The organism is Pseudomonas silensiensis (assembly GCF_050434865.1).
GTDB classification, from domain to species: Bacteria; Pseudomonadota; Gammaproteobacteria; order Pseudomonadales; family Pseudomonadaceae; genus Aquipseudomonas; species Aquipseudomonas fluorescens_W.
In genome coordinates, this window is sequence record NZ_JBNDJH010000001.1 from 173014 (window position 1) to 403699 (window position 230686).

Annotated in this window: 202 protein-coding genes and 6 pseudogenes (2 of these 208 running past the window's edge); 100 read left to right on the top strand and 108 right to left on the bottom strand. The window is 59.2% G+C overall.

What is annotated here, in order from left to right:
• The 5 genes from QF010_RS00710 to QF010_RS00730 all read left to right on the top strand — a co-directional run.
• A protein-coding gene (locus QF010_RS00710) for an electron transfer flavoprotein subunit alpha/FixB family protein (protein WP_429532337.1) crosses the window boundary here: on the top strand, nt 1–703 show its 3' portion. It extends 233 nt beyond the left edge of the window; the window shows 703 of its 936 coding nt (coding positions 234–936); its start codon lies off the left edge, out of view; the stop codon is at nt 701–703.
• A gap of 142 nt (nt 704–845) precedes the next feature.
• Nucleotides 846–1745: a glycine betaine ABC transporter substrate-binding protein gene (locus QF010_RS00715; protein WP_033061703.1), complete on the top strand. Its 900-nt coding sequence runs from the start codon at nt 846–848 to the stop codon at nt 1743–1745.
• Nucleotides 1746–1915: 170 nt separating this feature from the next.
• Nucleotides 1916–2896, top strand: a complete 981-nt coding sequence (locus QF010_RS00720; protein ID WP_050482880.1) for an isopenicillin N synthase family dioxygenase — start codon at nt 1916–1918, stop codon at nt 2894–2896.
• 425 nt (nt 2897–3321) lie between these two features.
• On the top strand, nt 3322–4224 hold the full coding sequence (locus QF010_RS00725) for a LysR family transcriptional regulator (RefSeq protein ID WP_429532338.1): 903 nt from the start codon (nt 3322–3324) through the stop codon (nt 4222–4224).
• 105 nt (nt 4225–4329) lie between these two features.
• A complete protein-coding gene (locus QF010_RS00730; protein WP_429532339.1) occupies nt 4330–5319 on the top strand; it encodes a zinc-dependent alcohol dehydrogenase family protein in 990 nt (329 codons plus the stop codon).
• A gap of 269 nt (nt 5320–5588) precedes the next feature.
• Here QF010_RS00730 and QF010_RS00735 read toward each other — a convergent pair whose 3' ends face one another.
• Nucleotides 5589–7412 carry an NAD(P)/FAD-dependent oxidoreductase gene (locus QF010_RS00735; protein ID WP_429532340.1) on the bottom strand — a complete coding sequence of 608 codons (1824 nt, stop codon included), beginning with the start codon at nt 7410–7412 and terminating at the stop codon, nt 5589–5591.
• 244 nt (nt 7413–7656) lie between these two features.
• Here QF010_RS00735 and QF010_RS00740 point away from each other — a divergent pair, with 244 nt between their 5' ends.
• Nucleotides 7657–9552: a sigma-54-dependent Fis family transcriptional regulator gene (locus QF010_RS00740; protein WP_429532341.1), complete on the top strand. Its 1896-nt coding sequence runs from the start codon at nt 7657–7659 to the stop codon at nt 9550–9552.
• 508 nt (nt 9553–10060) lie between these two features.
• A complete protein-coding gene (gene treS, locus QF010_RS00745; RefSeq protein ID WP_429532342.1) occupies nt 10061–12124 on the top strand; it encodes a maltose alpha-D-glucosyltransferase in 2064 nt (687 codons plus the stop codon).
• Here the strand turns inward: treS and QF010_RS00750 are convergent.
• Nucleotides 12113–12304: pseudogene (locus tag QF010_RS00750) on the bottom strand (LysR family transcriptional regulator); the annotation flags it as partial. The gene treS and the pseudogene QF010_RS00750 overlap by 12 nt on opposite strands.
• Nucleotides 12305–12312: 8 nt before the next feature.
• Here QF010_RS00750 and QF010_RS00755 point away from each other — a divergent pair.
• Nucleotides 12313–12710: pseudogene (locus QF010_RS00755) on the top strand (SMP-30/gluconolactonase/LRE family protein); the annotation flags it as partial.
• A 212-nt stretch (nt 12711–12922) separates the two neighbouring features.
• Here the strand turns inward: QF010_RS00755 and QF010_RS00760 are convergent.
• Nucleotides 12923–14392, bottom strand: coding sequence for an efflux transporter outer membrane subunit (locus tag QF010_RS00760; protein WP_429532343.1), 1470 nt, complete (start codon nt 14390–14392; stop codon nt 12923–12925).
• A gap of 87 nt (nt 14393–14479) precedes the next feature.
• On the opposite strand from QF010_RS00760, the gene QF010_RS00765 reads away from it, so the two are divergent.
• The 5 genes and pseudogenes from QF010_RS00765 to QF010_RS00785 all read left to right on the top strand — a co-directional run.
• On the top strand, nt 14480–15100 hold the full coding sequence (locus QF010_RS00765) for a TetR/AcrR family transcriptional regulator (RefSeq protein ID WP_033060762.1): 621 nt from the start codon (nt 14480–14482) through the stop codon (nt 15098–15100).
• Nucleotides 15101–15278: 178 nt separating this feature from the next.
• A complete protein-coding gene (locus QF010_RS00770) occupies nt 15279–16400 on the top strand; it encodes an efflux RND transporter periplasmic adaptor subunit (RefSeq protein ID WP_429532344.1) in 1122 nt (373 codons plus the stop codon).
• On the top strand, nt 16397–19483 hold the full coding sequence (locus QF010_RS00775) for an efflux RND transporter permease subunit (RefSeq protein WP_429532345.1): 3087 nt from the start codon (nt 16397–16399) through the stop codon (nt 19481–19483). The genes QF010_RS00770 and QF010_RS00775 overlap by 4 nt, the downstream gene beginning before the upstream one ends.
• 44 nt (nt 19484–19527) lie before the next feature.
• On the top strand, nt 19528–20307 hold the full coding sequence (locus QF010_RS00780) for a thioesterase family protein (RefSeq protein WP_429532346.1): 780 nt from the start codon (nt 19528–19530) through the stop codon (nt 20305–20307).
• Nucleotides 20308–20388: 81 nt separating this feature from the next.
• Nucleotides 20389–20697 (top strand): annotated as a pseudogene (locus QF010_RS00785) (OmpP1/FadL family transporter); the annotation flags it as partial.
• A 212-nt stretch (nt 20698–20909) separates the two neighbouring features.
• Here the strand turns inward: QF010_RS00785 and QF010_RS00790 are convergent.
• Nucleotides 20910–21515 (bottom strand): TetR family transcriptional regulator, encoded by a 606-nt coding sequence (locus QF010_RS00790; protein ID WP_033060767.1) that lies wholly within the window; start codon nt 21513–21515, stop codon nt 20910–20912.
• 131 nt (nt 21516–21646) lie between these two features.
• On the opposite strand from QF010_RS00790, the gene QF010_RS00795 reads away from it, so the two are divergent.
• From QF010_RS00795 to QF010_RS00810, 4 genes are all read left to right on the top strand, one after another.
• Nucleotides 21647–22729 (top strand): alkene reductase, encoded by a 1083-nt coding sequence (locus QF010_RS00795; protein ID WP_429509562.1) that lies wholly within the window; start codon nt 21647–21649, stop codon nt 22727–22729.
• Between the two features lie 51 nt (nt 22730–22780).
• Nucleotides 22781–23569 carry an SDR family NAD(P)-dependent oxidoreductase gene (locus QF010_RS00800; RefSeq protein WP_033060770.1) on the top strand — a complete coding sequence of 263 codons (789 nt, stop codon included), beginning with the start codon at nt 22781–22783 and terminating at the stop codon, nt 23567–23569.
• Nucleotides 23570–23607: 38 nt separating this feature from the next.
• Nucleotides 23608–24468: an alpha/beta fold hydrolase gene (locus QF010_RS00805; RefSeq protein WP_033060819.1), complete on the top strand. Its 861-nt coding sequence runs from the start codon at nt 23608–23610 to the stop codon at nt 24466–24468.
• Nucleotides 24469–24595: 127 nt separating this feature from the next.
• Nucleotides 24596–25597, top strand: coding sequence for an NADP-dependent oxidoreductase (locus QF010_RS00810; protein WP_033060771.1), 1002 nt, complete (start codon nt 24596–24598; stop codon nt 25595–25597).
• Nucleotides 25598–25921: 324 nt separating this feature from the next.
• Here the strand turns inward: QF010_RS00810 and QF010_RS00815 are convergent, their stop codons facing one another.
• Nucleotides 25922–27055 (bottom strand): lactonase family protein, encoded by a 1134-nt coding sequence (locus QF010_RS00815; protein ID WP_033060773.1) that lies wholly within the window; start codon nt 27053–27055, stop codon nt 25922–25924.
• Between the two features lie 240 nt (nt 27056–27295).
• On the opposite strand from QF010_RS00815, the gene QF010_RS00820 reads away from it, so the two are divergent.
• Nucleotides 27296–28597, top strand: a complete 1302-nt coding sequence (locus tag QF010_RS00820; protein WP_033060775.1) for an Nramp family divalent metal transporter — start codon at nt 27296–27298, stop codon at nt 28595–28597.
• A gap of 45 nt (nt 28598–28642) precedes the next feature.
• Here the strand turns inward: QF010_RS00820 and QF010_RS00825 are convergent, their stop codons facing one another.
• The 4 genes from QF010_RS00825 to QF010_RS00840 all read right to left on the bottom strand — a co-directional run bounded on the left by QF010_RS00825 (nt 28643) and on the right by QF010_RS00840 (nt 32579).
• A complete protein-coding gene (locus tag QF010_RS00825) occupies nt 28643–29599 on the bottom strand; it encodes a 2-hydroxyacid dehydrogenase (protein WP_429532347.1) in 957 nt (318 codons plus the stop codon).
• 33 nt (nt 29600–29632) lie between these two features.
• Nucleotides 29633–30397, bottom strand: coding sequence for an SDR family oxidoreductase (locus tag QF010_RS00830; protein WP_429509567.1), 765 nt, complete (start codon nt 30395–30397; stop codon nt 29633–29635).
• Between the two features lie 41 nt (nt 30398–30438).
• On the bottom strand, nt 30439–31131 hold the full coding sequence (locus tag QF010_RS00835) for a fumarylacetoacetate hydrolase family protein (RefSeq protein ID WP_429532348.1): 693 nt from the start codon (nt 31129–31131) through the stop codon (nt 30439–30441).
• Nucleotides 31132–31229: 98 nt separating this feature from the next.
• A complete protein-coding gene (locus QF010_RS00840; RefSeq protein WP_033060780.1) occupies nt 31230–32579 on the bottom strand; it encodes an MFS transporter in 1350 nt (449 codons plus the stop codon).
• Nucleotides 32580–33163: 584 nt separating this feature from the next.
• Here QF010_RS00840 and QF010_RS00845 point away from each other — a divergent pair.
• Nucleotides 33164–34096, top strand: coding sequence for a helix-turn-helix transcriptional regulator (locus QF010_RS00845; RefSeq protein WP_033060783.1), 933 nt, complete (start codon nt 33164–33166; stop codon nt 34094–34096).
• Nucleotides 34097–34100: 4 nt separating this feature from the next.
• Here QF010_RS00845 and QF010_RS00850 read toward each other — a convergent pair whose 3' ends face one another.
• Both QF010_RS00850 and QF010_RS00855 read right to left on the bottom strand, forming a co-directional pair.
• On the bottom strand, nt 34101–34466 hold the full coding sequence (locus tag QF010_RS00850; protein ID WP_429513016.1) for a response regulator transcription factor: 366 nt from the start codon (nt 34464–34466) through the stop codon (nt 34101–34103).
• A 44-nt stretch (nt 34467–34510) separates the two neighbouring features.
• Nucleotides 34511–35503: a response regulator gene (locus QF010_RS00855; protein WP_429509570.1), complete on the bottom strand. Its 993-nt coding sequence runs from the start codon at nt 35501–35503 to the stop codon at nt 34511–34513.
• Nucleotides 35504–35856: 353 nt separating this feature from the next.
• Between QF010_RS00855 and QF010_RS00860 the strand changes: the two genes are divergently transcribed.
• Nucleotides 35857–40911, top strand: coding sequence for a trifunctional serine/threonine-protein kinase/ATP-binding protein/sensor histidine kinase (locus QF010_RS00860; RefSeq protein WP_429532461.1), 5055 nt, complete (start codon nt 35857–35859; stop codon nt 40909–40911).
• Between the two features lie 55 nt (nt 40912–40966).
• Here the strand turns inward: QF010_RS00860 and QF010_RS00865 are convergent, their stop codons facing one another.
• From QF010_RS00865 to QF010_RS00885, 5 genes are all read right to left on the bottom strand, one after another.
• Nucleotides 40967–41467: a helix-turn-helix transcriptional regulator gene (locus QF010_RS00865; RefSeq protein WP_429532349.1), complete on the bottom strand. Its 501-nt coding sequence runs from the start codon at nt 41465–41467 to the stop codon at nt 40967–40969.
• Between the two features lie 222 nt (nt 41468–41689).
• Nucleotides 41690–42802, bottom strand: a complete 1113-nt coding sequence (locus QF010_RS00870; protein WP_033060791.1) for an alkene reductase — start codon at nt 42800–42802, stop codon at nt 41690–41692.
• A gap of 150 nt (nt 42803–42952) precedes the next feature.
• On the bottom strand, nt 42953–45190 hold the full coding sequence (locus QF010_RS00875) for a xanthine dehydrogenase family protein molybdopterin-binding subunit (RefSeq protein ID WP_429532350.1): 2238 nt from the start codon (nt 45188–45190) through the stop codon (nt 42953–42955).
• A complete protein-coding gene (locus tag QF010_RS00880; protein WP_429509573.1) occupies nt 45187–45660 on the bottom strand; it encodes a (2Fe-2S)-binding protein in 474 nt (157 codons plus the stop codon). The genes QF010_RS00875 and QF010_RS00880 overlap by 4 nt, the downstream gene beginning before the upstream one ends.
• Nucleotides 45657–46850, bottom strand: coding sequence for a c-type cytochrome (locus QF010_RS00885; protein WP_429532351.1), 1194 nt, complete (start codon nt 46848–46850; stop codon nt 45657–45659). Before QF010_RS00885 ends, QF010_RS00880 begins: the two co-directional genes overlap by 4 nt.
• 383 nt (nt 46851–47233) lie before the next feature.
• On the opposite strand from QF010_RS00885, the gene QF010_RS00890 reads away from it, so the two are divergent.
• Both QF010_RS00890 and QF010_RS00895 read left to right on the top strand, forming a co-directional pair.
• A complete protein-coding gene (locus QF010_RS00890) occupies nt 47234–48433 on the top strand; it encodes an MFS transporter (protein WP_033060822.1) in 1200 nt (399 codons plus the stop codon).
• 100 nt (nt 48434–48533) lie between these two features.
• Entirely contained in the window at nt 48534–49451 is a 918-nt protein-coding gene (locus tag QF010_RS00895) for a LysR family transcriptional regulator (protein WP_033060795.1), read from the top strand.
• A gap of 170 nt (nt 49452–49621) precedes the next feature.
• On the opposite strand, the gene QF010_RS00900 is transcribed toward QF010_RS00895, so the two are convergent.
• From QF010_RS00900 to QF010_RS00910, 3 genes are all read right to left on the bottom strand, one after another.
• Nucleotides 49622–51037, bottom strand: coding sequence for an amino acid permease (locus tag QF010_RS00900; protein ID WP_429532352.1), 1416 nt, complete (start codon nt 51035–51037; stop codon nt 49622–49624).
• Nucleotides 51038–51209: 172 nt separating this feature from the next.
• Nucleotides 51210–52262 carry an ornithine cyclodeaminase gene (locus QF010_RS00905; RefSeq protein WP_429532353.1) on the bottom strand — a complete coding sequence of 351 codons (1053 nt, stop codon included), beginning with the start codon at nt 52260–52262 and terminating at the stop codon, nt 51210–51212.
• A 51-nt stretch (nt 52263–52313) separates the two neighbouring features.
• Nucleotides 52314–53348: a histone deacetylase family protein gene (locus QF010_RS00910; protein ID WP_429532354.1), complete on the bottom strand. Its 1035-nt coding sequence runs from the start codon at nt 53346–53348 to the stop codon at nt 52314–52316.
• 119 nt (nt 53349–53467) lie between these two features.
• On the opposite strand from QF010_RS00910, the gene QF010_RS00915 reads away from it, so the two are divergent.
• The 8 genes from QF010_RS00915 to QF010_RS00950 all read left to right on the top strand — a co-directional run bounded on the left by QF010_RS00915 (nt 53468) and on the right by QF010_RS00950 (nt 62525).
• Nucleotides 53468–53968 (top strand): Lrp/AsnC family transcriptional regulator, encoded by a 501-nt coding sequence (locus QF010_RS00915; protein WP_033060801.1) that lies wholly within the window; start codon nt 53468–53470, stop codon nt 53966–53968.
• A 247-nt stretch (nt 53969–54215) separates the two neighbouring features.
• Entirely contained in the window at nt 54216–55493 is a 1278-nt protein-coding gene (locus tag QF010_RS00920) for a cystathionine gamma-synthase family protein (protein ID WP_429532355.1), read from the top strand.
• Nucleotides 55494–55643: 150 nt separating this feature from the next.
• A complete protein-coding gene (locus QF010_RS00925; RefSeq protein ID WP_429532356.1) occupies nt 55644–57074 on the top strand; it encodes an amino acid permease in 1431 nt (476 codons plus the stop codon).
• 60 nt (nt 57075–57134) lie between these two features.
• Nucleotides 57135–58025 (top strand): LysR substrate-binding domain-containing protein, encoded by an 891-nt coding sequence (locus QF010_RS00930; protein ID WP_033060806.1) that lies wholly within the window; start codon nt 57135–57137, stop codon nt 58023–58025.
• A gap of 16 nt (nt 58026–58041) precedes the next feature.
• Complete coding sequence (thrC, locus tag QF010_RS00935) at nt 58042–59421, top strand: threonine synthase (protein WP_429532357.1); 1380 nt, start codon at nt 58042–58044, stop codon at nt 59419–59421.
• A 22-nt stretch (nt 59422–59443) separates the two neighbouring features.
• Nucleotides 59444–59881, top strand: a complete 438-nt coding sequence (locus QF010_RS00940; protein WP_046053060.1) for an Lrp/AsnC family transcriptional regulator — start codon at nt 59444–59446, stop codon at nt 59879–59881.
• Nucleotides 59882–60058: 177 nt separating this feature from the next.
• Complete coding sequence (locus QF010_RS00945) at nt 60059–61102, top strand: homoserine dehydrogenase (protein ID WP_429532358.1); 1044 nt, start codon at nt 60059–60061, stop codon at nt 61100–61102.
• Between the two features lie 10 nt (nt 61103–61112).
• Entirely contained in the window at nt 61113–62525 is a 1413-nt protein-coding gene (locus QF010_RS00950; RefSeq protein WP_429532359.1) for an aldehyde dehydrogenase family protein, read from the top strand.
• 108 nt (nt 62526–62633) lie between these two features.
• Here the strand turns inward: QF010_RS00950 and QF010_RS00955 are convergent, their stop codons facing one another.
• The 12 genes from QF010_RS00955 to QF010_RS01010 all read right to left on the bottom strand — a co-directional run bounded on the left by QF010_RS00955 (nt 62634) and on the right by QF010_RS01010 (nt 73008).
• Nucleotides 62634–63449: an HpcH/HpaI aldolase/citrate lyase family protein gene (locus tag QF010_RS00955; protein ID WP_429532360.1), complete on the bottom strand. Its 816-nt coding sequence runs from the start codon at nt 63447–63449 to the stop codon at nt 62634–62636.
• Nucleotides 63446–64288 carry an HTD2 family dehydratase gene (locus QF010_RS00960; RefSeq protein ID WP_429532361.1) on the bottom strand — a complete coding sequence of 281 codons (843 nt, stop codon included), beginning with the start codon at nt 64286–64288 and terminating at the stop codon, nt 63446–63448. The genes QF010_RS00955 and QF010_RS00960 overlap by 4 nt, the downstream gene beginning before the upstream one ends.
• 25 nt (nt 64289–64313) lie before the next feature.
• Entirely contained in the window at nt 64314–65270 is a 957-nt protein-coding gene (locus QF010_RS00965) for an electron transfer flavoprotein subunit alpha/FixB family protein (RefSeq protein WP_429532362.1), read from the bottom strand.
• On the bottom strand, nt 65271–66020 hold the full coding sequence (locus tag QF010_RS00970; RefSeq protein ID WP_429532363.1) for an electron transfer flavoprotein subunit beta/FixA family protein: 750 nt from the start codon (nt 66018–66020) through the stop codon (nt 65271–65273). It abuts the gene before it with no gap.
• Between the two features lie 63 nt (nt 66021–66083).
• Nucleotides 66084–67286: a CaiB/BaiF CoA transferase family protein gene (locus QF010_RS00975; protein ID WP_429532364.1), complete on the bottom strand. Its 1203-nt coding sequence runs from the start codon at nt 67284–67286 to the stop codon at nt 66084–66086.
• A gap of 19 nt (nt 67287–67305) precedes the next feature.
• Complete coding sequence (locus tag QF010_RS00980) at nt 67306–68469, bottom strand: acyl-CoA dehydrogenase family protein (RefSeq protein WP_429532365.1); 1164 nt, start codon at nt 68467–68469, stop codon at nt 67306–67308.
• Between the two features lie 66 nt (nt 68470–68535).
• Complete coding sequence (locus QF010_RS00985; protein ID WP_429532366.1) at nt 68536–69132, bottom strand: thiamine pyrophosphate-dependent enzyme; 597 nt, start codon at nt 69130–69132, stop codon at nt 68536–68538.
• On the bottom strand, nt 69120–69659 hold the full coding sequence (locus tag QF010_RS00990; protein ID WP_003442221.1) for a thiamine pyrophosphate-binding protein: 540 nt from the start codon (nt 69657–69659) through the stop codon (nt 69120–69122). Before QF010_RS00990 ends, QF010_RS00985 begins: the two co-directional genes overlap by 13 nt.
• 172 nt (nt 69660–69831) lie before the next feature.
• A complete protein-coding gene (locus QF010_RS00995) occupies nt 69832–71046 on the bottom strand; it encodes a pyridoxal phosphate-dependent aminotransferase (protein WP_429532367.1) in 1215 nt (404 codons plus the stop codon).
• On the bottom strand, nt 71043–71681 hold the full coding sequence (locus QF010_RS01000; protein ID WP_429532368.1) for an RraA family protein: 639 nt from the start codon (nt 71679–71681) through the stop codon (nt 71043–71045). Before QF010_RS01000 ends, QF010_RS00995 begins: the two co-directional genes overlap by 4 nt.
• Nucleotides 71681–72343, bottom strand: coding sequence for an RraA family protein (locus tag QF010_RS01005; RefSeq protein ID WP_429532369.1), 663 nt, complete (start codon nt 72341–72343; stop codon nt 71681–71683). Before QF010_RS01005 ends, QF010_RS01000 begins: the two co-directional genes overlap by 1 nt.
• A complete protein-coding gene (locus QF010_RS01010) occupies nt 72343–73008 on the bottom strand; it encodes an RraA family protein (RefSeq protein WP_033061962.1) in 666 nt (221 codons plus the stop codon). The genes QF010_RS01005 and QF010_RS01010 overlap by 1 nt, the downstream gene beginning before the upstream one ends.
• Before the next feature lie 105 nt (nt 73009–73113).
• On the opposite strand from QF010_RS01010, the gene QF010_RS01015 reads away from it, so the two are divergent.
• Both QF010_RS01015 and QF010_RS01020 read left to right on the top strand, forming a co-directional pair.
• Nucleotides 73114–74007, top strand: a complete 894-nt coding sequence (locus QF010_RS01015; RefSeq protein ID WP_429532370.1) for a LysR family transcriptional regulator — start codon at nt 73114–73116, stop codon at nt 74005–74007.
• Nucleotides 74008–74143: 136 nt separating this feature from the next.
• Complete coding sequence (locus tag QF010_RS01020) at nt 74144–74959, top strand: alpha/beta fold hydrolase (RefSeq protein WP_429532371.1); 816 nt, start codon at nt 74144–74146, stop codon at nt 74957–74959.
• Nucleotides 74960–75002: 43 nt separating this feature from the next.
• On the opposite strand, the gene QF010_RS01025 is transcribed toward QF010_RS01020, so the two are convergent.
• Nucleotides 75003–76379 (bottom strand): MFS family transporter, encoded by a 1377-nt coding sequence (locus tag QF010_RS01025; protein ID WP_429532372.1) that lies wholly within the window; start codon nt 76377–76379, stop codon nt 75003–75005.
• Between the two features lie 505 nt (nt 76380–76884).
• Between QF010_RS01025 and QF010_RS01030 the strand changes: the two genes are divergently transcribed.
• Nucleotides 76885–77808: a LysR family transcriptional regulator gene (locus QF010_RS01030; RefSeq protein WP_033061965.1), complete on the top strand. Its 924-nt coding sequence runs from the start codon at nt 76885–76887 to the stop codon at nt 77806–77808.
• Between the two features lie 160 nt (nt 77809–77968).
• On the top strand, nt 77969–79078 hold the full coding sequence (locus QF010_RS01035; RefSeq protein WP_429532462.1) for an MFS transporter: 1110 nt from the start codon (nt 77969–77971) through the stop codon (nt 79076–79078).
• A gap of 90 nt (nt 79079–79168) precedes the next feature.
• On the opposite strand, the gene QF010_RS01040 is transcribed toward QF010_RS01035, so the two are convergent.
• Entirely contained in the window at nt 79169–80047 is an 879-nt protein-coding gene (locus tag QF010_RS01040) for a LysR family transcriptional regulator (RefSeq protein WP_429509591.1), read from the bottom strand.
• Between the two features lie 147 nt (nt 80048–80194).
• Here QF010_RS01040 and ripC point away from each other — a divergent pair, with 147 nt between their 5' ends.
• Complete coding sequence (gene ripC, locus QF010_RS01045) at nt 80195–81031, top strand: itaconate degradation C-C-lyase RipC (protein ID WP_429532373.1); 837 nt, start codon at nt 80195–80197, stop codon at nt 81029–81031.
• Nucleotides 81032–81049: 18 nt separating this feature from the next.
• Here ripC and QF010_RS01050 read toward each other — a convergent pair whose 3' ends face one another.
• On the bottom strand, nt 81050–81952 hold the full coding sequence (locus tag QF010_RS01050) for a LysR family transcriptional regulator (protein WP_429532374.1): 903 nt from the start codon (nt 81950–81952) through the stop codon (nt 81050–81052).
• A 120-nt stretch (nt 81953–82072) separates the two neighbouring features.
• On the opposite strand from QF010_RS01050, the gene QF010_RS01055 reads away from it, so the two are divergent.
• From QF010_RS01055 to QF010_RS01065, 3 genes are all read left to right on the top strand, one after another.
• Nucleotides 82073–83281, top strand: a complete 1209-nt coding sequence (locus tag QF010_RS01055) for a CaiB/BaiF CoA transferase family protein (protein WP_429532375.1) — start codon at nt 82073–82075, stop codon at nt 83279–83281.
• Nucleotides 83278–84117, top strand: coding sequence for an HTD2 family dehydratase (locus QF010_RS01060; protein ID WP_033061971.1), 840 nt, complete (start codon nt 83278–83280; stop codon nt 84115–84117). The genes QF010_RS01055 and QF010_RS01060 overlap by 4 nt, the downstream gene beginning before the upstream one ends.
• A gap of 212 nt (nt 84118–84329) precedes the next feature.
• On the top strand, nt 84330–85700 hold the full coding sequence (locus QF010_RS01065) for an MFS family transporter (RefSeq protein WP_429532376.1): 1371 nt from the start codon (nt 84330–84332) through the stop codon (nt 85698–85700).
• Between the two features lie 127 nt (nt 85701–85827).
• Here QF010_RS01065 and QF010_RS01070 read toward each other — a convergent pair whose 3' ends face one another.
• Nucleotides 85828–86730, bottom strand: coding sequence for a LysR family transcriptional regulator (locus tag QF010_RS01070; protein WP_429532377.1), 903 nt, complete (start codon nt 86728–86730; stop codon nt 85828–85830).
• A 117-nt stretch (nt 86731–86847) separates the two neighbouring features.
• Between QF010_RS01070 and QF010_RS01075 the strand changes: the two genes are divergently transcribed.
• The 7 genes from QF010_RS01075 (at nt 86848) to QF010_RS01105 (ending at nt 95794) form a co-directional block, all read left to right on the top strand.
• On the top strand, nt 86848–88038 hold the full coding sequence (locus QF010_RS01075) for a CaiB/BaiF CoA transferase family protein (RefSeq protein ID WP_429532378.1): 1191 nt from the start codon (nt 86848–86850) through the stop codon (nt 88036–88038).
• Between the two features lie 14 nt (nt 88039–88052).
• Nucleotides 88053–89021, top strand: a complete 969-nt coding sequence (locus tag QF010_RS01080; RefSeq protein ID WP_429532379.1) for a hydroxymethylglutaryl-CoA lyase — start codon at nt 88053–88055, stop codon at nt 89019–89021.
• On the top strand, nt 89018–89413 hold the full coding sequence (locus tag QF010_RS01085) for a VOC family protein (protein ID WP_033061977.1): 396 nt from the start codon (nt 89018–89020) through the stop codon (nt 89411–89413). The genes QF010_RS01080 and QF010_RS01085 overlap by 4 nt, the downstream gene beginning before the upstream one ends.
• A complete protein-coding gene (locus tag QF010_RS01090; protein WP_033061978.1) occupies nt 89410–90351 on the top strand; it encodes a D-2-hydroxyacid dehydrogenase in 942 nt (313 codons plus the stop codon). Before QF010_RS01085 ends, QF010_RS01090 begins: the two co-directional genes overlap by 4 nt.
• A gap of 222 nt (nt 90352–90573) precedes the next feature.
• Entirely contained in the window at nt 90574–91905 is a 1332-nt protein-coding gene (locus QF010_RS01095) for a dicarboxylate/amino acid:cation symporter (RefSeq protein ID WP_033062200.1), read from the top strand.
• Between the two features lie 285 nt (nt 91906–92190).
• Nucleotides 92191–93690 carry an ATPase domain-containing protein gene (locus QF010_RS01100; RefSeq protein WP_033061979.1) on the top strand — a complete coding sequence of 500 codons (1500 nt, stop codon included), beginning with the start codon at nt 92191–92193 and terminating at the stop codon, nt 93688–93690.
• Entirely contained in the window at nt 93680–95794 is a 2115-nt protein-coding gene (locus QF010_RS01105; RefSeq protein WP_429532380.1) for an ATP-binding protein, read from the top strand. Before QF010_RS01100 ends, QF010_RS01105 begins: the two co-directional genes overlap by 11 nt.
• Before the next feature lie 14 nt (nt 95795–95808).
• On the opposite strand, the gene QF010_RS01110 is transcribed toward QF010_RS01105, so the two are convergent.
• Both QF010_RS01110 and QF010_RS01115 read right to left on the bottom strand, forming a co-directional pair.
• A complete protein-coding gene (locus QF010_RS01110; RefSeq protein ID WP_429532381.1) occupies nt 95809–96993 on the bottom strand; it encodes a PAS domain-containing sensor histidine kinase in 1185 nt (394 codons plus the stop codon).
• The gene (locus QF010_RS01115) at nt 96983–97798 is read right to left on the bottom strand and encodes an alpha/beta fold hydrolase (protein WP_429532382.1); all 816 of its coding nucleotides are present in this window, start codon (nt 97796–97798) and stop codon (nt 96983–96985) included. The genes QF010_RS01110 and QF010_RS01115 overlap by 11 nt, the downstream gene beginning before the upstream one ends.
• A 206-nt stretch (nt 97799–98004) precedes the next feature.
• Between QF010_RS01115 and QF010_RS01120 the strand changes: the two genes are divergently transcribed.
• Nucleotides 98005–98250 carry a DUF1652 domain-containing protein gene (locus QF010_RS01120; protein WP_033061983.1) on the top strand — a complete coding sequence of 82 codons (246 nt, stop codon included), beginning with the start codon at nt 98005–98007 and terminating at the stop codon, nt 98248–98250.
• A 90-nt stretch (nt 98251–98340) separates the two neighbouring features.
• Nucleotides 98341–98517: a hypothetical protein gene (locus QF010_RS01125; RefSeq protein WP_429532383.1), complete on the top strand. Its 177-nt coding sequence runs from the start codon at nt 98341–98343 to the stop codon at nt 98515–98517.
• Here the strand turns inward: QF010_RS01125 and QF010_RS01130 are convergent.
• Nucleotides 98502–101903: a bifunctional diguanylate cyclase/phosphodiesterase gene (locus QF010_RS01130; RefSeq protein WP_429532384.1), complete on the bottom strand. Its 3402-nt coding sequence runs from the start codon at nt 101901–101903 to the stop codon at nt 98502–98504. The two genes, QF010_RS01125 and QF010_RS01130, sit on opposite strands and share 16 nt — an antisense overlap.
• 96 nt (nt 101904–101999) lie before the next feature.
• Nucleotides 102000–102866 carry a patatin-like phospholipase family protein gene (locus QF010_RS01135; RefSeq protein WP_033061984.1) on the bottom strand — a complete coding sequence of 289 codons (867 nt, stop codon included), beginning with the start codon at nt 102864–102866 and terminating at the stop codon, nt 102000–102002.
• 149 nt (nt 102867–103015) lie between these two features.
• Between QF010_RS01135 and QF010_RS01140 the strand changes: the two genes are divergently transcribed.
• The 5 genes from QF010_RS01140 to gbdR (QF010_RS01160) all read left to right on the top strand — a co-directional run bounded on the left by QF010_RS01140 (nt 103016) and on the right by gbdR (QF010_RS01160) (nt 108865).
• A complete protein-coding gene (locus tag QF010_RS01140) occupies nt 103016–103231 on the top strand; it encodes a hypothetical protein (RefSeq protein ID WP_033061985.1) in 216 nt (71 codons plus the stop codon).
• A 133-nt stretch (nt 103232–103364) separates the two neighbouring features.
• Nucleotides 103365–104402, top strand: a complete 1038-nt coding sequence (locus QF010_RS01145) for a GGDEF domain-containing protein (RefSeq protein WP_429532385.1) — start codon at nt 103365–103367, stop codon at nt 104400–104402.
• A 405-nt stretch (nt 104403–104807) separates the two neighbouring features.
• Nucleotides 104808–106214: a GABA permease gene (gene gabP / locus QF010_RS01150; RefSeq protein WP_429532386.1), complete on the top strand. Its 1407-nt coding sequence runs from the start codon at nt 104808–104810 to the stop codon at nt 106212–106214.
• 34 nt (nt 106215–106248) lie between these two features.
• Entirely contained in the window at nt 106249–107340 is a 1092-nt protein-coding gene (gbdR, locus tag QF010_RS01155) for a choline metabolism transcriptional regulator GbdR (RefSeq protein ID WP_429532387.1), read from the top strand.
• A 421-nt stretch (nt 107341–107761) separates the two neighbouring features.
• Entirely contained in the window at nt 107762–108865 is a 1104-nt protein-coding gene (gene gbdR, locus QF010_RS01160; RefSeq protein WP_033061990.1) for a choline metabolism transcriptional regulator GbdR, read from the top strand.
• 69 nt (nt 108866–108934) lie between these two features.
• Here the strand turns inward: gbdR (QF010_RS01160) and QF010_RS01165 are convergent, their stop codons facing one another.
• The 12 genes from QF010_RS01165 to QF010_RS01220 all read right to left on the bottom strand — a co-directional run bounded on the left by QF010_RS01165 (nt 108935) and on the right by QF010_RS01220 (nt 118170).
• Entirely contained in the window at nt 108935–109759 is an 825-nt protein-coding gene (locus QF010_RS01165) for a DUF4198 domain-containing protein (protein ID WP_033061991.1), read from the bottom strand.
• 8 nt (nt 109760–109767) lie between these two features.
• Nucleotides 109768–110073, bottom strand: coding sequence for a hypothetical protein (locus tag QF010_RS01170; protein WP_033061992.1), 306 nt, complete (start codon nt 110071–110073; stop codon nt 109768–109770).
• A 30-nt stretch (nt 110074–110103) separates the two neighbouring features.
• The gene (locus QF010_RS01175) at nt 110104–111075 is read right to left on the bottom strand and encodes a metal ABC transporter solute-binding protein, Zn/Mn family (protein WP_429532388.1); all 972 of its coding nucleotides are present in this window, start codon (nt 111073–111075) and stop codon (nt 110104–110106) included.
• Complete coding sequence (locus QF010_RS01180; protein ID WP_033061993.1) at nt 111072–111977, bottom strand: metal ABC transporter permease; 906 nt, start codon at nt 111975–111977, stop codon at nt 111072–111074. Before QF010_RS01180 ends, QF010_RS01175 begins: the two co-directional genes overlap by 4 nt.
• Nucleotides 111974–112654 carry a metal ABC transporter ATP-binding protein gene (locus QF010_RS01185; protein ID WP_429532389.1) on the bottom strand — a complete coding sequence of 227 codons (681 nt, stop codon included), beginning with the start codon at nt 112652–112654 and terminating at the stop codon, nt 111974–111976. Before QF010_RS01185 ends, QF010_RS01180 begins: the two co-directional genes overlap by 4 nt.
• A 23-nt stretch (nt 112655–112677) precedes the next feature.
• Nucleotides 112678–113610 carry a metal ABC transporter solute-binding protein, Zn/Mn family gene (locus QF010_RS01190; protein WP_429532390.1) on the bottom strand — a complete coding sequence of 311 codons (933 nt, stop codon included), beginning with the start codon at nt 113608–113610 and terminating at the stop codon, nt 112678–112680.
• On the bottom strand, nt 113607–114356 hold the full coding sequence (locus tag QF010_RS01195; RefSeq protein ID WP_429532391.1) for a DUF6162 family protein: 750 nt from the start codon (nt 114354–114356) through the stop codon (nt 113607–113609). Before QF010_RS01195 ends, QF010_RS01190 begins: the two co-directional genes overlap by 4 nt.
• Complete coding sequence (locus tag QF010_RS01200; protein ID WP_033061997.1) at nt 114356–114844, bottom strand: DUF6644 family protein; 489 nt, start codon at nt 114842–114844, stop codon at nt 114356–114358. Before QF010_RS01200 ends, QF010_RS01195 begins: the two co-directional genes overlap by 1 nt.
• Nucleotides 114845–114876: 32 nt before the next feature.
• Nucleotides 114877–115365 (bottom strand): DUF6644 family protein, encoded by a 489-nt coding sequence (locus tag QF010_RS01205; protein ID WP_033061998.1) that lies wholly within the window; start codon nt 115363–115365, stop codon nt 114877–114879.
• A gap of 20 nt (nt 115366–115385) precedes the next feature.
• A complete protein-coding gene (locus QF010_RS01210) occupies nt 115386–116894 on the bottom strand; it encodes an alpha/beta hydrolase domain-containing protein (protein ID WP_429532392.1) in 1509 nt (502 codons plus the stop codon).
• A 33-nt stretch (nt 116895–116927) separates the two neighbouring features.
• A complete protein-coding gene (locus QF010_RS01215; RefSeq protein WP_033061999.1) occupies nt 116928–117710 on the bottom strand; it encodes a hypothetical protein in 783 nt (260 codons plus the stop codon).
• Between the two features lie 67 nt (nt 117711–117777).
• Entirely contained in the window at nt 117778–118170 is a 393-nt protein-coding gene (locus tag QF010_RS01220) for a DUF6152 family protein (RefSeq protein ID WP_033062001.1), read from the bottom strand.
• Nucleotides 118171–118408: 238 nt separating this feature from the next.
• On the opposite strand from QF010_RS01220, the gene QF010_RS01225 reads away from it, so the two are divergent.
• The 4 genes from QF010_RS01225 to QF010_RS01240 all read left to right on the top strand — a co-directional run bounded on the left by QF010_RS01225 (nt 118409) and on the right by QF010_RS01240 (nt 122698).
• Entirely contained in the window at nt 118409–119746 is a 1338-nt protein-coding gene (locus QF010_RS01225; RefSeq protein ID WP_429532393.1) for an alginate export family protein, read from the top strand.
• A gap of 206 nt (nt 119747–119952) precedes the next feature.
• Nucleotides 119953–120837: a hypothetical protein gene (locus tag QF010_RS01230; protein ID WP_156363978.1), complete on the top strand. Its 885-nt coding sequence runs from the start codon at nt 119953–119955 to the stop codon at nt 120835–120837.
• On the top strand, nt 120834–121208 hold the full coding sequence (locus QF010_RS01235; protein WP_050482895.1) for a DUF6152 family protein: 375 nt from the start codon (nt 120834–120836) through the stop codon (nt 121206–121208). The genes QF010_RS01230 and QF010_RS01235 overlap by 4 nt, the downstream gene beginning before the upstream one ends.
• Entirely contained in the window at nt 121205–122698 is a 1494-nt protein-coding gene (locus tag QF010_RS01240; protein ID WP_419866210.1) for an alpha/beta hydrolase domain-containing protein, read from the top strand. Before QF010_RS01235 ends, QF010_RS01240 begins: the two co-directional genes overlap by 4 nt.
• A 41-nt stretch (nt 122699–122739) precedes the next feature.
• On the opposite strand, the gene QF010_RS01245 is transcribed toward QF010_RS01240, so the two are convergent.
• The 3 genes from QF010_RS01245 to QF010_RS01255 all read right to left on the bottom strand — a co-directional run bounded on the left by QF010_RS01245 (nt 122740) and on the right by QF010_RS01255 (nt 126273).
• A complete protein-coding gene (locus tag QF010_RS01245) occupies nt 122740–123303 on the bottom strand; it encodes a cytochrome b (protein WP_033062004.1) in 564 nt (187 codons plus the stop codon).
• Nucleotides 123304–123408: 105 nt separating this feature from the next.
• The gene (locus QF010_RS01250) at nt 123409–124863 is read right to left on the bottom strand and encodes an aldehyde dehydrogenase family protein (protein WP_033062006.1); all 1455 of its coding nucleotides are present in this window, start codon (nt 124861–124863) and stop codon (nt 123409–123411) included.
• A 33-nt stretch (nt 124864–124896) separates the two neighbouring features.
• Nucleotides 124897–126273 carry an aspartate aminotransferase family protein gene (locus QF010_RS01255; protein WP_033062007.1) on the bottom strand — a complete coding sequence of 459 codons (1377 nt, stop codon included), beginning with the start codon at nt 126271–126273 and terminating at the stop codon, nt 124897–124899.
• Nucleotides 126274–126487: 214 nt separating this feature from the next.
• Between QF010_RS01255 and QF010_RS01260 the strand changes: the two genes are divergently transcribed.
• From QF010_RS01260 to QF010_RS01270, 3 genes are all read left to right on the top strand, one after another.
• A complete protein-coding gene (locus QF010_RS01260; RefSeq protein WP_429532394.1) occupies nt 126488–127462 on the top strand; it encodes a helix-turn-helix domain-containing protein in 975 nt (324 codons plus the stop codon).
• A 61-nt stretch (nt 127463–127523) separates the two neighbouring features.
• Nucleotides 127524–128264 carry an IclR family transcriptional regulator gene (locus tag QF010_RS01265; RefSeq protein WP_033062009.1) on the top strand — a complete coding sequence of 247 codons (741 nt, stop codon included), beginning with the start codon at nt 127524–127526 and terminating at the stop codon, nt 128262–128264.
• Between the two features lie 189 nt (nt 128265–128453).
• Nucleotides 128454–129902 (top strand): APC family permease, encoded by a 1449-nt coding sequence (locus tag QF010_RS01270; protein ID WP_033062011.1) that lies wholly within the window; start codon nt 128454–128456, stop codon nt 129900–129902.
• A 25-nt stretch (nt 129903–129927) separates the two neighbouring features.
• On the opposite strand, the gene QF010_RS01275 is transcribed toward QF010_RS01270, so the two are convergent.
• From QF010_RS01275 to QF010_RS01285, 3 genes and pseudogenes are all read right to left on the bottom strand, one after another.
• Nucleotides 129928–131436 carry an MFS transporter gene (locus tag QF010_RS01275; RefSeq protein WP_429509612.1) on the bottom strand — a complete coding sequence of 503 codons (1509 nt, stop codon included), beginning with the start codon at nt 131434–131436 and terminating at the stop codon, nt 129928–129930.
• 98 nt (nt 131437–131534) lie between these two features.
• Nucleotides 131535–132290, bottom strand: coding sequence for a methyl-accepting chemotaxis protein (locus QF010_RS01280; protein ID WP_429513022.1), 756 nt, complete (start codon nt 132288–132290; stop codon nt 131535–131537).
• Between the two features lie 102 nt (nt 132291–132392).
• Nucleotides 132393–133664 (bottom strand): annotated as a pseudogene (locus QF010_RS01285) (PDC sensor domain-containing protein); the annotation flags it as partial.
• A gap of 265 nt (nt 133665–133929) precedes the next feature.
• Here QF010_RS01285 and QF010_RS01290 point away from each other — a divergent pair.
• The 4 genes from QF010_RS01290 (at nt 133930) to QF010_RS01305 (ending at nt 139668) form a co-directional block, all read left to right on the top strand.
• Entirely contained in the window at nt 133930–135378 is a 1449-nt protein-coding gene (locus QF010_RS01290; protein ID WP_033062014.1) for an APC family permease, read from the top strand.
• A gap of 89 nt (nt 135379–135467) precedes the next feature.
• Nucleotides 135468–136889: an aldehyde dehydrogenase family protein gene (locus QF010_RS01295; RefSeq protein WP_033062015.1), complete on the top strand. Its 1422-nt coding sequence runs from the start codon at nt 135468–135470 to the stop codon at nt 136887–136889.
• Nucleotides 136890–136900: 11 nt separating this feature from the next.
• Nucleotides 136901–138250 carry an aminotransferase class III-fold pyridoxal phosphate-dependent enzyme gene (locus QF010_RS01300; protein WP_033062016.1) on the top strand — a complete coding sequence of 450 codons (1350 nt, stop codon included), beginning with the start codon at nt 136901–136903 and terminating at the stop codon, nt 138248–138250.
• 92 nt (nt 138251–138342) lie between these two features.
• A complete protein-coding gene (locus QF010_RS01305) occupies nt 138343–139668 on the top strand; it encodes an alginate export family protein (RefSeq protein ID WP_429532395.1) in 1326 nt (441 codons plus the stop codon).
• Nucleotides 139669–139717: 49 nt separating this feature from the next.
• Here the strand turns inward: QF010_RS01305 and QF010_RS01310 are convergent, their stop codons facing one another.
• Nucleotides 139718–140476: an IclR family transcriptional regulator gene (locus QF010_RS01310; RefSeq protein WP_033062017.1), complete on the bottom strand. Its 759-nt coding sequence runs from the start codon at nt 140474–140476 to the stop codon at nt 139718–139720.
• Nucleotides 140477–140724: 248 nt separating this feature from the next.
• Between QF010_RS01310 and QF010_RS01315 the strand changes: the two genes are divergently transcribed.
• From QF010_RS01315 to QF010_RS01355, 9 genes are all read left to right on the top strand, one after another.
• Nucleotides 140725–142266, top strand: coding sequence for an acetolactate synthase large subunit (locus tag QF010_RS01315; protein WP_033062018.1), 1542 nt, complete (start codon nt 140725–140727; stop codon nt 142264–142266).
• A gap of 11 nt (nt 142267–142277) precedes the next feature.
• Complete coding sequence (locus tag QF010_RS01320; protein ID WP_033062019.1) at nt 142278–143768, top strand: aldehyde dehydrogenase family protein; 1491 nt, start codon at nt 142278–142280, stop codon at nt 143766–143768.
• Nucleotides 143769–143794: 26 nt separating this feature from the next.
• Nucleotides 143795–144589, top strand: a complete 795-nt coding sequence (locus tag QF010_RS01325; protein WP_033062020.1) for an SDR family NAD(P)-dependent oxidoreductase — start codon at nt 143795–143797, stop codon at nt 144587–144589.
• 12 nt (nt 144590–144601) lie between these two features.
• Nucleotides 144602–145642, top strand: a complete 1041-nt coding sequence (locus QF010_RS01330) for a VPS10 domain-containing protein (RefSeq protein ID WP_033062021.1) — start codon at nt 144602–144604, stop codon at nt 145640–145642.
• Between the two features lie 11 nt (nt 145643–145653).
• Nucleotides 145654–146121, top strand: a complete 468-nt coding sequence (locus tag QF010_RS01335; RefSeq protein ID WP_033062022.1) for a VOC family protein — start codon at nt 145654–145656, stop codon at nt 146119–146121.
• A gap of 10 nt (nt 146122–146131) precedes the next feature.
• Entirely contained in the window at nt 146132–146734 is a 603-nt protein-coding gene (locus QF010_RS01340) for an amino acid synthesis family protein (RefSeq protein WP_033062024.1), read from the top strand.
• Between the two features lie 62 nt (nt 146735–146796).
• A complete protein-coding gene (locus QF010_RS01345; protein ID WP_033062025.1) occupies nt 146797–148404 on the top strand; it encodes a bifunctional 3-(3-hydroxy-phenyl)propionate/3-hydroxycinnamic acid hydroxylase in 1608 nt (535 codons plus the stop codon).
• Entirely contained in the window at nt 148401–149180 is a 780-nt protein-coding gene (locus QF010_RS01350; protein ID WP_429509616.1) for a 2-keto-4-pentenoate hydratase, read from the top strand. The genes QF010_RS01345 and QF010_RS01350 overlap by 4 nt, the downstream gene beginning before the upstream one ends.
• A 75-nt stretch (nt 149181–149255) precedes the next feature.
• Nucleotides 149256–150197: a helix-turn-helix domain-containing protein gene (locus QF010_RS01355; RefSeq protein ID WP_429532396.1), complete on the top strand. Its 942-nt coding sequence runs from the start codon at nt 149256–149258 to the stop codon at nt 150195–150197.
• Between the two features lie 191 nt (nt 150198–150388).
• Here QF010_RS01355 and QF010_RS01360 read toward each other — a convergent pair whose 3' ends face one another.
• Nucleotides 150389–151216: an AraC family transcriptional regulator gene (locus QF010_RS01360; protein WP_033062028.1), complete on the bottom strand. Its 828-nt coding sequence runs from the start codon at nt 151214–151216 to the stop codon at nt 150389–150391.
• 185 nt (nt 151217–151401) lie between these two features.
• Here QF010_RS01360 and QF010_RS01365 point away from each other — a divergent pair, with 185 nt between their 5' ends.
• Genes QF010_RS01365 through QF010_RS01385 form a run of 5 tightly spaced genes read left to right on the top strand, consistent with a single transcriptional unit; the run spans nt 151402 to nt 156447 of the window.
• Nucleotides 151402–152541 (top strand): ornithine cyclodeaminase family protein, encoded by a 1140-nt coding sequence (locus QF010_RS01365; RefSeq protein ID WP_429532397.1) that lies wholly within the window; start codon nt 151402–151404, stop codon nt 152539–152541.
• A 34-nt stretch (nt 152542–152575) separates the two neighbouring features.
• The gene (locus QF010_RS01370; protein WP_033062030.1) at nt 152576–152998 is read left to right on the top strand and encodes a RidA family protein; all 423 of its coding nucleotides are present in this window, start codon (nt 152576–152578) and stop codon (nt 152996–152998) included.
• A gap of 57 nt (nt 152999–153055) precedes the next feature.
• Nucleotides 153056–154348 (top strand): NAD(P)/FAD-dependent oxidoreductase, encoded by a 1293-nt coding sequence (locus QF010_RS01375; RefSeq protein ID WP_429509619.1) that lies wholly within the window; start codon nt 153056–153058, stop codon nt 154346–154348.
• Between the two features lie 33 nt (nt 154349–154381).
• Entirely contained in the window at nt 154382–155230 is an 849-nt protein-coding gene (locus QF010_RS01380; protein WP_033062032.1) for an alpha/beta fold hydrolase, read from the top strand.
• On the top strand, nt 155227–156447 hold the full coding sequence (locus tag QF010_RS01385) for a multidrug effflux MFS transporter (protein WP_429532398.1): 1221 nt from the start codon (nt 155227–155229) through the stop codon (nt 156445–156447). Before QF010_RS01380 ends, QF010_RS01385 begins: the two co-directional genes overlap by 4 nt.
• Before the next feature lie 110 nt (nt 156448–156557).
• On the opposite strand, the gene paaZ is transcribed toward QF010_RS01385, so the two are convergent.
• The 15 genes from paaZ to paaF form a co-directional block, all read right to left on the bottom strand.
• Nucleotides 156558–158612 (bottom strand): phenylacetic acid degradation bifunctional protein PaaZ, encoded by a 2055-nt coding sequence (gene paaZ, locus QF010_RS01390; protein WP_429509622.1) that lies wholly within the window; start codon nt 158610–158612, stop codon nt 156558–156560.
• A 58-nt stretch (nt 158613–158670) separates the two neighbouring features.
• Complete coding sequence (locus tag QF010_RS01395) at nt 158671–159924, bottom strand: OprD family porin (RefSeq protein ID WP_429532399.1); 1254 nt, start codon at nt 159922–159924, stop codon at nt 158671–158673.
• Nucleotides 159925–159958: 34 nt separating this feature from the next.
• Nucleotides 159959–161605, bottom strand: coding sequence for a cation acetate symporter (locus QF010_RS01400; protein WP_033062036.1), 1647 nt, complete (start codon nt 161603–161605; stop codon nt 159959–159961).
• The gene (locus QF010_RS01405; RefSeq protein ID WP_033062037.1) at nt 161602–161910 is read right to left on the bottom strand and encodes a DUF485 domain-containing protein; all 309 of its coding nucleotides are present in this window, start codon (nt 161908–161910) and stop codon (nt 161602–161604) included. The genes QF010_RS01400 and QF010_RS01405 overlap by 4 nt, the downstream gene beginning before the upstream one ends.
• A gap of 235 nt (nt 161911–162145) precedes the next feature.
• Nucleotides 162146–163222: a 1,2-phenylacetyl-CoA epoxidase subunit PaaE gene (paaE, locus tag QF010_RS01410; RefSeq protein ID WP_429532400.1), complete on the bottom strand. Its 1077-nt coding sequence runs from the start codon at nt 163220–163222 to the stop codon at nt 162146–162148.
• Between the two features lie 33 nt (nt 163223–163255).
• Entirely contained in the window at nt 163256–163789 is a 534-nt protein-coding gene (gene paaD, locus QF010_RS01415) for a 1,2-phenylacetyl-CoA epoxidase subunit PaaD (protein ID WP_033062039.1), read from the bottom strand.
• Nucleotides 163776–164534, bottom strand: coding sequence for a 1,2-phenylacetyl-CoA epoxidase subunit PaaC (paaC, locus tag QF010_RS01420; protein WP_429532401.1), 759 nt, complete (start codon nt 164532–164534; stop codon nt 163776–163778). The genes paaD and paaC overlap by 14 nt, the downstream gene beginning before the upstream one ends.
• 8 nt (nt 164535–164542) lie before the next feature.
• A complete protein-coding gene (gene paaB / locus QF010_RS01425) occupies nt 164543–164824 on the bottom strand; it encodes a 1,2-phenylacetyl-CoA epoxidase subunit PaaB (RefSeq protein WP_033062041.1) in 282 nt (93 codons plus the stop codon).
• 27 nt (nt 164825–164851) lie between these two features.
• Nucleotides 164852–165841, bottom strand: coding sequence for a 1,2-phenylacetyl-CoA epoxidase subunit PaaA (gene paaA / locus QF010_RS01430; RefSeq protein WP_111449688.1), 990 nt, complete (start codon nt 165839–165841; stop codon nt 164852–164854).
• A 967-nt stretch (nt 165842–166808) separates the two neighbouring features.
• A complete protein-coding gene (gene paaK, locus QF010_RS01435; protein WP_429509626.1) occupies nt 166809–168134 on the bottom strand; it encodes a phenylacetate--CoA ligase PaaK in 1326 nt (441 codons plus the stop codon).
• A 99-nt stretch (nt 168135–168233) separates the two neighbouring features.
• The gene (pcaF, locus tag QF010_RS01440) at nt 168234–169445 is read right to left on the bottom strand and encodes a 3-oxoadipyl-CoA thiolase (RefSeq protein ID WP_429532402.1); all 1212 of its coding nucleotides are present in this window, start codon (nt 169443–169445) and stop codon (nt 168234–168236) included.
• Nucleotides 169438–169887, bottom strand: a complete 450-nt coding sequence (paaI, locus tag QF010_RS01445) for a hydroxyphenylacetyl-CoA thioesterase PaaI (RefSeq protein WP_429532403.1) — start codon at nt 169885–169887, stop codon at nt 169438–169440. The genes pcaF and paaI overlap by 8 nt, the downstream gene beginning before the upstream one ends.
• Nucleotides 169874–171397 carry a 3-hydroxyacyl-CoA dehydrogenase PaaH gene (paaH, locus tag QF010_RS01450; RefSeq protein WP_429532404.1) on the bottom strand — a complete coding sequence of 508 codons (1524 nt, stop codon included), beginning with the start codon at nt 171395–171397 and terminating at the stop codon, nt 169874–169876. Before paaH ends, paaI begins: the two co-directional genes overlap by 14 nt.
• A gap of 3 nt (nt 171398–171400) precedes the next feature.
• The gene (gene paaG / locus QF010_RS01455; RefSeq protein WP_429532463.1) at nt 171401–172192 is read right to left on the bottom strand and encodes a 2-(1,2-epoxy-1,2-dihydrophenyl)acetyl-CoA isomerase PaaG; all 792 of its coding nucleotides are present in this window, start codon (nt 172190–172192) and stop codon (nt 171401–171403) included.
• Between the two features lie 55 nt (nt 172193–172247).
• Nucleotides 172248–173021 carry a 2,3-dehydroadipyl-CoA hydratase PaaF gene (paaF, locus tag QF010_RS01460; RefSeq protein WP_429532405.1) on the bottom strand — a complete coding sequence of 258 codons (774 nt, stop codon included), beginning with the start codon at nt 173019–173021 and terminating at the stop codon, nt 172248–172250.
• A gap of 71 nt (nt 173022–173092) precedes the next feature.
• On the opposite strand from paaF, the gene QF010_RS01465 reads away from it, so the two are divergent.
• The 4 genes from QF010_RS01465 (at nt 173093) to feaR (QF010_RS01480) (ending at nt 176120) form a co-directional block, all read left to right on the top strand.
• The gene (locus QF010_RS01465) at nt 173093–173287 is read left to right on the top strand and encodes a hypothetical protein (protein WP_429532406.1); all 195 of its coding nucleotides are present in this window, start codon (nt 173093–173095) and stop codon (nt 173285–173287) included.
• Nucleotides 173288–173392: 105 nt separating this feature from the next.
• On the top strand, nt 173393–173989 hold the full coding sequence (gene paaY / locus QF010_RS01470; RefSeq protein WP_033062048.1) for a phenylacetic acid degradation protein PaaY: 597 nt from the start codon (nt 173393–173395) through the stop codon (nt 173987–173989).
• Nucleotides 173990–174196: 207 nt separating this feature from the next.
• On the top strand, nt 174197–175120 hold the full coding sequence (paaX, locus tag QF010_RS01475; protein ID WP_033062050.1) for a phenylacetic acid degradation operon negative regulatory protein PaaX: 924 nt from the start codon (nt 174197–174199) through the stop codon (nt 175118–175120).
• Between the two features lie 85 nt (nt 175121–175205).
• Nucleotides 175206–176120, top strand: a complete 915-nt coding sequence (gene feaR, locus QF010_RS01480; protein WP_429532407.1) for a transcriptional regulator FeaR — start codon at nt 175206–175208, stop codon at nt 176118–176120.
• A gap of 67 nt (nt 176121–176187) precedes the next feature.
• Here feaR (QF010_RS01480) and QF010_RS01485 read toward each other — a convergent pair whose 3' ends face one another.
• Together QF010_RS01485 and QF010_RS01490 are read right to left on the bottom strand one after the other, a co-directional pair.
• The gene (locus tag QF010_RS01485) at nt 176188–176925 is read right to left on the bottom strand and encodes an anti-sigma factor family protein (protein WP_429532408.1); all 738 of its coding nucleotides are present in this window, start codon (nt 176923–176925) and stop codon (nt 176188–176190) included.
• Nucleotides 176918–177430, bottom strand: coding sequence for a sigma-70 family RNA polymerase sigma factor (locus tag QF010_RS01490; protein ID WP_429532409.1), 513 nt, complete (start codon nt 177428–177430; stop codon nt 176918–176920). The genes QF010_RS01485 and QF010_RS01490 overlap by 8 nt, the downstream gene beginning before the upstream one ends.
• 154 nt (nt 177431–177584) lie before the next feature.
• On the opposite strand from QF010_RS01490, the gene QF010_RS01495 reads away from it, so the two are divergent.
• Together QF010_RS01495 and QF010_RS01500 are read left to right on the top strand one after the other, a co-directional pair.
• Nucleotides 177585–178553 carry a metallophosphoesterase family protein gene (locus QF010_RS01495; RefSeq protein ID WP_033062055.1) on the top strand — a complete coding sequence of 323 codons (969 nt, stop codon included), beginning with the start codon at nt 177585–177587 and terminating at the stop codon, nt 178551–178553.
• Nucleotides 178554–178567: 14 nt separating this feature from the next.
• A complete protein-coding gene (locus QF010_RS01500; protein WP_033062056.1) occupies nt 178568–178873 on the top strand; it encodes a cupredoxin domain-containing protein in 306 nt (101 codons plus the stop codon).
• Nucleotides 178874–178969: 96 nt separating this feature from the next.
• Here the strand turns inward: QF010_RS01500 and tynA are convergent, their stop codons facing one another.
• From tynA to QF010_RS01535, 7 genes are all read right to left on the bottom strand, one after another.
• Nucleotides 178970–181258, bottom strand: coding sequence for a primary-amine oxidase (gene tynA, locus QF010_RS01505; RefSeq protein WP_033062057.1), 2289 nt, complete (start codon nt 181256–181258; stop codon nt 178970–178972).
• A 108-nt stretch (nt 181259–181366) separates the two neighbouring features.
• The gene (locus QF010_RS01510; protein ID WP_429509632.1) at nt 181367–181888 is read right to left on the bottom strand and encodes a cytochrome C; all 522 of its coding nucleotides are present in this window, start codon (nt 181886–181888) and stop codon (nt 181367–181369) included.
• Between the two features lie 104 nt (nt 181889–181992).
• On the bottom strand, nt 181993–182514 hold the full coding sequence (locus QF010_RS01515) for a methylamine dehydrogenase light chain (RefSeq protein WP_033062059.1): 522 nt from the start codon (nt 182512–182514) through the stop codon (nt 181993–181995).
• 19 nt (nt 182515–182533) lie between these two features.
• Nucleotides 182534–183154, bottom strand: coding sequence for a methylamine dehydrogenase accessory protein MauD (gene mauD, locus QF010_RS01520; protein WP_429509633.1), 621 nt, complete (start codon nt 183152–183154; stop codon nt 182534–182536).
• A 3-nt stretch (nt 183155–183157) separates the two neighbouring features.
• Nucleotides 183158–183697 (bottom strand): MauE/DoxX family redox-associated membrane protein, encoded by a 540-nt coding sequence (locus QF010_RS01525; RefSeq protein WP_429509634.1) that lies wholly within the window; start codon nt 183695–183697, stop codon nt 183158–183160.
• 12 nt (nt 183698–183709) lie between these two features.
• The gene (locus tag QF010_RS01530) at nt 183710–184858 is read right to left on the bottom strand and encodes an amine dehydrogenase large subunit (RefSeq protein ID WP_429532410.1); all 1149 of its coding nucleotides are present in this window, start codon (nt 184856–184858) and stop codon (nt 183710–183712) included.
• A 229-nt stretch (nt 184859–185087) separates the two neighbouring features.
• Nucleotides 185088–186563 (bottom strand): sensor histidine kinase, encoded by a 1476-nt coding sequence (locus QF010_RS01535; RefSeq protein ID WP_429532411.1) that lies wholly within the window; start codon nt 186561–186563, stop codon nt 185088–185090.
• 241 nt (nt 186564–186804) lie between these two features.
• Here QF010_RS01535 and QF010_RS01540 point away from each other — a divergent pair, with 241 nt between their 5' ends.
• The 9 genes from QF010_RS01540 (at nt 186805) to feaR (QF010_RS01580) (ending at nt 194791) form a co-directional block, all read left to right on the top strand.
• Entirely contained in the window at nt 186805–187968 is a 1164-nt protein-coding gene (locus tag QF010_RS01540; protein ID WP_429532412.1) for an acyl-CoA dehydrogenase family protein, read from the top strand.
• A gap of 30 nt (nt 187969–187998) precedes the next feature.
• Nucleotides 187999–188370 (top strand): hypothetical protein, encoded by a 372-nt coding sequence (locus QF010_RS01545; RefSeq protein ID WP_033062066.1) that lies wholly within the window; start codon nt 187999–188001, stop codon nt 188368–188370.
• A 3-nt stretch (nt 188371–188373) separates the two neighbouring features.
• Nucleotides 188374–188844 (top strand): nuclear transport factor 2 family protein, encoded by a 471-nt coding sequence (locus tag QF010_RS01550; protein ID WP_429532413.1) that lies wholly within the window; start codon nt 188374–188376, stop codon nt 188842–188844.
• On the top strand, nt 188841–189989 hold the full coding sequence (locus QF010_RS01555; RefSeq protein WP_429532414.1) for an amidase: 1149 nt from the start codon (nt 188841–188843) through the stop codon (nt 189987–189989). Before QF010_RS01550 ends, QF010_RS01555 begins: the two co-directional genes overlap by 4 nt.
• 20 nt (nt 189990–190009) lie before the next feature.
• On the top strand, nt 190010–191293 hold the full coding sequence (locus QF010_RS01560; RefSeq protein WP_429532415.1) for an aromatic ring-hydroxylating oxygenase subunit alpha: 1284 nt from the start codon (nt 190010–190012) through the stop codon (nt 191291–191293).
• Nucleotides 191290–191790: an aromatic-ring-hydroxylating dioxygenase subunit beta gene (locus tag QF010_RS01565; protein WP_429532416.1), complete on the top strand. Its 501-nt coding sequence runs from the start codon at nt 191290–191292 to the stop codon at nt 191788–191790. Before QF010_RS01560 ends, QF010_RS01565 begins: the two co-directional genes overlap by 4 nt.
• Before the next feature lie 11 nt (nt 191791–191801).
• A complete protein-coding gene (locus QF010_RS01570) occupies nt 191802–192542 on the top strand; it encodes an SDR family NAD(P)-dependent oxidoreductase (RefSeq protein ID WP_429532417.1) in 741 nt (246 codons plus the stop codon).
• A gap of 225 nt (nt 192543–192767) precedes the next feature.
• The gene (locus tag QF010_RS01575) at nt 192768–193718 is read left to right on the top strand and encodes a PDR/VanB family oxidoreductase (RefSeq protein ID WP_033062073.1); all 951 of its coding nucleotides are present in this window, start codon (nt 192768–192770) and stop codon (nt 193716–193718) included.
• Nucleotides 193719–193870: 152 nt separating this feature from the next.
• A complete protein-coding gene (feaR, locus tag QF010_RS01580; RefSeq protein ID WP_429532418.1) occupies nt 193871–194791 on the top strand; it encodes a transcriptional regulator FeaR in 921 nt (306 codons plus the stop codon).
• Between the two features lie 178 nt (nt 194792–194969).
• Here the strand turns inward: feaR (QF010_RS01580) and QF010_RS01585 are convergent, their stop codons facing one another.
• Complete coding sequence (locus QF010_RS01585) at nt 194970–195599, bottom strand: response regulator transcription factor (protein ID WP_033062075.1); 630 nt, start codon at nt 195597–195599, stop codon at nt 194970–194972.
• Between the two features lie 258 nt (nt 195600–195857).
• Between QF010_RS01585 and hpaC the strand changes: the two genes are divergently transcribed.
• Complete coding sequence (gene hpaC / locus QF010_RS01590; protein ID WP_033062077.1) at nt 195858–196370, top strand: 4-hydroxyphenylacetate 3-monooxygenase, reductase component; 513 nt, start codon at nt 195858–195860, stop codon at nt 196368–196370.
• 80 nt (nt 196371–196450) lie between these two features.
• On the opposite strand, the gene QF010_RS01595 is transcribed toward hpaC, so the two are convergent.
• The 6 genes and pseudogenes from QF010_RS01595 to QF010_RS01620 all read right to left on the bottom strand — a co-directional run bounded on the left by QF010_RS01595 (nt 196451) and on the right by QF010_RS01620 (nt 203761).
• Nucleotides 196451–197467 (bottom strand): phosphotransferase enzyme family protein, encoded by a 1017-nt coding sequence (locus QF010_RS01595; RefSeq protein ID WP_429532419.1) that lies wholly within the window; start codon nt 197465–197467, stop codon nt 196451–196453.
• 9 nt (nt 197468–197476) lie between these two features.
• Nucleotides 197477–198757 (bottom strand): aspartate aminotransferase family protein, encoded by a 1281-nt coding sequence (locus QF010_RS01600; RefSeq protein ID WP_033062079.1) that lies wholly within the window; start codon nt 198755–198757, stop codon nt 197477–197479.
• Nucleotides 198750–200075 (bottom strand): amino acid permease, encoded by a 1326-nt coding sequence (locus tag QF010_RS01605; protein WP_033062080.1) that lies wholly within the window; start codon nt 200073–200075, stop codon nt 198750–198752. The genes QF010_RS01600 and QF010_RS01605 overlap by 8 nt, the downstream gene beginning before the upstream one ends.
• A 183-nt stretch (nt 200076–200258) precedes the next feature.
• Nucleotides 200259–201023: a methyl-accepting chemotaxis protein gene (locus QF010_RS01610; protein ID WP_429532464.1), complete on the bottom strand. Its 765-nt coding sequence runs from the start codon at nt 201021–201023 to the stop codon at nt 200259–200261.
• A 90-nt stretch (nt 201024–201113) separates the two neighbouring features.
• Nucleotides 201114–202385, bottom strand: a pseudogene (locus QF010_RS01615) (methyl-accepting chemotaxis protein); the annotation flags it as partial.
• A 53-nt stretch (nt 202386–202438) separates the two neighbouring features.
• Entirely contained in the window at nt 202439–203761 is a 1323-nt protein-coding gene (locus QF010_RS01620) for an alginate export family protein (protein ID WP_429532420.1), read from the bottom strand.
• A 277-nt stretch (nt 203762–204038) separates the two neighbouring features.
• Between QF010_RS01620 and QF010_RS01625 the strand changes: the two genes are divergently transcribed.
• Nucleotides 204039–204428: a c-type cytochrome gene (locus QF010_RS01625; RefSeq protein ID WP_429532421.1), complete on the top strand. Its 390-nt coding sequence runs from the start codon at nt 204039–204041 to the stop codon at nt 204426–204428.
• Between the two features lie 47 nt (nt 204429–204475).
• Nucleotides 204476–205966: an aldehyde dehydrogenase family protein gene (locus QF010_RS01630; RefSeq protein ID WP_429532422.1), complete on the top strand. Its 1491-nt coding sequence runs from the start codon at nt 204476–204478 to the stop codon at nt 205964–205966.
• 84 nt (nt 205967–206050) lie between these two features.
• On the opposite strand, the gene QF010_RS01635 is transcribed toward QF010_RS01630, so the two are convergent.
• The 3 genes from QF010_RS01635 to QF010_RS01645 all read right to left on the bottom strand — a co-directional run bounded on the left by QF010_RS01635 (nt 206051) and on the right by QF010_RS01645 (nt 208390).
• Nucleotides 206051–206671, bottom strand: coding sequence for a glutathione S-transferase family protein (locus QF010_RS01635; RefSeq protein ID WP_033062086.1), 621 nt, complete (start codon nt 206669–206671; stop codon nt 206051–206053).
• A 98-nt stretch (nt 206672–206769) separates the two neighbouring features.
• On the bottom strand, nt 206770–207651 hold the full coding sequence (locus QF010_RS01640; protein WP_429532423.1) for an NmrA family NAD(P)-binding protein: 882 nt from the start codon (nt 207649–207651) through the stop codon (nt 206770–206772).
• A 97-nt stretch (nt 207652–207748) separates the two neighbouring features.
• On the bottom strand, nt 207749–208390 hold the full coding sequence (locus QF010_RS01645) for an HD domain-containing protein (protein WP_429532424.1): 642 nt from the start codon (nt 208388–208390) through the stop codon (nt 207749–207751).
• A gap of 126 nt (nt 208391–208516) precedes the next feature.
• On the opposite strand from QF010_RS01645, the gene QF010_RS01650 reads away from it, so the two are divergent.
• From QF010_RS01650 to QF010_RS01660, 3 genes are all read left to right on the top strand, one after another.
• A complete protein-coding gene (locus tag QF010_RS01650) occupies nt 208517–209539 on the top strand; it encodes a GlxA family transcriptional regulator (RefSeq protein ID WP_050482900.1) in 1023 nt (340 codons plus the stop codon).
• Between the two features lie 237 nt (nt 209540–209776).
• Nucleotides 209777–210649 (top strand): DNA/RNA non-specific endonuclease, encoded by an 873-nt coding sequence (locus tag QF010_RS01655; RefSeq protein ID WP_033062089.1) that lies wholly within the window; start codon nt 209777–209779, stop codon nt 210647–210649.
• 354 nt (nt 210650–211003) lie between these two features.
• Nucleotides 211004–211564: a hypothetical protein gene (locus QF010_RS01660; RefSeq protein ID WP_429509648.1), complete on the top strand. Its 561-nt coding sequence runs from the start codon at nt 211004–211006 to the stop codon at nt 211562–211564.
• A gap of 172 nt (nt 211565–211736) precedes the next feature.
• On the opposite strand, the gene QF010_RS01665 is transcribed toward QF010_RS01660, so the two are convergent.
• The 12 genes and pseudogenes from QF010_RS01665 to QF010_RS01720 form a co-directional block, all read right to left on the bottom strand.
• Nucleotides 211737–212123: a hypothetical protein gene (locus tag QF010_RS01665; protein ID WP_429509649.1), complete on the bottom strand. Its 387-nt coding sequence runs from the start codon at nt 212121–212123 to the stop codon at nt 211737–211739.
• Between the two features lie 364 nt (nt 212124–212487).
• On the bottom strand, nt 212488–213120 hold the full coding sequence (locus QF010_RS01670; protein ID WP_429532425.1) for a TetR/AcrR family transcriptional regulator: 633 nt from the start codon (nt 213118–213120) through the stop codon (nt 212488–212490).
• Nucleotides 213117–213944: a methyl-accepting chemotaxis protein gene (locus QF010_RS01675; RefSeq protein ID WP_429532465.1), complete on the bottom strand. Its 828-nt coding sequence runs from the start codon at nt 213942–213944 to the stop codon at nt 213117–213119. Before QF010_RS01675 ends, QF010_RS01670 begins: the two co-directional genes overlap by 4 nt.
• A 30-nt stretch (nt 213945–213974) precedes the next feature.
• Nucleotides 213975–214745, bottom strand: a pseudogene (locus QF010_RS01680) (cache domain-containing protein); the annotation flags it as partial.
• A gap of 71 nt (nt 214746–214816) precedes the next feature.
• On the bottom strand, nt 214817–215968 hold the full coding sequence (locus QF010_RS01685) for an acyl-CoA dehydrogenase family protein (RefSeq protein ID WP_429509652.1): 1152 nt from the start codon (nt 215966–215968) through the stop codon (nt 214817–214819).
• Nucleotides 215969–215986: 18 nt separating this feature from the next.
• The gene (locus QF010_RS01690) at nt 215987–217075 is read right to left on the bottom strand and encodes an enoyl-CoA hydratase/isomerase family protein (protein ID WP_429532426.1); all 1089 of its coding nucleotides are present in this window, start codon (nt 217073–217075) and stop codon (nt 215987–215989) included.
• Nucleotides 217076–217077: 2 nt separating this feature from the next.
• Entirely contained in the window at nt 217078–217968 is an 891-nt protein-coding gene (gene mmsB, locus QF010_RS01695; protein ID WP_033062103.1) for a 3-hydroxyisobutyrate dehydrogenase, read from the bottom strand.
• Nucleotides 217969–218020: 52 nt separating this feature from the next.
• Nucleotides 218021–219529 (bottom strand): CoA-acylating methylmalonate-semialdehyde dehydrogenase, encoded by a 1509-nt coding sequence (locus tag QF010_RS01700; protein WP_429532427.1) that lies wholly within the window; start codon nt 219527–219529, stop codon nt 218021–218023.
• 102 nt (nt 219530–219631) lie between these two features.
• Nucleotides 219632–221335: an AMP-binding protein gene (locus QF010_RS01705; RefSeq protein WP_429532428.1), complete on the bottom strand. Its 1704-nt coding sequence runs from the start codon at nt 221333–221335 to the stop codon at nt 219632–219634.
• Between the two features lie 352 nt (nt 221336–221687).
• The gene (locus QF010_RS01710) at nt 221688–222938 is read right to left on the bottom strand and encodes an OprD family porin (protein WP_429532429.1); all 1251 of its coding nucleotides are present in this window, start codon (nt 222936–222938) and stop codon (nt 221688–221690) included.
• Between the two features lie 183 nt (nt 222939–223121).
• Nucleotides 223122–224771 carry a cation acetate symporter gene (locus tag QF010_RS01715; protein WP_008145787.1) on the bottom strand — a complete coding sequence of 550 codons (1650 nt, stop codon included), beginning with the start codon at nt 224769–224771 and terminating at the stop codon, nt 223122–223124.
• A complete protein-coding gene (locus QF010_RS01720; RefSeq protein WP_008145786.1) occupies nt 224768–225097 on the bottom strand; it encodes a DUF485 domain-containing protein in 330 nt (109 codons plus the stop codon). Before QF010_RS01720 ends, QF010_RS01715 begins: the two co-directional genes overlap by 4 nt.
• Nucleotides 225098–225494: 397 nt before the next feature.
• Here QF010_RS01720 and QF010_RS01725 point away from each other — a divergent pair, with 397 nt between their 5' ends.
• Both QF010_RS01725 and QF010_RS01730 read left to right on the top strand, forming a co-directional pair.
• Nucleotides 225495–226445 (top strand): LysR family transcriptional regulator, encoded by a 951-nt coding sequence (locus QF010_RS01725; protein ID WP_033062215.1) that lies wholly within the window; start codon nt 225495–225497, stop codon nt 226443–226445.
• A 53-nt stretch (nt 226446–226498) separates the two neighbouring features.
• Nucleotides 226499–227527, top strand: a complete 1029-nt coding sequence (locus QF010_RS01730) for an AraC family transcriptional regulator (RefSeq protein ID WP_429509657.1) — start codon at nt 226499–226501, stop codon at nt 227525–227527.
• Nucleotides 227528–227606: 79 nt separating this feature from the next.
• Here the strand turns inward: QF010_RS01730 and QF010_RS01735 are convergent, their stop codons facing one another.
• The 3 genes from QF010_RS01735 to QF010_RS01745 all read right to left on the bottom strand — a co-directional run.
• Nucleotides 227607–228530 (bottom strand): transporter, encoded by a 924-nt coding sequence (locus tag QF010_RS01735; protein ID WP_429509658.1) that lies wholly within the window; start codon nt 228528–228530, stop codon nt 227607–227609.
• 107 nt (nt 228531–228637) lie between these two features.
• The gene (acmB, locus tag QF010_RS01740) at nt 228638–229822 is read right to left on the bottom strand and encodes a methyl acetate hydrolase AcmB (RefSeq protein ID WP_429509659.1); all 1185 of its coding nucleotides are present in this window, start codon (nt 229820–229822) and stop codon (nt 228638–228640) included.
• A 330-nt stretch (nt 229823–230152) separates the two neighbouring features.
• On the bottom strand, nt 230153–230686 hold the 3' portion of the coding sequence (locus tag QF010_RS01745; protein WP_429509660.1) for an SDR family oxidoreductase. It continues 255 nt past the right edge of the window; only the last 534 of its 789 coding nucleotides appear in the window; its start codon lies beyond the right edge, outside the window; it ends in the stop codon at nt 230153–230155.

Here is a 230686-nt window from a genome sequence, read left to right on the forward strand (position 1 = left end):
CACTTCGCTAGTGGGCGACATTTATACCCATGTACTGGCCGATGCGAGCAGCATGGGTCGCAATGTGTTGCCACGGGTAGCGGCCAGCCTGGATGTCGGCATGCTTTCGGACGTCATCAAAGTTGTGTCGGCAGACACCTTCGAGCGGCCCATTTATGCGGGCAACGCGATCGCCACCGTTCAATCCATCGATTCAGTCAAGTTGCTCACCGTCCGCGCCTCGGCTTTTGCCCAAGCCTCGTCCCATCAGGATCGCTGCGATGTCATCGCCGTTGATGGAGGGCAGAACGCAAACACTGTTCGCTTTGTAAGCGAACAACTGACGGTTAGCGAAAGGCCTGACCTGTCGAGCGCTCGTGTCGTCGTTTCCGGTGGCCGCGGGATGCAGAGCAAAGCGAATTTTGCATTGATCGAACGTGTGGCAGACAAACTCGGTGGCGCCGTAGGCGCATCACGCGCTGCCGTGGACGCAGGTTTTGCCCCCAACGACTTGCAAGTCGGGCAGACGGGGAAAATAGTGGCGCCGGATCTGTATATCGCCGCTGGTATCAGTGGCGCCATTCAACACCTGGCGGGTATGAGTGGATCAAAGGTAATCGTCGCGATCAACCAGGACGCTGAGGCGCCAATCGCCCAAGTTGCAGATTACATGTTGGTTGCGGATTTGTTTGAGGCATTACCGGCGCTCGAAAAGGCATTGTGAGTGAGTTGATAATGATTCCATGGCAGAGCAATGAGCTAAATTTCATATTTGAAGATTTAATATTAGCTTCGCACTTTTATGAGGGAAGTTGATGCTTCTGCTGTCCTGCCAATAACTATTAATACAGCACGCGGAGATGCACATGATTACGTTATCCAGTAAAACTTGTACCGGCTGGCTTGCAGGTTTGGTTATGATCTCCAGCAGCCTGATTGCTCAAGCCGAGGAGCCCGCGCCTATCCGTATTGGTTGGGTGAATTGGTCGGATACGGAAATTGCTGTAAAGCTGGCGGACACGGCGCTGCGAGACCACCTGAAGCAACCGGTCAAATTGATTCTTGCCGATATTGGTATTCAGTTCCAGGCTCTGGCTAACGGTAATATCGACCTGATTCCTATGGTTTGGCTGCCAAGCACTCACAAGTCTTTTTATGACAAATACCGCGACAAACTCGAAGACTTGGGTGTGCTTTATGAAGGTCGGATTGGCATGGCGGTGCCTACTTCTATTCCTGTCAGTGAAATCGCCAGTGTCGAAGACCTCAACAAGCCAGAGGTAAGGGAAAAACTCGGCGGCAAGATTCTGACTTCCGAAGTGGGTAATGGTCAGTACAAACTTACGGAAAAGGCCATTAAAGAATATCGTCTTGATGGTTATAAGATGGTCGCTTCGTCAGAATCTGGAATGTTGAGTGAGTTGGATCGTAATCTGAAACGTGACAAGTGGTCTTTGATTAACGCATGGAGCCCGCACTGGATGTTCTCCAAGTGGTCACTGCGATATTTGGATGATCCGAAGCAGATTTTCGGAGGCTCTGAGCAAATCCACGCGGTTGCCCGCAAAGGTTTTAGTGCAGAACATCCCGATGTTGCTCGATTCTTCGCCAACTTCAAAATTCCTAAAGCTGACCTTGAGAAAATGATGGCTACTGCGCGTGATAGCTCGGCAGATAAGGTAGTTGCAGAATACTACGCAGCCAACAAGCCCCGCTTTGCAGCAATGTTTGACAGCACAACCGCTGCAACAACAGCGGGCCAGTGACGACTGCCACTGTTTTGTCACTATTTTGCAGTTCGATGCCCTTTGCAGTGAGTGAAGGGTGTTGAATGTTTATCTTCGGGTCGGGTTTTTATAGGAGGCGAGATTAAAGAGGGCGCCACCGTGCCTTCTAGATCTTCTGCCTAATTGATTTTTTGGAAAGGAGAGCATACGTGACAGAGTTATTTGATATTCGTCTGGCTAGCAAACAAACAGCTTTCACTGAAATTCCAGTCATAGATATATCGTCGCTCATAAACGGCGAAAATCCACTGAAGGTGGCAAGCCAAATAGGTGATGCCTGCGAAAAGGTGGGTTTTTTTTATATAAAAAACCATGGCATTGACCAGCAGTTGATAGATGAAATGTATGCGCTCACCAAAAGCTTTTTCAAGCTTCCTTTTGATGAGAAGAACAAGCTTAATGTCGTAAATTCCGGGCCCACGCTACGTGGTTATATACCGATGTACGCGGAAAACGTCGATCCTGCTAATACCCGCGATTTCAAAGAATGTTTTGATTGCGGAGCTCATTACGATGAGGTCTCTCCATTTTTTGGTCCTAATCAAATGCCGTCGGCACTGCCGCAATTTGAGAAGGTCGCCGAGGATTACCATTCCTCTGTATTGGCACTCGCGCGAATGCTTATTGGCGGGATCGCGCTGAGCTTGGGTCTACCACAAGATTACTTTGAACATCTTCAACGTAAGCCCATCACTATCCAACGAATTTTGCATTACCCGCCCCAGATCGGAAGGGTCTCCCAAGAGGAGATCGGCATTGGCGCACACACGGACTATGGTTTCTTGACGGTCCTGTCCCAAGATGCAGTTGGCGGTTTGCAAGTCAGGAACCGTGCAGGGGAATGGGTTACTGCACCACCCGTTGAAGGCACTTTTATTGTCAACATTGGTGATCTGGTTCAAACCCTTACCAACGATCGCTACACCTCGACAATGCATCGCGTCATAAACACTAGCGGTCTAGAGCGCTATTCAATACCTTTCTTTATTGATTTGGATTTCGATGCGGTGGTTGAACCTGTGCCAACCTGCGTGAGTGAGGCTCTACCCGCGAAGTATGAAGCGTACACGTGTGGCCAGCACAAATTTAAGCGATTCGTTGATAGCTATGCGCATTTGAAAGGCGAATAGGGAGTTTTCAATGTGCATCCTATACATGGCCGACCCCGCCGATGCGCAGAAATGGCGAGATGGCTGTCAACGCTCGCCCCTCAACTAGAGTTCCGCCAATGGCCTGATATCGGTAACCCGGCAGAGGTGCACTACATCCTGGCTTGGGAGCCTCTTGCCAGCCTTGCGGAACAGTTTGGGAATCTTCGACTCCTCTATGCTGCCGGGGCTGGAGTTGATCAGTTCGATTTGGCCCGTTTACCTGCTCACGTGTCGCTCATACGGCTGGTGGATTTTCACCGTGCCCTGCAGAAGGACGGTGCGATAGCGCCAGCCTTTTTTGCTGCCGATAGAATCGTCTACACACCACGTCGCGGAGCCTCTATACCGTTATTGGCGGAGAAGAGGGGAGTAAGCTGTGATGATCCTTCGTCAGGTGCGTTTTAATGGACATCGTTCACTCGATGCAGGTTTTCGTCAGCGTCATGGAAACCGGCAGTTTCACCAAGGCAGCACAGGCCTTACACCTTCACCGGCCTGCTGTTTCCAAAACGATTCAGCTTTTGGAGCTGCAACTGGGAGGGCGATTGCTTAATCGAACAACTCGCCAGGTGAGCTTCACCCCTGAGGGTGAAGTGTTCTACAACCGGTGCAAAGCCATCTTGGCTGAGGTCGATGAGACCATGGCGTCATTCGGTAGTCGTCCAGCACGTCTCACTGGAAAGCTGCGTGTAGATATGCCAGTCGCCCTGGGGAAGCTGCTTATTATCCCGTCCCTGATGGAGTTTCAAAGCCAATATCCAGGTATCGAATTGACCCTTGGCACGAGTGACAAGCCCATCGACATGATCGCAGAGGGAGTGGATTGTGTCGTGCGGTTGGGGGCCCTCGAAGACTCAAGCATGATCGCTACCGGCATAGGTTTTCTACCGATGGTGACATGTGCTGCGCCGGCCTACCTTGAGCGCTTTGGAGAGCCCCGCACATTAGCCGACCTGGACACCCATCAAGCCGTCAATTATTTCTCCGGAACCCATCCACGGCCAATCGAATGGATCTTCGTCGTGGACGGGCAGGTGAAGACCATGCGCCTTAATTCGGGAATCAACGTGAATGATAGCGAAGCGTTCGTTGCGTCGGCACTAGCCGGGTTTGGACTGCTTCAAGCGCTTGAGTTAACGGTGCGAGAGCATCTAAAAGACGGTTCGCTTGTTCGAGTGCTGGGCGGTTACCCGGTACCTTCCAAGCGGGTCTCTATTCTCTACCCCCACCGAGACCTATTGCCGCCAAAGGTCGAGGTCTTTGTGCAATGGCTGAAGGCTTTGATGGCCACACATAACCTGGCCTAGACCGGATTGTTATTTTTGGGATAACAGTCTGTGTCTCTGGCCGGTCTTCTGGGGGGGGCAGTGAAGGATTACCTTTGACGCTTTCCAGATACCGGGAGTTTACCCATGTCAAAAGTCGTCCGTTTCCACCGCATTGGTGGCCCAGAAGTGCTGCAGATCGATGAAGTCGATGTGCGTGAACCCGACGCCGGAGAGGTTCGAATCAAGGTGAAAGCTTTGGGGCTGAACCGCGCCGAGGCGATGTACCGTTCCGGCCAATACGGGTTCGTTCCTGAAATGCCTGCTGTCTTGGGTTATGAAGCAGCTGGCACCGTTGAAAGCATCGGAGAAGGCGTGACTGAGTATGCTGTAGGCGATGAAGTCAACGTAATCCCCGCGTTTTCCTTTGCTGATTACGGCATGTACGGCGAACTGGTCATCGCTCCTCTACACGCTGTTGTAAAGCAGCCTGCTGGTATGACGGCGGTCGAGGGAGCAGCAACCTGGATGCAGTTTGTTACGGCATACGGTGCCCTTATCGACATTGGAAAACTCCAAAAAGGCGAAACTGTACTGATCCGCGCAGCCTCCAGTAGCGTCGGTTTAGCCGCCATTCAGATCGCAAATCTGGTGGGTGCGGTGCCTGTTGCGCTCACCCGTACAAGTAAGAAACGACAGGCTCTCCTGGATGCCGGGGCTGCCTACGTGATCGCAACTCAAGAGCAGGATCTGGTCACTGAAGTTAACCGCATTACTGACGGAAAGGGTGCTCGTATGGCGTTCGACCCGGTCGGAGGAACTGAGGTAGCAAACATTCTTCGCTCGCTGTCTACCCGGGGTATTTTCTTCCAGTACGGCGCTCTTGAAACCGGTGATATGAGCATTCCGGTATGGGAAGTACTCGGCAAGAACCTGACTATTCGCGGATATCAGCTATTTGAGGTCACCCAAGAGCCTGAGCGCCTGAGTCGGGCCAAAGCCTTCATCACCAAGGGGCTTGAGGCTGGTGCATTGCATCCGCTGATCGCCAGAACGTTCCCGCTAGCCCAGATTGTTGAGGCTCATCAGTACATGGAATCCAACACCCAAATCGGCAAAATCGTTATCGAAGTTTGACGCAACAATCGGTAAAAAAACGGGGATGCTCACCTCTCGTTGTCCTGAAGCGTTGGCGATTCCCAAGCACTCAACAGTTCAACAGGATCGGCTCCGTCACTGTGGCGTAACCCAAGTGTTCCGACTCAGCCATCAGGCGATCTGCAGTACTCGTGGCTAGGGTGTCCCAGTCATTGAAGAGTGTGAGCTGCCAGCCATCAATCTCTACGAGTAGGCTGCATTCGGGGTATTGTGGATAGGCGCCCAACCACGGTTGGGCGCCATTTGACTCAGCCAGTGTGGTGACTCTCGGCAAGGCCATAGACGGATGTGTCGATGCCTTCGAAGCGCGCTTTTATCTGCAGCGCCAGATACAGCGAATAATGCCGTGACTGATGCAGGTTGCCACCGTGGAACCAGAGGTTTTCCTGCTGTGTTGGCTTCCACATGTTCCGCAGTTCGCCCTCGTACGGGCCAGGATCATTCGTGGTTCCAGAACCCAAGCCCCAGCAGCGGCCGACCTTGTCAGCTACTTCCTGGGAAATCAGCTTCGCTGCCCAACCATTCATTGAGCCATAGCCCGTGGCGTAGACAATCAGATCTGCCGGTAGTCGGCTGCCATCGTTGAGTACGACGGCATCTGCTTCGATGCGTTCGACACCCAGGCCAGGCGCGCTCTTGAGCCTGATCGTGCCGTTAGCGATCAGTTCGCAGGCGCCGACGTCGATGTAGTAACCAGAACCACGGCGTACATACTTCATGAAAAGGCCAGATTCATCGTCACCGAAATCTAGCATGAAGCCGGCCTTGGCCAAGCGCTCGTAGAAGTCCTTGTCGCGCTCCTTGATCGCGTCAAATATGGGTTGATGAAAGCTTGGCATGACCTTGTAGGGGATTGAGGCGAACAGCATGTCAGCCTTGTCCGTGGTCAAACCCGTCTCCAGGGCGTCTTCTGAGTAGAGCCCGCCGAAGACGAGATCCATTAAACTGTCGGAGCGCACGATGTGGGTGCTGGAGCGTTGCACCATGGTCACCTCGGCGCCGTTCTCCACCAAGTCGGCGCAGATGTCGTGAGCCGAATTATTTGCGCCGATGACCACCGCGCGCTTGCCGCTCCAGGCGTCTCCGCCGGGATGGCGGCTGGAATGATGCTGCTGGCCATTGAAAACCTCGGCACCCGGATAACTGGGAATATTGGGTACGCCAGACATTCCGGTGGCGAGTATCAACTGGGTTGGCTGTAAAGTCACACGCTCCCCATCGCGCTGAACTTCAACCTTCCAGGTGCCACTTTGCTCGTCAAAGCTGGCGCTCACGCATTCCGTACGCGGCCAATAATTGAGCTCCATGACTTTGGTGTACATTTCCAGCCAGTCGCCAATCTGGTCTTTTGGGGTGAAGACTGGCCAGTGATCGGGGAAGGGCAGGTAAGGCATATGGTCGTACCAGACTGGGTCGTGCAGGCACAGCGACTTGTAGCGACCGCGCCACTGATCACCAGGACGCTCGGCCTTGTCGACGATCAGAGTTGGCACACCCATTCGCTTGAGCCGCGCAGCGAGCCCCAGCCCACCCTGGCCGCCACCCACGATCAGGCAGTAAGGTTGGGTGGTGATGCCTAGCGAAGCTTCCTCATCGCGACGGCGCTCTAACCAGTTGCGTTTGTCGGTGTTGGCGTGACCATGATTGGCACCCATTGGACGACGGCGGCCGCTGGGTTCTTCAAAGCCTTTGAGCTCGCGCATGGTCGTCAACAGCGTCCAGCACAGGCCCTCCTTTAGACGCACGTAGCCTTTACCTCGCGCCGCATCGGTTTCCACGCTGATCCAACCTTCGAGCACACCGTCATTCAGCGTCGCCTCACCTTCCAGTTTCCATCGCTCAGGACGAGTCTGGTCGAGGCGTGTTTCGAGCATGTCTCGGATGGCAGGCTTGCCTTCCAAGGTCACTAAGTTCCAGCTGAAAAGTAGTAGGTCACGCCAGTGACACTCTTCGGCAAACAGTTCCAGTACGCCGTCCACATCACGTTGGGCGAGACGCTCGCCGAGGTTTTCGATCCAAGCAGCGAGCTGAGCAGTTGGCGTGTGCAGAGGCGTTTCGACAGCGATGTTCATGGGGCTTCTCCAGATCTTGTTGTTTTTGTACAACTTGCTCCAGAGCAAGGCTCGGGCCACCTTCGCGAAAGCCCCATTGCAGAGCTGCTGCGGCAGTATTGCTCAGGCTTGGGTTCACCTCTCTGTCACGATTCTGGAAAGGGTGGATGACAGAGTGTCACTCGGTGCAAAAAGCGCTCGTTGCGATCTTTTCATATAAGCTGCGAACAGACCCGTGTCCTAACCGTAACGGAGAACAAGAACAATGAAGCCGGCCTTGATCAACGCCCATGCACAACAAGTGCTGCAAGCCGTGCAGGACACTCACGCCAGCCATGGCCCTATTGTTGACCGTGCCATCACACGATCTTGGCGTCGGTGCCTGGATCAGTATCAGCTCGATCCTGCCAGTCGCCGCGCACCGAACGTGGTTGAGCATCCACGCTTGCAGGATCACCGCGCGCCACTGGAACACATCATCGCTGTGGCGCACTGGCAGATGAGCAACCTGCACCAACAACTCGGACGTGATGGTCACGTGGTGCTACTCACCGATGCTCGCGGTGTGGCGATCGACAGTGTGTTTAACGAATCCGAACGAGCCGAATTTCAGCGTTCCGGGCTGTGGCTCGGCTCTGTATGGAGTGAAGATTGCGAAGGCACCAACGGTGTCGGCACCTGCTTGGTCGAGCGAGCGGACGTAACCATCCGTCGTGATGAGCATTTCCGTGGCAAGCACGTCGGTCTTACCTGTTCGGCGAGCCCGATATTTGATGCGAGTGGAGAGTTGCTAGCCGTGCTCAACCTCTCTTCTGTAAGGGACGACCACAGCCTTCAGCAACACTTCCAGGCCATGGCATTGACCAACCTATCGGCCAAGTTAATAGAGAGCTGTTTTTTCTTGGGGCATGATCCACAGCGTTATTTGCTGCGCTTCCACCCTGAGGCAGGCTTCGTTGGACTGTTGGGTGAAGGTCTGCTCAGTTTCGACGAGAGTGCCCGTATTTGCTCAGTCAATCATGCTGCACTGGATCTGTTGGGCCTCAGCCGTGATCAAGTGATCGGCCAGTCTCTAACAGCGTTGTTGGAAACACCTATTGAGCAGGTGATGAGCCAGGCCAGCGCTCAGCCGAGTGTCTGTTGGCCAGTGCGGCTGGTGGACGGACGCCAGTTCTATGGGCAGCTGCGAGAACCCGCGCACCAGGCGCCTTTAGTCATTCCCGCGACCTCCAAAATCAACGATGTGCACGTGTGCTTGGAGGACCCACGCCTGCAACGCGGCTTTGCTCGCGCATTACGTGTTTTGGAGCGTGACGTTCCGGTGTTTTTACAGGGCGAAACCGGTACTGGCAAAGAAGCTTTTGCTGCGGCGCTGCACCGCGCCAGCTCCCGAGCGACCCAGCCGTTTGTGGCGATCAATTGCGCAGCCATTCCAGAAGCGCTTATCGAAAGCGAGCTGTTCGGCTATCGCGGGGGCAGCTTCACCGGTGCACGTAAAGACGGGATGATCGGTAAGCTGGAACAGGCCCACGGCGGCATACTATTTCTTGATGAGATCGCCGATATGCCTCTGGCTTTACAGACTCGCCTGCTACGCGTGTTGGAGGAGCGTCAGGTGGTGCCCTTAGGCGGCGCGACGGCACGTCCGCTCGATGTTCGCCTCATCAGTGCCAGCCACCAGGATCTGCACGCCTGTGTGGCCGAAGGGCGCTTGCGCGAGGATCTGTTCTACCGCGTTGCCGGATTCGCCGTGCAGCTCCCACCGCTGCGTGAACGATCAGACAAGGGGCGTTTGCTCGACCTATTGCTGCGCGAGGAGGCAGCAGGGGTCAGGATTCGGCTAGAGGCGGGCGTCAGAGAGCGCCTGCTGACGCAGCCTTGGCCGGGCAATGTCCGGCAGTTGCGTACGTGCCTGCGCACACTGGTAGCGTTGGCATTGGAGGGGCGTGTCACCCTTGACGATTTGGCGGAGTTGCTGCCGGCAGTGCCAGCGACAGTTGCGCTGGCTGAAAATCCGCTAGGCGTATCCGAGCGGCAGACACTGCTCACATTGATTGAGGCGGAACATTGGCATATCGCCCATGTTGCCGCTCGCCTGGGGATCAGCCGCAATACGCTCTATCGCAAACTGCGTCATCACGGTATTTCACGACCCGGTTGAATGCAGAATGACATCGTCGCGTTTCCTGCCTCTGTGGACTTGGACTGAGAGGCTCTGTTCCGCATGCTCAGGACTTGTTATAGCGTGATGGATGAAGCTCAGTGTGCACAAGCAGGTCCAAGTTTGGTCGCGGCGCCGTGAAGTACTTTATCGCTTTGCTCATCTGGCGGATTTCAGTAATTTTTCACCTTGCAAAAATGTGCGGCCCGATGAGTTTGACGTGCTTTATTTCGACAGCAGCAGAAAGTAGATACTCATCGTTCCCAAAATCATCGCCAGTGAAAATATTGAGCCTGAAAAGTACTCGTTGTTGAAATACGTGCCGGTACCTTGGAAATGTCAGTGCGCTGCGTTGGGCCTCTTGGTTTTTACTTAACCCATTGCGCATCGCAAGCGTCCTGCTGACTCGATGCAACGAATGCCACGTCATGACCTCATATAAAAACGAGCGGCGCCTTTGGTGGAGAGGGGCGAGTGCGGTTTTTTCATTACAGAGGTGATTGTTTCCATGACGGCAGCTGAGAAAAATCATGTCGACTGGCTGGTCGAACAATCGATGCTTCATGCCGCAAAACAGCGGCCCAAGCTCTATTCGGGACAAGGTCGATTGTGGCAACAGCCTTACGCCCATACCCGGCCCCGTGATGCTTCGGCCCTGGCGTCGGTGTGGTTCACCGCTTACCCGGCGTCCATTGTCACTCGCGAAGACGGCAGCGTACTGGAAGCCCTGGGGGATGAAACCTTATGGCACGCGTTGTCGAGAATCGGTATCCAGGGCATCCACAATGGCCCGTTGAAAAAGTCTGGCGGCCTTTCGGGCACGGAACACACGCCGACGATTGACGGCAACTTTGACCGCATCAGTTTCGATATCGACCCGCAATTGGGCACCGAGGCTCAGCTTCAGGCGCTGGTGCGCATGGCCGCCGCGCACAATGCGGTCATCATCGACGATGTAATCCCGTCGCACACCGGCAAAGGCGCGGATTTTCGCCTTGCCGAGATGGCGTATGAAGACTATCCGGGGCTCTACCATATGGTGGAGATCCGCGAAGAAGACTGGCCGCTACTGCCCGACATTACCGAGGGACGCGATGCGCAGAACCTGACCCCGCAGCAGGTAGACGTTCTGCGAGACAAGCATTACATCGTCGGTCAGTTGCAACGGGTCATCTTCTTCGAGCCAGGGGTCAAGGAAACCGATTGGAGTGCGACACCGATCGTGATGGGGGTCGACGGCAAGCCGCGACGTTGGGTTTACCTGCATTACTTCAAGGAGGGGCAACCATCGCTGAACTGGCTTGACCCGACTTTTGCCGCTCAGCAGATGATCATCGGAGATGCGCTACATGCCATCGACGTCATGGGGGCGAAAATCCTGCGTCTGGACGCCAACGGCTTCCTCGGCGTGGAACGCAAAATCGATGGCACCGCCTGGTCCGAGAGCCATCCGTTGTCGATCACTGGCAACCAACTGCTGGGCGGGGCGATTCGCAAGGCCGGTGGCTTCAGTTTCCAAGAGTTGAACCTGACGGTCGACGACATTGCCGCCATGTCCCACGGCGGCGCCGACCTGTCCTATGACTTCATCACCCGACCGGCCTACCAACACGCCTTACTGATGGGCGACACCGAATTTTTGCGCTTGATGCTGCGTCAGATGCACAACCTCGGCATCGATCCGGGCTCGCTGATCCATGCCTTGCAGAACCATGATGAATTGACCCTGGAACTGGTGCATTTCTGGACGCTGCACGCTCACGACACCTACCTCTATCAGGGCCAAACCTTTCCCGGCAACATCTTGCGCGAGCACATTCGCGAGCAGATGTATGAGCGCCTGGCGGGAGAACATGCTCCCTACAATCTGAAATTCGTCACCAATGGCGTGTCCTGCACCACCACCAGCATCATTACGGCGGCTCTGGGCATTCGTGACCTCGAGGCGATAACCTCTGCGGATATTCAGCAGATCCGCCAGGTCCATCTGTTGTTGGTGATGTACAACGCCATGCAACCCGGCGTGTTCGCATTGTCTGGCTGGGACCTGGTTGGCGCGTTGCCATTGCCTGCGGAACAAGTCGAGCATTTGATGGGCGACGGTGACACACGCTGGATTCATCGCGGTGCCTATGATCTGGTGGACCTCAACCCGCAGGCATCGATGTCGGCGGGGCGGATGCCACGTCCGAAGACTTTGTATGGCAGCCTGCCGAGCCAACTGAAGGATTCGGATTCGTTCGTCTCACAACTGCGTAAAATTCTTGCTGCGCGCCGCGCCTACGACATCGCCGCCAGTCGCCAGATCCTGGTGCCGGATGTCGAGCATCCAGGGTTGCTGATCATGGTCCATGAGCTGCCGGCCGGCAAAGGTACGCAAATCACCGCGCTGAACTTCGGCTCGACTCCGATCACCGAAACTCTGCATCTGCCCAATATCGCACCCGGGCCGGTGGTCGACATCATCAATGAACGGGTCGAAGGTGATCTTACGCCTGAGGGCGAGTTCACCATTACGCTGGATGCGTATGAGGGGTTGGCACTGCGGGTGGTGAGCAGCTCACAGCGGTGATTCGTTGTGGGTATTCCAGCTCATGTACAGCCCGATGGCGGGGTTGGGCGACTCTGTCACCGGGAGGATTCTGCGAAACAGGACCTTGTCGCGCATGATCGAGTTTGCGATGGACTCGGGCACCAGGGCCACGCCGAAACCGCAGGCCACCAGGCCGATCAAGGTGTGGATCTGCGCGGCTTACGCTTTCGTCCTTTCGTTTCAATGACGGTGCTTGCGATCCTCAGGGTCGCTTTATCACCGGATTGATGGACGAAGCCCACAGCAAAAATACCTGCAAGCTGTATCGATATGATGCAGGGCTGAACGCCTCGGTGATGCTGGACCATATTTGTCTGCCCAATGGCCTGGTGTGGTCGATCGATGGTAGTGAACTGTTTTTTGTCGATTCGGTAGCGCGCACACTATTTATCGCGCCCGCTATCCGGTCGCTGGCAAATACCTGGAGCAGGTATCGGTGTTTGCCCATACACCGCCGGACCTCGGCCGCCCGGATGGGTTGGCGATGGACGCGTGCCAGTTCATTGGCGGCTGTCTGCTCAGGTACGATCGCCACGGCGAACTGACCCAGACGATTGAGATTCCGTTTCGATTTTCAAGGTCTGAGAAGCAGTCACACTTCGTAGCCTGATCAAGGGCACGACGCTTTTCTGGTGAGCTAATCCGGCCCAGCAACGCATCAGATCACCGGGAGAAGTAAAAAACAGACCGGTTTTTACGCCGTTAACGCCTTCATCAAGTGATGGGTAGCGATGATTTTCATGACCCGTTTCAGGTTGTAGACGAGCACGTTCAAGCTCATTGTGCACTCGAGATAAAACGGCCATTTGAGTCTTCGCGCTGCCAACCACCACCCAACGCTTTGAATGTGGCCACTGCAGCGCGAGCCGATTCAGTTTGTGCTTGGGCTCTACCATCAGATGCCGCTAAAAGGTTTTCATCGGCGTCCAATACTTCTATCAGACTGACAACGCCTTTTTCATACGCGGTAAACGACGTCGCTCGTGCTTTCGCATATGCAGACTCGCCCTGGGCTAACTTTTCGGATTGCTGCTCGCGGTTGATCAGTGCCGAAAAAGCGGTTTCGACATCCTCGCAGGCCCGCAGAACTGACTGGCGGTAAACGGCTAACGCTTCGGCTTCTTGACCCTTCGCCAAGTCAATTTGGGCGTTGATGCGGCCAAAATCGAATAGCCTCCAGCGTAGTCCCAGGACCGCCGAGGCCTGACTGGCACCGTTGCTGAAAAGATTCCCGCTGGATACCGATGTAGCGCTGCCTAGCAGCGCACCCACAGAAAACTTGGGGTAGTACTCGGAGATGGCTTCGCCGATGCGAGCATTCGATGCCGCCAGTCGGCGCTCAGCGACGATCAAATCTGGACGCCGACGCAGCAGATCGGCCGGAGAGCCTAGTTTGGCGAGACTTGGCACATCAGGGATGCGCGCCGACTTAATCAATTGCGCGCTGTAAGTACCCGGCGGTTTGCCTAACATGACATCCAGCGCGTTCATCGCAGCTGCAAGGCCCGCCTGCAGTACCGGCACGGTGGCCTGTGCTTGATTCAGCGCCCCTTGGGTCTGGTTCAACTGTAGTTCAGCAGCTATTCCTTTTGCATACAGGTGCTCGATGGTGGTGAGCAGTTGTTGTCGCGTGTCTACTTGCTTTCGGGCAATTTCCAGGCGTGCTTGCAGGCCACGGATGCTGATGTAAAGGTCTGCAGTCTGCGCTACCACCGCGAGGCGTGTGGCAACCGCTCCGGCTTGGGAGGCCTGATAATCGGCGAAGGCTGCCTCTTTGCCTCGGCGTAGTCCGCCAAATACGTCCAGTTCCCAACCTGCATTCAGATTCGCCTCATAGGCGCTCCCGTAGCGATTAAAGGATGGGTCTGAACTCAGTACTTGGCCCAACGGTGTCTCCACGGACTGCCGGGCTCTGGCCGCTTGCCCATTGACTGTAGCCGATGGCAAAAGCGCTGCGTTAGCTGCCCCCAAACCCGCGTGAGCCTGCTCGATCCTTGCTGTTGCTTGAGCTAAATCGAGATTTTGTTCAAGTGCACGATTGATCAGTTGACTGAGCACGGGGTCATTGAACGCGTTCCACCAAGCGGTGAGATCAGTTGGTGCTGCATCAACCTGGTGTGCTTTAGGTGTTTGCGCTAAAAAAAAATGCTCAGGCAATTCCACATTGGGCTCTGAATAGTCAGGGCCCACTGCGCAACCCGCAACCATACCGAACCACAGCAAGACGGCAAAACGAGGAGGGTGCATGTGATACCTTCGGAATGATCGATTTGTGACGATATTACAATTTGGTCACAAGTTGTCAACCACCTTCAGGGTGCGTAAGCTGCTCGCATGAACCAGCCATCAGTTTCTTCGCCAAGCGCCCGCGGCCCAGCCGATCACGACATCCGAGACCAGATTGTCGCGGCGGCCAACGAACACTTCAGTCAATACGGTTACAGCAAGACAACAGTCTCCGACCTGGCCAAAGCCATCGGTTTTTCCAAGGCTTACATCTACAAGTTCTTCGATTCCAAGCAGGCGATTGGTGAGGCTATTTGTAGAAATTGTCTGTCAGAAATCGTCGCGGCTGTTGAGCAGGCCACCAATGTTGAGGGTATCTCCCCGACCGAGCGCTTTCGACGGTTGGTCAAAACCTTGATCGCCAAGGGTGTAGACCTGTTTTTTAACGACCGAAAACTTTATGACATCGCGGCGTTCGCCGCTTCGGAAAGCTGGCCCAGCTCACGAGTTTATGACGCGCGTATCAAGAGCTTCGTGCTGCAGATCGTGCGAGAGGGGCGGGAACTCGGTGAGTTTGAGCGCAAGACACCGTTGGACGAGACAGTGGAATCGATTCATCTCGCTCTACGGCCCTTCATCAATCCTTTGCTGTTGCAGTACAACCTCGATGTTGTTGAAGAGGCTCCAGGGCTCATTTCCAACCTCATTCTACGTGGCCTGATGCCTTAAAAGGCTTGGCTGATGGATCCGTTGCGCATCCGCAGCAGCATGCGTATCTAAATAATCAGATCTCAAACCCCTCTGTGTTGCCCTGATCATCAGGGCAACTTTCATTTGTCTGAATGGTGACCATTGACATAATTGGTCACTTGAATAAGCATGGTGCATCCGCTTCCAAGAGGTCTCTATGATCCAGCGCCGCCACATGCCATTTATTTTCATTGGCTTATTGCCGTTTGCCTTAGCCGCATGCAACGAAGCCATACCTTCAGATCCTCGCCTCCAAACGCCCTTGGTGCGCATCGCGGTGGTTCAACCCTCCGTGCCTGCAGATCGCGTATTCACCGGTATCGTCGCAGCTCGAGTTCAGAGCGATCTCGGATTTCGAGTCCCAGGGAAAGTGCTGGAACGTTTGGTGGACACTGGACAGAGCGTCAAGCGCGGGCAACCACTCATGCGAATCGATGCTAATGATCTGGCGCTGACCGCACGGGCGCAGCAGGAAGAGGTGCTGGCCGCCATGGCCCGATCCCGGCAGGCCTCCGATGACGAGCTTCGCTACCGTGATTTGGTGTCTGTTGGTGCTGTTTCTGCTTCTGCTTACGCAGGGTTCAAAGCGGCTGCCGAGTCGGCGAAAGCGCAGCTTAACGCGGCCAAAGCCCAGGCTGATGTGGCGAGAAACTCTACCGGCTATTCGACGTTGCTGGCTGATGCTGATGGGGTTGTTGTGGAAACCTTGGCAGAGCCGGGGCAGGTGATAGGCGCAGGTCAGGTAGTGGTCCGTGTTGCCCATTCCGGGCAGCGCGAGGCGGTGATCCAGTTGCCTGAAACGCTACGTCCTGCATTAGGGTCGTCGGCGACGGTTGAACTTTATGGGCAAAACCAACGTGCAGGCACCGCGCGTTTACGCCAGTTGTCCGATTCGGCTGACCGGCAAACCCGTACATTTGAGGCGCGCTATGTGTTGGAGGGCGCGCTTGCTGATGCCATCCTGGGTTCGACCATCTCAGTTGCTATAGACGGTACGCCAGTCGCCAATTCCAATGAATTACAAGTGCCTATCGCTGCCCTCTACGACGCGGGTAAAGGTCCTGGTGTCTGGGCCGTTGGGGGCGAGCCTGAGCAGGTGACGTGGCGCCCTGTCACGGTCCTCAGCCTAAGCAATGCAGAAACTGCTCGAGTTACGGGCAACCTCCAGATCGACGATCGTATCGTTGCGCTGGGGGCGCATCTGTTAAGTGAAGGGGAACGGGTCAGGTCTCAAATGGCAGTCAGCGCCCAAGCACCGGTGGCCGAGGTGCGCCGATGATCGGGTTCAATCTGTCCGCACTGGCGGTGCGTGAGCGTTCGATCACGCTGTTTTTGATCCTGCTGATTTCCGTAGGTGGGCTGTATGCCTTCTTCAAACTGGGGCGCGCGGAAGACCCAGCCTTCACCATCAAACAAATGACGGTGGTTACTGCTTGGCCTGGGGCGACTGCTCAGGAGATGCAGGACCAGGTGGTTGAAAAGCTGGAAAAGCGCATGCAGGAACTGCGTTGGTACGATCGGACCGAGACCTTTACCCGACCAGGCTTGGCTTTCACCACAGTTTATCTGCTCGACGGCACGCCGCCCTCCGCCGTCCCGGAGGAGTTTTACCAGGCACGCAAGAAAATCCTTGATGAGGAGAAGGGGTTGCCGTCCGGGGTGATCGGCCCGATGGTCAATGATGAGTATGCCGATGTCACTTTCGCTCTATATGCGCTAAAGGCCAAGGGCGAACCGCAACGCTTGCTGGTGCGCGAGGCCGAGGTCTTGCGCCAGCGTCTGCTGCATGTGGCGGGAGTGAAGAAGGTCAATATCATCGGTGAGCAGTCCGAGCGCATTTTTGTCGAATTTTCATACGAGCGTCTGGCGACACTGGGTGTTTCCGCACGAGATATCTTCAGTGCGATGAACGCGCAGAACATGATGACTCCGGCCGGTTCGGTTGAAGCGAAGGGCCCACAGGTTTTCATCCGACTGGATGGTGCGTTTGATGACTTGCAGAAGATTCGAGATACGCCGCTGGTAGTGCAGGGCAGAACCCTCAAATTATCCGATGTGGCTGAGGTCAAGCGTGGTTATGAGGATCCTTCTACGTTCTCGGTGCGCAACAACGGAGAGCCGGCATTATTGCTCGGCGTAGTGATGCGCGATGGCTGGAACGGCCTTGATTTAGGTAAGGCGCTCGACGACGAGACAACGTCGATCAATGAGCAAATGCCTTTAGGCATGACGCTGACCAAGGTCACCGATCAGGCGGTGAATATTGGCGGGTCCGTCAACGAGTTCATGGTCAAGTTTTTCGCGGCGCTAGGGGTAGTGTTGCTGGTGTGTTTCCTCAGCATGGGCTGGCGAGTCGGTATCGTCGTCGCTGCGGCGGTGCCGTTGACTCTGGCTGCGGTGTTCATTGTCATGGCCGCCACAGGTAAAGACTTTGACCGGATTACGCTGGGATCGTTGATTCTGGCGCTGGGGCTGCTTGTGGACGATGCAATCATTGCCATTGAAATGATGGTGGTGAAGATGGAGGAGGGCTACGACCGAATCAAAGCCTCCGCCTATGCCTGGAGCCATACTGCTGCCCCCATGTTGTCCGGCACGCTGGTCACTGCCATTGGCTTTATGCCCAACGGTTTTGCCAAATCTACGGCCGGTGAATACACCGCCAATATGTTCTGGATCGTCGGCATTGCGCTCATTACCTCTTGGGTGGTGGCAGTGGTGTTCACACCTTACCTGGGCGTCAAACTGCTGCCGCAGATCAAGGTGCCCGAGGGGGGGCATGCAGCGATTTACGGTACACCGAATTACCTGCGTTTCAGGCGTCTGTTGGGGGCGGTTATTCGCCGTAAAGGCCTCGTAGCGATATCCGTCGTGGCCTTGTTCATTGTGGCGATTCTTGGCATGGGCTTGGTGAAGAAACAGTTCTTCCCTACATCAGATCGGCCCGAGGTGCTGGTTGAGGTGCAGATGCCGTACGGGACGTCGATCGAGCAAACCGATTCGGCGGCGGCCAAGGTCGAGGCGTGGTTGGCAAAACAAACGGAGGCTCGGATAGTTACCGCCTACATTGGTCAGGGCGCGCCACGCTTCTATCTGGCGATGGCACCTGAGTTGCCCGATCCTTCGTTTGCAAAAATCGTCGTGCTGACGGCGAGCCAGGAAGAGCGCGAGGCGCTCAAAATCCGGCTCCGGCAAGCCGTGGCTGATGGCTTGGCGCCTGAAGCACGGGTGCGTGTAACACAGTTGGTGTTCGGTCCTTATTCGCCGTACCCGGTGGCCTTTCGGGTTATGGGCGCGGACCGGACAGTGTTGCGCGATATCGCCGCACAGGTGCGCGAGGTCATGGCTGCCAGTCCCATGATGAGAACCGTCAACACCGACATGGGCGAGCGCGCTCCGGCACTCCATCTCACACTGGATCAGGACCGTTTGCAGGCCTTTGGCTTGACCTCCACTGATGTTGCTCAGCAGCTGCAGTTCCTGTTGACCGGAGCGCCTGTCACCCAAGTGCGTGAAGACATCCGTTCGGTCCAGGTGGTCGCTCGCTCTGCGGGAAATACACGTCTGGATCCTTCAAAAATTGACGCCTTCACGCTGACCGGTGCTCAGGGTCAACGGGTATCGCTGTCTCAGGTTGGGACGGTGGATGCGCGCATGGAGGAGCCCATCCTGCGGCGCCGTGACCGTACCCCGACAATCACCGTACGCGGTGATGTGGCTGAAGGTCTTCAGCCACCAGATGTCTCCAGCGCCGTGATGAAGCAACTGCAACCGGTCATTGAACAGTTGCCTGTGGGCTACCGGATTGAGTTGGCAGGCGCGATCGAGGAGTCGGGTAAAGCGAACAAGGCATTGCTGCCGTTGTTCCCGATCATGATCGCGCTGATGTTGCTGACCATCATTATTCAGGTGCGCTCGATGTCGGCGATGATCATGGTTTTCGCCACCGCGCCTCTGGGACTGATTGGTGTGGTGCCGATTCTTCTGCTGTTCCAACAGCCGTTCGGGATCAACGCTTTGGTGGGACTGATTGCGTTGTCAGGGATTCTGATGCGCAACGCGCTGATCCTTATCGGTCAGATTCATTCCAATAAGAAAGCCGGCCTGACGCCTTATGACGCATTGGTCGAAGCCACTGTACAGCGGGCGCGGCCGGTGATCCTCACGGCGATGGCAGCGATGCTGGCTTTCATTCCGCTGACCCATTCGGTGTTCTGGGGCACGCTGGCCTACACGCTGATTGGCGGTACGTTTGCCGGCACAGTGCTGACATTGGTGTTCCTGCCAGCGATGTACTCCCTCTGGTTCAAAATCAGACCTGAGTCTGCAAGTGATGTGGATGCGCGTACTCAATCCGCATGAGCAATGCGAGCCTGGACCGTTTCGAGACGCAGAGGAGAACCAAGATGACTTCGTTGGCCCAGCTGGTGGAACAATTTGATCCCGGTGAGCCATTTGAGGCTGCTGCTTATTGGTTGCAGGGTGGAACGGTATTTAACGGGCTATCTGCGGCGCTATCGCTGCAAGCGATCTTGCACCGAAGTGCAGCGGGGCTGCCGCCCCTCAAGTCCGCTCAGGTTACTTTTATAAGCCCTGTGACACAGGCGCAGACGTTCAACAGCCGCGTGTTCCGACATCGCCGATCGGAGGTTTCGGTAACAGTGGATTGCATGTCTGGCGATGATTTGGCACTGCGCACCACCATGCTGTTCGCCGAGCCGCGTGTCAGGCAAGCGACTCTTGAGCCATTGGAGTGTCGGTCATACAAAGTACCTTCGCATTGCCAAGTGCAGGAGGTGGATAGGCAGGTTGTAACGGCGTGCGGATGCCACTTCGAAATGCGTCCAGCGGGAGGGTCGCTGCCAGTGTCAGGTGATGAAAATTCAGAACTCCTGATGTGGGTGCGTCATCAGGACGCGCAGGGTGTTGACCCCGCTGTCGCATTGATCGCGCTGGTAGACAGTTTACTGCTGGCTGACACGAATGCCTTTATCGACCCCGCTGCCATTACCTCAGCGTCTTGGACCATTGACTTGCTGCAGCCTGCTGCTGACGGCCAATGGTTTCTGATCAACGCATTCAATCAACAGGCCCGCGAGGGCTACTCCATGCAAGATATGGAGATCTGGAATGAGAGCGGTCAACGGGTGCTTTGGGCGCGTCAGATTGTGGCAATGCTTACTTAGTATCGAGAGAGTCGAGTTGTCGGGGGCTGTTGTTTCTCGGCCCTACGTTCATTGATCACTGTAGAGTTCCAGTAATGAAAAATAGTCCTCAAGACCCCGCTCGGCCTCGCTGTCGCGCTGGCATCTTCGCAGTTGTTCGCCAGTGGCTTCGCGTTCAACGAGCAGAGTGTCAGCGGGATGGGAACCAGGTTCGCAGGTCGATCTTCTTCTGCAGATGATGCAAGTACAGTTTTTGGTAATCCGGCCGGCATGTCTCGATTGAAGCGTGAACAGGTCAGTGTGGGCGCTGCGACTCTTGTCACAAAAACAGACATTAGTCGAACCCGGAGTACCTTCGGCGGCCAGCAAGACGGCGATAGGGTTCCTGTTACCACCGTGCCCATGGGTTACTGCGCTCAGACCGCTGCCACGTCTCACCATTCCACCTGTACCTGACGTTGCGGCATGGGAAGCTTTCGAGCGCTGACGCGGCTTCTTGGCACAAGGATTCAGCAACTCCCAACCGGCTGCACGCTACCGCTTTTGAAGACAGTGGTGACGTCTGACGAAGGTGCGTTGGCATTGCTTTGCCAATGGTGCGCGTTGAGATTCAAATCGTTTTGTTAACGTGCATTGAGTTCGGGCAAGGGTGCATCCGCCTCAGTGCTAGATGGCATCAACGACGCGAGGATGGCGTCGCGACACGCCGAGAGAATCTCATCGGCAAGCAGCGAGTCGTCAGGGCAGGCGCGCGACAGAGCGATTGCGCCGACTGCGTGAGCCATTAAAGCGAGGCGCTTGGCACGTGTCTGAGCTGAATCCGCACTGTCCGGTTCGTCTTGTAACACCGCGAGTTGGGCCTCGATGCCGGCAGCAAACGTGGCTCGGACTTCTTCCTCTTTACGGGCCGCATCCCCGCACAACGCGGCCATCGTGCAGCCCGCGGCGCGATTGTCGCGATGCTCGCGAGAGAGGTAAACCTTAACGAATTCAGACGCTGAAGCACCCACTGTCAGCGCAGCGGATTGCATCATGCCGCAGTTTGCCGATTCCGCCATCAGGTCGGCTTTGGAGCGGAAGTGCTTGTAGAAGCCCCCCTGAGTGAAGCCAGCCGCCGCCATCAGATCGGCAATACCCACCCCGTCATAGCCTCGCTCGCGAAAAAGCGCTGACGCGGTTTCAACAATATGCGCCCGATTGGCCCGCGCCTGTTCTTTAGTGACTTTCATCGCTCATCCAACAACGTTTATCCAGCTGTGATCGCGCCACTATACATTGATGTTGATCGACATCAAACCCTTGACATTTTAGAGTTCGATCGTAATCATTGCGGGCATCCCAACACCAGAAGCTAATCAAAATGTCCGAGAAAACGCTTTTCGAACCCTACGTCCTTGGCGACCTGACACTCGCTAATCGCGTGGTGATGGCGCCGTTGACCCGCAACCGTGCAGGCGCCGGACTGGTCCCCAGTGAACTGACCGCGACCTACTATGCCCAACGTGCTTCGGCCGGATTCATCATCACCGAGGCTACCCAAGTTTCAGCCAACGCTCAGGGCTATCAGGACACACCCGGTCTTTACACGCCCGAGCAAATGGCTGGCTGGCGCAAGGTCACGGATGCCGTGCATGCCAAGGGTGGACGCATCTTTGTACAGCTCTGGCATGTCGGCCGCGTTTCTCACGTTGACGTGCAACCGGGCGGCGCAGCACCGGTCGCGCCCTCGGCAATCCGGGCGCAGACGAAGACCTTCGTCAATAACGGATTTATCGACGTTTCCGAGCCACGCGCCTTGGCGCTGGGCGAACTGCCAGGCATCGTGAACGACTTTCGCCAAGCGGCGGCCAATGCCATTGCCTCAGGCTTCGACGGTGTGGAGATTCACGGGGCGAACGGCTATCTGCTGGAGCAGTTCATCAAGGATGGCGCCAACCAGCGCACGGATGCCTACGGCGGCTCGATAGAGAACCGCGCACGCCTGCTAATTGACGTTGTCAGCGCCGTGGTGAAAGAGATCGGTGCCAGTCGCACCGGAGTGCGTATCTCACCGGTCTCACCTGCCAACGGAATTTCCTGCAGCGATCCGCAACCGCAATACGACTACATTGCCGAGCAACTCGATGTTCTGAACATAGCCTTTCTGCATGTAGTGGAAGGTGCGACCGGCGGCCCGCGCGATGTGGCCGAGTTCGACTACGACGCACTACGCCAGCGGTTCAAGCAGGCCTACCTGGCCAACAACGGCTACAACCTGGAACTTGCCACGACCCGTCTCAACGCTGGCAAGGCAGACCTCTTCGCCTTCGGCCGCCCGTTCATCAGTAACCCCGATCTGGTTGAGCGCTTGAAAACCGGGGCGCCGCTGGCGCAGCCCAACCCGGCCACGCTCTATGGTGGCGGCGCTGTCGGCTATACCGACTACCCGACAATCTCCGGCTGAAGCGCTTATCTGCTTAGTTCACGTCAGAACAATTTGCGAAGGAATTACCTCATGACAAAGCTTGCGACCGTACTCATCACCGGCGCTTCCTCAGGTATAGGCGCCGTCTACGCTGAACGCTTCGCCCGCCGTGGCCATGACCTCGTGCTGGTCGCACGAGACATGGCACGCCTTCATGTCCTGGCCGGACGCCTGCGAGAAGACAGCGGTGTTGCTGTTGAAGTGCTGCAGGCCGACTTGACCAAGCCCGCTGATCTTGCCGCGCTTGAAACGCGTCTGCGCGACGACGCTCGCATTGGCATCTTGATAAACAATGCCGGGATGGCTCAGTCCGGCGGTTTCGCCCAGCAGAGCGCTGAGTCCATTGAACGGCTTATCACGCTCAACATCACGGCCTTGACCCGCCTTGCGGCAGCGGTCGCTCCACGCTTTGCGCAATCTGGTACAGGTTCAATTGTCAATCTTGGATCAGTGGTGGGTTTCGCGCCCGAATTCGGCATGACGATCTATGGCGCCACCAAGGCCTTCGTGCTGTTCCTGTCCCAAGGACTGAACCTGGAATTGTCGCCCAAAGGCGTATACGTCCAGGCAGTTCTGCCGGCGGCAACCCGCACTGAAATCTGGGAGCGCGCAGGGATCGACCTCAACACGATCTCCGAGGTGATGGAGGTTGAAGAATTGGTAGACGCCGCATTGGTCGGGTTCGACCGCCGCGAACTCGTCACAATCCCGCCGCTGCACGCGGCTAGCCGTTGGGATGCGCTGGACCAGGCGCGCCAAGGCTTGCTGTCCGACATTCGACAAGCCCATGCCGCCGAGCGTTATCGACCGCAAGCATGACCCTCATCACGTGCTTGCCCGAATCCGAGGAGTTACTGATGAGCAGATCGACGCCGTTTACCCAATTGACAACCTCTTATGTCCAGGCACCCAACAACCTGATCATCGTGGGGGAGACTGCTTTCGCGTACCGCGAGTTGGGTTTGAACACCGGCATCCCTGTTTTTCTACTCAATCATTGGGGGGCCGTACTGGATAACGTCGATCCGCGCATTGCCGATGGTCTTGCCCGTAAACACCGAGTCATCGCTATTGATTATCGAGGAATCGGGTTATCGGGCGGCATTGCACCGGTGACCGTAGATGAGATGGCCCGCGACACTCTCGCGCTGATTCGCACGATGGGTTTTGATCAGGTCGACTTACTGGGCTTTTCGCTGGGCGGTTTCGTGGCGCAGGACCTGGCTCTGAAGGCGCCAGGTCTGGTGCGCAAGCTCATTCTCGCTGGCACGGGCCCTGCGGGAGGACAAGGAATTGACCGCGTCGGTGCGTTGTCCTGGCCACTGATGCTCAAGGGTTTGTTGATGCTGCGCGATCCCAAGACTTATCTGTTCTTTACCTCCACGAAGAGTGGCCGGCAAGCAGCCAGTGCCTTCCTGAAAAGGCTGAAGGAGCGCGAATCGGACCGCGACAAAGGGCCGACTCCTCGCGCGCTATTTCGCCAACTCAACGCTATCAAGGCCTGGGGCAGGCAGGCGGCGCAAGACCTTGGCCGCTTACGCATGCCTGTCCTGGTCGTCAACGGAGACAGCGACATCATGGTGCCGACTGAACTGAGTTACGACATAGCCCGCCGCATACCCCACGCGCAACTCGTGATCTACCCGGACGCAGGGCACGGCGGCGTTTTCCAGCACCACGCAGAGTTCGTGCCCAAGGTTCTGGAGTTTCTTGCGTAAAGATTCGTTTGGGTTCCATTGAAAAAACCACTTTTCCGTAGCCCCCGTAGAGCAGGGGCCTGGAGCGGATCTTGTCGAAGCCCAAGCCTTCCCCACATACCACAGGACCCTTCGGAATCAGAGCACTATGAAAGCGCTTACTTTCAAACGCTATGGCAAATCGCCTGAAATCGGATTTGCTCAAGTTCCTTGCCCAGAGTTGAAGCCCAACGAAATTCTGGTCGAGGTGCATGCCGCTGGAATAAACCCCATCGACAACATGATCACCACAGGAGTATTCAAGCCTATCTTGAGGTTTAAATTGCCAGCCATTATGGGCAGCGATCTGGCTGGCGTCGTTACCGACGTTGGAAGCAGCGTAACCCGCTTCAAGATAGGTGATGCCATCTTTGCCAATGTGTTCGACCTCGGCACAGGGTCAATCGCCGAATTTGCGGTCGTACCTGAGAATGTTGCTGCACCAAAGCCAGCCAACCTGGACTTTGTGCAAGCGGCTTCAATTCCGATGGTAGGGCTCACCTCGTGGCAAGCACTAAAGGAGCGCGCTGATCTTCAACCAGGCCAGAAAGTATTTATCCCTGCGGGATCCGGGGGCATTGGTACCTTTGCGATCCAGTTTGCCAAATACCTGGGGGCCAAGGTGGCAACCAACACCAGTACAGCCAATGTCCAGATGGTGAACAGCCTGGGCGCAGATGAGGTGATCGATTACAAGAAGCAAGCGTTCGAGAAAGTGCTGCGCGGCTACGATTTGGTGCTCGGCACGATCAAAGGGGACGCGATCGAGAAGTCCGTCGACATCCTCAAGCCTGGTGGCAAGATCGTTTCCCTCGTTGGGCCGTTGGATAAAGCGTTCGCTCGCGCTCGCCGGTTGAACGTCTTCCTCGGGTTTGTCTTCGGGCTGATGAGTCGCAAGATCGTGCGGCTGGCGAGAAAAAAAGACGTGGAGTATTCATTTCTCTTCGCTCGCCCCGAGGGTACCCAACTCTACGAAATTGGCAAACTGCTCGAGTCTGAGCGCATTCGGCCGGTGATCGACAAGGTATTTGCGTTCGAGCAAGCGAAGGAGGCGCTCGAATATTTAGCCCAAGGCCGGGCCAAAGGTAAGGTCGTGATCAAGATCAAATAAAAAACGGCAGTCCAGTATGGCTCGTGGTGGTTTTCGGTGTGACGCTTTAGGCGGGATTACCGGATAGGGATCATCCTATTATGAAGAGTGAACTCCGCTGTCGGGCGAAAGCGAACCCACCGGATTGGCTACTCTCGACTGATTACTGCCCGTCGCACCCGGTAAATAACGGATAAAAACCAGCAGTCGAATGTGCCCGGAGAAACCCACGGCGATTCAAGGCAAACACCTTGCGCCGCGTTTTATGGATGACCGCCAAACCATGGAGGTCGGAATGAGCCAACTCCCGACCTCCAGGTGTCGCGTCTTTTTCCCGCCCGAAGACTACTCCACCGACGTTTGCAGTACCTCAATCCATAACGCACCTTTGCCCGACGCCGCTTCACCGACACGTTTCAAGGCGCCGTTTTTGCTGACCGCGTAAGTGCCGATTTTTTCGCTTTTCTCGCCCGTCACGAGCAACCAGCGCCCGTTGGGTGAAAATGCGATATTGCGTGGCTGCTTCTCTTCCACCGGATAGTTCTCGAGAAAACTCAAGCCGCCTGTTGAAGGGTCAACCGCGAATGCCGATACAGAACTGCTGGTGCGCTCGCTCATCAACAGCAGCGTGCCATCGGGAGAGATCCGCAGATCCGCCGCCCAGATACGTGGTGTGGGGTCGTCCTTCAAGTCGTTGTTACGTGCATCACGCACTTCGCCGTGAGCCAGTTTCAAACGCTCGGGAATGCCATTGGCAACGGCAATCCGAGTCAATGCGCCGGTGCTGTCATTGATTGAAAACGCTGTGACCGTGCCGCTCATTTCACCGACCACATACAGGTATTTGCCATTCGGGGAAAAGGCCAGGTGTCGAGGCCCGGTATTGTCCGGGACACTGATGTAGCCGCTGCCGATGGGGGTGAGCGCGCCGGTTTTGGCATCAAGGCGATATTGCAGGACCTGGTCCGCGCCAAGATTGCCCGCGTAGGCAAAACGGTTGCTCGGGTCGGTTCGAACCGAATGCGCATGCGGGCCAGTCTTGTAGCTCAGGATGCTGGCAGAAGGCTGATAGGCCTTGTCGATGGCCTGAACGCTGACGATGTCGGCACCATAGGATGCGCCAAGCAGATAGTGTCCTTTTCTGTCGGTAGACAGGTAAGCCATGCTTTCTGCCAGTGGCGCTTTGGACAGCGGCGTCAAATGTCCGCTCTTGGGATTTATGCGGTAGCCCAGCACCTGAAACGGCTTGACCCGCAAGGCGGCAAACAACACGTTGCCGTCAGGGGTGATGGCCATGGGGTTGACCTGATCACCGGCGTTGACCTGTTCTATCAGGCTCAGCGCGCCGTTGTTCTGATCAAGGCGATACTGGGAAATCAGACCGTCTCCCGGGCTCGAGATATAGGCAAAGGTGGCGGCATTGGCTTGCAGGCTGAGACCGTAGACAACGGCAGCGGCCAAGAGGAGGGGGTTTCTCACAGGTGATCCCTTATTTTTATGGTTGTGGTCGGTCATCCTATGACTGTAGTTGAATAGCATCAATACCTGTTTTGCTCGGACAGCCGTGATTCTCTGGGAGTTTGCGATTAACGCCATAGGGACAGACCCCAGAGTGGAAACATTTCAACATACTCTTGCTTAAGAATAGTTATACGACGTCTTATCTGTTGTGTTCGACTGCGCTCGTTCTCACAAAAAAAATAAATGGAGATACCCTCTATGACGAGCATTCCTACCGTCGAAGGCCAGGCTGCGGCGCCCGTACAAAATCGATTTTCCCGAATACTCAAACTGCTGGGCCCCGGAATCATCGCCGTGCTGTCTTGGCTGGGCGCAGGTGACCTGATCACGTCGTCCGTGGCCGGTGCCAATTACGGTTACGCAATGATGTGGGTGCTGGCGGTCTCTCTGCTCTTGAGATACCTGATCGTCAACATCATTGCTCGCTTCCAGCTGTGCAATAACCAGGGCATGACCATCCTGCAAGGCTATGCGCAGCTGAATCCCTTTTTCGCCTGGTTCATGCTCGTCTACGCCCTGCTGATGGGGCACCTGATGAACGCCTACATGATCAAGGGGGCGGGTGAGTCGCTGGCGATGCTGTTGAAAATCGACCAGCCGCTGCTGTGTTCACTGGCGGTGGTACTCGCGGTGTGGATGCTGGTGGGTCGTAATATTTATTCGATGATCGAAGGCGTAATGAAGGTGTTGCTGGCGATCATGACCCTGGCCTTTATTGCCTTGGCCGTGATGTCCGGACCCGATGTCGTCGGCATTGTCAAAGGCACCATCGGCTTCAGTATCCCGCCGGATGAAGGCGTGCATGGCGCGCTGCTGGTGGCGGTATCGGTTATCGGCGCGGTGGCAGGCTCCATCGCCAACTTCGTGCATCCGTATGTCATGCGCCAAAAGGGCTGGGTAGGACCGCAGCACAAGCGTGTTCAACGTAACGATTTGCTGTTTGCAGTGTTCGTCGGGATCGTCATCAACCTGGCCATCTGGATCGTCGGCGCGGAAATCCTGCGGCCCAACGGCATTGAAGTGAAGACCTTGGGCGACCTGGGCAAGGCGCTGGAAATTTTCTTCGGCCCGATGGGTTGGTATGTGTTCTTCATCGGCGTGTTCGCGACACTGTTTGCCAGTATTTCAGGCAAGACCACCGCGTTCCCGATGCTGATTACCGATGCCTTCCAACACGTTCGTCCTGAACGTCGCGAAAAGTACGGCAAGGAGTTTCATCATGATCCGATGCACAAATGGTTCATGCTGTTCATCCTCGTGACGCCGTTGGTTTGGTCGCTGCCAGGCATGCCGGATTTCGTGACCCTGACCATTGGTGTCAGCGCGTTGAACATCATTGGCTTGCCGGTCATTTCCCTTGGCCTGCTGATCATGTCCAACCAGAAGTCGCTGCTGGACAAGAAGTATCGCAACAACCTGTTTGAAAACATCGCGCTGCTCTTTGCTACAGGCCTCGCGCTGTGGGTCGCCTTCCAACTGGGCGTCGATCTGTTTACCTGACACCGAGCCGCCGAGGGGACGCAACGTCTCCTCGGCGGCCAATGTTCAGTCAGTCACAGACCCTTGCGGTATTCTCCCGGCGAAACTGTCCACCAGGCTCGCCACCACCATCTCGCCCATCCGCGTGCGAGTCTGCAGCGTCGCACTCGCGCGATGGGGTTGCAGCACCACGTTCTCGTTACCAAACAGTGCTTCGGGCACGTTCGGTTCATCGACAAACACATCCAGCGCCGCGCCTGCGATCTCTCCAGCGGCCAGTGCCGTCACCAGATCGACCTCGTTGACCAGCTTGCCGCGCGCCACGTTGATCAGATACCCGTCCTTGCCCAGCGCCTGCAGCACCTCGGCATTGATGATGGCTTCAGCCTTGTCGGCGGCGGCCGCGAGAATCAGCGCATCACTGTTGCTGGCCAGCTGCTTCAGATCGGCAATGAACGTGTGGTTTACATCGCTCATCGGCTGCAGATCGGTGTAACTGATCGGGCAGCCGAACGCGGCGGCCCGGGTCGCCACTGCACGGCCGACCCGGCCCATGCCGACGATCCCGATGCGCATGCCCGACACCTGACGCGCCAATGGCAACGGGGCCAACGGCGTTGGGCTATGGGGCCATTGCCCCGAACGCACATAACGATCACTGGTGCACAGACCCCGGCACACGGCAATCAACAATCCGATGGCCAGGTCGGCGACGTCTTCGGTCAGCGCGCCGATGGTTGCGGTCACGCGAATTCCGCGATCCCGGGCGTACGCCAGATCCACCGCATCGGTACCCACGCCGTTGACCGCCACCACTTCCAGTTTGGGCAGTTGCGCCATCAGTGCCTGGCTGATCCCGGTATGCCCGCCGGTGATCACCCCGCGAATGTTCGCGCCGTGTGCCTGCAAATAAGCCTGCTTGTCGGCCTGCTGGAAGTAACGTCTGACGGTAAACAGCTCATCGAGCCGCGCGTTGATTTCAGGGATCAGGATCGGGCTGAGCTGCAAGACTTCTGGCTTCATTTAAACCTCGCGTAACGGAATAAAAAGGCCGGTTTAACCGCGACCGGCAAACGGCATGGCACTGGCCATGACGGTCATGTTCAGGACGTTCGCCTCCAGCGGCAGGCCGGCGATGTAACGCACGGCATCGGCCACATGCTTGACGTCCACCATCGGCTCCACGGCGATGGTGCCGTTGGCCTGGCGCACGCCTTTGGTCATGCGCACCGACATTTCGGTCAGGGCGTTGCCGATGTCGATCTGGCTGCAGGCGATGTTGAATTCGCGCCCGTCCAGGGCCAGGGATTTGGTCAGTCCCAGCACCGCGTGTTTGCTGGCGGTGTAGGCGCTGCTGAAGGGGCGTGGGGTATGCGCCGAGATCGAGCCGTTATTGATGATGCGTCCGCCCTGTGGCTGTTGCCGGCGCATCAGTGCGAAGGCACCACGAGCGCAGAGGAAAACGCCGTTGAGGTTGGTGTCGATCACGTTTCGCCACTGCTCGAACGTCAGCTCATCAAGCGGCACGGCAGGGGCGTTGACCCCGGCGTTGTTGAACACCACGTCGAGGCGTCCGTATACCTCGGTGATGGTGGCAAACAGCGCATCGACACTGGTCGGGTCGCGCACATCAGTGGGCACCGCCAAGGCTTCGTGTCCTTCGCTGAGCGCCAATTCGACCAAGGCCTGCAACGGCTCCGGCCGACGTCCGGCCAACACCAGGGTGAATCCGTCGGCCATCAGCGCCAGGGCCACGGCGCGGCCGATTCCGCTACCGGCGCCGGTGACCAAGGCTACTTTTAAAGGAAGAGTGTTAGACATGTTGTTATCTCCTTTTCAATTCACGAGGGCGTATGCCGTGTTCAAGGTCGCTGACCGACGCGCATTTCCAGTTGGCCGATGCCGTCGATCCCGGCGTTAATGATGTCGCCCGGTTGCAGCACATCGACGCCTGCCGGGCTGCCGGTCATGATCAAGTCACCGGCCCGTAGCGCTACCGATTGCGAGATGCGGCTGATGATTTCACTGACTGACCAGATCTGGCTGTCGAGGCTGTCGCGTTGGCGCTCTTCGCCGTTGACGTTCAGCCACAACTCGCCGTCCGGGTGTCCGGCGCGAGTTACCGGCACGATGGCAGTCATCGGCGCGGCGCCGTCGAACACCTTGGCACCTTCCCACGGCAAGCCATTGCTTTTGGCCGCGCGCTGGACATCACGACGGGTCAGGTCAAGACCGACGGCATAGCCCCAGACATAGGCCAGCGCCTGACTCTCCGGAATATTGGCGCCGCCTTCACCGATGGCCACGACCAATTCGATTTCGTGGACAAACTCTTCGGTCAACGGCGGGAAAGTCACTTCACCTACCGCATCCACCACGTTGCTCGCCGGTTTCATGAAGAACACTGGCGGCTGGCGGGACTGGCCTTGGGTGTCTGGCCAAGGGTAATTGCGGCCGACGCAAAATACCCGGCCAACGGGAAAGCGCTGCTGGCTGCCGGCAACCGGCAAGGTCACGGGTAGATCCGGGGTAAACACATACTCAGTCATCGTCATTTTTGTAGTCGTCCTGTTAGAAGCGTCAGCGTACGGCGGCAATCTTTTGCAAAGTTGGACGAATGCCGCCTCGTGTTGGAGAAAAACGGTGTCTTGGCTCAGCGCGCCTTGAGTTCGATGCGATACAAGCGACCGAGCAGCAACGAATAGGACAAGGTACCCATCAGCGCCACGCCCCCAATGAACCAGAAGGCGTAGGCAAACGAGCCTGTCGCGTGGACGATGCCGCCAATCACAATCGGGGTAACGATCCCGCCGATATTGGCGGCCAGGCTGGTGACCCCGCCGGTCAGGCCGATCAGTTCCTTGGGCGCGACTTCCGACACCGCCGCCCACGACGACGAGGCGATTCCCTGGGCGAAGAAGGCTATGGTCAGTACGGCAATGCAAATCACGTTCGAGTCGGTGAAATTCACCAGCACAATCGACATGCCCAGCATCGACCCGACCACCAATGGCAACTTGCGAGCGAAGGACATTGAGTAACCACGGCGTATCAGCAAGTCAGAAACGATGCCAGCGAGCAAAATGCCGACCGTTGCGCCCACGAACGGCAGCACCGCGAAGATTCCGGCCTTGATCATGGTCAGCTTGCGTTCTTCGATCAGGTACGTCGGGAACCAGGTCAGGAAGAAGTACAACGCCGAGGTGCTGGCGAACTTGCCAATGCAAATCGCCCAGATCTGCCGATAGCTGAACAGCTCAGCGATCTGTCGCCAGTTGAACCGGGTGCGCTCCTGACTGCTCTTGACCAGGCCACCCCCGGCTTCGATGTACTTCAGTTCTTCCTGGCTGACGTTCTTGCAGCTCAGCGGATCGCGGTACAGGTACAGCCAGATCACACCGAATACAATCCCGAGAATCCCGGTGCTGTAGAAAACATGGCGCCAGTCATAGGTCGTCGCCAGCCATAACAGCGCGCCGGTAAACAGTGCCGTGCCCAGATATTGGCCGCACACGTAAATGCTGCTGGCCAAGCCCCGTTCGCGGGCCGGGAACCACACCGTTACGGCTCGGCTGTTGGCCGGAAACGCTGGAGCTTCCATGGCACCGACGGCCAGTCGCAGCCCGAACAGCGAAGCGAATCCTGTGGCAAAGCCTTGGCACACGGTGACCGTCGACCAACTGATCAGCGACACCCCGTAAGTGAACCGGGAACCGAAGCGATCGGCAATGAACCCGGCGGGGACCAAGGCAAGTGCGTAGGTCCAGGCAAACGCGGAAAAAATCAGGCCCATTTCGATCTTGTCCAGGCCCAGGTCCTTGGCCATGAACGGTGCGGCAATCGAGATGTTCACGCGGTCGATGTAGTTGATGATGGTCGCAATCAGCAGCAACGACAGCATGAACCAGCGCCGACGCGTCGGCAGTCGCTGTGGCAACAGGGCGTCCCGGGCGCCGGCGCTCACCGACGGTGCGGTGGACGGGGAGGTTTGCGAGTTCGACATGAGTAGACCTTTTTATTGTTAGAAGAATCGAGATGTTCGCGCGCAGCCGAAGCCGATGCCCCAGTGTTCGGGCAGAGCAATCGCTACTTGAATGAGAGGCGCGGACAGCCGCTGTCAGGCGCTCAGATACGCCTTCGGATCGGCTCGATCGGGGGAGGGTTGGCGAGGGGGAAAAACAGGTTCATCACGTGCGCACCTTTTGATTGTTTTTGGGAGGGGCGGGCTGCATTGGTTGTTACAGTGGTCGTACAACCTCTCAAAATCAACGGAGGCGTTAGATCGTTTTTTCTTCTGGAAAAGGCGATTAATGCAGGTGTCCAAGAAAAACCAATTCAACTAATTTCCTTCGTTATGCATTATGTGTTTCGTAAGTATATGTTATTAAAAGATTAATTATTTTTTGGTGCTCGTTGTTTTTTGGACAGACGACACATCGCACACGGATACAATTAATTCTCTGTATTTCGTTGTCATCCTATGACGTGTTGAAGCCAGCGGTCTCTGCCTTCACAATCACCGCAGTCGCCGCTTGCATCCCGGCGCGACGACAACCTGTCCATGTACCTGTCGAGGATCCCCAGGCGATGTCGTCACCCGATCGAGTGCCCACTTACGTCATGCAGCAACGCAGCGAATTGACGGACTTTTACATCCGCGACAAAAAGGGCCGGCGCGCCGAAACCAGCCCGCATCGCCATGAGTATTTCCAGATCCAGGTCAACCTCGGTGGCGATACTGTGCAGCACATCGGCAACGTCGAACGTCCGTTTCCGCGCAATACGCTGGCCTTCATCCTGCCGCATCGCGTGCACGTGATTCCGCATCCGGCCGACAGTAATTTCATGGTGATCAATTTTTCCCAGACCTTTCTGCTGCCGCATTTGCAGTGCGACCCGATGGATCTGGAGGAAGTCTCGATTCTCCTGGCGCCGGAGTTATCGCCGTTCCGCTTTCAGGAGCATCTGGATTTCATTCTGGCCGATGAGGATTTCAGCAAAGTCTGTGCCCTGATCGAACAGATGCGTGTGCTCGATGAAAACCGTCAGTTCGGCACTCGCGAGATGCTCAAGGGGTTGTTGCTGCAACTGGTGGGGAGCGTTTGTGCCTTGTATGCCGAGCCGCTCAAACGGTTGGCCGAAGAGAATGCCGCCGAAGTCAGCCGACGCGATGCGCTGAGCAGGATGTCGGAATACTTGCGCAAGAACATCGCCGACCCCGACCTCAACCTGATCAAGGTGGCTGCTGCGACTTACTTGTCACCGACGTATCTGACGCACTGGTTGCGCAAGGAAATCGGCAAGACCTTCACTGAGCTGGTGCTCGAGCGCAGGATGCACGCGGCACGCAATTATTTGCTCAATGGGACACGACCGGTGGGGGAGGTGGCGCGGTTGTGCGGTTTCGCTGACGAGGCGTATTTCTCCCGGCGCTTTCGCCAGATCCATGGCCAGCCACCTGGGCAATTCAGGCGTCAGCAACTCAATCCTGATACGCCGCAATCGCCGTCCAATGCGTGATTGTTCATCGCTCACATTGCAGCGCAAACTCGACGGCGCTCAGCAAGACATCGCCGCTGAAGGGTTTACGCAAGCATTCGATGGGCTCATAGCGGCTGGATTCGGCCAGTGTGGCTTCATCCCAGTGTGCCGACATGCAAATCACTGGAAATTTTCTGCCCTTGAGCGTCAGCGCGCGCATGACGTCCAGCCCTGAGAGGCCGTTCATTTTCAGATCCAACAGCAGGCAGGCAACATCATCGAAGTTTTCGAGGGCCAGGAATTCCTCGCCCGAGGCGAACACCCGAGAACGGTATCCGGCCGACCGGAGCAGGTTGGCCAGGCTTTTGCGTACGGACGAATCGTCGTCCACGATGCAGACGATGATCATGGCGCTACGGGATGATTCAGGGGGGGCGCAGCCAGTCTCCATAGTCATGAAGAGCCCTGCATGCCAAACGCTGGCTCCGTGCTGATCAAGCCATACAGCTTGACCAGATTGACCAGCGAGCGCGTCTGCATCTTCTCCATGATGTGTTTGCGATGGACCTTGGCGGTGACTTCACTGGTGCCCAGCTGGTTGGCGATGTGCTTGTTGGACAGACCCGCGACGATCAGCGGCAGCACTTCACGCTCACGGGGGGTCAACAGGGCGGCCCTTTGACGGGCGCTTTGTATGCGTTGCCATTGCTCGAACGCCGTCGCTGCACGTTGACGGGTGGCGCGCAGGGTGTCCAACAACTGGTCGTCGTTGAATGGTTTGGTAAGGAATTCGACCGCCCCTGCTTTCATGGCCTGCACCGACATCGAGATGGTGCCGAAACCGGTCATGAAAATGACCGGCCACGGATGCCCGCGCTGTCCGAGCGCCGATTGCAGTTCCAGGCCTGTCGCCTCGGGCAGACTGACGTCAAGCAACAGGCAAGCGGGGCCGACGTCGAGGTCCGCGTTGAGCAATTCTTCGGCCGAGGCGAATATCCGGTGCGCGATGCCTTCGGCCCGCAGCAGTCGGCTGAGTGCTGTACGTACGGACGCTTCATCGTCGACGATGAACACCGGCACGCTGTCAGGATTGATCGTCTCCTGATCCTCGGACGCCAAAGGGCCCAGTGCCACCGGATGGAACAGGGGCAGGGGCGGTTCACGTTCTTTCAATAGTCGGTAACCTCGGCGCGGGACCGTCTGGATGAGTTCTTTTTCTCCGAACAACTTGCGCAGTGAGGAGATCTGCACCTGCAGATTGTTTTCCTCGACGACGGTGTCGGGCCAGACCTGTGTGATCAATTCATCTTTACTGACAATCCGGCCATCGGCCCGCATCAGCACCGAGAGGATTTCGAACGCGCGGCCCCCGACACGCAGCGGCCGTCCATCAAGAAAGGCTTCGCGCCGCTCCAGGGAAATAGTGGCTTGGCCGAGTCGGATCATGCGTTCCTCTGCACTGCGTGGACGGAGAGTGACGCCGGAGCATCGATTCATCAGGGCTACACGCTAGGGGACGGCCTCGCATAATGCAATTATCCCGAGGGATAACACACCGTGATTTCAGTGCGAAAAAACCATCGGCTACGGGGCATTACGACAGCCATCATGGTGCTGATGACGGACAGGATTGCCCGCATGCAGCCGTCGGGCCAGAGCCTTGCGTATACTCCAGGGCCCAGCCCGAAACGAATCTTCAGCGGTGATTGCTCATGTCCAGCCGTCCTCTCTCAACATCCGGTGCCCGCGGTCTTGATGTCGTCCACGATGAAGCCTGGCTGGAACGCTGCACCTTCTCCATGCTGCGCCGGGAAAACGACCTGACCTGGTTCACGCTTCAGGACCCGCCGTCGGGCACACACTGGCTTGCCGCCCGGGCACCGATTCAACTGCCCGCCACGTGCCAGCGGCTGGAGCGCGATTTTCATCTGCGCCTGGATCCGGCGTGGGCGATTGCCCCTGTCGCGTTCATCCGCTCGGCCGAGGGGCCCTTGTTGATCTATCCCGCATCGGGGACGCCGCTGATGGACCTGGTCGGTGACACCACGCTGCCGCTGGAGCGCTTGCTGGCCATCGCCGTGGCGGCGGCCAACGCGCTGGCCAGCGCCCAGAAAACGGGTTTGCGACATGCCAGCCTGCTGCCCCACCACTTGATGGTGGAAACCGCCGATTCGGTCAGACTCCTGGGTTTTCACAGTCATACCGCAGAGACGCTCACCGTTGAGTTGCCCGGCCTGGAACAATGGCCGTACCTGGCGCCCGAACAGGTACGGCGCGATGCCGCCAGTTTTGACGCGCGCAGCGATATCTACACCCTGAGCGTCATCCTCTATCAAGCGCTGACCGGCCGACTGCCGCTCACCGCCCGCGACCCCTCGCAATGGCTGCACGTGCACGCCGCCGTGCAACCGCAATCACCGGCAATCCATGTTGCCGATCTGCCGGAAGGCATCTGCCAAGTGCTGCTCAAAGGCTTGGCGAAGGAACCGGGTGCCCGCTATCAGCGCGCAGAGTCGATGGCCGCGGATCTGGCCTGGTGCCAACAGCAGTGGCGGGAACACGAGCGCATCGATGGGTTTCGGCTGGGTGCCTTCGATGCGTTGCCTTCTGTGGCCCGCGGCGATGTTCTGTTTGGTCGAGAGGCTGAACGCACGCAGTTGATCGAGCAGATAAGTCAGGTGCGCAGCGATGGCATCGCCCGGGTCCTGCTGGTCGGTGGCGCGCCGGGTGCCGGCAAGTCGACGCTGATCCACCAGGGTGTCCGGCCTCTGGCGCCCGGCTACTGGGCCAGCGGCAAGAGCAATCTGCTGCAGCAAGAAATTCCCTACGCGCCCTTGGCGGAGATCTTCAAGTCGCTGATGACCCAATTGCTGGGCAAGCCGGCTCTGGAACTGGCGACGCTGGGCGAGCAATTGATTGAACGCCTCAAGGGGCGGGGCAAACTCCTGGCGGAGCTGGCGCCCGAGGCCGAGCTGGTCATCGGTGTCGCGCCTGAACTGCCGAACATGCCGGCCCGGCACGCGCTTGATCGCGCCAATCAAACGCTACTCGATGTTTTGGAAGTCTTCGCTCAGCCGGGACGACCCCTGGTGCTATTCGTCGATGACGTTCAGTGGGCCGACGATTCGACGCTGTCGTTCTTGCAAGCCTTCATCGCCCGGCCACCCCGGCATCTGGCGCTCATTCTGGCGTACCGTGAGGCCGAATCGCAGTCCCTCCAGCGTGAGGGTGGGTTGCTGCAGGTGTTGGAGCATGGGCAATCGTTACCCTGTGCGAGCATCATGCTGGGTCCACTGTCGGTGCCAGCAGTCACGGAGCTGATCGCCGCTGAACTGGACACCGACCCCGAGGCTATCGAGTCGCTCGCGCCAGTCGTGCACTACAAGACGGCCGGCAACCCTCTTTTCGTCAGCCAGGTGTTGCGCGCGTTGATCGATGAACGTCTGGTGTGCTTCGACGTGCACGATCGCCGCTGGGTCTGGAACCAGGGGGAGGTGGACGGTTATCGCTACGCCGATAACGTCGCGGACTTAATGGTGCAGCGACTCGAACGGCTGACGCCGATGGAACGCGAGGTGTTGCGCACGGCCGGATATATCGGCGGGCGCTGTGATGAGTCGCTGCTGCACCGGCTGTTGCCGTGTGATCCGCAACAGATCAACCGTGATGTGCAAAGCCTGGTCGATGCCGGATTTCTGTTGCGCGAGCGCGAGCAACTGGTGTTTCCCCACGACCGTGTACTTGAGGCTGCCTGTCAACTGGCTGCACCAGTGGGACGCGCCGCCGAGCATGCCCGTATTGCCGCCGCCATGCTTGATCAGTGGGGCGCGCAGAGCCATGAGCGTGTATTTGAAGTCGCCAGCCAGATTCAGCGCATTGACGCCGATGAACCGGAGGCGCATCGCCGCGCCGCGTTCGTCGAGCTGTTGGTCGAAGCCGCCGAACGCGCCAGGGACACCGCCGCAGTCGAGCAGGCCGTGGGCTATCTGAGCACGGCCGAGCGTCTGCTCGGGCAGACGGGGTGGTCGAGCCTTTACACTCAGGCGTTCGCCACCCAATGGCTGGCTGCCGAATGCGACATGTTGCTGGCCGATCTGGCCAGCGCCCAACACCGCCTCGACGACTGCCTGAATCACGCCACCACAGCGCTCGACCGCGCGAAAACCTATCGGTTACGGGCCACCTTGCGCACGTTGCACTCCGATTACGAGGGCGCGATAACCGAGGCGCTGACCGGGTTGGCCCTGCTGGATATTCCCCTGCAGCGCAAGCCATCGCACGAACAGCTGAGCCTCGCGTTTGCCCAGGTACGCTCACTTGTGGGCGCGCGCCGCATCGCCGATCTGGTGCATTTGCCCAAGGCCGATGACCCGCCTGTCGAAGTGGCCATGGAGTTGCTCAGCACGTTGATTTCCTCGTTCTTCGTCGACGACGACATTCGTTTTCTGCATTTGGCGAAAATGGTCGAACTTACGTTGATGCATGGCACCACGCCGAGCAGCGGTTACGGGTTTGCCTGGTTTGGCGTGATGATTGCCGAGCGCTATGGCGAGTATGTGGACGGGCAGTCCTTTGCCGAAGTGGCCCTTGAACTCACTGACAAACACGGCTACGAAGCCGGACGCACAGGTACGCTGGTGGCGCTTGATCAAGTCAGCCCGTGGACCCGACCGATGGCGTACGCCCGACAGAAGGCGTTCGCAGCATTCGAGTGCGGTCAGGCCGGCGGCGACCTGGGTATGTCCTGTTATGCCTGCAACCACATCGGCTCCGACCTGTTGTTCATGGGCGAACCCTTACAAGGAGTGTTGAACGAGCTGGAGCATGGCCTGGCCTGGGTGCGTCAGTTTCACTACATCGACATCGAACGCATCCTGCTGGCGCAACAGGCGTACGCCAGCGATCTGCGCGATGGGCGTCAGCACCGGCCGCTGACCGAACTGGACGGCACTGAACATGACCGTTTCGGCCCCATCGACCGCACCAGCGTGTCACAGCCGACGCTGTTCTGGACGTGGCTGTATTCAGGCATGTCTGCGTTTCATTTCGGCGATATCCCTTACGCATTGCGGCGTTTCGAAGAGGCAGCCGCGCTGGCCTGGTCCATTCCGGCGCACATCAATCTCGCCGATTACTACCTGTTCTACAGCCTGGCGCTGGGCAGTGCGCAGGCACCGGGGGAGGTGGCCGAAAAACTGGAACAACTCGAGCGGCAACGTCTGCGGTTTCTGCCATGGGTTGAGCTCAACCCGACAACCTTCCGCAACAAATTGCTACTGATCGAAGGGGTCATCGCCCGTTTGCGCGGTCAGGAACTGGTTGCTATCCGTTGCTTTGATCAGTCCCAGATCGCTGCGGCGGCGGCCGGTTTCATCCACGAGCAGGCGCTGGCCCATGAACAGCTGGCTGAGATCTGCTTACCAAACGGACTGGTGTCGGGTGCCAATCACCACCTGCGCGTCGCGCGCGACGGTTACAACCTCTGGGGGGCCAAAGGCAAGGCCCGCCAGCTGGAAGCCTTGCACCCGTTTCTGAGCGCAGAGTCGTCGTTCGAACCTGTCCGGCCTGTGACCCAGGTCCGCCTTGATCTTGAAGTGGGAATCGAGGCGGCGCGCGCACTTTCACAAGAGGTATTGCTGGAACGACTGGTCGAAACCCTGATGAACCACCTGATGATTCAGGCGGGTGCTGATCATGGCGCTCTGATGATCGTCAGCGGCGCCGAGCTGCAACTCGCGGCAACCGCTTCTGTCGAGGCCGGAAACGTGCGGGTCGCGCTGGACAGCGGGCAGCCGCTCGAACAGATGGCGCCGACCTCGGTGCTCAACACCAGCATGCGCACCCGCAACACTCTGGTGCTCGACGATGCCCGGGCAGATTGCCCCGAGGCCTACAGCGCCGACCTTCTACCGCGCCAGACGCGTTCCATGTTGTGCCTGCCGTTGCTCAGACAAGGCACATTGATCGGTCTGGTCTACCTCGAAAACAGCCTGGTCCCCAAGCTGTTCAGCGCCGAGCGCCTGACCATGCTGGAAATTCTAGCCTCCCAGGCCGCCGTATCACTGCAAACCGCCCGGCTGTACGCGCGGCTGGTCGAGGACACCCAGCTGCGAGCGCAAATGGAAGCGGACCTGCGCAGTTCCCGGGCAGAACTGGCGCGTAGCTCGCACCTTAAAGTCATGGGCGAACTGTCTGCTTCGATTGCCCATGAAATCAGCCAGCCGCTGCTGGGCATCTTGTCTAACGCCTCGGCGAGCCTGCGCTGGCTCAAACGCGACCAACCCGATCTGGAAGAGGCGATTCAGGGGCTGGAAGACATTCGCTCAGACAGCGCCCGTGCTGCCGACATTGTTCAAGCGCTTCGCGCGCTCGCCAAACAAGCGCCGTTGCAACGGCTTCCGGTGCAGATCGACGAGCTGATCGGTGAGGTCGTGCGCCTGACCGCCACCGATCTGGCAAACCGCAACGTACAACTGCAAACCCGGCTTGATGCGCAATGCCCGGTTTGGGTCGATGCGGTGCAGATCCAGCAAGTGGTGTTCAACCTGATCACCAATGCACTGGATGCCATCGCCGGAGCCGGGTTGCCAGAAGGACGCATCATCATCGGCTCATCGGTCAAGGACGATCATGTTCAAGTCTGCTTCCAGGACAACGGGCCGGGAATTGGCGCACAACAGCGCGAGCAAATCTTCGATGCGTTCTACACCACCAAAGGCAGCGGCATGGGAATGGGGCTGGCTATCTGCAAGTCGGTGATCGGCGCGCACGGCGGGACGCTGGTGGTCCAGGACAGCGAGCAGGGCGCCAGGATCTGTTTCAATCTGCCGGTCGCGGCCGCCAGCGTTGGATAAAAAAAGGCCGCATGAGCGGCCAAAAGGGAGGAGTTCGTTCTATCAGTCGATCAGTTCACGCGTGCAGCGCCTGCGCGCGAGGTTGTCTCAAACCGTTGGCCACGCTATCGGGAATTCTCCTGCCGGATATGTCCCGATCAATCATGGGCGTGCTGGGACGTCGGTTTGTGATCACGTGATCAACGGCCCGCCGCCAGGCTTTGGGTGTCATCCCTTCCAGCCGGCTAAAGGTGTGGGTGAAATGCGAGTGGTCCGCGAAACCGCATTCATAGACGACGTCGGTGATCGGCATCGAGGTGATCAGCAGGTTTTTGGCTTTTTCGATTTTCATCCTCATCAGCCAGCCTTGTGGCGAGTGGCCGGTACCCTTTTTGAACGCCCGGGAAAAATGGCTGCGCGACAGGTTGCAGTGTTCGGCAATCTCGCTGATCCGAACGCAGCTGCCCATATCACGCAGCATCAGTTCCTTGGCGCGGCGCTCTTGCCAGCTGGACAGGGCGCCCAGCGGTCGCGCAAGTTCACATGAATGGTCTGAATTCACCGATTGCGGGTTCATGGCAGCTCTCCTGATCGTTAGGGAAAGTCTGTCCGCCGGCGACCTTTAAAGTCCTTAAGCAAGCCTTAAAAATTATGAAACCCATGGCCACACCGCTTTAGCGTGTGTTCATGGGCGATGGCCAGGACGAAGCGTCAGATCCGCGAACTTTGCGGGCCGAGATGAAGTTAGCCGCCACGGTGACGGCCAACGTTCAGCCCGGTCAATTCCATTGAACCCAGGTCAAGAATGAACAGGGTAATCCACGTATCCACGCTGATCGCCACCAAAAAAGGTGCTCGGATCCGGCGTATTGAGCGACAACCCGTCGCGAATTCGCCGTGGCAGATCAGGGTTTGCCAGAAACGGTCTGCCGAAAGCAATGATGTCCGCGCGGCCGTCGATCAGGGCCTGTTCCGCCGTCTCAGGGTCGTAGCCACCGGCGATCATCAACACGCCGTCCCACGCCGCACGCAATTGGCCGATGATTTCATCCCAGCGCGGATCGAAGTTCTCGTCCTTGACGGTGCCGACGACGGCTGGCTCGACGAGGTGTAAGTAGGCCAGCGTCCATTGGTTCAACGAGTGCACGATGTGGCCGAACGTCGCTTGCGGTGTCTCATCGCCCATGCCCATGAAGCGTCCCATCGGCGTGAGGCGTACGCCCACGCGCTCTGCGCCTACTTCGTCGACCACGGCCGCCACCACTTCCAATAACAGGCGTGCACGGTTTTCCAGGCTGCCGCCGTAAGCATCCTCGCGCTGGTTACTGTTGCTGTTGATGAACTGGTCCAGCAGATAACCGTTGCCCGCATGAATTTCCACGCCATCCATTCCGGCGTTCAGCGCATTGCGAGCAGCCCGGCGGTAATCGCTGATGATGCCCGCGATCTCTGAGGTCTGAAGTGCTCGCGGCACCGGCACATCACCCCAGACACCGTTGCCATCCGTGTCGACGATGAACGTCTTGCCCGGCACGGGTAATGCGCTCGGGGCAACCGGGAGTGCGTTGTCAGGTTGAAAACTGGGGTGCGACACGCGGCCCACGTGCCAGAGTTGCATGAAGATCAGACCGCCGGCCTCGTGCACTTGGGTGCTGACTTCACGCCAGGCTTGTACCTGCTCATCGCTGTAGATTCCCGGCGTCCAGGCATAGCCCTGGCCCTGCCGGGAAATCTGCGTCGCCTCGGTAATGATCAACGCGGCGCTCGCACGCTGGCGGTAATACTCGGCATTCATCGCCGTTGGAATATCGCCCGGTTGCCCGGCGCGAGAGCGTGTCAACGGGGCCATCGCTACTCGGTGCGCAAGCGTGTAGGGGCCTAATGCGATGGGTTGGAACAGGTGCTGCGTCATGAGGTGTTCTCCAGTATTCGAAAAGAGGAAGCAGGGCGGCGTCGGACGTTTGGTCAGGCATCGGATGGCCGTAAGTTAATCCGCGGGATGCCGCTTGATAATCCGTAAAAACCAGCACACTGCATTGCGTAAAGCGCAACGCTGCGCAGGTCAGGACGGTTGCTCCGAGCGGGTCAGAGGAAGGTTCAACCAGCGCCGGCCGGTGGCGCTCGCCACGGCATTGCCGATGGCCGCGGCCATTGGTCCCTGGACGATTTCGGCGGCGCCGAGAAACGGTTGTCCCGGTTGGTCGAGCAGATGAACGTCGACCTTTTCAGGCAACTGCGAAAAGCGCAGGATCGGGTAGCCACTCCAGTCGTAGCTGCGAATACCCCCGGCGTCATAGGCGACTTTTTCATACAGCGTCCAACTGGTGGACTGAACGATCCCGCCTTCCACCTGGTTGCGCAGGCCATCGGGATTGACGATCTGCCCGACATCCACCGCCGTGACAACATGATCGATCTGCACTTCGCCAGTCTGCGGATGTACCTGAAGACGCACCGCAATCGCGCAATAGCCCATGATGTTTTTGTAGCGGGCAAACGCGAAGCCGATGCCTGCGCCAGGCTCGCTGCTTTTTTGCGACCAGCCGATGGCGTCGCGAACCCGCTCCACCACGGCCCGTGCCCGGGGATCCACCAGATGGGCAAGGCGCAAGGCAACCGGATCGACCTCGGCCTTGGCGGCAAGCTCATCGATGCAAGCTTCGATCGCGAAGATATTGATATGCGCACCCAGCGAGCGCATGGCTGAGGTGCGAAACGGCATCTCAGTGACGAAGTTCATGTCGATGCGAGTGGAGGCCAACGTGTACAGCGGCACGGCATTGCGATCACCGTCGCCTTCAGGTTGAGCGATGGGCACCGAAGGCGCGGAGGTGAACGGTCGGGCCAGTAGTCGCGCAGGCAGCAACCGGCCCGCATTGACGATGCGTTCGTTATGCGGCGTGGTCCACAGTTCATAGCTCCAGTCCTGCAATCGACCTTGCGCATCAAGATTGGCTTGCACTTCGGTCACCATCGCCGAGCTGTAGGGCTCCCAGAGATTTTCCTGCTCGCGCATCCACTGCACCCGCACTGGCGTGCCCGGTATTCGTATGGCAATCAACGCCGCGTCGGCCGCCGCATCGTCTGCGCCGTTGTGGCCATAACAACCGGAGCCTTCGGTGTGGATGCAGCGAACGCGGTCTGGAGGTAGCTGCAGCATTTCGGCGATCCCGGCGCGCAGCGGATACACGCCTTGGGTGTGGGTCCAGACGGTGAGGGTGCCGTCCTTGAACCAGGCCACGGCGCAGGATGGGCCGATGGATCCGTGCATCAAATATTGCTTGGTAATGCGCGCTCGATAGCTGCTGTCGGTCGCGACCTGTGGCGTGCCCTCATGGCTGATCGGATAGCGGCGCGAAGGGAGGCGTTCGAGCAATCCGTGAATGTTCCGTGACTCGGGTATGGCTTGTCCGCCGCTCCAGCGCGCTGTTTCATATCCGCTGCGCATGGCTTTGATTGCTTGCCATTCATCATGTGCTAATACGGCAAGGTAATTGCCGTCGCGAATCACCTGCACAACCCCAGGCAACGTTTTGATCAACTCCGCGTCGAAGGCTTCCAGCGTGCAGCCGGGACGAGGAGGGCGAATGACCCGAGCGTGCAGCATGCCAGGCAGCCGAATGTCTTGAACAAACGCGGGGCCGCCGCTGACTTTTGCCGGAATATCCAGCCGTTGCAGCGAATGGCCGATCAGCTTGAATTGCGTCGCAGGCATCGTCGGCGATTCGGACTTGGCGAAGAGGTGCAGGTCGACTTTTTTGACGGCGTCGGCGTAGGATATTTGTTGTCCGGTGGGGCCGTGAATGATGCCCTCCTGAGTCGTCAACAGTGCCGGCGCAACCTCCCAGCTGCGTCCGGCTGACTGAAGCAGTAACTCGCGCACCTGCGCCGCCGCGTTGAACAACGCGGTGCCGCTGTCGAAAATACTGTGACTGCCGGCGGTGTAGCCTTCGTTGGGCGTCAGCGCCGTGTCGGCGGTGAGCAAGTTGATCGCTGTCGGGGAAACCTCCAGACGTTCAGCGGCAATTTGCAGCAAGGCAGTTTTGACGCCGGTGCCCAATTCGACCTTGCCGGTGTAGACGGTGATGCCTTCAGGACCCACGCGGATCCACGCATCGAGGTAGGGATTGGTGCGCAGACTGCCGGGTAGATCCGGCGCCAGCACCACTGTGCCAAGCGTATCGACTTCGGTGTCCGCCCATGCACGCCGCGCTACCGGCACCAGGGTAAACGCCACCAGCAAGGCGCCTCCACGCAAGAAAGCGCGGCGACTGTGATCGACCTCTTTAACCACCGTCATAGCGCGCTCCCGTGTTGCCTGGCCACCAGGCTGATTGCCTCGATAATCCGCAGGTGCGTGCCGCAACGACACAGGTTGCCTGCCATGTACTCGCGAATGGTCTGTTCGTCCGGGTGCGGATTGCTTTCCAGCAATGACTGCGCGCGCATCAACATGCCGGCGATGCAGTAGCCGCACTGGGCCGCCTGTTTGTCGATAAAAGCTTTTTGCAAAGGGCCGGGACGCTCGGCGGTACCGAGGCTTTCAACCGTTCGAACCTTTTTGCCTTCAAGGCCCGCGCAGGGCGTCACGCACGAAAAGACAGGCTTGTCATCGACGATGACCGTACAGGCGCCGCACTGCCCCAAACCACACCCGTACTTGGCGCCGTTCAGCCCCAGATGATTGCGCAGCGCATAGAGCAGCGGCATGTCAGGTTCCAGCTCCAAGGCTTGGGCCGAGCCGTTGACGTTGAGCGTAACGGGGGTCATTTCTTCTCCTGACGTATCGCTTCAATAGTGGAAGAAAGGCCTGTCCAGGGTTGGTCAGGTCTGGCTTGCTGGCGCAGGTATGACGCCAGGGCTGTGAGTTGAACGTTGTCCAGGCTGGCGGCAAACGGCGGCATGATCGGTCCGGGCACGCCCGGAGTTGCCGGCACGCCTTCGAGCACCGTTTTAAGAAAATTGCGCGCGCTCGGGGCTTGCAGCGCCGACGTGCGATCCAGCGCCGGACGCCCGTCGATTTCGCGCATCGGCGCTGCCGGGGCATGACAACCGGCGCAGGCGCTGGCGAACAGCTGGGCGCCACTGGCCTGATCTGAGGGCTCAACGCTCGCAGCGCCGGGTTGGTTTTCGGTGATCGCAGCTTTGGTTTGCAGGCTCAGCAAATACTCAGCAATCGCTTCTGCGTCACTGACTGGCAAGCGAGCCAGACTGAGGCTGACCGGGCGCATCGGGCCAGCAGCGGTGCCGTGTCCGTCCACCACTTCCGCTCGCAGGTAGCTCACCAACTGATCGCTACTCCACGCGTTTGCGCGACTGGCCATGCCGAGCAACGAAGGCGCTTCCCAGCCATCCACGGCACCGCCCGCCAGGCTTTTACCGGACTTCTCGGCACCGATCAGGTTCAGCGGTGAATGGCAGCCCGCGCAGTGGCCAGGCCCTTCAACCAGATAACGCCCGCGATTCCACGCCTCAGATTGCTGCGCCACAGGCGTCAGCGGCTTTGCATGCAGGAACAGCAGATTCCAGAACGACACCAACGGCCGGATGTTCATCGGGAAATTCATGCGGTTTTGCATGGCCGGCGAGTCGACGGCAGGGCCGCTCATCAAGTACGCATACGCGTCGGCAATGTCACCCGCGGTCATGCGACGGTAGTGAACGTACGGGAAGGCGGGGTACAGGAAATGGCCATCGCGGGAGACCCCTTCACGCATCGCGCGCTCGAACGCCGGCAGTGACCATTGGCCAATACCGGTCTGCGGATCGGGCGTGATGTTGGTGCTGTAGAGCGTGCCGAACGGCGTCACCAGCGCCAGCCCGCCCGCCATGTATTGACCGCCGGGACGCGTATGGCACACCGCACAATCGCCAGTCTCGACAACCCGCGCACCGCGCTGCAATTGCGCGGAATCGAACGCTCGCAGGCGCTCAATGGACGCTATCGCTGGGCGCCACATCAGCATCGCCCCGCCGATTGCGCCTATCGAAGCGAGGACGGCCGCGCTGATCCATAGGGGCCTGGATCTCAGGAAGTTGCCCTTCATGAGGATTGGAAGCGCGAGAGACGCGCGGTGGGCATTGATGATGGATTCGAGGTCATGAACAGCTCCTTGAGCAGCCGGGGAAGGGCGCTGATGGAGAGCCCTGCGCCAAGTGCCCAAGGGTAGAGAAGGCGCAAGCGCCGCAGTATTGCCAAGTCGCGCAATAGCGCATTGCGCCAACAGCAACACCGGAATCGTTGCGGATGGCGCATCACTCCATTGCCTGGGGGATGGATTCTCTGCGTCGACCCGTGCCCTTAGCCTTGCCACCACTTTCCCGAACTCAACGAGGTGTCATGATGCTCACGGGTAACCCCGCAGCAGCGGCCAAGGCCGAACAGCCTGCTTCACTCTCCGGCCTGATGGTCGCGTTCCTGGCGTTCTGCTGCGGCGCGGTCGTGGCCAACCTCTATTACGCCCAGCCGATTGTCGAATTGATCGCGCCGCAGATCGGCCTGTCCAGCGCCAATGCCAGCCTGATCGTTTCACTCACACAGTTTGGTTATGCGTTGGGCCTGCTGTTGCTGGTGCCGCTGGCCGACCTGATGGAAAACCGGCGTCTGGTCGTGGGCTTCACCCTCGCGGCGAGCGTTACGCTGTTGTGTGCCGGGCTGACGCACTCGCCGTCCATGTTCCTCGTTTTTTCATTGCTGATCGGCCTTACTTCAGTCGCGGTGCAGATTCTGGTGCCACTGGCAGCGCACCTGACGCCTGAAGCAACGCGTGGCCGCGTGGTGGGAAATATCATGAGCGGGCTGCTGCTGGGCATTCTGTTGTCGCGTCCGCTGTCCAGCCTGCTGGTGGACGTGTTCGGCTGGCGCGGCGTGTTTTTCAGCGCAGCGGCACTCATGGCCGTCATAGCCCTGATCACCGCGATTGCGCTGCCGCGCCGCGTGCCGACTCATCAGGCGACTTACGTCGCGTTGATCGGCTCGGTGTTTGCGCTTGCCCGTCGCCACCCGGTGCTGCGTCAGCGTTCGTTGTATCAGGGGTTGTTGTTCGCCAGCTTCAGCCTGTTCTGGACCCTCGCGCCGATTGAGCTGATGCGTCACCACGGTTTCAGCCAGGCGCAGGTGGCGATTTTTGCTCTGGTCGGAGCAGTAGGTGCAGTCGCTGCGCCGATTGCCGGACGCTTGGCCGACGCCGGTCACAGCCGCCGCGGAACACTGGTCGCACTGCTGTTGGCACCAGTTTCATTGTTGATCGCTGCGCTGCCCGGCAGCAGCTACCTGTGGCTGGTGGTGTGTGCGGTGCTGCTGGATTTCGCCGTGCAACTGAACATGGTGCTGGGACAACGCGAGGTGTACGCCATCGACCCGCATAGCCGGGCACGACTCAATGCCGTGTACATGACCAGCATATTCGTTGGCGGTGCCTTGGGATCGCTGGTGGCGAGCCCGCTCTACGAACACTTCGGCTGGAGCCTGTCTGCTGTGTCGGTGGCATTGCTCCCGGCTCTGGCCCTGACGATGTTCCTGGGTCGCAAGGCCAATGCCTGAGCGCCAGGCGCAGGGGAGTCCGGTGAAGCACGGTCGTACAAGACGGCTGGCGAACGGTGATGCACAATCATCACCGTTCCTTTTCGACCGGGCTCCGCTTATGGACAAGTTGCTGGCACTGAAGATGTTTGTTGAAACCGTACGTTGCGGCGGTTACTCCTCCGCGGCGCGCAAACTCGGCATCTCGACGTCTTCGGTCACTCGCCAGGTGGCGGGACTGGAAAACGAGCTGGGCGCCAGTCTGCTCAACCGCACGACACGCAACACCAGCGTGACCGTCGCCGGGCAAACCTATTTCGAAAAGGCCGTGGCCATCCTCGAGGCCATCGATGAAGCCGATGCCGTGGTCGCCGACCGCGGCAGCGAGGTGCAAGGACGCCTGCGGATCAGCGTCCCCGTCGAGTTTGGTCGGCGGATCATCGCGCCGCATCTAGGCCGATTGCTTGAGCGTCATCCTGGACTGGAAATAAGCGTGTCGTTGAGCGATCAGGTCAGTGACCTGTTGAGCGAGCAGATTGATGTGTCCGTGCGTCTCGGATCGTCGGTGGTCAGTGAGGACATCGTCAGTAAACGGGTAGGGGCCTTCCAGCGCTGGGTGGTGGCCAGCCCGGATTACCTGAGCCGTCACGCGGCGCCGTGTCATCCCCGTGACTTGCTCGAGCACCAATGCCTGCGCTTCGATTACGGTGGTTCGCATCATCACTGGACGTTCCAGGGCGACGAGCAAACTATCCAGCTCAACGTGCACGGCCGCCTGCAAAGTAACAATGCCGACATCCTGCGCGAAGCGGCAATCGCTGGGGGCGGGGTGACCCTTCTGGCCGACTGGCTGGTGCGCGACGATGTCGCCGCAGGCCGGCTGACACGTTTGTTGGAGCATTACGAAGTCAATCCCGGCAGTGCGAGTAGTTGCATCAATGCGCTGTATTTGCCCAATCACCGGGGTTCCAGTCGCATCAATGTGTTCATCGATTTTCTTGAGGAGATCCTCACTTCTGGTCGATTGAGTAACGGATAGCCCCTTCGCAACGCAGCGCGCTGTACTGAGCGAATTGTTCATCCGCAGAGTAGGCCGTCAGTAAAATCTGACGGCCTTCGCTTGCCGCTCTTCAACCAGCAGGCGCCCCACAAACGCCACGTTGCTCAAGCGCGTTTCACTGCATCGGCACCTGGGGCGGCAGGTAAACATCAGCTGTACTGATTTGCCGAATCCGCAGCGGATTTCAGCTTTCTGGAATGGGTCAGCTGATAAGCAATTGCCAACCAGATAAACCACCCTGGCATGACCAGCAAGGCAATACGAGTGTCAGGTCTTAATGCCAGCAGGCAGAGAACAAATCCCAGGAACGCCAGGGAGAACCAGGCCATCGGCACGCCGCCAGGCATCTTGTAGGTCGATTGCGCATGCAGGTCGGGTCGGCTTTTGCGATAGGCAATGTACGACGCGAGGATGGTCGACCAAGTGAAAATCACCAGGATCGCCGACACGGTAGAGACGATGGTAAACGCTGTCATGACCTCCGGAACGATGAACAGCAGCAGTACACCCACCAGCATCAACAGTGTGGTAAACGCCAGGCTTAGCAGAGGCACGCTATTACCCGACAAACGCCGAAAAATCCCAGGCGCATTGTCGTGACTGGCCAGTCCAAACAGCATGCGACTGGATGAAAATACGCCACTGTTGGCCGATGAGGCGGCAGACGTCAGCACCACAAAGTTGACGATACCTGCTGCTGCGGGAAACCCTGCCACCAGAAAAAGTTCGACAAAAGGGCTTTTGTTGGGCGAAACCTGTTGCCAGGAAGTCACTGCAATAATGCAGGCCAGTGCCAGCACATAAAACAGGATGATTCGCAGCGGAATCGAGTTGATGGCTTTTGGCAGGGTCTTCTCGGGGGAACGGGTTTCGGCGGCTGCAGTACCGATCAGCTCAGTGCCGGCAAAGGAGAAGATTGCCATCTGGAATCCGGCAAAGAAACCAAACAGGCCGTTGGGGAAGGCTGCCTGTTTATCCAGCAGGTGGTTCAGGGATGCAGTAACGCCACTAGGTGATACAAAGGAGCTGGCAATCATCACTATGCTGACGCCAATCAGGGTGACGACGGCAATGATCTTGATGATTGCGAACCAGAACTCCACTTCACCGAAAAGCCTGACGGTCAGCACGTTTAGGGCGAACAGCGTCATCAGCATACCGATGGCCGGGATCCAGGCGGGTACATCGGGGAACCAGTACTGAAAGAATCCGCCGACCACCACGGCATCGCCCACCACCGCGACGCTCCAGCTCAGCCAGTACGACCAGCCGAGGAAAAATGCCGCTCGCGGGCCAAGGTAGGCACCGGCAAAATCCGCGAAGGTTTTGAATTTCAAGTTGGACAGCAACAGTTCGCCCATGGCGCGCATGACGAAGTAGACGAACATCCCGATGATCATATAAATGAGGATGATCGACGTGCCTGAGAGGGCAATGATCTTCCCGGAGCCCATGAACAGGCCTGTACCGATGGCACCTCCCATGGCCATTAATTGAATGTGACGATTGCTGAGCGTGCGCTGCAGCGCGGGCTGTTCAACCCGCTCGGACGGAGTCGATTTCATTACAAAACCTCTTGATTTTATGTTTTTGAGTTTTGGCAGAAAGTGGGTCTTGCGTTCTTGTTAGAGATGCAACGGCTACTGACGGTGGAGGTTTGCAGGCCTCGGAGTTTCTCCTCAACGAACAAGGTGCGTGGTCCGTTGGCACCTTGTTCCGGGGCATCAGCTATGGCTATCAGCTGACTGTGCGCAGGCGCGAGAGAACTGCTGGTTGCTGCCCAAGCAGTTGGTAGAGATTTTTTATGTTGGCCGGCGTCGGCACCAGATGGATGCGCTCACCGATGGCATGCTCTAGCGCCAGGTCGTGCACGTAGCGCAGTGACGAAAAGTCTTCCAGGGCAAAACCCACCGAATCGAAAACGGTGACCTGTGCGTCGTTTTCGCGGCCCAGTGCCTCGCCCAGAACAATCCGAAAGAACTCTACGACCGGAAAGTCAGGCTCCAGTTGTTGAATATCGCCTTCAATCCGGGTTTGAGGCTCAAACTCAACGATGACTCGGGCATTGCGCAGGATCTGGGCGTGCAGTTCGGTTTTCCCCGGGCAGTCACCGCCGACGGCATTGATATGCATGCCGGGCTCGATCATCTCGGGCGTCAGAATCGTTGCATAGGCTTTGTCTGCGGTAACGGTGGTGACGATGTGCGCGCCCTTGACCGCTTCCTGTACCGAGTTGGCCAGAATCACCTCGATATCCGGAAATGCGGACAGGTTGTGCTTCAACTTGAGTGAAGCGTCGCGATCAATGTCGAAAATGCGGATTTGCTTGATGGACAGCATTTCGTGGAAGGCGAGGGCCTGAAATTCGCTCTGGGCGCCATTGCCGATGATTGCCATTGAGCTTGCACCGGGGCGCGCCAGGGACTTCGCGACCAAGGCAGAGGTCGCAGCAGTGCGCACGGCGGTGGTCAGCGTCAGTTCACTGAGCAAGGTTGGATAGCCACTGTGGACATCGGCCAGGACACCGAAGGCCATGACCGTCAGCAAATTCCTTTGACCGTTGTCCGGGTGACCATTCACGTATTTGAACGAGTACTGCTGGCCATCGTCGGTCGGCATCAACTCGATCACACCGTCGGCCGAATGATTGGCGGTACGAGGCGACTTATCAAACTGCGCCCAGCGTGAATAGTCCGCTTCGATGTAAGCCGCCATTTCGCGGATAGCCCGGCGGATTCCCACCTTGGCGAACAGGCGTGCGGCATGATCGACGTCTATAAAAAGAGTCATGTTTTTATTCTCCGATTCAATAGTTCAATCGCTGCGATTCAGGGGGATGACTCAGGCGCGTTTGCTCTCGTAGCCATGCAGCACGTTGACTGCATTGATCCCGATTTCATCGACCATGTAGCCGCCTTCCATCACAAACAGGGTGGGGCAGCCCACGCCCGCTATCAGCTCGCCGATGCCGATGAAGTCTTCGCTTTCCAGCAAGAAGTGGCTGATGGGGTCGTCCTTGAACGTGTCGACGCCCAGTGAAATAACCAGCACTTCAGGGGCAAATTGCTGGAGTTTCTTGCAGGCGTGGAGCAAGGCGTTGCGGTAGCTTTCCCACGTGGTGTTCTTCGCCAGTGGATAGTTCAGGTTGTAACCTTCGCCGTGGCCAGCGCCGACTTCGTGGCTGTAGCCTGAGTAGTAGGGATAAGACACCGTCGGTTCGCCGTGCAGCGAGGCAAACATGACGTCACTGCGCCCGTAGAAAATGTTCTGGGTACCGTTGCCATGATGAAAGTCGACGTCCAGTACGGCGACTCGTTTGGCGCCTTGGGTAATGGCCTGCTGTGCGGCAATGGCTGCGTTGTTCAGATAGCAATAGCCGCCCATGTATTCACGCGCGGCGTGATGGCCGGGCGGACGGCACAGGGCAAAGGCACTGTCGTGGCCTTCATCGATCAGCGCCAGTGCGGTCAGCGCGATATCGGCACTGGTTTTTACTGCTTGCCAAGTGGTGGCGGTAATGGGGGAGCCGGCATCCATGGCGTAGTAACCCAACTTGCCGTCGATGAAAGTCGGCACTTGCTCGTTGGCCAGATCGCGCACCGGCCATACCAGCGGCAAGGCATCGTGGGTGCGTCCGGTTGCGCTCCATTCAGACCAGGCGTTTTCCAGAAAGGTTACATAGCGCTCGCTGTGTGCGTTGACATAACACGACCTGTCGAATACTCGCGGCTCGATGACCTGGCCAAGCCCTACCTGTTTGACCCGATGATGGACGGTATCGGCCCGGCTGGGCTGTTCGAAGGACGGCTTGAGCACGCCGTCTTTCAATTCGGTGCCGTGGTGCAAACGGTGAGAATCACTGAAAACTGTAAACATTGTGCGCATCCGTTGATGTGAGCCAGTGCAAATATTCTGTTCCGGCTGGGAGGCACTTTCTTTGCTTTGTTTTCGTGGTTTACTAGATTATTCGGGAATTCTTACTCAGGAATTGCGTAATGCAGAAAAAATCATCCAAGCGCATCAGTCTCGACGACACCGACCTGGCGATTCTCGCGTTGCTGCAGGAGGACGCGAGTATTTCCAATGCCGAGCTCAGTGAGCGGCTGTCGTTGAGCCTGACGCCTTGCTGGCGGCGGCGTAAGCGAATGGAGGAGGCGGGCGTAATCAAGGGCTATCAGGCGAACCTTGATCGACGAATGCTGGGGCTCGATATCATGGCGTTCGTGCACATCCGTTTTTCCACCCACGCCGATCACGCTCCGGACGCCTTCGAGGCGGTGATTGCGCAATTGCCCGAAGTGTTGTCCTGTCACAAGATCACCGGGGATGCCGATTACGTGCTGCAAGTGCTGGCAGAGGATCTAGATAGCTACAGCGACTTTATCGAGCAGGTACTCAGGCGTCAGGTGGGTATTGCCTCCATCCAGTCCAGTTTGTCGTTACGCGAGGTCAAGACCAGTAGCCGTATAGCGATACCCCAATCGAGCAAGGGGTAAAACCATTGAGGTAGTCCGCAGCCCCGACGATGGCCCAGGCGGCATTGGGCGATAGCCGCCGAACAATCATTTCCTCCTGAAAAACAGATCAGAAGGTCTAAACCTGTTTCAGGACTACACAGCCATTAAAAAAAGCGGCCCTTTGGCACCGATAACATCGTTTCTCGGGCGCACCGCTTTTCAATATATTGGCCGCCAGATCTGGTGAATGACTCAACACTCACCACCCTCAGCGCGAGTAGTCTTAATGAACAATAAACCTGACAACGCAGGGCTTGATAACGCCGGAGCGGGGACCCGAGCGGTCTGGGGCGGGGAGCAAGTCAGGCACCCCTACAACGCCACTCAAACACCGATCGTGCTTAGCGCCGCTTATGGTTACGACGACATCGACGTCTGGTACGACGTTGCGTTGGGCAAGACGCCGGGCTTTATCTACAGCCGCATGAGCAACCCGACGGTCGAGACCCTCGAAGCAAAAATTCGCGAGTTGGAAATGGCCGAGTCCGCCGTGGCCTTCAGCAGCGGCATGGCGGCGATCAGCAGTGTGCTTTTCACCTTCCTGGCCAATGGCGATCGCGTGGTGTCGACCAAGGACAGTTACGGTGGCACCAACAAGATTTTCGAAGAGTTCCTGCCGCGCACGGGTGTGGCGGTGACCTTGTGCGAGACGTTCGATCATGAGGAGATCGAGCGTGAAATCGCCAAAGGCTGCCAGTTGGTGTACCTGGAAACGCCGACTAACCCGACCCTGAAAATACTCGATATCCAGCGTCTGGTGGCTGCGGCCAAGCGCGTCGGTGCCGTGGTGGTGGCGGACAACACCTTTGCCACGCCGCTGAATCAGAACCCCTTGGCGTTAGGGGTGGACGTGGTCATCCACAGCGCGACCAAGTTCCTCAGCGGTCATGGCGATGTGCTCGGTGGTCTGGTGTGCGGCAGCGAATCCTTGATGGCCAAGGTTCGTCATTACCGGGAAATCAACGGTGCGACGCTCGACCCGTTCTCGGCCTACATGATCATCCGGGGCATGAAAACGCTGGTGCTGCGCATGCGTCAACAGCAACGCAGTGCCCGTGCCCTGGCGGATTTCCTCTGCACCGAACCGTTGGTGGAGTCGGTCAATTATCCCGGCTTGCCCGGTCATCCGAACCACGCTGTAGCGTGCACGCAAATGTCCGGCTTCGGCGCCATCGTCAGTTTTGTTCTGGTCGGTGGGATGGACACGGTCAAGGTGCTCTTGCCACGTCTACGATTCGCCCATTGCGCGGGCAATCTCGGTGCAGTGGAAACCATTTACGGCCCGGCCCGGACCACCAGCCATGTCGAAAACACGCTGGAAGAACGACTGGCTCTGGGTATCTCCGAAGGACTGGTGCGGGTCTCGGTCGGCATTGAAGACACTGACGATCTGCTCGACGATTTGAAGCAGGCGTTCGCTTTTGTCAGGTGTTCGCGCAATGAGCGGGCACAGGCAAACACACAGCACGCAAACAACAAAACAAGCATCGAGGCAGCAAGCTGAAGTTTAAACGTTAGTACCTCACGACAAGGCCGTTAGTGAGGGGTTCATGAAGTGGAATAATAATAAAACTTAGTGGCGACCTTTTTTACTCTGCCCCGTAACTCATCGCAGACGTTAATGCGCGCCCTAACAACTTTCATGAGAACAACCATGTCCATAAAAGAAGAACAACTCACTACGCGTACCGGTTTTAAACAGGAAATGCAGACGCGCCATATTGTCATGTTGGCATTGGGTGGCGTCATTGGTACCGGGCTGTTTCTCACGTCCGGGTACACCGTTAACCAGGCCGGTCCGTTGGGTGCGGTCATCGCTTACATCATCGGCGCACTCATGGTTTACATGGTCATGATGTGTTTGGGCGAATTGGCGGTGCAGATGCCGGAAACCGGTTCGTTCAGCACTTATGCCACGCGTTTTCTCGGACCCGGCACCGGCTATACCGTGGCGTGGCTGTATTGGCTGACCTGGACTGTGGCAATCGGCTCTGAATTCACCGCCGCCGGGATCTTGATGGCGCGTTGGTTTCCGGACACACCGGTATGGATTTGGAGTGCGATGTTCGCAGGCTTGGTGTTTCTGACCAACGTGATATCGGTGCGCTTGTTCGCTGAGACCGAATTCTGGTTGTCATTGGTCAAAGTGGTGACCGTGGTGGTGTTTCTGCTAATCGGTGGTGGCGCGATTATCGGTCTGCTGCATATCGATCAGGCTCACAGTATCGGGCTGAGCAACTTCACTCGCGAGGGGCTTTTCCCTACCGGTTTCATGCCGATTGCCATGACGTTACTGGCGGTCTCCTTTGCGTTCTCCGGCACTGAACTGATCGGCATCGCCGCGGGTGAAACCAAGGACCCTCAGCGCAATGTGCCGCGTGCCATTCGCACTACAGTGCTACGCCTGGCAATCTTTTTCGTAGGGACCATTTTCGTCCTGGCGACCTTGTTACCCCGTGAACAGGCCGGGCTCGTTGAGAGTCCATTCGTCACGGTGTTCACCTACATCGGGATTCCGTACTCCGCAGACATCATGAACTTCGTGATCATCAGTGCCTTGTTGTCGGCCGCCAACTCCGGTTTGTACGCTGCCTCACGGATGCTCTGGACCCTGAGTGACCAAGGTCACCTGCCCAAACAGTTCTCGGCCCTGACCCGCATGGGCACACCACTCAACGCCATTATCGTCAGCATGGCCGGTGGCGCCGCCTCGTTGCTCAGCAGTGTGTTTGCCGCCAACACCATCTATCTGGCGCTGGTGTCGATCTCCGGATTGGCAGTGGTGGTGGTGTGGATGAGCATCGCCGCGAGCCAGATTGCTTTCCGCCGTCACTATGTGGCCAATGGCGGCGATGTCCGCGACCTTAAGTTCCGCGTCCGGGGTTATCCGTGGGTGCCGCTGGGGGCGCTGGTCTGCTGCAGCCTGGCGTGTGTCGGGATTGCTTTCGACCCTGAACAGCGGGTGGCTCTGTACTTCGGTTTGCCATTCATCGCCTGGTGCTATTTCGTGTATTACATTACCCGCAAAAGCCGCGAGCGACGCTTGTCGGTTACCCCCTTGGCACAACCGTCCGATGCGTTCTAGCGACCGTCGACGGGGGTGGGCAGTGTGCTCGGTGGAGGGGGTGTCAACGAGGTTCAGACCATGAAGCAAAAGACGTTACCCCCATTGAACTGGTTGCGGGCATTCGAGGTGTCCGCCCGTTGCCTGAACTTCACCCACGCTGCAGACGAACTGTTTTTGACCCAGGGTGCGGTAAGCCAGCAGATCCGCCAATTGGAAAGCCATCTGGGAGTGGCGCTGTTCAAGCGCTTGCCCCGTGGCTTGGGGCTGACCGAGGAAGGACAGGCCTATCTGCCGGTTGTGCAGGATGCAATCACTCGACTGGCGGTGGGGACCAACGAGATTTTTGGCCAGCACAAACGCCGGCCGATCAAGGTGCGCGGCAGCCTGGCGTTTTTTGTGCACTGGCTGGCGCCCAAACTGGTGGATTTTCGCCAGGCGCACCCACAGGTCGACATCCGCTACATCAGCAACATCTGGGTCAAGGAGCTGGACGGTGAGGACGACATGGAAATTCGCTGGGGCCATGGTCAATGGCCCGGCCTGGTGTCGCAGCGCCTGACTTGGGACACCTTGTTTCCGGTCTGCTCGCCAGCCCTGATGGCGAGCTCGCCGCTGACGGTGCCGGCGGACGTGGCGAACCACCCGTTGTTGCATGTCCTGGGTTACGAAGAGGGTTGGGGTTACTGGTTGAACATGGTCGGTGCGGACACCGTCGACTCGTCGACCGGCATGCAGTTCGACACACTGATTTCCACCTTGCGCATGGCCGAGTTGGGACAGGGGATTGCCCTGGCCCGGTCCTCGATGGTTGATGAAATGCTTGAGGACGGGCGACTGGTCGAACCCTTCGACCAGCGCATCGAAGCCAGCGAGTCGTTTTACCTCGTACGCGGTTCCGGTGCCGACCAGCACCCTGACGCGGTCAAGTTTTCCACCTGGCTGGTCGAGCAGGCACATCGTTTCAAATGAATGGCCGGAGCCAACCATGCACTATGTGAGTACCCGAAATTCGGCCGTGCAGGTCAATTTCGAAAAGGTCGTGTTGTCTGGAATTGCCGAGGATGGTGGGCTGTACGTACCGCTCGAACTGCCACTATTTGAACCACAGGACATTGCCAACTGGTCGACCTTGCCCTATGACGAATTGGCCTATCGGGTGATCAGTCCGTTTGTGGGTGAGGCGATCCCTGAGGCTGACCTCAAACGTCTGCTGAAGGAGGCTGGTAGCGACTTCAGCCATCGTTCCCTGGCGCCTTTGCATCAGGTCGATCGTAACGAATGGGTGCTGGAGCTGTTCCATGGGCCAACCCGATCCTCGAAAGATTTTGCCGCCCAGTTGCAGGCACGGCTGGTGCAATACTTTCTGCGCAAACGCGGGCGTCGCGCGGTGGTGATCGGTGCCACCAATGGCGATACCGGACTTGCCGCCATCGAGGCATTCAAGCACTGCGACGAAACGGACGTGGTGGTGTTTTACCCGCAGGCAGGTGTACCGCAAGACCAGCTCCAGCATTTGCAAGCGGTGGCGCATCACAAGGTTCATCAGTTCGCAGTCAATGGCAGCTTCGACGAGTGCCAGACCATCGTCACCCGGTTGTTCCGGCAGTGGCCGTGCATGCAGCACGAGGCGATCAGTTTCAACTCCAGCAACTGGGTCAGTGTTTTGGCGCAACTGGTGTTTTATTTCCACGCCGTGCTGCAACTGGGGGGCGGTCAGCGTCCGATCGGTTTCAGCGTGCCAGCCGCGAGTTTTGCCGAGGTCTATGCCGGATACATCGCGCAGAAAATGGGCTTGCCGATCACTCAGATAATCGTTGCAACCAACCAGAATGACGCGTTGCATCAGTTGTTTCTGAAGAACCACTACTCCAGGTTGCGAGCGAACAAGACCTTGTCGCCGGCCATGGACCTGTCGATCTTTTCTAACCTGGAACGTTTTCTCTGGGAGCTCTATGGACATGACGATCAGGCCGTGAGCGCGCTGATGGCAGCGTTCGAATCCAGCGGCGAGATGACCATCGCCAACGAGTTCTGGTTGCAGGCACGGATGATCATCGACTCTTACGCGGTCAGTGATGAGGAGACACTGAAGGAAATGACCTCGCTGTATCGTGACACCGGTTATGTCATCGACCCGCATACCGCCACCGGCGTCCTCGCGGCCAGGTTGTACCGCCGAAGCCTGGTGGCGCCAATGGTCACCTTGGGGGAAATCTCGCCAGCCAAATCGGCGGTGCTGCTTGGCGAGCTGGGGATCAGCACGCCGGCGCAACACAGCCCGGTCGCGAAGCAAGGGCCGGCGCAGCTTTACCGGATTCAACCGGACGACCTCGACACCATCCATCAGCTGCTCGGCGCGCTGTGAAGGCGCGGCAACAGGAGGCCAAGTGAAGCGAATTCTGGACCCTCTCGATGAACGCATCATCGCGGAACTGCGGCTCAATGCCCGGGCTGCCCACGCCGAGCTGGCGGCGAAGGTCAACCTGTCGCGCAATGCTGTGCGCCAGCGCATTGAACGGCTTGAGCGCGACGGGGCAATACAGGGCTATACCGTACGCACGGGGGAGGGGCGACAAGCTTCTTCGAACATCAATGCGGTGATTTTCGTCTACCGCTACGACCGCATGCGCGGCGCGGAAGTGCTGCAGGCCCTGCGGGCAATACCGGAAGTCATTCAGTGCGATGTGATGAGTGGCGAGTTCGATCTGATGCTGCGGGTCGGCGCTGCCAGTCCGGAGCGGGTGCATAAGGTCTGGAATGAAATCTCCGCGTTGCCCGGGGTGGAAAACACCGTGACCTCATTCGTGCTGTCGTCCGTCGTCTAACCCCTTTGTCGTTCTTGAAAAAGCCAACCTGTGTTGGCTTTTTTTATGCCTGGCGTTTTGCCCGGGTGCTGGTCAAAACGCCCACAAAATAGAGCAAATTGGCCTATTTCACTGCCCTGGCCGCGCCCCTAACCTAGAACCCGACAACCCATCACCCGGATCAAGGGCATAAAAAAAATGACTGAATACAAACTGGCGCTGGTTGGCTTCGGCGGTGTGAACCGGGCATTGGCTCAGCTGATTGCCGAACGTAACGAAAACTGGAAAACCGAACTGGGTTTTACCCTGAAAATCGTTGGCGTGACCGACCTGTTTCTTGGTTCGGTGATTGGCCGCGAAGGGCTGGACGCCGCGTTGCTGGCCACGCTGCCGGCCGTCAAAGGTGCTTTGGCGCAGTTGCCGGGTGGTGCAGCAGAGGCCCTGAACGAAGCGGTGATCAAGGACTCTGGCGCAGACATCATTGTCGAAGCCACCTTCACCAATCCGGTAGACGGCGAGCCAGCCACCTCGTTCTGCCGTTGGGCGCTGGAACGCGGCAAACATGTAGTCACCACTAACAAGGGACCCATTGCCTTGCACGGCGCCGAGCTGAAAGCGCTGGCCCGACGCAATAACGTCGCCTTTGAATACGAAGGTTCGGTGATGAGTGGCACGCCGGTTATTCGCGTAGCCAAACAGTCGCTGGCAGGCAGTTCGATTGTCGGTTTCGAGGGGATTCTCAACGGCACGTCCAACTTCGTTCTGACCTGTATGGAAGGTGGATTGGGGTTTGCCGAAGCGGTCAGTAAAGCTCAGGAGTTGGGGTACGCCGAAGCCGATCCGACGGCGGATGTCGAGGGGCATGACGTGCGCCTCAAAGTAGTGATCCTGGCCAACGAACTGCTGGACGCCAAGCTGAAGGTCAGCGATGTCACTTGCAGCGGTATTTCCTCACTCGATCTTGGCGACATTGAAAAAGCCCGGCAGGACGGGGCTCGCTGGAAGCTGATCGGTGCAGCCATGCGTCATGCCGACGGGGCGATCAGTGCGAGTGTCGAACCGCGTCTGTTGAAACACGATCATCCGCTGGCCGGTATTTCCGGCGCCACCAATGCCGTGTCGTTTACTTGCGAATTGCTCGGTGCGGTGACGGTTTCGGGGCCGGGGGCCGGGCGCATGGAAACAGCGTTTGCGTTGCTGTCGGACATCATCAGCATCCATCAGTCTGTTGCACACAACTAGGAGAATGCCTGTGAACCTTTCGCGTCTGGCCTTGGCTGTTGTGGAGCCGCAAATCGAAGTCTTTAACCCCTTTGACGGTAGCGTCATCGGGACCGTGGCGGATGTCTGTGCGTCGCAAGTGCCCCAGTTGCTGGAGACCGGGCGCAGCGGAGCACGAGCTTGCGCCGGGTTACCGCGTCATCGTCGGGCACGCATTCTCGAACAGGCCGCATTGAACATCGAGCGTGATGCCCAGGCGTTCGCCCGGTTGATCGTCGACGAAGCCGGCAAGACCCTCAAGCAGGCAGAAAAAGAAGTCAAACGCTGCGTCAACACCCTCAAGCTTTCTGCCGAGGAGGCCAAGCGTAATGCCGGGGAAGTGGTGCCTTTCGACGCCTATGAGGGCTCCGAGTCGCGCCAAGGCTGGTTTTCCCGCGAACCCTTGGGCCTGATTGTCGCGATCACCCCGTACAACGATCCGCTGAATCTGGTGGCGCACAAGCTCGGTCCCGCCATTGCCGGCGGCAATGCGGTGATTCTCAAACCGTCAGAGCTTGCGCCGTTGTCGGCCATAAAATTGGTGTCGTATCTGGTCATGGCCGGGTTGCCCGAATCGGTGGTCACGGTCGCGACCGGGGGCGCGGAACTGGGCAAGGCCTTAGTGGCCTCCCGTGAAGTGCGGATGATCTCTTTTACTGGCGGCTTCCTGACCGGTGAGCAGATTGCACGCACGGCCGGCCTGAAGAAACTCGCCATGGACCTGGGCGGTAATGCGCCGGTGATCGTCATGGGCGACTGCGACCTTGAGGCCGCCGTCGAGAGTTGCTTGTCAGGGGCCTTCTGGGCGGCGGGGCAGAACTGCATAGGCACTCAGCGCTTGCTGATTCAGGCATCGATCTATGAAGCGTTCCGTGAGCGTTTTGTCGCCCAGGCCAAGGCGCTTGTGAACGGTGACCCTATGCGTGCCGACACTGATATCGGCCCGATGATTACCCCGCAAGCCGCGCAGAATGCCGAGCAAGTGGTGAACGACGCGTTGCAAGAGGGCGCCACGTTGCTCTGCGGCCATCGGCGCCAAGGCTCGTGCTACGCCGCTACGGTATTGGAAAATGTCGATCATTGCAGTCGGCTGTGGCGCACCGAAGTCTTCGCGCCGGTGGTGGTGTTGCAGCTTTTCGAAACCTTCGATGAGGCCATCGCATTGGCCAACGAGCCCGAATACAGCTTGCATGCGGGGATCTTCACCAATGATCTGGCAACGGCCATGAGCGCCGCACGAAGAATTGAAGCCGGTGGTGTGATGATCAACGACTCCTCCGACTACCGCTTCGATGCGATGCCGTTTGGCGGTTCCAAGTACGGCAGCCTGGGCCGGGAAGGGGTGCGCTTCGCCTATGAGGAAATGACCCAACCCAAGGTGGTGTGCCTGAATACGCTGGGTTAATCAATTCGAGGAACATCTAATCAGGTCGTTTTGCATTGGGAAGGTCTGGTCACCCGCCCAATGCATTTTTTTTCTGGCGTTAGCTGCATTTATTGCCACGAGAACTGGCTAGTTCGCGCGCGACAAAATGGCTTGTGCACGACCAATGACCGGCGCATCGACCATTCGCCCATCCATTACGAATACACCTTCTCCCGAGCTTGCGGCATCCATGATGCGGTGCGCCCAGTGCAATTCTTCAGGGCTGGGTTTTAGCGCTTGATGGATGATTGCGACCTGGTTCGGATGGATGCACAACGCGCCACCAAAGCCCATGTCACGGGCAAATTGGACGGCATTGTGCAGGCCTGTGGTGTCCTCGATTGAGGGGAAAACACCGTCCAGCGCCGGAGCCAGGCCGGCCACCCGAGTGCTGAGCAATACGGCGTAGCGGGCGTGGCTGAGGATCTCTTCGGCGGCAGGACTGCCGGTGGTCAGGTTCAAGTCCAGGCCCAGATCGAGGCTGCCGAACGACAAGCGTTCAACGCCTTGGGCACTGGCAATCTCATTAAGCGCAGCCAAGCCCTTGGCGCTTTCGATGATCGGCCAGATGGGCTTTTCGGTGGCAGCCGCCGTGAGTACTTGCGCTGCGCTTTCTGCTTTGGGCAGCAAAATTCCGATCACGCCGGCATGGCGTCGGCAAAGTTCCAGATCCGCAGCGTGCGCCCAGTGATCCGGGGCATTCACCCGAACCAGAATCCGAGCCTGCGGGGTTTCACTCAAGAAACGCTCCAGGTTATCCCTGGCCTGTTCCTTGAGGCTTTCTTGCACGGCATCTTCCAGGTCGACAATGACCCGGTCCGCGCCGGTGGCGATGGCTTTGGGGATGCGCTCCGGGCGAGTAGCCGGGACAAACAGGGCGGAACGAACAATCGATGGACTCATGGTGTTCCTCCCTCGCTGAATTCGATTTCACCGATCTGTGCGGTGCCGTCCTGATTGCCAGCCCAGACCTGCGCCTTGCCGCTATCGATCAAGCGTCCGCCGACCTCGAAGGGTTGAGGTGAAATCAGCGGTCGGACGCCACGGAAGGTGAAGCGCTTCAAGCACGCGGTCGGGTGCGCGTTGGTAAAGGCGCGCAGGTTCAATGTGGCGATCAATGGACCATGCACCACCAGCCCCGGATAGCCTTCGGTCTCGGTGACGTAGGGCCAGTCATAGTGAATTCGATGGCCATTGAAGGTGACCGCGGAGTAGCGGAACAGCAGGGTCGGGGAAGGCTCGACCTGTTCCTGCCATTGGCCTTCAGGGAGTGCTTCGGTGCCGCTTAGTTTCGGTGGGGAGGGTTCGCGGTAAACGATGTCCTGTTCATCTTGCAGGGCGCGTTGGCCGTCCTGGAAATACTCATGGCGTACAGTGACAAACAACAAGGAACCCGTGCGCCCGTGCTTTTCTTCGACATTGAGGATTGTCGAGACGCAGGACACGTCGGCCTCCACCTTCAACGGCTGGTAGAACTCAATTCGGCTGCCGGCCCACATGCGATTGCGGTTGTGCGCGGGAGGCAAAAATCCACCGAGCGCTGGGTGACCATCGGGGCCCAGTTCGCTGGCCGCAACCGGATCTTGAAAGAATGCCCAATGCCACAGCGGCGGCAGAGGTTCGCCGGGCTGCGGCGCCACTTCGCTCAATGTCGCGGCAATGCGTTTAACCAGGTTGAAGCTGATCCGGTCCTGGCTTTCCTGGCGACGTCCAATCCAGGCTGAAAGATCGATAGTGTTCATAAACTTGGCTCCTGTCGGTCGGTGATCAGGCCAGGGCGGCCATTTCGGGTATGGCTTCAAACAGATCCGCCACCAGGCCGTAATCGGCCACCTGGAAGATCGGCGCTTCTTCGTCCTTGTTGATCGCGACGATCACTTTGGAGTCTTTCATGCCGGCCAGGTGCTGGATCGCGCCGGAGATACCGACGGCAATGTACAGCTGTGGCGCAACGATCTTGCCGGTCTGACCGACCTGCATGTCGTTGGGTACGAAACCGGCGTCGACCGCGGCGCGGGAAGCACCGACGGCAGCGCCCAGCTTGTCGGCCAGGGCGTACAGGTGTTTGAAGTTGTCGCCGTTCTGCATGCCGCGGCCGCCGGAAACGACGATCTTGGCAGCGGTCAGTTCCGGACGATCGGACTTGGCCAGTTCTTCGCCGACGAAGCTGGAAATCCCCGCATCGTGAGCAACGGCAACGGTTTCAACAGCCGCCGAACCACCTTCAGCAGAAACCGGGTCGAAACCGGTGGCACGCACGGTGATTACTTTGACCGCAGCGTTCGATTGAACGGTGGCGATGGCGTTACCGGCGTAGATCGGGCGCTTGAAAGTGTCAGCGCTTTCGACCGAGATGATCTCGGAAATCTGGTCAACGTCCAGCTGAGCGGCAACGCGCGGCAGGATGTTTTTGCCGTTGGAAGTGGCGGAGGCCAGGACATGGCTGTAAATCGTTTGCTGCTCAATCACCAGGCTGGCGACTAAAGGGGCGACTTTTTCGGGAAGCAGATTGGCGTATGCAGCGTTGTCGGCCACCAGCACTTTCGCCACGCCAGCGATTTTCGACGCGGCTTCAGCCACGGCACCCACGAATGTGCCAGCCACAAGCACGTGGATGTCACCACCGATTTTGGCGGCGGCAGCCACAGTGTTCAGCGTGGCCGGGGCCAGCACTTTGTTGTCCTGCTGGTCGGTTGAATAGTCAGCAATAACCAGGATCGTCATTCAGATCACCTTCGCTTCGTTTTTCAGTTTCTCGACCAGTTCAGCCACCGACTTGACCTTGATACCCGCGTTGCGTGCAGCTGGCGCTTCGACTTTCACGGTCTTGTTGGTGGAGGCGGTGGAAACGCCCAAAGCGTGCGCAGTCACTACTTCGAGAGGCTTCTTCTTGGCTTTCATGATGTTCGGCAGGGACGCGTAGCGCGGCTCGTTCAAACGCAGGTCGGTGGTGACGATGGCCGGCAGTTTCAGGGAAACTGTCTGCGCGCCGCCGTCGACTTCGCGAGTCACGGCAACGCTGTCGCCACTGATGTCGACTTTGGACGCGAACGTGCCCTGACCGTAGCCACTCAATGCCGCGAGCATCTGGCCCGTCTGGTTGTTGTCGCTGTCGATGGCTTGTTTGCCAAGGATCACCAGCTGAGGCTGTTCCTTGTCGACAACAGCCTTGAGCAGCTTGGCAACGGCCAGCGAAGTCAGGTCTTCAGCGGATTCGACGAGGATGGCGCGGTCGGCACCCAGCGCCAGCGCGGTGCGCAGTTGCTCTTGAGCGGTGGACGGGCCGATGGAGACGACGACGATTTCAGTCGCAACACCTTTCTCTTTCAGGCGTACGGCTTCTTCCACTGCGATTTCGCAGAACGGGTTCATCGACATCTTGACGTTGGCGAGGTCGACGCCGGAATTGTCCGCCTTGACGCGAACTTTCACGTTGTAGTCGACCACACGTTTCACAGCTACCAGGATTTTCATTGGGCAGTGTTCTCTCGAAAAACTTTGATCGTTGCAGGCAGGTTTTTTGTTTTCAGATCAAGGCTAAATCGCCCCGGCTGCGCGCATTTGTTCGATGCGGTCCGTTCCCAGCCCCAGTTCCCTGAGTACCTGTTCGGTGTGTTGGCCGAGGCCCGGGACGGCATCCATACGTGGCTCGAACGCGCTGTTGCTGCCGGGAGGTATCAAGCTCGGGACGGTGCCGGCAGAGGTTTCGACTTCCCGCCAGCGACCACGGGCCTGAAGTTGCGGATGGTCCCAGACACCTTGCATGTCGTTCACCCGAGCGTTAGCGATTTGCGCGTGGTCGAGGCGATCAATGACGGCATCGAAGTTGAGCGTGGAGAACGATTCAACGATCAGCTCGCGCAGCGCCTGACGGTTTTCCACGCGTTTGAAATTGGCCGAGAAGCGCTGGTCTTTCGCCAGTTCGGGTTTGAGCAGCACCTTGTCGCAAAACAACTGCCATTCACGCTCGTTCTGCAAACCCAGCATCACGGTGGTGCCGTCACCGATGGGGAAGGGGCCGTAGGGGTAAATGGTGGCGTGCGCGGCACCGGCCCGAGGTGGCGGAGGTGCACCGTCGTAGGCGTAGTACATCGGGTAGTTCATCCACTCGACCAGGCTTTCCAGCATCGACACATCGAGGTGGCTGCCTTCACCGGTGCGCCCACGCAACAGCAGCGCGGACAGGATGCCGGTGTAGGCATACATGCCAGCTGCAATGTCGGCGATCGAACAACCGGCCTTGGCCATTTCTTCTTCGCCCGAGCCACCGGTCACCGACAGAAATCCACCTTCGCTCTGGATCAACAGGTCGTAGGCTTTTTTCTTTTCATAGGGGCCACCGGCGCCATAGCCTGAAATGTCACACACAATGAGCTGCGGAAATCGCTGATGAAGCATCTCGAACGACAGGCCCATTCGCGCGGCAGCACCGGGTGCGAGGTTTTGCACGAGCACATCGGCGGTGGCCAGCAAACTGTCCAGCACCTCGGTGGCCGAATCCTGCTTCAAGTCGAGGGTCAGGCTTTCTTTCGAGCGGTTAGTCCAGACGAAGTGCGAGGCCAGGCCGTTGACGCGCTGGTCATAACCTCGAGCGAAATCACCTGTGCCCGGACGTTCGACCTTGATCACCCGGGCGCCCAGATCGGCCAGTTGTCGGGTGCAGAAAGGGGCAGCAATGGCATGTTCAAGGCTGACGACAGTAATGCCATCGAGAGGACGGATGCCGTTGGACTGGATCATGATCTTTTCTCTCTTGTTTTTAGAAAGAGCGCGGCAGCTCGAGCAGGTGTTCGGCGACGTACGACAGGATCAGGTTGGTGGAGATGGGCGCTACCTGGTACAGGCGGGTTTCGCGGAATTTGCGCTCGACGTCGTACTCGCAGGCGAAACCGAAACCGCCGTGGGTCTGCAAGCAGGCATTAGCCGCTTCCCAGGAGGCTTTCGCCGCCAGGTACTTGGCCATGTTGGCGCTGGCCCCGGCGTTGAGGCCGCTGTCGTATTCCTCGCAGGCACGCCAGCGCATCAGGTCGGCCGCTTCGATCTCGATGTGCGCTTCGGCGATGGGGAATTGCACGCCCTGGTTCTGCCCGATCGGGCGCCCAAACACCACGCGGTCGCGAGCGTAGGCACTGGCCTTTTCGATAAACCAGCGACCGTCACCGATGCATTCGGCGGCGATCAGGGTGCGTTCGGCATTCAGTCCATCGAGGATGTAGCGGAAGCCTTTGCCTTCCTCGCCGATGAGGCTGTCAGCGGGGATTTCCAGGTTGTCGAAGAACAACTCGTTGGTTTCGTGATTGACCATGTTGGCGATCGGCTGCACGGTCATGCCGTTGCCGATGGCCTCGCGCAGATCGACGAGGAAGATCGACATGCCTTCGGACTTCTTCTTCACGTCGGCCAACGGCGTGGTCCGCGCCAGCAGGATCATCAGGTCGGAATGCTGAACGCGTGAGATCCACACCTTCTGCCCGTTGATCACGTACTGGTCACCTTTGCGCACGGCGGTTGTCTTTATCTTTGTGGTGTCGGTACCGGTGGTGGGCTCGGTGACGCCCATCGATTGCAGGCGCAATTCGCCGCTGGCCAGTTTCGGCAGGTAGTAGCTTTTCTGCGACTCGCTGCCGTGACGCAGCAGGGTGAACATGTTGTACATCTGCCCGTGAACGGTGCCGGAGTTGCCGCCGCAGCGGTTCACTTCCTCCAGGATCACCGAGGCCTCGGCCAGCCCAAGGCCGGAGCCGCCATATTCGACAGGAATCATCGCTGCCAGCCAACCAGCGTCGGTCAGGGCCTTGACGAAGGTTTCCGGAAAGCCTTTTTCTTCGTCGACTTTGCGCCAGTAAGCCGCATCGAATTCAGCGCACAGAGCACGTACGCCCTCGCGGATGGCATTGAGTTCTTCAGAGTTACGGTCAGTCATTATTATTCTCCTCAACGCGTCACGCACGGCATCAGCCCTGCGTGACCGGGTCCGGGCAAAGAGCAATCAGATCGGGTTGAAACCCAAGGCGGCACGAAAACGATTCTTGATGTAATGACCATCGCGCGGTGGCAGCACCCGTGGCGGGTTTTCTGCTTTGATCTTGATCGTCGCGAGCTTGACGCCATCGCGGGTCGCAAAGCGCTCGCGCAGGTCATGTACGCCTTCCATGTCGCGGATTTCATCGGTCCAGCTGAAGCCGCAAGTCTTCGCCACCTGGTCCAGGGAAATACCAAAACCGGCGTGGCTGACTTGCATGCCGGTTTCACCAAAGTGACCGTTATCCAGCACAGCGATGGTCAGGTTGGCGGGCTTTTGCAGCGCGACGGTCGCCAGGGCGCCGAAGCCCATGAGCAACTCGCCGTCACCGGTGACCACCACCACCGACTTGTCTGGCTGCGCGTTGGCGAGGCCCAACCCGACAGTGATTGCGCTGCCCATGGCAGCCCACAGGTAATAATTCAGATCATTGTCACCGGCAGCCATGACGTCATAGGACGCCGAACCGAGACCCGTCACGACCAGCACGTCTTTGCGGTCGGCCAGCAAGGCCTTGACCACTTCGCGGCGGCACAGGGTGTGGTTTGCGCTTACTTGACCCATTTCTTTTCTCCAATCAGGCGCTGACCGAGCAGCAGGGCAGTGGACGAATCACCGTTGAAGGCCATGGTCGCGGCACCGTGCAGCAGGGGGGCGACGTCTTCAGGGACGTCCGCGCGCCAGGTCATCACTTTCATCAGGTTCAGGGAGGCTTCGGTGGCCTGGCCCATCGGGTTCTGCCACGCGTTGAACTCGGCCCAGTCGCCACGCATGGTGACCACCATCAGCAGGGGGAAGCCGGCACAGACTTGAAGTGCCAGGGTGTTGATGCAGTTACCGACGCCACTGGACTGCATCAAGAGGGCGCCGCGCTCACCGCCCAGCCATGCGCCGGCTAGGTAGCCGATGCCTTCTTCTTCGGTGGTGAGGACGACCGCTTTGATGTCCGGGTCTGCATAGGACATACGGATCGCCGCCGAGTGGCCCGCATCCGGTACGAAGACCACGTGTTTGACGTCGTGGGCCTTGAGCACGCGGAATACGTCCTCCTGCCAATCCTGTCCCACGGTGTGTTCAGCTTCTGTTGACATGCCAATCTCCCAAGCAGTGCTGCTTTTGTGTTTTCACACATTCTGGGAGGGATGGAGGAGAAGGACGACTACCGTTTTTGTCTTTGAGATATGCCCATTTTGTATAGCAGGGAGGTGATTGCGTGGCCTGCCGGACAACGGCGATAGCCACGCATTATGGGAAGGGAAATGATTAACGCAGAGAGTTGCAGAATGTACGGATCGCCTCGCAAGCCCGGCGCAATGAAACGTCATCCAGGGCATAGGCAATGCGAATGTAAGGGCCAAGGCCAAAAGCGCTGCCATGCACCACGGCCACATTCGCTTCGTCGAGCAGCGCATGCGCGACATCTTCGTCGGTGTGCAGTACTCGGCCACCCGGTGAGGTACGGCCAATCAATCCGGCACAGGAAGCGAACGCGTAGAACGCACCGGCCGGACTGATGCATTCAAGGCCTGGGGTGTCGTTCAGCAACGCCACCATCAAATCGCGACGACTCTGGAATGCAACGCGGCTTTCACGGATGAAATCCTTGGGACCTTCCAGCGCAGCGAGTGCGGCCTGTTGCGAAATCGAACTGGCGCCGGAGGTTTGCTGACCTTGCAGTTTTTCCATGGCGTCCAGCAACCACCGTGGCCCTGTGGCAAAACCGATGCGCCAGCCGGTCATGGCATAGGCCTTGGACACCCCGTTCATGGTCAGGGTGCGCGGTGCCAGTCGTGGTTCAACCTGGGCCAGGGTGTAGAACACTTGATCGTCGAAGATCAGGTGTTCGTAGATGTCATCGGCCAGAATCAGCACATGAGGATGAGACAACAACACCTCAGCCAGGGCGTGCAGTTCTTCCCGGCTGTACACCGCGCCGGTCGGGTTGGACGGCGAATTGAGGATCAACCAGCGGGTCTGCGGGGTGATCGCCGCGGCCAGCGCCGAGGGCGTCAGCTTGAAACCGGTGTCGGCATCGCAGGTAACGATTCGGGCTTCACCACCGCACAGTTGAACCATCTCCGGGTAACTGACCCAGTACGGCGCCGGCACGATGACTTCGTCACCTTCATTGAGGGTTGCGGCCAAAGCGTTGTAGATCACCTGTTTGCCACCGTTGCAGACCAGGGTGTCTTGCCAGGTGACGTCCAGGCCGTTCTCGCGGCGGAACTTGGCGGCCACCGCTTCTCGCAGTGAACGTACCCCGGCGACCTGGGTGTAGCGGGTGTGCCCGTGTTCAATGGCGTGAATGGCCGCTTCGCGCACATGCTTGGGCGTATCGAAATCTGGCTCGCCGGCGCACAGCGAAATGATCTTCGCACCTTGCGCCCGGCGCTCTGCAACCCGATCCATGATTCGGTAAGTCGCGGAAGGCTGGGCACCGGCCAGACGCTGATTCAGCCGCTGGATATCGGCGCTCATGCGCGGGTTCTCCACTCAGTCAGGTTCATCAGTTCCAGGGTCGAGCGGCCTTCGGTCAACGCCTGCATCATCTGCGCTTCCTTGCTCGCGCGCGCCTCGCCTTCGGCCAGGGTGCGTACCGCATCCGCCTTGGGAATGATGATCACACCGTCATCGTCGGCCACCACCCAGTCACCCTGAGCCACCCAAGCACCGTTGAAATTGAACGGTTGCCCCACCGAAGGCGCACTGGCCTTGACCGTGCCTTTCACCGAGATGCCGCGAGCAAACACCGGGAACTGGCGTTTCTTCAGTGCAGCGATGTCGCGTACGCCACCATCGATCACCAGCCCGACCACGCCAGCCGCTTCGGCCGCCACGGTCAGCACTTCGCCCCAATAACCGGCGATGAAACCACCCGTACCCACGACCAGCACGCTGCCACGGGGTACACGTTCCATCGCCAGGTGCAGGGCGAGGTTGTCACCCGGCGAACATTCCAGCGGGTAGGCGGGGGCGGAGATGAAGGCGCCGTCCCAGATCGGGCGGATGGCACTGTCGACCGCGCAAGGCAGATGGGACGCTTCATACAGCGTCGAGCTGCCCAGCACTTTTGCCCGTGCATGAAAATCCAGGGGGAGGGGGAGCATGGTCATCAGACTTTCCTCTGCAGGCTGTGGTAACCCAGTGCGGCCCGGGCTTCTTTAAGGGTTTTGCCTTGGCTGATCAGGGCGCGAATGTCGGCTTCGATCGATTCGATCTGGCGGGCACATGCCGCCACTTCAGCCGCACGGGCGCGGGGGACGATCACCACGCCGTTGGCGTCAGCCACCACGATGTCGCGGGCACAGACCCGGGCCGTACCGATGGACACCGGCTGGTTGACCGACTGAACCTGTACGCGGTCTTTGCCGGTGCGCATGAAGCGGCCTTTGCTGAACATCGGGTAGCCATCGCCCAGTGCTTTGTTCACGTCACGGCAAACGCCGTCAATGACCGTGGCAGCGATCTGCCGAGTGCCGGCGTACTGGGTCATGATGTCGCCCCAAACCGTGCAGTCGGTGCGGCCGCCGTTGTCGATGACCACCACATCGCCAGGTGCCACCTCTTCGATGAAATCGCCCACGGTGCCGGGAGGGACGCTGGCCGAGACGTACTGCACGGTGTACGCCGGGCCGACGATGACCTTGCTGTAGTTGTCCAGTGGCGCCACGCCGAGGCATTGGCCGGGCAGGCCGAGTTTGTCCAGCGCATCGGAAACGCCCGGGGTGTCCAGGCCTTCAAACAAGGCGACCAGTTCTTTGTCTTCGATGTTCATCAGGCGTGCTCCACGTGGATCGCTTCGAATTGGGTGTCATGCATCACCTCGGCGACCGAGCGGCCGCTGCGAACAGCCTCGACCATGCCCTCCTGGCGGTGGGCGATGCGCTCGCCAAGGTCGAGCACTTTCTCGATATAGGCTGAGGGCACAAACACGGTGCCGCAGGTATCGGCGATGACATAGTCGTTCTCGCTGACGTCGACGCCGGCCACGTTGATGGTCACAGCGGCATCGATCTGCACGACCCGATTGCGGGCGCTGATCATGGTCACGCCGCGGCCATAAACCGGGTAGCCAATCGACTCGCTGCCGTCGATGTCCCGGCTGAAACCGTCGATGACCGTGCCGCGCACTTTCTTGCTGGTCGCGGCATTGGCGAGGATATCGCCCCAGCAGGAGATGCCTTCGATTCCACCGGCGATCACCAGCACACGATCATCGCTGTCGATCTGCTCCACCACGGGGGTAATCAGGTGCACAGTGGGGACGTTGTCGGATTTAGGAGCCAGCAGCACGGTGCTGGCGCGGCCGATAATCTTTGGGCAGTTCCACAACGGGCGCAGCCCAACGGTGGCACCCGGCAGGCCGAGGAAGTCGAGCGCATCGGAAACCGTGTTGGTATCCAGCGCCGCCAAGCGATCCAGCAAACTCTTGTTGATCATGGGAAAGCCCCAGTGGTGACGGAGGCGCCCAGTGTCAGCGAGACAATTTGATAGGTATATTACTAATCACAGATGCGTTAGATACGTTAAACCTATGGATTAATCATGATCAATTTCCGACTGATTCGTCATCTCTGGTTGTTCCTGGCGGTGGCCGAAGAACAGAATTTCGGCCGAGCGGCCAAGCGGTTGGGCATGTCCCAGCCACCGCTGAGCGAGCAGATCCAGGTGCTGGAACAGGCGCTCAAGGTCAAGCTGTTTGATCGCTCGCGACGCGGTGCGAAGCTGACCCCGGTGGGGGCGGCGATTCTGCCGGCCGTGCGCAAGTTCGCCGACCAATTGGAGCGCCTGGAACTCGCCGTGGAGGAGGCGGTGGCGGGGCAGTCGGGGATGTTGACCATCGGCGCGATTTCCACGGCCATGTTTGATGTCTTGCCCGGTTTGATCGAGCAATTGAAAAGTGATTATCCGCACCTCACTGTGTCCGTGCGGGAGATCGACAGCGTCGAAGCCGTGCCGGCGCTGGAAGCCGGCGACATCGACCTGGCCTTCGCCCGGCTGGACGGTGATCTGGGGGCGTCGATCAAATCACTGCCGCTGACTCAGGACCGCCTCGTTGTGGCCCTGCCCAGCGATCACCCCTTGGCTGCACGCACGCGAATCAGCCTGTCCAGCCTGGCCACTGAACCCTTGGTGATGTTTTCCCGAAAGGTCAGCCCGGTCTACTTCGACAATCTGATCGCGACCTGCCGTGCCAGCGGTTTTTCCCCGCGCGTGCTGCATGAAGTGCGCTCGGTCGCCTCGCAAATTGCCTTTGTCAGCTGCGGCCAGGGCATCGCACTGGTACCTGCGTCGCTGAAAAAACTGGCGCCCGACAACGTGGTGTTTCGAGCGCTGAGCCAGAAGCTCAATGTCGTGACAACAGCGCTGGCCTGGAATGCAGATCGGCCCAATCCGATGGTGGAAGAGCTGGTCACCCGACTCCAGTCCCGGGCGTGAACAGCAATGATAGGTTTGGCATATGAAAACCTTCCCGTATTAGGAATTTACAGAAGGCTCGATTCCCTTGAAATTGCGAGCCTGGCTGCCGGCAACCCAGGCTCGGCGCTACCTTTTCGTTCAAGGAGTCAACAACGTGCCTTCTCCAGAAACGTTCAATCATGTGCAACTCCCGCTGACGGTGGAGGGTGTGCAACTGAACGTGGCCGCCATCCATCGCGACGGCGACCTTGCGCCGATCGTGTTCCTGCATGGTTTTGGTTCGACCAAGGAGGACTATGCCGACATCGTGCAGCAGTGCGCATTCGCCGGTCACCCTTTCGTGGCTTACGACGCACCGGGTTGCGGCGAAAGCCAGTGCAGTGATCTTTCCAGGATTTCCATTCCCTTTCTGCTGCAGACTGCGGTGCAGGTGCTCGAGCATTTTGGCATCGAACGCTTCCATCTGGTCGGCCATTCCATGGGCGGTCTGACCGCATTGATGCTGGCGCATCAGTTCCCGGACCGGGTGCTGAGCTTCGTCGATATCGAGGGTAATATCGCCCCGGAAGACTGCTTCCTCAGCCGGCAGATCATTGATTACCCGAGCAACGATCCCGAGGCTTTTTTCTCGGCCTTCATCGAGCGCGCCCGGCACGCTCCGGCGTTTGCCAGTGCGCTGTATTCCGCGAGCTTGCGACACAAGGTGCGTGCCGGTGCTGTGCGAGGGATTTTCCAGTCGATGGTCGATCTTTCCGATAATGCCGATCTGATGAGCAAATTCCTCGGCTTGAAATGCCCGCGGATGTTCATGTACGGCGAACAAAACGCGTCACTGTCCTATCTGCCGCATATCCAGGCCGAAGGTGTCCGGCTGGCCCCCATTCCTGATTGCGGGCATTTCCCGATGTATTCCAACCCCATCGCGATGTGGCAACAGATCGCCGATTTCCAGGCAAGTACTGCGCAGTAATGCAAAAAGGGCCCATCGGGCCCTTTTCGTGTCGCTGTAATGGTCAGGCCCTGGCAGCGCCCGGTTTTGAACAACCTCTGAGCCCGGTGCGCTCTTCGACCTCACCGGAACCGCTGATGTACCCGTATCGGGACAGATTTGGCATCAACATCGCGGCGATGAACGTGATGGTCACGACGGCCGCGACATAGAAGAAGAAATACTCCTCAATGCCTTGGGACCGGAGCGACAAGGCGACGTATTCGGCGGTGCCGCCGAATGCCGCATTGCCGACGGCATACGGAAAGCCCACGCCCAATGCGCGCACCGCAGGCGGGAACAGTTCCGCTTTGACGATCCCGGCAATCGGGGTGTAGAGCGACGCAATGGCCAGGCCACCAAACACCAGCAGGAACGCCGTAAACGGACTACTCACCGACTGCAGCGAATAGAGTAGGGGGATCACCAGCACCATGGCCAACCCTGAAAACATCAGCATGTGCGCCTTGATCCCGATACGGTCCGCCAGCAAGCCAAACAGTGGCTGGCAGAACATGAAACCGACCAGGGCCGCGGTCATGATGAAACTGACCGTTTCCGGGCTGAAACCAGCGGAGATCACCAGGAACTTCTGCATATAAGTGGTGAAGGTGTAGAAGTACAAAGAACCACCGATGGTGAACGCTACCACCAGCGCGACCGCCCGTTTGTGCTTGAACATGCCGCGCAGCGAGCCGGCGTCTTTGCGGTTCATGTCTTTCTTGGTGGCGGTTTCATGCATGGCGCGGCGCAGATACACCACCACGATTGAGCTTAGCGCGCCGATGAAGAACGGAATCCTCCAGCCCCATTCGCGCAATTCTTCGCCGGTGAGGGTTTGCTGGAGAATGACCACCGTCATCAATGCCATGAGCTGACCGGCAATGATGGTGAAGTACTGAAAGGAGCCATAAAAACAGCGGCGCCCAGGTGTCGCAATTTCACTGATGTAGGTGGCACCGGTGCCGTACTCCGCGCCGACGGACAGCCCCTGAATCAACCGGGCGACGACGAGCAAAACCGGCGCCGCCACACCGATGGTTTCATAGGTTGGCATGACGGCAATCAGCAGGGAGCCGGCGCACATCATGAACACCGAGATAATCATCGAGACCTTACGGCCGCGAGTATCGGCAATCCAGCCGAAAATCCAGCCGCCGAGAGGGCGCATGAAAAAGCCGACAGCGAAGACGCCGGCGGTTGCGAGCAGTTGGCTGGTGGTGTCGCCTTTAGGGAAAAACGAAGCTGCAAAGTAGATGGCGGTATAGGCATAAATGAAAAAGTCGTACCACTCCACCAGATTGCCCGAGCAGGCACCCATGATGGCTCTGACGCGATTCGGACTTTTAATCTGATCGGACTTTTCAGTGTGGAGTGTTGAGTCGCTGGTAGATGCAGACATTCTGTTCACCCTTTTTTCAAGGCGAGACGATACGAGGCGCACGCTGATGCGTGTCCGACGTTGCTAGCTCGATGGGTTGATGGGCTTAACGCAGTGGTTGTGACCTTTTGACGACCAAGGCACATGAAGAGGGGGGATGTATAGGAGAGGTCAGCTGTTCGCTGACTGTGTAAGGGGGGGCGGTCAGGTAACGAGAAAGGTAGTAAGTCATGGCGCAAGCCCTCGAATCTTATTCTTGTAGTCAGTCGATCGCTCTTGGCGTCGACGTTGATTGCACGCTACCGCAGAGTGAGGAGGGTAATAAGCCGTGAGCCAGGCCTAACTGATATACCGAAATTTTATAGCTTGCCTTGCAACCCCTGCGGGCTGGGGGATACAGCCGACTCGAAAGCCGCCAGGCCCCATGCGACGCGGGCCCTGTGGCATTCCAAGAAACGCTATTGCGTTTACACTCACACTACTTTCGACGCATTTCGCGCCGAGCCCGACTTTGACTGGCCTGGTAATGGATGTCGTTCAACTCAAAACCCTGATTCATGTGGCTGAGCTAGGCAGTCTCAGCAAGGCCTCAGATCGGCTTCACATCGCACAACCGGCACTTAGCCGGCAAATTCGATTGTTGGAAAAGGAACTCGGCACCTACCTGTTTGATCGGCATGGGCGAGGCATGGAGATTACCGATGCCGGCCGCGAAGTGCTGGCGCATGCCACCCGAATCATGGAAGAAATGGAGTCCATTCGAAGTTCGGTGGTGGGCGGAAAGACTTCTTTTCGGGGAACGGTCGTCATCGGTACGACGCCGACGGTAGCGGAAATTGTCACCGTTCCTCTGGTCCGCAAAATCAAAGAGGCGCATCCGAATCTCGCCGTCAGGTTTTCCTCGGCGTTCAGCGGTTATTTGCTGGATTGGGTACAGCGGGGCGAACTGGAGCTGGCAATTTCTTACGATCCGCAACCGCTGCATACGCTGCGTATTGTGCCAGTGATGATGGAAAACTTGCTGCTGGTCGGCCCCGCCAGCGCCAACCTGCGTCTTGATACGCCGGTGTCATTCGCGTCTTTGGCTGAGCAGTCATTGGTGTTGCCAAGCGCTCGACATAGCCTTCGCGTGATTCTGGATGATTGTGCGCGTGAAGTCGGGATCAAGCTCAAGACCAGCGTTGAAGCCGACTCCTTCGGCGCGATGATTGCGTTGGTCTGCAATGGCTTCGGTTTGACCGCTCTGCCTTTGGCATCGATTTACACGCAAATCGAATCTGGCGTGCTCAGCGCCGCACCCCTGGTCGACCCCATTCCGATGCGCAAACTGGTTCAGGTCTTTCCTGCAGACAGAAGGGTCAGTCCGGCTGCCAAGTTCGTCGGGGATGCCTTCATTGAAATTGCTGCCGACCTGGTCAATCGCAAGATTTGGGCTGGGCACATGCTTTGAGCCAACGGCCAAAGCCCTCCATTCTTGACCCAACCTAAAGCGACTGCTTACCCGTAGTTGCGCCGCTACCCACGACTTCCGTTCTTTTCTCACCACTGATGACACTGCTTTGAACCATCAAACGCGATTGCCCGGCGTATTCGGCATTTTTATATTGGGGATGCTGCAAGTTCTGGTCTGGGGAGGTTCGTTCTTCCTCATGGCCGTCATGGCCGATCCGATCATGAGAGAGACCGGTTGGGCCAGCCAATGGGTGTATGGCGCACTGTCGCTGAGCATTCTGGTTTCCGCGATGCTGGCGCCATTGACCAGTCGGCTTATCGCCCGCTACGGCGGCCGTCCCATCCTGGCCAGTAGCGGCCTGGGCGTCGCCATCGGGTTGTTTCTGATGGCCAGTTCGACCTCGTTACCGATGTTTCTTTTGTCCTGGGCAGTGATTGGCGTCGGTATGGCGCTGGGGCTGTATGAAGCACTTTTCGCCACTTTAGGTTCTCTATACGGGGAGCGGGCGGGCGGTGTGATTACCGGCATCACCCTTATTTCCGGGTTTGCGACAACGCTGTCATGGCCTGCGGTTGCACTGGTCATCGAGCACGTTGGCTGGCGCACGACGTGCGTGGCTTATGGGGTGTTACTGGTCGTTGCCGTGGCACCGCTTTATCTCTGGGTGCTGGCGCAGGGTGCGGGGCCACTCGCAAAAAGCCATGCACTGAGTGATGAAAACCTCTCAATCGATCGGCGGATCTACCTGCTGCTCACGCTGATTTTTGCGCTGGGTGCGGTGATCATGACGGCGATGTCTGTCCAGCTGATTTCATTGTTGCAGGGGCAGGGCTACTCACTTGCAGCCGCCATCGGACTGAGCGCCTTGCTCGGTCCGAGTCAGGTAGGTTCACGTGTCCTGCAAGTGTTTTCGCGAAAGCGACACCCGATCTGGACGACATTGATCTCCGTGGTATTTGTGGCGATTGGTCTGTTGCTGGTGACCATAGCGCCGGCAATGACCGCGGTGGGTCTGGTGATCTACGGCGCGGGTAATGGTTTGCGGGCGATCGTTCGAGGACTACTGCCACTGGCCCTTATGTCGCCCACCCATTATGTGTTGCTGATGGGGCGCATGGCTCGGCCTTCGCTCATTGGACAAGCCTTGACCCCGCTTGCTGGCGGCTACCTGTTGCAGACGTGGGGCGCTGGCGGTGTGCTTGCGGGCTTGAGTTCGTTGGCCGTGTTGAATGTGCTGTTGGTGTTATTGCTCATTCGGTGGGTATGAAAAAACTGATCTCTTCACGACAATTTTTTAGCTCTTCACAATGGCCGCTTTCGAAAGCAGTCGGCTTCCATACCGGCGGAGAGTGTGTAGTTAACTGACTGCACAATTTACAAAGTTCTGCAGGAAAATCGAGTTGTCACTGCGACGCCAGGCGAGTGTAAGTCGGGCGATGGGGGATACATCATTTATCTCTTTGAAAACCACCCCTGCGGCATGCACTTGCTGCATCGAAGCCGGTACAAGCGAAACCCCCAGTTCTGCCGCTACCAAATGCACGACAGAGGCCAGTTGTGGAGCGCTTTGTCCCAGAATCGGGTCAAAACCAGCATCGTGGCAAGCAGCGATAACGGTGTCGAATAAGGTGGGTCCTACTTCTCTTGGATAGAGAATGAAGGGGTCCTGGCTGAGATCTTTCAAGCTCAATTTTTTCTGGCGTGCAGCTACATGATCTTTTGGTAGAACCGCGAGCAACGGTTCCTCCGAGAGAGTTCGCATTGTCAAATGATCAGCTTCAGCTATCCCTGGGCGAATAAAGACCGCGTCCAGGTCACCTTCCTTAAGGCCAGCCATCAGTCGAATGGTATTGCTTTCCTCCAGGGTCAAATCAACGTCCGGGTATGCCCGCCGAAAATTGCGAATCGCCGCAGCCACGACCGGATTGAAACTTGCGGAGGCAGTGAAACCTATGCGCAGTGCCCCTAACTCGCCCCGAGCGGCTCGTTGAGCCGCATGCGTTGCTCGTTCTACCTGTGCTGGTATGTTTCGAACCAAGTCATGGAACGCCTGCCCAGCCGCAGTCAATTCTGCGCCTTGCGGAATTCGGTGAAACAACCGGGTGCCCACCTCACGCTCCAGGTCGCGGATCTGCAAGCTCAATGGCGGTTGTCCGATGCCGACTTTCTGAGCAGCACGGGTAAAACTCTGCTCTTGAGCGACGGCTAGAAAGTAGCGGATGTGGCGCAGCTCCATAGATGTTAGTTCCGCAGGTATTTGTAAAACATATGAAGATCGATAGCTCCATACAATAGTCCATTGAGGTATGTCTCGCTATGGTGGTATCCGTCGGCAAGGACCACAGCATGCCTTGCGGCAGGTTCATCAACTCTGGAGTAGAAAATGTCCGTACGTCTGCGCAGTGCTCTCTTCACGCCGGCAACACACCCTGAACGTTTCGCCAAAGCCGAGGAGGTGGGTGCTGATCTTTTGATTATTGATCTGGAAGACGCGATAGCGCCTAAAGACAAAAAAACTGCTCGTGCTACCGCTTTCAACACACTCAATTCGACCAAGGAAGCGCGGCTCCCTCGTATTATTCGTATCAATGGGCTGGATACGTCTGCGGGGCTTTCTGACGTGCTTGAACTGTTGGCAAGTCCGGTTCAGCCTGAATTTCTGCTACTTCCCAAAACCGAATCCGTTGCACATTTGCAGATAGTGGACCGTCTGCTCAGCGAAAAAGGCTTGAGCACTCAGTTGATCGGCTTGATCGAAAGCGCGGTAGGGCTCAAGGCGGTGGGAGACATCGCTCATGCGACGCCCCGACTCGCCGCACTCATGTTCGGGGCTGCGGATCTGGCGGCGGATCTAGGCTGTGGACCCTTTGCAGCGAATCTCACCTTCGCACGTGTATCGCTTGTGAGCGCGTGCGCGACAGCAGCTATCGCTGCTATCGATTCTCCATTTTTTGATATTCGCGACTTGGCCGGGCTTGAGCGGGCAGCCCTCCAGGCTGCCGACATGGGGTTTGCCGGTAAAGCGGCGATTCACCCGAGTCAGATTGCTGCCATCAATCAGGCGTTCACACCGACCGCCGATGAGATCACCGCAGCGCGGGCCATTCTGATTGAAAACTGTCGGGGCGTCGGGCAAGTGAACGGGGTCATGGTCGATGAGGCCGTCGCTCGCCAAGCCCGCCGGGTGCTGGTTCGCGCAGGCCTATCCGCTGAAGTGTAAAGACCGGGAAACCTGACCTCATGCACTATCGAGTATTCCTGGCTGACAAAGAATCTCGATCAGGTGATCTCGCAACACATTCTTTTCACGCGGGTTGCGCTGTACGCACACTCGTAAATCACGCTTGGCCCATCCCTCTACAAGATCGATAACCTGAAGGCGATCCAGGTCTGCTGGCTCTAACGCTGAGCGTGGGGCGATGCCGATACCCGCTCCCGATGAGACCAGGCGAGCAATCGCCCGAAATCCGGAGACCTGGACACGCACATCTAATCGCCCGCCAAGGGCGCTGGCGTGATTCATCAAAAAGGTATGCAGTGCCGCACCTGATTGAAGGCTGATAAATGGGAGCCCCAAGCATTCGGAAAAACTAACCGAATGCTGGTTGTCAAATCGACCGTCTAATGGTGCCAGCAGCACTAATTGGTCCTGCCGGTATGGCAGAAACTCAAGATCTGGATGGTCGGACTCCAGCGCAACCACTCCGATGTCGGCACGGCCTGAGGACACGGCTGAAATAATGTCATGGCTCAATCGCTCCTCAAGTGTGATGCGGACATTGGGATGCTTGGAGAAAAAGCGCGCCAGGTCATCCGGCAAATATGAACTGATTGCATTGTTGTTGGCGAAAAAAGTGACGTGACCTATCAAGCCATTGGCGAAGGGTTGCAAGTCAGTCGTCATCTGCTCCAACTGAGCCATGCAGCGTCTCGCATGTTCGACCAGCACATGACCCGCCGGGGTCAAACCCACGCCCCTGGCCTGACGCAGCAGCAAGGGTGTCCCGAGGCTGGCTTCCAGCCCTTTTATGCGCAAACTGACTGAGGAAGGAGCGAGATGACAGCGCTCGGCGCCCCGCGACAGATTGCTTTCCTCGGCGACGGCCAAGAAGACCTTCAGGTCGATCAAGTCGTACATCATTGCGTTAGTCTCCGGCGAAATCATGAGGATCTTGTCTAATTTAACCTCTCGTAAGTCCCGCAGTGTTTGTATTTTACAAACGTTATCTTCGTAAATGCTCGCTGCTCCCCTGACCGTGATTTGCACATACTTGTGTACGCAAACTGTCAATGGGAGAACCTGATGTCCACTACAAAACCTTTAAATGGCATTACCGTCGTTTCCATCGAACAGGCGTTGGCTGCGCCTTTATGTACCTGTCGTTTGGCGGAAATGGGTGCAAGGGTCATCAAGGTCGAGCGCGCAGAAGGGGACTTTGCCCGGGGCTATGACGACGCCGCCAAAGGTCACTCTTCGTATTTTTTGTGGACCAACCGAGGCAAGGAATCGCTGGTACTGGATTTCAAAAATGCCGACGACGCGACGCTGCTGAAACGGATCATTGCCAGCGCCGATGTCTTTGTTCAAAACCTGGCGCCCGGTGCCCTTGCTCGCGCAGGGTTTGACAGCTCGGAACTGCGCGCACTGAATCCACAATTGATCACCTGCGATATCAGTGGCTACGGTACTGAGGGGCCCGCCAGTGGTTTGAAGGCGTATGACCTGTTGGTCCAATGCGAAAGCGGTCTGGCCGGCATCAGCGGTTCACCTGAAGGCTATGGCCGGATCGGCGTTTCGATTTGCGATATCGGGGCAGGTTTGAATGCTGCGATTGGCGTGCTTTCGGCGTTGCAGTTACGAGAACGAACCGGGCAGGGCTCCGGGATTTCCGTTTCGTTGTTCGATGGTGCTGCGGACTGGATGACTATTCCCTACCTGCACGAGATTTATGGCAATGGCGCTCCAACACGTCAGGGGCTGCGCCACCCTTCAATTGCTCCATACGGTGCTTATACCACTGGCGATCAGCGAGACATCGTGATCAGCATTCAGAACGAACGCGAATGGCAGCAGTTCTCTAACCTGTTCCTTGAAGGCACCGGCGCATCTACTGATCCTCGTTTTGCATCCAACACAGAACGCGTCCGTAACCGAGACGCGCTGGACGCGCTCATCAGTGCGTCTTTCACCACCCTGAGTGCCGAGCAGGCGATCCACAAACTGGGTCAGGCCAATACCGCTTTTGGTCAGGTGCGCTCCGTCGCCGAGATGGCAGAACATCCAGGCCTTCGGAAATGGCCGATGGCAGTAGAGACCGGTGAAGTCGAGATGATTGCTCCTCCGGTACGCGCTCCTTGGGACGATCAACGATTCGAAAAGGCCCCTCTCCTGGGCGAACACAGTGATCGCTTGCGCGAAGAATTCCGGGCGACAGCAATGCAGAACAAACAAGAGGGGATCCCTGCATGAGCACTATTGATCTTCAACACCTTCGTCAATGGGTCGGCAAGACCCATGTCGACCACGATGTCCTGTCTTCACGCCATGCGCGTTTGATGGCTGCAACGCTGGGCATCCCACAAAGCGATTTGGTCTCGGGTTATCCATTGCCGCCATTGTGGCACTGGTTGTACTTTCTTGACGGGCTGCCGCCTGAAGAGTTGGGGCGTGATGGCCACCCGGCGCGAGGTGGCTTCTTGCCTCCCGTGCCGCTGCCGAATCGTATGTGGGCCGGCGGACAGCTTGAATTCAAGAAAGCGTTGCCGTTGGATGGCAGCGTCGAGAAACGCTCCAGTGTTGTTTCGATCGAGCACAAGAAAGGTCGAAGTGGCGAGCTGGTGTTTGTCACCGTATTGCATGAGATTGTACATGCCGGCGAAGTTGCCATTTCCGAACATCACGACATTGTCTACAAGGAGTCAACTCCAGTCGACTCAAACAAACCTTTCGCCGCTATGCCGCAAGCCACTCATTCCTATGAATGGCTGCCTACCTCGACCACGTTGTTTCGCTATTCAGCACTGACTTTCAATGGTCATCGTATTCACTATGACGCTGATTACTGTCGAGAGGTTGAAAGTTACGCGAGTCAAGTAATACATGGTCCACTGAACGCGACTCTGCTGGCAGGCTATGCCGAACGTATCGCGGGAAAGCCAGTAAAGCTCTTTAATTATCGAGGCGTGCGTCCTGCCTTGCTGGGAGTGACGCTAACATTAAATGCTGTCCATGAAGGTAATGATTTGCTGTTATGGGTCAGTTTGCCTGACGGCGCAGTTTCAATGCAGGCGCGCGCCAGTTTTTGAGTCTGCATTGCAGTGAGAAATGCACTATGAAGACACATCAATACGTTTGTCGTTTCGGTTGAAGTGACCTTTTTCTTAAGTGATTTTATTAATTGATTAGATGATCGACTGACAGTCTGTGCGATTGGCATTTGTCTTCGTGTGGACTGTTGTTGGGCTGGTGATTTAGCGCATAACGCGTCAACAGATTATTTCTGCTTGTGGAGATTGAAATGATAATAATAAGTAATGCTGATAGCAGCGCTTTCAAGCGTCCTCCAATTACAAATAAGGCACGGGTTCGAGCGATACTTGGAGCCTGTTCGGGTAATTTAGTTGAATGGTATGATTTTTTCATCTATGCCTATACATCTATCTATTTTGCTTCGCTGTTTTTTCCGGCAGGAGATCAAAACAGTCAACTGTTAGCGACAGCGGGGATTTTTGCTGTCGGCTTTTTTATGCGCCCCCTCGGCGGTTGGATATTTGGTTACATTGCAGATACGCGCGGTCGAAAAATATCAATGATCATTTCAATTTTCATGATGTGCGGTGGGTCTTTGATGATTGCGATCATGCCCACTTATGAGACGATTGGTGTCGCGGCACCCGTCCTGTTGGTTGTAGCCAGGCTGATGCAGGGACTTTCAGTGGGCGCTGAGTACGGAACAGGTGCCACTTACATCAGTGAAATGTCGACTGCCGGGCGCCGATCATTTTTTGGTTCATTCCAATATTCCACAATTATTGCAGGTCAGCTACTTGCGCTGCTGACGGTTGCTGTTCTTCAGCACGTATTGCTTCCGGAAGATTTGAAAGCCTGGGGTTGGAGAATTCCATTTTTCATCGGGGCAATTAGCGCCATTGTGGTCGTATTTCTACGTCGATCCATGACCGAAACGGCTTCAGTCAAAGAAATGAAGAGTAAGGAGGCCGGATCTATTCGTGCGTTGTTAAAGCATAAACGGGCCGTAATTTTAACTGTAGCTATCACCATGGGGTGTTCGCTGTACTACTATACGTTTACATCGTATATGCAGAAATATCTGGTACTGTCTGTGGGGATGGATGCAGGGACGGTAAGTTTTATCATGACGTCTGCCTTGGTGTGCTTCATGGTTTGTCAGCCATTTTTCGGCATGCTGGCAGACCGTATTGGCGTGAAAAAAAGCATGATGATATTTGGTGGTTTGGCAACAGTGTTGGTTGTACCAATTTTAACCACGTTAAAGACTGTATCGAGCCCGTATGCGGCCTTTGCGCTAATTATGACTGGTCTTCTTGTTGCTGCATTTTATACGCCCGTCACAGGTGTACTTAAAGCGGATCTTTATCCAGCCTCTGTCAGGGCGTTGGGCGTTGGTCTGCCTTATGCGATCGGCAATGCATTGTGTGGCGGTACCGCGGAGTATGTGGCGTTGATACTTAAGTCGATGGGGGTTGAAAGTTACTTTTTTTATTACGTAGCTGCATTGGTATGCGTGACATTCATTGCTTCGATATTAATGCCCGATTTGCGTAAGCACGGGTATCTGGATGGCACTGGAACTGTCGAGGATAATTTCGCGAGGTCGCCTGGGTACGGTCGTAGTGTGCACTCGTAAATTAGACGTGAGGTGACTATTGCGCTTTTGCCACTGTCGCATGTGCCACGCACACATGAGGCAGTGGCTTTTTAGATGATTGGCCACCCGTCACCCAAGTGCGCGGACAGGGACATTTACGCCGCTGTCAGCCATGCACGCTGCTTAGATACTCAAACAACTTGGCCGCTTCCGGCGCCAGTTGCGTCTGACTTGCAACCCCAACAAACAAGGTGCGATCAGCCCAGTCATCAATCAAGTCGACAGCCATCAGACGGGAACCAAGCAATTCGGCACGCACAGACGACAACGGCAAAATCCCGATACCCAAGCCTGCTTCTATCATGCGACAGATGCCGTCGAAGCTGCTGACCTGGATCCGGACCTTGAGGACCTTGCCCGCACTGACGGCGGCATCGGTAATTCTGCGCAGCAACGAGCTGCCTTGGTTGAGCCCCACATAATCAAAGCCAAGCGTATCGGCAAAGGACACGCTGCGCTCATTGGCCAGTTCATGGCCGACCGGGACCAATAGCACGAGTCGGTCATCACGGTAGGGCAGTTTGTACAGTCCTTCAGCCGGTACGTTATCGGCAAAGATGCCGATATCGGCACGCCCGTTTTCCACGGCTTGAATAATCGGTTCGCTGAGTGCTTCTTCCAGCCCGATACGCACGTTCGGGTTGGCGCGCAGGAACGACGCGAGGTCGTCCGGCAGGAACTGGACGACGGCGGATGTGTTGGCGAACAACCGTACATGCCCGCGCACACCAACAGCGTAATCACTGGCGTCGCACGCCATACGGTTCACGCCTTCCAGAATCGTTCTGGCATGTTCAACGATCCCTTGTCCCGCTGCCGTCAGTTCGAGCCCCCTTGGCAGGCGCACGAACAGCGGGCACTGGGTCGTTCGTTCCAGCTCGGCTAACCGTTTGCTGGCCGCCGAAACCGTCATGTTGGCCTTTTCGGCGGCACGGGTCAGGTTGCCGGATTCGGCGGCGAAGATCAGCAGGCGCAAGGACAGCAGATCGAAATGCAGGGGATTGATCATCAAGAGGATCCGAGGTTTTCCATTCTGGAAAGAGTAGTGGCGAAATATGAAATTTTCATCTGCCGCATTTGTGTCGATTATCCATGCCACAAGCACTCAACAAGAACGGGAAACGTCATGAGGTTACCTCTGCAAGGTGTCAAGGTCGTGGAGCTCGGTCAACTGATTGCCGGGCCATTTGCGGCGAAAATGCTCGGTGAGTTTGGCGCCGATGTGATCAAAATCGAGCCGCCGGTCACCGGTGACCCATTGCGCAAATGGCGCTTGCTGCACGACGGTACTTCCGTCTGGTGGGCCGCGCAATCTCGCAATAAGCGCTCGCTGACCCTCGATTTACGCCAGAGTGAAGGCCAGCAGGTCGTGCGCCAGTTGCTGGCCGATGCGGATGTACTGATAGAGAATTTCCGTCCTGGGACCCTGGAAAGCTGGGGGCTGGGTTGGGACACGCTGCACGCCCTGAATCCAAAACTGATCATGCTCCGGGTCTCGGGTTACGGCCAGACCGGGCCATACCGTGACCGCCCTGGATTCGGCGTGATCGGTGAAGCGATGGGCGGGCTGCGGCATCTTTCCGGCGAGCCCGGGCGCACGCCGGTCAGGGTTGGTGTTTCCATTGGCGACTCGTTGTCGGCCTTGCACGGGGTCATCGGGATTCTGCTTGCCCTGCGCCATCGCGAGCAGAACGGCGGTGACGGCCAGCAGATCGACGTGGCCCTGTACGAGTCGGTGTTCAACATGATGGAAAGTCTGTTGCCCGAATACTCGGTGTTCAACGTCGTTCGAGAGCCCGCCGGCAGCAGTTTGCCGGGTATCGCGCCGACCAATGCCTATCGCTGCCGTGATGGTGGTTTTGCCTTGATCGCCGGCAATGGCGACAGCATCTATCAACGCCTGATGGAAGTCATTGGTCGCCGTGATCTGGGGGCTGATCCTGAGCTCGCTCAGAACCACGGTCGAGTGTTGCAGGTTGAGCGCATCGATGCCGCCATCTCCGAATGGACCGCGCGGCTCTCCCTCGAGGAAGTCTTGTCGATCCTGACCGAGGCGCGCATTCCGGCCGGCAAGATTTACAACGCAGCCGACATTGCCCAGGACCCGCATTACCGGGCGCGCGACATGCTGCTCGACAGCCAACTGGACGACGGCACGCCGGTGACCTTGCCCGGCATCGTCCCCAAGCTGGGCACCACGCCTGGCAGCGTGACTCGCTCGGCGCCGACCCTTGGCCAGCACACCGCCGAGATTCTTGGCGAGCTCGGCATCGACGCTGCGCAGCAAGCCAACTGGCGCCATCGCGGCATCATTTGAACCGGAGAATCAACATGCAACGTCTTTTCTTGCAGGAAGTCGCGACCCGTGACGGCTTCCAGAATGAAGCACGCTTTATCGAAACCATCGACAAGATCGCCATGATCGATGCGCTCAGCCAGTGTGGTTTCGCCAAGATCGAGGTCACCTCGTTCACCTCGCCCAAGGCTATTACTGCGCTGCGGGACGCCGAGGCGGTGATGCAGGGCATCCGGCGCAACCCGGCGGTGGAGTACACCGTGCTGGTGCCTAACGTGCGCGGTGCCGAACGAGCCCTGGCGTGCAACATCGATGAAGCCAACCTGGTGATGTCGGTCAGCGAGCCGCACAACCGTTCCAATCTGCGCATGAGTCGCGAGCAATCATTTGCCCAGCTCAGCGAAGTGGTCAGCGTCATCGGCCAGGGGCCGGTGGCGATCAACGTGTCGTTGTCGACGGTGTTCGGCTGCCCGATGCAGGGCGATGTTCCGGTGGGGGAGGTGTTGCACTGGGTCGAGCGCTTCGCCGACCTGGGTGCTCGCGGCGTGACTTTGTGCGACACCACTGGCATGGCGTACCCGAGTCAGGTTGAGACGCTATCCCGGGCAGTACGTGAGCGTTTTCCGGCGCTGCAACTGACCCTGCATTTCCACAATACCCGCGGCATGGCCCTGGCCAACGCACTGGCGGCTATCGAAGCCGGAGTCGACCGTTTCGATTCGTCCCTTGGCGGCCTGGGCGGTTGCCCTTATGCGCCGGGGGCCAGCGGTAATGTGTGCACCGAAGACCTGTTGCACATGCTGCAATTGATGGGTTTCAACACCGGGGTTGATCTGGACCGGGTGCTGGCGGTAGCAGCACAGTTGCCGGGTCTGATCGGCCACGAGATTCCGAGCCAGATCCTCAAGGCCGGCAAACGCCTGGACCTGCACCCGATACCCGCCCATGTGGCCAACCTGGAAAAACAGGTGCCGTCGGCCCGAACCCAGGAGCTGCACCCATGATCGATCATCTCGACCATCTGGTGCTGACCACCATCGACCCAGTGGCTGCCGAGGATTTTTACGTGCGGGTCCTGGGCATGCAGATGCAAACCTTCGCCGGTGGGCGCAAGGCGTTCGCTTTCGGTCAGCAGAAGATCAACCTGCACGTGCGTGGCCACGAGTTCGAGCCCAAGGCGCATTTGCCGGTGCCGGGGTCGCTGGACCTGTGTTTTATCGCCTCGATCCCCCTGGACCAAGTGATTGCCCGCCTGGCCCGTGTCGACTGGCCAATCATCGAAGGCCCGGTGTTGCGCACCGGTGCCACCGGGCCGATCCGCTCGGTGTATGTGCGTGACCCGGACCTGAACCTGATCGAGATTTCTGAACCCGTCCAGCCGGAGCGTGCAGCATGAAAGTGGTGTTTCTTGATAGCGATAGCCTGCCCGTGAGTATTACTCGTCCGGCCTGGGTCACGGATTGGCAGGACCGCCCCGACACAGCGCCGGACCAGGTGGTGGACGCTGCCCGGGATGCCGATGCGGTGATCACCAATAAGGTGCGCATCGGTCGGGCTGAACTTGAGCAATTGCCAAACCTGCGATTCATCTGCGTCGCGGCCACCGGTTACGACTGCATTGATCTGGCGGCTTGCCGTGATTTTGCCGTGACGGTGTGTAACGTCCCGGCTTACTCGGCGCAAAGCGTCGCCGAGTCGGTGATTGCGTCAATCTTTGCCCTGCGTCGACAGCTGTTCGTCTATCAGGCCGCCGCGCTGCGGGATTGGCCGGACTCGCGACATTTTTGTGTGCATCGCGCGCCGATTCAGGATGTTCAGGGCAGCGTACTGGGCATCGTCGGCCGGGGCGGCATCGGCTTGGCTACCGCGCGTCTGGCGAGCGCCCTGGGCATGCAATTGCTCTTTGCCGAACACCGTGGCGTGGTCCCGGTGCGCAAGGGTTACCAGGCCTTTGAAACGGTGTTGGCGCAAAGCGACGTGATTTCTCTGCACTGTCCATTGACCGCGCACACCCGACACTTGATCGGGGCTCCGGAACTGGCACAGATGAAACCTGGTGCCTTGCTGATCAATACCGCTCGCGGACCATTGGTGGATGAGGCGGCGGTGCTCGATGCACTGGACAGCGGTCGCCTCGGTGGTGCGGCCCTTGATGTGCTGTGTCAGGAACCACCTCCGGCCGACCATCCATTGCTCAACAGCCGCCATGCCAACCTGATCGTCACTCCCCATGTGGCCTGGGCCAGCCAGAGCAGCCTGCAACGGCTGGCCGACGGCATCCTTGGCAACCTGCAGGGCTACCACTCGGGGAACCTGATCAACCTCGTGTCGTAAATGCTTCACCACCTAATAAGAAGGTCCACTTATGAAAACAATAACAATCAACCGAGGCGATGGGCATGTACCTGGAGCACCTGCGTGATCCCGACCTCAACCTGATCGAGATTTCCGAGTACATCCAGAAGTAACCATCCCCCCGAAACAATCTTTCCCGGGCGATCGGTCATGCACCGTCAACTGCTCGGGGAAATGCATCACGCCTGCGAGGAAGCCATCATGACAACAACAATTACACCCTCGATTGCCGAAAAACCACCGAGCCATTCACGTCTGCGCCGAGTGTTCCGCCACCTGTATGTGCAGGTGCTGCTGGCGATTGTGCTGGGCATTATCTTCGGTCATTTCTACCCCAGCCTCGGCGAAGAAATGAAGCCGCTGGGCGACACGTTCATCAAGCTGATCAAGATGCTGATTGCACCGATCATCTTCTGCACCGTGGTCAGCGGTATCGCCAGCATGCAGAGTCTCAAGCGCATCGGCCGGGTCGGCTTCAAGTCGCTGCTGTACTTTGAAGTGCTGACCACCCTGGCGCTGGTGATCGGGCTGGTCGGGGTCAACCTGATGCAACCCGGCTCAGGTATGCACATCAACCCGGCGACCCTCGACGGCCATGCCATCGACAGTTACAGCAAGCTGGCCCATGAACAGAGTGTGGTGGGTTTTCTGACCCATATCGTGCCCAGTACCGTGTTCGGCGCCTTTGCCGAGGGCGATATCCTCCAGGTCCTGTTCATTTCCATCCTGTTTGCCTTCGCCTTGCAGATGCTTGGTGCGGCCGGCAAGCCGCTGCTGAACCTGATCGATCTGGTGGCCCAGGCGTTTTTCCGGATGGTCAAAATCGTGATGTACGTCTCGCCGCTGGGGGCCTTTGGAGGCATGGCCTTTACCATTGGCAAGTACGGCGTGGGTTCGTTGGGGGCGTATGGCAACTTGCTGATTTGCTACTACGTCACGGCGCTGTTTTTTGTGTTCGTGGTTCTCAATCTGGTCGCGCGCCTGGCCGGTTTCAGCCTGTGGCAGTTTCTCAAGTACATCCGCGATGAGCTGTTTCTGGTGTTGGGTACCTCGTCTTCGGAGTCGGCATTGCCTCGGTTGATGGGCAAGCTTGAGCGCCTGGGATGCGAGAAGTCGGTGGTGGGCTTGGTGGTGCCATCGGGTTACTGTTTCAACCTCGATGGCAGCTGCATCAACATGACGGTACTGGCGATTTTCATCGCCCAGGCGCTGGATATCCCCCTTGATCTATGGCACCAGATCACTCTGTTGTTAATTCTGCTCCTGACCTCCAAAGGCGCGGCCAGTGTCACCGGCGGTGCGTTCATTACTCTCGCGGCGACTCTCGGCAGCCTGGATGTGATTCCGGCGGCGGGGCTGGTGTTGGTGCTTGGGGTCTACCGGTTTATTTCCGAGGGCGGGGCGTTGATCAATGTCATCGGCAATGGTGTCGCCACCCTGTTCATTGCCAAGTGGGAAGGGGCGCTGGACGAAGAGACGCTAGCGGCCGAATTGCACAAGGGGTGTGTCCGTGAGTTAGAAGTTCAGCCCTGAACGAGTTGTCGCAAGACAGCCCCAAGACCGCCAGGTCCACGAAAGCCGGGCGGTTTTGGGTTTCTAAATCAGGAAGGCGTGTTTGCCAGACGCTTACGAATGGCGGTAGACGCCGCTAAGGCTGCTGAGCTTCCCCAAAAACTCGTCATATCTGTTCGCAGAGGACATTAATGTTCAATTAACTGTGCCCGGTGCTGTCAATCTGATGGCGCAGCTACAGTGTCAGCCCCATACTGCCCACCAGATCTGCCGCTCCTCTTAGCGTCTATCTTCCTCGAGGTTCAAATGATCCAGACCCGCCCTATAGTTTCGACTGGTAATGTCGGGTTTGACTCAGTCCTCAAAGGTGGATTGCCTAGCAATCGCCTCTATTTGCTGGAAGGGATGCCTGGGGCAGGCAAAACCACGCTGGGCCTCCAGTTCCTGCTCGACGGTGTGAACGCTGGTGAGCCGGTGCTGTACATCACCCTCTCAGAAACCAGTGAAGAGCTCGAAAGCGTCGCCCACTCGCATGGCTGGTCTCTGGACGGAATAGACTTGTTTGAGTTTTCCTCGACCGAGGGCGTCTTGGGGGATGAATACCAGCAGTCGATCCTTCACCCCTGGGAGGCGGAGCTTGGCGACACCATCACGCTCATCCAGCAACGGGTAGACAAACTCCGGCCCAAAAGGCTTGTGTTTGACAGTCTCTCGGAGATGCGGCTTCTTGCGCAGGATCCGTTACGTTACCGTCGACAGGTTTTGGCGCTCAAGCAATATTTCGCGGGCAGGGATATCACTGTCCTTCTGGTCGACGATCTCACAAGCTCCAATGGCGAGCGTGACAACCATCTCCATAGCCTTTGCCACGGCGTCATTACGCTTGAGCGACTGACCCTTGATTTTGGTGCGGCGCGTAGACGCCTTCAGATACAGAAGCTACGCGGTGTTGATTTCATCGCTGGTTTTCACGACTTCACTATCCGCAAGGGTGGCCTGGAGGTGTATCCAAGGTTGATTGCCGCGACCCACCATGTTGACTTCAAGGTGGAGACGGTGGCTAGCGGGGTACCTGAGCTAGACAACCTGATGGCCGGCGGGCCATTGAGAGGCACCAGCACGTTAGTCACAGGGCCTGCCGGATCGGGCAAGACCACCATCGCATTGGCGTATCTGGCCGCCGCCTGCGCCAGAGGTGAAAACTGCACAATCTATGAGTTCGATGAGCGGATCGGCACCCTGATCTCCCGTGGGGACAGCATGGGCATGAATTTGAGCCGTTACGTATCGAATGGTCAGTTGGTCATCCAACAAATAAATCCGGCGGAGATTTCCCCTGGTGAGTTTGCATGGCGTGTCCGCTCTGAAGTCGAAGAGCGTGGCAGCACCATGCTCGTCGTTGATAGCCTCAACGGCTACATGGCCGCGATGCCTCAGGAACAACAATTAGTCTTGCAGATGCATGAGCTTCTTTCGTATCTGAGCCAGCTGGGTGTCGTGACGTTTCTGATCAATCCGCAACACGGGCTGGTAGGCTCGATGTCTACCAGTCTCAACATTTCCTATGTGGCGGATTCAGTCATTCTCATCCGCTTCTTCGAAGCGCAGGGACGACTGCGCAAAGCAATCTCTGTGCTGAAACACCGAAGCGGCGCGCACGAGGATACGATTCGAGAGCTTCGGATTGATTCAAAAGGCGTACGAGTAGGCGAACCATTGATCAACTTCCGCGGTGTTTTGACGGGAACACCGGAATATCTGGGTGCCGATCTTCCCTTGATGGAAGAGCGAAAACGTGGAAGCTGAACAGCACTCTGAAAGCATTACGCTGCTGATTGTGGCGCCATTCAAGGGGGATGCGCTCAGTCTTAGCAAGCTGTTCGGCGATACGTACCCCTTACAAATCCACAAGGACTTGTCTTCGCTATCAGCCGCATTGGGTGAGCACACGGGGCTGGTGATACTCACGGAGGAAAGTCTTTTCGGGGATGCGACGAGCCTCGGAAACTCTTTGGATAAACAACCCGGCTGGTCAGAGATACCCATCATCCTGCTCGCATCAAGCAACGGTCGCTCTGGGCGCGAGACTGAGTTGGCCAGGCACAGATTACCCAGATCGGCAGGCCATGTGATCGTCTTGGAGCGCCCACTCAGTTCTGCTTCGCTATTGAGCGCGGCCGCTGCTGCCTGGCGATCCCGTGAGCGTCAATTTGAGATGCGTGAAAGTGTCAGCCAGCTGGCTGAAGAGCGCAGCCGCTTGCAGACGCTGCTGGAAAACATCCCGGTCGGCATTTGCTTCATGGATTTAGAGGGCGCGCCAGTCATCAGCAATCCCTTGTATCGCCAATATGTCTCAAGCGGCACTCTTCCTTCCAGGCCGCCAGAGGATGCCGATCGATGGGTTGGTCTTGACGCCCAGGGCGGAAAGCTGGAGCCGCACATGTTCCCAGGGGCCAGGGCCTTGAGAGGCGATTCGGCGACGGGCATAGAGTTCTATCACAGCCGTGAGGGCGCTCGAGATTCCTGGATGAGAGTCAGCGCCGTACCTTTATATGACGAAAGCCACCATATCATTGGCGCAGCGTCCGTCATTGTGGACATCAATGAAGAGAAGAAGGCTGAGTTAAAACTTCGCCGATTTAGTGAAGAACTTGAAGTTCAGGTCAGGGCACGGACACAAGAACTCATTGAAGCCGTTGAGCAACTGAAGGCCGAAAGCGAAGAAAGAGCTCGTGCCGAAGAACATCTGCGCCAGTCCTTGAAGATGGAGGCGGTTGGCCAACTGACTGGCGGCATTGCGCACGACTTCAATAACATGCTGACGGGCGTCATCAGCGCGCTTGACTTGATAAAGTTGCGCATGGCCAAAGGACGAATGGAGGGTGTCGAGCGGTTCATGGATGCTGCGCGAACCTCCGCTGAGAGGGCGGCTTCATTAACACACCGATTGCTTGCGTTCTCTCGTCGACAGTCGCTGGATGCCAAGGCTGTATCCGTCAATCACCTCATCAACTCGCTCGCAGACTTGCTCCAAAGAACCGTGACAGAGCAAATCGTACTGAGGTTTGACTTGAGCGCCGATGAACCTTGGATTTTCGCTGACACCAACCAATTGGAGAATGCCATTCTCAACCTGGTGATTAATGCGAGAGATGCCATGCCGCACGGTGGGACGTTATCCATCATCACGTGCATCGAGTCTGAACCGCAAAGCGAGGGCCATCCCGACACCGGGAGCCACGTTTGCATACAAGTAAAAGACACTGGCTGCGGTATCCCCCAAGCCATTCTGGAGAAGGTCACAGAACCCTTTTTCACCACCAAGCCTATCGGTCAAGGTACAGGCTTGGGGCTATCGATGGTTTACGGGTTTGCAAAACAGAGCAACGGGAGTCTGTCGATCAAAAGCGCCGTCGGGTACGGAACAACGGTCGCAATCTGCCTGCCAGAAAACAACAGCGTCGAGCTGGAGAAACCTGAAATCCCAGTGCCTGCCGCCGTGGGTCAAGGCCAGTCCATCCTCTTGGTCGAAGACGATGATTCTGTGCGTCTGATCAATCGGGCGGTTCTGGAAGAGCTTGGGTACCAGGTCCATGTCGCACGTGACGGCGAAGAGGCCATGAGGGTCTTCAACAGCCTGGAGGATGTCGACCTCTTGCTTACGGACGTTGGCTTGCCAGGCATGAACGGTCGTCAGTTGGCCGAAGTCATTCAACAACTCAAGCCGTGCCTGCCAGTGCTTTTTCTGACGGGATACGCAGAAGGCGCCATGACCAGGGCTGATTTCCTTGGCCCTAACATGCAACTGTTGACCAAGCCTTTCACACTGGAATTACTCGCCAGTCGTGTGAATAGCATGCTTGAAACAGACGACTTCAGCCCGGACGGCCATCCGATACCGAAGCGCTAACCAAACCGCCAATGTCATTCACGGTCAGCGTCAATCGCTGGAAAGTGGACATCGAACGTAGTACCGCTCCCTGTACTCGAGTCGACCGACACGTGTCCCTCGTGAGCCTTGGCGATTTCTCGAACAATGAATAATCCAAGCCCGACACTGCGCGCGTCGCTGTCAGTCTCGGTGCCCCGAGTCATAGGCTCGAAGAGGATGGCTTTTAGCGATTGAGGGATGACCGGTCCCTGGTTGTGGACGGACACACTGGCTTCGTACTCTTCTTGGCGAGAGGTAATCGTGATCGGCTGTTGCAAGTCGCCATAAGCCACGCTATTGGCGACCAGATTCCCAATGATCTGCTGCACGCGATCCGCATCCAGATACGCGCGGCCGGCACCGATGGCGTTGTGGAGCAGGGTTGCTTTGGGAAACGCGATGCGCAGTTCGCCGACACTCTGGCTGACGACCTTGTGCAAATCCACAGTAGAGGGGGATATCGCGATGCCGCTGCCGACTTTGGCCAATGTAAAGTCTAGAAGGTCGGCGATCATGCGCTCGGCGCGGTCGGCCGACTGACTGATGTGGCCGAGCATTCGGGTTTCTTTAGCGGTGCGTTCGCCTCGGGCGAGAATGTCGGAGGCCATCTTGATCGCGGTCAGCGGATTTTTCAGGTCGTGGCTGACGATGGCGACCATTTGTTCGGCAAACGACGCGCGGCGCTGGGCTATTTCGTAGGCTGATTTCAGTTCGTCCTGGGCGTTCTGGAGCGCGGTTTCGGTGGCGGTTTTTTCCCGCAGCAGGTCTTCGGCAACTTTTCGGGCCTTTACCAGTTCGCGCTCGTACTTGTCACGGTCAGTGGTGCCGAACAGTGCCAATTCATAAAACGAACCGCTGGCGTGTTCGCGTCTTACGCCGTTGAGCAGCATGGTGACGGTGCGTTTGTCCCGGTGGACCAGATCGAGTTTCACCTCGGCCACGGAGCCTTGCATCTGCATCAGCGGCGCCCAGTGAGTTTGATGAAAAATGCGTCCGCCCATGGTCAGCAGTTCTTGAAAACGCTTACCGCACAGCTCTGGCTGGCTGAAGCCAATCCAGTGACTGAACGTCAGGTTGGCCCGCAGGATCGTGCCGTCCTCTTTTGTCACCACCAATCCGCAAGGCGCTTCCTCGAACAGCGTCTGCGGGTCGGGCAGCGACGGTGCATCAGTCGACATGAGTGCGCACCCACGGCGACAGGAAGCTGTCCATGGCTTCGGAGCAGGCACTTGGCGCGCTCATGTGGGGGCAATGTCCGACGTTGGCCACCAGGCATAACGTGCTGTTGGGGAGTACGGCGTGCAGGTATTCACCCACGACGACGGGGGCGATGAGGTCGTCGGTGGATTGCAGAATCAGGGTTGGCGTGGTCAGGCCCGTGACGTCTTTGCGGTTGTCCGACATGAACGTGACCCGTGCGAATTGCTTGGCGATCTCGGGTTCGGTGCGGCAGAAGCTGTTGGTGAGTTCTTCGCCCAGCGCCGGTTGCCCGGGCGCGCCCATGATGACCGGGGCCATGGTGCTGGACCAGCCAAGATAGTTGCTGTCGAGGGTGTCGAGCAGTGAGTGGATGTCTTCGAGTTTGAATCCGCCCACGTAGTCGTTGGAATCGATGTAGCAGGGCGAAGGACCGATCATCACGTGGGCGGCGATTCTGCCGGGGACCTGGCGATCCGTCAGTGCGCCGATCATGGCGCTGACGGAGTGGCCGACGAGAATCACCGGGCCGGAGGCGAACTGTTCGATGATTTCGCCAAGGTCTTGGGCGTACCCGGCCAGTGCGTCATATTTCGTTTTGTCGTACGCGCCGAGGTTCGACTGGCCCGCACCCACCAGGTCATACAGCACGACCTTGAAACGCCCGGTGAAGTGGTCGACGAGATACCGCCACATGGTCTGATCGCAGCCGAAGCCGTGAGAGAAGATCAATGTCGCCGGACCGTCGCCCATCACTTTTACGTTGTTGCGATGCTGGAGGTCCATGCGTGTATTTCCTGGCGGGCCAAAGGCATTTTTGGCGTCTTCGGCAGTGTAAATAGTCGCAGGTATCTGGTCACGCGTTATAGACGTATGGAGTATTGATAAAAGCTGGATCTAACCGATTGAGGTCTTGATTTGGCAGGCATTACTGAGCTCGCCTATATTTATAAGCAGATTTCTAACAACTGTGACTCGTGAGGACGTAAGTCATGATCTCCGCGCTTGAACTTCGCCACATTATTGAGTGTGGCTTTCTGCCTCTTTCCTGCACCTGCACAACCAATCCTGATGGATCGCTCATGATCAAGGTGTTCGATCCGTCGAACGGCCAAGTTGAGCTAGTGGTCACAGCGGTCACGACAGAGGGGCTGACTTCCAGTCGTGCAATAGCGAATCTGCTCGGGGAGCTACGCACTGAAATGGCCAGTAGAAGCACGATGATCGCTGAAGGCTGACGAGCGGCAGTCAGTGGCGAATCCTTGTGCCTTCGGATGGGGCAGTGCGTCGGGTGATCACCTGATGGCGATTCACCCAGGAGGGCTGGGATGAATACTGAAAAGTTCAAAGACGACCTTCAACAGGCGTGCTCGGAACTCAAAGCCGCTACCACCCAGGTTATGGAGCTGGTCAGGGCGGGGAAGGCGTTCGGTGATGCGTGGCACGCTGCAATTAACCGGGAACGGAAGGCGAGTTCGCAGGTAAAAGGTCACGACGTTAAATGATTATTTAACCAGGATTCGAAATCTGCTGCCGGCATCGGACGTCCATAAAGATAACCTTGTCCCTGGTCGCATCCTATTTCCTTCAGAAAAGTGTTTTGTTCGATTGTCTCTACACCTTCTGCAATGATTTTGAAGCCAAGAGCATGTCCTAGCGCCACAATCGTCTTGGTGATGGCGACATCACTTTTGTCAGCGGGTAAGTCAGAAATAAAGGATCGATCAATTTTCAGGCTATTGATGGGTAATAGTTTGAGGTAAGCCAAGGATGAATATCCCGTACCGAAATCATCAATGGCCGTTGTTATCCCAAGGCTTTGTAGTGTGCTCAAGACCTCTCTGGAATGCTCCGGGCTCGCCATCATCAAGCTTTCAGTCACTTCCACCTCTAAGACAGTTGCAGGCAGGTCATATTCTTCCAGCGCGCTCCTGAGTGTTTCGACATAGTCACTTCGATCAATTTGTAAGGCCGCTACGTTTACCGCGATGACCCCGTGCAGGATGCCAAGGTCAGTCCACCGCCTGATATCGCTGCACACCCTGTCGATAACGTGTTCGCCAATTTGAATGATCAATCCCGTACTTTCCGCCAAGGGAATAAAATCGGCGGGGGATACCAATCCATGAATTGGATCGCGCCAACGAACGAGCGCTTCTGCTCCTGCGACTTCATTGTTCAAGAGATTGATTTTGGGTTGGTACCAGACTTCAAACTCGTGATTAAGCACCGCTCTTCTCAAGAAGCGCTCACTGTTCATTCTTTCTTGAGCTCGCAAGGTCATTTCAGGCTGGTAGAAGCGATAGTCATTACGTCCGCTTTCTTTAGCGCCATACATCGCCGTATCGGCTTGCCTGAGAAGCTGCTCAGGCGTTTCGGCATCATGAGGCGCCACCGAAATTCCAATGCTGGCAGTCAGAAGGGTCGAAACCCCCTTTAAGTCGAAAGGCTCCTGAAGGGACAGGAGGAGCTTCTTCGCAATGATGATGGCATCCGTGGGGTCAGTCAGGTTATTCAGAATCAAAGCAAACTCGTCGCCCCCTAAACGAGAAACAGTATCCTCTGATCGGACACACGACAGGAATCGAGTCGCTGCCTGCTGTAGAAGCAAGTCCCCCATTGAATGGCCCAGACTGTCGTTTACCGTTTTAAAGCCATCAAGATCCAATACAACCACGGCCAGCGCTTGGTTGTAACTCAACGACAGGTCAAGCGAGTGCTGCAACCTTTCATGGAACAGCGATCTGTTAGGTAATGCTGTCACTGGATCGTAATGCGACATGCGTTCAAGATCAGACTGCGATTGATTGATGGCTGAAATGTCAGAAAACACCGCCACGTAATGAGTCAGTTTTCCCGCATCGTTGTGGACGGTGTTGATGGTCAGCCATTCAGGGTACATTTCTCCATCTTTTCTTCGATTCCAGAGTTCCCCACGCCAAAAGCCGGTCACTTTCAGGCTTTTAAGTATGTTGCGGTAAAACGCGTTGTCTTGTTTTTCGGTAATCAGAATGCTGGGCTTGAGTCCTATCGACTCTTCTGCATTAAATCCTGTGATTTTGGTAAAGGCCGCGTTAACAGACAGTATGTGGCCACGGGCGTTAGTGATGATCACACCGTCAGCCGTGTGATCCAATACGATGCCTGCGAGACGAAGTTGCTCGGTGTTTTGTTTGATTCCCGTAATGTCTGTGGAAATCCCCAGGATCCCTGTGGGTTGCCCATCAGCGCCTCTTAGTACGCACTTGGTTGTCAAGTAGGTGTGTGTCTTTCCATTTTTTTTGAGCTGATCCTCAAAGCGAAGAATACCCCCGGTCGAAAGGACCTTTTTATCGTTTTTGCGCAGGATCCTGGCTTCTTCAACAGGTAGGTGATCTTCACGCAACTTGCCTTCCATCTCTTCAAAGGTAAAGCCGGCAGCCTGTTCAAACATGTGGTTACAGAGCCGGAGTTTTCCTTCGGTGTCATAGACGTAAATGAGAGAGGGGGCGTTATCGACGATATCCAGCAGGAGTGCTTTTTGGGTAAGTAACGCTTCCTCCGCTTCTTTCCGATCGGAAATGTCGCGTACCACCGCGTAAATCATAGGCTTGCCTGACAGGGTCACCGTGCAGAGTGTTATCTCGGCAGGAAAGACAGTCCCGTCAGCTCGCTTGTGCAGCCACTCGAAGCGATGAACGCCGTTTTCCAGAGCCGTTTCCAGCATGGCTTGAGCTTTGATCTCCGTTGCCTGGCCATCGCCCTGCAATTTAGGCGAGATGTCGGTTGCCTTGACCCTATGGAGCGACGCCAAATCCTGAAAACCGAAGACCTTTATTGCCGCAGCGTTCGCCTCGGTACAAATGCCTCCTCGACCCAGGATGCAGATTGGATCGGGTGAACGTTCGAAAAGGGCACGGAAGCGAGCCTCACTTTGCATCAGAGATAATTCAGCGGCCTGGCGCTCTTCGATTTCTTTAGTCAGTTCGGTATGACGTTGACGGATCACCCTATGGCTTTTGCTGAGCTGTGCAGCGAAATAGGTAAAAAATCCGGTGCAGGTGAGGGCAAAAAGAAAGAGAGGGGATTTTACGAGGGGGCTGGCCGGCCATCCATTTATAGGTAATGCGGCAAGTTGCCAGGTGCCACCAGGCACGTCGACAGCAGTGGTTATCGCGTCTTTCTGAAAAATCTGAGAGTCGCCAAAAATCATCCCCCCGTTGGCACCCGACCCATCTTCACCGCGCAGGGCTACCTGCAGACTGGTCGCTTGATTCATCCCGCCAGCGTCGAGTAGCTGGTCCACATCGGCAACGACAGAAGCGTTGCCCCAATACTGGCCTTCACCTCCAGAATCGCCGACAAAGACCGGGCGACGATGGATGAATGCTCTACCTCCTTGAACCAACTCGACAGGCCCGGCCAACAGTGGGGCTTTTGTTTCCTGAGACCGCAAAACCGCTCCATATTGAGTGGGTATTTTGCGGTAATCCAAGCCTAAGACGCCCTCGTTTCCCTTGAGGGGAAAGACGTTGCGCACCACATCGTCGGGAGCAAGCGCGATGTGGTGGATATGGGGTTGTGATGCCATGGCCTGCTTCGACATTCCATCGAAGTGCTCAGCAGTAATTCCTCCATCCAGCGTCAGTAGCTGTGCGATACCCTCTGTCACATCAAAGGTAGAGCGTATTTCGCTCTCAAGATGTTCCCGCACGTTAGCTAATTGGGAAATGACCTGGGCTTTCGCTTCGTGTGATTCCTCTCGAACTTGCAAGGTGCCAAGGGTTACGGAAAGCACGATCCCGGTTAGCAAAATGCTGCTTGGCAAAACGAGTGTGCGCCACGAACTTTGGCGCCCTTGGGCTGTTGCGGCTCGATCTGATTTTGCGCTTCCGGATCGTGATTTTTCCAAAACGTCAGTCCCTGGATTCGGTTATTGAAATAGCACGGGTTAAATAAGGTATTGCACTGAGTGCCGAGTGTCTCTTTTATCGGTAATTCACATCACTCAATGCTCATGGGCATGTGAATGGATAGTCAGGGCACCAGGCACTTTGGTGCGTTCGAGCCCCCCATGTTCCAGCCACCGGAGGGTCTGCTCATAGGCGCGCTGCAGCAAAGACTCGGTCTGGTCAAAGTTGAACACCGAGACATCCACAGGGCACAAGGGCGGGACGATGTGCAGGCTGGTGAGCGTGCGGAAGTGTTCGATGTCGCTCACCAGTTGACGCATGCTCATCAGATTGACGGTGTGCAGGGCCAAGGCGACCAGGCCTCGGGGCGGTTGTGTGAGGGCGCAACTCACGCCGGTGGGGATGACCACAACGTTGGTGGCTCCCAAGGCTACGGCAGTCGAAATAGGTGTATTGCTTGCCACGCCGCCGTCAACCAGGAACTGATCGGCGATTTGTACGCAGGGGAACACCAGCGGAATGGCAGCGCTGGCCAGTAACGCCTGCTCGAGTTCGCCACTGGAAAGAACGGTCTCGGCACCACTGAGCAGGTCGGTGGTAACGATGTACAGGGGCAGCACCGCCTCCTCAATGCGATGAATGGGCAGTGCCTGACCCAGCAATCGGTGCAAGGCCGCCGGCTGCAACAGAAAGCCCCGCCGTTTGATCAGTCCTCTACAGGTATCGAGCCAGGAGAGGGGAAAGATGTCATTTTTACACAGCCCCCGCCAGAACCCGGCGAGCGCCTCGACGCCATCGGAATCGGGCCTTGCGGCAAAGTAGGCACCGTTGATAGCGCCTACCGAAGCGCCAACCACCATATCGCATCGAACATGGGCCTCAACCAGGGCCCGCAACATACCCACCTGCACCGCACCCAGACTGCCGCCGCCAGCGAATACGATTGCGGTTTTGGTCGCCATGGTCGAAGTCTCGGTGCACAAATGTACCGAATGAGTGTAGCTGACGGATCTGAGCCGCAGCCGGTGATTCAGGCCAGTTCGTGCAACTGAAATACTGACGAAACATTCAGGCCATATGATTCGCGTCACTGAAATCCAGGGAGCTGGAGATGAATCGACCATTAAGAAGCATGCGCAAACTGCTCGACTCCGTTGCCAATAACAATGAGGTAGCGGCGCTCGATATGATGCGCGCAGCAGAGCAGCTAAAGGACGAAGTGCTACGCCAACGGTTGCTCAACATGATTCACCGACTCAACCAGGACGCTATTGACTTGCGAATGGCGCGTGACGATATCCAGGGCGGAGCCATAAAGCTCGCGTGATCGGTCTCGGTGACGTCTCTTGGTTTGTATGCCTGAGTCAAGGGCGCGTTGTTATGTATGGCTGCTGGGCGTCTGTAAGGATATGCTGCCGCCGACTTCATACATGCCAATAAAAACCAACCACAGTGACGTTATGAGCCAATCAGAGACGCGTGCGACTGCCCTAGCGCTGTATCCAGAGGATTCCCGCGAGGCGGCGGCTTTGCTGAAGCAGGCCGTACCACTGATGGTGCGTCACAACATTCCACCCAATCCCGTTCACTATGCGCTCTGGTACACCTACAGCAAAGGTCAGGAGCCAGAGCTTAATCGCCATCTGGACAGGGTGGTCAAAGACTTCGACTGTTTCCCTCCAGAATCCGCTACGAAGCTTTTTCGCGACTACATCATTCGTGACGAATTGGAGGAGGCGCGCGCAGGGCAGCAACAAGCGATCGATCTGGTTGACGACATGGAGCGTAATGTCTCGCGTAGCGTGAATGGCAGTTCCAGCTTTCAAGCCAGCCTTGGCCATTGCATGGAAATGCTCGCGGAGCCGGTTGACCAGAGGTTGCCCGCCATTCTGAGCGAGCTGCAACAGAGCACCCAGGTCATGCAGGATCAGCAAGAGCTTTTCCTGTCCCAGTTGCACTCAGCGCAAAATGAAATCAAGCGTCTGAGAGACAAGCTCGAGCGAGCCCAACTGGCTGCCTCTGTGGATGGTCTGACCAAGGTGCTGAACCGGGCTACCTTCACTCGCTTGCTGGAGCATGCCTTGATCAACGCTCCTCAGGGGGTGGCATTGGTCATGCTGGATGTCGATCATTTCAAGCAGTTCAATGACCGGTATGGCCATCCTTTGGGTGACCGCGTACTTGAGCATGTTGGTCAGATGTTACGGAGCTCAATCCCGCCTCAGGCCCTGGCGGCACGCTATGGGGGTGAAGAATTCTGTGTAGTCCTGCACGAGTGTTTTGATCTCACCAGTGCTCATACGTTTGCTGAGCAGATGCGCCTGAAAATTCAGGCACTGCGGATCAAGGTTCGTGGCACGGATGAGGTGCTGGACACTGTAACTGCATCTTTTGGTGTCGCCCTCGCCAAAGCGGGTGACGATGTGGAAAGCCTTCTGACTCGTGCCGATGATGCGCTCTATCAAGCCAAGCGCAGCGGGCGCAACCGAGTGAACTGAAGCTGGCGTTCGGACGCTAGCTGCAATCACATGGCTCCACAGGATAGGGCGATGCGATCTTTCGCCCCGTGTGGGCGCCAACCCCAGCGAACCCTATCGGCGCGGCGTTATAGCGCTCAAAAGGCTGGTCGACGACCTGGCTAACCGTCTTCCATCAGAGACCCTACGCACGGGCGCATGTCGAGATCAGACTCACGCATGGCGCGCTCAGGCTACTTGCGTGGAAGACCGGACGCGTAAGGTGGCGTGTCATTTCATGTCAGTGCGCAGTTGCGAAGACGGATGGGGAATGCTCGAAAGCGTTGAGGTTGACGGCTTTCGATAAGGGGCAACAGGAAGAAGTGATGATCCCCTGACCCTCAGTCATCACGCTCTAACGTCGATCACCAGAGAACAAAAAAAACAATGAATAGCCTGAACTCCAAAGATTCGAACGGTCAGTTGGCACAGGGTTTCAAGCCACGGCACGTCACAATGCTTTCTATCGCGGGGATTATTGGCGCAGGTTTATTTGTTGGCTCAGGTCATGCCATTGCTGCGGCCGGTCCGGCGGTATTGCTGGCTTATCTGTTCTCGGGCCTATTGGTCGTTCTGGTGATGCGTATGTTGGGTGAAATGGCGGTTGCCAACCCGGACACCGGATCTTTTTCCACCTATGCCGATCAGGCGATCGGGCGTTGGGCAGGCTTCACCATCGGCTGGCTTTATTGGTGGTTCTGGGTGCTGGTGATTCCGATCGAGGCGCTCGCGGCTGGCCATGTGTTGAACCAATGGTTCCCACAGATTGATACCTGGTTGTTTGCCTTGCTGTCGATCGTTCTGTTGGTCGTGACCAACCTGTTCAGTGTGTCCAAATACGGCGAGTTCGAATTCTGGTTTGCGATGGCCAAGGTCGTGGCGATCATCGGGTTTATCGGCCTTGGGTTTGCGGTGCTGATGGGCTGGATTCCCGAGCGGGAAGCCAGCGGGTTAAGCCGACTCATGGAAGAGCATGGCGGGTTTGCGCCCAATGGTTTGTCAGCGGTCGTAGGCGCGTTCATCACCATCATGTTCAGCTTCATCGGTACGGAAGCAGTGACCATTGCAGCCGCCGAATCCAGCAACCCTGCGCAGAACATCGCCAAAGCCACGCGCTCGGTGATCTGGCGCATCGGGGTGTTCTATTTGCTGTCCATTTTCGTGGTCATTTCCGTGGTGCCCTGGAATGATCCGTTGCTGGCGTCCGTGGGCTCTTATCAGCGGGCACTGGAGCTGATGAACATTCCGCACGCCAAGTTGCTGGTGGACATAGTGGTGTTGATTGCCGTGGCCAGCTGCATGAACTCGTCGATTTATATTTCCTCGCGCATGTTGTTTTCGCTGGGCAAGCGCGGTGATGCACCGAAACCGCTGAAGGTAACGTCGTCGGCGGGCGTGCCCCGGGCGGCAGTGATCGCCAGCACCGTACTGGGTGCCGGTGTGACCTTGTTCAGCTACTTCATGCCCGCCGGTTTATTCCAGTTTCTGCTCGCCAGCTCCGGCGCCATTGCGTTGCTGGTGTACCTGGTTATCGCCGTGTCGCAATTGCGCATGCGCAAGATTCTGCGTCGGAAGAACGTCACGCTGAACTTCAAGATGTGGTTGTTTCCGTGGCTCACCTGGTTTGTCATCGTCTTCATCAGCGCGGCGTTGGCGGTGATGATGGTGACGCCCGAGCACCGTATGGAGGTTTCTTCGACCATTGTCCTGGCGTTGGTGATTTCCTTTATCGGCCTTGTGACGACGCGCAATCATGGGCAGCCGCAGAGGGTGGTGTCGGCGGAAAGTGCATAGCAGCCATTACCGCTCACTGCGAGAGTAATCTTCGATGGCATACGACACCTCCAGGGCCGTTCCTCTCCAAACCATTGGCTTTTTGCTGCTGGACCAATTCACGTTGATCTCTCTGGCATCTGCTGTAGAGCCGCTACGAATGGCCAATCAGTTGACCGGTCAAGAGTTGTATCGTTGGCACACTTTCAGTTTGGGGGGCGAGCAAGTCTGGGCCAGCGACGGCATGCCGATCACTCCGGATGCGTCGATCAATAGTGCGCCGATGCTTGATACCGTGATTGTCTGCGGAGGCATTGGCATTCAAAGTGCTGTGACCCGTGAGCACATTACCTGGTTGAGAACCCAGGCACGACGCTCGAAGCGGATCGGGGGCGTGTGCACAGGCAGTTGGGCCTTGGCCCAGGCCGGCTTGCTCGATGGCTTCGATTGCAGCGTGCACTGGGAATTTCTGGCGGCCATGCAGGAAGCTTTTCCGCGAGTGAACCTCAGCTCCAGTTTATTCACCCTCGACCGCGACCGCTTCACCAGCTCCGGCGGAACCGCGCCAATGGACATGATGCTGCACCTGATCAGTCGCGATCACGGTGATGAACTGTCAGCGGCCATCTCCGACATGTTTGTCTATGAGCGAATCCGCAACGAGCAGGACCACCAGCGAGTGCCTCTTAAGCATATGTTGGGTACTCAACAACCGAAGTTGCAGGAAATCGTCGCGCTGATGGAGGCCAATCTGGAAGAGCCACTCAGCCTCGATGAACTGGCAAATTATGTCGACTTGTCCCGTCGACAGCTTGAGCGGTTGTTCCAGAAATACCTGCATTCCTCACCATCGCGTTATTACCTCAAACTGCGTCTGATCCGCGCGCGTCAGTTGCTCAAGCAAACGCCGATTTCGATTGTTGAGTTGTCGGTGGTGTGCGGCTTTGTGTCCACGCCACATTTCTCAAAATGCTATCGCGAGTGTTTCGGTATTCCACCCAGCGATGAGCGCTTGGTGACGCAAACGCAACGGCAAGTGACCGCAAGACCGATTGCCCAGGCATCGTCATTGGCAAGTCCGATGAGCTTGCTGGATCAGGCACGTGATGAGTCAACATTCGCCAGTATCAAATTTCTCAAGTCCTGAACAATCCGGGTGATCAATGATCACTCGAGACGATCAACGGATAACCCGGAAACAGAAATGTTTCCGGGTTTTTTCGTTGTGACACAAGGTTGTTGTGAGCTGCGTTCGGGATGTTCAAGAACCGACCTGTGTGTGTCGGTGACAAGTAAGTTGTCGTTTCCAGGCATCCTTCCCATCACTGCTACAAAATTGCTCGCTGCTTATAAGTGGATGCACCAGATCAACCCATTTAGCTTTTGACCTTCGACCTTGCGACCCCCCAGATAGAGGCATCGTCGTGTCGTTTTTGAATTTATTGAAAGTCTATTGAGCGGCGGCGTGACTTTTGCACTGTCACTACACATAGCCCGGGTATTCAGACGGGCAATAAGAAGAGCCTGCGCCTGAGGCCAACACCCGCTTGATGTGAGGAGATACTGCAATGACGACTTTCAACTCCGGGTCGAAGCCCCAGAACCGTGCGCCTCAATCCATCGGCTTTTTGCTGCTGGACAATTTCACGCTGATTTCTCTGGCTTCCGCGGTGGAACCTTTGCGTATGGCTAACCAGTTGTCTGGTCGCGAGCTGTATCGCTGGACGACCCTCACTGCCGACGGAAACCAGGTTCTGGCCAGCGACGGCTTAAAGATCACTCCTGATGCCTCGATGCACAACGCGCCTGCCATGGACACCATCTTTGTCTGCGGCGGTGTCGGTATTCAACGCACCGTCACCCGCGCGCACGTGTCGTGGTTACAAAGTCAGGCGCGCCAGTCCCGCCGTCTCGGTGCGGTCTGCACCGGTAGCTGGGCCCTGGCGTGCGCCGGCCTGCTCGACGGTTTCGATTGCAGTGTGCACTGGGAATTTCTGGCGTCCATGCAGGAAGCCTTCCCGCGGGTGGTCATCAGCACGCGACTGTTCACCCTGGACCGTAACCGGTACACCAGCTCCGGTGGCACCGCACCACTGGACATGATGCTGCACTTGATCAGCCGTGATCACGGCCGTGAGCTGTCGGCGGCGATTTCGGAGATGTTCGTCTACGAACGCATCCGTAATGAGCAGGACCACCAGCGCGTGCCGCTCAAGCACATGCTGGGCACCAACCAGCCGAAGTTGCAGGAAATCGTGGCGCTGATGGACGCCAACCTCGAAGAGCCGATCGACCTCGACGAACTGGCCGTTTTTGTCGCCGTGTCGCGGCGTCAGCTGGAGCGGCTGTTTCAGAAATACCTGCACTGCTCACCGTCGCGCTATTACCTGAAACTGCGCCTGATCCGCGCCCGGCAACTGCTCAAGCAAACACCCATGTCGATCATCGAAGTGGCGTCGGTGTGTGGCTTCGTATCCACACCGCACTTCTCCAAGTGCTACCGCGAGTACTACGGCATTCCGCCACGCGATGAGCGTGTGGGTTCCAACACCACACAACAAGTGGCAATGATCCCGCTGCCGCAAGCCCTGATACTGTCACCGTTGTCCGGCCCGATGTCAGCGCTCGGCCAGGCTCGCAACGAATCTACTTTTGCCAGCGTTCGGATATAAAACTCAATCACGATGGGTTTTTGAGGTCATTACTCGGTTCCAGCACCTGGGCCCCCTGGGGGGCTTGTGTCATTTCATGTCTCTGGCCTGCACCCACAGCACCGCATCTTGCGACAGAGGTTTGCCCTTATGGGTTTTCGTTGTGCCGATGTCGAGCGCTGCAATGCCCCACCAGCCGGCCCGGGGCAGGCCGATGGTCACGATGCCCTGAGCGTCCGAGTACGTGCTAAGGGCTTTGAATGAAGCTTGAGGTGCCGTTACATAGTCTTGCTGGCCGAAGGCGTTTTTATCGATATCGACGGAATGGTTGATGTATTCGATCTCGATCTCGGCGAACGGAACGGGCTTGCCATCGGCCAGCACCACGGCGCGGAACACTCCGCCCGTCCAGTTTGCATAAGGCTTGCTGAGTGGCTGGATCTCAACCGGTAACCCTTGTGGTTCTGCCCAGTTGCCGGGTACTCCGCCCACATTCACGATCAGCTTGGTGAACTGTTGGATGTAGGCATCTTCCTCGGTTTCCAGGTAGGGCTCGGGTTCGAGTACGAAGATATGGTCACCCAGTGAGCGCACCACCTCCCGTGGAATCGACGCACGATAGGCAGTCGTTTGGTTATCGCGACTCTGCCACTGGACAGGCCGCAAGTATTTGCGCAGATCGATTTTTTCCCCGCCGTGCGAGCTGATGTGGCTGAAGGCGCGAGGTTCATCCATGGTCATGGTGGGGCCGCCGGAGAAGGGATGCGTGAACACCAGCGCGAACTCCAGTTTATCTGCACGCGGCAGCGCCGTTTCCTCGACGTAGAGCATCTGGAAATGGGCCTGTGCTGCGCCTGTCAGGCAGCCTAATGTCACGGCGGCAAGTGCCTGGAGCAGTCGTCGTTTGATCGGCATGGTCGATTTCACCTTGAAATGTCGGATGACTGAATCGTGGCTTGATGGTTGTCTCCGCCCATGAACACAACGGAGTAATTTCCGGCGGGGGGCTGGAAGGTGTAGCTGTTGTCTTTGTCGACGCTTCCTTCGAGCAACACCTTGTTGCTGGTGTCCTGGACATGGATTTTTCTGCCGGCGGCCGAACTGCCGTCGGTGTAACCCGCCTCGCACTTCACCAGGTCATCGCTCTCGATGTAGCAGTCGAAGACGGGGCCATGGGCGAAGGCTGCCTGGCAGAACAACAGGGCGCCTGCGATCAGTAGGGGTTTCATAAGGTCTTCGAACTCCACGGTCGAGGTTGATCATTGGAGCGGCGATTTGTGATCGCCGCTCGTATTAGGGCCAGGTGACGCGAAGGCCGTCAGCAAGGCATCCAGGTTCGAACTCAGGAGTGCTTCGTACCCGTTGGCCGCGTCGGCGAGCATTCCCGGGTTGCCGGCATCCAGTATCAACAACCGTGCGCCGCCGTCCTCGATGGCCTTGGCGATCCTGGCGTCCGGTGCCCACTTGTGGACCACCACGTGGATGTCACGCTCGCGCAGGTATCGGGTCAGTGCGGTGCAGTCGGCGTCGCTCCAGTCGATGTCCTGTCGGACGAACCAGCCGTCGACAAAAATCCCGAACTCGCCGAACAGGTAGGTGAACTCATCGGCCAGCGACAGCACGCGCAGATCCGGCACTGCCAGCAGCCGGGCACCGTAGTTGGCCTTGAGCTGGCGCAATCGGCCGTCGAGTGCGGCGAGGTTGTGCTCTATCCGAGGCGCATCGGAAGGGGACAGGCGTGCCAGGTCGGTAGCGATAATCGCCGACATGCGCATGGCGTTGACGGGGCCGAGCCAGGCGTACGGCGACAGTCCGCCATCGACGTCGCGTTCGGTTGCCCAGGGAACGTCGTTCGATGGCACGCGGGCCACGGCCACACCGGGCTTGACGGTGTCCCATGAGTGCGAGGCATCGATCTCGACGATTCGCAGATTGTGGCGACGTGCCGTGGTGTAAAGCGGATCCGCGCGCCAGAGGTTGCCCAGGGTCACCACGGCGGTGGCCTGCTGGAACACGGCGGGCACCAGGCGCGATAGCGCGTTGGCCTGGCTCTCCATGGGCACGGCAGCGTCTGCCGGAAGGCGGACGACCTTGAGGGTCGTGCCGTCGCTGAGCGTCGAGGTGAGCGCATACACCGCCGGCAGTGCGACCAGCACCTGCTGCCCGCCGGTATCCGCGAAGGCAGAAAGCGGATTGCCCAGCAGCAGTACCAGCATCCAAAGCCATTTCATACGCGGGCACCTCTGAACCGGGACCCGGTAGCGCGGATGACGGTGGTGACGACGAACACCAAAGCGGCGACGATCACGATGGCGCCGCCTGTCGGTACGGGGATATGGAATTGCATGGGTGCCAGGATGCCGACCACGCAGGAAAAGGTCGCGATCAGGATGGCGCGCACGACCAGCCCCGGGAGCGAATGGCTGATGTTGCGTGCTGCCGCGGCCGGTATGAGCAGAAGGGCTTCGACGAGCACTGCGCCGATGATTTTCAGGCAGGCTACCGTCACCAGGGTGACCAGTACGACAAACAGGTACTCGACGCTTCGCACTCGCACGCCGCGAGCATGCGCCAGGCTCGGATTGAGGCTGGCCAACAGCATGCCGTTGTACATCGGCAGTCCGAGCAGAGCACACGTCGCCGTTACCACCAGCAGCACGTTCATGTCGGTGTAGTCGACCGCCAGGATGGAACCGAACAGCACGCTTTCCATTACGTGCGTGTTGATCTTCGCCGACACGAACAGCAGCAACGAGGCCCCGACCGCCAGCGAGATGGACAAGAACACGCCGATCAGCGTGTCATTGGCCAGCGTGGTGCGGTGCTGCGTGTACTTCAGCGTCAGGGCGAACAGCAGGCAGAAGCCGAACATTGAGAAGTAGGGGGAGGTGTAGGACTCGCCGATCAGCACGCCAATGGCAACGCCGGTCATCGCTGCATTGCCGACGGCCTGACTGAAGAACGCCATGCGCTTGATCATCACCATCGAGCCCAGCACGCCCAGCAGCGGTCCGATGAGCACTGCGCAGAGCAGCGCATTGATCACGAACTCGTACTCGAACGGTTGCGGCAGGATGCCACTCGCGGCGAGCGCCTGGAGCTGGTTGCGAATCAATTCGTACAGGGCGCTCATTGGGTAGCCTCCAGCGGGTAGTCGACCTGGTCGGGCAAACCATGGAACAGCACCCGCCGGTTGATAACGGTCACCGATTGCGCGATGCGCCTGACCTGTTCCAGGTCATGGTTGATCCAGAGGATGGTGACGCCGCGGCCGTTCAGTTCGGCCACTAGCGCCTCGACCAGTCGCACACCCGGTTCGTCGATGCCGGCGGTCGGTTCGTCGAGGATCAGCAGCCAGGGCGCCGGGCTGATTGCCTGCGCCAGCAGCACTCGCTGACGCTGGCCACCGGACAGGCTGCCAAAGGGTTTTGCGCCCATTCCGGCCACGCCGGTACGTTCCAGGGCCTCGGCATTTGCCGCCTTGACGGATCGGCTTGAGCCGAGGAAGGCCGGCCTGCGTTGACCGAGAAGGGCCATGATGTCGTTGACCGTCATCGGCACGTTGCGGTCGAAGTCCGGCAATTGCGGGACATACCCCATGGGTGTCGTGACCTCGCCCTCGAACCGGACTGTCCCCGAATGCGGCATCTGGCCCAGCAGCGCGCGCACCAGTGAGGTCTTGCCGCCGCCGTTCGGGCCTACCAGGCAGTGCAGCGCACCGGCTTCTACCCGGAAGCTCACTTTGTCGAGCACTTGCGTACCTCCCAGTTGCAGGGAGACGTTATCGAACACAATGGCGGGGCCGCGCATCGCTGGTTCCTCCTTCATCGCGTTCATCGCTGCGTAAACTCAACGGCTTCGGCCAAGGTCTCTAGGTTTTCGCGCATTGCTACCTCGAATTCGTCCGGGCTGTAGGTATTGCCGGTGATGTGAGACAGCGCGAACACCTTCACGCCGGTGGCTGCTTCGATAGGCTTGGCCAGGTCGAGGGAGAAATTCTTCTCGGCAAAAAGCACACGCACATTGGCCTTCTTGATAGCGTCGATGGTGTTGGCCAACTGGCGCGCAGTCGGCGCGACGCCGTGACGCGGCTCGATCACGGCGCTCACGAACAGGCCGAACTCCTGCATCATGTAGTCGTAGCCCGCGTGCGTTGTCGCGCACCGGAACTTAGACAAATCCAGCGCGGCGAAGCGGGTCATGAAGCCGGCCCGTAGCGCCCGGATACGCGCGGCATACGCCAGGGCGTTTTGTCGATACACCGCAGCGTTGTCCGGGTCCAGTTCCCCCAACCGGCGAGTGATCTCGAAAACCTGTTGTATCGCTGCCGTGGTCGATACGAAGGTATGCGGATTGACCACCTTGGCTCCGTCCTGGCCGCCGCCGATTGGAATGAGCGCAACCGAGGCATTGGCCTGGATGATCGGCAGGGTCGCCCCGCGGCCGGCGGCCTTGATGATCTGAAAGGTCCATTCATCGTGTCCGATGCCGTTGACGACCAGAACATCGATATTCATCGCGCGGGTGATGTCATCGGGCTGCGGCTGGTAGTTGTGCGGATTCGCCTCCGCCGGGATGAGCGCAACGACTTCCGCCCGATCACCGACGATGTTTGCCACGAAGCTGTAGTAGGGATGCAGTGTGACGCCGATTTTGAGCTTCTTGCCCGAAGAGGGTGTGGTGCCTGCGAGTGCGATGGCGGGTATCAGCAGCAATAGCGCGATGCATCGGCGCCACAGTGCGCGGTGTTTCGTAGAAACGGTCATGGCTGAGTTCCTTTTACGTGTTCGACTTCGCTGGCACCGTTGTAAGGGATGACCTGGCGCCAGCCATCGCCGACCAGCGACTCGGGCTTGACGATGCCAGGGTAGGGCGCGTTCGGGTCGCGGTGGACCCAGATCGTCGCTTGGTTGGCCCACATGACACCGGCATGTGCGTGACCGATGACGAGCAGGTAGGCGCTCTGGCCCGGCGCGCGGCCGCCGGAGCCGTAGTAGACCGTAGCGCCCTGACCCTGCGAGGCTTGCGACACCTTATTGGCTGTCTGGTCCGGCGGGGTGACAGGCGCGTCGACGTGTTCGTCGCCGGAAGCGGCATGGGGCTGGTGGGTGCCAGGCAGAATCAATTGCCAGTGCACCTCGCCATTGGTCTTCCAGAAGGCGTCGCGGTAGAAGGGCGGTAGAAAAATTATCTGGGCACGCTCCAGCGTGATCCAGCCGCCGGTATCGTTGTTGAACCAGATGATTTCTTCACCGGCTGGCAGCAGAGCACTATGAATCGCCTGATCGACCGCACCCAGGCCATCGAAGGAACGCACCTGCCAGCTCAAGGTTATCGGTGGGCCGACTTTCTCGGGGCGCAGCGTTATATAGCCTGCCACGCTGGCGATCACTGCCAGGGCCGCAAGCAACAGTGCCAGCGATTCCCATCGGCCGGATACCGGACGCACCACCTTTGTGTGATCGCTGGGCATATCTGCACTGGATGCGCGACGCGGCGATAGGCGAGCCATCAGAGAAACGCGATCCAGCGGCCGAGGAACACCACGCCTGCCCACAATGCCAACGAACTGAACCCCGCGACACGCGCCTGGCTGGGAGGCGTTAGCGTTGTGTCCCATTCGGCAATGCGGCGAAAGACGCCCAAATGGAAGATCCCCATGTTGAGCCCCGCCAGCAGTAACACGCCCATCTTGCACAAGAATGCGGTGTTCTCGGCATAGGTCGTGGCGTTGGCGACGAACATGAGCAGGCCGGTAATCACGCAAGCCACGAAAGCGACCCAGGTGAACGGCAGCAAATCTTTTATCAGCCGTAGCGCGCTGCGGCGATGGGAGGCAACGCCGAGCAGCCGCAAATCCACGACGGCGATGGTCCCGAACACCAGGGCGATGCCGATCACATGCACCGACTCAAGGGTTGGAAAGGCGGAGCCCGACTCTCGGATGAAGGTGGCGACAGAGGTGTCCTGGAGGGCTTGTAGTGTTGGTTGAATGTCCATGGCGAATACCTCAGAGCTTTCGTTGAAAACGCTTAGATCGCGTAGGCGATCCAGCGACCACAGATGATCACGACGCACCACAAGCCGATCGACAGCCAGGCCAACGCCTTGACGAGAGGGGGCTTGCCATCAGGTTGTGCATCGTCGGCAGGGCGCAGAAGGGGGCGCCGTAAAAGCAAGGTCAGGGTGAACGCACTCACAACCAGGGCCATCTTCAGCCAGAAGGTCGAGTTGACGAGTACGCGATCAGGCTCGGCGATGATCATGATCAACCCCGTGAAGAGCAGGACGAGGAGCGCATTGCGCATCCACGGGTAGTAACGGCGAACGACGCCACGCAAGGGCTCGTCCGTGGCGAACACACCCGCCAGCCGAAGATCGGAGATGACCGCAGAGCCGAAGAGCACTGTGATAGCGAGGATATGAATGCTCTGGACGGTGGGTATGACCCAGAGAATGTCCCGGATGGCTGTGCTCAAAGGTGACGCATAGATCCAGGCAATGATGAGTGATGATGACATTTGCTGTTCTTCCCAATGGGTTAGAAGTCTTGAGGCGTTGCGATCGAACGCAGGCCCGCCGCATCTTCTGGCAGTAGGTAGCCTTCCTTGATCGAAAGGGTTTTGGCGTCTTCGAATTTCTGTTCGTAGTTGCTGAAGCTTCCATAACGCTGGCGAAGCTCGTCCTTGGAGTAAGGCACCTTGGTGTCGTAGATCAGGCCGCAGCCGGTCTCCTGATCAGTGAGGTAGGTCGCACTGGGCACCTGGATCCACGGCGGGCGTACGCCCCCTTGCAGGTTGCCGGTAGCGGGGTCGCGCGCGGCGGTCTTGCCATCGCGGACGACCCGCGGAGCATTCGGCATGGGTTTGCCCGCGCGTACCCATTGGTCCATGCGATCCAGAAGCGAGGAGACGACCAGCTCCGCCGGTTCGTCGTACAGCGTCCGGCACCGTGGGTCGTCGCCCTTGCCGATGTCGGCAGCGAACAGTTCGGTATGCTCCGTTCCGAGGTCAGCCAGCCGCAGATGTGGCATGCCGGTCACTTCGTAGTAGCGAACCTGCGGGCTGTCGGTGTCCGGGGGCAGGTTGATGCCTTCGATCACGTCGTGCATCAGTTCGGACTGGCTGTAGACGGTCACGAACGGCGCGCCTTCGGGCGTCTGGCGCGGCAGCCGGATGACGTCGCCGCCCACCTCTCCGTAGGCCATGCGGCCGGTCATGTAGGCATCGATCAGCGGCCTTGCGTCGGGCATACGCCATTGCTGGTGCCGGCCCTGGTCGAGGTAGTCCATCCAGACTTGCGCGGTCACGGCCCAGCTATTGACGTAGACGCGTTTAACGTCGAGACCTGCCAACGGGCTTTGCGCTGCATTGGTTTTCAGCAGAAACGCCAGTTGCGCGCCGATGCCCTGGGACTGTGGAGCGAACGGATCGGGACCTTCACCGCGGGTGAAGTGTTCCGGGTCGTAATAGCTGGCCAGTGGCGCGTAGCGTGCAAAGTCGAAGCGGCGCATGAACTCGAAGTTCACGATCCGCCCGTACTGAGCGATCTGCTCGGCCTCGGCAGCCGGGGTCTGCGAGATGAACTTGGGATCGACTGGCGGCTTGTTCACATTCAGCGTGTACCCGACGTACGCGTAGCCGCGACGCAGCAAATAGTCGCGGGTCAGGATCCATCCCGCGGCGCGTTCGCCGAACCAGCTGAACGGCTCGATCACCACCGTGCCATTGAAGCGCGCGGGGTCAGCCGGTTTGCGCACCAGAATGCGTGTGGTGTAAGGCGCCTCCAACAGGGTTTTGCCCGAGGCGTTAATCGCCGGGGCGACGCCTTGCAGGTAGTACTCCTCTTCGATGTAGCCGTACTTGTCGAGGTCGCTGTATTCGGTGCCCGGGCGTTTCGCCGATGAGAGCGGTAGCTTGCCGGAGGGCGGCACCGCGATGGCCGTGGGCATGCGGGGCACCTCGGCGAATGTGTTCGACGTGAGGATCAGCAACAGCAGGGCGCTTTGCAGCGTCGGCCGCAGGATGCTGATGGTTGTCGGTCTTTCCATTCGATCAGCTCCAGGTGGCTATTGATGAGGGGTTCACTCGAGGCTGAGGGATGCCTTGCCCTCTTTGTCGATCACGATCTGGTTGTTTTCGCAGACGTACTCTTGAATGGCGTAGCTGGATCGCTTGTATTCGAACGTGAAGCGATACGGGGTTTTGAGTACCTGCGGGTCCTCGATCACGACCTGGTTTTCCAAGTGATCCGGCCCCTTTAGTCGCATGCGTTCCGTGATCTTCATGTCCGGACCGTGCGGAACGTCGTAGAAGCGCACGTCCGTTCGCACGCGTTGTGTCTCCACGACGAGCGTGTCGCCTTCCCAGTGGCCGCGCGAATGGCCTTGATAGGTAGGGTCCAGTTTCTCTTTCGCAGGCATCGCTTCGTTCAAGAGAATCCGGCGTACCTGCTGGAGATACTCACCGAGGACGATTACTTGCTTGTCGTCGTGAATGATCTGGATCGGGAAGAGCGCCGCCATCAACGTTGGCATGCCCTCAGGCAGGCATCTGGAGCTCGTTGTGGCCAACGGCGTTCCGGCCTCGTTCGCCACGGCTTCTTTCTTCTTCAGCGCGACGTATTCGTCGGCATAGGACGCCTTAAGGTCCATCGGTCCGCCCGGGTGCACCGGGTCGTCCGGGTTCTCACCGAACCAGTCGTCTGGGGTTCTTTCCCAGGTACCACTGATGTCGGGGCGTGTGCTGACGCTGTGTTTGTCGTTAAGAGGCTTCGAAGGTGTTGCCGCGTTGCACATCCCGGCGACAGTCACGAGGGCGATGCCCACGAAGATCATTGCCGTGTTCAAGGTTCGTGTCGGTTTCATTGAAACGTCTCCACGCTGCTGGTCTGGACTGTTCGGTTAGGTCGTCATGAAGCCAGGGAAGGATTTCTCATCCACCGCCCGTGAGCACGACGTCACCGATTTTGATCTCCACGAGCAGCCCTCCTGGCTCACCGTTTTTCAACGGCTTGAAGGACACCTCGGCACTCTCGCCGGCCTTGATCGACTCAGCGCTCCAGCCAGTGCGCTGCAACGCATTGACACTGCCTGTTTCGATCTTGAATCGCTGGGCCGGTGGGCCGGGTGTATCGACGTAAATCGTGATGTGAGGATTGGTCCAGGCAAAGCGCTCGACGACACCCTTGATCGAGACCGTCTGGGTCTGGTCGAAAAGGGCGAACGAATGGTGAGCGCTGGCAATAGGTGCCAGGGCACTGCAGGCGAAGAGGGTCAGAAGACAAAGCCCCTGACGTAACAGCGGGGAGGGTGACAAAAGGGTCATGACAGGTGCCTCGGTTCTTATGGTTCTTATGGGCCCAGCATAGGGGGAGTGCGTTCAGAGGCCGTAGCCCAAAACGGCAACCATTCAAGGCACTGAGGATGTTTTGCAGTGGGGGAGGTATCGCGCGAAGGGATCGGCGGCCAGCCCCTTGAAAGTGCTGATTTGGGTTACCGCTTGCGCGACGCAAGCCGGAACACTCATGGCTCGCCTCACAAATATAAAAAAAAGGAGAGACGTCATGCGCACCCTCAGTTACGCCCCATTACTTTCGCTGGTTGCACTCTGTACTTTTGAGCCGCAGGCACACGCCTACCAGCTCTACAGCGAAGGCGATGGTGCAACGGTCCTGAACGCCGACCTGTCGGCGGCGTTTGGCTGGTTCGGCAGCGAGAAGAACTACATCGGCGACCCTGAGAGGGAGCCCGGCAGGATGCGGTGGCAAGAAGGCTACGCCAAGTACGGTCTCAACGGCACGACAGACAAGATCACTGCCGGTTCGATGTATGGCGGACTCAGCTGGATCAGCACGGGGTCATTTGGCGATGGGGACGCGGGTGGGATCACCTCCGGGAATGAAAGAAGAACGGCTGTGGAAGACGCCTACCTGGGCTGGAAGTCAGGTGATCTGATTCCTGCACTGGGCAAGGACGGGGTTGATTTCTCTTTTGGCCGCCAGGTCGTTACGGTGGACGGCTTCCTGATCACCGATGACGGGTTCGCCCCCGGGAAGGCCTTCAACCCTATCGAGGGCGTAAGGGATGGCCGGTTCGATCGCGGCGGCGCCTTTTACCTTGGCCCGCGGTTGGCGTTCGGGAATACGGCAGTCTTGAAACTGGGTGGTCAGGAGGGCCTTCACGGTAGCCTGATCTGGCTCAAATCCGATAACCCCGGGCAGTCGAAGACCGAAGTGGCTGCCGCCACCGTCGACTACACGACGCCCGTCGGCTCGATCGGTTCGACGTACTTGCACGGCCTGGATGTTGACGAGCGATATGCCTTTGGTGATCGGCTTGAGCGCAAGGGCATGAACGTCTACAGCATTCGTGGGCAGGGCAATGCCGGGATCGAGAATGCCGACTTTGCGTTCGAAGTGGTGCGTCAGGAAAAACGTTCAGGGTCACAGCGGGCGATGTTCTTCGACGCCGGCTACACCTTCGCCGATACCCAATGGCAACCGACGGTGAGCTATCGATATTCGCGCTATTCCGAAGGTTACGACTTTCTGTTCCAGGGCGGTTTTCGCAAGCGCTACCAGGGTGAAGTCGCCGTGAATTACGCCGGTTCGGTGACCTCGAACATGTCGATCAACGACGTACTCCTCTCAGTCAAGCCGACCGAGACATTGACCCTTAACGCAATGGCCTTCAACTACCACCAGCTCTCCCGTACGCATGAGCAGGACTTCTCTGCCCGCGAGGTCGACCTTTTCCTGGATTGGATGGTGACGGATAACGTCACGCTCTCGCCTCTGGTCGGTTTCTACAAGCCCGAAAAGTGGCTCGGGGACGGTGGCCTGCAGAGCGGGAGCGCATCAACGAACACTTACTTCCAGTTCATCGTGTGGATGGCTTTCTGAGCAGCCGTCTACGCCGCCAATCCTAGTGAGCGAATGCTGATTCGAGATACCTCCCCAACAGAGGGGTTGAGTCTCGTCCCCATGGAATTAACGACACCCACACTCCTGGCACCGGCCGTCATGCACTTCAACGGGCTGGCGACTTCCGGGATGCCAGGCACTGCCACTCGTAGAAACAATTAACGGAGTAGATGCAGGCCATGCCTATGAAAACGATCCCTCTTTCTCACGCTGTCATCGCGCTGCTGGCCGTCCTGGCTGCACCTGCGTATCCGTCGTTCGCAATCGCCGCAACGCCTGGTGAGACATCCAGTGCGGCCAAACCGAAGGTTGGATCGCCCGACATCAGCGGGCTCTGGATGCCGGTGGGGAGTTCCGTGGACCCGCTCGTCAACAGCACCGGTGCCGATAACCCCGATACCAATATCGGCCCTCCGTTCGGCACCACGCCGGAACTCAAGGGTGTGTACCTCGAGAGCTTCAACAAGCGGACTGAGGCCTTAGCCGCAGTTGGCAGCGAGTTCAAGACCTCGTGCAAGGTGCTGGGCATGCCGACGAATATGATTGGGCCCTACGCGGTAGAGATCATGCAGACGCCGACGCAGATCAACTGGGCGCAGGAGTTCCTGCGAGAGACCCGTCGCATTTACCTCGATGGGCGCACGCCCCCCAATCCCGAGGAAGCGCCCCCGACGTTTGAGGGCTATTCGGTCGCACGGTGGGAGGGAAATGTGTTGGTCGTCGAGACCACCAACATTCGGCAGGAGACCACGTTGAGCGAGTATGGGCTCGCCGACGACGCGCTCGGCCATGGCCCCCGCATGATCATCAAGGAGCGGATCTTCATCAACGACAAAGGTCTGCTGCAAGTGGACGGCATGGTCGAAGACCCGGATGCGTTGGTCAAGCCATGGCATTGGTCGTCGCTGACCTTTCGCCGTGCGCCCAAGGGGGTCGAATTCATGGAGTACGTCTGCGAGGACAACAATAACGAGTCGATCGATCCCGTGACGGGAGCGGAAGTCACGACGATTCCCGAGCGACATAACGTGAGCCGAGCGGACAACAATAATCAAGGAGATACGAAGTGAATTTAAAACCCATGCTGTTCAGCTTGGCGTTCTTGGGCTTGTCAGCACCTGCTGCTTTTGCCCACCACTCCTACTCAGCCTTCGACATGGCGAAGCTGGTAGAGATTGGCGGTACGGTGGGTGAGGTGCAGTATAAAAATCCTCATGTCTGGTTGTTCGTCGATGTGCAGAACGGGGACAAGACCGAGACCTGGGCGATCGAGGCCGGCGGCCCGAACATTCTGATGCGCCAGGGCTGGATGGCCAATACCCTCAAGCCGGGCGATAAGGTCGACGTGCAGCTCGCTCCGATGAAGGACGAGACGAAGACGGGCGGAGCCCTTCAGGCGCTGCGGTTGCCCAATGGGAAAACCATCGGAGCCTGGAAGTGAACCCCATACGCGAGGTTTGGCTACCTACATTAACCCTGGCGGCTTTCCTAGCTCTGACGACGGCGGAGGCCGTCGGCGCGCAAACGCCATCCATGCCTCTAATAGCTTTAGTGCCTTCGAGCGGCCGGTTGCCTCTTGCGTCCGCCTCAAGGCACGGCACAGAGTATGTCGACCTCGAGAGGTTCGGGTATGTAGAGGAGGAATACTACATGCTGGGGCTCGCGCCAGCGATCACCGCTTCTGGCGAGCAATTGTTCGACGCTCCCTATGTGACACGCTTCCTCATCCGCAAACCCAAAGACCCTGGACGATTCAACGGCACTGTCGTGATGGAACCGTTCAGTTGGATGGGCGAACGCAGCGCGGGCTGGATCCTCACCCGCGACTACCTGATGCGCAAGGGCTACGCATTCGCCGGCTACACACTCAGCATCAACAGACCCGCGAACGATCCCAAGACACTGGATTGGGATCCTGAGCCCCGTAACTTGAATCTGGATTTCATGCGGCGCTACGACTACAAGCGCTACGCACCGCTCGGCAGCTACTACGACAGCGACCGTTTTCGGCGCGGCAGCGGCCCCGATCAGTACCCGCCGCAGTCGCAAGGCATTGCCGCGCAACTCGCCTTGTTGTTCAAGTCCAACCTCGAGAGCGGTCCCACACAGGGGCTAGAGGTCAAGCGCATCTATGTCAATACCTGGGCAATCAACGGGCAACTCTGGCTCGATTATCTCGACCAGGGGCGTCACCAGCAGTGGCGCATGCCTGACGGGCAGCCGCTGATCGACGCCTATATGATGGGGCACGTTGTGTATGGCGACCTGGGTGGAGAGGTTCTCAGGGTTCCGCGGAAAATGCCCGAGGATGCTCCGTTCGTGACTGTCTACAGTCAGACCGAAGTGGTGCACGATGCAAGTCAGGAGATCGCGCTACCGCACGATACGGACCAGCCGAAGTTGCGCTACTACGAAGTCGCGGGCATGCCACACCTTCGTCTCGCCGATCAGGGCACCGACGGGACAGAGCCGCATCCGGCTGACGGTGACAAGCGCAACGATCCACAATGCCAGTCCCTCTATGACGAGCCAGTGGAGACGGTCGTGTCCGCGATCCTGGACGCGATGGATCGCTGGGTGCGTGAAGGCACGCCGATGTCCAAGGCTGCACGGGTCGATCGCGACGGAAAGGGGGTTGCCCGCGACCCGCAGACCGGCAACATGCTGGGTGGTGTGCGTCCGCCGTGGATCAAGGTGCCAAGCGCCACTTACATGACCGACCAGGAGACCGGCTGCGGTTCGGCCTACGACACGAAGGTGCCGTATTCTGCGCAGCGGCTGAAGGCGTTATATGGCAGTTATGCGAATTATGCGAGTCGTTTCAAAGCCGCCAAACAACAGGCGATAAAGGAGGGCTATTTGCTGCCGGAGGATGCGGTACTCGTCAAGCCAGTCGCTTTGCCGGCGGACTTTAACGGGCCCCTCCGGTAAAGCCATGAGGCGTTGACGTCTTGCGTCAACGCCTCACCCCGTCACAGCATGCGGCGCAGGACATCGTTACGAGGGTCCCGGTCGAAAAACCGGTGTTTCAGAGCGCCCACGACATGCAACAGAATCAATCCGAGCAGGGTGTAGGCGAGCACTTTGTGCAGCCATTGGAAGACGGCGAACCAATCGTCATTTTTCGGAAGGAGCTCCGGCAGGTTGACCCCAAAAAAGAACACCCCGTCACTCATCGTGTAGGTGCTCGACATTGAGTACCCCATCAACGGCACGATCACCACAAGCGCATACATGACACGCTGCGTAAGCCTTGACAGGAACCTTTCATAGCTCGCCAGTGTTTCCAGCGGCTGCGGAAGCACGGGGGTCCGAAAACGCAGGGCAATCTGAGTCAGGACAACCAGAAACATCAACAGTCCAAAGGATTTGTGCCACGGGTAATAGAGCTCGTACTTGCTCGCCACTTCGTCATTCAGACCGGTCATATGCCAGCCTGCCCAGAGGAGGCCTGCGATGAGCACGGCGCGTACCCAGTGCAAAATTCGCAGGGACGTCGGATACCGATCGGTTGTTTGTTGTTCTATCGGGTTCATCGTAGTCTCTCCATTGATTATCAACGGCATCAGGGATGCACTTTTGAACGGTCACCCTCGCGACACAGAGGCCGGAGGGTGATTCGGTCAGGACAGGGATCGTGCTCAGGAAGGCAGCAGCACGGTGATGACTTTCTCTTCGGTGTAGGCCACCGCGCCGGCAAACCCGCCTTCACGGCCGATACCGCTGGTCTTTACGCCGCCCCAGGGCAGGTTGGCGTCCAGCGGACTCCAGCAGTTGATACCCACGGCACCGGCCTTCACCGCAGCGGCTACGCGGTGCGCTCGCACCAGGTCGGTCGTCCAGATCGTGGCCGCCAGGCCGTAGGAGGAGTCGTTGGCCAGTGCGATAGCTTCCTCTTCGCTGTCGAACGTGATCAGCGTGCCGACGGGCCCGAAGATTTCGTCTTGGGCGATCGCCATGGTGTTGTTGGCGTTGGTGAAGATCGTCGGCCGGACAAACCAGCCGCGTTCAGGCGTCGATACACCGCCGGCCAGTAGCGAGGCGCCTTGGTCGATACCCAGTTGGATGTATCGGTTAACGCGATCGAATTGCGCTTTCTTGGCCACCGGTCCCATCTGTACACCGGGCTGGCGAGGGTCGCCCACGTTGACTGCCTGCGCGGCATCGGCCAGCGCTGCGCCGAAGCGATCTGCGATGCTGCGGTGGACCAGGATGCGCGAGCCGGCTGCACAGACCTGGCCCTGGTTGGCGAACAGGCCGAGCGCACACCCGCGCAGCGCGTCTTCGAAAGAGGCATCGTCGAAGACAATCTGGGGGCTCTTGCCGCCCAGCTCCAATGCCACGCGCTTGAACAGCACACCGGCGGTGCGCTGGATTTCGCGTCCGGCCTCGGGGCTGCCGGTGAAGCTGATCTTGGCAACGAGCGGGTGTTCGCACAAGGCGCGACCCACCTCATTGCCGTAGCCGGTAACCACGTTGATCACGCCGTCAGGGAAGCCCGCTTCCTGAGCCAGCACCGCCAGGTGCAGGGCAGACTGCGGCGTCTCTTCCGAAGGTTTGATGACCACGGTGCAGCCTGCCGCCAGCAAAGCGGCGAGCTTCCAGACGGTGATCATCAACGGCGAATTCCAGGGAACGATGGCGCCGACCACACCCACTGGCTCGCGTACCGTGTACGAAAGGGTCTTGGTGCCGAAGTAGCCACCGGTGGGAATGGTGCGCCCCTCAAGCTGGTTGGCCCAGCCGGCGGCGGCACGCAGGTTGGCGATCGCGTTGGGCAAGTCCATCCGGCGCGGTTCGATGGGTGAGCGACCGATGGCGTTGGCATCCATATCGGCCAGCAATTCGGTGTCGCGTTCAACCAGGTCAGCGAGTTTTGACAGCAATCGGCCGCGCTGGGCGCCGTCGAGCTGGCTCCAGGCGCCACCCTCAAGTTGGCGATGCGCGGCCGCCACTGCGCGGTCCACGTCCTCAGTCGTGCCCTGTGCGGAGCTGCCGTACACCTGTTCTGTCACGGGGTTGACGAGGTTTATGCGACGGCCGTCGGAGGCTTCGAGGGACGCGCCTTCGATGAAGTGATTCAAGTGCTCAGTCATTTTGGGGTCCATGAGTGATGTGGAGTGGTCGGGTCACGCCTCGAGGGAGGCCAGGGCATCGCCGAAGATGTCCAGTGCCTTGAAGAACAGCGAGCGTGAAATCGTCAGCGACGGCATGACTCGCATCACGTTGCTGTAGCGACCGCAGGGAATCATCAGCACGCCGTGGTTCATCAGGTAGCCCATGAGCTGACCGATTTTTTCGGGCGCCAGGGGGGCCTTGGTGGCCGGGTCTTCGACCAGTTCGATACCGATCATCAGGCCGCGGCCGCGGACTTCAGCGACGAACGGGCTGTTGAAGCCACGGATACGTTCCTGCGCCTCCAACCCCAGCGTGTGCGCGCGGTTGAGCAGATCGAGCTCCGGGTCCTGCAGGATGCTGATGTTGGTCAGCGCCACCGCCGCGGACAACGAGTTGGCGGCAAAGGTGTTGGGCATCGATCCGTCAGGAATCGCGGCCGCCAGGTCTGAACGCATGATCAGGCCCGCCATTGGCAGGTCGCTGCCGATGCCTTTGCCGAAAGTGAGCATGTCTGGCTTCACGCCCGAGTGCTCGACCGCCCACATCTTGCCGGTGCGTCCTGCGCCGGATTGCACTTCATCGACGATCAGCAGCGTACCGCTGCGGTCGCATGCCTTGCGCAACAGCTGGAGGAATTCTGGCGAGGGGGGCACGTAGCCGCCTTCGCCCTGCACCGGTTCCACGATGACGGCGGCCACGTCATCGGCGGCGGTGTAGGGGGTGTTCAACAGGTAGTCCACGTACTCGCCGGCGATCTGCTCGGCGCTTTTGTGAGTGGTGTCGAAAGGGAAACGGTAGGCATAAGGGTAGGGGGCGTGAATGACCCCACCCATCTGGGCACCGAAGCCCTTGCGGTAGGCCGTGCCTGTCGTCAGGGAACCCGAGGCGTTCCACACGCCGTGGTAGCCACCATGGAAGGCGATGATCTGGTGCCGCCCGGTGATGCGTTTGGCGAACTTGATGGCGGCTTCAAGCGCATCGCTGCCGCTTTGCGTGAAGAAGGTGATGCAGTCGCCACGCAAGCCGTCGGGCGCGATCTCGGAGAGCTTGGCCGCCAGTTCGGTGCGCCGGGTACTGTTGATTTCCAGGGCATGCATCAGCACTTCGGACTGTTCGCGGATCGCCTGCACCACTTTTGGGTGGCAGCGGCCTACGCTGCTGACGCCCACGCCGGCGGACAGGTCGATGTAGGTGTTGCCATCGGGGTCCTTGAAAGTAGCGCCGAAGGCACGGTCCATGGCGATGGGCATGCGTCCGCCGCCGCGCGCCATGGATTCGGTACGCGCCGACAACGCCAGGGCCTCGCGGGTTTTGGGGCCGGGAAGTGTGCTGGAGGTAATCAGCGGGGCATCCGCGAAGTGCAGGGATTCAAGTTTGGCTTCACTCATGACGTTCTCTCTGAATGTCGATTTAAGTGTGCTGATCATCTCCGCGACGAGTCTGTGGCCGGTAGCCCGAATTGGCACATGGATGGACCGCCCTGAGCGCACCTTCCAGTGAATTTAAAATCTCATAAAGAATTGTGCATAATTCTCACTATGTGCGAATATCGCATAGGAAGGCGATCTAAAAACAAGAATATTGGCAGAGGCTTTCGACATCATGAAAAATCAGACTATCAGCCATTTCAGCGACGTCCATGTCCATGCGGCTACCGTCCAGGAGTGGAACCAGGACTACAGTCAGCTAACGGCAGGCTCGACCGAGAGTTCGCTGATGCAGTTGTCGACGGCGGGTGTCCACGTCTTTCTCGAGCAGATCAACCAGCGTGTCGTGCAGCACGGCGTGGCTCCCCGAGGCAAGATGTGCTTTGCCGTGCCGATCACCACCCCGGGTTCGATTCGGATGCAGGGGCGGGAGGCGGACGATAGCAGTCTGTTCTTTCTTCACGGTGGCGAGGAGTTCATGTTCCATATGCCGATGGGCATGGAGCTGCTGTCGATCACCTTCGAACGTGAATTGTTCGAGCAGGCGTTGGCGCAAACGGCTTCGGCGAAGGAGGTCAGCCGGTTGCTGCGTCAACCGGTGATCAGGGTTTCCACCCCGCGTTTTGCAGACGCTCGTCGCCGATTGCTGGCGATGTTCTCCCAAGCCCTGGTGTACGAAGAACTCGACAGCACGCGAGATCGGGAACGGGAGCTGGCGCTGGAGCAGGCGATGCTCGGCGAGTTGCTGCAACTCATGACCGACCCGGCCTGCGACAAGCAACAACGCTCCGCAAGCTCCACGCGCAGCTTCATTGTCGAGAAATGCCACCGTCTGGCGACCTCGGAGATGATCGACGTGCCCAGCGTGATCGAGTTGTGCCAGCGACTCCAGGTCAGTCGGCGTACCGTGCAGAACAGCTTTCGCTCGGTTGCCGAGACGACGCCGCTGAATTACTTGCGCTCTGTGAGGCTCAACGGTGTACGCCGGACCTTGATGTCCACCCGCGCGTCGTCTCTCTCGATCGGCGATGCCGCTGCCCAATGGGGCTTCTTTCACCTCAGCCATTTTGCGGCGGAGTATCAGGAGCTGTTCGCAGAGTTGCCATCCCATACCCCCCGCGCTGCCATCACCGGTTGCGCTCATGCCTGAACACCCACCCGCTGAAAGCAGTGGCGAGGTGACTGTCGGCTTCACAAGGATGTAGAGAAAGATGAATAGCCTGCGCCGTCTGCTCATGGTCTTCGACCTGTTCCGCCCGGAACAACCGGTCATCGATGTGGACATCATTTGCCGGGAGCTCGGCTACACACCCGCCACCGCCTATCGTTATCTGCGCGAACTCGGCGACGCGGGCTTTTTGAAGCGATTGCCGCGCGGTTATGCGCTCGGCCCGCGAATCGTCACGCTGGAGCATCTGATGACGAACTACGATCCGTTGTTGGCATGCAGCCGGGACCTGGTCGACAACCTGGTCGCCGACACCGGCCTGGACGCGCTGGTCAGCGAGTGGCATGGCGACTCCGTGGTCAACGTGCTGATCCATCGTGGCTCCGATGCCGGACCGGTTGGTAGCGGCAGGGGGCGGTCGATCGATCTTTTCCACAGCGCGACCTCCCGGGTCGTAATGGCTTATCTGCTACCGCGCCAAATCCGACGCGTCTACGACGCTCACGTGAACCCATCCGAATTGCAGCATCTGGGACTGGAGTGGAAGCCGTTCATCAAGAGCCTGCTCGCCATCCGCAAACAGGGCTACTGCATCAGCGAAAGCGAACTGCACCCGGGACGCAGTGGCGTCGCGGCGCCGATCTTCGACGAAAAGCAGCGCGTCCTCGGGAGCATGACCCTGGTGGGGCGTAGTGAGCGGTTCGGTGCGTTTCAGCAGCGCTATCTGTGCGACCTGGTGACCGGCGCGGCGTCGGAACTGACGACGCGTCTCGCTTCGCAGTGAGGTCAGGGGGGCGGATGGCGCCGTTCAGGTGATGGCGTAACAGGTTACCGATTTGGGATACCGGGGCGTTCATGGTGAGGCATAGGATCGAATCCAGCGTGCGACAAAAACGACAAGCTCTATCGGTGACGGTGAACGGCTTGCTGCACCGATCCTACAGCGACTGCCTCATACAATAAGGTCAAGAACATGAGTGTATCTATCCCGATCAACAGTTCGACGGAGTTGAAGCGTGGTGCCCTGGGTGTTGGTTTCATCATCTTTTTCGTGGTGTCGGCGGCGAGCCCGTTAAGTGTCATCGCCGGTGGCTTCCCGATTGGCATCATGCTGGGTAACGGTGCCGGCACGCCGGCGTTGCTGATCCTGGCGTTGCTGGTGCTGCTGGCGTTTTCAGTGGGCTACACCACCATGTCCCGACACCTGACCAATGCCGGCGGTTTCTATGCGTTCACCTCCCGTGGTTTGGGTGGCCTGGCAGGCGGGGCGGCCGGGGTGTTGGCGATGTTTGCCTATAACATTCTCCAGGTCGGGTTGTATGGCATGTTCGGTGGGGTCGTCAGTGGCACCATGGAAAGCATGTTCGCACTGGTGTTGCCGTGGTGGTCTTACTCACTGATGGCGATGGCGAGCATTGCGATTCTGGGGTATCGCAAGATCGACCTGTCGGCCCGGCTACTGTCGGTGATGGTGATCGCCGAGTACCTGGCGATCCTGATCCTGGATTTTGCCATCCTCAAATCCGGTGGCGACAGCGGCATCAACCTTGATGCGTTTGATCGCAGTCATGTGTTCAGCGGCACACCGTCCATCGGCCTGCTGTTCTGCTTCGCGGCATTTATCGGCTTCGAGGCGACGACTATTTACGGCGAAGAGGCCAAGAACCCGCAGCGTACTATCCCGATTGCCACCTACTGCTCGGTGTTGCTGATCGGTGGTTTCTACGCACTGTCGGTATGGTCGATGGTGGTGGGCGTGGGGGCGGACAAAATCGTGCCGATGCTGCAAGCCTTGCAGGACCCGACGACGTTTATCTACGGCATGTCCGACCACTTTGTCGGCCCGTATCTGACTCAGATTATCCGGGTGCTGTTCATGGTCAGTATCTATGCCGGCCTGCTGGCGTTTCATAACGCCGCGGCCCGTTATTTCTACGCGATTGGGCGTGACGGCCTGTTGCCGCACCGCTTGGGTACGACCCATCGCGTGCACCAGAGTCCTCATATGGGGTCGGCGTTGCAGAGCCTTATCTCGGCAGTGGTGGTACTGATTTTCGCCGCCATGGATGCCGATCCGATCCTGCAGCTGTTTGCCTGGCTGTCCAACCTGGCCACGCTGTGCGTGATTTTGTTGATGGCGCTCACTTCCGCAGCGGTCATCTTCTTTTTCCGGCGTCACCCCGAACTCAAGGTGGGGATCTGGCGTGGGCGGATATTCCCCGGTTTCTCTTGTGTTGCCCTATTGGCGGTCCTGGTACTCGCGGTGGTGCATTTCGATGTACTGACGGGCGCCAGCCTGGCCTTGTCATACAGCCTCTGCGCCATCATTCCCGCAGCCTTGCTGGGGGGTGTGTTCCTGGCGGCTCGACTTCGCAAGGCGTCGCCGGAGCGGTACCGGGCATTGGGTAGCCACAAGCTTTAAGGCCCCACGCAGAACCGTTCAACGCTTACCAAGGATGGTCTGCGCCCTCGTGCGGCTGCGGCTGTCGGCTCAACTTGACCAGCAGCGATGCGATCAACAGCAGGACTGCCGACGCTGCCAGCACGGCAACAAAGCCTGCATCGAACGCCGCACGGGCGAATGCGCTCAGCATCGCGCGGCCTTCGGGTGACAACGTCTCGGCGACGACCAGTGCGTCGTCGAGACTCTCGAATGTCGCGGGGGTCAGGGTCAGCCATGACGGAATCATCAGGCCCGCCGAATACGCATAAATCGCCGATAACAGACTGCCCGCCAGCGTCACACCCACAGCACCGCCCAGTTCAAAGGACACTTCCTCGATGGAGGCGGCCATGCCGGCTTTATCGGCGGGCACGCTGAGCATGATGGTGCTGGACGAAACGGTCAGTGCCGCGCCAATCGTCAAGCCCAACAGGGCAAGGCTGGCGATTTGCAGGTAAACCGCAGCGTTGTGCAGCAAGAGATAGCTCAGCATCGCGGCTGACGACAGCAGCAACGTCCAGAACAGCATCCGCCGGTTTCCCAGGCGCGGCAGGTAATAACCGGCAAGCGGCCCTGCGACGAAGGAGCCCAGTGGCAGAGGAAGGATGAACAATGCCGCCTCCAGCGGCGACATGCCGAGCACCAGCTGCAAGCGCTGGCTGAACACCAGTTCCATGCCGATCAATGCAGCGGCCGACACGACTGCTGCAATGACGGCATTTCTGAAGCCCGGTGCAGTGAACAGTGCCAGATCGAGCATCGGCTGTGCGGCACGGCGTTGGCGCCGAATGAACAGCGTCAGGAATAGCGCACCCAGGACGACCGCCACCAACATGCCGTCGAAGGAGGGCGCCCGTTTACCGAGTTCCTTGACGGCATACGCCAGGCTGATCAGCCCGATCATGACCTGCAGCGAACCCAGCCAGTCCCATCGTTTTTTGGCATCCCCCGGGTGATTCGGGATCAACACCGCGCCGAGGACCAGTGCCACCAGCACAATAGGCACGTTGATCAAAAAAACCGAGCCCCACCAGAAATGCTCCAGCAGCAGGCCGCCCACCACCGGGCCGAACGCAGCGCCCCCTGAAGCAACCGATGCCCAGATGCCGAAAGCCATGGCCTGCTCGCGCGGGTCGGCGAACGTTATCCGGACGATGGCCAGCGTAGCCGGCATCATCATCGCCGCGCCGACGGCCAGAAAGCCGCGGGCACCGATCAATACGCTGGCCGATGGCGAGAAGGCCGCGATCAGCGAGAACAGACCAAACACGCTCAGTCCGCCGATAAACAGGCGTTTGTGCCCGAGGCGGTCACCGAGTGTGCCCATGCCCAGTAGCAGCCCGGCAGCGATCAATGCATAGATGTTGATGATCCAGAGCTTTTGAGAAGCGGAGGCATTGAGCTCACGGGTCAGTGTCGGCAGCGCGGTGTACAACACCGTCATATCAATGACGATCAGCAGCAAAGCGCTGGAAATAATGGCCAGGATCAGCCAGCGTCGCGGGGGAATCATGGGTGGGGCTCGATAATGGAGGGTAGGAAGCCGGCAACTGCAATCCATTCAGGATTTCAGCACCGGCAGGCAGCTGTCAGATAGCCGGCCGAGCCCCTTTACACACGGAAGTGGCCTACAAGCTGCTGCTGATGGTTGGCCATTTCATGGAGTGAGTCACTGGCCGTTGAGGCATCGCTCATCCGTTTGGTCAGTGTTTCGCTGATGCTGCGAATGTCACTGACCCGATGGCTGATATCTTCCACGACCGTGCTTTGCTCCAGGGCTGCGCTGGCGATCTGCTGATTCATCTGTTCGATCACATCCACGGCCTGGGAAATATTCTCCAGCGCCGTACGGGTCTGTTGCACCTGAATCACGCTGCTGCCGGCTTGCTCACGGCTCAGTTGAGTGCTGTGCACCACCTCCTGGCTCAACTGCTGCAACGTCTCTATCACCGTGCGGACCTGTTCGACCGAGCTCTGGGTGTTGCTGGCCAGGTGCCTGACTTCATCGGCCACCACCGCGAAGCCGCGCCCCTGTTCGCCCGCTCTGGCCGCTTCGATAGCCGCATTCAACGCCAGCAAGTTGGTCTGCTGCGCGATGGTGCTGATGACGTCCAGCACCTGGCCGATCTGGGTGCTGCTATTGGCGAGGGCATGCACTTGCTTAAGGGTGGTGTCCAGGCGCTGATCAAGGCTTTCGATGCTGCTTTCGGCGATGGAGAACACAGCTTGACCTGATCGGCTCGCGCTTTCGGCGGCTGTCGCTGCGTCGGCGGCACCGTGGGAGTGGCGCGCCACTTCCTGGGCACTGGCACTCATTTCGTGCAGAGCGGTCGCGGCCAGCTCCACTTCGCGGTACTGGCGTTGCATCCCTGCGCTGACTTCCCGGGCAATCCCCGACGAGGTATTGGCGCTGTTGCGGGTATCCAGGGAGGCGGTTTGAATGTCGCGAATAATCGGCTGCAACTTGTCCAGAAAACGGTTGAACCCATTGGCCAATTGGCCCAATTCGTCGCGTCGCCCGGCGGGCAGGCGTTGGGTGAGGTCACCATCGCCATCGACGATGGCATCAAGCAGACTCGCCACCTTCAGCAGTGGGCGTGTCACCCCGTAGGCGGCCAGCCAGATCAGTACCATGCCGAGGCAGCTGGCCAGTACCCCCAGGCAAAGGTTGAGCCAGTTGGCCTGGTGGCTTTTGTCGTCCAGTTCGCTTTGCATTTGCCGAGCGGAAGCCTGCACCAGGTCTTGGGGAACCTTGATCTCCAGTTGCCAGAGTGGATTGCCTGGCACGGTTTGCAGAGCCTGGCGTATATCGAGGGTGGCCCCGGAGACTTCGCCGCTGCGTCCTGCCACCTGGCCGGTGGGCGACACAATGGCGACTTCGCTGTTGCCTTGATACAGGTCCTGGCCGAGGTCGGCAGCCAGCTTTTGCAGAGTGTCGAGGCCAATGTCCATGCCGACCACGCCGAGGACCTTGCCGTTGGCGATCAGAGGGATAGAAACGCTGCTCATCAGGACTTTCTGGCCTTCCACCTCACTGGTGTAGGGCTCCACCACGCAAGTGCGCTTTTGAGCTTGAGGGCAGGTGTACCAGACGTTTGTCGGTTCGCTGCCGGGTGGCGCCGTGTCGGTGAAGATTTGCGCCTCGGTGAGCACATCCTGGACCAGTTGTCCCGGCTGGCTCTGTGACCAATACAGCGCAAAACGGCCTTTTTCGTTGCTCGCCAGTGCGCGTTGCCCGACGAAAGCGGCGTCTGCGCTCGCCAATGCGTCAGGCAGAAGTATGACGTACAGGCCGAGCACTTTTTCGCGTTTGAGCAGTGTCTGACGGGTCACGCTGATCAGCGCTTCGCGCAATTGCGCAGCCGTGAGGCGTCCATTGAGCGTTTGATCGCGCAGTTGCAGAACCTGTTGCGCGAACCCTTCGCCATACAGCGCCGTTTCGTTGAAAAAGCGTTCGACGTGTTGGCCATGAGCAACGGCCTGGGCTTGCAAGCGCTCCACGGCGGCTTGTCCGAGCAGGTGACTGCTCTGCTCCTTCAGCAATTTTGCACTTTGTTGGTTCTGGTACACCGAGGCGCCTACCAGCGCGCCGACGACAGCCAGCAGGCACAGTCCGCTCAGGAGTGTGATCCGCCATTGGATAGTGAGATGAGCTAAACGCATGACTGAGGCTTCCTGCAGAGGGCTTTGGCTGCGATGGGCTGTGGACCTGGCCCTCGCTTTTATTATCGGTGCCGGCATCTGGGTATAGAGCGGGTGACGCTAGCATGCGGGAGGGAGCGGCCTGGCAGTTATCCCGAATCGGCAAGGACTGCCGGATTGCCGGTGACGCATTGACCTGTTTTGGGGCGGCGCCTCGGATGCTACCGATTTGGGATAGCGAGCGGTTCAAGGGCGGGCATAGGATCGAATTCAGCGCGCAACTCAAACAAAACGCTAATCGGTGCCGATGGAATTCAATCGGGCCACCCCAACAGCGACTGCCTCATACAATAAGGTCAACAACATGAGTGTACCTATCTCGATCAACAGCTCCACGGAGCTCAAGCGTGGCGCCCTGGGCGTCGGGTTCATCATCTTTTTCGTGGTGTCGGCGGCGAGCCCTTTAAGTGTGATCGCTGGTGGCTTCCCGATTGGCATCATGCTGGGCAATGGCGCCGGCACGCCGGCATTGCTGATCCTGGCGTTGCTGGTGCTGCTCGCGTTCTCGGTGGGTTACACCACCATGTCCCGGCACCTGACCAATGCCGGCGGTTTTTATGCGTTCACCTCACGTGGTTTGGGTGGCCTGGCAGGCGGCGCGGCCGGGGTGTTGGCGATGTTTGCCTATAACATTCTTCAGGTCGGCTTGTATGGCATGTTCGGTGGGGTCGTCAGTGGCACCATGGAAAGTGTCTTCGGCCTGGTGTTGCCGTGGTGGTCCTACTCGCTGATGGCGATGGCGAGCATCGCGATTCTGGGCTATCGCAAGATCGACCTGTCGGCGCGGGTGCTGTCAGTGGTGGTAATCGCCGAATACCTGGCGATCCTGATCCTGGATTTTGCCATCCTCAAATCCGGTGGCGACAGCGGCATCAACCTTGATGCGTTTGATCGTACCCATGTGCTCGGCGGTACCCCGTCCATCGGCCTGCTGTTTTGCTTCGCGGCATTCATCGGCTTCGAGGCCACCACCATTTACGGTGAAGAAGCCATAAACCCCAAACGTACCATTCCGATTGCCACCTACAGCTCGGTGTTGCTGATCGGCGGGTTCTACGCGCTGTCGGTGTGGTCGATGGTAGTGGGCGTGGGCGCGGACAAGATCGTGCCGATGCTGCAGGCCTTGCAGGACCCGACGACGTTTATCTACGGCATGTCCGATCACTTTGTCGGCCCCTATCTGACTCAGATTATCCGGGTGCTGTTCATGGTCAGTATCTATGCCGGCCTGCTGGCGTTTCATAACGCTGCGGCGCGTTATTTTTACGCGATCGGTCGTGACGGCCTGTTGCACAGTCTGTTGGGCACCACTCACCGCGTGCATCAGAGCCCCCATATGGGCTCGGTGTTGCAGAGCCTGATTGCCGCAGTGGTGGTACTGATTTTCGCGGCATTGGATGCGGACCCGATCCTGCAACTGTTCGCCTGGTTCTCCAACCTCGCCACCCTCTGCGTCATTTTGCTGATGGCGCTGACGTCGGTAGCGGTCTGCGTCTACTTTCAGCGTCATCCCGAGCTTAACGTCGGGATCTGGCGCGGGCGCATCCTGCCTGTTTTCTCCTCCCTGGCATTAGTGCTCGTGCTGGTGCTGGCGGTGGTGCACTTCGACGTGCTGACCGGGGCCAGCCAACTGTTGTCCTACGGACTCTGCGCCATCATTCCCGCGGCCCTGATCATCGGCGTCATGCTCGCCGCGCGCTTGCGAAAGATCTCCCCGCAACGGTTTCACGCCTTGGGCAGCCACAAGCTTTAAGGCCGCACTCGTTACGGCTCGACTAACCAGACAATACCAGCCTGCCGTTGCCCGGTATGGCTCGTCAGTGTGTGAAAGGAAGGTTTCAAATGCACAACTACAAGATGCTCATCGATGGTGTTCAGGTTGCCGGTGATAAGGGCCAGTTTGACGTGATCAACCCGGCCACCGGTGCTGCATTCGCCCAATGCCCCGCCGGCTCGCTGGCGCAACTCGACCTGGCGGTCTACGCCGCGCAGGCGGCGTTCAAAAGCTGGCGACACAGCACCCACGCAGACCGTTGCGAGCGCCTGTTGGCGGTTGCGGCGGATATCGAGCGGGAGGCCGAGTCACTGGCCCGGCTGATTGTGCTGGAACAAGGCAAACCGCTGGAACTGGCGTTTTCCGAAGTCATGGGTTCCGCCGCCTGGACCCGCTATGCGGCCGGTCAGGAGATTGCCGTGGAGCTGGTGGAAGAAACCCCCACTCAGCGGATCGAGTTGCATCGCAAGCCTTTGGGTGTGGTGGCGTCGATTACACCGTGGAACTGGCCGTTCATGATCGCTGTGTGGCACATCATGCCGGCGCTGCGAGCCGGTAACTGTGTGATCAGCAAACCGTCGAGCCTGACCCCGCTGAGCACCTTGCGCCTGGTGGAGATCATCGCCCGCCATGTGCCTCACGGCGTGATCAATTGCCTGACGGGCGAGCAAGGTTTCGGCAGCGCAATCACTTCGCACACTGGCATTCAGAAGATTGTGTTCACCGGCTCGACCTCCGCCGGACAAAGCGTCATGCGCGGCGCCGCCAACAACCTCAAGCGCCTGACCCTGGAGCTGGGCGGTAACGACGCGGCAATCGTTCTGCCAGGTACGCCGATTGAGGCGGTGGTCGAGGAGATTTTCCAGGCGGCGTTTCTCAACATGGGCCAGACCTGCGCGGCCCTCAAGCGCCTGTATATCCACGAATCGCAGTACCAGGCCTTTGCTGATGCGCTGACTCTGATTGCGAAGCGCCAAGTGGTGGGCGATGGCCTGGAAGCTGGCGTCACCTTTGGCCCGGTGCAAAACCTTGAGCAATTGGAACATGTCGACGCGCTAGTCGCCGACGCACGGGCACAAGGCGCGCGCGTGCTGTGCGGCGGCGCGCGTCTGGATCGCCCCGGCTTCTTTTATCCACCCACCCTGGTCGCGGACGTGACAGATGGCCAGCGTCTGGTCGACGAGGAACAGTTCGGTCCCGTGTTGCCCTTGATCGCATACCAGGATGTCGAGGATGTGCTGCGGCGCGCCAATGCCGGTGACATGGGGCTGGGCGGATCGGTCTGGGGACCGGACGTGGAGCAGGCCCAGGCACTGGCCAGCCGCCTGGAAAGCGGCGTTGCCTGGGTCAACTGCCACGCGCAGATCCAGCCGAACACGCCGTTTGGCGGCAGCAAGATGTCCGGGTTTGGCGTCGAGTTCGGCCTTGAGGGGCTGCTGGAGTTCACTGGCCAGCAACTGCTGTTTGTCCGCAAACGTGATACTGAATAAGGCACTTGATCATGTACGAAAAATACAAGACCGCCGAGAAGAAATTCTGGCACCCCATGAGTTCCAGCGCCCCGGAGCAACGCTCCAAAACGTTGATCATCGCCCGTGGTGACGGCAACTACATCACCGACATCGATGGCCATCGCATGCTCGATGGTGTGGGCGGGCTGTGGAACGTCAACATTGGGCACAACCGCGCCAGCGTCAAGGCTGCCATCGCCGCGCAGCTGGACGAGCTGGCGTATTACCAGACCTTCGACGGCATTGCCCACCCTCGGGTGTTTGATCTGGCCGAACGGTTGACCACCATGTTTGCCCAGGAGCGCATGACACGGGTGCTGTTCAGTTCCGGCGGCTCCGATGCGGTGGAAACCGCGCTGAAAATGGCGCGCCAATACTGGATCGCCAGCGGCGATCCGGGACGTACGCGTTTCCTGTCTCTGCGTAACGGTTATCACGGTGTGCACATGGGCGGCACATCGGTGGGAGGCAATGGCGTTTACCACTACAACCACGGCCAACTGTTGGCCGGCTGCCATTTGCTCGACACGCCCTGGTTGTACCGCAATCCCTGGGATTGCCGCGATCCCGAAGCGCTGACCGCGCACTGTATTCGTCAGCTGGAGGATCAGATCGCATTGCTGGGGGCGCAGACCATTGCGGCATTGATCGCCGAGCCGGTGCAAGGCGCAGGCGGGGTGATCGTACCGCCAGCCGATTACTGGCCGCGCCTGCGAGAGGTGTGTGATCGCCACGGCATTCTGTTGATCGCCGACGAAGTGGTGACCGGCTTCGGCCGCACGGGCTGCATGCTCGGCAGTCGCGGCTGGGGCGTCGCGCCGGACATCCTGTGCCTGGCCAAAGGCATCACTGCCGGTTATATCCCGATGGGTGCCACGCTGTTCAACCAACGCATCGTCGATGGGATCGAGCACGGCCCGGGCTTCAGCAGCGTGATCATGCATGGCTACACCTACAGCGGTCACCCGACCGCGTGCGCGGCCGCCCTGGCGGTACTCGATATCGTCGAAGCCGAGGATCTGCCGGGCAACGCCGCCAGAGTCGGCGCGCAATTGCTGAAGCAACTCGCACCGTTGACCGAGCGTTATGACGCCGTGGGCGAAGTGCGCGGCAAGGGCTTGATGATTGCCTTGGACCTGGTCGCCGACAAAACCACGCGCCAACCGCTCAACCCCGCAGACGGCCAGCCGTTGCGGATCGCTGACGAAATGCGGCGTGCCGGCGTGCTGGTGCGTCCGATAGGTAACAAGATCATCCTCTCGCCGCCGTTGACCCTGACGTCCGACGAGGCTGGCCTGATTGTTTCTGCGCTCGAAGCGGCGCTCGCCACCTGCTGCTAGTTCCCCCGCGAAATCGGTGCCGCGCTGCTGCACCGATGTCTCGCCAATACCTAAGACTGCCTTTTAAAGGCGCACCACAAGGAGCTTGAGCCATGCGCAATCCATCACGTCATTCCGTGTTCGGTAGCACGCTTGTGTGCACATTGGTGCTATGCGCCATCAATCAGGCCCAGGCCTATGAGTTGTACAGTGATGAGAGCCGGCACCTCAACGCAGACATGATCGCCGTGTTCGGCCAGTTCAACAGTCGCAAGAACTACGACGGCACGCCCGGGGGATCTACCTGGCGCGAAGGTTTTATCAAATACGGCTTGAGTGGCGACCAGTCCCTGGCAGGTAATGGCACCGCGTATGGGGCGTTCGCCCTGGTCAGCTCCGCCACCTGGGGCGACGGCGACCCGGGCGGCAATTCCCTGGGGACCGAGCGCACAACAAAGATCGAAGACGCCTACCTGGGCTGGCGCTCCGGCGACCTGTTCCCTGCGTTGGGCAAGGACGGGGTTGATATTTCCGGCGGGCGCCAGGTGGTCAAGCTGGGCCGAGGGTTCCTGATCAACGATGACGGACTGAACCTGGGCAAGGGCCCGGCCGATGGCAGGATGAACCGTGGGGGCGCTTATTACCTGGCTGCACGGCATGCGTTCGATCAAACCGCGCTTTTGCGCCTGGGTGGGCAAGATGGCCTGCACGGCAGCCTGGTGTGGCTCAAGTCCGACAACCGTGTCCAGGCCGAAACCGAACTGGCCGCCGGCACGCTGGATTACACCACTCAGCCGGGTACGATCGGGTTGACCTGGGTACACGGTATCGACGTGAGCGATCAATGGGCCAGCGACTTTCAACGCCAGCGCAAAGGCATGAACGTCTACAGCGTTCGCGGTGAAGGCGATGCGGGCATCAAGAACGTCAGCCTGGCATTCGAATACGCCTGGCAGGACAAGGACGCCGGGCCAGAGAAAGCCTGGTACGGCGAAGCGGGTTACACCTTCGCCGATACCGCCTGGGCGCCCAAGTTGACCTATCGCTATACCCGCTATTCACAGAAATGGGATCCGCTGTTCACTGGCCTGAGCATGGGCTACGGCACCTGGTTTCAGGGCGAAGTCGCCGGCAACTACGCCGGGCCGTTCAACAGCAATACCAGTATTCAGCACGTCGGACTGAAGGCAACGCCGCTGGAAAACCTGACCTTGGGCGCGCTGTACTTCGATTTCGACACGGTGCGTAAAAGCAATGCGCTGAACCTCAATGCCCGTGAGCTGGATATCTACGCCGAATGGGCAGTCAACCCGCACTTGATCATTACCCCGCTGATTGGCCTCTACAAACCCGATCAGGACTCAACCACGGGTGGCAATCAAGTCGGCGGCAATGGCACCAACGTGTACAGCCAATTGTCGGTGGCTGTTCCGTTCTGACCGCACATCCGCCGGGTCCACGGCAAGGGACCGGCGGCTTATCCATAGGCTAGGGGGCGGTGGTGTTCGACTGATTGCGCATGTTTTCGGCGATGCGCCGAGTGGTGTCCATGACCATTTCGATCACTGTTTCCTGGCGCAGCAGCTTGAAGCTTTGCGTGCTGCCGACGGCGGACAGGCTGCCAACCACTTCGTCGATGTCCGGCTGGATGATGGGCGCGGCGATGCCGGTCAAGCCCAGGTTGAGTTCATCATGGGTGAGGCAGTAACCGTCCTTGCGAATCTTTTTCGCAGCCTTGGAGAAGCTCGGCCAGTCATAAGGGCAGTCCGGGTCGTTGGCCATGTGCTCGTCGAACAAGCGTTGCAAACGGCGACCTTTCTGAAAGGCGATCAATACCTTGGATTGCGCGCCGCGAAAGAACGGCAGCGGTTGCCCGCGCCCGAACGCAAAGAGGTAAGTGTCGGTGGGTTCGGCGATGTAGGTGTTGATGATGCGACCGTCATAAAAAACGCTCGCAAACACGGCCAGGCCGGTTTGCGCGGACAGCTCGTGCATCAACTCGCGCCCGGCAAGGAGGATCGGGTCGTACTGACGCATCATCCAGTCCAGTTCGATGACTCGCGGCCCCAAGCCATAACTGCCAGCGTCCACGCGGGTCAGCAGGCCGGCGTCGCACAAATCCTTGACGTAGCGGTACACGGTCGCACGTGACAGGCCCATGCGCTCGGCAATGGTGTCGGGGTCGATCTTCAATGTCTGTGGACCGAACAGGTCCAGGACACTCAGCAATTTGCTCAGGCTGCTCATTTCGTTCCTAAAGACGGGGGGAGGGCGCGTGCTTCGTTCCGGCGTAGACCAGACATCCCGCAGGAGCGCCAAACGCTGGCGCAACACTACCTCAGTGAGAGAAAAACGCAATCTCGGCAGCCCTTCTGACGTAAATAAAATCACTTAAATCTCATAAAACGAGATAAACAGTAATTTAATGCTTGTTGAGTGAATGTTTATGTGTGATAAATCTCATCACTGCAAATGCTCAAGCAAGAGGGCTGAAAATGAATGGTGCGCAACTGATAGTGAATGCGGCAGCGGCAAGCGGTATCGAATACTGCTTCGCCAACCCCGGAACCACCGAAATTCCATTGGTGGCGGCCATGGCCAGCGCACCTGCACTGAAGCCGGTGTTGTCGTTGTTCGAAGGGGTGTGCACGGGGGCGGCGGATGGGTATGGCCGGATTGCCGGCAAGCCGGCAATGACCCTGACGCACCTGGGCCCCGGGTTTGCCAATGGCATCGCCAACCTGCACAACGCGCGTCGTGCCAATACCCCTATCGTCAACGTGATCGGCGATCACGCGTCATGGCATGTCAACTACGATCCGCCGCTGGCCAGTGACATCCAGGCCTTGGCCGGGACTGTCTCCGGTTGGGTGCGCACCTCGCGCACGGCGTCGGGTATCGGCGAAGATTTGCAGGAAGCGGTGCGGGCGGCCTGGCAGGCCAAAGGGCAGATCGCCAGCCTGATTTTGCCTATGGACCTGCAAGCCAGCGCGGTGACGCACAACGGTGTGTTCGCCCCGATGCGGGCGCCGGTTCGCCGGTTTGCCGGTGACCGGGTCGAGACGGTGGCGCAGGCCCTGCGTGACGGGCAGCGCCTGGTGTTTATTGTCGGGGATGAGGGGTTGTCGGTCGCGGGTCTGGAAGCAGCGGGGCGCCTGGCCCAACTGCCTGGCGTGCGCATGTTTGCCGAGACCTTTCCACGGCTTAGTTACCGTGGCGGTGGTTTGCCGAACCTGGATCGCCTGCCGTATTTCCCGGAAGTGGCCATTGAAATCCTTGAGCAGTACGACCAGGTCGTGTGTGCCGGGGTGCCGGAGCCCATCAGTTATTTCGGCTACGAAGGCATCCCGTCGCGCCTCGCTGAGCGTGAGCGTCTGCTGACGCTGGCCGATGTCGGTGACGATGTCGCCGGCGCGCTGACGGCGCTGGCCGATGCCCTCAATGCACCGGCCTACGTGCCGACTCCGATGGGCATCGAACTGCCGCCCGGCCATGCCGAGCTCACACCTCAGTCCATCGGCCAGGTGTTGGCCGCATCGCTGCCGGACGACAGCATTGTCTCCGTGGAAGGCGGCACCTGCGGCTATCCATTTTTCACCGCTTCCGCTGGCGCCGCGCGGCACCGGGTGTTGACCAATACCGGTGGCGCGATTGGCCAGGGTATTCCGGTGGGGTTCGGCGCCGCCTTGGCGGAGCTGGGCAATCGCGTGTTCTGCCTGCAATCCGACGGCAGTGCCCAGTACACCATCCAAACCCTGTGGAGCATCGCCCGTGAGCAGTTACCGGTGGTGATCCTGATTGCCGCCAACCATCGCTACGCCATTTTGCAGAACGAACTGCGCCGCTTCGGCGTGACCGAAATGGGCCCGGAAGCCCTGCGACTGACGGTGCTCGATAGCCCGCGGATCGACTGGAAGGCGCTGGCCAAGGGCTACGGTGTGCCGGCCTGTACGGTGCAAACCAACGCCGAACTGCAACGGGCGCTGGCCAATGCCAATGCCGACGGTGGTCCTTGCCTGATCGAAATGGCGCTGTGAAGGAGTCGATGATGAAACAGTTTGAAGTGCTACCTGCTGTGCAACATTTTCTGTCCCAGCCTGGCCGCCTGTTTATCGGTGGCAGCTGGCACGACGCCGCCGCTGGCCGGCGGTTTGGCGTGGAAAACCCGGCGACTGAAGAAACCCTGACGGAAGTGGCCCAGGGCGACGCGCGCGATGTGGATGCGGCCGTTGCGGCAGCCCGCACAGCGTTCACCGGCGCCTGGGCGCTGCAGTCACCCGCTCAGCGCGGTCTGCTGCTGTTTCGACTGGCGGACCTGCTGGATCAGCACCGTGAGGAGCTGGCGCAGTTGATCACGCTGGAGAACGGCAAACCCATCTCAGCCGCTCGAGGTGAAGCGGCTAGCGCGGCGACCATCATTCGCTACTTCGCCGGCTGGCCGACCAAGATCGAAGGCAGCACGCTTCCCGTATCGCCGGCCAGCGGTGCGCCCATGCTCAACTACACCTTGCGTGAGCCGGTGGGCGTGTGCGCCCTGATCGTGCCGTGGAACTTCCCGTTGAACATGTGCGTGTGGAAGCTTGGCCCAGCGCTGGCGACAGGCTGTGTCGCGGTGCTCAAGCCCGCCGAGCAAACGCCGCTGGTCGCGATTCGACTGGTGCAGTTGATCGAGGCCGCCGGGTTTCCAGCGGGGGTGGTCAACCTGATCACCGGTCTTGGCGCGGAAACGGGCGGACCGCTGGCGCAGCATCCCGACGTGGACAAGATCGCCTTCACCGGCTCGACCCACGTCGGCCGGCTGATCGCTCAGGCGGCCACCAGCAACATGAAAAAGGTCTCGCTGGAACTGGGCGGCAAGTCGCCGAACATCATCTTGCCGGACGCCGATATCGTGCGCGCCGCCAAAGGCGCGGCCGATGGCATCTTCTACAACCAGGGCCAGGTGTGCACGGCTGCCTCGCGGTTATACGTGCATGCCAGCGTGCTTGATCAGGTGTTGGAAGAACTTGAGCGGCATGCCACCGCACACGTGCTCGGTAATGGATTGGACCCGGCCACCAGCATGGGCCCACTCGTGTCGGGCCGCCAATTGAACACGGTCAAAGGCTACCTGCAACGAGGCCAGGAGGAGGGCGCGGAACTGATCTGCGGTGGCGGCCGTCCCGACCACCTGGAGCGCGGCCACTTCATTGCGCCCAGCGTGTTCCTTGATCGCGCCGAGCGTGCCTGTGTCGCCCGCGAAGAGATCTTTGGTCCGGTGCTGACCGTCATGAGCTGGACCGAAATCGACGACCTGGTGCTGCGCGCCAACGATTCGCCTTATGGCCTCGCGGCTGGCCTGTGGACCCGCGACCTGCGCTCGGCGCACCGCGTGGCGGCGCAACTCAAGGCGGGCTCGGTCTGGATCAACTGCTGGAACGTGGTCGACGCGGCTTCGCCGTTCGGCGGGTACAAGCAATCCGGCTGGGGCCGGGAAATGGGTAAAAACGTGATCGATGCCTACACCGAGACCAAGAGCGTCTTCGTCGATCTGGCCTGAATCGAATAATCAAAAGAGGAAATGCTATGGATCTGGAATTGAAAGGCCGCGTGGCGATCGTCACCGGCGGCGGTATGGGTATCGGCAAGGAAGTCGCACGTTTTCTGTCCGAAGAGGGCTGCAAGGTGGTGATCTGCGCACGCCGCATGGAGTTTCTCCAACAGGCTGCCGAAGAGATCACGGCTCAGACCGGCAACGAAGTACTGCCGCTGTACTGTGACACCAATCAGATGTCGGCCGTGTCTGACATGGTCGAAGCTGCGCACAAACACTTCGGTCGCATCGACATCCTGGTCAACGGTGCAGCAGCGCCGTCCGGCGTGGTGCGCAATGACATCGAACATGCCGGCGACGACGAGTTGCTGTCGGATCTCAACACCAAGGTGATCGGCTACTTCCGTTGCGCCAAGGCGGTGACTCCGCACATGAAGGCCGGCGGTTTCGGTCGCATCATCAACATCGGCGGCCTCACCGGGCGCAGTAGCAAAGTCCTCTCGGGGATGCGCAACCTGGCGATCGCCCACATGACCAAAACCCTCTCCGACCAGTTGGGCCCTTCGGGCATCACGGTCAACCTGATCCACCCTGGCGTGGTGGACACCCCGCACATCCAGGAGCTGTACGAGCGCGAAGCGATCAAGCAAGGCAAGACTGCGGAACAGGTTGAGCAAGCCTACATCGACTCGACGCCGATTCGCCGCACCCTGGCGCCGATGGAGATGGGCTGGCTGATCGGTTTCCTGGCGTCGCCAAAGGCTGGCGCGGTGACCGGGGAATCCATCGGTATCGACGGCGGTTTGACCCGCGGCATCTACATCTGAGGAGCACCAACGATGAGTAACGGAACCCTGTTAGTGGCCACCGTAGGTCAAGCGGTAATCCGCAGCGCCGACGATGGCCGTACCTGGCATCGCCTGGGCCTGGGGCAGGACCTGGAGTTCGACGCGATCACTCGATCCTTGAGTGTGCATCCCGACGAGCCTGAGGTGATCTACGCCGGCACGGACGTAGGCTTGTGTGTCAGCCGCGACACTGGCGGCCATTGGCAGCGGGTCGATTCGCCGTTCAACGGTCAGACGGTCTGGAAAGTCGCCGTCGATCCGCAGGACGCGAAACGGATTTTCGTCGGCACTGGCGCACCTTCGCGCGCCGTACTGTGGCGGACCCTGGACGGCGGTCTCAGTTGGGATCGTGCGCCGGTGGAGATTCCGGAATTCTGCGACGGCGTCAGCCGCCCACGACTGCTGGCTTTCGCCTATGACCCGACCGACCGCAACCAGCTATGGTTCGGCCTTGAAGAGGGTGGGTTGTTCCACTCCCGTGACGGTGGCGACAGCTGGACGCGCGTCGATGATCGGCTGCTGTGGGACTACAACTCGGATGTCCACAACATTCTGGTACTGCCCAATCACGGCCAGAAAGTCATCGTGGTGGTCTGCGTCAACGCCGTCTACCGCAGCCTGGATGAAGGGCTGACCTGGACCGGCATTATCGGTCGAGAAGCGTTCGGCCTGTATTACATGCGCGCCATGAACGCGCCGTTGGGCACGCAAAGCGACCTGTACCTGAGTATTTCCGATGGCACGCCCGGTACCACCAGCAAGATCCTGGTGTCCCGTGATGCTGCGCTCAGCTGGGAAGTGTTGCCCCTGTCGCAACAACCCAATTCCTGCGTCTGGGCCATTGCCTTCAATCCGGAAAATCCGCGACAGATCGTTGCGGGAACCAAGTATGGGCATTTGTTCACCTCCGAAAATGGCGGTGATGGCTGGCAGAAACAGTGGCGCGAATTCAGTGAGATCGCTGACGTGCTCTGGACCCCCGCAGTGGCGCAGATCAAGGCAGGGCATCAATCCGTGGTCAAAAAAAGCTGAGGTCTCACGCGATGAAAGTCGAAATCCTTCGTACTCACTTATCGCTCTCGGTAAGTGATCCTGATGTGTCGGCACGCTGGTACGCCGACATCCTGGGCATGCATGAAAGTGCCCGTGGCGAAAGCTGGGTCATGATGGCGTTTGGTACCAAACATCACGACATCGCCTTGCTTCGTGCAGAGCCCGGCGCCCATCAGGGCGGGTTGGGGTTGCAACACTATGGATTGGAAATCGCCGGGGACATGACCACCTTGCGCCAGCTCTACGGCATGTTGCTGGGCAAGGGCGTCGAGGTGGTGAAGATCACCGATCACGAAATCGGCAATGGTGTGTATTTCAACGATCCTGACGGTAATCGCATGGAATTTTTCCTTGAGACCGAACACGACGATGCGCTCGGCAAGGCCCGGTTCAAGGCCGCTGGCGCGCCAAGCCGACATTTCAACCTCGATCCACTGGATCCACTAGACCCGCTTTGAGGCAACCCTGATGAAAACCGCAAATTTTGCTTCGTATCACATCCGCAAGTGGTACAGCTTTGTCGAAGAAACCCTGGCCAACGAAAGTGGCCAGTTGGCCGATGGCGAGCCGCTGTTCAAATATGCCGTCGCCGCCCTGATCGCCAACCCCTATGCCGGTCGCTACAGCGAGTCGCTGACAGAGCTGATAGAACCGTCGCCACTGCTGGGCGAAGAGTTCGGTCGTCGCATTCAGGCGCTGGCCGGCTCGCGGGAAATTGTCAGCTACGGTAAAGCTTGCATGGTGGGCAGCCAGGGCGAATACGAACACGGCAATGCGTTCCTGACCAACCCGGCTGCCGATCCGGTGCGCCTGGCGCTGGGCGGGGGCAAATCCTGGGTGCCTTCCACCGGCAAACGGGGCGGTCCGGGTTCGACCATTGATGTGCCGTTGGCCCACAAGGATGCACTGTATGTACGCTCCCATTACGACTGCATGTCCCTGATGTTTGGCGACGGCCCCGCACCGGATGAGGTGATCGTGATCTGGGCTTTCGCCACGCGCGGGCGCTTGCATGCGCGGCTGGGCGGTCTGCAGGCGGCGGACGTCAAAGGTATTGATGGGCTGCACTGATTTCAGGCGCATGGCTTTAGCGGCGTCGGATTAAAAACACAACAAGAAAGCGGTGAATAGCGATGAAGCAGGAGAAGACCCAAGTTGTCATTGTCGGCGGCGGCCCTAACGGGATCACGGCCGCGCACTATATGGGGATGTACGGTATCGACTGCGTCGTCCTTGAACTTGCCGACGGCGTACTGCCTTACCCGCGCGCAGTGGGCATGGATGATGAAGCACTGCGCGTGTTGCAGGGGATCGGCATTGCCGAACTCGCTGTGCGCGACATGATCTGCGATGTACCGCTGCGCTATTACAATGCTCGCGGCGTGTGTTTCGCCGAGGTCAAGCCGAGTACGGCCAATTACGGCTGGCCAATGCGCAATATTTTCATGCAGCAGTTGCTGGAAGGCACGTTGCGCGAAACCCTGGAGCAGCGTACCGGCGTTGTGTTGCGCCAAGGCCATGAAATGCTCGAACTCGAGCAGGACGGGCAGGGCGTGACATTGCAGGTGCGCGATGCTCAGGGCGAGATTTATCAATTGCGGGCTGACTATGTCATCGGCGCCGATGGCGGACGCTCTACGGTGCGTAAAAAGCTCGGTATCGAGCTGTCGGGGCTGACACATGCGCGCAAATGGGTGGTGGTCGATACGGCCAATGACACCCTCGATGCACCTTACACCGCACTGCATGCCGACCCGGAACGGCCCTTCGTGTGCATCTATCTGCCGTACCAGCAACGCCGCTGGGAGTTCATGCTCCTGGAGGGCGAAGATGAGGCGAAGATGTGTGACGAGAGCACCATTCGCGAGTTGATCCGTGGGCATATCGGCAACGCGGTCGATCAGTTGAACGTCATCCGCATCCGAGCCTATACCCACCACTCGCGGGTGGCGGTGCGGTTTGTCGAAGGGCGTGTGGCGCTGGTGGGCGATGCCGCGCATATTTCTCCACCCTGGGCCGGGCAGGGCCTCAATTCCGGGCTGCGGGACGTGGCCAACGTGGCCTGGAAACTGGCGGCGATCATCCAGGGCCGTGCCTCGCACTCGATCCTCGCCAGCTACGACCAGGAGCGCCGTGGGCATGCAACCGAACTGGTGGCCCTGGCCGACAACATGGGCGCGGTACTGGGAATGACCAACCCGCTGATGGCCGGCGTGCGCGACTGGTTGTTCCAGGCGGTGAACACTGTCGACAACCTGCGCTCGCACCTGCTGGAGTTCAAATTCAAACCCAAGGCCACCATCACCAAGGGCCTGGTCTATCACGAGCGTGCCGAATTGCGCGAAGATGATCTGGTCGGCCAGCTGTTTGTCCAGCCGTACATCGAAGACGCCCAGGGCCAGCGTCGTCGCCTGGATGAGGTGCTTGGCAATTCCTATGCGGTGCTGGGTTATCGGGTGAACCCGCGCGAGCAACTCAGTGAGGAAATGGCCGCTTACTGGGCGCGCTGGGACACGCGTTTTATCCAGGTCAATCGTTCGCGCAGTGGCATCGGACGTGGCCAGCCGTTGACGGCCTCGGACGCCATCAGCGTGGAGGACGTGGATAATCGCCTGGGTGAATGGTTCTCCAAGGTGCGCGACTGCATCGTAGTGGTGCGTCCAGACCGGTTTGTCGCCGCCATTACCACACCAGAGAGGCTTGAAGGTGTGCTGCGCAAACTGGCGGAGCAACTGTCATGAACAACGGCAACGCGCTACTGAACCGGCTACATCAGGCGACGCGCACGGTGCAAGCCATTGCGCCACTGGCCCCCGAGGCGATAGATCGGCTTGCGGGTTATGCGCTGCAGCGCGAAGCGCTGGATCACCGAGAGGCAGCAGGCGAGCGACTGAGCGGGTGGAAGGTCGCCTTCGCCGGCAGCGCCGCGCAAAAACGCTTTGGCCTTGACGAACCGGTGTATGGCGCCCTGACGGATACCATGATCGTCGAGCCGGGTACGGCGGTGGCGTTCTCGCGGTTGATCCAGCCCAAGCTGGAGGTCGAATTGGCGTTTGTGCTGGGGCGTGCCCTGGCGCCGGGGGACTACCGTGACGAGGATATTCTGGCAGCCATCGGCGAGATAGCACCCGCGTTCGAGATCGCCGACTGCCGTTGGCAGGGCTGGGATTTCGGAGTGGGCGCCTTTCTGGCCGACAACGCGGCGGCGGGGCTTTATTGTCTCGGACCGCGCATCCCTTTCGATCCTGTACAACACGTCAGTGTTGCGTATCGCCTGGAGTGCGACGGCGCGCTCTGCGGCAGTGGCGATACACGCGATCGGGAGGACAGTCCGCTGGCCAATCTGTGCTGGCTGATTCGGCGTCTGTTGGCTGACGGTCAACGTGTGGAGGCTGGGCAAGTTGTGCTCTCCGGGGCGTTGTTGCCGCCGATGAATATCCAGCCCGCCACGTACTGCCTGCACATGCTTGGCATGGAACTGGCTTTGGTTTTCACGGCGGACGCCGCCCCTGTGTGAACGATAGCTGCCGTCACGGATGACAGAGTCCCTTTCAGGCCGATAAACAAACGGGGCCACCGAGGAACGACGACCATGCTCGCTGAAGTTCGAACCTTCAATGACCCTCAACAACACGCTGGCTCCATCCAGGGCTGGCGGCAAGTGTATGACCAACTCGGCCGTGGCTGCCTGACCAGTGAGCTGCGGCAGTTGTCCTCTGACCGCTTTCAAATCTTCCAGGAAGTGCTGGACAAACGCGTGGTGCAGCGCGGCTATGCGCCGAAAGGTCGGCTGTGCGCGGCCATGTCATTAGGCTGCGCGCCGGTGGTGCAGGGACAACAGGTGGGCACTCACAGCGTGGTGCTGTTGCGTGACGGCGAGGAGTTTGTGTTGCACGCCCCTGAAGGCATGCACTTCTTCGCGCTCAATGTCGACGCGGTGCGCTTCGCCAAACTGGCGGCCTTCGAATTGTCCGACGATCAGCTCAAGCGCCTGAAGACCACGTCCCAACTCAGCGTGGATGACGCGTTACTGTTGCGAATACGTCAGCGCATTCAGCCGCTGTTTCGTCACCTTCTGGAACAGACGGACGCTATCAACTCAACCGCCGAGAAAATGCTGGAGGAAGAACTGCTCGGCGCGTTCCTCGATTTGTTCAGCCACGCCACCGATGAGGTACGTTGTCGTCGCGGTAATTTCGCCGTGAGTGCTTACCTGGTCAAGCGTTGCCAAGAGCTGATCGATGCCAGTGGTGATACACCACTGAGCATTCTCGACCTGTGCGAACACCTGCGGGTGAGTCGCCGGACCCTGCAGAACAGTTTTCAGGCAGTGACCGGAATGCGTCCGGTTGAATACCTGCGCAATCTACGCCTCAACGCGGTGCGACGCCGCTTGATCACAACCTCTGCCTGCACTCAAAACATCAGTGAGATCGCGATGGCAATGGGCTTTTTTCATCTGAGCCACTTCGCCTCGCATTACCGGCAATTGTTTGGCGAGTCACCGTCCGAAACGCTCAGGGCAATGCGCTAAAAACCTCATGTGCGGCTGACGCTTTCCTCCCCCCGATTTCCTTTTCCAGGCTGATGTTCAAGCGCTCATGAATTGTTGGTTTCGCTACGCGAAGCTGGCAACTCGGCTAGCTGGATTTGCCTTGCCGAATTTGAAATACAGGGAATGACCGAGGGGTGATGAAGGCGCGCGTTTGCTTTTGAAAGGGAGGGTCAGGCGTAGTTGATCCGGTCGGTATAGGCGTTCTGGGCCATTTTGCGTTGATAGTCGCAGGGCGTTGTACTGACCAGCTTCTTGAAGTCGCGCAGGAAGTGCGATTGATCGGAAAAGCCCAAGTCGAGGGCCAGCTCCGAAAACGACACATCGTGTTGGGTATTGAGGGTGTCCAGAGCCGCCTGGCAGCGGATGATTCGGCAAAAGGTCTTGGGTGACATGCCGGTGTCTTGACTGAACTGTCGGTGCAGCGTGCGACTGGTGTACCCGCTGAGGTCTTCCAGTTGCTGAATACGAATGTCACCGCGGTGGCGCAGCGCCTGCTGAATGACCATGGCCGTGAGTGTTGACGTTTTACCCATAAGGCGGGGGGCGAGGTAGTCGTTGAACAGCCGCATCTGATCGCCCAGCAGCGGAGCTTGAACGATACTTTCGAAGATGCGCTGGGCGAACCCCGAGACCTCCAGCAGGTCGAGTTCGCTTTCAGTCAATTCTTCGGCCAGCACATTGATAAATCCGGGAATGACCCCCGGTGAAAAGCGCACGCCAAAGTAGTGATGGTTCTGGTGTAACTCGACCGCTTGGGCAGCCAGCGGCGTGCCACAGATCCGGGCGGTAGGGCGTGTTGCATCACAGTCGAAAACAATATCCACGCAACCGTCCGGCACGGCCAGCAGGTTGGCTGATTGAGCCACATCGAAGGCATAGAAATGCGAGATCGCCGGGTGTTCGGAGGGCATGACCGAATACCGTGAAGAGTTGAGCACGAACCAGGGTTGTTCGTTCGCAGTGTGGTGCCTGGGAGGCGGCGCGCACTGTTTGATCATGGTTGCACCTTCGATGAGCAGCGATACGGAAGTTTTCACGCATTAATCACGCCAACAATTGCGTGCCGGCCAACCGGGCATGTCCGAAATTTACAATACCGCCGAAAAGCGCGCGCTGATACTCGAGGTCGACAGCGTGGAGCTGCGCCTACCGCAGCGATATCACCTTCAGCCCGAGAACTACTATGTCTACAAATACAAAAATCGACTTCATCTACCTCTCCGAGCAGGACATGATCCGCGCGGGCGTGACTGACATGCTGGCGTGCGTGAACACCATGGAAGAAATGTTCGGCCTGCTCTATGCCGGTGACTATCGCATGGCCGGTCCGAACAATGACTCCCATGGCGCGATGGTGATCTTCCCGCAGGATTCACCCTTCCCGAACATGCCCAAGCCCACGGCTGACCGGCGCATGATGGCCATGCCTGCCTACCTGGGCGGCAGCTTTTGCACCGCAGGCGTGAAATGGTACGGCTCCAATATCGCCAACCGCGAAAAAGGCCTGCCGCGCTCGATTCTGATGTTTACCTTGAACGACCCCGACACCGGCGCACCGCTGGCCCATATGTCGGCCAACCTGCTGTCCGCGTACCGCACCGGTGCGATTCCCGGCGTGGGCGCGCGCCACCTGGCACGCAAGGACTCGAAAGTCGTCGGCCTGCTCGGCCCGGGTGTGATGGGCAAGACCACGCTGGCAGCATTCATCGCGGTATGCCCGCATATCGACACACTGAAGATCAAAGGTCGTGGCCAGAAGAGCCTCGATAACTTTATCGCCTGGGTCAAGGAAACCTATCCGCAGATCACCTCGATCGAAGTGGTCGACAGCCTTGAAGCGGTGGTTCGTGACTCCGACCTTGTTACTTATTGTAGCTCCGGTGAGGTGGGCGACCCCACGACCTACCCAATTGTGAAGCGCGAATGGGTCAAGCCAGGTGCCTTCCTGGCGATGCCTGCCTCCTGCTCCCTTGACGACGGGATGGAACAGCGCGACGTACGCAAGGTGCTGGACAACACCGGTCTCTACCAAGCCTGGTTTGAAGAACTGCCCAAGCCTGCACATCACTGCGTGCCGGTGATTGGCGTGCGCTTCATGGACATGATTGCCGAAGGCAAGATGCAACTCGATGAAGTCGAGGACATCGGCAAGATCATCGCCGGCGCTGCGCAAGGCCGTAGGAACGATGAAGAAATCATCATCATGTCGGTGGGCGGCATGCCCGTGGAAGACGTGGCCTGGGGCACGGTGGTGTATCGCAACGCGATCGAAAAAGGCATCGGCGTCACCTTGAACCTGTGGGAAACCCCGGTTCTGCGTTAAGCCATCCATCACTTATTTTGAAGAGGCATTCCACATGACAAACATCATCAAGCTCAAGACCGGTTCCCCGTTTGAAGATCAGGCCAGCTATTCGCGTCTGGTGGTCGTGGACAACTGGATCTACGTGTCCAACACCGCAGGCCGCAACCCGCAGACCAAGCTGATTCCGGAAGATATCCTCGAGCAGACGCACCAGGTATTCGCCAACATCGAGGCGGCCCTGGCGGCGGTCGATGCGAGTCTGGCGGACGTGGTGTGTTCGCGGGTGTTCATCCAGGACCCCAAGGACGTACCGGCCGTGATGGCCCTGATCGGTGAAAAGTTTCGCGGCGTTGACCCGGCCAGTACCGTCACCTGTCCGCCCTTGGGGTCGACGGTCTACAAGGTTGAGCTGGAAGTGACGGCGTATCGCAATGCGTCGAAGGCGCAAGTTGAAGTCATTCGCCTGTCGCAGTAACTGTCACGCGGCCGTGCGCAGGTGCGGCCTACTTCATTCGATTACCGAGTCTTGATCATGGCCCCCACAATAGCGCCCGTGAATACGTCTACCGTGTTTCCCTCCGCAACCTCTGTCGTCATCATTGGCGGCGGGATTATCGGCCTGACTGCTGCGTTGACATTGGCCGAACGCAATATCTCGGTGGTGGTGCTGGAAAAAGGCCATATCGCCGGTGAGCAGTCGTCACGCAACCTGGGCTGGGTACGCAAGACCAGCCGCCACGCGGCCGATATTCCCCTGGCCCTCGCCGCGGACCGCTTGTGGGCGAAGATGCCTGAGCGGGTAGGGGCGGATGTCGGGTATCGCCAGGAGGGCATCATGTTCGTGGGCCGCAACCCCTCGCAGATGGCGATGCATGAGGGATGGCTCAAGTCGGTGGAGCATTTGTCACTGGATTCACGGCTGCTCAGCAAACGCGAAATTGGCGAGCTGGTGCCAGGTGGCGTGGGTGACTGGGCCGGCGGCATCTTTACCCCCTCCGATGCGCGTGCCGAACCGACGCTGGCAAGCAGCGCGATCGCCAAGGCTGCCATGGCCTTGGGTGTGGTGATTATCGAGCAGTGCGCGGTGCGTACGCTGCAGATGTCCGCCGGTGTGGTCAGTGGCGTGGTCACGGAGAAAGGTGAGATTCGCTGTGATCATGTGCTGCTCGCAGGGGGGATGTGGTCACGGCGCTTCCTGGGCAACCTCGGTGTGTCGTTGCCGACCTTGCCCTTGACTTGCTCGGTGCTGCGTACCCACCCAATGGAAGGGCCGACTGAGATTGCTGTCGGCGCACCTGACTTTTCGTTTCGCAAGCACAGGGACGGCGGCTTCATCATTACCCAGCGCGGCAAACTGGATGCCTTCCTGACACTCGATCACTTGTTGCTCGCCAAGCAATATATGCCGCAGTTCCGTGCGCAACGCAGCGTTCTGAACGTGTCGTTGGGCAAACCTTTTTTCAATGACCTGGCACTTGCCCGGCGCTGGAATTCCGACAGCGTCAGCCCGTTCGAGCGCGTCAGGGTCCAGGACCCGGCCGCCAACCCGCGGCTCAATAACGACGCGATGAACAACCTCATGGCGGCCTGGCCGGTGTTTGAGCACGCGCGGATCGCCCAGGCCTGGGCAGGCACTATCGACGTCACGCCGGATTCGAATCCGGTCATAGGGCCGGTCGCGCAGATTCCGGGGCTGACCGTGGCCACCGGATTCTCGGGGCACGGCTTCGGCACCTCGCCGGCGGCAGGCCACCTCGCGGCGGATCTCGTCAGCGGTCATGCACCGATCATTGATCCAAGCCCTTATCGGTTCGATCGTTTCTAGGTCGGTCGAAGCCACGCATTAAGGAACCAACCGATGCCATCTGACAGCTGTTTCTTTACCAACCGTTCGGGCTTGCGCCTGCACTTTTTGCGCTGGGGTGAGTCAACCGGCGTTCCCCTGGTGCTGTTGCATGGCTTGCGGGCCTATGCACAAACCTGGGAATCGCTGGTGCAATCCCTGGGTGCGGGCTACTGCATCTATGCCCTGGACCAGCGCGGCCGAGGGCTGAGTGACTGGGCTGCACCCGGCAGCTACCACACGCAGTCGTATGTCGAGGACCTCGAGGACTTTGCCGCCCATGTAGGCTTGTCGCGTTTTGTATTGCTGGGGCACTCATTAGGGGGCGCCAACGCCCTTGAATATGCGCGGCAAAATCCGCGACGGTTGATTGGCTTGATGATTGAGGACATCGGTCCCGGCTCTTCAAGCCAGGGCGATGGTGCCGCACGCATTCGCCGCGAGATGAGCCAGACGCCTTTGCAGTTCGAGAGCTGGGAGGCGGCCCGCGCATTCTGGCAGGCTTCGCGCCCGGGCTTGTCGGAACAAGGCCTGGCGTCAAGGCTTGCTCATTCGATGAAAGAGAGCGAGGGCGTGATCACCTGGCGCCATGATCAGCAGGGTATTGCCGAGGCGCGCCTGAGTATCGAGCCGACAGACCTGTGGCCGGCGGTGCGCGCGCTGGATTGTCCGACCCTGTTCATTCGCGGCGGCCGCTCGGACTTTCTGCCGCCCTCGACACTGCAGGCGATGAGCGCCAGCAATCCGCACGTGCGGACGGTGGAGGTCGCAGGCGCCAGTCACTATGTACATGACGATCAAGGCGAGGTGTTCAACGCGCTGGTCGCAGGCTTTCTCAAAAGCCTTGAGCTCCCGGGTCAATGAAACCCACGGCACGTCTGATCGCACTGCTGGCATCGCTGACGGCCTTTGTGCCGTTTTCCATCGATACCTACCTGCCCAGCCTGCCGCAGATCGCCGCTGACCTGTCGAGCAGTACTTCCCAGGTGCAACACACGATCAGTGCCTTTCTCGCCGGGTTGTGCCTGGGCATGCTGTTCTATGGGCCACTGTCGGACCGCTATGGGCGTCGCCCACTGTTGCTGGGCAGTCTCGTGCTCTATGGCCTGGCGACACTGGGCTGTCTGTTTGCCGGCAGCATCGAACAACTGACGGCGTGGCGATTTCTCCAGGCACTTGGCGGGGCTGGTGCGCTGGTCCTGGCGAGGGCCATTGCCAGAGACCTGTTCGGTCTGGCGCAAGCGGCCAAGGTGCTGTCCTGGATGCATCTGCTGACGATGATGGCGACGTTGGTCGCGCCAATGATCGGTACCTGGCTGGTGCTGATTGACGGCTGGCGCACCATATTTGCCGCGTTGTTCATTCTGTGCGGGCTGTGCCTGCTGATGGTGAGCGTGGGACTGAAGGAGAGCCTGCCAACGCAGGCGCGCGGCACCTCGCTCAAGGGGGCGTTCGCGGCTTACCCGGGCATCGTCCGACAACCTCGGGCGGTGGCGCTGATCCTGTGCATGGCACTGGCCTTTGGCGGCATGTTCGCTTTTATCACCGCCTCACCCTTTGTGTACGTCGTGTACTTCGGAGTCTCACCGCGTACCTTCAGTTGGCTGTTCGGCCTGAACATTCTAGGCATCATCGTGGTGACCTTTATCAATGCCCGCTGGGTCACCCGCTTCGGGCCACAACGCATGCTCGGAGTGGGCGCCGTGCTGGCGGGCGTCGCAGCGCTGGCGCTGATGGTGGCGGGGTATACGCAGTGGGGCGGGCTGACGAGCATTGTGCTTTGCATGGTGCTGTACATGGGTGTCACGGGCTTGCTGGGAGCCAATTGCACGGCGAGCCTGATGAGCATGTTCCCGGCGCAGGCGGGGGCCAGTGTAGCCCTGGGTATTTCGGTGCAATTCGCCAGCGGGGCGCTGGCCAGTGTGTGGGTCAGTCGCCTGGCCGATGGCACCCCATGGCCCATGTGCCTGGTGGTGGGAAGCTGTGGGCTTGGCTGCCTGGTTGCGTATGGCATCTCGATCCGCGCACCTGTCAATCCAGCCGCTGCGCGGGATGAAGTGAGTGCGCCGCTTCGACCCTGACTTCAAGGTTTGGTATTGCCCTCGGCCTTTTGACACGCCCGCTTCGAGACATCCCCTCTCTGAAGGGAGCCTGAGAAGCGGGCGTGGCCGTTCAACGCTTTTGAGCCGGATTACTGCTCGCGCTTTACTACCAGGGTCAAAATGTCATAACTGGCTACCAGTTCTCCCAACTGATTGGTCACTTCCACATCCCAGGCCACCACCCCTTGCGGAATGCCTTGCGGGCTCTTTTTGCCCTGGTCGATTTTGCGTTTGCAGGTCAGGCGCGCCTGGATGGTGTCGCCGATGCCCACCGGGGTGATGAAGCGCAACGTATCCAGGCCATAGTTGGCCAGGACCGGGCCCGGCGCCGGGGACACGAACAGGCCGGCCGCCGCCGACAGCACGAAGTAACCGTGGGCGATGCGTTTGCCGAATTGCGATTCTTTGGCGGCGATGTCGTCGAAGTGCATGTAGAAGTGATCGCCGGACAGGCAACCGAAGTTCACCAGATCGGCTTCGGTCACGGTGCGACGGTGAGTCAGCAGCGATTCGCCGATCTGCAAGTCCTGGAAGAACCGGCGGAACGGATGCACTTCGGTTTCGATGACCTTGGCGCCACGCACATATTCGCCGGTGACCGCCGCCAACATGGTCGGCGAGCCTTGCACCGCCGCGCGTTGCAGGTAGTGTTTCACTGCGCGCAGACCACCGAGCTCTTCACCGCCGCCGGCACGACCCGGGCCGCCGTGTTTGAGTTGTGGCAGGGGTGAACCGTGGCCGGTGGATTCGGCGGCGGATTCGCGGTCCAGCACCAGCAAGCGCCCGTGCCAGGCAGCCGCTACCGGGATTGCCTTGGCGGCGATCTGCGGGTCTTTGGTGATCAAACTGGCCACCAGGCTGCCTTTGCCGCGAGCAGCCAGGGCCAGAGCTTCATCCAGATCGTCGTAGGCCATGAGGGTGCTGACCGGGCCGAACGCTTCGATGTCGTGAGCGCCGCCCTCGGCGTGCGGGTCGCGTGACTGCAGCAACGTCGGCGCAAAGAATGCACCCTGGCTGACGTTTTCACCGCGCGGCTCGAAACCGTCGCGGGCACCGAACAACAGGTCACTGCTCTGCAACAGGTTTTCCAGGCGCTCGGCGACGTCTTTCTGCTGATCGTGGGAGGCCAATGCGCCCATGCGCACGCCTTCCACGGACGGGTCGCCGACCACGACTTTTTTCAGTCGATCACGCAGGCGAGTGGCAACGGCATCAATGTGTTTGGCCGGAACAATCGCGCGGCGGATGGCGGTGCATTTCTGCCCGGCCTTGGTGGTCATTTCCCGGGCGACTTCCTTGATGAACAGCTCGAACTCTTCATCGTCCGGCGTCACGTCCGGGGCGAGGATTGCGCAGTTCAGCGAGTCCGCTTCGGCGTTGAACGGCACCGAGTTACGAATCAGATTCGGATTGACCCGCAGCTTGGCGGCGGTGTCGGCGGAGCCGGTGAAAGTCACCACGTCCTGGCCTTGCAGGCGATCCAGCAGGTCACCGGTGCTGCCGATGATCAATTGCAGGCTGCCTGCCGGCAACAAACCGGATTCGTCCATCAGGCGCACCACGGCTTCGGTCAGGTAGCTGGTGGCGCTGGCCGGTTTGACGATGCACGGCATGCCGGCGAGAAAGCTCGGGGCGAATTTTTCCAGCATGCCCCAGATCGGGAAGTTGAACGCGTTGATGTGCACGGCCAGGCCGCCACGAGGCACCAGAATATGCGTGCCGGCGAAGGTGCCGAGTTTGCTCAGTTGCATCGCCGGGCCTTCGTGGACGATGTTGCCCGACGGCAATTCTCGCGAGCCCAGGCTGGCGTAGGTGAACAGCGTGCTGTTGCCGCCCTCGATGTCGATCCAGCTGTCGGCGCGGGTGGCGCCGCTGTGGTGCGAGATCGCGTAGAGCTGTTCTTTGCGTTCGCTCAGGTACAAGGCCAGGGCCTTGAGGCGCTGGGCCCGTTGCTGGAAGTCCAGCGCCATCAATCCGCTGACGCCTTGGCGACGGCCGTGCTCGACGGCTTCGGCGAAGTCCGGGCGCTCTTCGTGAGTGCGCGCAATCTCGTGGCCATCGATGGCGCTGCGCAGCACCTGGGCACCTTGTTGGCCGATCCAGCGACCGGCGATGAAGCTTTGCAGGGTAGGGGCGTGAGGCATCACGATTCCTCCAGGTTATGAAAAGTGTTGGCGCGACCGTGACCGCGCCATTCAGGGATTACCAAAGTGCCAGGGTGTAACCGACGATCAGTCGGTTCTCGTCGAGGTCGGTGGTCAAGCCATTGCCGGAACGGAAGGTCACGTTGCGCCAGCGCAGGCTGACGTCCTTGAACACGCCGCTCTGGATGACATAACTGATGTCGGTGTCGCGTTCCTGCTCGCGGCCGTTGTCGACGCTGCCGGCCTTGACGTGGCGACCGTCGGTGTAGCGCGTCATGAAGGTCAGGCCGGGGATGCCTTGCGCCGCGAAGTCATAGTCGTAACGCAGTTGCCAGGAGTCCTCGTCGGCGCGGGTGTAGGTGTTGAAGGTCACCAGGTTGACCACGTACGGATCGCCGCCGTTGAGGAACGGAAAGGCGCTGTCACCGGACAATTGCTGGTAGGTGGCACTGACCTTGTGGGCGCCGTGGGACACGGTGAACATGCTGTTGAAATTGCGGTTGTCGATACGCCCGGCGCGCTCGGCGCCATCCCCTCGGCTATCGAAATAGCGCACGTCGCTGCGCAGGTTGAAACCGTTGCCCAGCGGCTGGGTATGCACCAGCCCGACGAACTGCTGACGATAAATTTGATCAAGCTTGCCGTAGTAATAGCTCAGGTTCAGCTGCGGACTGAAGGCGTAGCTGCCGCCGGCAAAGTCGAAGTGATCGCTGCTGGCGGCGCCGTAGCCGATGTCATCGTTGCTGGAAGAGTCCCGCAGGTTGGCCTTGGTCAGGCGCCCGGCATTGACCGTCAGGCCACTGATTTCCTGGCTGGTCAGCAAGCCGCCCTCAAAGGTCGAACCCAGCAGGCGGGTGTCGTTGTAGGTCGCCACCGGCAGCAAGGGTTGCAGGGTGCCGAGTTTCAACACGCTTTTGGATACGCGCAGCTTGCCGGTCAGCCCCAGTTGGCTGAACTCGTCAGCCGGCTCATGGCTGTCCGGGCCGAACGGCAGCAGCCCGGTGCCACGGCGATCCGGGCTGGAGTCGAGTTTGAGCCCCAACTCCCCAAGAGCGTCGAGACCGAAGCCGAATGTGCCGTCGGTGAACCCGGACTCGACGCGCGCGGTGAAGCCCTGAGCCCATTCCTCGGCCTTGGATTGCGGCGCGTTGTCCTGACGGAAATCGCGATTGATGTAGTGGTTGCGCATTTCAATACGGGCCTTGCTGTCGTCGATGAAGTCGGCCATGGCGCAGGGGGCGACCATGGGCAGACTCAATGCGGCGGCTAACGAAAACAGTGATTCGTAGGGTGCGGTACGCGCGGGCTTCATTATTTTTATTCCCTGACATCAAATCGGTCGTTGTTTAGTGCTTGCTGGCGCCGGAGGCACCGATGCCGGTCATCGAACGGATGAACTGCGCCAGATAACGGCCACGCTCAAGGGCTGCACGCGGGGACGTGTCGGTGACCGAAAAAAACCAAGCGCTGAAGAACGCCAGGCTCATGGAGAACAACGCCGGGTTGGAGTAGGGGAACAGCGCCTTGTCGTGATGCAGCACGTTGACCCACACCGCCGGGCTCAGCACCAGCAGGACAATCGCTGAGGTCAGCCCTGCCAGACTGCCGGTCACCGCACCGCGAGTGGTCAGGCCTTTCCAGTACATCGAGAGGAACAGCACCGGGAAATTCACCGAGGCGGCGATGGCCAGCACCAGACCGGACAGGAACGCGATGTTCTGCGATTCAAATAACAGGCCGAGGATGATCGCCAGGACACCGATGCACAGCGTGGCGATCCGCGACACACGAATTTCCTGCTGTTCGCTGGCCTGGCCCTTGCGCATCACGCAGGCATACAAATCGTGGGACACCGCCGAAGCACCGGACAACGCCAACCCGGCAACCACCGCGAGAATGGTGGCGAAGGCGACCGCCGAGATGAACCCGAGGAACAGGTTGCCGCCCACGGCCTGGGCCAGGTGCACGGCGATCATGTTGCCGCCGCCGATGATTGCGCCGTTGGCATCACGGAACGCCGGATCGGTGCCGACCATGACGATTGCGCCGAAGCCGACGATGATCAGCAGCAAGTAGAAGTAGCCGATAAAACCGGTGGCGTAAAACACGCTTTTACGTGCTTCCTTGGCATCGCTGACGGTGAAAAAACGCATCAGGATGTGCGGCAGACCAGCGGTGCCGAACATCATGCCCAGGCCCAGGGAGATCGCATCGATCGGGTTCGACAGTAAACCGCCAGGCGCCATGATCGCGTTGCCTTTGGCGTGCACGGCAGTGGCCCCGGCGAACATTGCCTCGGTGCTGAAACCGAAATGCTTGAGCACCATGAACGCCATGAACGTGGTGCCGAACAGCAGCATCACGGCCTTGATGATTTGCACCCAAGTGGTGGCGAGCATGCCGCCGAAGGTCACGTAGAACACCATCAGCACGCCGACCAGCATGACGGCGTAGAGGTAGTCGATGCCGAACAACAACTCGATCAGTTTGCCGGCGCCGACCATCTGCGCCACCAGGTACATAAGGGCCACGGTCAAGGTGCCGAAGGCTGAGGTCAGGCGCACCGGGGTTTGTTCCAGGCGATAGGAAACCACGTCGGCAAAGGTGTATTTGCCCAGGTTGCGCAGGCGTTCGGCGATCAGGAACAGAATGATCGGCCAGCCCGCCAGTACGCCCAGCGCGTAGAGCAAGCCGTCATAGCCATTGAGGAACATCATCGCCGAGATGCCCAGGAAGGACGCCGCGGAAATCATGTCGCCGGCAATCGCCAGACCGTTCTGGAAACCGGTCATGCCACCGCCAGCGGTGTAGAAATCGCTGGCGGAGCGGGTACGCAGCGCGGCCCAGCGCGTCACACCAAGGGTGAACAGCACGAACACCAGGAACATGCCGATCGCGTTCCAGTTCAGCGGGCGGGACGCGCCGTCGGCCGCTGCCGCAAAGTCAGCGACGAAGGCCAGAGGCAGCAGGAATAACGCCAGGAACCGGCTCATCGGGCGCACTCCTGTTTCAGCTTTTCGTTGAGCGGATCGATCACGTTGTTGGCGCGGTAGACGTAGAAACCGGTCAGTGCAAACGCCAGTACCACGATCACCACACCCACCAACATACCTACAGTGGTCACTCCGCCACTGAGTGATTGGCCGAGGGTGGCGGGGGAGAACGCCACCAGTAAGACGAAGCCGAAATAGATCACCAGCATGATCAGCGACAGCGACCAATACAGGTTCTGTTTGCGGCGTACCAACTGGATGAAATCGGGGTTCTGACGGATGAGTTCTACGTCTGTGGGTGTCATGGCGCGCTCTCTGTTGTTGTTTTTGTTGTGGGGTGAAACGTTTACCGTTGTCGAAACCTGCATCCGGCCCTGTAGCAGCTGTCGAGCCCCAGCGAGGCTGCGTTCGGCTGCGCAGCAGTCGTGAAATCAGGCGATGCGGTGTTTCAGGAACAACGTGTATTCAGGATTTACGACTGCTGCGCAGCCGAACGCAGCCTCGCAGGCTCGGCAGCTGCTACAGGATTGCGTCAAGCGGTCAGAGTTGGTCGAAATCCAGCACCACTTTGTCGCTCACTGGAAACGCCTGGCACGACAGCACATAGCCGGCAGCCACTTCGTAGTCTTCCAGCGCGTGGTTGCTGTCCATTTCCACTTCACCTTCGATGACCTTGCATTTGCAGGTCGAGCACACGCCGGCCTTGCACGAGTAAGGCAGTTCGGCGCCTTGGGCATTGCCGGCGTCAAGGATGCTTTGGCTATTGCGCGGCAGGTCGAACGCCAACGCGCGGCCGTCGCTGATGACGGTGATCTGGCTAACGGCGGCATCAACCTGCCGAGCCGCCTCGCGGGCCTCGCGTTTCTGCTGGCTGCCGACAGCGGCAAACAGTTCGAAATGGATGCGTTCGTGCGGCATGCCTTTGGCTTTCAGGCTGTCGCGCACGGTTTCGGTCATCTCTTGCGGGCCGCAGATGAACGCGGCGTCGAGGGCTTTGACGTCGAGCCAGCGGGAGAACAGTTGCTCGCATTTCTCGGCGTTGATCCGACCGTTGTACAGGTCGACATCCTGCTGTTCGCGGCTGAACACGAAGATCAGGTTCAAGCGTTGCAAGTAGCGGTTTTTCAGGTCTTCGAGTTGTTCGCGAAACAACGCGCCGGAGCTGGAGCGGTTGCCATACAGCAGCGTGACGCGGCTATGCGGTTCGGTTTGCAGGGTGGTCTTGATGATCGACAGGATCGGCGTGATGCCGCTGCCCGCCGCGACCGCGAGGTAGTTGCCATGGCGGGTCGGGTCGAGTTCGACATGAAAGTGCCCGGCTGGCGGCATCACCTCCAGGCTGTGCCCTGCCTTCAACTGCTCATTGGCGAACGCCGAGAAACGTCCACCCACCACGCGCTTGATGGCGACGCGCAGTTCACCGTCGTTGACCCCGGTGCAGATCGAGTAGGAACGGCGCACTTCTTCGCCGTCCATCTGAGTGCGCATCACCAGGTGCTGGCCCTGGGTGAAGTGAAAACTGTCTTGCAGGTGCTGCGGAATCTCGAAGGCGATGGACACCGCATCACGGGTCTCGGTGCGCACGTCCTTGATGGTCAGGCTGTGAAATTTACTCATTATTGTTCTCCAGCTGGGACGGCCGATCGCCGCTCAGATGCATTTGAAATAGTCGAACGGTTCCCGGCAATCGACGCAGCGGTACAGCGCCTTGCAGGCGGTTGAACCGAACTCGCTGAGCACTTCGGTGTGCGCACTGCCGCATTGCGGGCAAACGATTACCGGGCTTTCGCCGAGCAGACTGCGCTTGCTGGTGCTGCCGTCGGGCGGCGCAATGCCGTAGGCGCGAAGGCGTTCGCGACCGCTGTCGGTGATCCAGTCAGTGGTCCAGGCCGGGGTCAATTTGCGTTCCAGCTGTGGCGCCTTGAACCCGGCGAGCTCCAGCGCCTCGCGGATATCGCTTTCAATCACTTCGGTGGCGGGGCAGCCGGAGTAGGTCGGCGTGACCACCACGTGCAGGTGCCCGGCCTGCCAGTCGAGATCGCGAACGATGCCCAGGTCGACCACGCTGACCACCGGCACTTCCGGGTCCATGACCTGCGCCAGTGTCGCCCAGGCAGCGGCCAGGTCGGTTGGCTGAGCCGGCCGTGCGCCCTGGTCGCTGGCGATCAGCTCACCAGGTTGCATCGGGGTACGCTCGTGGCAGTGATTGCATCTCGGCCAGCAGAATGCCCAGGTGTTCGGTGTGCAGGCCTTTGCGCGCATTCAGGTAGAAATAGCTCGGTGCGGCCGGCACGGGCAGGGTGGCGCTGGCGAAAATTTCGTTGACCTTGGCCTGCCAGGCCGCTGCGACTTGCGCGGCGTCCGGGATGATGCCGGCATCACACAGGCGTTGTTCGTTGTCGTCAGCACTGGTCAGCTCGACCGTGAAACGCCAAACCTCAGGGATGGCCGCGAGCATGCGCTGATGGCTTTCCTCGGTGCCGTCACCCAGACGCTCGACCCATTCACCGGAGCGGCGCAGGTGATACGTGACTTCCTTCACGGCTTTGGCGGCAATGCCGGCGATGCGCTCATCGCTGGACTGGCTCAGGCCGCTGAGTACTTGCAGGTGCCAGGCGTCGTAGAGGAATTGCTTGAGGAGGGTCACCGCGTAGTCGCCGTTGGGTTGTTCCACCAGCAGCAGATTGCGATAGGCGCGCTCATCACGACGGAACGCCAGGTGATCGGCGTCGCGACCATCGTTCAGTAGTTCGGCGGCGTATTCCAGCCAGTTGCGTGCCTGGCCCACCAGGTCGAGGCCGACGTTCATCAGCGCCAGTTCTTCTTCCAGTGCTGGGGCCTTGCCGCACCATTGGCACAAGCGCTGGCCCTGGATCAGGGCGCTGTCGCCGAGGCGCAGCAGGTATTCGATCAGATCTGTGTTGTTCATGGTCGACCTCACATGTGCCCGACTTCAGGTGGCAACTCGTAGAAGCTGGCATGGCGATAGACCTTGTCGTCTGCCGGGTCGAACAGCGGGTCTTTTTCATCGGGCGACGACGCGGTGATCAACGCCGAGGGCACCACCCACAGGCTCACGCCTTCGCTGCGGCGGGTGTACAACTCGCGCGCGTTCTCGATGGCCATGGTGGTGTCGGCGGCATGCACGCTGCCGACATGCTTGTGGTTGAGACCGTGCTTGCTGCGCACGAAGACTTCGAAAAGGGTCCATTCAGACATATCAGTGACTCCACATCAGGTGGCCGATCAGGCGGCGTTCTTGTTTTGTTTTTTGCGAGCGTGAGCGACTGCGGCTTCGCGGACCCAGGCACCGTCTTCAATGGCTTTGCGACGGGTTGCAACGCGTTCCTGGTTGCACGGGCCGTTGCCCTTGAGCACTTCGTAGAATTCGTTCCACTGGATTTCGCCGAAGTCGTAGTGGCCGCGCTCGGCATTCCACTTCAAGTCCGGGTCGGGGCAGGTGCAGCCCAGCAGTTCCAACTGTGGAATGGTCTGGTCGATGAAGCGCTGGCGCAGTTCGTCGTTGCTCTGGCGTTTGATTTTCCAGGCCATGGACTGGGCGCTGTTTGGCGAGTGTTCGTCGCTCGGGCCGAACATCATCAGCGACGGCCACCACAGGCGGTTGATCGCGTCCTGGACCATGTCTTTCTGCGCCTGGTTGCCGTGACGCATCATGGTCAGGAGGATTTCGTAGCCCTGGCGCTGGTGGAAGCTCTCTTCCTTGCAGATCCGCACCATGGCCCGGGAGTAGGGGCCATAAGAGGTGCGCTGCAACACCACCTGATTGACGATCGCCGCGCCGTCCACCAGCCAGCCCACGGCGCCCATGTCGGCCCAGTTCAACGTCGGGTAGTTGAAGATGCTGGAGTACTTGGCTTTGCCGCTGTGCAGCTTGGCAATTTCTTCATCGCGGTCGGCGCCGAGGGTTTCCATGGCGCTGTAGAGGTACAAGCCGTGGCCGGCTTCGTCCTGAATCTTCGCCATCAGTTGCAGTTTGCGTTTGAGCGATGGCGCGCGGGTGACCCAGTTACCTTCGGGCAGCATGCCGACGATTTCGGAGTGGGCATGCTGGGAGATCTGCCGGATGAGGGTTTGGCGATAGGCATCAGGCATCCAGTTTTTGGCTTCGATCTTGATTTCTGAATCGATTTTTTCCTGGAAGGCGCGTTCCTGGTCGGACATCTCCGACAGGTCTTTTATGCGCTTGACGCCGGTTTCTACGAGCTGTGCGTACATGAGGGGCTCCCGCCGTGAATCTTCTTGATGGCATGGAGAACTTTATAAGCGATACATAAATTAATATCAAACACAAAATAACGTGTCGCTTGTGTTTTTGTATCGCTTCGGGATGAGTGGTCGATTTGGGAGAGGTTGTTATGTGTGTATATCCATTTCTTCGGTAACGGCTGCTGATGGTTCCGCTCTTACAGCGGGTCACTTGGAAAAGCCCCAAGTAACCAAGGGCTCTTGCCCCTGACGTCCGGCCCTTCGCCTAGGCTCAGGGTGCCCTCGCTCCGGTCCTGCTCCGTGGGCCCGCCGCCATCGGCCATCCATGGCCGGGGGCGGCTACCGCGGCATCCTTGCCGCGGTGCCCACTGCGCAGAACCTCCACTCGGCCTTCCGACGGGGCAGATCAAGAACAAAATCAACAACGAGGCGGCCTGCCAGCCGGCCTATTCTTCAGGCCACGCGCCCAATCTAATGTCCGGCAAAAATCCAAATTGTGGGAGCGAGCCTGCTCGCGAAGGCGGACAGGCATCCGCCATTGATGTCGACTGACACGGCCACTTCGCGAGCAAGCCCGCTCCCACAAAAAAGCAGATCGGCGTACGGCTTTCGCTCTTCACCACTCAACAGGCCGAGCGTTAGCTCGCCTGCCGCTTTTGATCTTGATGCACCGCCCCCTCGAGAGGCCGAGAGGAGGTTCTGCGCAGTGGGCAACCCGGCATGGATGCCGGGTTAGCCGCCCCCGGCCATGGATGGCCGATGGCGGCGGGCCCACGGAGCAGGACCGGAGCGAGGGCATGCCGAGCCTAGGCGAGGCACCGAACGAAAGGGGCAAGAGCCCTTGGTTACTTGGGGCTTTTCCAAGTGACTCGCTGTAAAAGCGAAACCAATAGCCGCCGTTACCGCAGCAACGGATATGTACAAAAAAAAACCCAAAAAAAACCCCGCAAAAGCGGGGCCATAAAGGGTGCAGCAGTCATGCTTTCGGGCGTTTGTCCAACACGTGACAAGCCTTGCCCTCAGACCGCTTGATCGAATGCAGAGGCTGCAAGACGATCCGCGTACTGATCCCGATATACGTCTTGATATGCCGACTCAACTCGGCAGCGACGGCTCTCTGCTGATCATCGCCCAGATGCTGATGCTCAGCCTTCAGCTCCACATGCACGTCCACGCTGTCCAGGTTGCCATTGCGATACAGATGAATCTCGTAACACTCCGAAAGCTGTTTGATTTTCAGCACCTGCTCCTCGATCTGCGTCGGAAACACGTTAACCCCGCGAATGATCAACATGTCATCGCTGCGCCCAGTGATCTTGTCGATACGCCGCATCGGCCGCGCAGTGCCCGGCAACAGACGCGTCAAGTCGCGGGTGCGATAGCGGATCATCGGCAGCGCTTCTTTACTCAGCGACGTAAACACCAGCTCGCCCATCTGCCCGTCCGGCAGCACTTCACCGGTGACCGGATCAATGATTTCCGGGTAGAAGTGGTCTTCCCAGATCGTCGGCCCGTCCTTGGTTTCGGCGCATTCCATGGCGACACCTGGCCCCATGATCTCCGAGAGGCCGTAGATATCCAGGGCGGTAATGCCCATACGCGCTTCGATGGCGCTGCGCAGTTCGGCGGTCCAGGGTTCGGCGCCGAAGATGCCCAGGCGCAGGGCCAGTTTGTGCGGGTCGATGCCCTGACGCTCGATTTCATCGGCGATGTTAAGCATGTACGACGGGGTGACCATGATGATGTCGGGTTGGAAATCCTTGATCAGCTGCACCTGTTTCTCGGTCTGCCCGCCGGACATCGGAATCACCGTGCAACCCAGGCGCTCAGCACCGTAGTGGGCGCCGAGTCCGCCGGTGAACAGGCCGTAACCATAGGAAATATGCACTTTGTCGCCACGTCGGCCACCCGCCGCGCGGATCGAGCGGGCGACCACGTTGGCCCAGGTGTCGATGTCGTTCTGGGTGTAGCCGACGACGGTCGGTTTGCCGGTGGTGCCACTGGAAGCATGCAGGCGCACGACGTCATGCATCGGCACGGCGAACATGCCGTAGGGGTAGTTGTCGCGCAGGTCGGATTTGGTGGTGAAAGGAAACTTCGCCAAGTCTTCCAGCGACTTGATGTCATCCGGGTGCACGCCCAGCGCATCGAAGCGTTGACGGTACAGCGGCACGTTCTGGTACGCGTGTTTCAGGCTCCAGCGCAGCCGATCCAGCTGGTGCTGACGGAGTTCGTCGATGCTGGCGGTTTCAATCGGGTCCAGCACTGGATCAAGCACGGCGTTGGCAATTGGCATGTTCATAACTTCACTCGAATTATTTTTGTGTTTCAGCCCTTTCGCACAAGGGCTTAGAGTGCATGCCCCAAGGATACCTCTCGGCTCCTCGGGAATCGCGGTTCTTTAGTCGGATAGGCGCTCGATGATCAGCGCGATGCCTTGGCCAACGCCGATGCACATGGTGCACAAGGCGTAGCGACCCTGACGCTCTTCCAATTCATGCAGGGCGGTGGTCACCAGCCGCGCGCCGCTCATGCCCAGCGGATGACCGAGGGCAATCGCGCCGCCGTTCGGGTTTACGCGTGCATCGGTGTCGCTCAGGCCGAGTTCGCGCAGCACCGCCAGGCCTTGTGCGGCAAAGGCCTCGTTGAGTTCGATCACGTCCATGTCGGCGAGGCTCAGGTTGGCCAGATCCAGTACCTTGCGCGTTGCCGGCACCGGGCCGATGCCCATGATGCGGGGTTCAACGCCGGCGGTGGCCATGGCGACGACCCGGCCGCGCGCTTTCAGGCCGTGGCGCTTGGCGATTTCCGGGCTGGCCAGCAAGAGTGCGCAAGCCCCGTCGTTGACCCCGGACGCATTGCCGGCGGTGATGCTGCCGCCTTCGCGAAATGGCGTGCCAAGCTTCTGCAACTGCTCAAGCGTGGTATCGCCGCGCGGGTGTTCGTCGTGCTCGACCACTTTGCCTGGGCCTTTGCGCTGGGGGATTTCTACCGCGACGATTTCTTTGGCAAAGCGGCCGCTGGCCTGGGCTGCGGCGGCGCGCTGCTGGCTGCGCAGGGCAAAGGCGTCCTGGTCGGCGCGGGAGATGTTGAACTGCTCGGCGACGTTCTCGGCGGTCTCCGGCATGGAGTCGATGCCATAGGCTTTTTTCATCAGCGGATTGACGAAGCGCCAGCCGATGGTGGTGTCGTAGACGTGAGCGTCGCGGGAAAACGCCTGTTCGGCCTTGCCCATCACCAGCGGTGCACGGGACATTGATTCCACGCCGCCGACCAGCATCAGCCCGGCCTCGCCGCAGCGAATCGCCCGGGCGGCGGTGCCAATGGCATCCAGCCCGGAACCGCACAAACGGTTGAGGGTGGTGCCGGGCACGCTGACCGGCAACCCGGCCAGCAGTGCCGACATGCGTGCGACGTTGCGGTTGTCTTCGCCGGCCTGGTTGGCACAGCCGTAGATCACATCGTCGACGCCATTCCAGTCGACCTGCGGGTGACGGCGCAACAGTTCGCGCAGCGGCACGGCGCCGAGGTCGTCGGCGCGCACGCTGCTCAAGGCTCCGGCGTAGCGGCCGATCGGGGTCCGCACCGCATCGATGATCAAGGCGTCATTCATTCGGGTTCTCCTGCGTCAGCACAGTGCCGCGCACTTTGTAGGATTTGCCATGGAACAGGGCGATCAGTTGGCCCTGTTGGTTTTCAATGCGTACGTCGTAGTTACCGGTGCGACCGGAACGGCTTTGCTCGGTGCAATCGGCCGTCAAGGTGTCGCCCAGGTGTGCCGGGGCGATGTAGTCGATGCTGCAACCGATGGCTACCGTGGCCTCGTTGTAGCTGTTGCAGGCAAAGGCAAACGCCGAATCGGCGAGGGCAAACAGGTAGCCGCCGTGGCAGGTGCCGTGGCCCTGAATCATCTCGGCGCGCACGTTCATCCCAACGCGGGCACAGCCGGGCGCCGCGGAGAGCAGGCGCATGCCCATTGCCTGGCTGGCGGCGTCGCGCTTGAACATCGCTTGCGCGCAGGTGCTGGCCAGATTCATTGCTTCATGGTTTGTCATGGAATGTCCTTCCTTCAGCGACCCGACGGCGCAACAGCAACGACGGCCGATAACGTTCTTCGCCGTAACTGGCTTGCAGGTGTTCCAGCACGGTGAGGATCTGCGAAAGCCCGATGGCATCGGCCCAGGCCAGCGGGCCTTGGGGGTAGTTGACCCCAGCGCGCATCGCCAGATCGATGTCGGCGGCCGAGGCCACGCCTTGCAGCAGGGCGTCGGCGGCTTCGTTGGCGAGCATGGCGACGGTGCGCAACACGGCGAGGGCCGGGCTGTCGCTGAGCAGGATGACTTTGAATCCTGCCTGTTGCAGCAACGCGACACCCTGTTCGAGCGCGGAAGGTTCGATGCCTGCCGAACAGCTGATAGCGATTCGGCTGGCCTTGCCGTAGTCGAACGCCAGATCCAGCAAGATCAGATTGCGCAGGCCGTCCTCATTGGCCCGTTGACTGGCCATGCGCCCGTCGCTCAAGGCCAGCACCGCATCACCGACGCGCAGCAAACCCTGGCCATCGCGCTGGATGACGTCGACGCCGTGCTCACGAAAGCGCGAGATCAGAGCGTTTGCGATGCCCAGATCACCTTCTACAACGCAGGTTTCAACGGGCTGTCCGCTGCTGATTGAAGTGGGCTGCGGGCGCTCGATACCTTCGGCATAGCTGTAAAACCCCTGGCCGCTTTTGCGCCCCAGCCGCCCGGCGTCGACCAGTTCTTTCTGGATCAACGACGGCAGGAAGCGGGTGTCACCGTAATAGGCGTCGAATACCGAGCAGGTCACGGCATAGTTGACGTCATGGCCGATCAGGTCTGTCAGCTCGAAAGCGCCCATGGCAAAACCACCGGCATCGCGCATCAGCGCATCGAGGGTCGGGCAATCGGCGGCGCCGTCCTGGAGCAAACGCAAGCTTTCGGCATAGAACGGCCGGGCCACGCGGTTGACGATGAAACCCGGCGTGGAGCGGGTGTGCACCGGTTTTTTGCCCCAGGCTTTGGCGGTGTCATACAGGCACTCGGCCAACGCTGGATCGCTGGCCAGGCCCGAGACGATTTCCACCAGCGCCATGACCGGCGCCGGGTTGAAGAAGTGCAGGCCGAGCAGACGTTGTGGATGATGCAATTGCGCGGCGATGCTGGTGATCGACAGCGACGAGGTATTGCTGGCGAGAATGCAGTGCTCGCCGCAGATGCTTTCCAACTGGCGGAACAGGGCGCGTTTGACCTCAAGGTTCTCGACAATGGCTTCGATGATCAGCTCGCAATCGGCCAGCGCTTCGATGGCTTCCACCGCCTGAAGACGGGCGATGGTTGCCGTGCGTGCTTCGGCCGAGAGCTTGCCGTTTTCGACGCGTTTGCCCAGTTGTCGGTCAATGCCATCGATCGCCTGCGCAGCAGCGCCGGGACGATTGTCGAGCAACAGCACGGGATGGCCGGCCTGTGCGGCGACCTGCGCAATGCCGGCGCCCATGGCTCCGGCGCCAATCACCGCGATGCGCGCGTTAGTGTTCAGTGCCGTCATGACTCAGCGCCCCTTGAAGCTTGGGCTGCGTTTTTCCATGAAGGCGCTGACGCCTTCACGGTAATCCTCGCTACGCCCGGCCAGACGCTGCAGGTCTCTTTCCAGCTCCAGCTGTTCGTCAAACGTATTACTCAGGCTGGCGTTCAGGCTGCGCTTGATCAGTGCCAGTCCGTAAGTCGGTTGCGTGGCCAAATGACGAGCCAGCGTCAGGGCTTCATTGCGCAGTTCCGCGTCATCCACGCAACGGTAGATCAGTCCCCATTGCTCGGCTTGCTCGGCACTCAAGCGATTACCCAGCAAGGCCAGGGCCTTGGCGCGGGCCATGCCGACCAGGCGCGGCAAGGTCCAGGTGCCACCGGAATCAGGGATCAGCCCGATCTTGCAGAAGGCTTGGATAAAACTCGCCGAGCGCGCCGCCAGCACCAAGTCGCAGGCCAGCGGAATGTTGGCCCCGGCCCCGGCTGCCACGCCATTGACCGCGCAGATCACCGGCATCGGCAGGTCGCGTAATTGGCGGATCAGCGGGTTGTAGAACTTCTCGATGGACTCGCCCAGATCCGGCGCGGCACTGCCCGGCGCGACATTGCGGTCGCTGAGGTCTTGCCCGGCGCAGAAACCGCGACCTTCACCGGTCAGCAGCAACACGCGCACGTCCGGATTCTGGCGGACCTGTTTCAGCGCTTCCTTCACTTCGCCATGCATCTGCGGGTTGAAGCTGTTGAGTTGGTCCGGACGATTGAGGCTGAGCAGGGCGACGCCGGCCTCGACGGAAAACAGGATGTGTTCGAAGTTCATGGTCATGGCGCTCTCTGAGAGGTCGTTCGCTTCTTATTTATTGGGGTGGACCGGGTTATTGCCCGGTGAAAGCCGGCGTGCGCTTTTCCTGAAAGGCCCGGATGCCCTCATCACGATCGCGGGTGCCGGCCAGCACGGTGAAGGCATGGCGTTCGAAGCGCAGGCCGCTGGCCAGGTCGGTGTCCATCGCCTTGAGCAGCGCTTCCTTGGCCAGACGCACGGCCAGCGGTGCCTTGCCGGCAATGCTGCGGGCGATTTGCAGGGCGCGTTCGACGGTGAATTCCGGTTGGGTCACTTCACTGACCAGGCCGGCACGTTGGGCCTGGCGGGCGTCGATCGCCTCGCCGGTCAGGACCATCTGCATGGCCATGGATTTACCGACGGCGCGCAGCAGGCGTTGGGTGCCACCGGCGCCGGGCATGATCCCGAGATTGATTTCCGGCTGGCCGAAGCGCGCATCTTCACCGGCAATGATGATATCGGCGTGCATCGCGAGTTCGCAGCCACCGCCCAGGGCGAAGCCGTTGACGGCGGCGATCAGCGGTTTGTTGAAACGGGTGATGGTCTGCCACGACGCCTGGCGTGGGTCGTCGAGGATGCCGACCAGATCGCGTTCGGCCATTTCCTTGATGTCGGCGCCGGCCGCGAAGGCTTTTCGGCTGCCGGTCAGGACCACGGCGCGGGTGTCGGGATCGGCCTGCGCGGCGTTGAGTTCGTCCGCCAGTTCACCGAGCAATTCGGTGGTCAGGGCGTTCAGCGCTTGTGGGCGCTGCAGGGTAATCAGGCGGACGCCCGGCTCGATGAACTCGACAGCAAGGGTTAGAGGCATGGCGGATGCCCTCACGGTGCACGCTCGGCTGTAATGCCGGCTCATTATTGGATCGGCGCGGTGGGCCGGTTTTGCCTGAGTATACCTACAACGTGATACGAAAACACAACACTAAAATAGATTTAATGTGTCTTATTGATGAGTGGCTGGTGTTTGGGCGAGAGCTTTATGAGGAGGCTTTGCAGCGGGATATCGCCGGTTTTATTGGCTCGGATGCTTGCGCCAGACGTGTTGCCGGACCTTTTTCAAAGATCGTTATTAAGTGATACGGATTTTTGTCTTTGTGCTGGTAAAAGCGATGTGATACAAAATGGCCCCATATCGGCATCGCTTTGCAAATACACCCGGCATTGCGCTTAAAGGAACGTCCCATGACTTGCTACAGCCTCGATGGCTTGACCCCGGTGGTTGATCCCACTGCTTACGTTCATCCGTCGGCCGTCCTGATCGGTGACGTGATTGTCGGCCCCCATTGCTATGTCGGGCCGTTGGCCAGTCTGCGCGGGGACTTTGGCCGGATCGTGCTGGAGGAGGGCGCCAACCTGCAGGACACCTGCGTGATGCACGGCTTTCCGGACAGCGACACGGTGGTGGAGCGCAACGGCCATATTGGTCACGGCGCGGTGTTGCACGGTTGCCGGATCGGCGCCGATGCCCTGGTGGGCATGAATGCGGTGGTGATGGACAACGCGCGGATTGGCCCTCGCTCATTCGTCTCGGCAGCAGCCTTCGTCAAAGCCGGATTCGCATGCCCGGAGCAGTCACTGGTGATGGGCGCACCGGCCAGCGTCAAGCGCAGCCTCAGCGATGAGGAAGTGTCATGGAAGCAGGCAGGCACTCGTGAATATCAGCAACTGGCCAAGCGTTGCCTTGAGCAGATGCAAGTCTGCGAGCCGCTGACCGAACCGGAACCCGATCGCCCACGTATCAGCGACAGCGGCTTGCGGCCCAAGGGCACCATGCTATGAACGCTGAAGAACCTGCAGCAGCTGCCGAAGGCTGCGTTCGAGCGCGAAGCGGTCGCCATTCAGACGACTCAATCATCCTGAATCACCGCATGCCTGGATTTAGCGACTGCTGCGCAGCCGAACGCAGCCTTCGGCAGCTGCTACAGGGGTACGTGTGAGCTTTATGAAACCGGTATATTCCTTTTCTTTTTTTAGCTCGGTACGCCCATGTCGTCCCTGACACCATTGAACCATCTGATTACCCGCTTCCAGGAGCAGACGCCGATCCGCGCCAGTTCCTTGATCATCACGTTATACGGCGATGCCATCGAACCCCACGGCGGAACGGTCTGGCTGGGCAGCCTGATTCAATTGCTCGAGCCCATCGGCATCAACGAGCGGCTGATTCGCACCTCGATCTTCCGTCTGACCAAGGAAGGCTGGCTGACCGCCGAGAAAGTCGGGCGCCGCAGCTACTACAGCCTGACCGGCACCGGTCGCCGGCGTTTCGACAAGGCTTTCAAGCGGGTCTACAGCTCTACCGTGCCGGCGTGGGATGGCTCCTGGTGCCTGGTGATGCTCACGCAACTGACTCAGGACAAGCGCAAACAAGTGCGCGAAGAACTCGAGTGGCAAGGTTTTGGTGCGATCTCACCGGCCGTGTTGGCCTGTCCACGCAGCGACCGTACCGACCTCAACGCCACCTTGCTCGACCTCGGCGCCCAGGAAGAGACCATCGTCTTTGAAACCACCGCGCAGGACGTGCTGGCCTCCAAGGCCCTGCGTTTGCAGGTGCGCGAGAGCTGGAACATCGAAGAGCTGGCGACCCATTACAGCGAGTTCATTCAGCTGTTCCGACCGCTCTGGCAAGCGCTTCGCGAGCAAGAGAACCTCGAACCCTCCGACTGCTTCCTGGCACGGGTTCTGCTTATTCACGAGTACCGCAAATTGCTGTTGCGCGACCCGCAATTGCCGGACGAGTTGTTGCCCGGTGATTGGGAAGGTCGGGCCGCCCGCCAGTTGTGCCGCAACATTTACCGGCTGATCTACGCCAAAGCCGAAGAATGGTTGAACACTGCGCTGGAAACCGCCGATGGCCCGTTGCCGGACGTCGGTGAAAGTTTCTATCGGCGGTTTGGCGGGCTCAAGTAGCCCGTCAACGTTCAGGGAGAATGACTGTTCAGGAGAACCTGTGGATTGGCGTAGACAATAAAAATAAGCCTGCGTGAGGCCCGACATGATTTCTTCAATTGCACAGCGCCGTGATGGCTTTGATCAGTGGATTCATCAGATCAACCAGATCTGTGGCGCCTTCAATGCGCAACCTCTGGGCGCTGAGTTTGCCGGCGATATCCGGGAACACCAGGACGGCGCGCTGAAACTCAGTTTTGTTGATGCCTGTCAGGCTCGACTGTTCCGCACGCCACGGGAAGTCGCTGCCGGCGAGGGCGGGAAATACTTTGCCGTGTTTCAGCTCGACGGCACGGCCGGCATGGCCCAGGGTGACAACAAGGTTTTACTCTCGGCCGGTGACATCACGCTGATCGACGCTTCGCGCCCAAGCGACTTCACCTACAGTGAAAACTCCCGGCAATTGTCGCTGATTCTGCCGTCGCAACTGGTTGAGCACACCCTGCGCTTCAATCAGGTCAAATGCGGTCACCGGATTGCCGCGACATCGCCCATTGCGATGCTGTCTCACCGCTTGATCCTGGATGCCACGTCCCAGACAAACCTCAGCCGGCAAGAAAGCGAAGCGACCCTGGAGGCCATTGTCAGCCTGCTGCGCCCGGCGATCAGTCATGCCGAAGACGGCAGTGATGTGCATGAACGTATCTTCCGCAAGACCTTGGGCGTTATTGATGCGCATATCCGCTCGGAAGACCTCTGCCCGGAATGGCTGGCACGGGAGGTCGGCATGTCGACCCGTGGGCTCTATCGGATGTTTGCCAAGAAGGGGTTGGTGGTCGCGCGCTATATCAAGAATCGCCGACTGGATTTGTGCGCTGAATCCCTGCGCCAGTCGGGCATGGAGCAGAAGCTGTCGGTGCTGGGGTATTCGTGGGGGTTTTCGGATTCGAGCTACTTTTCCACCGCGTTCAAAGCACGCTTCGGCATTTCACCCGGTGAGTACCGCAAAAAGTGCGCCTGATAGTTCCCTTGATACACGCAGACCCTGTGGGGGCGGGTTTGCCCGCTCCCACAGGGGTAAAGAAGGGCTACGGCTTGAGCAACTGGCTGAACGCCTCCAGTTCACTTTTCTCCAGATCGGAAACCAGCACGAAGCGCATGTGGCTGGCCTGCCATGACACCACGTTAAAGCCGCGAATGGTCTGGCTCTGCCGGGGCGTGTCCGCCTCCGGCGTGGGCAGTATGAACACATTGATAATGTGCCTGGCCCGCCCGTAACTCAGCGCCGCAGTGGTCTGATGTTGCAGGTAATCCAGCCGCCCGCCCAACAGCGCAAACCCTTGTGCCGAGTAATCGAATACCGGCGGCGAAAAGTCGAGTTTGCCGGTGAACCAGGGCTTGACGGTGTGCCGGTCGGACGAAACCACATCGTTCAAATGCTCGCCCATCAATGAGCGGACATGGCTCGACACCGCCTCATCCATCAACGGTTGTTCACTGCCCGGCGTGACCACATACAGCACCACCGCCAAGGCCAGCGCCGCCGCTGAAAAAACCGGTGCGAGCCATTTTCGCCAGCGTTCGACAGCGCGAGGCCGTGGCGCAACAGCGGCCAGTACGCTATCAGTCAACGCCACCGGCGCCGGATAATACGGGGCCTGGCGTTTCACGCTGACCTTCAGCAGCCGTGCCTGATCGTGCAACCGAGCACACTCGTCGCACGCGGCTAAATGCCCGGCCACCTGCGCAGCCATCGGCGGATCAAGTTCCTGGTCCAGATAGCCATGGATCAGCGTCTGGCAAACCGTGCAGTCGAGTTTATTCATGATCGTGCAACTTCATCAGTTCGAGCTTGAGCATGGCGCGAGCCCGGGCCAGTCTCGACATGACGGTGCCGATGGGAATGTCGACCACCAGGGCGATGTCCTTGTAGGGCATGTCTTCGAGCTCCTTCAGCACAATCACCTCGCGAAACACCGGCGGCAGGGCGCACAGCGCTTGCTGGATCAGCGCGGCGTTTTCCGTGTGGATCGCTTGCAATTCCGGGGTCTGGCTGTGGCTCAGCGTTGCGTAGTCTTCGGGGAGTTCGTCGCCGATAGCGACCCAACGGTGCCCGGCCGAGGCCTTGAGCCAGGTGTAGCTTTCGTTGCGCACGATGGTCAGGAACCAGGCCTTGGGGTTGCCATCGGCGAAACGCTGCAAAAACCTGAAAGCGCGCAGCGCACTTTCCTGCACGACATCGTGCGCGGCGCTGTCGTTGCCCGTGAGCCAGCGCGCGAGGTTGTAGGCGGCGTCCAGATGGGGCGCAATCAGTTCCTCAAATCGCTTCATAGTGATTCCCGCACCGTCCCACCCCTATAACTGTGAGTCGCCGTGTTTTATTCCCGGAGAAAAATTTATTTTCCGGCGCGGAATAAACCCCGGTTTCGCAAGGTTGTACCTCGTGTCAGCTACATCACTGTAGTTCGCCAGAGAGGGCATACCGATGGACATTCATGCAAAACATCAACGCCGCACCGACGGTCCGTTGAACCCTGACCGCCGTACGCTGCTCAAGTGCTCGGCGTGGGCCGGTGCCGGGGTGATCTGGGCCCTGAGCGGCGGCATTCCCCGGGCCTTCGCGATGGATGAGGCAGGCAACGTCACCGACCCCAAGGCACTGGCCAGTACGTTTCACTTCGTGCAGATCAGCGACTCGCACATCGGCTTCAACAAGGAGGCCAACCCTGAGCCGCTCAAGACTTTGCAGGTGGCGATCGACAAGGTCATCGCGCTGCCAAAACGGCCGTCGCTGATCCTGCACACCGGCGACATCACGCACCTGTCCAAACCCGAAGAGTTCGACACCGCCGCGCAGTTGCTCAAAGGCCTGCCGTCCACCGTGCATTACGTACCGGGCGAGCACGACACCCTCGACGAGGGCGGCGGCAAGCTCTACCTGGAGCGCTACGGCAAGGGCACCAAAGGCAATGGCTGGTACAGTTTCGATGATCACGGTGTGCATTTCATCGCACTGGTGAATGTCTTCAACTTCCAGGCCGGGCATGAAGCAACCCTCGGTGCCGATCAACTGGCCTGGCTGGCCGATGACTTGCGCGCCGTGACCAGCAGCACGCCCATCGTGGTGTTTACCCATATTCCGTTGTGGACGATTTATCAGCCGTGGGGCTGGGGCACCGAGGATGGCGATCAGGCGATTGCGATGCTGCGCAAGTACGGTTCGGTGACGGTGTTGAACGGGCATATCCATCAGGTGATCCAGAAGGTCGAAGGCAACATCACCTTCCACACCGCCCGCGGCACCGCCTATCCACAACCCGCACCGGGTACGGCGCCAGCACCGGGGCCCATGACCGTGGCGGCTGATCAACTGCGCAATTATCTGGGGATCACCGATGTGCGCGCGACCCAGGGAGATCATCCGCTGGCGCTGATCGATTCGACACTGGTTTAGGGGAGGGCTGAGGAATGAACACGCGACTGTTGGCCGTGATCGGCCTGATGCTGTCGATGCCGACATGGGCGCAGGAAGTGAAAGTCGACATCAAGGAATTCATGTTCAGCCCCAAGGATTTGAATGTGGCCGTGGGCACCAAAGTGACCTGGGTGAACGACGATCAGATTCCGCACACGGTGTCGGAAACCCACAAGGCGTTTCGCTCGGGGGCGCTGGATACCAATGACAGTTTTTCCTGGGTGTTCAACACCCCGGGGGAGTTTGAGTATTTTTGTGTGCTGCATCCGCAGATGATCGGGAAGATTGTGGTCCAGTAATTGCGCAGGAAGCCTGCAAGAGATCCAGCTGACGTCACGCTAACCCACTGTGGGAGCGAGCAAGCCCGCTCCCACAGGTTTTTGTGCATGACCCCATTACTGCGGGGCGTTGAGGTTCAGCGTCGGTGTCTCATCGAAGAAATTCCACGGCTTCAACAGCACATGCACCCACTCGGTCGGCATGATCGGCCACTCTTCAGCCCGCGCGATGTGCGTGGTGCCCGTGGTCAGCCAGACCACATCGTCGGTGTTTTCGATGGACTGGTTATCGTGAGTGAACTGTCCCAGGCCTGAGTCTTTGTCCGAGCGATTCGGGTATTTACCTTCCGGGTATTTCTCGTCCGGGTTGTAGCGCGTCACCCACAGTTGTTTGTCCATGAAGCTCAGGCGGTGATAGAGCCATTCGTCCTTGCCGAAGTTGGCACCCTTGGCCACCGGGTGAGTACCGCCGGCATACGGAATCAGCTGATAGGAAACCGGGTTGCCGACTTTGTTTTCCTTGCTGAAATTGGTCATCAAGCGGACGGTCGAAGGGTCGAATTTCTGCGCGGCTTGCTGTTCGGTGCTGACCACGTTGTGCTCGGTCTGCATCGTACTGCTCCGCGGTCCGCCACGGTCGTTGGCGACCACCACCGGGTTCACTTCAACCAGTGAGTTGTTTTCACCGTCCACATCCATATCCAGACGGAAGTTGTAGATGTGCTGGTGGGTGGTGCCGACGATGTTGTGGTCCAGCAGGGTGCCGTAGCGGGTGTCTTCCTTGGCCGTGGCTTCATGCATGGTTTTGGATTTCACACCCTTGACCGCTTCGATACCGGTGGCGCCGGCATCGATGCCGAGGGTCCCGTTCTGTTGGAAGACCCAGTCGAAGATGTAGTCGTAGTTGCCGACGGTGCTGATCCAGCGCACCACCAGCTCACGACGCTCGGTGCTGAGGTTGGGCTGGCCCATCTCCTGGTGTTTGTATTCCGGGCCGGCGTAGCGTTCGAACACGGCCATTGCGCGCGGAATCGAGGTCGGTGCGCCGGTATAGTCCGCAATGGTGGCGTCCAGCAGCACAGCGTTTTCCGGGGCGTCTTTGCCGCGCGCGATCGGCGAGGTCAGCGTGCCCATGCCGTAATCGCCCGAATCCAGGTAAGCCTTGAAGTACCAGCCGACGTCGGGATCGCCGTAAGGCACGATCATGCCGCCCAGCGAGCCCTCGTACATGATTTTGCGTTTCTTGCCCTTGTCGTCATAAGTGACCGTCGACAGTATCGGGCCGACCCGCGAATCGAGGCGAACATGGAAGTCCCAGTTCTGCCAATGAATGCTGTTGCCGGTAATGGTGTAGTTCTTTCCTTCCGGCTCGATGATCTCCAGCGGCTTGACCTGTGTGCCTTTGCGGCCACGCCCGTCATAGGGTGTCGGCTTCATCGGAACCGGAATGACGGCCTCATCTTCGATCTTGATCAGCTTCTTCTGCTCCAGATCGACAATCGCCACCAGGCCCTCGATCGGGTGCGCCCAGTAGTTGCCATCACCGGTATTGAGGTAGCTGACGATTTTCAGCAGGCGTTTATCCTGCGCCAGACCGTCTTTGCCGTCGAAGTAACCGACGGTCAATGGCGTGGCCACGACTTTTTTGACATCGGTGATACCACGCTTGGCCAGTGCTTGCGCGTATTCGGGGCTCGTCTCTACGGCCGACTGCACGGTCGCGAAGTCGTCCAGCAAGACCATGCCGTGAGCGCCTTCGACGGATTTCCATGACTTGAGTGTCTTGCTGTCGAGATCGACCAGCGCCTCGATCACATGCTTGCCATCGAGCACCACAATATTGGCCTGGCGAGGCTGGGTGACGTTCTGGCCGGTGTAGACGAAATTCCAGACCTGAGCCTTGGGTGGCTCATTGACGGACACTTCGGTGAAGCGAAAGCCGGGCTTGTAGTGGGCGGAATGCTTGACGACCTCCACCGCCGCCTTGATTTCGTCGGCGCTTAGCGGGTTGAGCGGGTTAGGGCGGGTCTCGACGACAAACGTCTTGTCCAGGCCGGACTGGAAGACCTGGTTGATGAAGTCCTTGGACATGAACGCCGTCTTGCCTTTGAACACCACCGGCACTGACAACTCCATCCGTTTGCCGTTGAGCACGGCCACCTTGCTACCCGGTTTGACCTTGAGGTAGACACCGTCCTTGGCAATCACGAACAGGTCGGAATAGTCGTCCCATTTGACCGTGGCGCCGAAGTCCTCAAGGGTCGATTGCAATGGCACCATTTCGGCGTGACCGCCGTGAGCATGGGCACTGGACATCCAGCAAGGCAAGCCGAGGGTGCCCAAGGTAATGGCCAGCGCGAGCCGGGCAAGTGGTTTTCTTTTAAGCAGCGCAACGGAGGCGAACATTTCTGAGTTCCTTCAGGCGAGCCGAGGAGAGGCACACCTGCACTTTGCTACAAATGGTGGATGGATTCTTTTTGATTCTTGCCAAAAACCTTTTGCTCTGTGCCGAAATCAGTAACTCATCCCGTCTTCAATCGCAATGCCTTGCGCGCGCATCTCTTTTATCAATTCGGCGCGGGTGCCCGGGAGGTTGAGCATGGCTTTTTGGCGCAGCGCGGAGACTTCTTCGGCGCTGTAAGGCTGGTAGTGCGCGGGGGTGCTTTTGCCAGCCATGCCGTCTTCACGCATTAACCAGTTGAGTAAGTCGGCCAACTGCGCGTTGTTAAGCGCGGACTGTGACATACCGGGCACACGCACGAGAAATTCGCGGCCGCCCGGTACTTTCAGAAAATTGCCGACAAACCCCTGTAGCCGAGGCGTGTCATTGGCGGGGGACCCCATACCATCACCCAGATGGCAACCGGCGCATTGCAGTTGGTAGTTCACGCCAACACCGTAACCCGCCTCGGAAATGGGTTTTTGAAGTTCTTCGTTGCCCGGAGCATGACGCTGCGCCGGGTTGGGAATGGCTCTGGCATAAACGAGCGGGGCGGTCATGACGCAGACAAGACCGAGCAATAGCAACCTACGCATGACAAGCACCTTTTTCTTGTTGTCGGTAACAATGAACAAAAAAAACAGCTCACAAACACAAAAAAAAACCGCCGATTGCGCGAGCAACCGACGGCAAATGCGCGTTAAACCGCGACGCCGCGGATGATCGAAACGGTGCAGTGGTAGATGTGCGATTTAGCGGCCAGGCACCAGTTCACATCGTTGTTGTTGAACGGGCGATAGGCGGGTTCTTCACTGTCGTTACGGGTGCACGCGCACTGGGCGCAGCTTTGCTTACCGCAGCAGTCGTTGTACGAAATGATGTAGTCCTTGCCGTCGGCCGGGTTGCGGCAGGTGCCGATCCAGGTGACTTGCGACGCTTCCGTGCCCGGCGGGCAGGACGTGACCGAGCCCCCGCAGCAGCTGCACAAGAAGCCATCGATGGAGCAATAGCGCCAGTAGTCGCAGCTGTTCGGATCACCCGGGTCGCCGGCTTTCGGGTTATCGGCGGCCAGGGCTTTGCTGGTGCGATCCAGCGGCAACAGCAGGGGCAGCGCAGCACCCGCGACCATCAAGGAACCCATGCGCGCGAGCAGTTTGCGTCGAGAGGTGGTGTCGGCGACACGGCGAGCCGAGCGCTCAAACAACAGATCCAGCAGTTTCATAAAAGTCTCCCTGCCTTAATCAGTGGCTATGGCCGTGGCTGTGGTCGTGCGTGTGAGGTTGGCTGTTCAGGTAGTCCTGCAGCGTGGCGCTTTTCAGGTGCTCGACTTCGAACAGGCTGTCCAGGTGCTCGCGGGAATTGACCAGGCCTTTGGCGCGCAGGGTGCCGGCCTTGTCGATCAGCGCAGCGTAAGGCAGCTTGCCAATCTGATAGGTCATGCCCACTTGCGGGCCGACCACGTAAGTGGCGTCGTCCAGTTTGTGCTCGCGGATCAGCGCTTGCTGAGCGTCCATGTCGCCGTCGCTGATGAACACCACGTCGAGACGATCGGCCTGTTCCCGGGCGATGGATTTAATGGCCGGCAGCAGGGATTTGCAGATCGGGCAGGTCGGCGAGAGGAAGAACAGCAGTTGAGATTTTTCACCGGCATAGCCGAAGTTCACCGGGCGACCGTGACGGTCGGTCGCGGTGACTTGCGGCGCGGGCTCGTTGACGGCCACGCCTTTGTCGACCATCAGCGCACCGGCCGGGGCCAGTCGGCCGTGCAGCACACCAATTTGCCGAACCAGGCCCATGACGACAAACGCCACGGCCAGCAGCAGCATCCAGAGCAGAACGTTGGAAACGATTAAGCCTTCCATTGATCACCTACCAATCAGTTTGAGCAGAAGAGGGGAGTTCGCCAGCAAGCCATCGGCTGCGGCGTAAATGAGCAGCGCGACGCTGCTGGCGGCGACGGTCACAAAGCCGTCGAAAACGTTCAGGTCGCGGACGATGGGCGACACGCTGGCCAGCAGCGCCAGCCCCACCAGTACGCTGTTGCGCAGCAGCAGAATCGGGCGCAGTGGCTGCGCCTGATCCGGGCCGGCACAGCCGCAGTCGATATCCCGACGGCCGCGCCACAGGTTGATGCCAATGGCGGTGGCATACAGCGCGATCAGGCTGGCGGCACTTAGTGCAGCCCATGAACGGCAGGCCGGAACCAGCAGCGCGAAGGCAATCACCAGCTCAAGCACTGGAATCAGCCGGGCGCTCGGGCGCACCAGCGAATCGGGCAGTAGCTGGTAGTCAGCCAGTTGCTTGGCAAAACGTGCCGGCGCCCGCACCTTGTTGGTCGCGGCACTGGCCAGCAACACGGCAATAGCGAGTGCGCTGGCAATGATGAAGATCGGATCTGTGTGCATGGCCGAACCTCGTTAGTAGCTCAGAACCTGAGTCGCCGTTTTCGCGACTTTCGGCATGCTGCCGGTGAGCGTGTTGGTCTTGAGGTCGAAGATCTGCAAGCCGCCTTCCACGTCGGTGCCGAGCAACAGCGGTTTGTCGTCGCCGGTCGCTTGCATGCTCCACACCGGAACCGGTGCTTGCAGGGTCGCCAGTTTCTTGTGGGTCTTGAGGTCAAAGGCCCAGATCAGCGGGCTTGGGTCTTCCCACTTCATGGGTTCGTGGGCGTCGTGCATCAGCACGTACAAACGGTCCAGCTTCGGCGCGACGGCCATCAGCTGCCAACCACCCGGAGCCCAGCCGGCTTTCTTTTCCTCGTCAGTGGTCAACGACCAGGACGGCAGGATTTTTGGCGCTTCACCGGCAAAATCCACCGGCCGCACGGTGCCCGTTGTGGTGGTGAAGTAATAGGTGTCGCCGACGTTCACGGCGCGCTCCACCAGTTTTTCCGCGTTCGGGTCGAAAAACGGCGTGCGGCTGCGCGAGGCTTCCAGGCCTTGCTCATTGAGAGTGACCACCTGCAAGCTGCCGTCGCCACACAGCGAGGCGAAACGGCGGTTGCCGATCGGGTAGTTGAGCACGCAACCCGGAATCGCGATTTCGCTGGTGACGGCCTTGGCTTGGGTATCGACCACGGTCACCGAGGTCGAAGGGGTGAAGTTGTAGACGTAGACGAAACGGTCATCGCCGCTCGGCTTCAGCGAGTAACGCTGGGTCAGGGATTCGGCGCGCTTGGTCGGAATCAACAGCTCCCAGGCCGGCGACAGGGTCGAGCTGTCCCAGGCGGTCAGCACATCGGTACGCGTACCGCGGGTACCACGGGAGTAGAAGATGTCGGCGCTGTAGATCGTCTTGCGGTCATGGCTCAGCGTCGAGGGGGCGGCAAAGCCGGTCGGCACCATGCCGAGGACGCGTTTTTTGTCAGGGTCGACCACGGTGACACGGCCCGCCACGAAACTCTCGAATTCAACATCAATGATGAACGCTCGGTGTGCTTCAGCGGGAAACGCCAAGGTGGTCTGGCCGATCGTGTCAGCGGGCAGATCAGCACTGGCATGATTCAAACCGAGTACCAGCAGGCTGAGACTCAGCCCTGACTGTACGGTGATCCTGGTGGCTCGCATTAGGGGGAACTCCCTGAATTATTGTTCTTGCACATCGCGGGTGCAGTGGCAGATTTTTGCAGTTCGATTCTGCCTCGACGGGAAAACCGAAGAATTGTTGTGGCTGCCAAGTGTTTGTGTGTCTGTGCCAGTCTCATTGAGGATAAAAAAACGCAGCCTTCGGCAGCTCCTGCAGGGGAATGCGGTCCCTGTAGGAGCTGCCGAAGGCTGCGATCTTTTGACGTTGTTTTTAGCGAGCGAGGGGAAGGGAGAAGGTGAAAACGGCGCCGCAGGGCTCGAGGTTTTGCGCCCAGATATCGCCACGGTGACGGCCGATGATGTTTTTGCACAGGGCCAGGCCGATGCCGTTACCGCTGACCTTGGAAGAGAAGAAGCCGTCGAAAAGCTTCTCTTGCGCCTCCGCTTGAATACCGCGACCGCAATCTTCGATGCTCACTAATGCGACCTCTTTGTCGGCGCTGGCATGGATGCGCAGCAGGCGCCGTTCGACGGGCAGATCGCTCATCTCTTCAATCGCATTGAAGGCCAGGTTGAGGATGACCTGGCCGATCAACACTTTCTCGCAACTCACCAGCAGCGGTTCAGGGCTGGTGACAATCTCGACGTTGATCAAGCTTGGGGCGGCGCGCAGGCTGATGAAGTAACGGGTTTCGCGCAGCAGCTCATTGAGGTCGATCAGCTCTTCGGATTGCTCCAGCTTGACCACGTAATCGCGCACGCTTTTGATGATCAACGAGGCATGCTCGATTTGTCGCACGGCGTTTTGCAAACCCCAGGCGACGCCTTGTTCAGTCGTTTCAACGTTGCCCAGGCGAATCACCGCGCCTTCGATGAAGTTGCGGGTGGCGGCCAGTGGCTGACTCAGTTCATGAGCGATGGCCACGGCCATTTCGCCCATCGCGTTGTAGCGCGCCAGGTATTCGAGCTTTTGCTCGCTGACGCGCCGTGCTTCTTCGGCGCGGACTTGCTCGGTGACGTCGCGGAACAGCAGCAGATGGCCGATCAGGTCGTCTTCAATCTCGATATAGCGGCACGTCGCGTCATGCCAGCGCCACTCACCGTCACGCCGCTGCACGTGGTAGTGCACGCTGAAGGGCGCGTGCTCCGGTTGTTCGCTGGCCATCTGGTGCAGCAGGCGCAGGCGCGAAGGCTCGTCGCACCAGGCGAGGAAATTTTCGCCGATCAGCGCGTCTTCTTCGCTATGGAGCAAGTGCGCGCCTGAATCGCTGATAAAACGAATATCACCTTGCGGGCCGAGCACCGCCACGCCCTCGGCCAGGTCCTGCATAAACGCCTTGAGCCGACTTTCGAAACGCTTGAGGTCGCGCTTGACCTTGTCTTCCTTGGAGATGTCACGGAATTGCACCATCAGCACATCGCGGTCATCCAGATTCACCAGGGTCGCGACCGCCTCGGACAGAATTTCCACCCCTTGTTTGGACCGATAACACCACTCGATGGCGCGCTGACCAGTGCGCGCGGCGCCCTCCAGCCAACGCAAACCTACCGAGCGGCGGTACTTCGGCGCGTCGCGGGTCATGTCCGGGGCTTTTAGCGGAGTAAGTTCTTCCAAGGTAAAGCCGAGCGCCTTCAAGGCCGCGGCGTTGGCCCAGAGAATCTCCTTGCTTTGTGCGTCATGAAGAATGATGCACAACGGCATGGCTTCAATGAGGGTGTAAAAGTCGTTCGGTTTAGGCAGATACATCGCGCAACCCTTGGAGGCGGAGAGTTCCACTAGGGGTGAAAGTGGAAGTATGGCGTTTTATACCGTCTTGCGTGTGGGGATGCGCTCAGAGGTAACGGGGGGCGGGCTAGGGGTTTTCTTTAGCCGAGGGGCTGCACGCCCCAATAGTGGCGAGCGGATGCGGTTTTTACACTGAACCCATCAACGGTCGCCACGCCTCCAGGCAGGCTCCGGCTAATAACAAGTAAACGGAGAGAAGCCCATGCTGCGTTCAGCTGTCGCGGAAAAAGACGCTCTGCCAAGCGTTGTCGATAATATCGTCGAGAGTCGGGAATTTCAGCAGGTGCTCGATGAGGTGCGCCAGCGTCGGAACGAATTCGACACCGGCTCCCACGTGCCACGGGACATGATCGAGCGCTTCAAACAGGTGGGCATCTACCGTGCCGCGACGCCGAAATGCTACGGCGGTGACGCCCTGGCACCGGCACAATTTCTACACATGATTGAACGCATCTCCGAAGCCGACGGCTCCGCAGGCTGGGTGGCCAGTTTCGGTAGCGCCGGCGTCTATCTTGCGGCTTTGCCGAAAGAAACCCTGGCCGAGATTTACGCGCAAAGCCCTGATCTGGTGTTCGCCGCTGGCTTGTTCCCGTTGCAGCCCGCCGAGGCAGTAGAGGGTGGATGGCAGGTTAACGGCACCTGGAAATTTGCCAGCGGCTGCAAAGGCGCTGATTTGCTAGGTGTCGGTATCGGCGCTGCCGGCGGCAAGCCGCGTACAGCGGTATTCCCGGCAAGCCAGGTCGAGATCATCGAAAACTGGGATGTGGTCGGTCTCAAAGGCACCGGCAGCCATGACCTGCGCGTCAACGACAAACGCGTCGATGAGCGCTGGACCTTCATTCGTGGTGGTGCCTCAACCGTCGATGAACCGTTGTTCCGCTACCCGTCGATTGCCTACGCCGCGCAAGTGCTGGCGGTGGTCAACCTCGGCCTGGCCCGTGCAGCGCTCGACGAAGTCAGCCGCATGGCCGCCGGCAGTGGCATCACCGGCGCGCCGAAGATGGCCGACCGCGCCTATGTGCGCATCGAGATTGCCAAGGCCGAAGCGCAACTCGCCGCCGCACGCGGCTTCTTCTACGGCGCTACCGAGCAGGTGTGGAACTCGATCCTCGCCGGCAACCCGGTCACCGCCGAACAAACCAGCCTGTTGCGCCTGTCCGCCATTCACGTTTCCCAGGCCGGTGCGGCCGTGGTGCAGAGCGCTTACAGACTGGCCGGGACCACCGCGATTTACTTGCGCCATCCGCTGCAGCGTTACCTGCGCGACTCGATGGTGGTCACCCAGCACGCATTTCTCAGCGAAGGCCTGTACGACGGCGCCGGTTCGGTGTTCCTCGGCGTGCCGCCATTTCCTGGCTACATCTGAATCGTCATCACTTCTTCGAGGATCAATCCCATGTCGCAAGCCACCCAAGAACCCCTGCGCGTCGTCTTTTGCATCGGCATCACCCAGAACTTTTTCGACCTGCCGACCGGCGAAGGCCTGAGCGTGTGGAAAGGCTTCAGCCAGATGATGGGCTCACTCGGCGCCATGCCGGGCATCACCGTGCTTGGCGCGATGGACGATGACCGCTTGATGGTCGGCCCATCCACGACCTCGCCATGGACCGTCTACATCATGGCCGACGTCGATTGCCATCAGTCGGTGATCGACGCCTGCAACCTGTTCCGCACCACGCCGGTGAACGAATACAGCCTGTGGCGCTACGCCAAGGTCGAAGCGCGCATCGGCCGTCCGCTGACCATCCCTGACGCCGCCAAGGTTTAAGCCATGAACGAGGCCTTGCTGCAGCGTCTCGAGACGCTCGAAGGGGAGAGTCAGGTGCGCCGTTTGATGGCGCGCTACATGGACCTGTGCGATGTGCCAAGGGCGGCCACCCATGTCAGCCAGTTGGCGCAGCTGTTCAGTGCCGATGCCATCTGGGAAGGCGTTGGTAGCCAGACCGCGCAGACCTTTGGCCAGCACCGCGGGCGTGACGCCGTGGCGGCGTTTGTGGCCGGTTACTTGCCACCGTCCGAGCACTTTCGCCTGAACCTGCATTACCTCACCAGCGAGTCGATCGTGGTCGACGGCAGCACGGCGCAAGGGCAATGGATCATGCAGCAGATTTGCACCTACGCCGATGGGCGCAGCGAATTGTTCGGCACGCGGCTGAACATCGATTTCCGCTGTGTCGACGGTGTTTGGTTGATCGCGCATTTTCGTACGCAACGCTTGTTCAACACGGAGCTGGGTGCATGAGTACTTTTATCAGCGAGTTCTTACTGGGCGGCAGTGGCAAACGGGTCGCGATCAAAGACTCGATCGACATTGCCGGGCATCCGACACGTTCGGGCAGCCGCGCATTTGCCGATGCCGCGCCCGCAACACGCAACGCCGAAGTGGTGGACGCGATCCTCGACGCCGGTTGGCAGATCGTTGGCAAAACCAACCTGCATGAGCTGGCCTTCGGTGTGACCGGCATTAACGACTGGACCGGCACGCCGATCAATCCGCAAGCACCGGATCGGGTGCCGGGCGGCTCTTCCAGCGGTTCGGCAGCCGCCGTCGCGGCAGGTCTGGCGGAGATTGCCATCGGCACCGACACCGGCGGTTCAGTGCGTGTGCCTGCGGCGTGTTGCGGCATCGCCGGGCTGAAACCGACTTACGGGCGAGTCAGCCGCGTGGGCGCGCATCCGGCAGTGTCCAGCCTCGATTGCGTGGGACCGTTCGCGGCGAACATGGACGACCTGATTGCCGCGATGCAAGTGATCTGTCCCGGCTTCCGGGTTCAAAACCTGCCTTCGAGCAATGTGTCAGTGGGCTTCCTCGACGTCGCCTGCGACCCACATCTGCACGCGTGCCTCGGCGCCGCCACTGACCGTGCGGGTTGGCGTCGCAGTAACGTGCAACTGAGCGAATTCGACGCTGCATTCGCCGCCGGCCTGACCGTCATCAATTTCGAAAACTGGGCCGCGTTTGGCCACCTTACCGGTAAAGGCCTGATCGGCGCGGATGTGGAGCAGCGCCTGTTGGCCGCCAGCCGCACCAACGCCGCTGACCTGGCGGAAGCCGAAAAGGTGCGCGTGCGCTTCAGCCAGCAGGTGGATGCCGCCCTGGAAGAATTCGCGGTACTGCTTCTGCCGACGCTGCCGAGCCTGCCACCCACGCTAAGCGAAGCCCGCAGTGCGAGCAAAGCCGTGGCCGGCATGACGCCGCTGGTAAGACCTTTCAACCTCAGCGGCCATCCCGCACTGACGATACCGGTGGAACTGGATTGCGGCGGGCTGAAAGTCGGCCTGCAAATCGTTGGCCGTAAAGGCCAGGACGAACTCGTCTGCGCCTTCGGTGCGCAGTTGCAACAGAGCATGGCCGGTGAACGGCCCGCCTCTAAAAATAAATCTTGAAAAGCCATGAGGAGGACCGCATGAGCACTCATGAATACCGGCTGATCGCAACGTCGAAAAGCCCTGACGAACTGGTCAAACACGACCGCGTTGACGTCTCGCTGTACAACGATCCGGCGCTGTTCGAAGCGGAGCTGGAAAAGATTTTCTACCGCACCTGGGTGTGGGTCGCCCACGAAAGTGAAGTGCGCAACAGCGGCGACTTCAAGACCGCCACCATCGGCCGTCGCCCGGTGATCGTTGTTCGCGACAAGAAGAACAACATCAACGTCCTGGAAAACCGTTGCCGGCACCGCGGCGCCACTGTGTGTGAAAAGCACAAAGGCAACGCCACCGGTTTCACTTGCCCGTACCACAGTTGGTCGTATGGGCTGGATGGCAAGCTGCGTGCGCTGCCTTATCCGGACGGCTACGAAGGCATTCTGGAAAAGTCCGAACTGCCGCTCACCAGCCTGCGCGTCGAAAGCTACGCCGGCATGGTGTTCGCCAGCTACAACGACGAGATCGAACCGCTGGAAGACTTCCTCGGTGGCGCGAAACACTGGATGGACCTGTTCATGAAGCAGGGCGCCGGTTACCCGATCAAGACCCAGGGCGAACACAAGTTCAGCTTCAAGGGCAACTGGAAGATCCAGCTGGAAAACACCACCGACGGTTACCACTTCCCGATCGTGCACAAGTCGTTCATGTCGTCGGTGGATGAAGAAACTTCGGAAATGCTCTCGTTCATGACCGACGAACAGGCCGTCACCCATTCGCTGGGCAACGGTCACAGCGTGATGGTGATGGTGCCCGAGCACGTCGACCTGGATCACGACGACGGCACCGAACAGTTGCAGGAGCGCTTCGCTCACGTCACTGAAGAACTGTCGAAAACCATGGAGCCTGCGCAAGTCCGTCGCATCGTCCGCTCGCTGCACGGCGCCGGTTTCAACCTCAACCTGTTCCCCAACGTCGCGATGTCGATGTCGTTCTTCCGCGTGCTGCGCCCGGTCTCGGTCACTGAAACCGAAATCCGCCACGTCGCACTCGGCATGGACGGCGGCCCGGAGATCGCCAACCGCGAACGGATGCGCATTCACGAACACTTCCAGGGCCCGTTCGGTTTCGGCAGCCCGGACGATGCCGAGGCCTGGGACCGTGTGCAGCGCGGTTCGTACGCCGGTGTCGACGCGCCGATCCTGGTCAACCGTGGCCTCAATCGCGAAATCATTGCCGACAACGGCGACAAGGTTTCCCACGCCACCGACGAGGGCGGCATGCGCGGTGCCTACGACATGTGGAAAAGGATGATGAGCCAATGAGCAATCACGACACCCTGAATGGTTTTTCCGGTCCGTTGGCCCAGGCCATCGAATTCATCTGGCGCGAAGCCGAACTGCTCGACCACAAGAATTACGCCGAATGGGCGACCCTGTGGAGCGACAGCGGTAAGTACATCGTGCCGATCGACCCGGGCACCGAAGACTTTGAAGCCACCCTCAACTACGCCTACGACGATGCGCGCATGCGTGACTTGCGCATCGAACGCCTGACCGCCGGCTACTCGCCGTCGGCAGTGGACGCGGCAAAAACCGTGCGCAGTATTTCGCGGTTTCGCTTGGTGGAAGCGGCGGGCGACCTCGTTGAAGTCAATTCCGCGCAGCTGCTGTATGCCTACAAACGCGGCGTGCACACGCCGTTCGTGGCCGATCTGAACCACCGCATTCGCTTCACTGACGGAGTGGCGACGTTGGAACGCAAGGTCGTGCGCCTGATCAATTCGACCGACAGCCTGAGCGCGCTCGGCTTCCTGCTATGAGGGCCACCACCATGAACCGAGTAGCCCTGGTGACCGGCGCCTCGCGCGGACTTGGCGAATGCATCGCCCGTCGCTTGCACGCGGCGGGGTATCGCGTTGCCCTGGCCGATGTGCGCCTCGACGGCGTACAGCATCTGGCTTCGGAGTTGGATGGCAGCGGCGCGAGTGCCATCGCCATTGAGCTGGATGTGCGCAACAAGGCGGATTTTGTCCGGGCTCGCGACTTGCTCGCCGAGCGTTGGGGCGGCACCGACATTCTGGTGAACAACGCCGGCGTGTCGAAAGTCGCGGCGCTGATGGACATCACCCCGGAGGAGTTCGACGAGTCGATGGCGATCAACCTGCGCGGCACGTTTGTCGCGTGCCAGGTGTTCGGCGCGCATTTCGCCGAGCGCGGTTTTGGCCGCATCGTCAACATCGCTTCCCTGGCCGGGCAAAACGGCGGCACCGCCACTGGTGCGCACTACGCCGCGGCCAAGGGTGGCGTCGCGACGCTGACCAAAGTCTTCGCCCGCGAACTGGCCCCGCAAGGTGTGACCGTCAACAGCATTTCGCCAGGGCCGCTGGACTTGCCGGTGGTGCGCGAAACCGTGGCTCCGGAGCGCCTGGAGCAGATTCTGAAAATGATCCCGGCAGGCACCCTCGGGGCGCCCGAGTACATCGCCGACAGCGTCTTGCTGTTGATCGCCGACCACGCCAGCTCCGTAACCGGTGCGTGCTGGGACATCAACGGCGGCTTGTTCATGCGCTGACATTTGTCACGACGCGAACAAGTAGCAGCTGTCGAGCCTGCGAGGCTGCGTTCGGCTGCGCAGCAGTCGTGAAGTCAGGCGGTGCGGTGGATCAGTAAGACCGCGCACTCAGGTTTTACGACTGCTGCGCAGCCGAACGCAGCCTCGCAAGCTCGACAGCTGCTACAGGCGAACGCGGCGGCTCCAGGGTTGCTCATTAACCAAAAACGTATTTCAGGTGATGCAATGATGAAGGTGAAAATCCAAAGGATCGTCGACGAAGCGCTGGATATCCGCTCCTTTCGCCTCGTGCGCAGTGATGGCCAGCCGCTCGACACCTATGAACCGGGAGCTCATGTTGACCTCACCGGGCCGACCGGGGTTACCCGCCAGTATTCTCTGTGCAGCCCGCCGCACGATCGCCGTGCGTATCTGGTGGCGGTGAAGAAGGAGGCGCAGTCGCGTGGTGGCTCATTGGCGCTGCATGAGCAGGTGCAAGAGGGCATGGAGCTGGAAATGGGTGCACCGCGCAACCTGTTTCGCCTCGACCCGACGGCGACCGAGCATGTGCTGTTCGCTGCCGGCATCGGTGTGACGCCGCTGCTGAGCATGGCCTATCGGCTGGCGGAAAGCGGCCAGTCCTGGCGCCTGCATTATTTCGCTCGCTCACCAGAGTACGCCGCGTTTGCCGAGCTACTGGCGAGCACCTTTGCCGGTCACGTGCAATTCCACTACGGCGTCGAACCGGGTGATCTGGAGGCGGCGTTGAGTGAATGCCTGAACCAGGCGGGACTTGCAGCGCATGTGTACACCTGCGGCCCGGCACCGTTCATGAACAAAGTGGTGGAAGTGGCTGCGCGCAGCCGATCCGACGACGCGATTCACCTCGAACACTTCGCCGCCGACCCTGCCGCCAATGCCGGCCCGAGTGGAGGATTCGAAGTGGAGCTGGCCAGCTCCGGCGTGGTCCTTCAGGTCCCGGCCAATACCAGCCTGATCGATGTGCTGCAGGCCCACGGCTGTGATATCGACACCGAATGCCGCGAAGGTATCTGCGGTACCTGCATAGTGGAGGTCCTGGAAGGTGTACCAGAGCACCGCGACAACTGTTTGTCGAACAAAGAGAAGGCAGCCAACAAGCAGATTTGCGCCTGCGTTTCGCGAGCACTTTCCGCTCGTCTGGTATTGGACATTTAACCAGAGGGAACGCTGGCAAGCTAACGCCGGAGCCTGTTGAATGGGGGCCGGCGGCCGTCGAAGGAGGTGACGACCCAGTACGAAACATTTGCCGAACCGCTCGACGAAGCGGTCGAAAAATAACAATAAAATACGCGTGAGGCTTTGCAGTGATGATGACTTCTTCGGCGGTTCGCAATGAGGCGTTCGAAAACTGGCTGAGCCAGGTCAACCAGGCCTGTGGGCGTTTCGATGCCCGAGCGCTGGATTCGGATTTTTACGGTGAGCTGGCGGAGTTTCGCAGCGGCGCCATCAACCTCAGTGTCGTCGACATGGCGCACGTTCATCTGTATCGCACCAGCAAAGACGTCAGCATCAGCAGCGACGGCCACTACTACGCGGTATTCCAGATGCGCGGCAGCTCGCAGCTGGAGCAGGGCGACAACCGCGCTCAGCTGGGCACCGGCGACATCGCCCTGATCGATGCCTGCCGCCCGAGCGACATGACCTACAACGATGATTCCCGACAGTTGTCACTGATCCTGCCGCGTCAGGTGGTGGAGCGTGGCTCGCATTTCAATGCCGTCAACTGCGCCACGCGCATTGCGGCTAACACGCCTTTGGCCGCGATGGCCAATAAGCTGGTGCTGGACACCCGACAGCAGGAAGGCCTGGACATGCAGGAAAGCGAAGCCGTGCTCGACGCCCTGGTGAGCCTGCTCTTGCCGGGGATCAGCGCCCGTGACAGCGGCGGCGATGCCCATGAGCGGCAGTTCCGCAAGATCATCGCCTACATCGACGAACACCTCAGTGTCGAAGAACTGTGCCCCGAGCTGATTGCCCGTGAGGTAGGGATTTCGGTGCGTGGCCTGTACCGGATGTTCTCCAAGCGCGGCCTGGTGGTGGCGCAATACATCAAGCACCGACGCCTGGATTTCTGTGCGGAAAACCTGCGCCGCGCGCACGTCGAGCAGAAGCTCTCGGCGCTGTGCTACGCCTGGGGATTCTCCGACTCCAGTTACTTCTCGTCGGCATTCAAATCGCGTTTTGGCGTGTCGCCGGGCGCGTATCGCAAGCGTTACAGCCAGAACTGAGGCAACACCGCGAACTCCGTAGCAGCTGCCGAGCCTGCGAGGCTGCGTTCGGCTGCGCAGCAGTCGTAAACGCTGAGTACGCGGTCTTCCAGAAAACCCCCATCGCCTGATTTTACGACTGCTTCGCAGCCGAACGCAGCCTCGCAGGCTCGACAGCTGCTACGGGGTGATGTGGTTATCAGTGCCGCGCCGTCTCATCGACCGGCAGGTGCAGCACTTCGCGCACCAGCATCGCAATGCTGGTCACGCCCATCTTTTCCTTGATCTTGGTCCGGTGCACGTCCACGGTTTTGACGCTGATGTTCAACTCGCGGGCAATGACCTTGCTGGCTTTGCCGTCGATCACCAGCATCAACACTTCGCGTTCGCGGCTGGTGAGCAACTTAAGCTTGCTTTGCAGATGCTGGCGTTGCTCCTGATCGGCCTGGGCATGCACGGCAACTTTCAGCGCCGCCTGGATTCGGTCGATCATTTGCTGCGGGTTGTAGGGCTTCTCAACGAAGTCCAGTGCGCCGTTCTTCATCGCTGTCACGGACATCGGAATGTCGCCATGGGCGGACACGAAGATGGTCGGCAAGGTGCTGCCGCGCTGGTTGAGTATTTCCTGCAGCTGAAAACCGCTGGTCTCCGGCATGCGCACGTCCAGCACCAGACACGCCGGCTGCTTGGGGTCGTATTGGCTGAGGAATTCTTCAGCGCCTGCAAAGCACTGCGCTTGCACGCTGACCGACTCCAGCAACCAGGCCAGCGAGGTGCGCAGGTCTTTGTCGTCATCAACGATATAAACAATCGGTTTGCGGATTTCCATCAGGGACTGCCACGAAAATTTCTAATTATTGTTTTCGCACGCGTGCACGCTGCGGCGGATATCGGCTCATCAAGGAGCTCAGTAGCAGAATACCCACTGCGACTGGCCTTGACGATAAAGAAACCACCTAGTCGACTAGCGGAAAGCCAACCTCGGCATGGGGATGGTCAGGATAGTCGTGCAGCGTGTCGGACCTTAGTCTTGTTCCATCACCTACGGACCGCACACTGGCGGTCCTTCTGAAGGAGGGGCAACGACATGGCCGACCTGAGCCAGCATCAAATAGACTTTCGCAACGCCATGGCGCAGTTGCCTGCTGCAGTAAACATCATCACCACCAATGGCCCTGGCGGGCGCTGCGGCATTACCGCCAGCGCGGTGTGTTCGGTGACTGATTCGCCACCCACCGTGCTGGTCTGCGTCAACCGTGGCAGTGCGACACACGATGTGTTCCGTACCAATGGCCGTCTGTGCATCAACGTCCTGTGTGGCGAGCAGGAAGAGTTGGCCCGACACTTTGCCGGCATGACCCAGGTGCCGATGGCAGAGCGTTTTGCCTGGGATTTGTGGGACGGTGGCGAGACGGGCGTGCCGGTGCTGCGCGATGCGCTGGTGCAGCTCGAAGGGCGGATCAGCGAGTGCAAGGAAGTCGGTTCGCATTCGGTGATGTTTGTCGAACTGTCGAAGGTCGGTGTGCGCGGGGAAGGTGACAGTCTGGTGTATTTCAACCGGTTGTTTCATCGGCTTGAGCATGCCGGTGCGGTGTGCTGAAACCGTCTTGATTAAAAGCGTCTAGCGTAACTGTGGCGAGGGAGCTTGCTCCCTCGCCACACACGCTCTGGCGTTTGCCGCTACTGTTGCAAATACTCCCGCGCCAATCGACACGCCCGATCAATCAACATCGGCGCCATCTCAATCGCCGTCGGCGTGCCTTTACGGGTATGAATCCAGCCCAGGTACGTCGTGCCACGCAGCAGCAGAAACAGCGCCAGCGTCTCTCGATCAGCCGCAGTCAGTGGTTTGATCGCGTCATAACCAGCAAACAGTGCCGTTTTGATTTGCTCATAACGCGGGTCGTCCAGGCTGAAGTACAGCGCGGTGGCGAGCTCAAACATGTGCCAGCCGAACCCGGCATCGTCGAAGTCGATCAGGCGCAGGTTGGCACCTTCGATCAGCAAATTCTCGGGCACCAGGTCGGCGTGGATCATCCCGAAGTTGTCCAGATGCCGACCATATTGGCGCAGGTCGCAGCGTGCGCGGCGACGGGCCTGTTGCAACAGTTCACGTTGTTCTTCATTGAGTTGTTCCAGGTCCCAGAAACGTCCCCAGAACGGGTTGGCACCAATCAAACCTTCTTCATCCCAGGCGTGCCGGACAAACTCGTCCGGCTGCTGCCACTCGGCTGTATGCAAATGAATGCGCGCGGCAATCGCGCCTGCTTCGGCAAACAGAAAGTCGATTTCGGTATCCGCCTGTACACCGGCTGACGAGGTGCCCGCCGTCGCGCCGGGCAGCCAGGCGAGCATGTCGACATGGCGCGGTTCGCCGATGTCGGCATGGAGCACTTCGATCAGATGGCGCTCGTTCCGGGCCCGGATTATCTGCGGCACGGTGATGCCGGCCGTGGCCAGCGCCTCCATCCATTGCAGCTCGGAACGCAGCGCCGCCTCGCCGTGATAGCCGTTGCGATGGATGCGCAGGGCGACCCGTTGGCCGTCCTCACGGCGTGCCGAGAACACCGCGTTCTCGCGGAATTTCACCAGTTCAACCTCGGCAAAGGTGCCCTCCCAGTGTTGCAGGGCGTGGCGCGCTAGGTCATGCAGTTTGGCGACTTGCTGGTCGTGGCTCAGGGTATGGAAATCATTCATGGCGAGGCCTCAGATAGCACACAGGGCGATGTCTAGCGTGTCGACGAAAAGGTCGGCGTGGTCGCGGTTGAACACCAGCGGCGGCCGCAGTTTGAGAATGTTGTCGCCCGCGCCGATCTTGCTGATCAGCACGCCAAGTTCGCGCATATGGTTGACCACCTTGCGCGCTTCCAGCCCGGCGGGTTCTTTGCTGGTGTGGTCACGCACCAGTTCCAGGGCGAAGAACAGGCCCTTGCCGCGTACATCGCCAATGATCGAATGCTTGCTGGCGAGTACTTGCAGACGCTGCTGCACATAAGCGCCCACGGTGTGCGCATTGCGCAGCAGCTGTTGATCTTCAATCACATCGAGCACGGCCATGCCGACCGCTGCCGCCACGGGCGAACCGCCAAACGTGTTGAAGTACATGGCGCTGCGCCCGAACGACTCGACCAGTGCCTTGCTGGTGATCAAACCGGCTAACGGATAACCGTTCCCCATTGGCTTGCCGAGGGTGACGATGTCCGGCACCACTGCGTGGGCCTGATGCCCCCACAGATGTTCTCCGGTGCGAGCAAACCCGGATTGCACTTCATCGGCAATGAATAAACCGCCCGCCGCGCGGATCAGTTCAGCGGCTTTGTTAACGAAACCGGCCGGCACCCGTGGCAAGCCTTCGTTGGCAAACAGGGTGTCGATCAGCAATGCCGCCGGGCGAATGCCCTGAGCCTGCAGCGAGGCGATGGCCGCTGCAATGTTCGCGGCATAGTGCTCCGTCAGTTGCGCCTCGGTGGTCCCGGCGGGTGCCCGGTACAGGCAAGGAATGGGGACCGCGCGGGCATGTGTGGCGAACGGTTCCGGCGACGGCAGTGCGGTGGTGACTTCGGCCAAGGACGCGGAGTTACCGTGGTAGTTGTAATCGCTGACGATGATGCCGGTGCCACCGCTGGCGAAACGTGCCAGGCGTAGCGCCAGTTCGTTGGCTTCGCTGCCGGTGCAGGTGAACATTGCGGTGTCGAGCGGCTCGGCGAAGGTGGCCGTCAGGCGCTCGGCGTAGCGCACGACGTGTTCATCGAGGTAGCGCGTGTGGATGTTCAGCGTCATGGCCTGGCGGTGCATCGCCTCCACCACGTGAGGGTTGCAGTGACCGACGCAGGGCACGTTGTTATAGACGTCGAGGTAGCGCCGACCGTCAACGTCAAACAGCCAGACACCTTCACCGCGCACCAGGTGCAACGGCTTGTCGTAGAACAACGGTGAGGCGCTGCCGAGTACGCGGTGGCGGCGCTGCAAAAGTGTGTCTTCAGGCATGTTCTTGAACCTCGAGTACGGTGGTGCGGCCTTGCAGTCGGGCACGCAGCAGGAAGTTGAAAATACACAGGGCGAATGTCACCGCGAGGGCGATCAGCATCAGTTGGTCAAGTTGGAAGCAAGCTGCGATCACCACCAGCGTCAGCGCCAGGCCTAGCCAGGCAATCACCTTGCCAGCCGCCAGACGGAACGGACGCGGCAGATCCGGTTGGCTGCTTTTAATGCGCAGATAGGCGCCGAAAATGAACAGGTAGCAAACGTTGAGCAGCAGCACGACCGCGAGCATCACAGTCGCCGGTTCGACCGCTGACATCGGCAGGCCGATCACACTAATCAACAGCAGCGCCGAGAAGGGAGTGCCGCGCTTGCCGGTTTTCCCCAGCCACTGGGGGAACAAGCCATCGCGGGCCATGGCGAACAGCTGCCGGGAGGCGGCGTACACCAACGAGAAGAACGTAGCGATCAGCCCGAACACCGCGCCGCAGCCAATTACCTTTGCCAACCACGAGGCTTCGCCGTAGGCGTTGGTGCTGGTCATCGCGGCGTACAGCGGATCACCGGCCGACCCCACCAGCTCGACGCCGCCCGCGCCAGGTGCGCAGACCAAAACAACCAGCGCCGTCACCAGCAAAGTGCCGATGGCCGCAAGAATGCCGCGCGGCATGCTGCGACCAGGATTATTCGCTTCTTCGGCAGCCGAGCCGATTTGCTCAACGGTAATGAACAACCAGATGGCGAACGGAACACAGGCGAAGATGCCGCCGAAACTGATCGCGGGCGCTGCGTTGGCAGAAGGCATCTTCAGCAGGTTGGTCAGCTCGACATGCGGCGCCATGGCCACACCAAAGGTGAGCAGGGCGACGACCGCGATGACGCCAGCGATCATGGTCAACCCCATGGCTTCACCGACGCCGCGCAGGTGGATGCCGATAATGACCGCGAACAAAGCGATTTTTACCGGCCAGCCGCCGAGACCGAAAATCGACTCGGTATAAGCGCAAATGAAGGTCGCCGCCGCGCCAGTGCTGATGGTCAGTGCCACCGCACACGCCACACCCACCAGGTACCCCACGAAGGGGCCGAACGCGCTTTGTGCATAGACGAACACGCCGCCGGCACTTGGCAGCGCGGTCGACAGTTCTGCTACGCATAACGCCAGACCGCCACAGAGCAAGGCCATCAACAATGTGGCGATCAGCATGTTCAGCCAGCCGCCCGCCATCAGCCCGAAATTCCAGCCGGAAAACTGCCCGGCCACCACCAACGCAATTCCGAGGCCGGCGATTTTTGGCCAGCCCAACGCATTTTTCTTAAGCACAGAAGTCTCCTGCGACCCGAAGGTCGATTTATTGTTTTTGGGGGTAGAAGAGGTCGGTTTTGATACTACGCGCGGCGGGCGGCGTGGCTTGTTTGCGCGCATGCCATCTGGTTGCGTGTGGGTGCCAGATTTGGCGTGATTGCTGACACACCGCGATATCGGTGTGTCAGGCAACATCGTTTTTCAGATACGAAAACTCCCCACCAACTGATTAAGCCGATCAGCCTGCCGCTCCAGCTCTGTGCAGGCCTGCAACGTCGAATGCAGGTTTTCCACCCCTTGCTGATTCAGTGTGTTGATTTCTGTTATGTCCACGTTCAAAGCCTCGACCACTGCGGTCTGTTCTTCAGTCGCAGCCGCAACGGACTGGTTAACGTTGTCGATCTCACCGATGCGCTGGGTCACGCTGCCCAACCGTTTACCGGCAAGGTTGGCGATGTTGACGCTTTCCTCGCTGTGCTGCTGGCTCTCGGTCATGGTGGTGACCGAGTCGCGCGCGCCCACTTGCAGCGCTTCGATCATCTGTTGGATCTCCAGCGCCGACGTTTGGGTGCGCCCGGCCAGGCTGCGCACTTCGTCGGCGACCACCGCGAAACCTCGACCTGCTTCACCCGCGCGCGCCGCTTCGATGGCCGCGTTGAGGGCCAGCAGATTGGTCTGTTGAGAGATGCCCTTGATCACTTCAAGGATCTGCCCGATGTTCACGGTTTTGTCGTTCAACACTTCAATATTGACGCACGACGCGCTGATTTTTCCGGACAGTTCGTTCATCACCTGAATCGTGCGCTCCACCACCTGACGCCCGTCTTCGGCTTGTTGCCGTGCGGCAGAGGCCTGCTGTGAGGCATTGGACGCATTACTCGCTATTTCCTGTGCGGCGGCACCCAGCTCGTTGATGGCGGCGGCGACGCTGTGGGTGCGGGTCGATTGTTCGTCGAAGTTGCTCATCGACGAGTTGGAGGCCAGCAGCACGCGCTTGGCCACTTCATTCACCCCGAGCGCCGCCGAAGACACCTCGCGGATCGACTGGTGAATACGCTCGACAAAGCGGTTGAAGGCGGTCGCCAGTTGGCCGATCTCATCCCGCGATTGCACCTCAAGGCGCCGGGTCAAGTCGCCTTCGCCCAGGGAGATATCTTCCATGACCCGGGTCAACACTTGCAGCGGCCGGGTGATACGAAACGCCGTGTACCAGATCAACAGCAAGCCGAGCAGGGCGGAGCCGCCACCCAACAGCAGTTCCAGCGCGGTGCTTTGCACACCTTGCGCATCGAGTTCTTTTTGCAGCGTGGTGACCGGTGCCAGTAGCACCTCCTGCGGCACACCCACCAGCACCCCCCATGGCGCAGCGCCGGCAATCGGTGCCAGCGGCTCGAGCACCTTGATTTGCTGCTGATCGACAAACACTGTCGGTCGTCCTTGACGCAACGCGTCCATGACGTCGGGACTGTCCAACGGTTGGCCGAGGCGACTGACGTCCTGGCTGTTGGCCGAAATCACCCCGTGCGGGCTGACGATGCTGATCTGGCCGTTGCCGTCGAACAGTTGATGCGCGCTGGCTTCGCTGTTTTGTTGCAGGGCGGCGAGGTTGATGTCGAGGCCGACCACGGCGATGACTTTGTCATTGTCCATCAGCGGGAAAGCGATGCTGGTGACCAGTTTGCGGCTGCCGGACGCCTCATCGAAATAGGGCTCCAGCACGCAGACCTGACGGGTATCGCGGGCGCAGGTGTAGAAAGCGTTATACGGCGCGCCGCTGGGACCGGGAGAGGTGTTGGCGAGTAGCGATTCGTCGCCGATCACCGCTTGCAGTTCGCCGGGTTTGCTTTGTACCCAATAGAGGGAAAAACGGCCGGTCTCGTTGCTGCCCGTGGCGGCCTGGTCGACGAAACTGGCGTCGGCGCCGTCCAGTGCGTCGGGCTCGAAAATGACATAAAGCCCGAGCAGGTCGGGCTTGTCGATCAGGGCCTGGTGAAGCTGTGTACTCAGCTCCTGCCGCAGTTGTTGGCGGGTCAGACTACCCTGGTGTTGCAGTTGCCTGAGGTAGAGCAAATAGCGCGATAACCCTTGGCCGAATTCGTGCGTCTGCATGAAGGTTCGTTGCACCTGCATGGCCTGCACTTTGCCTAACGCTTGCATGTGTTCTTTGGCAGCATCGGCCAGCATCTCGCTGCTGGCGCGAGCCACTTGCTGGCTGCTTTGATGCGTTTGATAGAGCGACAAGCCCATCAGCAAACCCACCACCAACAGCAGGCAAAGGCCGGCAAGCAGAGTGATCTTGCTCTGGATCGTCAGGAATTTTTTGTGCATTGGAAAGGCCTTTTTCCATAGGGGCAGTGGATGCGCCACTGCCCCGGTCTGGCTTAGAACGTGGTGGCAAACACCACTTGGCTGTAGAGGTTTTTGTCGTTGCTGCCTAGCTGGGTGCCACCCTGTTCGGCGCTCTTGTCCGGTTGGTACAGACCGATCAGCGGCATCACGGTCAGGTGCTCGTTGACGTGCCATTCGGCATACAGATCGACTTCGTGGCCATCGGTATTGCCCAGGCTGCGGTCGATGGTGTCGTAGTTGAAATACATCGCGCCCACCGTCAGGTTTTCCAGTGGCGAGACTTTCAGTGTGACGTTCTGGATGCGCGAGTTGGTGTTGAACGGGCCTGCGTAGTTACCGGCGACTTCACCCTGGAACCAGGTGCCGAAACCGCGGCTGAAACCGTAGAACAGGGTGTCATAGCCTTCCGAGAACCGGCTGTAGCGGTAGCTGACATACGGCGTCCAGGCGACGTCGGCAAAGGTCCAGCCGGCTTCCAGGTACCAGGCATCTTCGGTGGCGGTGTGGGGTTTGTCCTGCTTGGCGTATTCGCCGGAGAGGAACAGGTTTTTCACCCCGGCGTTGCCTGTCGCACGCAAGCTGTAGGTCTTCATGCCGTCGCGTTCAAGTTGCGCAGGGGAGGCGAATTGCTCGTCGACATCGGTGCTGTCGATGTAGGTCAAACCGACCGTGCCGGCTTCAGCGACGTGTTCAAGCGTGCCGACGTACATTTCGGTCTTGGCCTGGGCGCGATTGTCTGATTTCAACCACATCAGGTCGCCGCGCCAGCCTTCCTTGCCGCCCAGACGCAACACGGCGGTCTCGTCGAACGCTTTGCGCGCGGCCAGCCAGTAGGCGCCGCCACGGTTGAATTCGCCGTCGGCCAGGCCTTTGCCCAAGTTGAGCGCGTCGCCATTAATCAGGAAACCGTCACCGACCACAATGTTCTGGCGGCCGAAGGACAGGTCCACACCGTCCTCACCGAGCACGTCAAAGAGCTTGCCCGAGCGCCAGCCGAGGTAGGCGTCTTCGAACTTGGTGGTGCGTTCCGAACCGTCGCTGAAGCCCGCGGCATCGCCGTCGCCCCAGGTGCCGGAACTGAGCAGGTTCGCCGCGCCATACGCGGTGCCCACACCGGCGAGGCCTTTGTCGAAGCTCAGGCCATATTTGATGTAGCCCTCGCGCCACGACGACGAACCTTGGTCAAGGCGGCCGGACAACGCGTAATTTTCCTGGCTGTGGAAAATACCGAATACCGCTTCCAGGGTAGCGTTCAGGTGACTGTCATCATCGGCATAGAGTTCGTAGGCGCCAGCCTGGCCGGCACTGATCATCAGGGCGAGAGTCGAGAGACGAAGCAAGGGGGACTTGAGCATGTGTGGCATCCGTTCTTGTTCTTGAGCGCAGGTTTGCGGTCTTTTTCGATACTACGGCCCGGAACTTTTTCGCCCTTTTGTGTGGTTGCCAAAGAGTTGGCTGTGCTTGCCAGATTGGCCCGTTTGGCAGCCCCACCAACACGACTGGCACGCAGGACAAAACCTGCGTGCCTGCGACCATCGACAATCCGTACCAACCCCACCGATGCGGCGCTGTATCGGTACTTTCAGTGTTGGCGCTCGTCTGACGAGCGCGCGGATTCCAAGGTCGTTTCCTATGTTTACCTCCCTGCGATTGCCTCTTATCGGCTTGCTCTCCTTCACCCTGGCGCACACCGCGCTGGCTGCCGAGTGCAACTCAAACCAGGACCGTGGCGCCCAGGTCTTCGCCAATGAATGCGGTGTGTGTCATTCGGTGAACAAGGGAGTGGCGGGGATGATGGGGCCTAACCTGGCGGGTGTGGTCGGGCGTAAATCCGGTTCGCTGGAAGGCTTCAACTACTCCCAGGCCATGCGCAGCAAAGACATCAATTGGCAAGCCGAGAACATCGCGCAACTCATCGCTCAACCCCAGGCCTTTGTGCCGGGGACCTATATGCCCTACATGGGGCTGGCCTCTGCAGACGATCGTCAGGCGGTCGTGTGTTTCCTCAAAGAACAACAGTAATCAGCCGGTTTACTGGCTGAACAGCTCGTCTGAACGAAAGGTGAATTATGAAAAACGTTGAAATTCTGGCGCAAGTGGCTGCATTCCTCGACCGCCGTCATGGTTGTTTTATCGACGGTCAGTGGGTGTTCGCTGACGGGCAACGCATTGCCGTGGTCAACCCTGCTACCGGGCAAACCCTCTGCGAAACACTGGATGCGCCGCTGGAAATGGTCGAGCGCGCGGTGCAGTCGTCCCATGCCGCCTTCAAGTCCGGCGTGTGGTCCGGTTTGCGCCCGGCGGACCGCGAACGCATTCTGCTGAACTTCACCCGCCTGGTTGAGGAACATGCTGAAGAGTTGGCCCAGTTGGAAACCTTGAGCCAGGGCAAATCAATCAATATGGCGCGCGCGCTTGATCTGAACGCCACCGTGGAGTTCATGCGCTACATGTCCGGCTGGGCGACCAAGATCGAAGGGCAGACCTTTGATGTGTCGATTCCACTGCCACCGGGTGCAAAGTTCACCGCCTTCACCAAGCGTGAACCGGTGGGTGTAGTGGTCGGGATTGTGCCGTGGAATTTTCCGCTGCTGATCGCCACCTGGAAGCTGATGCCGGCGCTGGCCACCGGTTGCACGGTGATCATCAAACCGGCGATGGAAACCCCGTTGACCGCCATGCGTCTGGCTGAATTGGCGATTGAGGCGGGCATTCCCGCGGGCGTATTCAACGTCGTGACCGGTGGCGGCGCCTCGGTAGGCGGCGCGCTGACGGCGCACCCGCTGGTGAGCAAAGTGTCCTTCACCGGCTCCACCGCGGTGGGCAAAAGTGTCGGCGTTGCCTGCATGGAAAACATGACGCGTTTTGCCCTGGAACTGGGTGGCAAGAACCCGATGATCGTTCTCGAAGATGCCAACATCGAAAAAGCCATTCAGGGCGCGATCCTCGGTGGCCTGCTGAACAACGGCCAGGTCTGCGCAGCGGCCTCGCGCTTCTATGTGCATCGCTCGATCTACGACAAGTTTGTCGAAGGTCTCGCGGCAGCGGTATCGGCCATGCCGATCGGTGCGGGTATGAACTGCGCCGCAGCGATCAACCCGCTGGTGTCGCGCAAGCAGCAACAAAGCGTGCTCAAGCACATCGAACTGGCTCGCCGGGAAGGTGCGCGCGTGGTCACGGGGGGCGAGTTGCAGGAAGGCGAGGGCTTCTATGTGCAGCCGACTATTCTGGCCGACATCGACCACAGCATGGCGGTGGCCCGTGAGGAGGTGTTTGGTCCGGTGCTGGGCGTGATGGCGTTTGATGATGAAGACGCGGTGATTGCCTTGGCCAACGACAATCGTTACGGCCTGGCCGCCAGCCTGTGGACCAATGACCTGAGCAAAGCCATGAACATGGTGCCGCGTATCGAAGCGGGCACCGTTTGGGTCAACGCTCACGTACTGCTAGACCCTGCGATGCCGTTTGGTGGCGTTAAACAATCCGGTATGGGCCGTGAGTTCGGTCGCGCGGTCATTGAGGCTTACACCGAGCTGAAGTCGGTGTGCATCGCGCACTGATTTAGCCGGCCTTGGCTCGTTTACCGCTCCAGGATTCACAAAAAACGCCACTCAATGAGTGGCGTTTTTTGTGTGTGATAGCGCTCAGTGATTTTGAAACGCTTTCAATCCTCGCTGGACCGCGGGCCGGGCTTCGATCGCGTCGAACCAGCGTGACAGGCGTGAAAGCACTGCCCAATCCAGCCGGTCACGAATGGATGCCGCAAGGGTGAAAGCAGAGATGTCCGCCATGGAGAACTGATCGCCGGCCATAAAGTCTCCGGTAAGAAACCGTTCTGCATAAGCAAGTTGTTCAATGACGCGCAGATCGATGACGGTGGCCGCATCAATGAATCCCGCCTGGCGCAGGAAAAATGCCGCATGGCTGGGCCCGATGACGTCCGTTACGAAAAAGAAGTAACGATCAAACACCCGGTCGCGCTCTGGTCCAGGATGCGCGGGTGCGAGTCGGCCGGGAGCTTTGGCGTCCGCGAACTGAATGATTGCGTTTGATTGGTTGATGACCCGTGCCGGTGTCGACGTATGGTCGACCAGGGTCGGGACTTTTCCTGCCGGATTAAGCGCCAGGTACGCCAAGTCGCGCTGCTCGTTCGCTTGCAGATTCAGTCTCCGTGCCGTGTAGGGGATACCGGCTTCTTCCAAGGCTATCGCAGCCCTCAGACTGTTGCCGGTTTGAGCGCCATACAGCTCTATGTTGGGGTTCATCAGGCACTCCATTGGAAATGAATGGACAATCATTGAATGCTAAGTGAAAAGCGGCGTATGCGTATGTCTTCAAGACCAAGTGCATACGCCCTTAGTGATTACACCTCGAACGCTTGCCGGTTTGCGCGTACGAAGTCAGCCACGGTTTGAGGCGCTTGTCCGGTGATTTCGCCGATAACCCCGTCCTCACCGCTAAAGATTCCGTTCTGGTAATCGACCGCGACTGCAAGGAAATGCTGGATCACAAACTCCGGCAGATCGTAGGTCTCCAGATGCTGGCGATACTCTTCCAGGGTCGAAGGGCTATAGGTGATGGTGCGGCCTGTGATGCCGCTGATTTCGTCGGCAATTTCTTGATGGCTCAGCTCGACAGGGCCGTACAGCGGATAGGTTTTCCCGATATGGCCAGAGGGCTGGGTGAGAACGGCGGCGATTAGCCGCGCCTGGTCTTCAGCGGCGATGGGGGCATGTCGGCCGGTGCCGTATGGCAGGGTGATCTTGTTGTCCTTTTTGATCTGATCAAGCACCCACGGAAAGATCAGCCACTCGGAAAAGAATGTCGGGCGGATGTGCACGGTGGGTACGCCCGACCAGTCGAGTACACGCTCTGCAATCCAGTGGTCGCGCGCGGCGTGACTCAACGAGTCTTCCCGAGCAGAAATCTGCGACATTTCCACAACGACCTCGACGCCGGCTCGCCGGGCGGCATCCGCAAAATAGGCGGTCGCCTGAATGTAGCCGGGACGCACGGGATAGCACAGGTAGGCGCCTGTGACGCCCTCCATCGCGCGAATGATGTCGTCATGTTCAAGGAGGTCGCCCACAAATATTTCAGCGCCTTCGCTCTGGAGCGCTGCGCTGCGCTCGTCCTCCTGGTGTACAAAAGCCCGAACCGCATGACCGCCGTTGAGAAGGTGGCGAATGGTGTAGACGCCGGTTTTTCCCGTAGCGCCGGTGACGAGGTATTTACGTTGCTGCATGGTGAATACTCCACAGTAAAGGAACACACATGGCTGGCGCCGATATCACGTATCGGGCGTTACCCATTCAAGAAGGCTGTGCAGGAGCGCATCGCCGTCAGCTATCGAAAGGAGCGTGATCAATCAGGTCGCACACATTCGGGCATTCGAACCCGTGCACGTGACGACGTCCGACATCCGCGAGCCCGGTGCCAATCGCGGTGTGGGGTTTCTTCCTCGCCACTTCGGCGACCGCTTGGGTAAACGCGGCTTTCATGCCAATGCGGGGGTAGAGGGCCAGCGTATCCTCGACCAGCGATGGCGTGATTTCCTCCAGCCGTAATCCCATCACATCGACATGGGCGCCCATGTAGATCAGGGCGATCTCTGGCTGTTTGCGGTCGGCGATGCCGGCGCTAGAGTGAAGGGCGATCGCATCCCAAACCAGTTCGGCTTTTGATTCCGGGTAGCCGTTTTCCAGCAGGAAGCGTCTGGCAGCGTCGGCGCCGTCGACCTCAAAACGTTGGTCGCCTGCAAATTCGTACGTCAGGCCCAGGTCGTGTAGCAGTGCGGCGAGATAGACGGCCTCGCGGTCGTATTTCAGGCCTCGCTGCTGGCCGAGGAATTCGGCAAACCACCAGGTGCGATGCACATGGTGCAGGAGCACGGTCGAGTGAACGCGTTCGACGAGGAAAGAGGCCTTGCGAGCGAGTTCAGAGTCTGGAGCGCTGAAGCCGCCGATGATCACAGGTGTACTCATGTTTGCTCCCGGGGGATGAAGTGGGCTCGCGGTTCATTTTAAATAGGTGCAATTGGCAGAATTGACTATTTTCAGATGATTTGTGCCAATGTGCGTGCCAGGTCAATGCGGGAGATCGCTGTGAAAATGACGACGAAATCAAAACATTCTTTTGTCGGCGTGGCGCAAAAACGAGTGGTGATATTGGGTTTGCCGCCCGTGGATTCGCTTGATGTAATCGGCCCGGCAGAAGTGTTTGCTTATGCAAACAACCTGCACCGTGGTGACTCAGTGCCCTACGTACTTGAGCTCGTTTGCGCAGGCGCCAATGAACACCTGGAGAGCAGCACCGGCATCGCACTTATGGCGCACAAGACGCTTGAACAGGAGCGACTTGAAAACAGGGCCATCGACACGTTGATCGTGACGTCGGGCTGGAAAGCCATGGATCAGCTGGATCAGACGGCCATCGAGTGGATCCGCACGCGAGCCAAGAGTGTCAGGCGTGTGTGCTCGATCTGTGTCGGCGCGTTCGCCTTGGCCGAAACAGGGCTTTTGGATGGTCGAAAGGCAACAACCCACTGGCGGATGGCACGCAGCCTGGCCGATCGCTATCCCAACGTGCAGGTCGATCCCAACCCGATCTGGGTCAAGGACGGCAACGTGTACACCTCGGCAGGCATCTCGGCGGGAATCGATCTTGCACTCGCCTTGGTCAGCGAAGACCTGGGCGACGACATCGCTTTGGAGATCGCGAAAAATCTGGTTCTGTTTCTGCGACGTCCAGGCGGCCAGGCACAGTTCAGCGTCGCACTCCAGTCGCAGCATGCGACAGGTTCGAACCTGGATGAGTTATGCGTATGGATCAGTGAGCATCTGCATTCGGAGCTGACGGTCGAGATACTTGCAGACAGGCTCGCCACCAGTGTGAGGACCTTGATTCGCATGTTTCAGCGGGAATTCAAGACCACGCCTGCGAAGTACGTCGAGGACGTCCGGGTCGAAGCAGCCTGTCGGCAAATAGAGCTGGGAAGGCGGTCGATGGAAGAGGTTGCGCGCCGATGCGGCTACCACAGCGTCGACGTGCTCAGGAAAGCCTTCGTGCGACGCATGGGGGTGAGTCCAAAGGAGTACGCACAACGCTTCGCGCCGGTTAACGAACCCGCTTAGGCATTGGCAAACAGAATGTAAACGCTGCTCAGCACTAATGTGACTTGTCATGGTCAATAAATCCCGCACGGCCGTCAGCGGTCGTACTGCTCGGAGCCGACCGGGTCCGCATCGGCATTTTGATCAAGGACAGTGAAAGCATGCTCGCCGCAAGATAATCAGCAACCGCCTCCACCGGGTTCCGTGAATCGGGACTCGCCGTACGTTTACTCTCAATTCAATTCGAAGATTAAAAGCATGCACCTACGCAAAATTGCAGTTGGGCTGTCGGCCCTTGTTTTGCTCTCGACCGGGGCAGAAGCCCGCAGTCTGCTGGATCTCCTCAAGCCGCCCGCCCAGCATCACGAACAAGCGTCCCAGTCGGGCTCGATCAGCCAGAACGCGGCGCTGGAGCTCTACTCAAACAAACAGAAACAGGCATCGTTCGACGGCTGCACAGATCTGTTCCCGGCAGCCAAACCGATCAACATGGCCACTGTGCCTGCAAACATGAATCCCTTGGCCCTGTGCTCTGACAATTTCGCGGTGCTGTACTCGCAAACCAGTAAGACGCCGTTGGTAGTGGTCGAACGCCTCAATGCCGCCCAGCTGCAGGATGCCAAAGGGGAGGAGCGCACCAACCAGTTCTACCCGGACCCACGCATCCCCAAGAGTGGGCGGGCAGAGTTGAGCGACTACCGTAGCCAACATCCGGCGGTGGACCGCGGCCATCAATCCCCGGCAGCCGATGCACCGAACCCCAATGCAATGGCCCAATCCTTTGCGCTGTCGAACATGGTGCCGCAAGACCCCACCAACAACCGGAAGATCTGGAGCAAGGTCGAGGCGGATGTCAGAAAATTTGCCAAGCGAGCCGATGGCAATGTGTTTGTCTTCACAGGCCCGCTCTTTGACTCAGGCCACAGCACCATCGGCGACAACAAGGTCTGGGTGCCGACCCGTCTGTTCAAGCTGGTTTACGACGCATCGTCCAAACGTGCCTGGGCCTACGTACTACCCAATGCTGAAACCCGTATCGAGAGACCGATGGACTATGACGCTTTCGTGAAGAGTACCGGGCTCCACTTGCTGGGTAATCTACCGGTCACAGGATCCGTAGGGCGCTCTTGATGGCTTGATGAATTGCACCCCAAAGGCTGGATGCAACCGATGGGGTGCTTCATTCACGGATAGATGGCGGCGGTTTAAACGGTGGTGCGTGACATCGGATTTGTAAACGCTACTTGCGTCTTGAACGGTCTTTTTCCGGTTCGGTAAACACATCAACAACCGTATGGGGAAAGGCCGATCGCCCGCGTCTGGCCGTTTACTGCCGGCCATGATTGCTTAGGGGATCCAAGCCTGAAAGGACAGATCCAGAGAGTTTCGAAGTGCCATATCTGGACACTCGTTAAGTAGTCGCGCGAGTGGCTAAGTGCTATCATCTGTGGCCTCTTTGGACTATACAATCACAAGGATTTTCGAATGACGTACCTCCGCTTACTGTTAGCTTCAGCCCTGATTGCTCTTTGCACTGGCTGTGCCTCGCCCGCTCAAATTTCCGGCATGTCAGTATCTGCCGATCAAGCAAAGGCAAGCACCTATGACTCTCAGCTAAGAAATAATGTCCGGCTTTCCGAGGTGAATGGCGGAGATAAAACCAACCCTCTATGGACTTCGGAAATCGACAGCCCTGACTTCGGCGCTGCACTCAAGCAATCGCTCGCTAATGCTGATTTACTTGGTGACGAGTCAGCCTCCTATGCTCTACGTGCCAATTTGCTGCGCGTTGACCAGCCTATATTCGGACTGGATTTTGAGGTGACCAGCGAAGTGGAATACACGTTGACAGAGTCATTGACCAACAAGGTTGTTTTGCGTGAAATTATCCGAACGCCTTTTACGGCTGGCTTCGGCGATTCCGTTATAGGAATCAAGCGTCTACGACTGGCCAATGAGGGATCCGCTCGAGTAAACATCATCGCTATGCTCAAGCGTCTCAGTGATCTCAAAATCGAAGCCAAACAAGTTGCGTTAAAGAACTAGGTATTTCCTAACACTGCTTTTCTGCCCAGACCCTAGGCTATGCGCGAGTCTACCATCTCAATTTAGTAACTCGATTGTCCGCTTTTGGCCGTTTTCTGCCCGGTGCGACTGGCTGAAGTCGACCCAAAGCGGACTGTACACGTTCAGGCATATTGATTCAGATTTCATCGCGTCAGGGGCGATGCAACCCCGTTACGTCCCGCCAGTACAAGATTTCTTCGAACTGGAAGGTTATCAGGAAGAGTGAAGAACTGGTCTGAGCAATGGCTTCGGCTATTTTGTCCAGGTCTTCCATGGCCGACTGCCCTTCCGGTTCAGGGCCTTTGATTCTGATGTTACAACGCAGGGCGACGCGGAAGTCGATGCCCTTCGTATCCTCAGCGTAAATCGTAGAGTCAGTGGTTGCGCCATCGGCAGTCAATGTTAGGCCCGACATAAAGGCAGCTTCCAAACCGCCGTTCACCATGTTGACTTCCAATGCGCCAGCAGTTTCCAAGGCTAGTCCAAGTGCCGGGACTGTGAGTGCATTATCAGCTTCTAGATACAGATCAAGACTCACCTGAACCCTTCCTTCTGCGGGAGCACCAGCACTGAAAGGTATTTTCAGTGCGAGTGTCACGGCATTGTAGTGGTCAACGGTTTGGGCGTCAGCTATTGGGCCGATTGCTGCCCTTTGGCACAGGCAGCTTCGGGGCGTCAGCCCATGGTGTCGACGACAGCTTTAAGGCGCTCCAGCCCTGTGCGGTAGAGTGCCTCGAAATGCTCGACGACCTCAGTTTCATCTGCACCCTGGACCACAAAGGTGTTGGACCAAAAGGCCAGCGTCCCGCCTTTGCCATGAGAAACGCTCCAGGATTCACAAAAAACACCACTCAATGAGTGGCTTTTTTTTGTGCGTGAGATTTATGTTCAGCGTCCGGCCATTAGAACTGCTTTGACGAGCGTTCTGAGCCTGAGGCATGAGTCGCCTGCAACGCGCCTTGCAGGGCACTCATCACCATGTCTTGCAGCAGCTTGCGGCGTGCGCTCTTGCTTGCCTGAGGCTCGCCAACCCAGGCCGGCAGTTGGTTGAGGAGGGAGACGATGCCGCTCAAGGTGGCGCGCCGGGTGGCACTGGTCGGTTTACCGGTGAGCTGTTCGACAACCTCCACCAGGTGTTCCTCGTAGCGTCGGCGCAGGGTCAGGATCAAGGCCTGCTGTTCGCTGCTCAAACAGTGGAGGTCGTACTCCGCCAGGCGGAAATGCGCCCCCATGCGCTCGTGCAGCAGGAGGTGCGCCTCAAGCAAGCCGTGCAGACGTAGCGCCGGTGCGGATTTGCGACGAGTCACCAGGCTGGCGCCGTGCAGCAACTGTTCGTAGAGTTCCTCGATCAGCTCGAACAGCAGGGCTTCCTTGCTGTCGATGTGGTTGTAAATGGAGCCGACATTGATCCCCAGATAAGTGGCGAGGTCGCGCATGCTGACCCGGCTGAAACCACACCGGGCAAACAGCTCGAGCGCCTTGTGGCGGGTTTCCAGGTAGCGCGAGGGTTCGACAGGTGCCGCCATCCCCTTCATACGCGAAACTGCCCCAACAGCCGATTGAGCTGACCCGCCAGTTGGCCCAATGCCTGGCTGGCCTCGTTGGAGCGGCCTGCGGCCTGGGCATTGTCGTGGGCCAGCGAGGCGGCACGGGTGACATTCTGGTTGATGTCCTCGACCACATGGGACTGCTCCAGGGTGGCGCTGGCGATCGAGGCGTTCAGTTCGGTGAGATTGCGCAGCGCGCTGAGAATCTGGTGCAGGCTTTCCCCTGTTCGGCGGGCCTGTTCCACGGTGTGTTGAGCGGCCTGGCTGCTGGTGTTGATGACCTTCACCGCCGCTTCCGAGTTGCCCTGCAGGCGCTCGATCATGCCCTGGATCTGCGCGATGGACTGCTGAGTGCGCTGGGCCAGCAGGCGCACCTCGTCGGCGACCACGGCGAAGCCGCGGCCCTGTTCTCCCGCGCGCGCCGCCTCAATGGCGGCATTCAGCGCCAACAGGTTGGTCTGCTCGGCGATGGCACGAATGACTTCCAGCACACTGCCGATCTGGGTGCTTTCCTGGGCCAGGCTCTGGATCACCTCGACAGCCTGGCCGATGGTCTCGGACAACTGGTCGATCTGGCTCAGGCTGTTGTCAAGGTTGTGCTGGCCCTGGCGTGCCTGCTCATCGGCCTGGCGGACTTCGTTGGCGGCGTGTTCGGCGTTCTTCGCCACTTCCTGCACGGCGTAAGACACCTCGTGAATGGCGGTGGCCACCAGTTCCATCTGCTGGGACTGTTGCTGGCTGTGGCGCTGGCTGTCGCTGGCAATCCCGGCCAGTGATTGCGAGGCCTGATCCAGGTTGCCGGCGGTCTGCATCGACTCGCCGATCACCGTGCGCAGCTTGTGGGTGAACACGTTGAAGTGCCCGCTCAGCGCGGTCAGTTCGTCGCGCCAGCGGCTGTCCAGGTTACGGGTCAGGTCGGCCTCGCCGCTGGCGATGTTCGCCATGGCGTCGACCACCTGCGCCAGTGGCGAGGCGATGCTGCGGGCAATCAGCAGGATCAGCGCACTGAGCAGCAGGGCGATGGTCATCAGGATGACGATCGCCTGTATCAGTTGGCGGCGGAACTCGACTTTGACATCGTCGACGTAGATGCCCGAGCCGACGATCCAGCCCCAGGGTTTGAACAGTTCGACGTAGGAAACCTTCTCCACCGGCGCGTCGGAACCCGGCTTGGGCCAGCGGTAACTCACCAGGCCGGAGCCGTCGCGTTTGGCCACGGCCACCATCTCGTCGAACAGCGCCTTGCCATCCGGGTCGAGGGTGCCGGTCATGCGCTGGCCCTGGAGCTTGGGATTGGGGTGCATGACCATCCGGGTGTCGAGGTCTTCGAGGAAGAAGTAGTCCTCGTGGTCGTAGCGCAGGTCACGTATCACCGCGCTGGCCTGTTGCTGCGCCTGCTCTCGACTGAGCCCCTGAGCTTCCAGGTTTTGGAAGTGGCGCAGGATGCCACTGGTGGTCTCGACCACGTGGCGGGTTTTCAGCGCCTTGGCGGCATAGAGGTCGTCATAGCTTTGCTTGAGCATCAGGCCGGCCAGAATCAGCAGCATCAAAATGGACATCAGCAGGATCAACCACAGGCGACGGTTGATCGGAATATTACGCAGACCGAGCATGGGCGACTCCACAAGGTGTGGCAAAAAGGGGGGGGCAGCCGGACGCAGCGGGCGCGTCCGACCGGAGGGGCTCAGAGTGCGTAGTGGGTCAGTTCGCGGGCGATCAGCAGGCGCTGGACCTCGCTGGTGCCTTCGTAGATCTGGGTGATGCGCGCATCGCGGTAGTAGCGCTCCACCGGGTAGTCCTCCAGATAGCCGTAGCCACCATGGATCTGCATCGCGCTGGAGCACACGCGTTCGGCCATTTCAGAGGCGAACAGCTTGGCCTGCGAGGCTTCTGACAAGCACGGTTGCCCGGCGCTTTTCAGGCGTGCGGCATGCAGCACCAGCAGTCGGGTGGCATTGAGCCGGGTGTGCATGTCGGCGAGCAAATTGGAGACGCTCTGGTGTTCGATGATCGGCTTGCCGAACTGGATGCGTTCGCGGGCATACCCCAGCGCGGCCTCGAAGGCGGCGCGGGCGATGCCCAAGGCCTGGGCGGCGATACCGATGCGACCACCTTCCAGGTTGGACAGGGCAATCGCCAGGCCCTTGCCGCGTTCGCCCAGCAAATGGTCCTGGGGGATCACGCAGTTGTTCAGGGTCACTGCGCAGGTATCGGAGGCCTTGATACCCATCTTGTGTTCGCTGCGGTCGACCACGAATCCTGGGTTGTCGGTCGGCACCAGGAAGGCTGACAGCCCCTTCTTGCCCAGCTCCGGATCAGTGACGGCAAAGACGATGGCCAGCTTGGCACGCCTGCCGTTGCTGACGAACTGCTTGGCGCCGTTGAGCACCCACTGACCGTCGCGCAGTTCGGCGCGAGTGCGCAAGTTGTGCGCTTCGGTGCCGGCCTGTGGCTCGGTCAAGCAGAAGCAGCCGATGGCCTGGCCGCTGGCCAGAAGCGGCAACCAGCGGTCTTGCTGGGACGGGCTGCCATATTTCAGCAGAGGGCCGCAGCCCACTGAATTGTGGATGCTCATCAATGCGCCGAGCGCACCGTCGCCGGCCGAGATTTCCTCCACGGCCAGGGCGTAGGCCACATAGTCGGTGTAGCTGCCACCCCACGTGTCCGGCACTACCATGCCCAGCAGGCCCAGTTCACCCATCTGCGCCACCACGGCGTCATCGATCCAGCCGGCCTTCTCCCAGGCTTGGGCATGCGGGCCGACTTCGCTGCGGGCAAAGTCGCGCGCCATGTCGCGGATCATGCGTTGTTCTTCGGTCAATTCGATATCGTGCATTGCGGTGTCTCCTGCCGGTCAGGCGGTGCGAAGGGGGTTGGCAGAGGCCGGACGGAAGCCGCTGAAAAAGGATTGCACCCGCGGTGGTGCCAGTTCCGCCAGGGTGGGTGGGTTCCAGCGTGGGGTCTTATCCTTGTCGATGATCAGGGCGCGCACGCCCTCCATCAGGTCGCCTTTGTCGAACCACTGATAGTCCAGGTGCAACTCCAGGGCAAAGCAGTCGGCCAGGCTCAGGTAACGCCCGCGACGCAGCAGCTCCAGGGTCACGGCCATCGCCAGTGGCGAACGGCTGTCGAGCAATTTGGCCGTCTGCTCGGCCCAGTCGCGCAACTCGGGACGTTGTTCGCGCAGCAGGGCGGTGCGAATGGCCGGCACATCGGGCAGGGAAAAATACTCATCGATCACCTGGCGATAGGCCTTGAGTTCCGATCCTGCAATACGCTCGGTGGCCATGCTGGCGAGCAGGTCTTGCAGGTCTTCCTCGGGAGCACCGGTCCAGTTCAACTGATCCAGCGCGGCATCCAGTTCGGCCAACTGCTCACTGGGCACGCAGTAGTCAGCCAGGTTGGCATAGAGGGCGTCGGCGGCACGTATCTGGCAACCGGTGACGCCCAGATAGATACCCAGCTCACCGGGAAGTCGCGGCAGGAAATAGCTGCCGCCGACATCGGGGAAAAAACCGATGCCGACTTCCGGCATCCCCATCCGCGTGCGCTCGGTGATCACCCGCAGCGAGGCGGCCTGGGCCAGGCCCATACCGCCGCCCAACACATAACCATCCAGCAGCGCCAATACCGGTTTGGGGTAGCGATGCAGGTACTCGTCAAGGGCGTATTCTTCCTCGAGGAACACCTCGTGCAGGTCGTCGCCGGCCTTGTGACTGTCGTACAGCATGCGGATGTCGCCCCCGGCGCAGAAGGCTTTTTCCCCGGCACCACGAATGGTCACGGCAACAATCTCCGGGTCCTGTTCCCAGACCCACAGGTGCCGGCACAGCAGTGTCACCATGGGCAGGTCCAGGGTGTTCAACGCGCCGGGTCGATTCAGCGTCAGGTGGCCGACGCGGTTGCGCACATTGGCCAGCACCGGGGCTTGCTGCTCGCTCATGCTCAGGCTTCTCCACGGAACAGTTTGATGATCGCGGAGAAATCCAGGCCGCCATTCCCTTGCAGGCTGAAGGTCTGGTACAGCTGCTGTGCGGCAGCACCGAGCACCACCGGCTGGCGCACATGTTTCGCAGCTTCGGTGGCGAGGCCGAGGTCCTTGAGCATCAGGTCGGTACCAAAGCCGCCACTGTAACCACGCGAGGCCGGAGCGTTTTCCAGCACGCCCGGGAACGGATTGTTGATCTCCGAACTCCAGCAGCGACCGGTAGAAGTGCCGATGACACCGGCCAGCACCTTGGCGTCCATACCCAGGGCCACACCCAGGGCCATGGACTCGGCAACGCCGACCATGGAGATGCCGAGCAGCATGTTGTTGGCGATCTTGGCCACCTGGCCGTTGCCTGCGCCGCCGCAGTGCACGATGTTCCTGCCCATGGCCGAGAGGATCGGCAGGGCTTGGTCGAACACGCTGACCGGGCCGCCGACCATAAAGGTCAGGGTGCCTGCCGTCGCGCCGCCGGTGCCACCGGATACCGGTGCGTCGAGCATCGGGTTGCCTTGGGCCAGGGCAAATTTTGCGACTTCGCGGGCACTGAGCGGGTCGATGGTCGAACTGTCGATCAACAGCACGCCTTGGCCAATGTTGGCCAGCAGGCCGTCCTTGCCGCGATAGACCTGCTTCACATGATCGGCGGTTGGCAGCATGGTGATGACCACCTCAACCCCGGCTTTGGCCACGGCTGCGGGTGAGTCTGCGGCGCTGGCGCCAGCTTCCACCAGGGCGGCGACCGCCTGCGGGAAAGGATCGAAGACGGTCAGGCTGTGGCCAGCCTTGAGCAGGTTGCGGGCCATTGGGCCGCCCATGTTGCCGAGGCCGAGAAATCCGATATGCATGATGGTTACCTTTTGCGTGTGGTGGCGAGGGGATAAATCCCCTCGCCACAGATCATTTCAGGGTGATGGTGGTGTTCACCGAACCGCCGGTGTCATCCTCGTCGAACCAGCGCTGGGTGACCGTTTTGGTCTGGGTGTAGAAGGTCACCACTTGTTTGCCGTAAGGGCCCAGGTCGCCGAGCTTGGAGGCGCGCGAACCGGAGAACGAGAACAGTGGGACCGGTACCGGGATCGGCACGTTGATGCCCACCTGGCCGACGTCGATTTCTTCCTGGAAGTGACGGGCGGCAGCGCCGGAGCGGGTGAACAGGGCGGTGCCGTTGCCATTCGGATTGGCGTTGATGATCTCGATTGCCTCGCTCAGGCTGGCGGCGTGCATGACGCACAGCACCGGGCCGAAGATTTCTTCGCGGTACACAGACATTTGCGCCGTGACGCTGGAGAAGATGGTCGGGCCGACGAAGTTGCCGTCCTGGTAGCCAGGCACGCTAGGGTTGCGTCCATCCAGTTCGAGCTTGGCGCCTTCTTCGATGCCGCTGGCAATCAGACTGTGGACACGATCCAGCGCCGCGCAGGAGATCACCGGGCCGATGTCCGTGCCAGGCTCGGTGCCGCCATTGATCTTGAGGGTCTTGGTCCGCTCGATCAGGTCCGGCAGCCAGGTCTGCGCTTCACCCACCAGAATCACCACCGGCAGGGCCATGCAGCGTTGACCGGCGGCGCCGAAAGAGGCGCCCAGCAGGTTGTTCAACGTCTGCTGCTTGTTGGCATCGGGCAGGACGATGGCGTGGTTCTTCGCGCCCATCATGCACTGCGCACGCTTGCCGTTCTGGGTGGCGCGGTTGTAGACATGGGTACCGACTTTGGTCGAGCCGACGAAGGACACCGCTTTGATGTCCGGGTGATCACAAATCAGGTTCACCGCATCGACGCCGCCGTGGATGACATTGAGCACGCCCTTGGGTACACCGGCTTCCACTGCCAGTTCCACCAGGCGCATGGTCACCAGCGGGTCTTGCTCGGAAGGCTTGAGGATGAAGGTGTTGCCGGTGGCGATGGCCATCGGGAACATCCACAGCGGGATCATCGCCGGGAAGTTGAACGGGGTGATGCCGGCGCACACGCCCAGCGGCTGCATCAAAGTGTAGGTGTCGACGCCATTGGCGACGTTGTTGGCCAATTCACCCATCTGCAGGTTGCCGATGGAGGTGGCGTGTTCGACCACCTCCAGGCCGCGGAACACATCACCTTCGGCATCCGGCAGGGTTTTACCCTGTTCGGCGGTGAGCAGGGCGGCCAGTTCCTTGATGTTCTCGCGAATCAGTTGCTGGTATTTGAAGAAGATCCGGGAGCGGGCGCCGATCGGAGTCTTGCGCCAGGTTTTGAAGGCTTCCTTGGCGCTGGCCACGGCGGCGTCCATTTCCTCGGCGGTGGCGAAGGGCACGCGGGCCAGGACTTCCTGGGTGGCCGGGTTGACTACGTCGCGCCACTGAGTGCTGCGTGACTCGACGAATTCGCCGTTGATGAGAAGCTTGACGCTTGGAATGCTGGAAGAGGTCATTTTCAGTTCTGCCTACTTTCTTTGGGTCGAGTTAAGCCACTCGGCCTGGGTGGCCGAGCGGTCGGATTTGAATTCAGGTGGGGCCGGCGTACCGGCCCGGGTTCAGCCCTTGAGCTGCGGGAAGTCTTCTTCGAAGTACTCTTGCGCGCCGCGTGCATCGCTCTGGCGGCGCTGCACTTCCATTTGCCGTAGTTCCACCCGGCGGATCTTCCCGGAGATGGTCTTGGGCAGTTCGCTGACGAATTCGATACGTCGCACCCGCTTGTAGGGCGCCAGGTGCTCGCGGGCGAAGGCGAGGATGCTGCCGGCCAGTTCGGCACTGCCGGGTTCGTCATGGGCCAGGATCAGGAACGCCTTGGGCACGGCCAGGCGTAGCGGGTCAGGGCTTGGCACCACGGCCACTTCCATCACCGCCGGGTGCTCGATCAGTGCGCTCTCCAGCTCGAAGGGACTGATGCGGTAGTCGGAGGCCTTGAACACATCGTCGGCGCGGCCGACAAAGGTGACGTAGCCATCCTCGTCGATCTGCGCGGTGTCGCCGGTGCGGTAGAAGCCGTCACGCATTACTTCGGCGGTTTTTTCCGGGCTGTCCTCGTAGCACAACATCAGGCCGAGTGGACGCACGTCCAGTGGCAGGGCCACTTCACCCTCGTTGCCCGGCACCCCGTCGGGGTCGAGCATGGTCACCCGGTAGCCCGGCAGTGGGCGGCCCATGGACCCGGGCTTGAGCAGTTGGCCGGGCGTGTTGCCGACCAGGGCGGTGGTTTCCGACTGACCGAAACCATCACGCAGCGGCAAGTCCCAGGCATGCAGGATCTGCTCGATGATCTCCGGGTTCAGTGGCTCTCCGGCACCCACCAGTTCGCGCAGGTTCAAGCGCCCCTTGTAACTGGCCAGGTCCTCCTGAATCAGCATGCGCCACACGGTGGGCGGGGCGCACAGGCTGGTGACGCCGTAGCGTTCCAGTGCGCCAAGCAGGGCCGGGGCACTGAAGCGCGCGACGTTGTGGATGAAGATGCAGGCGCCGGCGTTCCACGGTGCGAAGAGGCAGCTCCAGGCATGTTTGGCCCAGCCCGGTGACGAGATGTTCAAGTGCAGGTCGCCCGGCTGCAGGCCGATCCAGTACATGGTCGACAGGTGGCCGACCGGGTAGCTCTGGTGGCTGTGCAGCACCATCTTTGGCTTGGAGGTGGTGCCGGAGGTGAAGTACAGCAGCATCGGGTCGGTGGCCAGCGTGCGGCCCTCGACTTCGAACTGCTCGGAATATTCGCTGGCGGCGCTGTGCGGGGTCCAGCCGGCGGGGGCCGGGCCGACGCAGATGCGGCTGCAGCCTTCTCCCAGGCCGACGAACTTGTCGACATGGGCGCTGCCGACCACCAGGTGACGAACCTGGCCGCGCTCGATGCGGTCGCCCAGGTCATCGGGTGTCAGCAGGGCGGTGGCGGGGATCACCACGGCGCCAAGCTTGAAGGCGGCCAGCATGGTTTCCCACAGGGCCACGTCGTTGCCGAGCATCAGCAGGATGCGCTCGCCGCGGCGCACGCCGAGGGCACGCAAGTGGTTGGCCACCTGATTGGAGCGCGAAGCCAGTTGCTGGAAGCTGTAGCGCTGTTCGCTGCCGTCTTCTTCGACGATCCACAGGGCGTTGGCCTGGTTGCCCTCGGCCATGGCATCGAAGTAATCGAGTGCCCAGTTGAACTCGTTCAGTTGCGGCCAGCGGAAGTCACGCACGGCAGTGGCGTAATCGGTACGGTGGGCCAGCAGGAAGTCTCGAGCGGCGAGGAAGGGTTGGCAGTTGCTGTTCATTGGAGTCTCCATCGATCGTGGTGACGATCGGCGCGGTTACAGGTACGGGAGGGTCAGGCGGCGAGGGGGGCTTCGCTGCGGGCAGCAATGCGTACAAGACGCGTGGAGGTACCTGAGAGCGGGGAGACGGCGGCAAGCATGGATGTCTTCACGGTGTATGCCCTTGTTTGTTTTTGTTGGGTCTGGCCCGGTTCATGACCAGGCTGTTGAGCCCAGTATAGGCATGCAAAAATCAATTAAAAATGCTCATAAAAACCGGTGCGTTGTGCAAAAAAATCATAGATCTGGTGCGTTGGATTTGAGGCCACTCGCACCGTCAGGCGACGCGAGTGGCCCCGCCTGGCGGGAGGATTTACCAGATCGGTAAGGTGTAGCTGAGGATCAGGCGGTTTTCATCCAGGTCGCTGCCGAAGTTGGTCGAGCGCACTGTCGCGTTACGCCATTTCACCCCGACATTTTTCAGCGGCCCGCTCTGCACGACATAACCGATGTCGGTATCACGTTCCCATTCCTTGCCTTCCGGGCGATTGCCGCCCAGATCGATATTGTCGCCGGTGAGGTAGCGGGTCATGAAGGTCAGCCCCGGTACGCCGATGGCGGCAAAGTTGTAGTCGTAACGCGCTTGCCAGGACTTTTCGTCCTTGCTGGCGAAGTCGCCGATCTGTACGAAGTTCACCAGGAAGGCATCAGTGCCGTTGACGTAGGCGTAGCCGGTGTCGCCGCTCATGCCTTGATAACCCAGGCCGAACGCATGCCCGCCGAGGTTGTAGGTGAACATCGCGCCAATCGCATTGTTATCGACATTGCTGCCGCCATCGTCCGTGGAGCGGGCGAAACGCAGATCCGTCTTCAGCGATTGCCCGGTTGTGACTGGCAACACGTAGGTCAGGTTGACCAGGTGCTGACTGTAGAAGTTGTCGAGATGGCCGTAGCTGTAGCCAGTGGCGAGGTTGCTGGTCCATTTGTAGTTCAGGCTGGCGAAATCGAAGCTGTCGCTGTCGACATGGCGGGTGGTGATGCCCTTGGCGCCGGTGCGGGTGATGCCCATGTCCTCGTAGTCCGAGGAGTCGCGCTGATTGACCTGCGTCAGTCGCCCGGCATCCACGGTCAGGCCTTCGAGTTCCAGCGAGGTCAACTGACCGCCCTTGAAGGTTTGTGGCAGCAACCGTGAATCGTTGGCCAGAATCGTCGGCAGTTTCGGCAACAGCGTGCCGAGTTTCAGGGTGCTTTTGGAGGCACGCACTTTGGCGGTCAGGCCCAGTTCGCCGTACTCATCCTGCGCCCCTTTGCTCGTGTCGCGGTGACGTTTGAGCAGGCCGGAACCTGCGCGATCCGGGCTGGAATCGAGCTTGACGCCAACCAGGCCGATGGCATCGAAACCGACACCGATCAAACCGTCGGTGAAGCCCGATTCGTAGCGCAGCAGGAAACCCTGGGCCCATTCCTCTTGTTTGGATTGGGCGGCGTTGTCCTGGCGATAGTCACGGTTGAAATAGAAGTTGCGCAGCTCAAGACTGGCCTTGCTGTCTTTGACAAAGTCCGCATGGGCTTGGGTGGCAAGGCTGCTGCCTGCCAGGAACAGGGTGATCAGGGTGGGTTTCATTGCTTTTCTCTTGTTGTTATGAGCAGTGTTGTTTTGAGCAAGCCGTTCCCGCACTGACCGGGGCCAGTGGAGGGGAGGCTCGTTGAAGGTGCCCCGCGCCGGGCGGCGCAGGGCGGGAGTAAAAAAGCGCGAGCAAAGGAGCGGACTCGCGCTCGGGGCTGTTGACCCCGGAAAGCTGCAGCGTTAGTGACTGCTGGCCATGGCAGCGCCCAGGCCCGTCTGGGCACGGACGAACTGATCGGCATAGGCCGCGCGCTCGCGGTCGGCGCGCTCGCTGCGGTCCAGCTTGGACGCCACCACGATGACCAGGAAGGCCAAAGGCATGGAGAACAGTGCCGGCTGATCGTAGGGGAAGATCGCCTGGGCATGGCCCAATACGCCGACCCACACCGACGGCGAGCCGATGACCAGGGCCAGGGCGCTGATCAGGCCAGTCAAACCGCCATAGAGGGCGCCACGGGTGGTCAAGCCGCCCCAGTACATGGCCATGATCAATACCGGGAAATTCGCAGAAGCCGCGATGCCAAACGTCAGGCCGACCAGGAAGGCGATGTTCTGGCCCTCGAACAGAATGCCGAGGGAAATCGCGACGATGCCCAGACCGACAGTGGCGATGCGCGAAACGCGCATTTCCTGCTTCTCGTCGGCCTTGCCCTTCTTCAATACCGAGGCATAAAGGTCGTGAGAGATGGCCGAGGCGCCAGCCAGTGCCAGGCCGGCCACCACAGCAAGAATGGTGGCGAAGGCCACGGCGGAGAGGAATCCGAGAAACAGGTTGCCACCCACTGCCTTGGCCAGGTGCATGGCCACCATGTTGCCGCCGCCGATCATGGCGCCGCCGAGCTTACCGTCGACATAGTACTGCGGGTCTGTGCCGACGATGACAATGGCGGTGTAGCCCAGGATGCAGACCACCAGGAAGAAAAAGCCGATGAACACCGTGGCGAAGAGCACCGATTTGCGCGCCTCCTTGGCATTGGGCACGGTGAAGAAACGCATCAGGATGTGCGGCAGGCCGGCGATGCCGAAGACCAGGCCGAGTGACAGTGACACCGCGTTGATCGGGTCGGCCAGCAAGGTGCCCGGGCCCATAATCTGCACGCCGCTGGCATGCACCGCCACGGCTTGGGCGGCCAGCGTCTCGAAGCTGAAGCCGAAGCGACTCAGGGCCAGCAGCATCAAGGTAGTGCCGCCGGCCAGCAGCAGGACCGCCTTGGTGATCTGCACCCAGGTGGTGGCGAGCATGCCGCCGAAGATCACGTAGACCAGCATCAGCAGGCCGACCACCACCACCGCCGTGCGGTAGTCGAGACCGAACAGCAGCTTGATCAACTGACCGGCACCGACCATCTGCACCACCAGGTAGCAACACACCACCGTCAGCGAGCCGAGGGCGGCGAAGCTGCGCACGCGAGTTTGATCCAGGCGGAAGGAGACGATGTCGGCGAAAGTGTAGCGACCCAGGTTGCGCAGGCGCTCGGCCATCAGGAAGGTGACGATGGGCCAGCCGACGAAGAAGCCAATGATATAGATGAAACCGTCATAGCCCTTGGCGAACACCAGGCTCGAGAGACCCAGCAAAGTGGCCGCCGACATGTAGTCACCAGCGATCGCGAGGCCATTCTGAAAACCCGTGATACCGCCACCGGCGCTGTAGAAGTCGGCGGCGGAGTGCGTGCGACGGGATGCCCACCAAGTGATCAGCAAGGTGGCAAGGACGAAGACGAAGAACATGCCGATGGCATGCACATTGAGCGGTTGCTTCTCCGCGGTGATAGTTGCGGCGTTGGCCAGCAGGGGGCTTAGGGCGAGAAGGGCGAGTAGGCGTTTCATGCGCGGGTCTCCAGGAGGATCTGCGCGCTGAGCGCGTCGAAACGGGTGTTGGCGGTGTTCACGTACCAGGCGGTAAGCAGCCAGGACAGCAGGATAATTGCCACGCCGATCGGCATGCCGAGGCTGAGATGACTGCCGTCGTACAGTGGCAGGTGCAGCCAGGCAGGTGCGAAGGCCACTACCATGATGAAGCTGTAATAGACAGCCAGGACCGCGGCGCTCAGTGACCAGGCCAGCAGCGCGCGCTGGCGGGTGAGTCGCTGGAACTTGGGATTGGCCCTGACCTGGGCGCAGGTCTGGGCGTGGTTCGGATGGTCAGTCGTCATGATGAGGCTCCGCTTCTAATTGTTGTTGTATGTCGGCCTTTTGAGGGGCGTACGGGTACCCGGGCGACGTCCCGAAGCGGAGCGTCACCTGAATGCTGCTGGAGTCGTATCTGCCCTTGCGATCTTCCGGAGGCGAGGGATGTTGAAATGGCACCGGTCAGGTGCCGACAGGGAACCCGCCTATGAGCTCTCGACGGGTCCGAATGTGGCAGTGGTTGCGCTGTCGCACAGCTGCCTGTTTCGGCTTGAAAGCAGTGTTTTTTTCCTGCATTCATGCCGTCAGCCCTGATTGAAAATTGGGCGTTTCCGGTTGAGAAACGATGCTGGTCAAACCAGGCTGAATGCGAGTATATGTTGGCTAATTTCCAATATGTATTGGCAGAAAAGCCTGATGAATATGCAAAAACGCACAACCCAAAGTCATGTGAATTGGGACGATATGCGCTTCTTTCTCGAGGTCGCCCGTGCTCACACCGCGAGTGGCGCAGCACGTCGTTTGGGGGTGGACTACACCACGGTGTCGCGGCGCATCCGAGCCCTTGAGCAAAGCCTTGGCGCGTTGCTTTTCGAGAAGTCCCGAGCGTCGGGTTTTGTCATGACTGTCGAGGGGCAGCGCCTGGTCAGTCACGCCGAAACGCTGGAAAGTACGCTGCTGGCAGCCTGCGAACAGGTTTCCGGAACCACCGGGGGGCTCGCCGGGCACCTGCGCATCGGCTGTACCGAAGCTTTCGGCTCCTGTTTCATCACCACGCAGATGAGCCACTTCATCATCCACTACCCGCATATCTCCGTGGACATCCTGCCGGTCCCGCACTTCGTCAACCTGTCACGGCGCGAGGCAGACATCGCCATCACCCTGGAGCGGCCTGAGCGCGGTCCGTACGTGTGCTCGCGGCTGTGCGACTACCGACTGCGTCTGTATGCGACACCGGAGTACCTGGCCAATCATTCGCCGATTGCCAGTCGCGAGGATCTGGCCGGTCACCCCTTCGTGACCTACGTCGAGGATCTGGCCTTCAGCTTCAAGCTGCTCTACCTGAACGATCTGCTTCCCGGCGCGCACAGCCGCCTGCGCAGCACCAGCGTAGTTTCCCAGTACCATGCGGCGCTGGAAGGGCGTGCGCTGGCCATCCTGCCTTGCTTCCTCGCCGGTCGCGACCCGCGCCTGTGCGAAGTGCTGCCGGATGAGGTGGAGGTCACTCGACAGTTCTGGATGTACTACAGCGAGGACCTGCGCAAGCTCAAACGGATTACTTTGGTAGCCGACTACCTGCGCGCCTGCGCGGATCTCAATCGCCCGCTGCTGATGGGCGAGTCGCAAGCGATGGCCTACTTGCCGTCGCCCTGAGGTTGCTACTCTGATCAGCGGTTCACCCTAAAATAATAAAAACAGGTGTCTCCATGCGTCTCGACCATGCGTTGTTAACCGATGTCAGCGGCAAACCGATACGTCAGCAGCACAAAATTTTTTCAACCGATTGGGATGAAATCAGCGACTGGTCGGATCGCGTTTACATGCCCTATCGTGTGTCCCCCATAGGGCATGCCATCAAGCCGCGCGCAACCATGCATTCATCCAGGATTGGCGAGTTGACGCTGACTCGTTTTGCCTATGGCGTTGGTGTGAGCGTCGATGAATTTTCGCCCGAGGCGGGGAATGCATTACTGCTTACGACCATTCGCGGTAATGCCCGGCACTGGGCTCAGCGTTCGGTCACCGAGGATACGGCGGTAGGTGAATCCTTCATTGCCAATTGCAGTCGTGTCGATTACCGGATCGACCTCGACCCGGAGCACTTGCAATTGAATCTGACCATTCCTCATGCAGTCTTGGAGCGGATGGCGCAGCAGTGGTTTGGGTTCGTGCCCGATGATCAGTTCTGGAGACACAAGTGCGTCATCGGTGGAGTCGGTTCGAGCTGGCTAAGTCTGCTGGAGTACACGGTTCGTTGTGTGGCCGAGGCTTCCGAACACATGGCTGAAGGACGTCTGGGGGCTCATCTGGAGCAAAGTCTTTGCGTTCATTTATTGCGAGAGTGGGCGGCCCGCGCCGCGCAAGCAGGGCTTGATTTCAATAGTCCAATGAACCGGATTGCACCGCGTTATGTCCGGGCCGCTGAAGAGTTCATGAGTGCCAATGCAGCGTGCCTGCCGACGATGGCAGAGGTTGCCAGTGCCGTTGGGACCAGTGTGCGGGCATTGAGTGGGGCCTTCTCGCGTTTTCGCGGCATGACGCCCGGTGCGTTCTTGCGCGAGCAGCGGTTGCAGGGTGTGCGCCGGGATTTGTTGGCAACGGATCCGGCGTCGGGTACGACTGTTTCCGCCATTGCCTTTCGGTGGGGGTATCTGAACCTGGGTGAATTTGCGGGAATCTATCGCAAGCGTTTCAGTGAATTACCCTCCCAAACCTTGCAGCGCCGACTGCGCTAGCGATGCGAGGCAGGAAAGGGCACCGAGAGTGACGTCTGACTCACTCTCGGTGCCCGGGAAGCCAACCACTTGCTGTGGGTCAGAACACCCACAACAGCCGTAGGTTAACCCGCTGCTTTTCCTTGAAGCCGTTGTCGACCGATACGTCTTGGCCGTAATTGAGCAGGGCCTGGAACGTGGGGGTCATCCAGTACGATCCCCCGACACGGTACTTGCTGGTGTTGGGTTCATCGTCCTGATCCTGACCGTCAATGCGCGTCTCACCCCCCCAGAGTTGAGACGCACCGACATGCACCGACAGCTTGGGCGTCACGGCGTATCTCAGGTACGTCTGGGCTTGCCATAGCGGCTTCTGGCGTAACGTCAGGCTTTGACTCGTGAGGTCGTCATTTTTGCCAAACAGGGTCACATCGGCGGTGAGGTCCAGAGACAAATTGTCAGTGAGGCCGGTCACATAGCCCGTCTGCAATGTCATCTTCCAACGATTCTCGCCAAGGTTTAGTGCATCGTTTCGGTCATAGCTACCGGTCGGCACGAACAGGTAGGGCGCTATGCCCCAGTAACGGTTCTTCGCCGGATCATTCACGAGCCACAGGGTGGACGCCAGAATCAAGTCGCCCGTGCCATTGGCTTGTCCCAACGCGTCGTTATCGCGTGTTCCTTCCAGACGCCCGAATGGCAACAGGAACTGCGTATTGATCGTGTAGTCACCCAGCTGCTGGTAATTCGCGACGCGCAAGATGCCGATGTCCGAGTCGAGTCCCGCTTTGATCCCAACCTTGTGACCATCACTGTAAAGCGCCCGCCGCTCGGCATGCTGGAGGTAAAGCAAGCCAATATTGCTGCCGGCCGGCAGCGCAGCGGTGTATTCGCCGGCGTCCACATCGATGGCTTGGGCGTTGCCCGCCAGAGTCGCCAGCAGGAAGCCAGCACTGATTGTTGCCGTGTCAAATGCGCATTTTGTGGATCGAGCGCGCGCAGGGGTACGTGTGGAGATCTCCATGAGTCACCTGTTTTGTTTTTATTGTTTTCGCAGAAGAGGGATAGTTTTCTTGCGCCATCGCCTGGAGCCCTTGGAGGGCTCTCATGCGAATCGAATCAGGTACGGAGTCAGGTGTTCAGATTGCGGTAGGCCGCCGTTTCGAAATCCAGATAACCATTGGTCGAAACAGGGTCTACGAACGGCAATATCTGAGTGGCCCAAAAACCACCGATGCCATTCTTGCGATCGATCCAATAGAAAAGATTGGCCAACCCCGCCCACGCCAAAGAGCCCGCAGGGCGACCGGTGGGTGCGTCTTGTTCGTTGACCATGAAACTCAACGCCCATGACTTTGGCATGCCGGGGAAGAATTCCGCAGTGTGGGAAATACTCGGAATCACGCAGGGAAGGGCTTTGATTTTCAGGTTGTCGAGCCCGTTTTTTTCAGCAAAACGAATCGTCCCAGGCTTCAGGATTCGTCCGTGATCACCCTGTCCATCGTTTAGCCAGGCCCGGATGAACAGGCAATAATCCTTCACTGTCGAGAACAGGCCATGGCCTCCCATGTGCACTTCCGGTTCCTCTGGAAGGAGGGGGCCCTCGACTGCGGTCAGTGATCCGTCTTCTTCACGCTGATGCATTCCAGCCCGTCGCTGGAGCATCGATGCGGTCATGCTAAAAGCGGTATCGGTCATGCCCAGAGGCTCGAAAATACGCTGTCGCATGACGTCACCCAGACGATTGCCGGTAATGGCCTCGACCACCAGGCCGGCCCAATCCATGTTGGAGCCGTATTCCCACTGTTCGCCAGGCTCAAACAGCAAGGGCGTTAAAAGTGCCGCCAACGACCCACTGATGATGCTGGGCTGGCGACCTTCCTGGACGAGCCTGTTGTAGTTTTCGTTAAAGAATTCATAACCCAGGCCTGCCGTATGAAGCAGAAGCATCCGCGTGGTGATATGTTTTTTAGGGGCTCGAAGCCGCGGGGTGCCGTCGCTGTCAAACCCTTCGAGCACCTTCAGTTCGCCGATCATCGGCACATAGTCCCTGGCAGGCGCATCGAGATCCAGTCGGCCTTCCTCGACCAGCTGAAGCACCGCCGTGGCGGTTATCGCTTTAGTCGTGGAAAACATGGCGAAGACACTGTCGGTCGTCATTGCACCGGCTTGACCGAGCGTCCGTTGACCTGAAGCACCCTCGTAGATCAAACCGTCTCGCCCGGTGATTGCTGCGACTACGCCTGGGACGCACTGCTGTCCTGTGGTGACGGCATCGAGCAAGTGGTTGAGTGATGATGTAAAACCTGGATTCATTATTTTTATTCTCCTTAAACCCAACCCATAGTCCGCTCGGCTAGAGCCTATGGCGGGGCAGTGGTAGGACTGACTGGGCCGACGTGAAGCGAGGAGCGTCGGGCCAGTGGAGAGTAAAAAAATAAATTGAATGCGTTTGTCGGCTGCCGGCAGAGGGTGTCGGAATCAGGCACTTAATTTAAGTGCCGTGCAGGTGGGGATGTTTTGTGGTTTGACGAGTTGTCTGTGCCGCGCTTTGCCATGCAGATCAGGCACTACCGGGCGGTATCAGGGGGGGAGGGTTGGAACGGTTACGGGGCAGTGTTTACCGCCCCATAGCACCTGCGGTCTTTATTGGCTGGAGCGAACGGCCCCTCCATCAATCAACAAATTCTGCCCGGTCAGGTAGCCCGCATGGCTGCTGCAAACGAAAGCGCACAGGGCGCCGAATTCTTCGGGTGAGCCGAAGCGTTTAGCGGGAATTTCGCTGCGGCATTCGCCGAGGAATGCTTCACTGTCTTGCCCCGACTCTTGGGCAGCAGCGACCAGGTTGTCACGCAGTCGATCGGTGTCGAATGAGCCCGGTTGCAGGTTGTTGATCGTCACATTGCGACTGGCAATGTTTTCCTGTCGGGCAAGCCCTGCGATAAATCCGGTCAGACCACTGCGCGCGCCATTGGAAAGGCCCAGGCTTTCGATGGGGGACTTCACGGCACTCGATGTGATGTTGATGATTCGGCCAAATCCGCGTGACGCCATACCGTCTACCGTTGCCTTGATCAACTCGATAGGGGTGAGCATGTTGGTATCCAGCGCCTTGACCCAGGCGTCGCGGTTCCATTCGCGGAAATCCCCGGGAGGAGGGCCTCCGGCGTTGTTGATCAA

Bases quoted from the DNA above. Each gene is read 5' to 3' on its own strand.
- QF010_RS00715 (WP_033061703.1), top strand. From the start codon at position 846: ATGATTACGTTATCCAGTAAAACTTGTACCGGCTGGCTTGCAGGTTTG.
- QF010_RS00725 (WP_429532338.1), top strand. From the start codon at position 3,322: ATGGACATCGTTCACTCGATGCAGGTTTTCGTCAGCGTCATGGAAACC.
- QF010_RS00730 (WP_429532339.1), top strand. From the start codon at position 4,330: ATGTCAAAAGTCGTCCGTTTCCACCGCATTGGTGGCCCAGAAGTGCTG.
- QF010_RS00735 (WP_429532340.1), bottom strand. From the start codon at position 7,412: ATGAACATCGCTGTCGAAACGCCTCTGCACACGCCAACTGCTCAGCTC.
- QF010_RS00740 (WP_429532341.1), top strand. From the start codon at position 7,657: ATGAAGCCGGCCTTGATCAACGCCCATGCACAACAAGTGCTGCAAGCC.
- treS (WP_429532342.1), top strand. From the start codon at position 10,061: ATGACGGCAGCTGAGAAAAATCATGTCGACTGGCTGGTCGAACAATCG.
- QF010_RS00760 (WP_429532343.1), bottom strand. From the start codon at position 14,392: ATGCACCCTCCTCGTTTTGCCGTCTTGCTGTGGTTCGGTATGGTTGCG.
- QF010_RS00765 (WP_033060762.1), top strand. From the start codon at position 14,480: ATGAACCAGCCATCAGTTTCTTCGCCAAGCGCCCGCGGCCCAGCCGAT.
- QF010_RS00770 (WP_429532344.1), top strand. From the start codon at position 15,279: ATGATCCAGCGCCGCCACATGCCATTTATTTTCATTGGCTTATTGCCG.
- QF010_RS00775 (WP_429532345.1), top strand. From the start codon at position 16,397: ATGATCGGGTTCAATCTGTCCGCACTGGCGGTGCGTGAGCGTTCGATC.
- QF010_RS00780 (WP_429532346.1), top strand. From the start codon at position 19,528: ATGACTTCGTTGGCCCAGCTGGTGGAACAATTTGATCCCGGTGAGCCA.
- QF010_RS00790 (WP_033060767.1), bottom strand. From the start codon at position 21,515: ATGAAAGTCACTAAAGAACAGGCGCGGGCCAATCGGGCGCATATTGTT.
- QF010_RS00795 (WP_429509562.1), top strand. From the start codon at position 21,647: ATGTCCGAGAAAACGCTTTTCGAACCCTACGTCCTTGGCGACCTGACA.
- QF010_RS00800 (WP_033060770.1), top strand. From the start codon at position 22,781: ATGACAAAGCTTGCGACCGTACTCATCACCGGCGCTTCCTCAGGTATA.
- QF010_RS00805 (WP_033060819.1), top strand. From the start codon at position 23,608: ATGAGCAGATCGACGCCGTTTACCCAATTGACAACCTCTTATGTCCAG.
- QF010_RS00810 (WP_033060771.1), top strand. From the start codon at position 24,596: ATGAAAGCGCTTACTTTCAAACGCTATGGCAAATCGCCTGAAATCGGA.
- QF010_RS00820 (WP_033060775.1), top strand. From the start codon at position 27,296: ATGACGAGCATTCCTACCGTCGAAGGCCAGGCTGCGGCGCCCGTACAA.
- QF010_RS00825 (WP_429532347.1), bottom strand. From the start codon at position 29,599: ATGAAGCCAGAAGTCTTGCAGCTCAGCCCGATCCTGATCCCTGAAATC.
- QF010_RS00830 (WP_429509567.1), bottom strand. From the start codon at position 30,397: ATGTCTAACACTCTTCCTTTAAAAGTAGCCTTGGTCACCGGCGCCGGT.
- QF010_RS00835 (WP_429532348.1), bottom strand. From the start codon at position 31,131: ATGACGATGACTGAGTATGTGTTTACCCCGGATCTACCCGTGACCTTG.
- QF010_RS00840 (WP_033060780.1), bottom strand. From the start codon at position 32,579: ATGTCGAACTCGCAAACCTCCCCGTCCACCGCACCGTCGGTGAGCGCC.
- QF010_RS00845 (WP_033060783.1), top strand. From the start codon at position 33,164: ATGTCGTCACCCGATCGAGTGCCCACTTACGTCATGCAGCAACGCAGC.
- QF010_RS00850 (WP_429513016.1), bottom strand. From the start codon at position 34,466: ATGATCATCGTCTGCATCGTGGACGACGATTCGTCCGTACGCAAAAGC.
- QF010_RS00855 (WP_429509570.1), bottom strand. From the start codon at position 35,503: ATGATCCGACTCGGCCAAGCCACTATTTCCCTGGAGCGGCGCGAAGCC.
- QF010_RS00860 (WP_429532461.1), top strand. From the start codon at position 35,857: ATGCTGCGCCGGGAAAACGACCTGACCTGGTTCACGCTTCAGGACCCG.
- QF010_RS00865 (WP_429532349.1), bottom strand. From the start codon at position 41,467: ATGAACCCGCAATCGGTGAATTCAGACCATTCATGTGAACTTGCGCGA.
- QF010_RS00870 (WP_033060791.1), bottom strand. From the start codon at position 42,802: ATGACGCAGCACCTGTTCCAACCCATCGCATTAGGCCCCTACACGCTT.
- QF010_RS00875 (WP_429532350.1), bottom strand. From the start codon at position 45,190: ATGACGGTGGTTAAAGAGGTCGATCACAGTCGCCGCGCTTTCTTGCGT.
- QF010_RS00880 (WP_429509573.1), bottom strand. From the start codon at position 45,660: ATGACCCCCGTTACGCTCAACGTCAACGGCTCGGCCCAAGCCTTGGAG.
- QF010_RS00885 (WP_429532351.1), bottom strand. From the start codon at position 46,850: ATGTGGCGCCCAGCGATAGCGTCCATTGAGCGCCTGCGAGCGTTCGAT.
- QF010_RS00890 (WP_033060822.1), top strand. From the start codon at position 47,234: ATGCTCACGGGTAACCCCGCAGCAGCGGCCAAGGCCGAACAGCCTGCT.
- QF010_RS00895 (WP_033060795.1), top strand. From the start codon at position 48,534: ATGGACAAGTTGCTGGCACTGAAGATGTTTGTTGAAACCGTACGTTGC.
- QF010_RS00900 (WP_429532352.1), bottom strand. From the start codon at position 51,037: ATGAAATCGACTCCGTCCGAGCGGGTTGAACAGCCCGCGCTGCAGCGC.
- QF010_RS00905 (WP_429532353.1), bottom strand. From the start codon at position 52,262: ATGACTCTTTTTATAGACGTCGATCATGCCGCACGCCTGTTCGCCAAG.
- QF010_RS00910 (WP_429532354.1), bottom strand. From the start codon at position 53,348: ATGTTTACAGTTTTCAGTGATTCTCACCGTTTGCACCACGGCACCGAA.
- QF010_RS00915 (WP_033060801.1), top strand. From the start codon at position 53,468: ATGCAGAAAAAATCATCCAAGCGCATCAGTCTCGACGACACCGACCTG.
- QF010_RS00920 (WP_429532355.1), top strand. From the start codon at position 54,216: ATGAACAATAAACCTGACAACGCAGGGCTTGATAACGCCGGAGCGGGG.
- QF010_RS00925 (WP_429532356.1), top strand. From the start codon at position 55,644: ATGTCCATAAAAGAAGAACAACTCACTACGCGTACCGGTTTTAAACAG.
- QF010_RS00930 (WP_033060806.1), top strand. From the start codon at position 57,135: ATGAAGCAAAAGACGTTACCCCCATTGAACTGGTTGCGGGCATTCGAG.
- thrC (WP_429532357.1), top strand. From the start codon at position 58,042: ATGCACTATGTGAGTACCCGAAATTCGGCCGTGCAGGTCAATTTCGAA.
- QF010_RS00945 (WP_429532358.1), top strand. From the start codon at position 60,059: ATGACTGAATACAAACTGGCGCTGGTTGGCTTCGGCGGTGTGAACCGG.
- QF010_RS00955 (WP_429532360.1), bottom strand. From the start codon at position 63,449: ATGAGTCCATCGATTGTTCGTTCCGCCCTGTTTGTCCCGGCTACTCGC.
- QF010_RS00960 (WP_429532361.1), bottom strand. From the start codon at position 64,288: ATGAACACTATCGATCTTTCAGCCTGGATTGGACGTCGCCAGGAAAGC.
- QF010_RS00965 (WP_429532362.1), bottom strand. From the start codon at position 65,270: ATGACGATCCTGGTTATTGCTGACTATTCAACCGACCAGCAGGACAAC.
- QF010_RS00970 (WP_429532363.1), bottom strand. From the start codon at position 66,020: ATGAAAATCCTGGTAGCTGTGAAACGTGTGGTCGACTACAACGTGAAA.
- QF010_RS00975 (WP_429532364.1), bottom strand. From the start codon at position 67,286: ATGATCCAGTCCAACGGCATCCGTCCTCTCGATGGCATTACTGTCGTC.
- QF010_RS00980 (WP_429532365.1), bottom strand. From the start codon at position 68,469: ATGACTGACCGTAACTCTGAAGAACTCAATGCCATCCGCGAGGGCGTA.
- QF010_RS00985 (WP_429532366.1), bottom strand. From the start codon at position 69,132: ATGGGTCAAGTAAGCGCAAACCACACCCTGTGCCGCCGCGAAGTGGTC.
- QF010_RS00990 (WP_003442221.1), bottom strand. From the start codon at position 69,659: ATGTCAACAGAAGCTGAACACACCGTGGGACAGGATTGGCAGGAGGAC.
- QF010_RS00995 (WP_429532367.1), bottom strand. From the start codon at position 71,046: ATGAGCGCCGATATCCAGCGGCTGAATCAGCGTCTGGCCGGTGCCCAG.
- QF010_RS01000 (WP_429532368.1), bottom strand. From the start codon at position 71,681: ATGACCATGCTCCCCCTCCCCCTGGATTTTCATGCACGGGCAAAAGTG.
- QF010_RS01005 (WP_429532369.1), bottom strand. From the start codon at position 72,343: ATGAACATCGAAGACAAAGAACTGGTCGCCTTGTTTGAAGGCCTGGAC.
- QF010_RS01010 (WP_033061962.1), bottom strand. From the start codon at position 73,008: ATGATCAACAAGAGTTTGCTGGATCGCTTGGCGGCGCTGGATACCAAC.
- QF010_RS01015 (WP_429532370.1), top strand. From the start codon at position 73,114: ATGATCAATTTCCGACTGATTCGTCATCTCTGGTTGTTCCTGGCGGTG.
- QF010_RS01025 (WP_429532372.1), bottom strand. From the start codon at position 76,379: ATGTCTGCATCTACCAGCGACTCAACACTCCACACTGAAAAGTCCGAT.
- QF010_RS01030 (WP_033061965.1), top strand. From the start codon at position 76,885: ATGGATGTCGTTCAACTCAAAACCCTGATTCATGTGGCTGAGCTAGGC.
- QF010_RS01035 (WP_429532462.1), top strand. From the start codon at position 77,969: ATGCTGCAAGTTCTGGTCTGGGGAGGTTCGTTCTTCCTCATGGCCGTC.
- QF010_RS01040 (WP_429509591.1), bottom strand. From the start codon at position 80,047: ATGGAGCTGCGCCACATCCGCTACTTTCTAGCCGTCGCTCAAGAGCAG.
- ripC (WP_429532373.1), top strand. From the start codon at position 80,195: ATGTCCGTACGTCTGCGCAGTGCTCTCTTCACGCCGGCAACACACCCT.
- QF010_RS01050 (WP_429532374.1), bottom strand. From the start codon at position 81,952: ATGATGTACGACTTGATCGACCTGAAGGTCTTCTTGGCCGTCGCCGAG.
- QF010_RS01060 (WP_033061971.1), top strand. From the start codon at position 83,278: ATGAGCACTATTGATCTTCAACACCTTCGTCAATGGGTCGGCAAGACC.
- QF010_RS01065 (WP_429532376.1), top strand. From the start codon at position 84,330: ATGATAATAATAAGTAATGCTGATAGCAGCGCTTTCAAGCGTCCTCCA.
- QF010_RS01070 (WP_429532377.1), bottom strand. From the start codon at position 86,730: ATGATCAATCCCCTGCATTTCGATCTGCTGTCCTTGCGCCTGCTGATC.
- QF010_RS01075 (WP_429532378.1), top strand. From the start codon at position 86,848: ATGAGGTTACCTCTGCAAGGTGTCAAGGTCGTGGAGCTCGGTCAACTG.
- QF010_RS01080 (WP_429532379.1), top strand. From the start codon at position 88,053: ATGCAACGTCTTTTCTTGCAGGAAGTCGCGACCCGTGACGGCTTCCAG.
- QF010_RS01085 (WP_033061977.1), top strand. From the start codon at position 89,018: ATGATCGATCATCTCGACCATCTGGTGCTGACCACCATCGACCCAGTG.
- QF010_RS01090 (WP_033061978.1), top strand. From the start codon at position 89,410: ATGAAAGTGGTGTTTCTTGATAGCGATAGCCTGCCCGTGAGTATTACT.
- QF010_RS01095 (WP_033062200.1), top strand. From the start codon at position 90,574: ATGACAACAACAATTACACCCTCGATTGCCGAAAAACCACCGAGCCAT.
- QF010_RS01100 (WP_033061979.1), top strand. From the start codon at position 92,191: ATGATCCAGACCCGCCCTATAGTTTCGACTGGTAATGTCGGGTTTGAC.
- QF010_RS01110 (WP_429532381.1), bottom strand. From the start codon at position 96,993: ATGTCGACTGATGCACCGTCGCTGCCCGACCCGCAGACGCTGTTCGAG.
- QF010_RS01115 (WP_429532382.1), bottom strand. From the start codon at position 97,798: ATGGACCTCCAGCATCGCAACAACGTAAAAGTGATGGGCGACGGTCCG.
- QF010_RS01120 (WP_033061983.1), top strand. From the start codon at position 98,005: ATGATCTCCGCGCTTGAACTTCGCCACATTATTGAGTGTGGCTTTCTG.
- QF010_RS01125 (WP_429532383.1), top strand. From the start codon at position 98,341: ATGAATACTGAAAAGTTCAAAGACGACCTTCAACAGGCGTGCTCGGAA.
- QF010_RS01135 (WP_033061984.1), bottom strand. From the start codon at position 102,866: ATGGCGACCAAAACCGCAATCGTATTCGCTGGCGGCGGCAGTCTGGGT.
- QF010_RS01140 (WP_033061985.1), top strand. From the start codon at position 103,016: ATGAATCGACCATTAAGAAGCATGCGCAAACTGCTCGACTCCGTTGCC.
- QF010_RS01145 (WP_429532385.1), top strand. From the start codon at position 103,365: ATGAGCCAATCAGAGACGCGTGCGACTGCCCTAGCGCTGTATCCAGAG.
- gabP (WP_429532386.1), top strand. From the start codon at position 104,808: ATGAATAGCCTGAACTCCAAAGATTCGAACGGTCAGTTGGCACAGGGT.
- gbdR (WP_429532387.1), top strand. From the start codon at position 106,249: ATGGCATACGACACCTCCAGGGCCGTTCCTCTCCAAACCATTGGCTTT.
- gbdR (WP_033061990.1), top strand. From the start codon at position 107,762: ATGACGACTTTCAACTCCGGGTCGAAGCCCCAGAACCGTGCGCCTCAA.
- QF010_RS01165 (WP_033061991.1), bottom strand. From the start codon at position 109,759: ATGCCGATCAAACGACGACTGCTCCAGGCACTTGCCGCCGTGACATTA.
- QF010_RS01170 (WP_033061992.1), bottom strand. From the start codon at position 110,073: ATGAAACCCCTACTGATCGCAGGCGCCCTGTTGTTCTGCCAGGCAGCC.
- QF010_RS01175 (WP_429532388.1), bottom strand. From the start codon at position 111,075: ATGAAATGGCTTTGGATGCTGGTACTGCTGCTGGGCAATCCGCTTTCT.
- QF010_RS01180 (WP_033061993.1), bottom strand. From the start codon at position 111,977: ATGAGCGCCCTGTACGAATTGATTCGCAACCAGCTCCAGGCGCTCGCC.
- QF010_RS01185 (WP_429532389.1), bottom strand. From the start codon at position 112,654: ATGCGCGGCCCCGCCATTGTGTTCGATAACGTCTCCCTGCAACTGGGA.
- QF010_RS01190 (WP_429532390.1), bottom strand. From the start codon at position 113,610: ATGACCGTTTCTACGAAACACCGCGCACTGTGGCGCCGATGCATCGCG.
- QF010_RS01195 (WP_429532391.1), bottom strand. From the start codon at position 114,356: ATGGCTCGCCTATCGCCGCGTCGCGCATCCAGTGCAGATATGCCCAGC.
- QF010_RS01200 (WP_033061997.1), bottom strand. From the start codon at position 114,844: ATGGACATTCAACCAACACTACAAGCCCTCCAGGACACCTCTGTCGCC.
- QF010_RS01205 (WP_033061998.1), bottom strand. From the start codon at position 115,365: ATGTCATCATCACTCATCATTGCCTGGATCTATGCGTCACCTTTGAGC.
- QF010_RS01210 (WP_429532392.1), bottom strand. From the start codon at position 116,894: ATGGAAAGACCGACAACCATCAGCATCCTGCGGCCGACGCTGCAAAGC.
- QF010_RS01215 (WP_033061999.1), bottom strand. From the start codon at position 117,710: ATGAAACCGACACGAACCTTGAACACGGCAATGATCTTCGTGGGCATC.
- QF010_RS01220 (WP_033062001.1), bottom strand. From the start codon at position 118,170: ATGACCCTTTTGTCACCCTCCCCGCTGTTACGTCAGGGGCTTTGTCTT.
- QF010_RS01225 (WP_429532393.1), top strand. From the start codon at position 118,409: ATGCGCACCCTCAGTTACGCCCCATTACTTTCGCTGGTTGCACTCTGT.
- QF010_RS01230 (WP_156363978.1), top strand. From the start codon at position 119,953: ATGAAAACGATCCCTCTTTCTCACGCTGTCATCGCGCTGCTGGCCGTC.
- QF010_RS01245 (WP_033062004.1), bottom strand. From the start codon at position 123,303: ATGAACCCGATAGAACAACAAACAACCGATCGGTATCCGACGTCCCTG.
- QF010_RS01250 (WP_033062006.1), bottom strand. From the start codon at position 124,863: ATGACTGAGCACTTGAATCACTTCATCGAAGGCGCGTCCCTCGAAGCC.
- QF010_RS01255 (WP_033062007.1), bottom strand. From the start codon at position 126,273: ATGAGTGAAGCCAAACTTGAATCCCTGCACTTCGCGGATGCCCCGCTG.
- QF010_RS01260 (WP_429532394.1), top strand. From the start codon at position 126,488: ATGAAAAATCAGACTATCAGCCATTTCAGCGACGTCCATGTCCATGCG.
- QF010_RS01265 (WP_033062009.1), top strand. From the start codon at position 127,524: ATGAATAGCCTGCGCCGTCTGCTCATGGTCTTCGACCTGTTCCGCCCG.
- QF010_RS01270 (WP_033062011.1), top strand. From the start codon at position 128,454: ATGAGTGTATCTATCCCGATCAACAGTTCGACGGAGTTGAAGCGTGGT.
- QF010_RS01275 (WP_429509612.1), bottom strand. From the start codon at position 131,436: ATGATTCCCCCGCGACGCTGGCTGATCCTGGCCATTATTTCCAGCGCT.
- QF010_RS01280 (WP_429513022.1), bottom strand. From the start codon at position 132,290: ATGCAACGCCAGTACCGCGAAGTGGAGCTGGCCGCGACCGCTCTGCAC.
- QF010_RS01290 (WP_033062014.1), top strand. From the start codon at position 133,930: ATGAGTGTACCTATCTCGATCAACAGCTCCACGGAGCTCAAGCGTGGC.
- QF010_RS01295 (WP_033062015.1), top strand. From the start codon at position 135,468: ATGCACAACTACAAGATGCTCATCGATGGTGTTCAGGTTGCCGGTGAT.
- QF010_RS01300 (WP_033062016.1), top strand. From the start codon at position 136,901: ATGTACGAAAAATACAAGACCGCCGAGAAGAAATTCTGGCACCCCATG.
- QF010_RS01305 (WP_429532395.1), top strand. From the start codon at position 138,343: ATGCGCAATCCATCACGTCATTCCGTGTTCGGTAGCACGCTTGTGTGC.
- QF010_RS01310 (WP_033062017.1), bottom strand. From the start codon at position 140,476: ATGAGCAGCCTGAGCAAATTGCTGAGTGTCCTGGACCTGTTCGGTCCA.
- QF010_RS01315 (WP_033062018.1), top strand. From the start codon at position 140,725: ATGAATGGTGCGCAACTGATAGTGAATGCGGCAGCGGCAAGCGGTATC.
- QF010_RS01320 (WP_033062019.1), top strand. From the start codon at position 142,278: ATGAAACAGTTTGAAGTGCTACCTGCTGTGCAACATTTTCTGTCCCAG.
- QF010_RS01325 (WP_033062020.1), top strand. From the start codon at position 143,795: ATGGATCTGGAATTGAAAGGCCGCGTGGCGATCGTCACCGGCGGCGGT.
- QF010_RS01330 (WP_033062021.1), top strand. From the start codon at position 144,602: ATGAGTAACGGAACCCTGTTAGTGGCCACCGTAGGTCAAGCGGTAATC.
- QF010_RS01335 (WP_033062022.1), top strand. From the start codon at position 145,654: ATGAAAGTCGAAATCCTTCGTACTCACTTATCGCTCTCGGTAAGTGAT.
- QF010_RS01340 (WP_033062024.1), top strand. From the start codon at position 146,132: ATGAAAACCGCAAATTTTGCTTCGTATCACATCCGCAAGTGGTACAGC.
- QF010_RS01345 (WP_033062025.1), top strand. From the start codon at position 146,797: ATGAAGCAGGAGAAGACCCAAGTTGTCATTGTCGGCGGCGGCCCTAAC.
- QF010_RS01350 (WP_429509616.1), top strand. From the start codon at position 148,401: ATGAACAACGGCAACGCGCTACTGAACCGGCTACATCAGGCGACGCGC.
- QF010_RS01355 (WP_429532396.1), top strand. From the start codon at position 149,256: ATGCTCGCTGAAGTTCGAACCTTCAATGACCCTCAACAACACGCTGGC.
- QF010_RS01360 (WP_033062028.1), bottom strand. From the start codon at position 151,216: ATGATCAAACAGTGCGCGCCGCCTCCCAGGCACCACACTGCGAACGAA.
- QF010_RS01365 (WP_429532397.1), top strand. From the start codon at position 151,402: ATGTCTACAAATACAAAAATCGACTTCATCTACCTCTCCGAGCAGGAC.
- QF010_RS01370 (WP_033062030.1), top strand. From the start codon at position 152,576: ATGACAAACATCATCAAGCTCAAGACCGGTTCCCCGTTTGAAGATCAG.
- QF010_RS01375 (WP_429509619.1), top strand. From the start codon at position 153,056: ATGGCCCCCACAATAGCGCCCGTGAATACGTCTACCGTGTTTCCCTCC.
- QF010_RS01380 (WP_033062032.1), top strand. From the start codon at position 154,382: ATGCCATCTGACAGCTGTTTCTTTACCAACCGTTCGGGCTTGCGCCTG.
- QF010_RS01385 (WP_429532398.1), top strand. From the start codon at position 155,227: ATGAAACCCACGGCACGTCTGATCGCACTGCTGGCATCGCTGACGGCC.
- paaZ (WP_429509622.1), bottom strand. From the start codon at position 158,612: ATGCCTCACGCCCCTACCCTGCAAAGCTTCATCGCCGGTCGCTGGATC.
- QF010_RS01395 (WP_429532399.1), bottom strand. From the start codon at position 159,924: ATGAAGCCCGCGCGTACCGCACCCTACGAATCACTGTTTTCGTTAGCC.
- QF010_RS01400 (WP_033062036.1), bottom strand. From the start codon at position 161,605: ATGAGCCGGTTCCTGGCGTTATTCCTGCTGCCTCTGGCCTTCGTCGCT.
- QF010_RS01405 (WP_033062037.1), bottom strand. From the start codon at position 161,910: ATGACACCCACAGACGTAGAACTCATCCGTCAGAACCCCGATTTCATC.
- paaE (WP_429532400.1), bottom strand. From the start codon at position 163,222: ATGAGTAAATTTCACAGCCTGACCATCAAGGACGTGCGCACCGAGACC.
- paaD (WP_033062039.1), bottom strand. From the start codon at position 163,789: ATGCAACCTGGTGAGCTGATCGCCAGCGACCAGGGCGCACGGCCGGCT.
- paaC (WP_429532401.1), bottom strand. From the start codon at position 164,534: ATGAACAACACAGATCTGATCGAATACCTGCTGCGCCTCGGCGACAGC.
- paaB (WP_033062041.1), bottom strand. From the start codon at position 164,824: ATGTCTGAATGGACCCTTTTCGAAGTCTTCGTGCGCAGCAAGCACGGT.
- paaA (WP_111449688.1), bottom strand. From the start codon at position 165,841: ATGTACGCACAGCTCGTAGAAACCGGCGTCAAGCGCATAAAAGACCTG.
- paaK (WP_429509626.1), bottom strand. From the start codon at position 168,134: ATGAACATGCCAATTGCCAACGCCGTGCTTGATCCAGTGCTGGACCCG.
- pcaF (WP_429532402.1), bottom strand. From the start codon at position 169,445: ATGAATGACGCCTTGATCATCGATGCGGTGCGGACCCCGATCGGCCGC.
- paaI (WP_429532403.1), bottom strand. From the start codon at position 169,887: ATGACAAACCATGAAGCAATGAATCTGGCCAGCACCTGCGCGCAAGCG.
- paaH (WP_429532404.1), bottom strand. From the start codon at position 171,397: ATGACGGCACTGAACACTAACGCGCGCATCGCGGTGATTGGCGCCGGA.
- paaG (WP_429532463.1), bottom strand. From the start codon at position 172,192: ATGAACTTCGAACACATCCTGTTTTCCGTCGAGGCCGGCGTCGCCCTG.
- paaF (WP_429532405.1), bottom strand. From the start codon at position 173,021: ATGCCTCTAACCCTTGCTGTCGAGTTCATCGAGCCGGGCGTCCGCCTG.
- paaY (WP_033062048.1), top strand. From the start codon at position 173,393: ATGACTTGCTACAGCCTCGATGGCTTGACCCCGGTGGTTGATCCCACT.
- paaX (WP_033062050.1), top strand. From the start codon at position 174,197: ATGTCGTCCCTGACACCATTGAACCATCTGATTACCCGCTTCCAGGAG.
- feaR (WP_429532407.1), top strand. From the start codon at position 175,206: ATGATTTCTTCAATTGCACAGCGCCGTGATGGCTTTGATCAGTGGATT.
- QF010_RS01485 (WP_429532408.1), bottom strand. From the start codon at position 176,925: ATGAATAAACTCGACTGCACGGTTTGCCAGACGCTGATCCATGGCTAT.
- QF010_RS01490 (WP_429532409.1), bottom strand. From the start codon at position 177,430: ATGAAGCGATTTGAGGAACTGATTGCGCCCCATCTGGACGCCGCCTAC.
- QF010_RS01495 (WP_033062055.1), top strand. From the start codon at position 177,585: ATGGACATTCATGCAAAACATCAACGCCGCACCGACGGTCCGTTGAAC.
- QF010_RS01500 (WP_033062056.1), top strand. From the start codon at position 178,568: ATGAACACGCGACTGTTGGCCGTGATCGGCCTGATGCTGTCGATGCCG.
- tynA (WP_033062057.1), bottom strand. From the start codon at position 181,258: ATGTTCGCCTCCGTTGCGCTGCTTAAAAGAAAACCACTTGCCCGGCTC.
- QF010_RS01510 (WP_429509632.1), bottom strand. From the start codon at position 181,888: ATGCGTAGGTTGCTATTGCTCGGTCTTGTCTGCGTCATGACCGCCCCG.
- QF010_RS01515 (WP_033062059.1), bottom strand. From the start codon at position 182,514: ATGAAACTGCTGGATCTGTTGTTTGAGCGCTCGGCTCGCCGTGTCGCC.
- mauD (WP_429509633.1), bottom strand. From the start codon at position 183,154: ATGGAAGGCTTAATCGTTTCCAACGTTCTGCTCTGGATGCTGCTGCTG.
- QF010_RS01525 (WP_429509634.1), bottom strand. From the start codon at position 183,697: ATGCACACAGATCCGATCTTCATCATTGCCAGCGCACTCGCTATTGCC.
- QF010_RS01530 (WP_429532410.1), bottom strand. From the start codon at position 184,858: ATGCGAGCCACCAGGATCACCGTACAGTCAGGGCTGAGTCTCAGCCTG.
- QF010_RS01535 (WP_429532411.1), bottom strand. From the start codon at position 186,563: ATGTATCTGCCTAAACCGAACGACTTTTACACCCTCATTGAAGCCATG.
- QF010_RS01540 (WP_429532412.1), top strand. From the start codon at position 186,805: ATGCTGCGTTCAGCTGTCGCGGAAAAAGACGCTCTGCCAAGCGTTGTC.
- QF010_RS01545 (WP_033062066.1), top strand. From the start codon at position 187,999: ATGTCGCAAGCCACCCAAGAACCCCTGCGCGTCGTCTTTTGCATCGGC.
- QF010_RS01550 (WP_429532413.1), top strand. From the start codon at position 188,374: ATGAACGAGGCCTTGCTGCAGCGTCTCGAGACGCTCGAAGGGGAGAGT.
- QF010_RS01555 (WP_429532414.1), top strand. From the start codon at position 188,841: ATGAGTACTTTTATCAGCGAGTTCTTACTGGGCGGCAGTGGCAAACGG.
- QF010_RS01560 (WP_429532415.1), top strand. From the start codon at position 190,010: ATGAGCACTCATGAATACCGGCTGATCGCAACGTCGAAAAGCCCTGAC.
- QF010_RS01565 (WP_429532416.1), top strand. From the start codon at position 191,290: ATGAGCAATCACGACACCCTGAATGGTTTTTCCGGTCCGTTGGCCCAG.
- QF010_RS01570 (WP_429532417.1), top strand. From the start codon at position 191,802: ATGAACCGAGTAGCCCTGGTGACCGGCGCCTCGCGCGGACTTGGCGAA.
- QF010_RS01575 (WP_033062073.1), top strand. From the start codon at position 192,768: ATGATGAAGGTGAAAATCCAAAGGATCGTCGACGAAGCGCTGGATATC.
- feaR (WP_429532418.1), top strand. From the start codon at position 193,871: ATGATGACTTCTTCGGCGGTTCGCAATGAGGCGTTCGAAAACTGGCTG.
- QF010_RS01585 (WP_033062075.1), bottom strand. From the start codon at position 195,599: ATGGAAATCCGCAAACCGATTGTTTATATCGTTGATGACGACAAAGAC.
- hpaC (WP_033062077.1), top strand. From the start codon at position 195,858: ATGGCCGACCTGAGCCAGCATCAAATAGACTTTCGCAACGCCATGGCG.
- QF010_RS01595 (WP_429532419.1), bottom strand. From the start codon at position 197,467: ATGAATGATTTCCATACCCTGAGCCACGACCAGCAAGTCGCCAAACTG.
- QF010_RS01600 (WP_033062079.1), bottom strand. From the start codon at position 198,757: ATGCCTGAAGACACACTTTTGCAGCGCCGCCACCGCGTACTCGGCAGC.
- QF010_RS01610 (WP_429532464.1), bottom strand. From the start codon at position 201,023: ATGAGCAACTTCGACGAACAATCGACCCGCACCCACAGCGTCGCCGCC.
- QF010_RS01620 (WP_429532420.1), bottom strand. From the start codon at position 203,761: ATGCTCAAGTCCCCCTTGCTTCGTCTCTCGACTCTCGCCCTGATGATC.
- QF010_RS01625 (WP_429532421.1), top strand. From the start codon at position 204,039: ATGTTTACCTCCCTGCGATTGCCTCTTATCGGCTTGCTCTCCTTCACC.
- QF010_RS01630 (WP_429532422.1), top strand. From the start codon at position 204,476: ATGAAAAACGTTGAAATTCTGGCGCAAGTGGCTGCATTCCTCGACCGC.
- QF010_RS01635 (WP_033062086.1), bottom strand. From the start codon at position 206,671: ATGAACCCCAACATAGAGCTGTATGGCGCTCAAACCGGCAACAGTCTG.
- QF010_RS01640 (WP_429532423.1), bottom strand. From the start codon at position 207,651: ATGCAGCAACGTAAATACCTCGTCACCGGCGCTACGGGAAAAACCGGC.
- QF010_RS01645 (WP_429532424.1), bottom strand. From the start codon at position 208,390: ATGAGTACACCTGTGATCATCGGCGGCTTCAGCGCTCCAGACTCTGAA.
- QF010_RS01650 (WP_050482900.1), top strand. From the start codon at position 208,517: ATGACGACGAAATCAAAACATTCTTTTGTCGGCGTGGCGCAAAAACGA.
- QF010_RS01655 (WP_033062089.1), top strand. From the start codon at position 209,777: ATGCACCTACGCAAAATTGCAGTTGGGCTGTCGGCCCTTGTTTTGCTC.
- QF010_RS01660 (WP_429509648.1), top strand. From the start codon at position 211,004: ATGACGTACCTCCGCTTACTGTTAGCTTCAGCCCTGATTGCTCTTTGC.
- QF010_RS01670 (WP_429532425.1), bottom strand. From the start codon at position 213,120: ATGAAGGGGATGGCGGCACCTGTCGAACCCTCGCGCTACCTGGAAACC.
- QF010_RS01675 (WP_429532465.1), bottom strand. From the start codon at position 213,944: ATGCAGACCGCCGGCAACCTGGATCAGGCCTCGCAATCACTGGCCGGG.
- QF010_RS01685 (WP_429509652.1), bottom strand. From the start codon at position 215,968: ATGCACGATATCGAATTGACCGAAGAACAACGCATGATCCGCGACATG.
- QF010_RS01690 (WP_429532426.1), bottom strand. From the start codon at position 217,075: ATGAGCGAGCAGCAAGCCCCGGTGCTGGCCAATGTGCGCAACCGCGTC.
- mmsB (WP_033062103.1), bottom strand. From the start codon at position 217,968: ATGCATATCGGATTTCTCGGCCTCGGCAACATGGGCGGCCCAATGGCC.
- QF010_RS01700 (WP_429532427.1), bottom strand. From the start codon at position 219,529: ATGACCTCTTCCAGCATTCCAAGCGTCAAGCTTCTCATCAACGGCGAA.
- QF010_RS01705 (WP_429532428.1), bottom strand. From the start codon at position 221,335: ATGAACAGCAACTGCCAACCCTTCCTCGCCGCTCGAGACTTCCTGCTG.
- QF010_RS01710 (WP_429532429.1), bottom strand. From the start codon at position 222,938: ATGAAACCCACCCTGATCACCCTGTTCCTGGCAGGCAGCAGCCTTGCC.
- QF010_RS01715 (WP_008145787.1), bottom strand. From the start codon at position 224,771: ATGAAACGCCTACTCGCCCTTCTCGCCCTAAGCCCCCTGCTGGCCAAC.
- QF010_RS01720 (WP_008145786.1), bottom strand. From the start codon at position 225,097: ATGACGACTGACCATCCGAACCACGCCCAGACCTGCGCCCAGGTCAGG.
- QF010_RS01725 (WP_033062215.1), top strand. From the start codon at position 225,495: ATGCAAAAACGCACAACCCAAAGTCATGTGAATTGGGACGATATGCGC.
- QF010_RS01730 (WP_429509657.1), top strand. From the start codon at position 226,499: ATGCGTCTCGACCATGCGTTGTTAACCGATGTCAGCGGCAAACCGATA.
- QF010_RS01735 (WP_429509658.1), bottom strand. From the start codon at position 228,530: ATGGAGATCTCCACACGTACCCCTGCGCGCGCTCGATCCACAAAATGC.
- acmB (WP_429509659.1), bottom strand. From the start codon at position 229,822: ATGAATCCAGGTTTTACATCATCACTCAACCACTTGCTCGATGCCGTC.